The organism is Caballeronia sp. ATUFL_M2_KS44 (genome assembly GCF_023630965.1).
Classification (GTDB): Bacteria; Pseudomonadota; Gammaproteobacteria; order Burkholderiales; family Burkholderiaceae; genus Caballeronia; species Caballeronia concitans.
The window spans coordinates 57672-283729 of the sequence record NZ_JALQEA010000006.1; the positions used below are offsets into that span (position 1 = coordinate 57672).

Sequence of the window (226058 nt, forward strand, 5' to 3'; positions counted from 1 at the left end):
GTCTACGCGGCTTACCTGAACGACAAGTACACGAGCATGTCGACGGGCGACACGTTCGGCGTCGGCATCCGCGCGAAGTTCTAAGCGCGCAGGGCAGGTTCAAACGAAAACACCGCGTCGGGTACGCGGTGTTTTTTTTGTCTATCGCAAAAGCATCAGCGAATCAGCGAATCAGCGGATCGCGAGCCGCTTCTTCGTATCGTCGTATTCCTGTTTCAGCCGCGCGACCAGTTCCGCCACGCTCGGCACGTCGCTCATCAGGCCGACGCCCTGGCCCGCGCCCCAGATGTCCCTCCACGCCTTCGCCTTGCTCGAACCGTCGCTGAAGTTCATCGCGGTCTTGTCGGATTCGGGCAGCGCGTCCGGGTCCAGCCCCGCGTTCACGATGCTCTGGCGAATGTAATTGCCGTGCACGCCCGTGAAGAGGTTCGTGTAGACGATGTCCGCCGCGTTCGCATCGACGATTGCCTGCTTGTAGCTTTCGAGCGCGTGCGCCTCGCGTGTGGCGATGAAGCGCGTGCCCATGTAGGCGAGATCGGCGCCCATCGCTTGCGCGGCGAGAATCGAGCCGCCGTTGGCGATGGAACCGGACAGCACGATCGGCCCGTCGAAAATGCGTCGCACTTCGCCGACGAGCGCGAACGGCGACGTCGTGCCCGCGTGCCCGCCCGCGCCGGCCGCGACGAGAATCAGGCCGTCGACGCCCGCATCGAGCGCCTTCTGCGCGTGTCGCAGATTGATGACGTCGTGCAGCACGATCCCGCCATACGAATGCACCGCGTCGATCATCTCCCTGACCGGCGCGCGCAGACTCGTGATGAAGATCGGCACCTTGTGCTCGACGCACACGCGCACGTCATGTTCGAGCCGCGCGTTCGACTGATGCACGATCTGATTCACCGCGATCGGCCCGACCACGGCGTCCGGATTCGCCGCCTTGTGCTCCGCGAGCGACGCCTGAATCTGCGTGAGCCATTCATCGAGCAATTCGGGCGGGCGCGCGTTCAGCGCGGGAAACGATCCGACGATGCCCGCCTTGCATTGCGCGAGCACGAGTTCTGGATAGCTGACGATGAACATCGGCGAGCCGATCACCGGCAACGCGAGGTTTTGCAGGACGGCGGGAAGGGCCATGCGCGAGTCTCCTGATTGTTTTCTTGCGGCGCTCTTCTGCGATGCAATGCAAGGATGCACCCGCGCATCGAATCAGAACGATCGTTCGATTATAGGCACGGCGCGTGGCGCTTCGAACCCGGCAAATCCCGAGGAAGTCTTCGGTTTTCGGGCGCGCGTCGCGGGCGAAGCCGCAGCAACGCGAACGCCGCGCCTACAATGAGCCGAATCTCACAACAAGAAAACATCATGTCTTTTGGAGACTACGAGCCGTTTCGCATCGAAGTCACGGAGTCGGGCGTCGCCATCGCCGGGGTGAAGGGCGGCGACGGTCCGCCGCTTCTGCTCCTGCACGGCCATCCGCAGACACACGAAATCTGGCACAAGTGCGTCGACGTGCTCGCGCGCCACTTCACCGTGATCGCCACGGATTTGCGCGGCTACGGCGCGTCGTCGAAGCCCGAGAGCGACGAACATCACACGCCGTATTCGAAGCGCGCGATGGCCGCCGATCAAGTCGCGGTGATGCGTCACTTCGGCTTCGAACGATTCCTCGTCTGCGCGCACGATCGCGGGGCGCGGGTTGCGCATCGGCTGGCGATGGATTTTCCCGATGCCGTCGATCGCCTGATGCTGCTCGACATCGCGCCGACGCTCGCCATGTACGAAGCGACGGACCGCGCATTCGCGACCGCGTACTTCCATTGGTTCTTCCTGATTCAGCCGTCGCCGCTGCCGGAACTGCTGATCGGCGGCAATCCGAACGCGTACATCGACCGCGTGATGGGCAATCGTCACGCGGGCCTCGCGCCGTTCGCGCCGCACGCGCTGCAGGCTTACCGCGATGCGCTCGCGCAGCCCGGCGCGATCTTCGCGATGTGCGAGGACTATCGCGCGTCGGCGAGCATCGATCTCGAACACGATCGCGCGGATCTCGAACGCGGCCTGCGGATCGCGTGTCCGTTGCGCGTGCTGTGGGGCCAGGAAGGCGTGATTGAGCGATGTTTCGACGCGCTCGGCGAATGGCGGCGCGTCGCCCGCGACGTGAGCGGCCGCGCGCTGCCGTGCGGGCATTACATTCCCGAAGAACAGCCGGAGATGCTCGTCGACGAGATGCTCGCGTTTTTCAAAGCGGATGCGTCCTGAAAACGGAATCGGTAAAGACGACGCGCGGTCATCGGCTATTTAGCTAGCCGTTAAATTTCTGTAGGGAAAGCACCGATGCACGCACGATAGCGTCGGGTTAGGATGAATCTCGACGTTGATCACGTCTATGTTCGCCGCTTGCCGTAGCTGACAAGCGGCTTTCTTTTTGGCGCTTCACGCGGCCGTTATCACACTGCCGTTCACCGTCACCGCGCCGCTCCGCGCCAGTTCCCCGACCAGTTTTTCCAGCAACGCGCGGCGCTCGTTCGGCGCGGCGAGCGCATCGGCGGCGGCGCGCATGGCGCGGGCATTCGTCGTCATTTCGAGAAGCGCGTCGAAGTTCATCGCGCGCACGTCCATCAGCTTGAACACGATCAACACCTTCAGCGCATTCTTCGCGTTGCGCGCGGGATCGGCCTGCAAGTAATCGAGCCGCGACGACGCGACATCCAGCGCCCGCGCGACATCCGAAAACGGCGCGCCGTGGCCGGGAATCACGATGTCGATATCGAGCCGCGCGATCAAATCCAGCACCGCGCGTTCTTCCGCGAAGCCGCTTTCGCCTTCCAGTTCCGGGAAGATCACGCCGAAGCCGTTTTCCCACAACGCGTCGGCGCTGATGAGAATGCGCGCGTCGGCGCAATAGAGCATGAGCGAATGCGGATCGTGGCCCGGCGCGCCGTGCACGGACCACGACCAACCGCCGAGCGCGAGCGTCGCGCCGTTTTCAATCGTGCCGCTGAAACCGAAGCGCTCGCAGCGCTGCCCGGTGGCGTCGAACGTCAGCGCGTCTTCGTTCCAGTCGCGGACGGCTTGCGCTTCGCTGGACGGAATCAGCGTTTTGCAAGCGTACGTGGCCTGCAGCAGCGCGTTGCCGCCGCAATGATCCGAATGCAGATGCGTGTTCACGATCAGATCGAGCCCGCGCGCGCCGAGCTTTTGTCGCACGAGCGCGAGCGTTTGCGGCGCGTGCGCGACGTAACCGGTATCGACGAGCGCCGCGCCGTCATCGCTCATGAACAGCACGTTGTTCGACGAGAGCCAGCCGCGCTCGAACACGGTCATCGATTCGGGCAGCGCTTTCATGATGCGGCGTCCTTCGGCATGACGACGATGGTCGCCGTCGCCTTCATCACCGTTTCGCCGAGCTGATTGCGCGCGCCGCCTTCGAGCGTGACCAGATCGCCGCGCAGGCTCGCTTTCCATTTGGCGTCGATGACCTGCCAGCGCATCGTGACGACATCGTTCGCCTTCACGGCGCGCGTCAGCTTGATGTTGAACTCCAGCCCGAGCGGCTGCGCGTACTGCGAGAAATGCGTGGCGATCATCGCCATGAGATGCGCGGTCGGCTGCGTGCCCGATGCGATCAGCGCGCCGAAGCGGCTCGCGCGCGCGTACGCGTCGTCGTGATGCAGCGGATTGCGGTCGTCCACGAGCGTCGCGAAATGGCGAATGGAATCGGGCGGCAGCGAGAGCGTCGCGTCGAACGATTCGCCGATGGTCACGACGCGCGCGCCCAGCCGCCTGCTCTCGACGCGCGCAAGCACGGCGCGCTTCGCGTCGTCGTCATACGCGGACCACGCGGCGATTTCGTCGATGGTGCGGAAACAGCCGTCGCAAAAGCCGGTTTCCGCGTTCATGCGGCAGACATCGACGCAAGGCGACGCCACGCCGTTCATCACGACGCCGTTTCGCGCAACGCGACATCGACCACCGGCGCGCCCGTCAACTCGACCAGCTCGCGCGGCGACAGGTTGAACACCGCATGCGGATGCCCCGCCGCGGCCCACAGGCTGTCGAGCGCGAGCAGGTCTTCGTCGATCAGCGTGACGGGCGCGACCGCGTGACCGATCGGACAAACGCCGCCGATCGCGTAGCCGGTCTTCTCGCGCACGAACTTCGCGTCCGCGCGGGCCAGCGCGCCGACCCGCGCCGCGACTTTCGCTTCGTCCACGCGATTCGCGCCGCTCGCGATCACGAGCACGGGCGCGTCGTCGTCGCGGCGTCGAAAGAGAATGGACTTCGCGATCTGCGCGATGGCGCAGTCGAGACCGGCCGCGGCTTCCGCCGATGTCTTGCCAGTCTCCGGCAGCATCACGACCGGATGCGGATGGCCGCGTTCCTTCAGCAGCAGCGCGACGCGGCGCGCGGATTCGGGGAGGGCGTCGATAGGAGTGGGTTCGATCATCGGTTGCCCTTTGTCATGCACACGCTTCGCCGCCGCGCTTTTTCGCGAGCAGCGCCTTGCCCGCACGCGATGCGCTCGGCTTGCCGATCGCGCGCGAAATGAAATCGCCGATCTCGACGAGCTCGTCAAGATTCACGCCGGTCTGGATGCCCAAGCCGTTCATCAGATACACGACGTCCTCGGTCGCGACATTGCCCGTCGCGCCTTTCGCATACGGACAGCCGCCGAGTCCCGCGACCGACGCGTGGAAAATCTCGATGCCTTCGAGCAGCGCCGCATAAATGTTGCCGATGGCCTGGCCATACGTATCGTGAAAGTGGCCGGAAAGACGCTCGCGCGGAAACACCTTCGACGCCGCCGCGACGACTTCGCGCGTGCGCGCGGGCGTGGCGACGCCGATGGTATCCGCGATGTCGATTTCATCGCAGCCGAGCGCCTTCATGCGCTCGACGACATCGACCACGGACGCGACGCTCACTTCGCCCTGATACGGGCAGCCGAGCGAGCACGAGATGCTGCCGCGCAGCCGCAAGCCCGCTTCCTTCGCGGCTTTCGCGACCGGCTCGAAGCGCGCGATGCTTTCCGCGATGCTGCAATTGATGTTCTTCTGCGAGAACGCTTCGCTGGCCGCGCCGAAGATCACGATTTCGTCGGCCTTCGCTTCGAGCGCGCCTTCGAAGCCGCGCATGTTCGGCGTGAGCACCGAGTAGATCGTCCCCGGACGACGCTCGATGCCGGCGAGCAGCGCGGCGGCGTCGGCCATTTGCGGCACCCATTTCGGCGACACGAACGACGTCGATTCCACATTGACGATGCCCGCGCCCGCGAGCCGGTTCACCAGTTCGATTTTCGTTTCCGTGGGCACGAAGGTCTTTTCGTTCTGCAGGCCGTCGCGCGGCCCGACTTCGACGATCTTCACTTTCGACGGGATCATGCTTGTCTCCTTCTCATTGAATGCGCCCGCGTTTCAATAGCCGCGCTTGAAATCCACAATGCCGCTGATCGTTTCGCCGCGCGCGAGCGCTTTGATCTTGGCGGCGATCTGCACGATGCTCTCTTCGCGCAACGTTTCCGCCGAAATATGCGGCGTCACGCTCACGCGCGGATGCCGCCAGAACGCATGTTCCTTCGGCAGCGGTTCGGTGTGGAACACGTCGAGCATCGCGCCGGCGAGCTGGCCGCTGTCGAGTGCGCCGATGAGATCGGCATCGACGAGATGCGCGCCGCGCGCCACGTTCACCAAATACGCGCCGCGCGCGAGCCTGCCGAAGACGCGCGCGTTCAAAATGCCTTCGGTGTCCGGCGTATGCGGCAGCAGATTGATGAGCATGTGCGCGCCGTCGAGAAAGGCATCGAATTGATCAAGGCCCGCGTAGACCGCGACGCCTTCGATCTCTTTCGCCGTACGGCTATAGCCGCGCACCGGCACGCCGAGCGCCACGAGCGCGCGCGCCACTTCGCCGCCGAGCACGCCCAAGCCCAGCACGCCGACGATGAACTCCTTGCGCGCGTGTTGCGTGCGCTTTTCCCAGCGGCCTTCGCGCTGCAACGCCTCGTATTCGTCGAAGCGGCGCATGTAGCGCAGCACCGCGTACGTCGCGTATTCGGCCATCTGCTGCGCCATGCCCGTGTCTTCGAGACGCACGAGCATCGCGTTGGGCGGCAGCGTGCCCGGCTCCTTGCGTTCGACATCGAGAATGGCATCGACGCCCGCGCCGAGATTGAACACGGCCTTGAGATCCGGCCGGTTCGCGAACAAGTCGCGCGGCGCGCGCCAGACGACTGCGTAATCGGCGGGCGCGGTATCGCCCGGTTGCCACACGCGCACGTCCGCTTCCGGCAACTCGCGGGCAAAGCCGCGCAGCCAGGCATCGGTGTCGGTGTTCTGTTCGTGGAAGATGATCTTCATGCGGCTTCTCATCGAACTCATTTGGCGAAAAGCTGGCCGATGTCGTTGAACGCCTTGAATTCCAGCGCGTTGCCGCATGGATCGAGGAAGAACATGGTCGCCTGTTCGCCGACTTCGCCCTTGAAGCGGACATGCGGCTCGATGATGAACTTCGTGCCCACGCCCTTGAGCCGTTCGGCGAGCGCGTGCCAGTCCGCCATCGACAGCACGACGCCGAAGTGACGCACGGGAACGTCGTCGCCATCGACGTCGTTCTTCGCGGCGGGCCGCGCTTCGTCCGGCGAAAGATGCGCGACCAGTTGATGACCGAAGAAATCGAAATCGACCCAGTCGGGCGAGCTGCGGCCTTCCGCGCAGCCGAGCAGTTCGCCGTAGAACGCGCGGGCGTTCTCTAGACTCGTGACGGGAAAAGCGAGGTGAAACGGCTGCAGCGTGCGTTGCGTTCGCGAATGATCCGCGTGCTGGAAGCGGTCGGCGGATTCGTCGGGCAGATCGGACATACGGCCTCCGTGTGGTGTATCGGCACATTCTACGGTGCCTGCCTGCGGCGTTCACGTCGCGCATATGGAAATGACGATTGAATCGTTCGCGCGCGGCGTGCATCACGGGACAATGACGCCTGAACAGAACGCGGCGCGCGAGGCAGCCATGAACACTATCGACGATCCGATCCGGCGGCCCTTGCTCGTCACCGTGCCGGGGCTGCACGGCAGCGAGGGCGCGCACTGGCAAAGCTGGCTGGAGCGGCAGTACGTGGAGGCGTCGCGCGTGGAGCAGGCCGACTGGGATGCGCCGCATCTCGATACATGGGCGAGCGCGGTCGAAGCGCGGATCGATGCGTTGCAGCGGCCCGTGGTGCTGGCCGCGCATAGCTTCGGCTGTCTCGCGACGGCGCATGCGCTTTCGCGCGGGCGTTTGGGGAATGTGCGGTCGAAGGTCGTGGGCGTGCTGTTCGTCGCGCCCGCGAGTCCGGCGAAGTTTCGTCTCGCCGGCCGCTTCGAGCCGATGCCGCTCGCGGTGCCGTCGATACTCGTCGGCAGCGAAACCGATCCGTGGATGCCCGTCGATCACGCGCGCGATCTCGCGCAGCAGTTGGGCAGCGCGTTCGTGAACTTCGGCGATGCCGGGCACATCAACACGGCGTCGGGCTACGGTCCGTGGCCGCACGCGAAGTATCTCGTCGATACGCTCGCGCATTGGGCGCCGCCCGTCGAACTCGGCGCGGAAGACGTGTTCCTGCGCGAACACGCGTACGGTTGATGCATCTCGCGTTGCGGGTTCGTTTCGATCACACTCGATGGCCGCCTTCGCGCGGCCTTTCGCATCTCTATTGCAATCGTTTTTCGGGGATACACATGGCGGCATACAGGAAGCTCGCGCTCGCGGCGAGCGTGGCGATGTGCATGGCGGCGGGCGTCGCGCATGCGGACACCACGTTGCTCAACGTCTCCTACGACGTGACGCGCGAGCTGTACAAGGATATCGACGCGGCCTTCGTCGTCGATTACAAGAAGCGCACGGGCGAGACGGTGTCGGTGCGGCAGTCGCATGGGGCATCGAGCGCGCAGGCATTATCGGTGATGCAGGGCCTTCAGGCCGATGTCGTCACGATGAACCAGCCGAACGACATCGACCTGCTCGCGGAGCGCGGCCAGCTCGTGCCGGCGAACTGGCGCACGCGCCTGCCGAACGCCAGCGCGCCTTATACGACGACGATGGTGTTCCTCGTGCGCAAGGGCAACCCGAAGAACATCAAGGACTGGAGCGATCTGGCGCGGCCTGGCGTGCAGGCGATCATCGCGAATCCGAAGACATCGGGCAACGGGCGCTACACGTATCTCGCGGCGTGGGGCTACAAGAAGCAGCAGGGCGCGACCGATGCGCAGGCGCAGGACTTCGAGAAAGCGATCTTCCGTAACGTGCCGGTGCTCGATACGGGCGGACGCGGCGCGACGACGACGTTCACGCAGCGCGGCATCGGCGATGTGCTGGTGACGTTCGAGAACGAGGTGGGTTTGATCGGGAGCGGTGCGGGCGCGAAGGATTTCGATGCGGTGTATCCGTCATCGAGCCTCGTGGCGGAGCCGCCGGTATCGATCGTCGACAAAGTGGTGGACAAGCGCGGCACGCGCAAGGAAGCGCAGGCGTATCTCGACTTTCTTTATACGGCACAGGCGCAGGAGATCATCGCGCAACATCACTTGCGGCCGCGCAACGCGGACGTGCTCGCGAAACATGCAAGCGAGTTCAAGCCGCTGAAGACGTTCACGGTGGAGCAGATGTTCGGGAGCTGGCAGAAGGCGCAGCAAACGCATTTCGCCGATGGTGGGACGTTCGATCAGGTGGTGGTGGATAGGAAGTGAGTCGGCGTAGCGGTCGGTAGTTGGCGAGGGCAAATAGATAGGCGTGTCCTCGCCGCCGACCCTACCGAATTGTGCGTCTCCTGATATGGCTCATAGAACGTCGTGGATGATTCGGGCCCTGCATTCCTCGAGTGATTTCTCGTCGTTTCGCATCACGCCATAGGCATATCTGCAATAGACGGCGAGTTCGTCGCGAACATCAAGCGCTAACGCGTTGATGGGCAACGGATCGCCTTCATTCGCAAAAGGGTTGATGAATTTCCTTCTCAACGTCAGACCCTTCTTGATGAAGTAGATCGCATGTTCGTCGTGGTCGATATACGAATAGTAATAGCCCACACCGAGCCATAGCCAGAGCAACAGCAATGTTGTGACGCTTAGGAGCAAGGCCACTGCCTTTCTTTTCATAAACGATTATCCTCGCGGCGCACTTAGCGATAGCTCCGAACGTAGCAGCTTGACAATGTCCATTCCAAGATTGCCCGGGCAAGCTCGCCCTCTATGCGTTGCGATCTGTTGATACTCTCGATGCCCGCCCAGCCGTTCGACGTTGAAAAACTCCATAAGTACGGAACACAAGGCGCGGCACGCCATAACTTGCGCGCGCGTGGGCTCGTCGTGCCAAAGAACCGCCCGGTCGGTGACGATTCCGCCGATATTTCTGAGCTTATCTATGACTGAGAGACGACCGTATTCTTGCTGGTATGCCTCGCCTGCCTGCACGAGATTGGCAAGGAAAACGATCCCGATCTTGCGGTGTTATCGCCCGCAACGTGTTCGCCGGTGAATCTGATATCCCCCGCCTCATAGATCTCTCCCTGACACGAAATCGCGTAGTGATACCCGGCGTCATCGAATGGCGGGCTTCGACCCATGTCCTCCGCCTGTACGCGTTGCATTTCCTGAATGGACGGCGCACCGCACGAGTAACTGCGGCCCGCGTGATGCAGAACGATATCGTGATAGTCCCAATGGCTTTCGCGCAACGCACCTCTCGGCGGTTTGGCGTGCCACGCGGAGCGCTCAATCAGGCTATAGCCGCTTCGGGCGAGCGCCTTGATAATGGCTTGACGAGTCGCGCCCTGGTTATTCACCGCAATTGAGATTGCCGTGGTACGGCTGCTGTCGGACGATGTGCGGGTTTTTGTCCAGTGACTGATGTTGTAATCCGAAGCCAATTCAATCTCCTTGCGCGGGAATGAGATTGCGTTTGGGCGACGAAAAGAAGACGTGTATATCGATGCTTTGCGGGTCGTTGGTCTCGACCTTAGCGTAGCCATTCGCGTCCGTCTTACATGCCTGTTCGATACCCGCTACTACGGCGATAAGTTGCTGATTGCACAAAGGGCGCCCGGTTGCACTGTCTGTCACGTAAAACCAGCTTGCGCAATTCTCGCTTCGTTCGCCTGGACGGAAGACTGTCTGCGCAACGCGCTGCGCGTTTTTCTTGGTGTCAATTACACCGAGGCTCTCAGCGAGATCGTCGTACCATGCCTCGCCCGCAAGTTGCGCGAATATGCGTGGATTTTCCGGACAGCCGCAGACAATCAGATCGCGGTCTAGCGCTATTTCACTGCCGACAATGGTCATGCGACGCGGACCGCCGTCTTTGGCGATATAGCCCGTCGTTCGACAGATTGGGCAGTAGGCGGCCCCGTTGATAAGCGCGGCCTGGTGTCCGGCATCGCCGAACGTGAAAATAGGCCCATTTTGATAGCAGACTTCGCCACCATTGCTCAGTTTGTCGCCGGCAACAGCAATTCGGCGCATCATGCCATTAACCCGAATAAATATTCGTTATGCTTAGTTTTTGTCATGTATCGCTATCCCTGGATTCGGACGCTTACGCGCGTTGATCGGAATCGTCAGGATACGAGAGCAGAGGCAGTCCGCACATTAGGCGCCGACCGGAAGCCACCGAAATCGACAAAAAACAATGACAACGTTCGGATGTTGCGGCAGACGGGCTCCGGCGCCATGCGAGTTTGATCAACCGCGCGCGGCGTGCCGTGCGCGGTTGACGCCAACCATAAGGGCCCGCAACCAACGCGAGCCCCCGCCAACGCCCTTACCCCGCACTCACCCCACTCGCCGCTTCCGCCCGCATCCCCAGCCGCTCGATCAGCTTCCTGTCCGCGTCCGCTTGCGGATTGCTCGTCGTCAGCAACTGATCGCCGTAGAAGATCGAATTGGCGCCCGCAGCAAAGCACAGCGCCTGCAACGCCTCATCCATCTGCTCGCGTCCCGCCGACAGACGCACCATCGCCTTCGGCATCGTGATGCGCGCCACCGCGATCGTCCGAACGAACTCGAACGGATCGAGCGCCTCGGTGCCCGTCAGCGGCGTGCCCGCCACCTGCACGAGATTGTTGATCGGCACCGATTCCGGATACGGCTCCATGTTCGCCAGTTGCGAGATCAGCCCCGCGCGCTCGCGACGCGATTCGCCCATGCCCACAATCCCGCCGCAGCACACGTTGATGCCCGCATCGCGCACATGTTCCAGCGTGTCCAGCCGATCCTGATACGTGCGCGTCGAGATGATCTGGCCGTAGAACTCGGGCGACGTATCGAGATTGTGGTTGTAGTAATCGAGGCCCGCATCGCGCAGCGCCGACGCCTGATGCGCCTCCAGCATGCCGAGCGTCACGCACGTTTCCATGCCCATCGCCTTCACGCCGCGAATCATCTCCTTGATCGGCTCCAGATGACGATCCTTCGGATTGCGCCACGCCGCGCCCATGCAGAAACGCGTCGCGCCGTTGGCCTTCGCGGTCTCGGCGGCCTTCAGCACGGCATCGACTTCCATCAGCTTGTCCGCCTTCACGCCGGTCTCGTGATGCACCGACTGCGGACAGTACGCGCAATCTTCCTCGCAGCCGCCCGTCTTGATGGACAGCAGCGTGGACAACTGCACCGCGTTCGGATCGAAATGCTCGCGATGCACCGTCTGCGCGCGATACAGCAGATCGTTGAACGGCAGCTCGTACAGCGCGACGACATCGGCGACACGCCAGCGCGCGGGCGTTAGCGGCTGCGGTTTAGCTTGAGTAGCGGTTTCGGCAGTAATGGTCTGCGTCATAGGTGTTCAGTCCTTGAGTTGAAGCCGGTCGAGAAGAAGGCGCGCGTCGAGATGATCGGCGGCGCGCGACGCATCGGCCGGCGCGATGTGAGGGATGACGCCGAGCAACGGCGCATCGATACGTTGTAGAAGCGTGCGAATGTTTTCGTCGGGATAAAGCATGTTGGGATCGACGCGATTCGCGACCCAGCCCGCGAGCTTGAGCCCGCGCGACGCGATCGCTTCCACGGTCAGCAGCGCATGGCTGATGCACCCGAGCCGCATGCCGACGACGAGCACCACCGGCAGATTCAGCGCGACGGCGAGATCGGCGGTGTCGTGCGTATCGTCGAGCGGCACGCGAAAGCCGCCGACGCCTTCCACCACGACGATATCCGCCTGCGTCACCGCGAAGCGATGCGCGTCCACGATGCGCCCGATATCCAGCGACACGCCTTCGCGCGCCGCCGCGATATGCGGCGCGATCGGCTCGCGCATCATGAACGGCGTGCGAATTTCGGGCGGCAGCGCGACGTTCGCGGCGGCGTCGAGCTGATCGGCGTCGTCGTTGTGCAGCACGCCGTCGCGAACGGCCGCGCCCGAGGCGATCGGCTTCATCGCGGCGGCGGAGAGGCCCGCGCGCGCGAAGCCGTGAAGCAGCGCGGATGATACGAACGTCTTGCCGATCTCCGTATCGGTGCCGGCGACGAATAAGGATAAAGCGGTCATAGCGTACTCAAAGCATGATCGAGGCGCGCGAGGTCGTCGTCGCTGTGCGCGGCAGAAAGCGAAATGCGCAAGCGCGACGTGCCAGACGGCACCGTCGGCGGACGAATCGCGGGCACCCACAGCCCTTGTGAATCGAGCGCGGCGGCGAGCGCGACGGTTTCATCGTTGCCGCCGATGACGAGCGGCTGCACCGCCGTCTGCGAATCGACCGGCAGCCAGCGCGTGCGTTCGAGCATCGCGCGCGTGGCGCCGATGAGCGATGCCAGATGCGCGCGCCGTTCATCGCCTTCATCGCTTGCAATGATGCGCACGCTCGCCGACACCGCATGCGCGACCGCCGGCGGCGACGCCGTCGTGAAGATGTACGGCCGCGCGCGCTGCACGAGCCATTCGATGACCGTCGCATGCGCGCACACGAACGCGCCCGCGACGCCCGCCGCCTTGCCGAGCGTGCCGACATAAACGAGATGCGGCGAGCGCAGCGCGTAATGCGCCAACGCGCCGCGTCCTTGCGGACCGAGCACGCCGAAGCCGTGCGCGTCGTCGACGACGAGCCACGCACCGTATTTTTCCGCCACCTCGACGAGACGCGCGAGCGGCGCGATATCGCCGTCCATGCTGAACACCGAATCGGTGACGATCAGCTTCGTCGCGGTCTGATCGCGCGAGGCGTCGAGCATGGCGTCGAGCGCGTCGATGTCGGCGTGCGGATAAATCTGCGTTTGCGCGCGCGAAAGACGCACGCCGTCGATCAGCGACGCATGGTTCAGCGCATCCGAAAACACGAGCGTGCCGCGCCCGGCGAGCGTCGTGAGCACGGCGAGGTTCGCCATGTAGCCGGTGCTGAAGTAGAGCGCGCGCGGATCGTCGACGAAGCCGCCCGAGAACGCCGCGAGTTCATCTTCGAGTTGCGCGTGCGCGCGCGAATGGCCGCCGAGCAGATGCGATCCGCCGCTGCCCGCGCCGTACAGCGACGCGCCTTCGGCCAGCGCCGCGCGAATCGCTTCGTGCGCGGCGAGGCCGAGATAGTCGTTGCTCGCGAAGCCGATCATCGCGCGGCCATCGACGGTCATATGCGCGGAATTCGCGCCGTCGATGGTGCGTCGGCGGCGGCGCAAACCGCGCGCGTCGATATCGGCGAGGCCTTGCTTGAGCGCGTCGAACAACACGTCCGATGTGCGCGTCATGCGGCCTCCGCGAGCGTCGCGTCGAGCGTGTCGCGCGTGCGTTGTGCGAGCAGCGCGAGTTCGTCGTCGGAAAGGATGTACGGCGGCATCATGTACACCGTCGCGCCGATGGGACGCATCAGCAGCTCGCGTTGCAGCGCGTTGGCGAAGAAGCGGCGCGAGAAAGTCTTGTCGGCGATATCGACATCGAACGCGAAGATCGTGCCGCGCTCGCGCAGATTCTTTACGCGTTCGTGCTTGCCGAAGTGCGTCCGCAACGTCGCGCCCAAGAGCGCCGATTTGCGTCGATTCTCTTCCAGCACGTTCGCGCTTTCGAAGAGATCGAGCGTGGCCAGCGCCGCGCGGCACGCGAGCGGATTGCCCGTGTACGAATGCGAATGCAGGAAGCCGCGCGTCACGTCGTCGTCGTAGAAGGCGGCGTAGATCTCGTCGCGTGTCAGCACGATCGAAAGGGGCAGATAACCGCCGCTGATGCCCTTCGACAGACACACGAAATCCGGCCACACGCCCGCCTGCTCGCACGCGAAGAACGTGCCCGTGCGTCCGCAGCCGACCGCGATTTCGTCGGCGATCAGGTGTACGCCGAACTCGTCGCAAAGCGCGCGCAGTTGCGTGAGATACGACGCGTCGTACATCGCCATGCCCGCCGCGCACTGCACGAGCGGCTCGACGATCACGGCGGCAAGCTGCGTCGCGCGTTGCTCGAAGAGGGCGCGCATCGCGCTAATGGCTTCGTCGACGCCCACCGCCGCCGGCGACGTGACCACGTGCGCGTGACGGATCAGCGGATCGTAGGCGTCCTTGAAGAGCGCGACATCCGTCACGCCCAACGCGCCGATGGTCTCGCCGTGATAGCTGTTCGCGAGGCACGCGAACTCGCGCTTCTCGCTCCGGCCGCGATTGCGCCAGAAGTGAAAGCTCATCTTCAACGCGATCTCGACCGCCGACGCGCCATCCGACGCGAAGAACGCGTGGCCTAACGTGCGCTGCGTCAGCGCGGAAAGCCGCTCGGCCAGTTCGACGGCGGGCGCATGCGTGCAGCCCGCGAGCATCGCGTGTTCGAGCGTATCGAGTTGATCTTTGAGCGCGCGGTTGATGTCCGCGTTCGCGTGGCCGAAGAGATTGACCCACCACGAACTGATGGCGTCGAGATAGCGGTTGCCCGCCGGATCGTAGAGCCACGCGCCCTTGCCGCGCGCAATCGGCACGAGCGGCACGCGCTCGTGATGCTTCATCTGGGTACACGGATGCCACACGGCGGCGAGCGAGCGCGCAACCCAATCTTGATTCGCTTCTGTGTTCAAAAACGGCTCCCAGGCCCGCGCGTGACGCGAGCCGGTACATCGGTCAGGCCGCAGGGCCTGCGCATTTCGAGGAAAGACGCGCGAGACGTCGCGCGCTCCAATTATCCCGAAAATGTCCGCGCGCTTCCCTTTTCGACGGACTTTTGCGCCGCGCGTGCGCGCGCATCGGATGAGCGAAAACGCGATGTCGCGCGCATCGTCGGCGAACGCGACGCCTATGCGAACGATTGCGCCGCAAGATGCAAAAACGCCGGCGCGCGGGCCGGCGTTTGCGTTTCCGTCGGTAAGCGTTCAGCGCGATGCCGTCTGCGTGTCGGCGGAGGGCGCGCCCTTCCAGACGACGGCGTCATCGACCGCGTAGAGGCGGCACGGATCGCTGCTTTGCTTCTGGCATCCGGCGATGGCGACGGACATCGGATCGTCGCCGCCTTCCGCCCACGACCACGCGCCGGAATCCGACACGGCGAACGCGCGGCTCGAATACTGGCTCAGGAAGTTGCGATACCCGGCACGTCCGCCTTCATCGACGTACGGCACCGACTGCACCGAGTCCAGGCTCGCGTAGCCCGACGCTTGCGGCGCGCGCGGCTCGGCGACCTGATATTGCACGGACGTCGGCATGCCGATCTGCGCGAGGAACGCCTTCACGCGCGGCCACCAGACCTGCACGCCGTCGCGGTCGCCGACGAGCCGGTGCGCGTCGCTCTTGTACGTGCCGAAATCGACCATGCTCGCGCGCGCGCCGTGCGCGACGAACGCCTCGTACATTTGCGCGGAGAGGTCGCCTTGCCAGACGGAGTCGTTGTCGCCGTAAAGCCACAGCGACGGCAGGCGCACGTGTTCGCCGTAAGCGCCGAACGCGTTGACGAGATTCTTCTGCCAGCCCGCGCATTCGTCCTGACGCAGCCCGCCGGAGAAATTGATGAGACCTCGCACGCCGGGCGCGGACATCGCGTCGCGCGCGCCGTAGGCGATGGACGTCAGCCCGCCGTGCGACGTGCCCGCCACGACGATATGCGTCTTGTCCACATACGGCTGCTGGCTCATGTACGCGACGGTCGCGGCGACATCGCGCGCCTGCGCGAAGCCGTTCGCTTCGACGTTGCAGCCGCGGCCGGCGTAGTCGCCGCCCGAGCCGGCGAATCCGCGCCGATTCGGCACCACGACGACATAGCCGTGGCGCACGAACTCGCGTGCGAGCGCGACCGGGCGGTTGCGCGGCTGCGCGTGGGCGTCGCCGGGAAGTTTGCCGTGATTGAAGACGATCATCGGGAACGGGCCCGCGCCGTCCGGCTTGAACACGGTGGTTTCGAGCGCGATGTCGTCTTCCGGCACGCCGATGACCGTCTCGTTCAGCCCGTTGGCGACGACCGGCAGGCTCGGGTCGAGCGCATCGGGAATCTGGCCGAAGACCGGAGCCGTGAGGCCCTCGGATTGACGCACGCCGCCGATTGGTTCGGCGCGCGCGGCGGACGTGACCAACGCCGTCGCGAGCGAGCACAACATGCTGCATCCGACCAACCAGTTTCTGATCGCCATCCGTGAACTCCGACTGCATCCGATCGATGTTGATGTGGCGTGGCCCCGGACTGTTGCCGATCGAAGTCACAAACCTGTCGCGCTGCTCGCGAAGAGCAGTATCGAATGCTGGTTTCGGGAGTCGTGCCCCAAAAAGGCACGACGAATGGCTTCAAACGGGCAATGCAGGCATTAAAGCGGGGCAACGCTCTTTACCAGTGCGCGAGAATGACAACGCGCTGGCGTAAAGAGAGATTACCCGTTCAAAATTGCACTGCACAATAAAGGAAACCCCGTAACCGCTTAATCTGAAAGGAGAAGTTCAGGAAATAAATACCGCCGGAGGTCGGTACTTATATTAAGAACCTATTTACTTTTCTTTTATTTCTCCGTCGATATAAACCCAGCGGCCATTCGCATCGCGCGTAAAGCGGCTGGCTTCGTGCAGACGATGCGCGCGCCCGTCCACCTTGTATCGCGCGACGAATTCGACTTCCTCGCGATTCGCGTCGATGTGCGTGTGGCGCTTGATCTGCAAGCCGAGCCAGCGCGTGCCGGTGTCGGAGGCGTCGAGGTCGGGCGGGCAGGTCGCCGCGTCCCACGTCGCGCGCAGGTAGGCCGTGTCGCCGAGCACGTAGGCGGTGTAGCGCGAGCGCATCAGTTCCATCGCGTTCGCGGGCGCTGCGTGGCCGTCGATGAGACGCCCGCAGCAATCCTCGTAACGCGGCGCGCGCGCATTCGCCTTCTGCGTGGGCGACGCCCCGCCGCACGGACATTCCACCGGCCTCATGCATCGACTCCCGGCATCGCGAGATGACCCGGCTGGCTTCGCACGCGATCCAGCCACGCGCGGATCGCCGGATAGCGCGCGAGGTCGAGACCGGCTTCGTCGGCGACATGCGTGTACGCGAAAAGCGCGATGTCCGCGACCGTGTATCGCTCGGCGACGAAGAACGTGCGCGCGGCGAGATGCTGCTCCATCACGTCGAGCGCGCGATACGAACCGGCGGTTTTGTCGGGCAGACGCGGATCGCCGGGCTGCTTCAGAAATTGCCGGATGAAGCGCGCGACGGCCACGTACGGCTCGTGACTGTACTGCTCGAAGAACATCCACTGCAGCACTTGCGCGCGTTGCAGGCGGTCGTCGGGCATGAGCGGCGTGCCGTCGGCGAGATAACAGAGAATGGCGTCGGATTCGGTGAGCGTCGTCGTCTCGTCGATGCACAACACCGGCACCTTGCCGTTCGGATTGAGCTTGCGGAAGGCGTCGGTGCGCGTGGCGCCGTGCATCATGTCCACTTCATGCCAGACATACGGCAGCTTCAGTTGTTCGAGCGCGAGTCGCACCTTGTAGCAGTTGCCGGACGCCGAAACGCCATGCACGTGATAGGTCATTCGGATGTTCCTGATCGAAGTGGTCGAATCGGTCGATGCGTCACCAGTCGAGCTTCGTGCCGTCGTACTGGATGAAGCGGCCGTTGAAGTCGTCGCGCAACGCACCGGCTTCCGCGATCACCGCGCGCATGCCGCTGACGCTGCGCGCGACGTCGATGGCCGCCGACGGCCCGCCCATCTCCGTGCGCACCCAGCCCGGATGCAGCGCGATGCACGCCGAATGCCGCGATTCCAGCGAAGCCACCTTCAGCGCAGAATTGAGCGCCGCCTTGCTCGCGCGATACAGCCAGCCGGTCGTGCCGCTCGCTTCGCTGATGCTGCCCATCTTGCTCGACACCACGGCGAGCACGCCGTGCGCGGCATCGGTGAGCGGCAGGAGCACGGGGATGAGTTGCATCGGGCCGCGCACGTTGGTGTGCATGACGTCGTCGAAATCGTCGCTGCTGATGGTCTCGACGCCTTCCGTGCGCGGGCCGTACACGCCCGACACGATGATCGCGACATCGAGCCGCTCTTCGTCGAGCTGCCACGCGAGCGCGGCGATCTGCTCCGGCTGCGTCACGTCGAGCGAGATGGTTTGCGCGCCGAGCGCGTCGAGCGTGGAGAGCGCGGCCTTGTCGCGCGCGGTGGCGAGCACGCGCCAGCCGTCGCGGCAATATTCGCGCGCGAACTCGTGGCCGATACCGCGTGACGCGCCGATGATCAGGGCGGTTTTCATGCGTTGTCCTTTGTGGATGGCTTCAGATCAGTTCGATGCCCATCGCCGTCGCTTCGCCCCCGCCGATGCACAGCGACGCCACGCCGCGCTTCAACCCGCGCTTGCGCAACGCGCCGATCAGCGTGACGAGAATCCGCGCGCCCGACGCGCCGATAGGATGCCCGAGCGCGCACGCACCGCCGTTCACGTTGACCTTGTCGTGCGGCAGGTCGTGTTCGCGCATCGCGGCCATCGTGACGACGGCGAACGCTTCGTTGATTTCGTAGAGATCGACATCGTTCGCGCGCCAGCCGTTCTTCTCGAAGAGCTTCGCGATCGCACCGACCGGCGCGGTCGTGAACAACGCGGGCTGCTGCGCGAACGTGCTGTGTCCGGCGACGCGCGCAACCGGCGTCACGCCGAGGCGCTTCGCGGTGGATTCGCGCATCATCACGAGCGCGGCCGCGCCATCCGATATCGACGACGAATTCGCCGCCGTCACCGTGCCGTCCTTCGCGAACGCGGGCTTGAGCGTCGGAATCTTGTCGATGTTCGCCTTGAACGGCTGCTCGTCGCGCGCGATGAGCGTATCGCCCTTGCGGCCTTGCACCGTGACCGGCGCGATTTCCCATTCGAACGATCCGTCCTCGTTCGCGCGTTGCGCGCGGCGCAGCGATTCGACCGCGAACGCGTCCTGCGATTCGCGCGAGAACGCATACGACGACGCGCATTGCTCCGCGAACGTGCCCATCAGGCGGCCTTTGTCGTACGCGTCTTCGAGGCCGTCGAGGAACATGTGATCGAGCACCTGGCCGTGTCCCATGCGCATGCCGGCGCGCGCCTTCGGCAGCAGATACGGCGCGTTCGTCATGCTTTCCATGCCGCCCGCGACGATCACGTCCGCCGATCCCGCGACGAGCATGTCGTGCGCGAACATCGCGGCGCGCATGCCGGAGCCGCACATCTTGTTGATCGTCGTGCAGCCGGTGGAAAGCGGCAGGCCCGCGCCGAGCGCCGCCTGACGCGCGGGCGCCTGGCCTTGTCCCGCGGGCAGCACGCAGCCCATGATCGCTTCGCCGACTTGCTCGGGCGCGAGGCCCGCGCGTTCGACTGCCGCGCGGATCGCCGACGCGCCGAGCTGCGGCGCGGTCAACGTGGCGAAATCGCCTTGAAACGCGGCCATCGGCGTGCGTGCCGCCGAAACGATGACGACCGGATCGCTCTGTGTCTCACTCATGTTTTAGCTCCTTGATGACGCCCTGAATGACGGCGGGAATGGCGCCGAGACGCGCCGCATCGGACGCGATGACGTCGTTCTCCGCCGCATGTGCGCCTTCGCGCGTCAACGCCGCGAGGCACGATTGATACGTCGGGTCCACTGCTTCCTGCGCCCTGATCATCATGCCCATGTTGCGCAGACGGCCGTCGTGGACGCCGTAGGTCCAGCCGTGAACGGTGAGGTCCTGCCCGCGCGCCCAGGCGTCGTTGACGACGGTCGTGCGGCACACGTTGAGCGTCTGCTCGATCGTGTTCAGTTCCACGAGCCGGCGATGCCGCGCTTCGCCCATCGGCCATTCGTCGAGCAGGGCGGCGTGTTTCTCGCGCACGTCTTCCACGTGACGCAGCCAGTTGTCCGCGAGGCCGACGCGCCGCCCGACGAGCGCCGCGCCCACGCCCGAGCAGCCGTAATGGCCGACGACCATGATGTGCTTCACCTTCAGGAGATCGACGGCGAACTGGATCACGGAAAGCGCGTTCAGGTCCGAGTGCACGACCACGTTCGCGATGTTCCGATGCACGAACACTTCGCCCGGCGGCAAGCCGATGATCTGGTTCGCGGGCACGCGCGAGTCGGAGCAGCCGATCCACAGATATTCCGGCGCTTGCTGATGCGCGAGCCGCTCGAAGAAATCCGCGTCCTCCGCGAGCTTGCGCGTGACCCAGTTCTGGTTGTTGTCGAAGAGATGGGCGAGGGGATGAGCGGCTTCGTTGTTTCGGTCAGTCATGGTGATGTTCGTATTGCATGTTTCAAAGGATGCACCGCATGTCGCACGTCATGCGGCGCGCGCGGATGCCTTCTCGAAGCGTTCCGGATAGCGGACGCAGAATCGGATGGCTCCGTCGTAGGGAAAAAAGTCGGCGAGTTCGCCTCGTTGCAGTTGCTCCTTGTGACGCTGCCACAGCGCAGGGTCGAAGAAATCCGCGTGATGACGCATGAACGCTTCGCGCACGCGCGGATCGCCGAGCAGGAACGTGCCGTAGGTTTCCGGAAAGATGTCGTGCGGACCGACGGTATACCACGGCTCGCCCGACAGCTCGTCTTCCTCGTTGCGCGGCGGCGGCACGCTGCGCACGTTGCAATCGGTGAGATATTCGATCTCGTCGTAATCGTAGAACACGACGCGTCCATGCCGCGTCACGCCGAAATTCTTGTAAAGCATGTCGCCGGGGAAGATGTTCGCCTGGATCAACTGCTTGATTGCATCGCCGAATTCCTTGATGCCGTGATCGATGTCGTCCGCATTGCCGTTCTGCAGGAAGAGGTTCAGCGGCACCATGCGCCGTTCGATATACACGTGCCGGATGACGAGCTTGTCGTCTTCGTATTCGATCATCGAGGGCGCTTCCTTCTCCAGCTCGCGGATGAGCGCGTGATCGAGCCGCGCGACGGGCAACGCGACGCTCGAATATTCGAGCGTATCGGCCATGCGGCCCAGCCGGTCGTGGCGCTTCACGAGCAGATATTTGTCCTCGATCTTCGCGCGCGTGGTGTCTTTCGGCGGCGGAAACGAATCCTTGATGAGCTTGAACACATAAGGAAACGACGGCAGCGTGAACACGATCATTACGAGCCCCTTGATGCCCGGCGCGATGATGAACTGATCGCTCGAATGCTTCAGATGATGCAGCAGGTCGCGATAAAACAGGTTCTTGCCCTGCTTCTGCAGGCCGAGCGACGTGTAGATCTCCGCGTTCGGCTTGGCCGGCATGATGGTGCGCAGGAAATGCACATACGCCGACGGCACTTCCATGTCGACGAGAAAGTACGAATGCGAAAAGCTGAAGATGATGAGCAACTGCTGGCGTTCGACGAGCACGGTATCGAGCGCGAGCAGGCCGGGCTTCGCATGACGGATGGCGATGGCGAACGGCAGCAATGAATCGCCGTGAATGATGCGTCCGACGATATACGCCGCCTTGTTGCGAAAGAAGAGCGACGACAGCACGTGAATCTGGAAATTCGGCGCGGGCGCGAAGTCGCCGAAGGCATCTTTCAGCGACTGCATCACGCATTGCACGTCGCGCGTGAGGTCTTCGAACGGCGGCTGCAACTGGAAGTTCGTGACGATGCGCTCGAGTGTCGCCGCGAGGCCGTCCTTGTCCGGGTAATACGCGCGATACGTCGGCTTCGCGGCGGGCTCGTCGTTCTCGATGTATTCGGTCGAAATGGCCGGACGCACGAAGATGAAATCGTTGTTGAAGTACGAGCGATGCAGAATCTTGCAGCATACCGAGTTGAAGAACGTCTCGGCGCATTCCGGCTGCCGGTGCGTCGTGAGCAAGCCGATGTAATGCAGCTTGATCTGCTGCCAGACGTCGTCGTCGATGTTCTCCGCGTCATATTCGTCTTCGAGCAGCGCCACGCATTCCGCGACGCGTTCGTCATACGACGTGATGCGTTCGCGCGCGAGTTGCGACATCGCGCGCCAATCGCCCTGTTCGAAGAGCGTCTTCGCGCGGACGGCGGCTTCGCGGAACACGCGGTAATGCCGGTCGAAACCTTCGAGCAGCGTCTGCGCGACATCGAAGCCGATTTGCGATGAGAGCAGTTTGGGAAAGTGGTTCATGTCGGCTCACATCATGCGGCTTTCGAGCGGCGCGCGCGTTTGTCGATGCCCGCCGCGAGCAGCGCGCGGCCTTGCTCTTCGTAAGCGGCGAGTTCGTCGAGCGTGGTGTTCAGGTCTTCGAGCTGGCGTTGCAGCACTTCGCGATGCGCCGCGATGGTGTCGATGAACGCGCGAAGCTGCGTGGCGGTGCCGGTGGGGGAATCGTAGAGATCGAGCAGCGTGCGAATCTCCGACAGCGTGAAGCCGAGCCGCTTGCCGCGCAGCGTGAGCTTCAGGCGCGTGCGGTCGCGCGAAGAATACACGCGGCGCAGGCCGTTCGCGCCTTCGCGTCGCGGTGCGAGCAGGCCCTGATCTTCATAGAAGCGGATGGCGCGCGGCGTGACGTCGAACTCGCGCGCCAAATCGGTGATCGTGTAATGCGTGGGCTGGGTCATCGGAAAACCGCCATGCGCCGGCGCGCGTGCAACGTTAGAATGACGTTTACGTTATCGTCAACTCGGCCCGAATGCAACGCGGCGAAACCGCACTGCCGCGCGACCGCCATCCACCATCCAAAGGCACCGATGAACGCACTCGAACATCAGCTCGATTATGTATTCGCCGACGAATTGCCCGAGCCGGGCGGCGTGAAGGAAGTCGCGCCCGGCGTCTATTGGCTGCGCATGCCGCTGCCGTTCGCGCTCGATCACATCAACCTCTGGCTTTTGCGCGATGAAATCGATGGCGTGCAGGGCTGGACGGTCATCGATTGCGGCATTGCGAACGAAAGCATCCGCGCGAATTGGGAACGTGTGTTCGATACCGTGCTCGGCGGTCTGCCCGTGTTGCGCGTGATCGTCACGCATTGCCATCCGGATCATCTCGGTCTTGCCGACTGGATTTGCGAAGGCGGCGACAAGCGGCGCTGGAACGTGCGTCTGTGGATCTCGCTCGGCGAATACGCGATGGGCCGCGTGATGGCCGCGGGCGATGGCTCCAACGCGGGCGGCGAGCGCGCGGCGGCGCATTTCGCGGCGCACGGCATGACCGACGAAGCATCGCTCGATGCGTTGAAGAAGCGCGACAGCTATTACCCGACGCTCGTGCCGTCGATGCCGCGCGAGTTTCGCCGTATCCGCGATGGCGAGCGTGTGCGCATCGGCGCGCGCGAATGGGAAGTGGTGTCGGGCTACGGTCATTCGCCCGAACATAGCGCGTTGTATTGCGCATCGGACAAGCTGCTGATTTCCGGCGACATGGTGTTGCCGCGCATTTCGACGAACGTGTCGGTGTTCGCCATCGAGCCGGAAGGCAATCCGCTTGCGTTGTATCTGGGATCGCTCGGGCGATATGAAACCATGCCCGCCGATGTGCTCGCGTTGCCGTCGCACGGCAAGCCGTTTCGCGGCGTGCAGACGCGCATCGGGCAATTGCGGGAGCATCATCGCGCGCGGCTCGCGGAAGTGCGCGAGGCATGCGCCGAAAAGCCGTGCAGCGCCGCCGATATCGTGCCGATCATGTTCAGGCGCAAGCTCGACATTCATCAGATGACGTTCGCGCTCGGCGAAGCGCTCGCGCATTTGAACCTGCTTTGGCTCGATGGAACGCTGAAACGTCAGACCGGCGACGATGGCGTGATTCGCTTCGCGCCGGCCTGATATCGATCACTGCACGGAAACCGCGCCGAAGTTCTGCCGCCCGAACGGACTCACGTTATAGCCGCTGACATTGGCGCGCGTGAGCGCCGCAGCCGTCGGATAAACGAGCGGAATCCACAGCGCCTGATCGTGGATGATCTTCTGCGCATCCACATACGACTTCGTGCGCTTCGCGACATCCGGCGTGGCCTTGCCGTCCGCGATCAGCTTGTCGAGTTGCGGATCGCAGAAGCGCGCGAAGTTGATGCCCGACTTCACCGCGTTGCAACTGAAGAGCGGCGAAAGATAGTTGTCCGGATCGCCGTTGTCGCCGGCCCAGCCCATGAAGAGCATGTCGTGCTGACCCTGCTTCGCTTCCTTGATCAGCTCGCCCCATTCGATCACCTTCACTTGCGCCTTCACGCCGATCTTCGCGAGATCGGCTTGCAGCAACTCGGCGCCTGCCTTCGGATTCGGATTCAGCACGCTGCCGTTCGGACGCACCCAGATCGTCGTTTCGAAGCCGTTCGGCAAGCCCGCATCGGCAAGCAGCTTCTTCGCGCGATCCACCGAATACGGATACGCCTGCACGCTCTTGTCATAGCTCCACGTGTTCGGCGGATACGGATTCACCGCAGGCGTCGCGGTGTTGTCGAACACGGTCTTCATGTAGGTCGTGCGATCGAACGCCATGTTCAGCGCCTGACGCACCTTCGGGTTATCGAGCGGCTTCTTCTGCGTGTTCAGCGCGACGAACGCGGTCATGAACGCGGGCGTTTCGCTGACCTTGAGCGACTTGTCCTTCTTCGCATCGAGCACGTCCTGCGGCTTCGGCGACAGCGCGATCTGGCATTCGCCCGCCTTGATCTTCTGCGCGCGCACGGACGCATCGGGCGTGATGGCGTAGATGAGGCGATCGATCTTCGGCTTCGGTCCCCAGTACGAAGGATTCACGTCGTAGCGAATCACCGCATCTTTCGTATAGCTCTTGAGCACGAACGGTCCGGTGCCGATAGGCTTGCTATTGATATCGAGCTGCTTGTTCGCCTTCAGCAACTGGTCCGCGTATTGCGCCGAATAGATCGATGCGAAGCCCATCGTGAGGATAGGCACGAAGGTCGCGTTCGGCTCGTTGAGTTCGAACTTGACGGTTTGATCATCGACCTTGGTCACGGCTTTGATTAGCTTCACGAGACCCATCGATTGCGCATGCGGAAAGCCGCTCGCGCCCGCCACCTTGTGCCACGGATTGCTGTCCGACAGCATGCGCTCGAACGTGAAGACGACGTCGTCTGCATTGAGCGGGCGCGTCGGCTTGAAGTAATCGGTCGTCTGGAACTGCACGTTCGGCCGCAGATGGAACGTGTACGTGAGCCCGTCGCTCGATACGTCCCACTTCTGTGCCAGCGACGGCGCGACCTTCTTCGCGGCTTCGTCGTACGAGACGAGCGTGTTGAAGATGACATCGGCGGAAGCGTTCGTCGTCACGAGCGAATTGAACTGCACGACATCGAAACCATCCGGGCTCGACTCGGTGCAGACGGTGAGGGGCTTCGCCATCGCGAGCATCGGCGCGGCCATGAAGACGACAGCGAATGCGGCTGTAAAGCGGTTGAGGCGCATGAGATCTCCCGTGACTCTCGGTCACACATCGGTGTTCTTGTTGCTTGAAAGGCGTCGGACGCGCGATGCGAGCAAGCACCGCGCCCGCGCGCGTAGCTTATCCAACGAAACAATCGGCGACAACGAAGCATTGCGCATACCGTTATGCGTTCGCGCGGCGGCATCGGCTTGCCGAAGACGGCGCATCACGCTACACTGCCCCGGTCTTTGGGGAGTAGCCTTCCTTCCGTCGCGAAGGAGAACGCGTCAACATCCTCGGCTCTACTGCCGTGGCGCGTTCGACCGGTCCGGTTTGGCGAGACCATTGATGCGCCATGCCGTTCCTGGCCGGACGGGCGTCGCGCATCATGGTTCGCTGACGTCCGGCCGTGGAATCATCGTCGTGTCCCCACAATCAAAATATCCATTCCTGTTTTGCGTCCGCATTTGCGCATGCGTGATGCCCGAATCTCATCGTTCGATGCGGGGTGCCGCATGACGATGCTCTTCATCGAACTCGCGTTCATGCTCGCGATCATCCTCGTCGCATCCGAGCTTTTCACCAACGCGCTCGAGCATCTCGGCGAGCGGCTCGGCATTTCGGAAGGCGTGACGGGATCGCTGTTCGCGGCGGTCGGCACGGCGCTGCCGGAAACCACGGTGCCGATCATCGCGCTATTGGGCGGCACCGCGAGCCGCGCGGTCAACGAAGAGATCGGCGTCGGCGCGATTCTCGGCGCACCGCTCATGCTCGCGACGCTTTCCACTTGCCTGATGACGCTCGCCATCATGAAATCGCGCGGCTTGCGCGGCGTCATCATGCCGGAGCGCACGGGCTTCACGCGCGATCTCAACTTCTTCCTCGTGGCGTTTCTGATCGCGGCAGGCGCGATGTTCGTCCCGCATCACGCGTGGCAGGTGCGCGCGCTCTTCGCGGCCGGTCTCGTCGCGCTTTATGTGATCTATGTGATCGCGACGTTCCGCGCATCGGCGAATCTCGTCGATAGCGGTCACGGCACCGAAGCGCCCGAAGCGCTTTTCATTTCGCGCGTGGGACTCAAGACCAGTCTCGGCTCGATCGTGCTGCAGTTCCTGATCGGCATCGTGCTGCTCGTCGGCGGCGCGAAGGGCTTCATTCATGGCGTGCAAGGCGTGTCGCAGGCGCTCGGCGTATCGGCGCTGCTGCTGTCGCTCATCATCATTCCGATCGCGACGGAGCTGCCCGAGAAGGTCAACAGCATTCTGTGGGCGCGAAGAGGGAAGGACACGCTCGCGTTCGGCAACATCACCGGCGCGATGGTGTTTCAGGGCACGTTGCTGCCCGCCATCGGCATCATGCTGACGCCGTGGGAGCCGCGCATCGAAGTGCTGACCGGCGTGTTGATCACGCTCGCGGCGGCGGCGTGGCTGCGCTTTCATGCGCGCGGCAATGGCGTCGCGCTGTGGGCGCTGCTCGGCAACGGCGTGCTGTACGCGGCTTATCTGACGCTGACGCTCGGACGCTGATTCCCGATGCCCGCGCCGAAAAGAAAAATGCCCGCGCAAGGCGGGCATCGAGGTCGAAGCAGCGCGTCATGACATCGACGCGTTGTTCTTGTTGTTGATTGTTTATCGGCGTCGATCCAAAAAAATTTAAAGGCGCGCGGCCTGCTGATAACGGCTCGCCGCGTCGATGCGCGCGCTCGCTTCGCGAAAGCCCCGGCCCAGCGACATGCGCGCGGCTTCCGCCGTCTGCATGAGCGATGCATCGAGCGCCTGAATGTCGCGCGCGGCTTGCAGCGTCGCCGGTTCGTGATCGTTCTGCAACTGCATGATGATCGGCGAGCGCACTTCGGCCACGCGCGCCGCTTCGATCCAGTCTCCCGCAGCGGCGGCCGCGGCCATCGCGTGCGTGAGCGCCATCGCGTTGGTCAGCAATTCCTGTTGGCTCATTTCTTACTCCGTGCGATTCGGCGCTTACTTGTTGGTGGCGAGCGCGCCCGCGCTGTTCGTGCCGCCGAAAAGCTGCGTCAGATACGTCGTGTTGCTCTGCATGGACGCCATCAGCGTGTTCAGCGCCGTGAACTGCGCCTGATATTGCGCGGTCAGGCTGTCGGCGTAGGTCTGCAACGTGTTCGTCTGATCGGTCAGGCTCTTCAGGTCGGCATTGAGCGCCGTCGTGCGCGTATCGATGATGCCGCCCGTCTGCAGAAACGACGTGACCTTCGAATTGAGCTGCGTGCCGATGCCGTTCGTCGGGTTGAAGAGCTGCTGCACGCGCGTCGGGCTGTTCGAGAGCGCGGTCGAAAGCGTCGAAGAGTCGATCGACAGCGTGCCGTCGTCCTGCAGGTCGATGCCGATCGACGCGAGGTTCGTCGTCACCGATGTCGATCCGGACGTGGAGTTCACGCCGCTCGTCACGATGTTCGCGAGCGTGCTCTGAATGCTTTGAAGCATCGAGTCGCCGAGCAGCACGCCGCCTTGCGAGCCGGCGCTCTTCGTCGAGTCGAAGGACGACAGCGCGGCGGCCTGGCTCACGAAGGAGTTGTACGCATCGACGAACGCCTTGATCGAGCTTTGTTCCGTGGTCGTGTCGGACGCGACCGTCAGCGTCTGCGTGCTGCCGGCAGCCGCGGACGTGAGATTGAGCGTCACGCCGCCGATGGCGGTCGTGAGCGTGTTCGTGGGACTCGTGGCGGCGGTGCCGTCGATGGTGAGCGAGGCGTCCTGCGCCGGCGACGTCTGCGTGTAGTTGCTGCTGCCCGTGCCGTACGAAAGCGACGAATCGACGCCCGTGCCCGCCGTCACCGAAATCGTGTTCGCGGCGCCCGTGTTCTTCGACGCGAGCACGAGATGCTGGCCGTCCGTGCCGGTCACGATGGTCGCGCTGATGCCGGGGTTGTCGCTTGCCGTGTTGATCGACGATGCGATGCTCGACAGCGTGTTGGTGCCGTCGAGCGTGAGGTTCATCGAACTCGATCCGAGACTCAGCGTCAGCGTGCCGGTGCCGAACGTGTCGGTGGCGGCGTGCGCCGTCGACGAAATCTTCTGCGCGCTCGCCACGTTGTTCACCGTGATCTGATACGAACCCGCGACCGCGCTCGTGCCGGCGGTCGCCGTGAGTCCGCTGCCGCTCGCCGTCGCCGTGTACGCCGCGAGCGCGGAGCCGTCGGCCAGGCCGGACAAGGTGCTTTGCATGGAAGACAGCGCGGACTTGATCTGCGAGACGGCGGAGAGCAGCGTGTTGTCGCTCGACGTCTTGTTCGCGATCTGCGTGGCCTGGGCGGTCGTCTTGGCGGTGACGAGCGAAGAAACCAGCGACGAGACATCCAGACTGGAATTGGTCGCGCCGCTGATGATGGACTGCGCTGCAGCGGCCAGCGTGGCGCTGACGTCGGACGAACTCGTGGTCGAGGTGGTGGTGGTCATCGGATGCTCCGGACAGACTGCCTATATTCAAGTTGCGAGCTTTCGTGAGCGGCGCATCGAACGTCTTCGCGCCGGGCGCGCCGCTAACGAAAGCTGGGAGGCAAGCCTCCCAGTCGTGCAAAAACCCCGCTCATACCGCAGCGGGGTTGATGAGTGCGCTTAGCCGAGGAGCTTCAGCACTTGCTGCGGCATCGAGTTCGCTTGCGCGAGAACCGAGATGCCCGCTTGCTGCAGCACCTGCGCCTTCGACAGGTTCGCCGTTTCTTGCGCGAAGTCCGCATCGGTGATGGCCGATTGCGCTGCCGACAGGTTGGTCGACTGCGATTGCAGGCTGGTGACAGCCGACGTGAAGCGGTTTTGCTCAGCGCCGAGGGTCGATTGCAGCGTGTTGACCGTGTTCAGAGCCGTGTCGACATAGCCGATCACGTTCTGCGCGCCGCTTGCCGTCGAGATGTCGACGCTGACCGAACCGAACAGGCCGGTCGAGCCCATCGAGACGCTGCCGAAGTCGACGCTCAGCGTCTGGTTCGCCACTGCGCCGATCTGGAACGACACCGACGAAACCGAACCCGACAGCATGGCCTGGCCGTTGAACGTCGTCTGGTTCGCAACGCGGTCCAGTTCGCCGAGACGCTGGGTCACTTCCGTCTGGAGGTAGCCGCGCTGCGTGTCGGAGAGCGAGCCGTCGGCTGCTTGCACGGCCAGCTGGCGGATACGTTGCAGGTTGTCCGTCGTCGAGCTGAGGCCGCCCGAAGCCGTCTGGATCATCGAGATCGCGTTGTTCGCGTTCGACACGCCCTGGTTCAGCGCGTTGACGTACGACGTCATGTTCGTCGAAATCGCGAGACCCGCTGCGTCGTCAGCCGCGCTGTTGATGCGCTTGCCCGACGAAAGGCGGTTAATAGCCGACGACAGCGCGCTTTGCGAACCAGCCAGGTTCTTTTGCGTAGCTTGCGACAGCGTATTGGTATTGATGTTCAACATGACTTGAATCCCTCTTTAAAGTGTGGCGCCTTTAAGGCTTACATCAGTTACGGCGTCGCGCTGTTTAAGAAGTTACGCTGACCGCCTTACCTTAGGTTATCGGGCCGCCCGAAAAAAACTTTAGGGGGCTATTCGATGCGTTGCGCAGATTCGCGCGGAAGGCCGCAGGAAGCGGCTCTCGGCCCTTCCTGCGGTAGTTGGATGGATTACGGCGGGGAAAGAAAGGTTACAGCGCGTGAGGCATTTGCGAGACGGCGGCTTTGGCGAGCGGACGGAAAATCAGCCGCACGACTTGCGGTGTTTTTTCAGTGGCCGCGGGCAAATAAATCAGTCCGTTCGGTGAAACCTGATAAATGCCGGGTTCACGTTCTTCCATGCCGTCGAGAATGATTTCGCTGCCGGCTTCGAGCGTGCGCTGCCGATCGAATTCGGCATTCGAATCCAGATACTCGGCTGAAAACGTCGTCGCCGATTCGAGCTGCATCCAGCTCAGTTCGCGTCCGATCATCAGCGCGGTATCGAATTGCGAGCGCGGCAGCACGACCGAATAGAAGCCGTCGTAAGTCGCACGCGCCGAAACGTTCTGCGTCGCGCTTTCGTTGCCGCGCACGAAAAGCGCGGGCACGTCGAGCCGCCGGTACGACGTATCGTCGACGGTGAAGTCGAGCCGGTGACGGCGCAGCGCCATCAGGAAGATCGCCTGGTCGATGCCCGCATAGCGCATCTCCGACGGATAGCCCGTTCTGAAGCCCTTGCCGATGCTGCGCATATAGAACGGTCCGCGCTGACGCAGGCCCTTGATGCCGGCATCGACGTTGGCCACGTCGAACGCGATATCCGTGCCGACGTTCAGCTCGAACAGCGACTTCGCGCTGCGCGTGATCTCCTCGTGCTCCGGCAGATACACGAGCCGCGCCAGTTCGATGGCCGCCGTCACGCGCAGCCGTTCCGGCGTGAGTTCCGGCAGGTGAATGGCGGGCGTGGCTTCGACGTCGCGGATGAATCGCAGGCAGGATTCCTGGATGACCTTCGTCGTGTCGAGCTGCATGCTGCCCTTCTTGACGTCGGCGAGAATCGGCGTGCCGTCCTCTTCGTAGGCGATCACGCTGCCCGAGTTGACCGCGCACATCTGCTCGAAATCGCCGATATGCGCAATCAGCGTTTCGACGACGTTTTCCTCGGTCCAGCTCGAATCGATGAGCGCCTTGCGGTCGAGGTGCGAGCCCGGCGAATCGAGCGAGGCGAAGTATCGGCCGATGACTTCCACGTCGAAATGACGCTTGAAGACATCGCGGATGGCGTGCTGGATCGTGCCGTAATAACCGAGGTCCGCGAGCACGAGCGTATCGCCGCGCGCGAGGCCGACCGTGTTCTGCAAGTGGCGGAAGAGCCGCGCGCGCAGCGCGTTCGACTGCTGGATGATGATCTTCTGCGTCGCGCGCTCGGAAAGCAGCTTGCAGAATTCCTGCGCCGCATGCTTCGACTTCGTCGCGCGCGCGAGCACCTTCTTCTTCAGCTCGGGCGGCATCAGCATCTGATCGCAAATGACATGCAGCGGATGCGACGCCGCGTTCTTCACGAGATATCGCTGGATGCTCTCGGCGCTATCGAACGACACGGCGACCGCGGTGAAGCGGCTCAGATACACCGGCGCGCCCATCGATTCGTTCGACATGGCTTCGCACGCGAGCCGCACGAGATGGCCGTCGCGCATGAGAAACGCGAACTTGTGCGGCTTGCCGCTCGCGTTCAGTTCGCGATGCTCGCCGAGCACGAAGCGCGCGAACGCATAAATGATCGGCCCGAGCGCCCAATAACCGACGCGTTCGTCCGCGCTTTGCTCCACGGAAAGCTGTTGCGCCTTCATGCCGTGAAAGAGGCTCGGCGCGGCTTGCGTCGAGCGGATCGCGGGAAACAGAAGACGCGCCGCGATGAGCCGTTGCCGTTCCGCCTTCGCGGCTTCACCGTCGCGCTGCAAGAGATGGATACACCCGATGCCGAGCGACGCCGGCACGGCATAGTCGGCCACGGGGTTGTCGCCCGTATGCAGAATGTCCGACGGCGTCATGCCGAGCCGCGCCATGACTTTCGGCCACAGCCCGTTCGACTTGCCGAAGCCGAACGCGGACGAACAGAACACGTGATCGATCAGCGTTTCGAGTTCGGGCGCGGTCGCGTAGAGAATGCGGCGCAGTTGCGCTTCGTTGTAGTAAGTGTCGCTGACGATCGCCACGGCCAGGCCGCGCGCTTTCGCTTCGCGCATCAACGCGAGAACGGGTTCGAACGCGAAGCCGATCTCGATTTCCTTCTGGACTTCGCGCTCGGCCAGTTCGCGCACGATCAGCTCGTCGGCGCCCGGCGCGCATTGCGCGTAGATTTCTTCGAGCGAGGCTTCGGACGTGCGGTCCGTGAACGACCGGTTCGTGCGCGCGAGCGATTCGGCCTGCGCGCGCACGCGAGCGCCGATGCGATGCGCGACGAAGAGCGGATCCTCGGCGAGCGCGTAGTAGACGTCGCTCGGCTCGGCCACGCCGCGCCAGAAGATCGTGTCGAAACAGTCGAATGTGGCGATCTTGCGGCCGTCGAGTTTGGCGGACCACGCCGCCATCAGGTCTGCCGCCGGAATATTGCGGTCGCTCATGTTCAGGATGCTCCTCGGACGCCGATGCACTTCCGGTCCGGCGTCGATTGTTGTCGATTAGTGTCGGTTAATGTCGATTGGTGCCGGATCAGAGCGCGTGCACGCCGATCACGGTGAGATAGTTCGCGAGGCGGTTCTCTTCCACGCGCGCGAGCAGCGGATTGTTGTGATACGGCGCGAGAATCTGCGCGATCGCCTCGAGGCACGGATGCGTGCGCTCGATCAGCACGGCGAGGCCGAACACGAGCGGGATCACCGCGTACACATAGTCGGCGTCCGACTGCGCGATGAAGTCCTCGAGCGCGGTCAACACGCCATTGCGCGGGCCGCCTTCCTGGTCCGCGTAGGCGAACGAACCTTCCGGCGAGCCGAAGCCGCCGCGCACCTTGCCCGGATAGCCGAGCGTCACGCCATTGCCGTAGCTGTACGGCTGGCGGAATTCGGCGGGGATCGCATCCGGGTTGTAGTACTGGTCGCGGCGGCCGGCGGGCCAGCAGACATCGTGCATGAAGGCGAGCACCGGCTTGCCGTCGGCGTGCGAGCGCTCCTCGATCAGCCGCAGTTCGTGGAACACGGTGTACCAGTTGTGGTCGCCGTCGATGAACCACGCGTCCACATCGGCGATGCGGGGAATCGCGTCATGGCTCATCGCGCGCTGCAGTTCGATATGCGACGTGCTTTCGATCCACTCCGTGGCTTCCGGGCGCGGCATCGGGTCGATACAGGTGAGGGTGGCGTGGTGGGCTTCGGCCCAGTCGGACAGAATGCGGGTGTTGCCGCCGAATTCGAGACCGATTTCCGCGATCTTGCGGGGCGCGCAGATATCGAGAATCGGAACGGTGATCGGCGCGAACTCGGCCATCGAGTAGATCAGCAAATTGCTCATAAGCGGGGCCCTTCGGGCTTTGAGAGACTTTTTGGGACTGATGCGATGTTAGGGGAAGCCCTGCAAACGAAAGTCTCGAAAAGGGGCCGCTTTTCCCCTCAGTTTTCGCCTTAAGTTCGGCGCCTCCCTGCCGCCCGGCGCGGCCGGCGCGCGCCTGCAGCCGCGAAGGACCGCCTGTATCATCGTCGGGACGCATTTCCTCAACGGAGCGCACTCATGCAAACCCGCAGCATCGGCACATCGGATCTCAAGGTCGCGCCGCTCGTGTTCGGCGGCAACGTGTTCGGCTGGACCGCCGACGAGCGCACGTCGTTCTCCATCCTCGACGCCTTCGTCGATCACGGCCTCAATTTCGTCGATACCGCCGACGTCTACTCCGCCTGGGTCGACGGGCATCAGGGCGGCGAATCGGAAGCGATCATCGGCAAATGGTTCAAGGAAAGCGGCAAGCGCGACAAGATCGTGCTCGCCACCAAGGTCGGCATGCTCGGCTCGCGCGCGGGGCTCTCGGCGGCGAACATCGCGGCGGCCGTCGACGATTCGCTGCGGCGGCTCAAGACCGACTACATCGACGTCTATTTTTCGCATCTCGACGACGAGAAAACGCCGCTCGACGAGACGCTCGGCGCGTATCAGAAGCTCATCAAGGCGGGGAAGGTGCGGGTGATCGGCGCGTCGAATTACAAGGGCGCGCGGCTGGAAGAGGCGCTGAAAGTCGCGAAGGATTCGGGGCTGCCGGCGTATCAGATTCTTCAGCCGGAGTACAACCTGTACGACCGCGAAGGCTACGAGACGGATCTGGAACCGGTCGTCGAGAAGCACAAGATTGCCGTGGTCACGTATTTCAGTCTTGCAAGCGGCTTTCTGTCGGGCAAATACCGGTCGAAGGCGGACACGACGCAGGCGGCGCGCGGATCGCGCGTGGAGAAGTATCTGAATGACCGAGGGCTGAATATCGTCGATGCGCTCGTCGAAGTGGCCACGCGCAACAGCACGACGCCCGCGACGGTCGCGCTGGCGTGGATCATCGCGCGGCCGAGCGTGACCGCGCCGATCGCGAGCGCGACGTCGGTGAAGCAACTGGAGAGTCTCGCCGCCGCGACGCGGCTTCAGCTTTCCTCCGACGACATCGAGACCCTCGACGAAGCCAGCGCCTGGCAAAAATAAATCTGTTGCATCAAAGAGTTGGCGTGCTTCCAAGAGTTGGCAGGGGCGCGGTGTTCTGGTAACATCGCGCCCGAATCGAGAAATGTGCCCGATTTTTTGCCTTCGCCGCTGAAAATGACAATGTCAACCAGCCGTGGCGAACGGCTCAGAAATGCGCGTTCAGGAAACTCCCGCGAACACGCATGCCGCTCCCGCGGTCGAATCTCAACTCTCTCTTTTCCGGCCTCCGTGGCCGCTTTGCTCGTGTCCGCCGCGCTGCGCTTTGTTGTGCTGTGTCGTGTCCGGCGGACGATCGGAGTGCCGGCGCGCAGCGGATTTCCGTTGCGCACTTAGAAATACGTTTAGCAAACAGGATTTACATGACCACTATCGTCCTCAAAGAAAACGAGCCGTTCGACGTCGCCATTCGCCGCTTCCGCCGCACGATCGAAAAGAACGGCCTGATCGCGGAACTCCGCGAGCGCCAGTCCTACGAAAAGCCGACCACCGCACGCAAGCGCAAGAAGGCTGCGGCTGTTTCGCGTCTGCGCAAGCGTCTGCGTAGCCAGATGCTGCCGAAGAAGATGCACTAAAGCGTCTTCGTCCGGGCTGGAATTCAGGCCCGGAAAGGCAAAACGGCGGTGCGACCCGGAAAGGGCGCACCGCCGTTTTTCATTGTGCGTCGTAAATCTCCGATCGACGCGTCAGACGAACGCGTGCCGTCTGCCCAGCGCCGCGAGCAAATGCGGCCACTCGTCGACGCTGGCGTCGTCGTGAACCTGCTCCAGTTCGATCAGCAGGTCGATGACGTTCGGATCGTACGCATTCACATTCGACGCATACAGCGCGCGCAGCAGCTTGCCGTCCTGCGCATGCCGATAGTACGAAATGCCGACGCCTTCGAGATCCGTTTCGTAGACATCGTCCCTCACGAGCGATCCGATCGCGCACTTGCGGCCATGCGCGCTACGCAGCCGGCACGAGCCGTTGTCGTCTTCGGACACCGCGCGCTGCGCCAGCAAATGCTCGCAGACGCGTTCGTAGATGTCCTTCGGGCTCAGCATTCTGATAGGGCTCAACATACGGCACCCGCAGGCTTACGCAGCCGTTTTCAGAAGCTCGGCCGAGAGGCCGAATTGCCGTGCGATCGAAGTCAGGCGTTCGCGCCATTCCCATTTGCCGAAGACGTCGTGAACGTTCTGCAGGCAGGAGAGCAGCTCGACGGTGTTGGGATCGAACACGTTGATGCGCGCGCGCAGCAAGGCACGCTTGAGCGCCACGACGCCCACATCCATGTACGCCGGCACCGCCTCGGGCGGCTTGGCGATATAGCGGATGGGCACGCCTTCCATCGCCGTGACATAGTCGCGCGGCTTGATATAGCTGCCGACCGGGCAGCCGCCGCAGTATCCGCGGTAAGCGCCGCCGCCCTGGGGCAGCAAAGCCGCTTGCCCCTGCGCGAAAAGATGCTGTACCGCGTTGTTGAAAATCTCCTGATGCGTCAGGAAGTTCAAGCTTTTCATGATCTTTCTCCCCTGCGCCCCTGCGCAGCGGCCATGCGTTGAATTTCGAGCAACCTGCACCTGCGGCGTACGGGCGGCGCATTCGCCGTCCGCCAATGCTTCGAGCACGATGGTTTTCCCGGCCGTGGACACCGCGGCAACTTCGGGCGTCCTGTACTCGCGGCGGATCTCTCCACTCAGTGAACGATCCGCACACCGTTAGTTATAACGGCTCGGCTCGGTAAAAAGGTGCGGCAGCGCACGCGAGGACGCCATTTTTACACGACGCGCACGATCGTGCAGCGCCGCAGAAGTACCCCTTGCGCTTTACAGCGTGCGGTTTTGGCCTTGCTTCACCGCAATAAAAGTGCGTTCTATCAGGATTTTCCCTAGGTAACGCTGTTTTGCGCCTTGAACGTTGCCAAAAAGCAAAATTCTTCCGGACACGGCTCAACGCTCGGCCTTCGCCACCGTTTTCCGCTTGGTCTTTGGCTTTGCGCGCGACAGGCAGTCGGCCGCGTGGTCGTTGACCATGCCGGTTGCCTGCATGAAGGCGTAGCAGATGGTCGTGCCGACGAACTTGCAGCCGTATGTTTTCAGCGCGCGGCTCATGGCGTCGGATTCGGGCGTCGATGCCGGCGTGGGATGGCTCGCGTCGCGCGGGGTATCGATCGTCTTGTTGCCGACGAACGACCACACGAAGTCCGCGAACGAGCCGTGCTCGGCCTGGATGCGCTGCACGGCGCGCGCGTTGAGGACTGCGGACTGAATCTTCGCGCGGTTGCGCACGACCCGCGCGTCGCCGACGATCCGTTCCATGTCGGCCTCGGTGAAGCGCGCGACCTTGTCGATGTCGAAGCCCGCGAAGAGCGCGCGATAACCCTCGCGCTTGTTCAGGATGGTCGACCACGAAAGGCCCGCCTGCGCGCCTTCGAGCACGAGCATTTCGAACAGATGGCGGTCGTCGCGCGAAGGCACGCCCCACTCGGTGTCGTGGTAATGCGCCATGGCTTCGGTGGTGGCCCAGGCGCAGCGGGTCGGTGCGGTGTCGGTCATTGGGAATCCTCGTTTTTTTGATCGCGTCAGCATAGCCGAACGGCGATGCCGCGCCACCTCTGCCATTCGGCTAATTGGCGCGCCGCGCCCGCGCCGTTATGCTTCGGCCATGACTACACTTTCGCACACGGAATTCAACGGCTTTCTGCTCGGCGTCGATGGCGGCGGAAGCGGCACGCGCGTCGTTCTCGCGGACGCACAGGGCGTCGAACTGACGCGGGCGAGCGGCGGGCCATCGGGGCTCGGGTTGGGCGTCGAGCGGGCGTGGCGATCCATCGAAGACGCCTGTCGGCGCGCGTTCCACGCCGCCGCGCTTCCTTTCGACTGGCGCGCCTGCTCGCTCGGCTGCGGCCTGGCGGGCGTGAACAACGCGGATTGGCTCACGGCGTTCCTCGGCATGGCGCCGCCGGTTCACGCGCTTCGCGTGGAAAGCGACGCGTACACCACGGTCATCGGCGCGCACGCGGGCGAGGCCGGCGTGGTCGTCGCGCTGGGGACGGGCAGCATCGCGGCATCGCTCGACCGGGAAGGCGTGTGCCGCATCGCGGGCGGATACGGCTTCCCGAGCGGCGACGAAGCCAGCGGCGCGTGGCTCGGCCTGCGCGCGGTCGTGCATCTGCAACGCGTGCTCGACGGCCGCGCGCCCGCCGACGACTGGTCGCGCGCGCTGCTCGCGCTCACCGGCGCGACGGATCGCGATAGCCTCGTCGTCTGGCTGTGCGCGTCGAACCAGACGGCGTACGCAGCGCTCGCGCCGAGCGTCTTCGAGCACCGCGATCATCCTTTCGCGGCGCAATTGCTGGACGAAGCGGGGCGGGAAATAGAACGACTCGTCGCCGCGCTCGATCCGGCTGGCGCGCTGCCGGTCGCGCTTTGCGGCGGGCTCGCTGCGCCCTACGAACCGTTCGTGCCGATGCCGCTGCGCGAGCGCCTTCGCGAACCACGCGCCGATTCCGCGGCGGGCGCGCTGGAACTCGCGCGGCGGGCGGCGTCGGCGGCGCGCGGGTCCGCGACGAAGCCGCGATAAAATAGAGGGCTCCGCGCGCTCAAACAGGGCAGTCATGTATTCGGTCATTGCAACTGATCTCGACGGTACGCTTCTCAACAGCGACCACCAGCTCGACCCCTTCACCGCCGAAACGCTGCGCACGCTCGCATCGCGCGGCGTCCCGGTCATCATCGCGACGGGCCGGCATTATCGCGATGTCGCGGGCATCCGCGACCTGCTCGGCGTCGATGCTTACCTGATCACGTCGAACGGCGCGCGCGTGCATGCGCCCGGCGACGAACGCATCTATTCGCGCGATCTCGCGCCCGCCGCCGTGCGTCGTCTGGTGCAGCCGGACTTGGCGGGCGCGCACGGGCGCGTGATCGTCAACCTGTTCGCCGACGACGCCTGGCTCATCGACCGTCACGCGCCCGAACTGCTCGTGTTCCATCAGGATTCGGGCTTCAAGTACGAAGTAATGGACTTGCGCGAGCATGACGGCGAGAACATCGCGAAAGTGCTGTATATCGGCGAACCGGCGGACCTGAAGCACACCGCCGCGAATCTGGAGCGAGAATTCGGCGATTCGCTGTACGTCACGTATTCGCTGCCGGACTGTCTGGAAGTGATGACGTCGGACGTTTCGAAGGGCCGCGCGCTGCGCTACGTGCTGGAGCGGCTGGATATGGACCCGGCGCAGTGCGTCGCGTTCGGCGACAACATGAACGACATCGACTTGCTGGAAACGGCCGGGCATCCGTTCATGATGAACAACGCGAATCCCGACCTCATGACGCGGCTGCCGAACGTGCCGCGCATCGGCAACAACTTCGAGGCGGGCGTCGCGCATCAACTGCGCAAGCTCTTCGATATCCGCGACGAGATCGCCTCGCCGCGGTAGTTCGTCACGAAGCGGCCGGGGCTGGCCGCTTCATTTCACGAGACGCACTCAACCGCGATGGCCCCAGTTGTTCGGGCGACCATGATCCCAGCCCGCGTGGTTCCAGCGTCCGTCGTCGTGGCGATAATCACCGCGCCAGCGCGGTTCCTCGTGACGCCAGACCGGCGAGCGATACATCGGCGCAGCGGGACGCGCATACACGGGCGCGGGAGCCGCATAAACCGGCGAGCCGAGCGAAACGCCCACGCGAAGATCGGTATGAGCCTGAGCCGCTCCGACCACGCCGATGACAAGACCGGTTGCAACGAGCATTTGAGTGGCGATGCGCTTCATTGTGTTTCTCCTGGAAGGCGACGTCGTGTGTCGCATGAGTCCAATGTAAGCGCCCGCTGTCTTACACGCTTCGACGACTTGTTACTGTGTGCAAGCCGTGCGTAAGGGCGATGCCAACGGCCACTTATCCGCCAAAGCCCTATGCAGCGGGGCTTTGCCGATGACGGCCGCCAAGCGCGGCGAAAATAATAAGCAGGCTGCGTAATCGCGCATTACATCTGTCGCGCGCTTTTAATACGGCGCGCGCAATCCGTCGCCGGAAAAAGCAAAACGGGCGCACGAGGCGCCCGTTTTTGTCGACTGCGTGCAGCGGCTTATCGCGTGACGGCGCCGACTCCGCGCGTCTGGGACTCGGAAGTCAGCAGCGGATACAGCACGCCCGCGCTGATCGCGCCCACGATCGGCGCAATCCAGAACAGCCACAACTGATCCAGCGCCCAGCCGCCGACGAAGAACGCCTGGCTCGTCGAGCGCGCCGGGTTCACCGACGTGTTCGTGACCGGAATCGAGATCAGGTGGATCAGCGTCAGGCACAGGCCGATGGCGATCGGCGCGAAGCCCTTCGGCGCGCGGTCGTCGGTGGCGCCGAGGATCACGAACAGGAAGAAGAACGTCATCACGACTTCGCAGACGAGCGCGGCGAACATCGTGTATTGACCCGGCGAGTGGTCGCCGAAGCCGTTCGCCGCGAAGCCGCTCGCGACGAGATCGAAGCCGGGCGCGCCCGTCGCGATCAGCTTCAGCACGAACGCGCCGAGCGTCGCGCCGATCACCTGCGCGACGATGTACGGCGCGAGATCGCGCACGGGAAAGCGCCCCGCGACCGCGAGGCCGATGCTCACCGCCGGGTTCAGATGGCAGCCGGAGACGTGGCCGATGGCGTAAGCCATGGTGAGCACGGTGAGGCCGAAGGCGATCGAAACGCCCACCAGCCCGATGCCGACGTGAGGAAAGGCTGCTGCCAGAACGGCGCTTCCGCAACCGCCCAGCACCAGCCAGAAAGTACCGAAAATTTCAGCGCCGAGACGCTTCGACAATTGCATGATCCTGCCTCGTGAAAAGATGATCGACCATTGATTTGACGCAAGAAACCGGAGCGTTTCCGCGCAGCGCAGTTTAAGCGCGGCTCATTAGGTGAACTGTCAAAATTGGTCGATGGTCGCGCGTTTCACGGGCGGCGCAGGAAGGTTCGGATTTGTCTGTGTCGGCTGTCCGGAAAAGAAAAATGCCGCCTGACGAGGCGGCATTTCGGGGGCAAAGCAGGGCGAAGCGTTTAGCCGATCGCAACCTGACGCAAGACCGGGCGTTTCGCGGCCTGGAGCATCGCGGTGTAGGTATCGACATAGTTCTGCGCCATGGTCTTCGCGCTGAAGCGGCGTTCGAACTGCGCGCGGATTTCCGTGCGCGACAGCTCGTCGATCCGATGCAGCGCGCCCACCGCGCCCTGCACGTCCTCGCAGATGAAGCCGGTCACGCCGTGATCGATGACTTCCGGCACCGAACCGCGATTGAACGCGATCACCGGCGTTCCGCACGCCATCGCTTCGATCATCACGAGGCCGAACGGCTCGTTCCAGTCGATCGGGAACAGCAGCGCCTTCGCGCCCGACAGGAACTCCGGCTTCTGCACCTCGTTGATTTCGCCGATGAATTCGACGTGCGCCTGCGACAGCAGCGGCTCGATCGTCGACTTGAAATAGTCCTGATCGGCCTTGTCGACCTTGGCCGCGATCTTGAGCGGCAGGCCGCTTTGCGCCGCGATCTTGATGGCCAGGTCCGCGCGCTTTTCCGGGCAAATTCGGCCGAGGAACGCGAGATATTCCGGCTTCTTGTGCGGCTGCGGCGTGAGCAGGTCGTCCGGCAGGCCGTGATAGACCGTGTTCAGCCAGTTCGCCTGCGGCAGCGGGCCGCGCTGATTGTCCGAAATCGAGATGACGTTCGCCTTCGTGAAGGTATCGAAGATCGGCTGCAGTTCGGGCAGATCGAGACGGCCGTGCAGCGTGGTCACGAACGGCGTGTCGAGCTGCGAAAACAGCGGGAACGGCATGTAGTCGAGGTGAAAGTGCAGCACGTCGAACTCGTGCGCGCGGCGGCGAACCGTTTCGAGCAGCAACATGTGCGGCGCGAGCGCATCGCGGATGGTCGGGTCGAGGCGCAGCGCGCGCGGCCACGCGGCTTCGAGCGTCGCCTTGGTTTGCGAATCGCCGCTTGCGAACAAGGTCACATCGTGGCCGAGATCGACGAGCGCATCCGTCAGATAAGACACCACGCGCTCAGTGCCGCCGTAGAACTTCGGGGGAACTGCTTCGTGCAACGGTGCAATTTGTGCGATTCGCATAACGTGGTTCTCCAGTGTGGGCCGCGATCGGCGGTTTGCGCCTCTGGCCCTTGCAGAGCAGTGCCGGAGCGGCGCTTCTAACGTGACTCCGGGCCATGCAAAGCTTTCGTGTGGACATGCGGTGAAGCCGGTCGAACAGTCGACGCATGCCTTTCGGACGGGCGGCCGGCGCGAAGCGAGTGTGTTGCTTCAGGCTGCCCAGAATCGGTTCCGGCTCTCGACCGGGTTATCCCTTACGTTCATTATCGGGATCGAGAGCGGCATTTCACGTCATTTTTCAATCGCTTAACCTTGTTACAGCGCGAAACACCGACTGTTACGAAGTCAAAAATTGCACCGTTCGCGGCACCGGGAACGCAGATTGACCGCGCGACGCGAGCGGCGAGGCGTTCTTCAGCACGTATCGTTCCCGGTCCGCCGGCCTAAAGTCCGGGCGATTCCCGCCGATAAAGCCTTTGCCGACGCGCAATCAATTCGTGTCGTGTACGAATTTTTCCTACACGATTCCGGGCGAAATTCCGTCGGCGAGTCGGTGTGTCCGTCCGATAGGCGCGCGAGCCGCGCCGGGCGACAATCGGGCCGACACATTATGCGGGGCCGGATTCGCCGGTTTTTTTTGGCGCATTCGAGCAAACGTTTCCCGCGCGGCCTGACCAGCCACGAATCGACTCGGGGGAAAGATGACGGCCACGAAATTCGGCGATAGCGCACGCATGAGCGCAGCCACCGGCGCGCTCGCGGAAATTCGCGAGGTGAATTTGTCGTATTTGCTGCTCGCGCAAGCGATGCTTCGCGAGGACCGCGACACGGCGATGTCCCGGCTCGGCCTGTCCGAGCACGTCGCCGATGTCGTCGCGTCGCTCACGCCGGTGCAGGCGGTGAAAGTGGCGTCGTCGAGCCATCTGCTGTGCCGCTTCCGGTTCGACGACCACGCGATCCTTTCATCGCTCGCGGACAAGGGCAAGCGCGCCGCGCTCGCGCAGGCCGCCGACGCGGCTGTCGCGCAGATCGGCTAAAGCTGCGCCAAGCGGCTGCGATTTCTTCAGACGCGGCGTCCGTCCGCGTCCCAGGCGGTTCCGCGCCGCGCCATTGCGCCGCACGCGCGGCGGCCTCCCGCCCTCAAAGTTTTCCTCCCCCATGCCGTAAACATCCTTAACCGCGCGCTCACGCCGGTCATCCGCATCAATTTCGAGGACTCGCCCGTGCTGATTTTCGTTGGAACGCTCGTGACATTGCTGTCCGTTTTCGGCGGTTACGCGCTCGAAGGCGGCCACCTTGGCGCGCTCGTGCAGCCGGTCGAAATTCTGATGATCGCGGGCGCGGGCATCGGCGCGTTCATCCTCGGCAACGGCATCAAGACGATCAAGGCGACGCTGCTCGTCATTCCCACGCTGTTCAAAGGCTCCAAGTACAACAAGGACGTGTACATGGAACTGATGGGCCTGCTCTACGTTTTGCTCGCGAAAGCGCGCAAGGAAGGCACGCTCACGCTCGAAGCCGACATCGACGATCCGAACAAAAGCCCGATCTTCAGCCAGTATCCGAAGCTTCTCGCGGACCATCACATCGTCGAATTCCTCACAGACTATCTGCGCCTGATGGTCGGCGGCAACATGAACGCGTTCGAAATCGAAAGCCTGATGGACGAAGAGATCGAGACGCATCACGTCGAAGGCGAAGCGCCCGCGCAGGCGCTGCACAAGGTCGGCGACGCGATGCCCGCGTTCGGCATCGTCGCGGCGGTGATGGGCGTCGTGCATACGATGGCGTCCGCCGACCAGCCGCCCGCGATTCTCGGCGAGATGATCGCGCAGGCGCTCGTCGGCACGTTCCTCGGCATTCTCATTTCGTACGGCTTCATCGGGCCGCTCGCGAACATCGCGGAGCAGCGCGTCGCCGAGCAGACGAAGATGTTCCAGTGCATCAAGGTGACGATCCTCGCGAGCCTCAACGGTTACGCGCCCGCCATCGCCGTCGAATTCGGCCGCAAGGTGCTGTTCTCGACGGAGCGTCCGTCGTTCTCCGAACTCGAAGAGCACGTGCGCCGCGTGAAGGCGAAGTGACGGCATCATGAGCGAAAAAGACCGTCCGATCTTCATCAAGCGTGTTGTCGGCAAGGGTGCGAAAGGGCATCACGGCGGCGCGTGGAAGCTCGCCTACGCGGACTTCATGACCGCGATGATGGCGTTCTTCCTGCTGATGTGGCTGCTTTCGTCGACGTCGCCGGTGCAGCGGCGCGGCATCGCGGAGTATTTCAACATGCCGCTCAAGGCGGCGATGGTCGGCGGAAAAACCGTCGGCATGGATTCGAGCATCATCACGGGCGGCGGGCGCGATATTTCCAGCCCCGAGCCGGGCACCATGCGCATGAGCGACCGCACGCCGCGCACCGAACCCGACGACGAAGCGCTCAAGCAGGCCACCACCGAACTCGAACGCCGCGAACAGGTGCGGCTGCACGACCTGCAAGTGAAGCTGATGGCGGCGATCGAGGCGAACCCGACGTTGCAGCAGTTCAAGCAGCAGATTCGCATCGAATCGACGCAACAGGGCTTGCGCATCGAAATCGTCGATACACAAAAGCGCCCGATGTTCGCGCTCTCCAGCGACACCGTGCAGCCGTACATGCGCGACATCCTGCGCGAAATCGGCCGCACGCTGAACGACGTGCCGAACCGCATCGTCGTGCAGGGACACACCGACGCCGTGAAATACGCGGGCGGCGAGAAAGGCTATAGCAACTGGGAACTGTCGGCGGATCGCGCGAACGCGTCGCGGCGCGAACTGGTCGCGGGCGGCATGGACGAAGCGAAGGTGCTGCGCGTGCTCGGCCTCGCGTCGACACAGAACCTCAATCGCAAAGACCCGCTCGATCCCGAGAACCGGCGCATCAGCGTCATCGTGCTGAACCACAAGTCCGAAGCGGCCATGCTGCGCGACGACGGCGCGCCCGGCGCGGTGTTCGACAACGCGCCCGCGGATGCATCGACCGCGCCGGAAGCCGGCTCGCTCCTCAAAAAGCTCGCGCATTAAGCGAAATAGCTTCCAAAAACGCTCAAGACTGCGCACGTTTTGGCCGTCATCACGGCAAGACCGCGAGAGACACACATGATCAAGAACATTCTGGCAATCGACGATTCCGCCGCCATGCGGCAAATCCTCTCCGCCACGCTGACGACAGCGGGCTACGAGGTGACCGTGGCGTCGGACGGCGACGAAGGACTCGAATGGGCGCTCGCCGAGCGCTTCGATCTCGTGCTCACGGACCATCACATGCCGAAGAAGAGCGGGCTCGATCTGATCGTCGAATTGCGCGCGAATCCCGCGTACAAGGCGACGCCGATCCTCGTGCTCACGACCGAAGACGGCGAGCCGTTCAAGGACGCGGCGCGGACGGCGGGCGCGACGGGCTGGATCGAGAAACCGCTCGATCCGGACCTGCTGACGGAAGTGGTCGCGGCGATCGCGGAAGCGCAGGAACAAGAGCAGCACTGAAGCGGCAAAAGGCAGCGAAGAGCGGCAAAAAAGCGGCGGCGCAAAACAGAACACACACAGCATTCTCGCGGTGAACCAAGCATGACACTCGACATTACCCAGTTCTATCAAACCTTCTTCGACGAAGCCGATGAACTGCTCGCGCAGATGGAGCAACTGCTGCTCGTTCTGGATATCGCGAATCCCGATCCCGAGGACCTCGCGGCGATCTTCCGCGCGGCGCACTCGATCAAGGGCGGCGCGGCGACGTTCGGCTTCACGGCGCTCACCGAAACGACGCACATCCTCGAATCGCTGCTGGACCGCGCACGCAACAACGAACTCGTTTTGCGCCGCGACATGATCGACACGTTCCTCGCGACGAAAGACGTGCTCTCCGACCAGCTCGCCGCGTATCGCGCGAGCGCGGAGCCGGATGCAGCCGCCGCCGCCGCGATCTGCGCGAAGCTCGAACGGCTGAAGAACGAAGACGCGGGCGAAGCGGCCGAACCGGCGCCGGTACAAGCACAAGCACAAACGCAAGCGCAATTGCAAACCGCGCCGGCCTACGAAGGCCCGAACGCGCCGCCCGCGCACGTGCTCACGCAGGCGCTCGAAGCCATTGAAGACGATGGCAACTGGGACGGCGCTTTCGAGATCGCCGACGGCGCGAGCGAAGCCGCGAACGCAACGAACGCAGGAACCGCAGCCAGCGCACCGGCGGCGGAAGTTGGACCCCACCTGAAAATTACGCTACGGGGGGTGGGCGAGAAGGACCTGGCGACTTTGACCGAGGAGCTGGGGAACCTGGGCAGCATCGTCGGAGAAAAGAAGACGGACGCCGAACTCGTGCTTTGGCTCGATTCGGACGTCAGCGCCGACGACATCGTGGCTGTGTGCTGCTTCGTGATCGATGAATCGCAGATTGCGATCGGCCGGGGCGATGCGCAGGCCAGCGCGCCGGTACAACCGGAGCAACCGGAGGCATCGGAGCAACACACGCTACACGCACAGCCGGCCGTATCGCAGGCGCAGGACGCGCCCGCATCCGCGGCTCAGCACAAAGAAGAAGCGGCGAAGGCGGCGGCGCAAGTCGCTGCCGCCATCCCGTCATCCGCCGCGCAGAAGAGCGCATCGGGCGACGCCGAGAAGAAGGCGCGTCCGCAAGCGGCGGCATCGGCGGAAGGCAGCTCCATTCGCGTCGGCGTGGAGAAGGTCGATCAGCTCATCAACCTGGTGGGCGAACTCGTCATCACGCAGGCGATGCTCGCGGAAACCACGAGCGCGTTCGATCCCGCATTGCACGACCGTCTTTTCAACGGCATGGCGCAGCTCGAACGCAACGCGCGCGACCTGCAAGAAGCCGTCATGTCCATCCGCATGATGCCGATGGACTACGTTTTCAGCCGCTTCCCGCGACTCGTGCGCGACATTGCCGGCAAGCTCGGCAAGGAAGTGGAACTCGTCACGTTCGGTCAGGCGACCGAACTCGACAAGAGCCTGATCGAGCGCATCATCGATCCGCTCACGCACCTCGTGCGCAACTCGCTCGATCACGGCATCGAGACCGTGGAAACGCGCCGCGCGGCGGGCAAGCCCGCGACCGGGCAGCTCGTGCTGTCGGCGGCGCATCACGGCGGCAACATCGTCATTGAAGTGAGCGACGACGGCGCCGGCCTGCGCCGCGACAAGATTCTCGCGAAGGCGCAGAAGCAGGGCATGCAGGTTTCGGAATCGATGAGCGACGAAGAAGTCTGGCAACTCATCTTCATGCCGGGCTTCTCGACCGCCGAACAGGTGACGGACATTTCCGGACGCGGCGTCGGCATGGACGTGGTGAAGCGCAACATCCAGTCGATGGGCGGCCACGTCGAAATCATGTCGCGTCAGGGCGCGGGCACGACCACGAAGATCGTGTTGCCGCTCACGCTCGCGATTCTCGACGGCATGTCGGTGAAGGTCGGCAACGAGATCTTCATTCTGCCGCTCAACTTCGTGATGGAGTCGCTGCAACCCGCCGCCGACGACATCTACACGGTCGCCAACGGCGAGCGCGTGGTGCGCGTGCGCGGCGAATATCTGCCGCTCGTGGCGCTGCATTCCGTGTTCGACGTGGAAGGCGCGCGCACCGAGCCGACGCAGGGAATCATCACGATCCTGCAAACGGAAGGGCGGCGCATGGCCATGCTGATCGACGAACTCGTCGGCCAGCAGCAAGTGGTCGTGAAGAACCTCGAAACGAATTACCGCAAGGTGCACGGCATTTCCGCCGCGACCATCCTGGGCGACGGCAGCGTCGCGCTGATCGTCGACGTGGCCGCGCTCAACCGCGAATCGCGGGCGCAGCACTCGCATACCCATTAAACATATCGACCGACTTTGGGGATTCTCATGGCAGACATCCAATCGAATCAAGCAGCGTCTTCGCGCCGCGATGCACAGCACGCCGAAGCAGCCGGACAGGAATTCCTCGTGTTCACGCTGGGCGCTGAGGAATACGGCATCGACATTCTGAAGGTGCAGGAAATTCGCGGCTACGACAGCGTGACGCGCATCGCGAATGCGCCCGCGTTCATCAAGGGCGTGATCAATCTGCGCGGCATCATCGTGCCGATCGTCGATATGCGCATCAAGTTCAACCTCGGCCGCGTCGAATACGACAACCAGACGGTCGTCATCATCCTGAACGTCGCGCATCGCGTGGTCGGCATGGTGGTGGACGGCGTGTCGGACGTGCTCACGCTCACGCAGGAACAGGTGATGCCCGCGCCCGAATTCGGCGCGACGCTCACGTCGGAATATCTGACCGGCTTAGGCACGGTGGATGGCCGCATGCTGATCCTGATGGATATCGAAAAGCTCATGACCAGCCGCGAGATGGAGTTGATCGACTCCGTCGCCGCTTAAAGCAAGCAAGAAAGCACGCAAGCGCTCGCACGCATCGCGGGCCAAGGAAGAAAGCCATGCTCAAGAAGTTGTCGATCCGCACGACGCTCACGCTCGTCGGTCTGTTGTTCGTCGGTTGCGCGGCCGTCATCGGCGCGCTCTCGCTCGTCGGCCTGAATACCGCGAGCGCCTCGCTCGCGTCGCTTGCCGACGAAGACATGGTCGCGATGCGCGCGCTCTCGGAGACGTCGTCGTATCTGCTGCGCGCGCGCGTCACGCTGGATCGCGTGCGTTCGCTCGACGAAGCGGGCAACGAAGCGGAAGCGAAGAAGGCGCTGGAGCGCGGCCGTTTCCTGCTCGGCAAGAGCGAGGAGAACTGGAAGCTCTATCTGAACACGAACAAGCCGATGCTGCCGAAAGAGACGCTCGATGCGCTCGTCGCGCAGCACGACGCGCTCGTGAAGACCGGCGTCGAGCCCGAGTTCACCGCGATCGCCGCGAACGACATGGCCGCGTATCACGCTATCGCCGACACGAAGATCAGCCCGATGTTCGTCGCGTTCGATCAGGCGGTCACGGCGGCGGTGGCGTTCCAGCAGAAGCACGCGGAAGATTCGCGCGCGAATGCGTCGTCGCAGAACGGGACGCTCCTCATGGTCATCGGCGGGCTGCTCGGCTTGTCGGTGCTGATCCTGATCGGCACGCGCTTCGCACTCGGCGCGCTCGTCGTCAATCCGATCAACGAAGCCGTGGATCACTTCGAGCGCATTTCGCGCGGCGATCTCACGAAGTCCGCGCATTCGGACAGCAAGAACGAGATCGGGCGTCTTTTCGAAGGCATCGAACGCATGCGCTCGAATCTCACGACGATGGTCGGCGCGGTGCATCGCGGCGCGGAATCGATCGATGGGGGCGCGCATGAAATCGCGAGCGGCAACACGGACCTGTCGCAGCGCACGGAAGAACAGGCGGCGTCGCTGCAGGAAACGGCGTCGAGCATGGAAGAACTCACGAGCACGGTGAAGCAGAACGCGGACAACGCGCGTCAGGCGAGCCAGCTTGCGGTGAACGCGTCGGATATCGCGTCGCGCGGCGGCCAGGTCGTCGAGCAGGTCGTCGACACGATGAACGCGATCGCATCGAGTTCGAGCAAGGTCGTGGACATCATCGGCGTGATCGAAGGCATCGCGTTCCAGACGAACATTCTCGCGCTCAACGCGGCCGTGGAAGCGGCGCGTGCCGGCGAGGAGGGCCGCGGCTTCGCGGTCGTCGCGGGCGAAGTGCGCTCGCTCGCGCAACGCAGCGCGGCGGCGGCGAAGGAAATCAAGGCGCTCATCGGCGATTCGGCCGACAAGGTGCAAAGCGGCTCGGAACTCGTGACCCGCGCCGGTGAAACCATGGGCGAGATCGTGCAGGCCGTGCGCCGCGTGACCGACATCATGGGCGAGATCAGCGCGGCTTCCGAAGAGCAGTCCGACGGCATCGAGCAGGTGAATCGCGCCGTCACGCAGATGGACAGCGTGACGCAGCAGAACGCGGCGCTCGTCGAAGAAGCGGCGGCAGCGGCGGCATCGCTCGAAGAGCAGACGCGTCAGTTGAAGGACGTCGTGGGGCAATGGCGCGTCGACAACACGTCGATGACAACCGCGCGCCCGAGCGCATCGGTGGCGGCGGCGCGGCTTGCGCCTGCGGCGCCTGTCAAGCCTGCCGCGTCTTCGGTCGCGAAGGAAACGCGCATCGAGCCGGTGTCGATGGCTTCGTCGTCGGCTTCGTCGGTGTCGGTTCCTGCCGCGAAGCCGGTGAAAGCGCCGGTCGTCGCAAAAGTTTCGCAAGAGCCTAACGTCGCGCCGGAAATGGCCGTTATCAAGGATAAGAGCCGCGATGCAAGCAAGCCCGCAAGCGTCGCGAAACCCGCACCGCGAGCAAGCGCGCCGGCCGCAGCCGCCGCGCCGCGCGCCAGGGCCACCACCGCCGATGACGGCGACTGGGAAACCTTCTAAGCATCACGGCTCGACACGGCCACGCGCGCAACGCCGCGTGGCCAGCAGTTGGCAAAACCCGGCGCACGGTGAAGAGTCGAGCGTCAAGCAAGCGTCGGCGACGGCGCCAGTAAAGCACGAGACATCATCATGGCAACGCCGAACGCACAGAAGGCACGCGTCGAACTCGCCGGAGGCGTACGCGGCCCGGAAGTGGAGCGCGACTTCGAATTCACCGTGGCGGACTTCGCCCGCATCCGCGAGCTGATTCATCGCCGCGCGGGCATCTCCCTGTCGGACCACAAGCGCGACATGGCCTACAGCCGGCTCGCCCGGCGCCTGCGCGCATGCGGTCTCGACACGTTCAAGTCGTACCTCGACCGCCTCGAATCGAACGACGAAAGCGCCGAATGGGAAGCCTTCGTCAACGCGCTGACCACCAACCTCACCGCGTTCTTCCGCGAGTCGCATCACTTTCCGATTCTCGCGGACTTCGCGAAGCGCCGTCAGCAGCCGGTGTCGGTGTGGTGCTCGGCGGCATCGACGGGTGAAGAGCCGTATTCGATCGCGATGACGCTCGTCGAAGCGCTCGGCGAGCAGGCCGCGCGCCACTGCACGGTGTTCGCCAGCGACATCGACAGCCAGGTGCTCGCCAAGGCCGACGCCGGCGTGTATTCGCTCGATCAGGTCAAGTCGATGCCGGTGGAACGCCTCAAGCGCTTCTTCCTGAAGGGCAAGGGCGCGCAAACCGGCCTCGTGAAAGTGCGCCCCGAATTGCGCGCGATGGTGAACTTCGGCCGCGTCAACCTGACCGATGCGCGCTACGACGTGAAAGGCCCGTTCGACGCCATCTTCTGCCGCAACGTGATGATCTACTTCGACAAGCCGACGCAAGGGCAAGTGCTCTCGCGCTTCGAGCCGCTGATGAAGTCGGGCGGCTTGCTGTTCGCGGGCCATTCGGAGAACTTCACGTATGTGTCGCAGGCGTTCAGGCTGCGCGGACAGACGGTCTACGAACTGACGCGCGACACGAAGCCGGCCGCCGCCAAGCCCGCGCGCGCGCTGGCTGGAGAACCGGCATGAGCGGACTGCCGATCGCGTCGAACCTGTATTTCGACAATCATTTTCAGAAGCCCGGCGTGAAGCTCCTGCCGAACGAGTTCTACATGACGAGCGAAGACATGGTGCTCGTGACGGTGCTCGGCTCGTGCGTGGCGGCGTGCATCAACGACCGCACGGCGGGCATCGGCGGAATGAATCACTTCATGCTGCCCGACGACGGTTCCGATCCGTCGCACGCATCGTCGGATTCCATGCGCTACGGCGCATACGCGATGGAAGTGCTCATCAACGAACTCATCAAGCGCGGCGGACGGCGCGAGCGTTTCGAAGCGAAGGTCTTCGGCGGCGGCGCGGTGCTCGCGGGCATGACGACGATCAACATCGGCGATCGCAACTCGGAGTTCGTGCGGCGCTATCTGGCGCTGGAAAAGATTCGCATCGTCGCCGAGGACTTGCAGGGCATGTATCCGCGCAAGGTCGCGTTCATGCCGCGCACCGGCCAGGTGATGGTCAAGAAGCTCAAGACGCAGCACGATCCGGTCGTCGTGGAACGCGAGCAGGCGCTCGTCAAGCGTACGCCGGAAGAGCGCGCCGACCGCCTCGCGCGGGCGCGTGCACGCGTCGAGTTGTTCAATGTCGATCGCGCGAAGGCCACGGGCCAGGCGGCGGTCAAGCCGCGCGTCGAGCTTTTCGGTGCGTCGGGCGCTGTGAATGCAAGTGCGACGGCGGCGCGCAAGCCGCGCGTCGAGCTGTTCGGCGCATCCGGTGCGCTGCGCGGCATCAAGGCGGCGGAGGAAGCATGAGCGCTTTATCAAACGCAACGAACGCAACGAACGCAACGAAGATCAAGGTGCTGTGCGTCGACGATTCGGCGCTCGTGCGCAGCCTGATGACCGAAATCGTCAACTCGCAGCCCGACATGCACGTGTGCGCGACCGCGCCCGATCCGCTCGTCGCGCGTGAGCTGATCAAGCAGCACAACCCGGACGTACTGACGCTCGACGTCGAGATGCCGCGCATGGACGGCCTCGATTTCCTCGAAAAGCTGATGCGTCTGCGGCCGATGCCGGTCGTGATGGTGTCGTCGCTGACGGAACGCGGCAACGAAATCACGTTGCGCGCGCTGGAACTCGGCGCGGTGGACTTCGTGACGAAGCCGAAAGTCGGCATTCGCGACGGGATGCTCGATTACGCCGAAAAGCTCGCCGACAAAGTGCGCGCGGCGTCGCGGGCGCGCGTGCGGCAAACGACGCATGCGGCCGTGGCATCCGCGCATGCCGCGCCCAAAGCCGCGCCGAATTTCAACAATCCGCTGCTTTCGACGGAAAAGCTCGTGATCGTCGGCGCATCGACGGGCGGCACGGAAGCGATCCGCGAAGTGCTCGTGCCGCTGCCGCCGGATGCGCCCGCCGTGCTGATCGCGCAGCACATGCCGCCCGGCTTCACGAAGTCGTTCGCGCAGCGCCTGAACGGGCTGTGCCGCATCACGGTGAAGGAAGCGGAGCACGGCGAGCGCGTGCTGCCGGGCCACGCATACATCGCGCCGGGCCACTCGCATCTCGTGCTCGCGCGAAGCGGGGCGAACTACGTCGCGCACCTTTCCGATGCCGCGCCGGTGAACCGGCATCGTCCTTCGGTGGATGTGCTGTTCCGCTCGGCCGCGCAGCACGCGGGCAAGAACGCGATCGGCGTGATCCTGACGGGCATGGGCCGCGACGGCGCGGCGGGGCTGCTTGAAATGCAGCAGGCGGGCGCATACACGCTCGCGCAGGACGAAGCGAGTTGCGTGGTGTTCGGCATGCCGCGCGAAGCGATTGCAATGGGCGGCGCGAGCGAAATCGCGCCGCTGTCTGAAATGAGCCGCCGCGTGATGGCGCGGCTGGCGTCGATGGGCGACCGCGTACAGCGCGTCTGATTTTTTCGATTGTTTGTGCGGCGTCGCCGCGTTGAAGAACACAAGGGAGTAGTGATGGACAAGAACATGAAGATCCTCGTCGTCGACGATTTTCCGACGATGCGCCGTATCGTTCGCAATTTGCTGAAGGAACTCGGCTATTCGAACGTCGACGAAGCGGAAGACGGCGCGGCGGGTCTCGCGCGTCTGCGCGGCGGCGGCTTCGACTTCGTGATCTCCGACTGGAACATGCCGAACCTCGACGGCCTCTCGATGCTCCAGCAGATCCGCGCGGACGCGGCGCTGGCGCATCTGCCGGTGCTGATGGTGACGGCGGAATCGAAGAAGGAGAACATCATCGCGGCGGCGCAGGCCGGCGCGAATGGATACGTGGTGAAGCCGTTCACGGCGGCCACGCTCGACGAGAAGCTCACCAAGATTCTCGAGAAGATGGCTAAAGCCGGGAGCTGATCGTGAACGATCTGACCACTGAATTCTCAGCAGCGATTGTCGAGAGTGATGGCGATCAGTCGAGCGACCGCATCCTCGCGCGCATCGGCCAGCTGACGCGCACGCTGCGCGATTCGATGCGCGAACTCGGCCTCGACAAGCAGCTCGAAGCGGCGGCGGAAGCCGTGCCCGACGCGCGCGACCGCCTGAAGTACGTCGCGACGATGACCGAGCAGGCGGCGGACCGCGCGCTCAACGCGATCGAACTCGCCAAGCCGATGCAGGAAGCGATGCAGCGCGACGCGCAGGCGCTCGACGCGCGCTGGGCGCAATGGTACGGCGCGCCGCTGTCGCAGGGCGAAGCGGGCGAGCTGCTCGCGCAGACGCGCAGCTTCCTGCAAAGCGTGCCGGAAAAGACCCAGGCGACCAACGCGCAACTGCTCGAAATCATGCTCGCGCAGGATTTCCAGGACTTGACCGGACAGGTCATCAAGAAGATCACGGATGTCGTGCATCTGATCGAGCAGCAATTGCTGGGCGTTCTGCTGGAAAACATCGCGCCCGAGCGCCGTGAGCAGTTCGCGGCGTCGGCGGCGGCGCTGGTGTCGGCGAGCGGCAGCCCGGAAGCGCTGTTGAACGGCCCGCAGATCAATCCGCAAGGACGCAGCGACGTCGTGCAGGATCAGTCGCAAGTCGACGACCTGCTCGCAAGCCTCGGCTTCTAAAGCCCCGCTGCGCCGCAACAACAAGGCGGAGCGCATCGTTCGATGCGTTCCGCTTTGTCGCGTCCGTACCGTGCGTATCGTGTGCATCGCCTGAAAAAATCGCTGCTTTTCGCAAACTATCTATCGACGCGGAACTTTCCTGCTCCTTACGATTCCACTATCAGCCGCCGCCGATACGCGATGCCCAACCGGAGCACGCGCCGGCGGGTTTGGCATACTGATGGCTATAGCATCGTCACCGATGCGCAAAAAAGCGGCGCGCGCGCCGCTCCATCGTGACGGGCGCGCCGCCTGAAAAGCGCGGCGGCGTCCTCGTCAGCACAATCCACAGGAATCGACAGGAGGCCCAGTGAAGGCACTGAAGCAACCCCGTCATGGGCATCTCAAGGCGTCGCTGGCGCTCGTCGCGGGCGTCATCGGCGTCTGCGCCGGCGCTCCGGCGCACGCCGGACTCGGCAGCGAGCCCCTGACCGCGCCGCCGGGCGCGACCACCGAGCAATCGGTCGTGCATGCCGCGGCATCGGGCGCGTCGGCATCGACGGCATCCAGCTACACCGTCCGCAGGACGGAGCTCGCGAGCGGTACGGTCGTCAACGAATACGTGTCGTCGGCAGGCACGGTGTTCGGCATTTCGTGGAGCGGACCGCGCATGCCGGACCTCTCGACGCTGCTCGGGACCTATTTCCCGCAGTATCAGCAGGGCTTGCTGGCGCAGCGCGCCGCGCGCGGCGGACGCGGACCGGTGAGTGTCCAGGACACAGGCCTCGTCGTGCATTCCGGCGGCCACATGGGCGCGTTCTCAGGCAGCGCGTATTTGCCGCCCTCCTTGCCCGCCGGCGTATCCGCCAGCGACATCCAGTAAGCGACCGGAGAATCCGATATGCGTAGAACGACACTCGGCCCCGGCGCGGCTTCTTCCTCGCGCGCCGGCAATGCAGCCCGCTGGCTCGGCGCGCTGTTTCTCGCGCTGACGCTCGCCGCGTGCGGCGGCGGCAACGACGACCACAACAGCTCGAACGGCGGCTCGTCCGGCGGCTCCGGCGGCGGCTCGTCGAACACGGCGAACGCGCAGCCCACGCCCGCCAACGGCACGAACGCCGTGCCCATCAGCGTCGATGCGGGCGTCGCGGGCTTCGTCAACATTCCGAACGTCTCGATCCAGGTCTGCGCGCCCGGCACGAATGTTTGCCAGACCATCGACCATATTCAGCTCGATACGGCCTCGTTCGGCCTGCGCATCCTGAATTCGGCGGCGCAGTCGGTGCTCGGCAGCCTGCCGACGGTAGCCACCGCGAGCGGCGGGCAGCTCGCGGAATGCGCCGGTTTCGCCGACGGCTACACGTGGGGCACCGTGCGTCAGGCGGACGTGCGCATCGGCACCGAACTGGCGAGCGCGGTGCCGGTGCAGGTGATTGGCGATCTGAATGCATCGGCGGCGCCGCAGGGTCTCAACGGCTGCCCGTCCGGCAACGACGAGAATTCCACCGCCGATATCGGCGCGAACGGCATTCTCGGCATCGGGCCGGCAACCTACGATTGCGGCACCAACTGTGCGACGACCGCGCTCAACAGCATGTACTTCTCGTGCGCGAACGGCACGAACTGCACGGCGACGACCGTCCCGGTGGCGCAGCAGGTCACCAATCCGGTCACGAAGTTCGCGGTCAACAATAACGGCGTGATCCTGCAACTGCCTCAGGTTCCCGATACCGGCGCCGCCAGCGCGAGCGGCACGCTGGTATTCGGCATCGGCACGCAGAGCAACAACACGCTCACGGGCGTGACGAAGCTCGGCACCGACACCTACGGCGACCTTTCCGGCACGTACAAGGGCACGTCGGTTCAGGCGTTCTTCGATTCCGGATCGAACGGGCTGTTCTTCCAGGACACGTTCCCGCTCTGTTCGAGTTCGAGCGTGTTCTATTGCCCCAGCTCCGAGCAATCGCTTTCGGCGACGGTGCAGGGCAGCGAAGGAAATACGGCGACGGTGCCGTTCAGCATCGTGAACGCGCGCACGCTGACGTCGGGCGGCGGCAAGTACGCGTTCAACAGCCTGGGCGGCCAACTGGGCATGAGCGGCTCCTTCGATTTCGGCCTGCCGTTCTTCTTCGGACGGCACGTTTTCGTCGGATACGACTTGCCGGGCAGCTCGCCGTACGTGGCGTTCTGAACCATCGCGCTGGCCGGCGCCGCATTGGCCGGTCAGCGTGACGCTCGTGATGCGCATAAAAAATCCGGCCATGCGGCCGGATTTTTTTACGCCTGCGGGCCGCTCATTCCGTCGCCCGGGGCTTGCGCGGCGCGCGCTCGAAGGCGGCGTCGTAGAGCCAGCGCGGCAGCACGTGCAGCAGCATGCCGACGACGCGCATCTGCCACGGAAACGTCGCGTAGCGTACTTTGCGCGCGATGGCATCGGCGGTTTTGGCGGCGAAGCGGTCGGCGTCCATCAGAAACGGCATGCGATACGGATTGTGCGCCGTCATTTCCGTGCGCACATAGCCCGGCGCGATGGTCACGACCGCGACGCCTTGCGGCCGCATCTCCACGCGCAGCGCTTCCAGATACTTCGCCGCCGCCGATTTCGACGCGCTGTACGCGCCCGATCCCGGCAGCCCGCGCACGCCCGCGACGCTCGCAATGCCGACGAGCGTGCCGCGCCGCGCGGCCGTCATCGACGCGACGAACGGCTCGAACGTCGCCACCATGCCGAAGTAGTTCACGTCCATCACCGCGCGGAACGTCTCCAGCTCGCCGTGGCCGGTGAGCGCGCCCTGGCTGATGCCCGCGTTCGCGATCACGACATCCGCCGCACCGTGCTCCGCGATGAAGCGGCGCGCGGCATCGGCGATCGCTTCGGGATCGCGGACATCGGCGGGATAAATGGAAATGGATGCTTCGGGATGACGCGCGGCGAATGCCGCGAGAGACTCGACGCGCCGCGCGACGAGGCCGATCACGGCCCCGCGCTTCACGTATTCCTCGGCCAGTGCCTGACCGATTCCACTCGACGCGCCGGTAATGAAAACCTTCAACGGAACTGCATTCATACCGGCTTTGAACCTTTACATCTTCTTGTTGCGAACTTGCTGGACGAGGAAGTCCATGACCTGCGTCGTGCCCGTCAGGCTGTTGGTCTGCGCCGGACCGGTCACGTATTTGCCCTGCACGATGACCGTCGGCACGCCGTCGATCTTGTAGTCCTGCAGCAGCTTGGCGTCGCGCTGGACATCGCTTTGCGTCGAGAAGGAGTTGTACGCATCCATGTACTTCTTCTTGTCGACGCCTTGCGTCGCGAGGAAGTCAGCCTGCGCTTGCGGCGTCAGCAGGTAGTTCTTCTTCACGTGGATTTCGTTGAAGACGGCGGGCGTCAACTTCTCCTCGACGCCGAGCGCGACGAGCGCGTGGTACATCTTCGAATGCGGGATGAAGTCGTCGCGGAACGCCACCGGCACGCGCTTGAACACGACATCCGGACCCTGCTTCTTTTCCCACGCCTCGATATACGGCTCGAATTCGTTGCAGTGCGGGCAGCCGTACCAGAAGAATTCGATGACTTCGATCTTGCCCGCCTGTGCCCCGACCGGCTGCGGCGCCTGAAGCACCGTGTAGTCCTTGCCGGCGACAGGCGCGGCGGATGCCACGCCCGCCACGCTCAACGACGCGGCGGCGATGCCGAGGGAAAGGGCGATGGCGCTGAACAGTTTTTTCATGATCGTTTTGGAGCGAAGGAGCAAGGTGAGAGGCAGCGTGGCCGGTGCGTAAAAGGCCCATCAGTGGGACATATGACGCTTAAACCACACTTAAACCACGCTTAAGCCAGGCCGCGCCCGGAACGCACGCGCGGCCTTCGTGCAGCTTATTGCTTCGAGAAGCGGATCACGGCGGTATCGACGCCCGCGTCGGACAGACGCTGACGCGCCGTGTTCATGTCCTCGAACTTCGCGAACGGACCGATACGCACGCGATAGTACGTCACACCGCCCGCGTCGCGCTGCGTGACCTTCGATTCGAAGCCCTGGAAGCCGAGACGCGCACGCTGCTGTTCGGCATCGGACTGCGTCTTGTACGCGCCGACTTGCAGGAAATAGCCGGTGTTCACGTCGCCGGGAGCGGGCGGCGTGGTCTTGGCTGTCGTGCTCGGCGCCGAACCGGCCTTGGGCGTCGCGGCGGTCGACGAACTCGCCGAACCGTTCGTGCCCGGCGCGGGCTGTTCAGGCTTCTTCGCGATGGCCGCGCTGCCGCTCTTCGGCGCGGAAGCCGTCGTGCCGTTGCTGGGCGGCACTTCGACGATCTGCGGCTCGTCCAGCATGCCCGACGATTGCGTTTGATTGTTGCTCTGGCCGGGCGCGGTGTTCGGCGGCGTCGGCTGGGCGGCTTGCGGGACCGGCTGACCGGGCGACTTGCCTTGCAGCGGACGGTTCGGATCGTACGGTTGCGCGGCGGGCGCGGACGAGCTTTCCGATGGCGGCGGCGCGACCTTCGCGACGAACGGCGTCGGTGCGCGCGTGATGTACAGCGCGACGATCACGGCGATCGCGAGTCCGACGATCAGACCCAGCACGATGCCGAGAAAGGTTCCCCCGGTTTGCTTCGATTGCGACTGCTTCGACGTGCGGCGTGGTTTTGCCATCGTATGAATCACCTGCAAAAAGTCTTCGAGTTGGCCGACGATTATAGCGGTCGCGTCATGCGAGCCCGCGCCATCCTTGCGTCCGCGCACGCCGAAGCGTCATAAAGTTACAGGCGCGCGCGAACCGGACGAAATGCGCTTACATCTTCTGGGGAGCGGACACGCCGATGGTCGCGAGTCCGTTTTCGAGCACCTGCCGCGTGGCCGCGAGCAGCGCGATGCGCGCGGTGCGCTCCTGCTCGTCGTCCACCAGCACGCGCTCGGCATTGTAGAACGAGTGAAATTCGCCAGCGAGGTCGCGCAGATAGAACGCGACGGCGTGCGGCGCGAGTTCTTCGGCGGCGTGCGCGAGCATCTCGGGGAACTCGGCGAGCTTGTTGAGCAGCGCCATCGCGCGATCGCTCGATAGCGGCGAGAGATCGGCCTTCGCCGCCTGCGTGACATCGCCGGCGTAGCGTTCCTTCCAGTCGCTCAGAATCGTGCAGATGCGCGCGTGCGCGTATTGCACGTAATAGACCGGGTTCTCGTCGTTCTGCTTGAGCGCGAGGTCGATGTCGAACACGAACTCCGTGTCCGCCTTGCGCGAAATCAGGAAGAAGCGCACGGCGTCGCGGCCTCGGCGGATCATGTCTTCGTCGAGTTGATCGGGCGCGGCTTCGTTGCCCGGCGTCATGCCGCCCGACCATTCGATCAGATCGCGCACGGTCACGTAGCTGCCCGCGCGTTTCGAGATCTTCACTTCCTGGCCGTCGCGCATGACGGTCACCATCTTGTGCAGCACGTAATCGGGATAACCCTTCGGAATGCCGATGCCGAGCCCTTGCAGCCCCGCACGCACGCGCGCGATCGTGCCGTGATGGTCCGAGCCCTGAATGTTGATGACCTTGGTGAAGCCGCGCTGCCACTTCGTCACGTGATATGCAACGTCCGGCACGAAGTACGTGAACGTGCCGTCGGACTTGCGCATGACGCGGTCCTTGTCGTCGCCGTCGTCGGTGGTGCGCAGCCACAGCGCGCCTTCCTGCTCGTAGGTCTTGCCGGCATCGATCAACGCCTGAACCGTTTGTTCTACGCGCCCTTCCTTGTACAGCGACGACTCCAGATAGAACTGGTCGAACTTCACGCCGAACGCGGTCAAGTCCATGTCTTGTTCATGGCGCAGATACGCGACCGCGAAATGACGAATGGCTTCGAGATCGTCGACGTTGCCGCTGCCCTTCACCGGCTCGCCGTCCTTCGCCGCGACGGTCGCGCCCGCCATGTAGTCGCGCGCGATATCCGCGATGTACTCGCCGTTGTACGCCGCTTCCGGCCACTCTGCGTCGCCGGGTTTGAAGCCGCGTGCGCGCGCTTGCGTCGAAATGGCGAGATTGCCGATCTGCACGCCCGCGTCGTTGTAATAGAACTCGCGATGCACGTCGTAGCCTTGCGTCGCGAGCAGGTTCGAAAGCGCGTCGCCGAGCGCGGCCTGACGGCCGTGGCCGACGTGCAGCGGTCCCGTCGGGTTCGCCGACACGAATTCGACGAGCACGTGCCTGCCCGCATCGCGCGCTGAGCGGCCGAAGGCGGCGGCCTCGTTCAGCACAGCCGGGATCACGTCTTGCTTGGCCTTCGCCGCAAGCCGCAGATTGATGAAGCCTGGCCCTGCGACTTCCGCGTGATCGACAAGACCCGCAGCCTGCGGATGCGCGATCACGGCATCGACGATCTGCTGCGCCAGCTGACGCGGATTCGCGCGCAACGGCTTGGCGAGCTGCATCGCGACATTCGACGCCACGTCGCCGTGCGCCGCGACCTTCGGTCGTTCGAGCACGATCGCGGGCGCGACGAACGCGGCTTCGCTTGCGCCGAGCGTGGATTGCGCGACCTGCTTGACCGCGTCGGAGATAAGCGTTTCCAGGGTTTCTTTGTGTGCGGGCAGCATGCTGATGTGATCCAGTGAAGCGGGTGCGGATGCGATAGAGGAAGGCGAAGCAAGACGCCCTGTGACGCGGCTTTCCAGCCGGGGGCCACGTGACGAACGACGCGAAACAATGCGAAACGGCGCGCGATTCGGGCGTTAGACATAGCTAAACCGGGAGTTTAGCAAATGCTAAACTGTCTAAAGAGGGTGGCTGTCAGCGAAAAACAGGCTCGTCGGCGCGCTTGCAACGTGGCTTGCATCGAAGACCGGCTGTCATCCAACAAAAGGAAAAGGACCTTCCCATGCTGATTACATTCAAGACCATGGCTGCACCCGACGTCATGATGCTCGATAACCTGGCGGAGTATCTGCTCGGCATCATCGGCAAGCAACTGACGGCGCGGGGTGTCATTACACCGGAAGAACTGCCTGCGGCCATCCAGAAGCTCGAAGCGGCCATCGTGACCGACAAGAAAGAGCGCGCCGAGCACGACGGTCATTTCCACGAAGGCGAAGCGGGACACGATCCGCACGAGATTCCTATCGGACTTGCGCAGCGCGCGTATCCGTTTCTCGACATGCTGCGGCTCGCGCAGAAAGAGAAGAAGGACATTCTCTGGGGCGTGTGACGTCCGAACGATCGGAGCGCTTCACGGCATGAAGAAAAAACCCGCATCGGCAACGTCGATGCGGGTTTTCTTTTTACGATGAACCATTCGCTTACTGCGACTGGCCGCCTTCGGCCGGAGCCGGTTTGGCCGTCGTGGGTTTGCGGGGCTTCTTCGGCTTCTTCTTGTGCTCCGTTTGCGGCGGCGAGTACGACGATGCCTCGGTGCTGCTGGCCTGCGCGAAGGCCGAACCCGACGCAGCGAGAACAGCCGCGGCGATCAGAACGGTTACGGCGGACGTCATCTTCTTCATGCGACTTTCTCCGTGACGAAAAGAATGCGTGGCCGCCGTCGTGACGGCCTATCGCGGGTACCAGTCTACGGAAATCAAAAACTTCCCGCCGAAAGCGTGCCTGTTGTCCGCTATCAGTCCGCCGATATATTGCTTCGATGCACTTACCGCAACGGCGCGAGCGCGCGTTCCGCATCCGACGACGATATCGCCATGCGTTCCGCGAAACTCTGAAGCTGATCGTCGCCAATCTTGCCGACCGAGAAGTACGTGCTTTCCGGATGCGCGATATAGAAGCCCGACACGCTCGCGGCCGGCAGCATGGCGAGCGATTCGGTCACGCTCATGCCGAGTTCGTCCGCCTGAAGCACTTCGAACATATCGCGCTTCACGAGATGATCCGGGCACGCCGGATAACCCGGCGCGGGACGAATGCCCGTGTACTTCTCGGCGATCAGCGCTTCGTTGTCGAGCGTTTCGTTCGACGCATAGCCCCACAGTTCGCGGCGCACGCGCGCATGCAGCGCTTCGGCGAACGCTTCCGCGAAACGGTCGGCGAGTGCCTTCAGCATGATCGCGCTGTAGTCGTCGTGATCGGCTTCGAACTGCTTTTCCTTCTTGTCGACGCCCAGGCCCGCCGTGACCGCGAAGAGACCGATGTAGTCCGCGACGCCCGATTCCTTCGGCGCGATGAAATCCGCCAGCGAGCGATTCGGGCGCATCACGCCGTCGACGACCGGCCGCACGCTTTGCTGACGCAAATTGCGCCACGTCATGGCCACTTGCGAGCGCGATTCGTCCGTGTAGATTTCGATGTCGTCGTCGTTGACCGTGTTCGCCGGCAGCAGCATGACGACGCCGTTCGCCGTGAGCCAGCGGCCCTGGATGATGCGCGAGAGCATCGACTTGCCGTCCGAGAACACGCGCCGCGCCGATTCGCCGACGATCTCGTCGTTCAGAATCGCCGGATACGGGCCCGCCAGATCCCACGTCTGGAAGAACGGCGCCCAGTCGATGTAATTCGCCAGTTCTGTGAGGTCGTAGTTCTTGAACACGCGGCGTCCGATGAAGCTCGGCTTCTTCGGCGTGTACGCGCTCCAGTCGATCTTCGTCTTGTTCGCGCGCGCTTCGGCGTACGTGACCATCGGCAACGCTTTCTTGTTCGCGTGCTGATGACGGATGCGCTCGTAGTCGCTCTTGAGTTCATCGAGATACTTCGCCGCGCCTTCGTCCGACAGCAGGCTCGACGCCACCGAAACGGAACGCGACGCATCCGGCACGTACACGACCGGCCCTTCGTAATGCGGCGCGATCTTCACGGCGGTATGCACGCGCGAAGTCGTCGCGCCGCCGATCAGAAGCGGCGTCTGCTTGCCGCGGAAGTATTCGTCGCGTTGCATTTCGGACGCGACGTAAGCCATTTCTTCGAGACTCGGCGTGATGAGCCCCGACAGCCCGATGATGTCCGCGCCTTCTTCCTTCGCTTTCTGCAGGATGGTCGCGCAGGGCACCATCACGCCCATGTTGACCACTTCGAAGTTGTTGCACTGGAGCACGACCGAGACGATGTTCTTGCCGATATCGTGCACGTCGCCCTTCACGGTCGCGATGACGATCTTGCCCTTCGAGCGCACGTCCGCGCCGGCATCGGCCATGCGCTTTTTCTCTTCTTCGATGAACGGAATGAGGTGCGCCACCGCCTGCTTCATCACGCGCGCCGACTTCACCACTTGCGGCAGGAACATCTTGCCCGCGCCGAACAGGTCGCCGACGATATTCATGCCGTCCATCAGCGGACCTTCGATCACGTTGATCGGGCGGCCGCCGGCGGCGTCGATCTTCTGACGCACCTCCTCGGTATCTTCGACGATGAAATTCGTGATGCCGTGCACGAGCGCATGCGAGAGCCGCTGCTCGACCGGCTGATTGCGCCACTCGAGGTTCTCTTCCTTCTTCGCCGCGCCGGTCTTGAACTTGTCGGCGATTTCGAGCAGACGGTCCGTTCCGTCTTCGCGGCGATTGAGCACCACGTCTTCCACGCGATCGCGCAACTCGGCGTCGAGATCGGCATAGACGCCGAGCTGACCCGCGTTCACGATGCCCATGTCCATGCCCGCCTGGATCGCGTGATACAGGAACACGGTATGGATGGCTTCGCGCACCGGATCGTTGCCGCGGAACGAGAACGACACGTTCGACACGCCGCCGGAAACCTTCGCGTGCGGCAGATTCTGTTTGATCCAGCGCGTCGCGTTGATGAAATCGACCGCGTAATTGTTGTGCTCTTCGATGCCCGTCGCGATCGCGAAAATGTTCGGGTCGAAGATGATGTCTTCGGGCGCGAAGCCGACTTCGTTCACGAGGACGTCGTAGGAACGCTTGCAGATTTGCGTCTTGCGCTCGAAGGTATCGGCCTGGCCTTGTTCGTCGAACGCCATGACGACGGCCGCCGCGCCGTAGCGGCGAATGAGGTTCGCGTGATGGCGAAACGCGTCTTCGCCTTCCTTGAGCGAGATGGAATTGACGATGGCCTTGCCCTGCACGCACTTGAGACCCGCTTCGATCACCTCGAACTTCGACGAGTCGATCATGATCGGCACGCGCGCGATGTCCGGCTCGGAGGCGATCAGATTCAGAAAGCGCACCATGGCGGCTTTCGAATCGAGCATGGCTTCGTCCATGTTGATGTCGATGACCTGCGCGCCGTTCTCGACCTGCTGGCGCGCGACGGCGAGGGCTTCGTCGAACTGGCCGTTCAGGATCATGCGCGCGAACGCCTTCGAGCCGGTCACGTTGGTGCGCTCGCCGACGTTGATGAACAGCGATCCGTCGGTGACGTTGAACGGCTCGAGGCCGGAAAGACGCATCGTGTGGTCGGTCATGGTAATGAGGTCTTCAGAGCGGTTGCAGATTGATCAGCCGGTGTATCCACGCATCGAAGTGCGGGCACGCGGCGCGAATTTTGTGTAAGCCGATCCGGTGAGCCAGCGCGGGACCGTGGCGTACTTTGTCGTATTTGGGCCTGAGCAGGCTTGCGAGCCGCTTCGATGGAGCAGTCAGCGGGGAATCGTTTATATGCTCGGGCGTTTCGAAGGCGGTGCGGACGCGGTCGAGATCGGACTCGAACACGGCCCACCCTGCATCGACTTCGCCGAAGCGACGTATGTCCGAGAATAGCAGCGCTTCGAACTCGTGAGGCTGGACGTGCGGAACGAAACGATCGCGGCGGCAACGGGCGTGGGTCACGACATCGTCTGCCAGAAGGTTCTCGATTCGTGCGGCACGGCTTCGCGGACTGCTGTGGCGCGACTCCGCGAAACCTGGGAACGTCGGGCCGAGACCGTAGAGATCGAACAGGGTCGTCACATACGTGTCGGACCTTTGCAGAAGAACCTGTCTGAGCGCAAACCGAACCCTGTCCAGATTCAGGCCGCCGCCACGCCCGTGCTTCGATGTCTTGATCAGTCGCGATTCTGCATGAACGCCATGCGATGCAAGCTCGGGCGCGAGCACGTCACGAACGAAAGTTTCCTCGGTCTGTCCTTCGCCGACGATGACGACATTCACCGTCATGCGGGCCTCCCGCCGAGCACGTTCATCTCCCACAGTTCGCCGAGCGAGTATTCATCCAGCCAGGAGCCGAGTTCGGTTTCGCTCAACCGCCGGAAAGTGGATGCATTGTCTTTCCTGTCGACGACGACCACGTCTTCAGGCGCGAGGCAACTGAGCAGTTGCATGGACTGCGTCGCGACGATCAACTGGCGGCGTTCCGACGCGCGCTTGAGGAGACTTGCGAGCATGTTGATGGCGAACGGATGCAGGCCAAGCTCCGGCTCGTCGAGCAGGATGATGGGCGGCATCAGTTCCCACGGTTGCTGGAGCAGCGTGGCGAGACAGATGAAACGCAAGGTGCCGTCCGAAAGGACGTGCGCCTTGAACGGCGTATCAGGATCGCCTTTTTCGGTCCATTCGAGTTCGACCGTCGGGGGATTGTCTTCGCGATGAACGAAATCGTCGAAGAAAGGCGCGACGAGCCGAATGGAATCCACGATCATCCGGTAGTAGGCTTCGTGCTCTTCCCGCAGCATTCGAAGGAACGGTGCGAGATTGGACGCGTCAGGCTTCAGCCGCAGCGTGTCGTTCGATTGCTGGATCTGCTTGACGCGAGCCGTTTCGCCCGTGTCGTGGAAGTGATAAACCCTTACGCGGTCGATCGGCGGATTGATTCGCTCGAAGAAGTCGTTCTCGCCCGGCCCAAGATTGGCGCGGACGTTTCGCACATAGTCGGCGAAAGCGGACTCCGCGTGCCCCGCACCCAGCGATACCGGTTCAAACCCGTGATGCCGCACGCGCTCATTGGCGAAGATAAGCCGATTTTCGCTCGTCGGAACAAGAGCGAATGCGTAAGTGCCCGATTCGTCGAAATCGAGCGTTGCCTCGATCTCCTTCGTCTGCTTGCGGCCGTAGTGCAAAAAGGCGTCTGCCCCTGCCTCCCGCTGCACATGAAGCTGGAAGCGCTGGCCGTGCATTTCGGCGAGCATCCGGAAAAAGCCGATGAAGTTCGACTTTCCCGCGCCGTTTGCACCGATGAGCACGTTCAGGTCGCGCAATTCGAACTCGCGCAGCTCGCGTATCGACTTGTAGCCGGCGATGGTCAGTTTCGAAATGGCTGGCATGTTCAGATTCCGATCTACAGCGCGTAACACGGCGTCCTCCGCTCGCAACGTTCACACGCTCAGTATGCGAACGTTGTGATGCGGCGTCGCCTCGGCCGAATGGCTAACGCTGACGCCGGGCGCGAAGCTTACGCAGCATCCCGATACTGCGACGGAAACGCGCGCGGCTTCACTTGCGCCAGCGCCTTCGCGATCTCCGCGATATGCTCCGGCGTCGTCCCGCAACATCCGCCCGCGAGATTCACAAGCCCCGCTTCGGCGAATTCCTTCAGCAATCCCGAAGTCACGTCCGGCGTTTCATCGAAGCCCGTATCGCTCATCGGATTCGGCAAGCCGGCGTTCGGATAGCACGACACGTACGTATCGCACAGCTTCGCCAGCTCCGCGATATACGGACGCATCAGCGCCGCGCCCAGCGCGCAGTTCAGCCCGAACGTGAGCGGCTTCGCGTGACGCAGCGAGTTCCAGAACGCTTCGACCGTCTGGCCCGAGAGAATGCGCCCGGAAGCATCGGTGACGGTGCCCGAAATCATGATCGGCACGAGTTCGCCCGTGTCCTCGAACAGCTCATCGAGCGCGAAGAGCGCGGCCTTCGCGTTCAACGTATCGAAGATGGTTTCCACGAGGAACAAATCGCAGCCCGCGTCGAGCAGCGCCTTCGCCTGCTCGTAGTAGGTGTCGCGCAACTCGTCGAACGTGACGTTGCGCGCGCCGGGATCGTTGACGTCGGGCGAAATGCTCGCGGTCTTCGGCGTCGGTCCGATCGCGCCCGCGACAAAGCGCGGCTTGTCGGGCGTGGAGAACGCATCGCAGGCTTCGCGCGCGAGCTTCGCCGATGCGAGATTCATCTCCGCAGCCAGCGCTTCCATGCCGTAATCGGCCTGGGCCACGCGCGTCGCGCCGAACGTGTTCGTCTCGATGATGTCCGCGCCCGCCGCCAGATACTTGTCGTGAATTTCGCGGATGATCTGCGGCTGCGTGATCGACAGCAACTCGTTGTTGCCCTTGATGTCGCGTCCGTAATCCTTGAAGCGCTCGCCGCGATACGCCGCTTCATCCAGCTTGTAGCGCTGAATCATGGTGCCCATCGCGCCATCGAGAATCAGGATGCGTTGCTGCAAAAGCGCGGGCAGCGCCGCGCCGCGCGTGTATGCGCGTGCGGGCGACCTGGCGCCCGACGGACTCGGATTGGCGTTCTGGTTCATGACGGACAGGCCCTGTACCGGATGTGAAATAGTCCGTCATTGTAGCCGCAGCCACGCCCAATCGCTGTACGCGCCGGCCTGCCGGCAAGGCGCGATGGCACAGGATCGCAACAAAAAAAGAACCCCGCCGATAAAGGGACGGGGTCTTTCTGGCGTGTCGCACGTTTGCCTTGCTGCATGGCTTGCCCGATCGCCGGCAAGCGGTGGCGGCGCGAGCGCGTGAAGCCGCGCCCGCGCGGTGAATCAGTGAAGCACGACGGGTTGGGTCATCAAGATATCGAACTGGCCGAGGAATTCATCGACATCCTCGAGCGAAGGTTCTTCCTCGATCAGCTTCTGCACGTGTTCGCGAAACTTCTCCGCGAGCGCACCGTCGATGAAGATCTCCCGTTGCGTGTTCTTGTCGACGATTTCGTAACCGCCCGACATCATCGCGAGATGATTGTCCTGCGGCGGAAATTCGACGACGCAATAGTTAGGGCTGTTGTAGATCATTTGCATGGCGACACTCCTTATTCCTGTTGCTCCGGGCAAACCTGCATCTTAAGTGGAGCGACGGGGTGGGAATTCAAGGGGTGGCCTCGATGTGATGCCGTTTTATCGAGGCTTATTGCTTTTGATACAGGCTCAGGCGGCCCCGCGCAAGAACGCATCGAGCAATGCGCAAAATCGCTGGGATGCCTCGACCGGAGACAGATGTGCCGCATTCAGTAATTCGAATTGCGCGCCCGGCACCAAGTCCGCGATCGCTCTGGATTCAGCATGCGGCGTGCCATTGTCCTGTTCACCGGCAACCACAAGTGTTCGTTTTCCAATCGATGCAAGGCCGTCGCGCGCATCGAAACGGCTGATCGCCAAGGCCGCGCGCGCGAAACCTTCGGCGGGCGTGTGCGCAATCGTTTCGCCGATCTGTTCCACGACTTCCGGATGCGCCTTGCGAAACTCGGCCGTGAGCCAGCGTTCGAGCGTGGGTTCCACGACACTGTTTGTCCCGTTTTCGCGCACCGAAGCGGCGCGTTGCATGAACGCCGGGCGCGCGTCTTCGCGAATGCAGGCCGGTGCGCCGACGACCGTCAGCGAATCCACTTTGTCGGCATGGTTGATCGCGAACTTCTGCGCGACCATGCCGCCAATCGACAAACCGACGATATGCGTCGACGGCGCGCCGAGCTTGTCGAGCAGTTCCGCGAGATCGTCGGCGAGATCGTCAATGGTGAAGTCGTCCGGCGATACCGCCGTGTGGCCGTGGCCGCGCAGGTCGTAACGTAACACTGTGTAACCATCGCGAAAGTAGCCGGCCATCTGGTCCCACACCGACAGATCACCCGCCAGTTGATGGATGAACGTAAGCCAGGGACCGCCGCCTTCGTTGTCCAGCACGTACCGTGTGTCGATGCCCTTGATGTTCAACTGCATATCGGCTCCGTGAGAATTGCTTCTACGCGTGGGATGTCCTGAACGCTGCAACGCGCCGCCGTCAGGGCCGGGTTTCCGGCTCGACGGCGGGTGCATTTTCGTCTGACGCATCCCTCGTGCCCGACGCCTCTCGCGAGCCTGCCGCGGACGGCGGACGGAGACTGCCGGCCCACAGCATTTCAATCTGCATGCCGTTCGGCTCGGTTTGCAGAATGCGCACCGGCAGCCAGCCGAGCGCGGGCGCGAGCCAGACATCGAGCTTGCGTCGATCGCCTTCGCGGCGCGGCAGGCGCGTGAAATGGCGCGCGGTGACGAATCCGTCGCGGGCTTGCACGGTTTCGTCGCCGACGGTTTCCATCGGCCAGATTTCGCTGCTGTCGTTGTCGGCGACGCTGAACTGCCGCGTGACGCCCGGCTTGTAGACGTCGGGCGCGCCGCGCACGAGGCTCGCCAATTGCATGACGACGCTGAAACGGTCCTGCGCACCATCGGCGAGCGGCTGGCTGTTCGGCGTGCGCGTGTAGACGATTTGTTTCGTTTCGCGATTGAAGATGGCGATATCGGCGGCGCGTCGGCCGCGTTTTTCCGAATATTGTTCCGGCGCGATGCCGAAGCCATCGATATGACCCTTGCTCGAATACACGTAAGGGCCGACGAACGGCAGCGGAATCGACACGACCATCTCGTAATGCTGGCCGTCGTTGGTCCAGTGGATCGTGCCGGTCTGATTCATCACGCCGTTCACGAGCGTGTCATAGCGCAATTCGCCGGTCGGCGGGACGCTGAATTTATCGCCGGATGCGGCTGCGGGGGGCTGCGAGGCGGCTGCCTGTGCCGATGCGGTCGCAGACACGCCCGAAGCCGCGACCGTCGACGATGCAGTAACCGGCGCTTCCGGCTGCGGAGTCGCGGCGCTCAGAACCGGCGCGGGCGCGGGACGCGGCTGCGGAGCGGGACGGGCTGGCTTCGGCGGCGGCGGTGTTGCGGGCTTGGCCGGCGCGGCGGGCGGCGCGGGCGTCGGAGGTGCAACGGGCTTCGGCGTCAGCAATTCCACCTGCACGGGCGGTTTCTCCATCAGCGGCGGATTCGTCGGCTGCTTCGCGCGCTCCATCCAGCGCATCGCGCCGAAATGCAATCCGGCGACGATGAGCGCGGCCAGCAGCCATCGCCCCCAGCGGCGAGGCGCGGCGGTCGTGGGCACGGCATGAGGCGGCTCGCCCGACGCGGGACGAGGACGGCGAAAGTCGAACAGAGGCATTGAAACGGAAGAAGGTTGAACGCGCGCGGCGAACGCGAAACGGTTATGACACGCGCCGGCGAAACGATGTTCCTCAGCGCGCGGGCGCGTCGCTGGTGCGGTATCCCAGTTCGTACGACAACCCGTGCGCGCACTCGCGCAGTGCGGAATCGATTTCACCGCCCCAGCGCGTATCGAACGCGCCTTCGTGGCCGAGCGCGATCAGCCCGAGCGCGAGTTCGCCCGTCGAATCGAAGACCGGCGTGCAGAACGCGTGGATCGTCGGCAGCAGCATGCCTTCGACGCGCGCCGCGCCGTGCGCGCGGATATCGGCGAGAAGCGGCTCGATATCGGCCATCGTCTGCCTGCTCGCAGCGAGTTCGCGCTCGAGCATCGGCTGTGTCCTGCTGCGCGGCAAGTACGCGGCGAACAGCAGGCCGGTCGCGGATGACAGCAGCGGCATGACATCGCCCAGTTTCAGCGACGCCTTCGCCGGATAGCTCGACTCCATCCAGTGCACGACGGTCGGCCCCTGATTGCCCCACACCGCGATGCCCACGGTCTGGTCGAGCCGGTCGCGCAATTCGGCCAGCGCGATGCGCGCGAGCCTCACGCCATCGACGCGCGCGAGCCGCGCCAGTCCCATCTGCAGCGCGAAGCCGCCGAGTTCGTATCGGCCGGAAAGCGGGTCCTGCGACACCACGCCGAGCCGCACGAAGCTCACCAGATACCGATGCGCTTTCGCCGGACTCATGCCCGCGCGCTGCGCGAGGTCGCGCAGCATCATCGCGCGCGGCTCGTGAGTCAGCACGTCGAGCAGCCGGAAGCCGACTTCGATCGACTGGATGCCGGAGCGCGCTTTCTCGGCGGAAGCGTCGATGTCGTCTTCGTCAGCGGTGGCGGGCAGGTTCGAAAGCATGACAGCGTGAAGATCGGCCAGATGTTGGCGCAGTGATGGGCGATTCACCATCGTAAAATAGATTTCCCTCAACGTCATCTCAGTCACCGACTCCGCTTTATGAAACTCGCCACGCTGAAGGACGGCACGCGCGACGGCCAGCTCGTCGTCGTTTCGCGCGATTTGCGCACGGCAGTGATCCCCGATGGAATCGTCGGCACGCTGCAACGCGCGCTCGACGACTGGACTTTTTACGCGCCGCAACTGATCGAGCTTTACGACGCGCTGAATCAGGGCCGCGCGCGCAACGCGTTTTCGTTCGATCCGAAGTCGTGCATGGCGCCGTTGCCGCGCGCGTTTCAATGGGCCGACGGCTCGTCGTATGTGAATCACGTCGAACTCGTGCGGCGCGCGCGCGGCGCGGACATGCCGCCGGAATTCTGGACCGATCCGCTGATGTACCAGGGCGGCAGCGACGACTTCCTCGGGCCGACCGACGATATCGTGTGCGCGTCGGAATCGTACGGAATCGATTTCGAGGCGGAAGTCGCCGCGATCACGTCGGATGTCGGCATGGCGCCCACGCCCGACGAAGCGCTGAAAAGCGTGCGCCTGCTGATGCTCGTGAACGATGTCTCGCTGCGCAATCTCATTCCCGCCGAACTCGCGAAGGGCTTCGGCTTCTTCCAGAGCAAGCCCGCGACCGCGTTCTCGCCGGTGGCCGTGACGCCCGACGAACTCTCCGATGCATGGCGCGAAGGCCGCGTGCACCGGCCGATGATCGTGCACTGGAACGGCAAGAAAGTCGGCCAGCCGGAATGCGGCGTCGACATGGTCTTCCACTTCGGCCAGTTGATCGCGCATGCCGCGAAGACGCGCAATCTGCGCGCGGGATCCATCGTCGGCTCGGGCACGATCTCCAACAAGGACGCGACGCGCGGCTACTGCTGCATCGCCGAGAAGCGGTGTCTGGAGACCATCGAGCACGGCGCGGCGCAGACCGCGTTCATGAAGTTCGGCGACAGCGTGCGCATCGAGATCTTCGACGAAGCCGGCAAGTCGATCTTCGGCGCGATCGATCAGGCGGTGGTGCAACTGGAGCAATAAAGCCGCAACGGGTTTCGCCCGATGCGTCGGCGGCATGCGCCACCGTACACTTGCCGGGCGTCGCGGCTCGCCCGCCGCACGATCAGAACAACATCAAAAAGGAGACGTTGATGCGCGGTGTGAAGTGGATGGCGGCAGCAGTTTCGTTGGCGTTGGCGACGGCATCGTTCGCGCAAACGCCGCACATGAAGATCGGTCTCGTGCTTTCGCTGACGGGACCGGCTGCGTCGCTCGGCATTCCCGCGCGCGATACCGTCGCGCTCCTGCCGAAGGAAATGGGCGGCAAGCCCGTCGATTACATCGTGCTCGACGACGCCTCCGACACCACGCAAGCCGTGCAGACCACGAAGAAGCTCATCAGCGAAGATCAGGTCGATGCGATCATCGGCTCGTCGATCACGCCGAACTCGCTCGCGATGATCGATGTCGTCGCACAAGGGCAGACGCCGATGATCTCGCTCGCGTCGTCGTCGAAGATCATCGAACCGGTGGACGACAAGCGCCGCTGGGTCTTCAAGACGCCGCAAACCGACGCGATGATGGCATCGGCCATTGCGGAGCACGCGAGCAATCACGGCGTGAAGACGCTCGCGTACATCGGCCAGGCCGATGCGCTCGGCGAGACTTTCTACGCCGAAGTCGCCAAGTTCGCGCAGCTTCACAAGATCAACGTGGTGGCCAACGAGCGCTTCAATCGCACGGACCCGAGCGTGACCGGCCAGATTCTCAAGATCCTCGCCGCGAAGCCGGATGCCGTGGTGGTCGGCGCGGCCGGCACGCCCGCCGCGCTGCCGCCGAAGACGCTCGCGCAACGCGGCTACAAGGGTCTCGTCTATCACAATCACGGCGTGGGCAACCGCGACTTCCTGCGCGTGTGCGGCGCGGATTGCAACGGAACGTTCCTGCCGACGAGCCCGGTGCTCGTCGCCGCACAGTTGCCCGACGATCATCCGGCGAAGCGCCTCGCGCTGAACTACATCAAACTGTACGAAGCGAAGCAGGGCGCGGGAACGGTGTCGGCGTTCGGCTCGTACACGTGGGATGCAGGCATGCTGCTCGAACGCGCGGTGCCTATCGCGATGAAAGCGGGCGCGCCGGGCACGCCCGCGTTCCGCGCCGCATTGCGCGATGCCCTCGAAGGCACAAAGAACTTCGCGGACACGAACGGCGTCGTCAACATGACGCCGAGCGATCACATCGGCCTCGATCAGCGCGCCCGCGTGATGGTCGAGATACGCGACGGCAAGTGGCTCTATCAGCCGCGCTAATCAAAACGCGCGACTCAACGCGAACGAACATGAGCGATCTCTCCCTTTACTCCGGCTACACGTCGCTGCAATTGCGCCGCCATGCGCACGGCGTGCTCGAAGTGGTGATGCCCGGCGCGGGCGCGAACAAGAGCGGCCTGTCCACCGCCGATGCCAACATGCATCGCGAACTGGCCGATATCTGGCGCGACATCGATCGCGATCCCGAGACGCGCGTCGCGCTGATTCGCGGCGAAGGCAAGGGCTTTTCGGCGGGCGGCGATCTCGCGCTCGTCGAAGAGATGGCGAACGACTTCGACGTGCGCGCGCGTGTCTGGCGCGAGGCGCGCGATCTCGTCTACAACGTCATCAATTGCAGCAAGCCCATCGTTTCCGCGATGCACGGGCCGGCGGTCGGCGCGGGACTCGTCGCCGGCTTGCTCGCGGATATATCGATCGCGTCGAAGTCGGCGCGCATCATCGACGGGCATACGCGGCTCGGCGTCGCCGCCGGCGATCACGCCGCGATCGTGTGGCCGCTGCTGTGCGGGATGGCGAAGGCCAAGTACTATCTGCTTCTATGCGAGCCGGTGAGTGGCGAGGAAGCGGAGCGCATCGGGCTGGTGTCGCTCGCGGTGGAAGAGAGCGAACTCATGCCGAAAGCGATCGAAGTGGCGAACCGGCTCGCGCAGGGATCGCAGACCGCGATCCGCTGGACCAAGTACGCGTTGAACAACTGGCTCCGCTCGGCGGGGCCGACCTTCGATACGTCGCTCGCGCTCGAATTCATGGGTTTCGCGGGGCCGGACGTGCACGAAGGCATGCGGTCGCTGCGCGAGCGCCGCGCGCCGGATTTTCCGGGCGGCGCGCCGTTTTGAGAGAGACCGCGGTATCCACGAATAGCGATCAACCAACGAACAGGAGAGTCGAATGACAGACAACGCAGGCGGCACCCCGCCGTTTTCGATTCCCGGTTTCCCCGGATTCGGCCAGGCCGACATGATGGGCAAGATGTGGGAAATGATGCGCCTGAATCCGTTCGCCGCCGCGATGCCGGGCGGCGGGCAGGGCGTCGGGCCGTCGCTGTCGATGATGTCCGACATGCTCGCGCCGCTCACGAACATCGAGGAGCTCGACAAGCGCGTCACCGACATGCGCGCCGTCGAGCAATGGCTCAAGCTGAATCTGAACATGCTGCAATCGGCGATTCAGGCGCTCGAAGTGCAGCGCGCGACGCTCGCGACGCTGCGCTCGTTCGGCGCGTTCGCGCAGTCGTCGATGGAAAGCGCGAAGAACGCGGCGGCGGATACCCCGAAGACCGCAGGCTGGCCGATGGGCGGCGCGGCGAAACCGGACGAGCCGAAGCAGGCGGCGAGTCCGGAGCCGTCGTCGGCCGGCGACGACGCGCCGCAGCCGTCGCCTAGCCTGCCGCCGGGCTTCGATCCGAGCGGCTGGTGGAACGCGCTGCAGTCGCAGTTCAATCAGCTCGCGCATCTCGCGATGCTCCAGCCCGGCATGACCGGCGCGGCGGGCGCGGCCGGGGCGCAAGACGCATCGGCGGATCAGGCAGCGGGAACGGACGAAACGAACGGCGCCGCCGAAGCCGACGACGACAAACCCGCCGCCGCTGCGAAAAAAGCGGCTGCGCGCAAGACGCCGCCGCGCAAGAAAAGCGAGTGAGCGGCTGCGTTCGGCGACATCGCGCCGAACGTCGAGCAGATGGACATTGCGCCCGGTGGCTGAGAAGTCACCGGGCGCTTTCTTTATCGGCGTGAAGAAAAGAAGAAAGCGCGATCGCGCGGGCTATGTGCGCCACGCCACGTCAGGATCCGCCAGATTCTGTCTATGATTAAGTGGCTACTTACCGGCGATTTGTCCACCTGATGGCTCAGGCATGCTCCGTGCAGCAATAGCAGTGTGTATTCACCTTTCTTTTTGTCCATGACAAATCCATCGGATCAGGACCGCGTGCCCAACGAAGGTTCCGACGACGCGGAACACGCAGACGCAGCGACCGGAACCCCGGCGCCGGTCGCTTTCGGTACCGGGCTGACGGGCATCGGCATTGGCGCGATCGCGCAGGAAATCGGCCTCACGAAGGACACGCTGCGCGTCTGGGAGCGACGTTACGGCTTTCCGCAGCCGATGCGCTCGCCCGGCGGCGAACGGTTGTATCCGCAGGAACAGGTGTCGAAGCTGCGGCTCGTCAAGCGCCTGCTCGACGCGGGGCATCGGCCGAGCAAGGTGCTTCCGCAGCCGATCGAGCAGTTGCAGCAACTGGCGGCGGAGTCCGGTATCGGGCAGGACGCGCCGGACGCGGAACTGGACCGGATGGTCGCGCTGCTGCGCAACGGCGCTTACGAAGACTTTCGCTTCGGACTGCTGAAGCGCGCAACGCGCGACGGCCTCGAGCGCTTCGTGCTGGACGTGGCCGCGCCGCTGGCGGCGCGCATCGGCAATGCATGGGCGGTCGGGACGCTGCAGGTCTATCACGAGCATCTTTTCAGCGAGGCGCTGCAGGTGACGCTGCGCAGCCTCATGCGTCCTTTGTCCGATGCGGTTCGCGGGCGCGGCAACCGTCCGCGCGTGCTGCTCACGACGCTTTCCGGCGAAGGACACGGTCTCGGCATCCTGATGGCCGAGGCGATGTTCACGCTTTCCGAAAGCCAGTGCATCCAGCTCGGGCTGCAGACGCCGCTGCACGATATCGTCAGCGCGGCGGCGGCGCATGACGTGGACATCGTCGCGCTGTCGTTCACTTCCGTGCTGCCGGCGCAGGCGATCCTCACGAGCTTGTCGGAGTTGCGCGGCATGCTGCCGCAGCACGTGCGCATCTGGGTCGGCGGCAGCAGTCCGACGTTGCGCCGCAAGATTCACGAGGGCATCGAATGCATCGCGGGCCTCACGCCGATCGAGGAAGCTGTGGCGGCTTGGCGCTCGGCCTCCGTGCTATCATCGGACGGCTTGGCGGCACAGGCCGGGACGGCGAGCTGAAGCGGGCTTCTGGACGTGACGGCGTGCGCCGCGCTACGTTCAAGCGGCTTGCGCGAACCGGCGCATCACGCCGGTGTCACATGCATGGAGCATGCTGCCGGACCCGCGCTGCAGGACGGCGCGACGAAAGCCCCTGGTCCTACCTCAGGCACAGGTTTCGCTCATCACCCACGGTAGACAGGACGCACAACGCGGTGCATTCGCACGCGACATTCGCATGTCACGCGCGAATCGTGTTGCCGCAGCGCTGAATATGGCGCTTCGTTACCGGTTTTTGCCTGTGACCGTCCGAATCCCGCGTAAAATTGAAAGCTTGGTTGCTCGCGCGCCGCGGTTTCGCGCACGCACGGGCCGAGAGTCATATAGATATAACGTCGCATAAGTGGCATCAGGGGTGGACTATGAACACCATGCTTTATCCGGAACTTTATAAATCGCTGGAATCCGTCCGATGGGATATGGAGAAGGACATCCCATGGGACAAGTTCGATGCGTCCCTGCTCTCCGACGAGCAGGCGAGGACCATCAAGATGAACGCGATCACCGAATGGTCCGCTCTTCCCGCAACCGAAATGTTCCTGCGTGACAACCATCACGACAGCGACTTCTCCGCCTTCATGAGCGTGTGGTTCTTCGAAGAGCAGAAGCATTCGCTGGTGCTGATGGAATATCTGCGCCGCTTCAAGCCGGAACTGGTGCCGACGGAAGAAGAACTGCACGCCGTGCGTTTCGAGTTCGATCCGGCGCCGCCGCTCGAAACCCTGATGCTGCATTTCTGCGGCGAAATTCGCCTGAACCACTGGTATCGCCGCGCGGCTGAATGGCATACCGAGCCGGTCATCAAGCACATCTACGAAACGATTTCGCGCGACGAAGCCCGTCACGGCGGCGCGTATCTGCGCTACATGAAGAAGGCGCTGGTGAATGCCGGCGACACGGCGCGCGCCGCATTCGCGAAGATCGGCGTGCTGATGGCGTCCGCGCGTCGCACGGAGAAGCCGCTGCATCCGACGAACCTGCACGTGAATCAGGCGCTTTTCCCGCGCGATACCGTGCAATCGCGTCTGCCGGATCCGGAATGGCTCGAGCGCTGGCTGGACGATCAAATCCGCTTCGACGATAGCTGGGAGAAGAAGGTCGTCGAGCGCATCCTGCACAACCTGTCCATCCTGTTCGAGCGTTCGTTCGCGACGGCGCAGGAACTGAACCGCTATCGCAAGGAAGTGGTTCAGCGCCTGCAGGCGGTGCCGGGCGGTTCCACGGAACAGCAGCCCGCCTGAACGTCGGGGCATCGGTATTGAAGGAAAGCGGCCCGCCAGCCTGAAACTGGCGGGCCGCTTCGTTATGGGCTTCACCGTTCGACGCAGCGCCCGCCAGCCGCGAAGCCACGAAGCCACGAATGGCCGTGGCACAATGCGCGCTCTCGAACCAATGCAACGAGCGTCGCCATGGCCGCCATTTTCGAACGCAAGATCACCACGCGCGACGCGCTCGCCGCGCTCCGCCCGACGCTCGCCGGGCCGGTCGTATTCACCAACGGCGTGTTCGACATCCTGCATCGCGGACACGTGACGTATCTCGCCGATGCGAAGGCGCTCGGCGCGACCCTGATCGTCGGCGTGAACAGCGATGCTTCCGTGCGCATGCTCGGCAAGGGCGACGACCGCCCGATCAATCGCGAAGACGATCGCATGGCGCTGCTCGCGGCGCTGGAAAGCGTGGACTGGGTCGTGAAATTCGAAGAGTCGACGCCGCTGCAACTGATCGACGCCGTGCATCCCGACGTGCTCGTGAAGGGCGGTGATTACGACATGGACAAGCTGGCGGAATCGGCGCTGGTGCGCGGATGGGGCGGCAAGGCGCTCGCGATCGCATTCGAGCATGACCGCTCGACGACCGCGCTGCTTAAAAAAGTCCGCGCGCAGTCCTGAATTTTCCTGCGCGCGTCACTTGCCGAGCGGCGACGTCTGGACTTTCGCGGCCGGCGCGGGACCACCGACTTGCGGTTGATCGGCGGCTTCTTCGGGATGAAGCGGGCGCATGGTCAGCGTTTCGGGACGCACCTGTTGCATCAGATGCTGCGGCTCGCGCGCGCCGGCCGCGGGCAACGGGCCGAACATGCCGTGCACGAGCGCGAACATCAAAAGGTTGGCCAGGGTCAGGATGGCGATTAGCCAGCGCAGCATTCTCGGGCTCCGTCAGTCAATCAAAGTCGGGATAAGTGATGTGCCGCCGCGTCCCGCGCGATGAGCGCGAGGCCGGACAGCACGAGCGAATCGTGGCGCGTGTGCGCCACGTCGAGCGCGCCCGCGATTTCATCGGCAGCGCCGCCGCCCAGCACGAGACGGACATCGGCCTGCAAGTCGTCGCGCAGATCGCGCCATGCCCGTTCGATAAGGCTCGCTTGCGCAAGCAGGCAGCCGGACGACAGCGCGGCGGCGGTATCGGTGGCGAAGAGGCCGTGCGGCTTGTCGCCCGCGCCGTGCAGCGCGCGACGCGCGGCGGTGGCATCGAGCGTCGGCAATTGCGCGGTGCGGCTGCCGAGCGATTGCATCATCAGCGACCAGCCCGGCGCGATCAATCCGCCCGTGAAGACGCCGTCGGCGCGCAGGGCTTCGAGCGTCGTCGCGGTGCCGAACGTGGCGATGAGCACGTTTTCGCCGGGATACGCGGCCCGCGCGCCGATCAACCCGGCCCAGCGGTCGCTGCCGAGTTTCTCCGGCTCCGTGTAGCCGTTGGTCACGCCGCATTGCTGCGCGCCGGCGCGAATGAAGGTGCGCGGCAACGCGGGCCAGCGTGCGTCGAGAAGACGCTCGATCCGCGCCTGAACCGATGCCCCCGCCACGTTCGATATCCACGCGCTCGCGCAATCCGGCAACGACGACCACGCGGCGAGCGCCGGATCGGCGTGATCCGTGGCATCGCGTTCATGTTCGAGCGCGCCGTTGGCCATCGCGACGCCGTTTTCATCGACGAGCGACCACTTGATGCGGCTGTTGCCCGCGTCGATCAGAAGCATCGGCGCGTGGCTCACGGACGTTCCCGCGCGAGGCGCAGCGTCAGTTCGCCGGTGGCGACGGTGCGCGGACCTTCGGGCGCGTCGATGAGCAACTGGCCGCTGTCGTCGACGCCCGATGCCACGCCGCGCGTGATTTCCTGTCCCTGATCGATCAGCACGACTTCGCGGCCGGCGTACGCGTGCGCGTCGGTCCAGCGCTGGCGGAACGGCTTGAAGCCTTCGGTTTCGAAACGCGGCAGGGCGGCGTCGAGGGCGTTCAGGATGGCGGCGAAAGTCTCGGTGAGATTGGCGTCGGGCCATGCGCGGGCGAGCGCGGCGGGCGCCGTGCCGGGAACGGCGGACGCGGCCTGGCGGTTGGCGTCGTCGACCTGAGCGGCGAGTTGCTCCGCGCCGTGCAGATTGATGCCGATGCCGATCACCACCGCCGTCGCGCCCGGCGCGGTCCACGCGGTTTCGATGAGGATGCCGGCGAGCTTGCCGTCGTCGAGCAGCACGTCGTTGGGCCACTTGAGCGCGGGCCGCGCGGACGGCGAGAGCGGCAGCCGCGCGAGGGCATCGAGCACGGCGACGCCGACGGCCAGGCTCAAGCCCGAAAGCCCTTCGATGGGACGCTGCAGCACATAGCCGACGGACATCAGGAGCGCGTTGCCCGGCTCGGCGAGCCACGCGCGGCCGCGCCGTCCGCGGCCCGACGTCTGCGAATACGCGACGCGCACGATGGGCGCGGCGGAATCGGCGGGCGCGGTGTCGCGTGGGGCGGCGCGCAGTCGGCCGATGAGATCGGCGTTCGTGGAGCCGGTTTCATCGACGATCTCGATGCTCCAGTCGCGGGCGGGCCGCTCGGCGAGCGTCGCAAGCCGGTTGCGGTCGATGCGCCAGGGGGCGTCGGGGGCGAAAGCGGGGGAGGGGTTCATGGCGGCTATTGTAGCGGGGCGCTATTTCAGCGATCGCGCGTGGGCTGGCGGAAGGGTCAGGCGAGGGTGATGAGGGCTACTTCCGCACAGGCGGAGGACACCCGGCTACGGTAGAGCTCAATCGTGGAGCGACCTCCCCGCACGCTGACGCAACGAAGAAATCACACCCTGTGATTTCTTTCGCGGCGCTTATCCGCGCGTGTCGGGGAAGCGAGAACAACAAATTTTGATGCCACCTATTCGTCATATGAAACGCCAGCCTCGTTATTCTTATCGCTCAAACAAATCGAGAGGTTCGCATGGCGTTTGGGTTCGGCGAATGGCAACCGTCTTACAACACATTGGACGTGCCGTTGAAAAGTGGCTGGCAGTGCACGCTTGTCCCACGCTTGCAATGTGGCACGGAACTCTGGTTCCTCAAGGAAGACGCCCGTAAGACGATCCAGGACGATCGCATCGCCTTCGATCGCTACTTCCGTCCGAACCTCGATTTGCGCACGATCACAGGCGAGAAGGCTCTACGCATCATCCAGCACTTTCTACGCACTTTCCTCAGGATCGCTCACTGGAATCAGCCGACATCGAATGAGGAGATCGAGCGATTCTTTCGCAAGGCGATACGCGATGAAGCGTTGATTCCGGTAGTAAATCGGGGATGGCGCCTGGCGCCACGCTTTGACGTGCCTCCCGACGCGCCGCAGCGCTGGCCGAAGCCAGTTGATTTCCAATACACGCCGCGCGATTCCGACTACATTCCGATCCGTCGGCGTGGGGCGGCGGTGAGCGCAGAGTCGTTGGGCACTGGAGTCGTTGCCGCGGATTTAGCCAGAGGCAGACCTATCATTGACAGCGGCGGCGGGAGCCGTCGTGGGTTCGACTGGCTCGACGCGGTGGAAAATGCGGCCGGAGCGGTTCCTGGCGGACGCAGTTGGGATGACGATAGCTCGTTGGCAATGAGCCTCGAGGACGGTTCGCCGCTTGACGCATCCCCGTTCGAGTATTCTGAAGATCTTCAACTGGGCAATGCGTTGGAGGTCGCGGCGAGCGGCGTGAGCGAGTCTGACGAAGCGGACTGTTTTTACCTCTACGAGCGAGACCTTCGCATGTGCGACGTCGCGCGCGCCATGTACCAGGATCCGCGATCGGTCGCGCTGTGCCAGCAGCGCGCGTTTGAGAACTACCAAGCCTGCCGGGGATATTGAATGAACGGCCAACCTCAAGCCTCCATCGTTTTTTACGACGAGGAAACCAAGCAACTCAAATTCATCACTGTCCACCGGCGCGAGGTGCAGGCCGTGATAGATAGGGAGGTGGCCCGCTCCGGCGGAATGACGATACCGCCGACCGCCGAAGACGGCAGCAATGAGCCGCTCACCGACGAGGATGCGCGCAGGCTCGGCGGCATGGTGATGCTGATGCAGGCTTACGACTATCCTGAATTCAGGGCAAGGCTCAAGCTAACTATGGCCGAGCGGGTGAATTGGAATCCAGCAGGCAGGCCTTCTGATGACAGTCTTTGACGCCATCAAAGGGAAATTTGTGGCAGGACGACCGAGCCACGCTGCGCCGTGATCTGCTACGGCGAGGGTGGCAACGAGATCCAGACGTTCGCTGTGGAGCGGGATGCGCGAGACAAGTTGCGTGCGAGCCGGCTTGAGATGCCTTGGTCGAGAGCGGGCGCCGCCGGCGAGCTAGACGACGAATTTGCGCGGAAGCCGGGCGGCGTTCCTCGAACCGATCCGGCATAGTGCAGCCCCCATCCCCGCCCCGCCATACAACCTTCGTTACAATGTCCTCTCCCTCCCACCCTCGCCCCAACACCCTTGAACTTCGACACGCCGCCGCGCCTGCGAGTGGAAGCCGGTCAGCAAGGCAAGGTCGTCCGGCTCTCGGGCCAATGGACCGCGCTCGCGCTCGCGCGTGACCGCGCCAAAAGCGGCGTCACGCGGCGGCTGCGCGCCATCGGGCGGGAAGCCATCAGCCAGTGGGATCTGCTGTCGGTCGAACGGCTCGATTACGTCGGCGGGCAGGCGCTCTGGCGCGTCTGGGGCCGAAAGATGCCCGCGACCGTCGCGCTCTCCGATACCCAGCGCGAAATCTTCGAACGCGTCGCGCTGCTCGACGCCGAGCGCGAAGAACCCGAACCCGTCGATCGCACCGATCCCGTCACGCGGCTCGGCCAACTGATCTTCGCGTTCCTCGATCATCTGCACGGCGGCCTTTCGATGTTCGGCGGCTTTCTCATCGATCTCGTCTCGATCGTGCGGCGTCCGAACCGCACGCCGTGGACGGAAATCTCCGCCAATATCTACAGCGCCGGCGCGCAGGCGCTCGCGATCACCGCGCTCGTCGCGTTCCTGATCGGCATCGTGCTGAGCTATCTCTCCGCACAACAGTTGCGCATGTTCGGCGCGAACCAGTACATCGTGAACATCCTCGGGCTTTCCGTGATCCGAGAACTCGGGCCCGTGCTCTCCGCGATCCTCGTCGCCGGCCGATCCGGCTCCGCGATCACCGCGCAGATCGGCGTGATGCGCGTCACCGAAGAACTCGACGCCATGCAGGTCATGGGCATCCCGCACGGCCTGCGGCTCGTGCTGCCGCGCGTGCTCGCGCTCGGCGTCGCGATGCCGCTGCTCGTCATGTGGACGAACATCATCGCGCTTCTCGGCGGCGCGCTCGCGGCGAAGCTCGTGCTGTCCATCGACATCGCCTACTTCATCCGCTCGCTGCCGTCCGTCGTGCCGATCGCGAATCTGTGGATCGGGCTCGGCAAGGGCGTCGTGTTCGGCATGCTCATTGCGCTCGCTGCGTGTCACTTCGGCTTTCGCATCAAGGCGAATTCGCAAAGTCTCGGCGAAGGCACGACGACCTCCGTGGTCACGTCGATCACCATCGTCATTCTCGCGGACGCCGTGTTCGCCATCCTCTTCCAGAACGTGGGACTCTGACTCATGTCGACGACGCTCGCCACCGCCGTGCGCCACCAGCCGCCGCCCGTCATCGCGGAACCGGTCATCGAAGTGCGCGACGTCACCAAGCGCTACGGCAAGACGGTGATCCACGAGCATCTCGACTTCGACGTGCGGCGCGGCGAAATCGTCGCGCTGCTCGGCGGCTCGGGTTCCGGCAAGACCACGCTCGTGCGGCAGATTCTCGGTTTGGAATCGCCGACATCCGGCACGATCCGCGTGCTCGGCGAGGAATGGGCGCGCATGGACGAAGAAACCGCCAAGATGCTGCGCACGCGCTCCGGCATGATGTTCCAGCAAGGCGCGCTGTTCTCGTCGCTGTCGGTGTACGACAACATCGCGCAGCCGTTTCGCGAACTCGGCAAGATTCCCGAGGATCTGATCCGCGAGTTCGTGATGCTCAAGCTCGAAATGGTCGGCCTCTCGTGCAAGCACGCGAGCAAGATGCCGTCGGCGCTGTCGGGCGGCATGGTGAAGCGCGTGGGCATCGCGCGGGCGATCGCGCTCGAACCCGAACTGCTTTTCCTCGACGAACCCACGGCGGGGCTCGATCCGAAGGCATCGGACGAATTCGTCGATCTGATCGCGACGCTGCATCGCGCGCTCGGCCTGACGGTCGTGATGGTCACGCACGATCTGGACACGATGGTCGCGCTGTCCACGCGCGTCGCGGTGCTCGCGGACCGGCGCGTGCTCGTGGCGGCGCCGGTGGAAGAGGCGGTGGCGGTGGATCATCCGTTCATCCGCGAGTATTTTCTGGGGCGGCGCGGCCGGCGCGCGCTCGCCGCACTGCCGCCCGAGCGCCGCGCGAAGCTGCCCGCCGTCGCGCTCGACGACGCCACGCTCTCGCTCCGGTAGCGCCGCATTCGCCCGCGAGGAGAAAGGAACCCGCCGATGGAAAACAAATCACACGCGTTCTGGACCGGGCTTTTCACGATCGTGCTCGTGCTGGCGATCGCGTTCGCGGCGTTCTTCTTCAACGTCGATCGCACCGTGCGCGTGCCGTACGACCTGATCGCGCGGACCAACGTGACCGGTCTCTTCACCGATGCCTCGGTGCGTTATCGCGGTCTCGGCGTCGGCAAGGTGCAGTCGATCCGCTTCGACAAGTCGCATCCGGGGCAGATCCGCATTCGCATTCTCGTCGACCAGAACGCGCCGATGACGCACTCCACGTTCGCGACGCTCGGCTTTCAGGGCGTGACGGGCATCGCGTTCGTGCAGCTCGACGACACTGGCCGTGACACGACCGCGCTCGCTTCGTCGCCGCAACACGTCGCCGAAGTGCCGATGCGCCCCGGTCTCTTCGAGCAGTTGCAGGAACGCGGCGATGTCATTCTGCGGCGCTTCGAGCGCCTTTCGGACGACGCGGACAAGTTCCTCTCCGACGACGTCCGCAACCAGTTGATGGACACCGCGAAGAGTTTGCAGGGCGCGGCGGACGGCATCGCGTCGCTGGCGAGCCAGGTTTCGCCGACGACGGCGCATCTGCCGCAGACGCTGCAGCAGATCGACCGGACGCTCGCATCGACGAATACGCTCATCCAGAATCTGAACCGCGAAAACGGGCCGTTCGTGACGAATCTGAACAAGGCGGGCAACGCGGCGCAACAGGCGGCCGGCGCGCTCGCGGACATGAACGAATCGCTGCGCGAAGTGACGGCGCGGGTGGGCTTCGAAGCGCTGCCGCGCCTCTACTCGTTCACCGACGACCTGAGCAGCGCCGCGCGTTCCGTCGACCGCGCCGCCGATACCTTCAGCACGAGCCCGCGCAGCGTGCTGTTCGGCGCGCCGTCGATGCCGCCGGGGCCGGGCGAGCCGGGCTTCGCGTGGCCGGCGAAACCGGCGCATTGAGAGGAATGTCATGGCACATATCAGGCTGAATCCGCGTGCGGCGCTCGCGCTTCTCGTCATGGCGATGCTGGCCGGCTGCGCGTCGAACGCGACGGTCGCGCCCGACGCGCGTTTCGACCTCGGCGCGCCGCCTTTGCAGACCGATGCATCGGCGGCGCAAAAAGCGATGCCGCCCGTCAAGGTGCTCGCGGTCGGCGCGTCGCGCAATCTGGAAACCGACGCGTTCATCTATCGCATGAGTTACGTCGACGCGCAGCGCACCGGCAGCTATTCGACGAGCCACTGGACGATGCCGCCCGCGCAACTCCTGACGCAACGCCTGCGCGCGGCGCTCTCGGCGCGCGGCCCGGTGCTGACGGGCGCCGATCCGGTGCGCGCGGCGCTGCTCGAAGTGGAATTGACCGGCTTCGAACAGGTCTTCGATGCGCCCGGCCAGAGCCACGGCGCCGTGTCCGTGCGCGCGACGCTCACGCAGCAGGGCCGCGTGGTCGCGCAGCGCGCGTTCGCGGCGAGCGCGCCCGCGCCGAGCGCCGATGCGTCCGGCGGCGCGCGGGCGCTCGCGGCGGCATCGGACGATCTGATCGCGCAACTGAGCGCGTGGCTCGACGCGCAACCGCTCACCGCATCGCGATGACATCGGCATCGCACTTTCACGTAACCTCGCTCGAACGGAGGCGCTCGGGCGGCTCATGACGATCAAGCAATGGCAGCGCCGCCCGTCGGCGTTTTCGCGGCAGGCGCTCGGCGCGTACGCGGCGCTCGTCGTGTACGGCTCGCTGTATCCGTTCTCCGGCTGGCGTTCGCTCGGCATCGGGCCGTTCGCTTTTCTCACCGATCCGCTGCCGCAATACCTGACCGCGTTCGATGTCATCACGAACGTGCTCGGCTACATGCCGCTCGGCGCGCTGATCGTGCTGGCGCTGTATCCGCGCTGGCGGGGATCGGCGGCGGTGTGCGCGGCGTTCGCCGGCGGCGCGCTGCTTTCCGGCACGATGGAAGCCATCCAGACGTATCTGCCGACGCGCGTCTCTTCGAATCTCGATCTCGCCGCGAATGCGCTCGGCGCGCTCGTCGGCGGCGTGCTCGCCGCGCCCGCGACCAGCGCGCTGCTCGATCGCGGCCTGCTGAGACGCATCCGCTTCACTTGGTTCGAACGGCACGCGGCGTATGTGATCGGCTTGTCGGCGCTGTGGCCGTTCGCGGCGATGTTCCCCGCGCCCTATCTCTTCGGCGGCGGCGACCTGCCGCGCGTGCTGTGGGACAGCCTCGATCCGGCGATGCAGGACGCGATCCTCGTGTGGACGCCCGCTTCGTGGGACATCGAAAGCTGGCCGGACCGGCTCGGCGCGCTCCTGCCCGACGATTCGTGGGAAGCGCTCATCACGTCGTCGAATCTCTTCGCGGCGCTCGTGCTCGTGACGCTGCTCACGCGCGAGCGCGCGCCGCGCATACGGCTGATGATCGGCCTGATCGCGGCGACGCTCTTCGCGAAAGCGGGCGCGTCGTTCCTGCAATCGCGCGCCGGGCTGACGTTCGACTGGGCCACCGACGGCGCGCTCGAAGGCATCGGCATCGGCACGGTGGCGGGCGTGCTCTCGGTCGCGCTGCCGCGTGCGCTGCGGGCGGCGCTGGCGGGCGTGGCGCTCGTCGCCGGGCTCGCGCTCGTCAATCTGCTGCCGGTGAATCCGTACTTCGATATCGTGCTCGCCGACTGGCGGCAGGGGCGCTATCTGCATTTCAACGGGCTGCTGCACTGGCTCGCGTGGGTGTGGCCGTATGCGGCGCTCGGCTGGCTGGCTTCGGTGGCGGAGCGTGCGTGGGTCATGCGGCGGCGCGCGGCGGGCGGCGGCGCGCGCGAGTAGGGCGGCGGCAGCGCGGCACATCGCTCGCTATAATCGACCGACACTCTTTCGCCAGGCTCCCTCGACGCTCATGGACTCCTTCTACAAGTACCACGTGTTCTTTTGCCTGAACCAGCGCGACGCCGACGCCGCGCGCCCGAGCTGCGCCAATTGCAACGCGCAGGCCATGCAGGAGCACGCGAAAAAGCGCGTGAAGAAGCTGGGCCTCGCGGGCGAAGGCAAGGTGCGCATCAACAAGGCGGGCTGTCTCGACCGATGCGAGCTGGGGCCGGTCGTGGTCGTGTATCCGGAAGGCACGTGGTACACGTATGTCGATGAAACCGACATCGACGAAATCGTGGATTCGCATCTCGCCAACGGCAAGATTGTCGAACGTCTCCTGATCGATCAACCGGCCTGACGAACGCCGCATGAACGCGCAAACAGAAAAATTCCTGATCGACGGTCCCGCCGGCAAGATCGAAGTCGCGCTCGACCGCACCGAGGCCGCGCCGCGCGGCATCGCGCTCGTCGCGCATCCGCATCCGCTCTTCGGCGGCACGATGGACAACAAGGTCGCGCAGACGCTCGCGCGCACTTTCGTGCAACTCGGCTACACGACATATCGCTCGAACTTCCGGGGCGTCGGGCAGACGCAAGGCGAGCACGACAACGGCATCGGCGAGCGCGAAGACCTGCTCGCGGTCATCGGCCACATGCGCGCGCAGCCCGGCCAGAGCGACGTGCCGATGGTCCTCGCGGGCTTTTCCTTCGGCACCTTCGTGCTGTCGCACGTCGCGAAGCAACTGCTGGAAAGCGGGCAGGCGATCGAGCGCATGGTGTTCGTCGGCACGGCGGCGAGCCGCTGGGAAGTCGCGACGGTGCCCGAAAACACGCTCGTCATTCACGGCGAAGTGGACGACACCGTGCCCATCGCGTCCGTCTACGACTGGGCGCGGCCGCAGGAACTGCCGGTCGTCGTGATTCCCGGCGGCGAGCATTTCTTCCACCGCAAGCTGCACATCCTGAAGCGCGTGATCGTCGATGCATGGCGCTGAAGGTTCGCGCGTGAATCGAATTTGAAAGATGCGCGTAGGCGTCGCCCGAAAAACGTGAATTTGCGCGAAAAGCAGGCAGATTCGCCGCAAGCCGGCTTCGGGCCGCGCGTATAATGGCGCAGAATTTTTTCGCCGCCCAGTCGCTTTTCTCGTATTGCAAATGCGCTGCGGCGAAAGCCCGCCTCGAGCGCCGGCTTGCGTGCCGGCCAACGCGACGTTCTAAAACAAACGTTTGAGAACCGATGGCGCGGCCGTCTGTCGAATGAGCGCCCTTCGCCGCGGCACCGGAAAGACCGTCTTTCCGGCTCGCCGGACCATCAGGCGAAGCGCCCGACCGGCATCGACGGTCTGCCTGTTCAACCCGCGCTTCGCCAACTTTCGGATCATCCCGGGCGGAGCGCCGATGCATTTTCTGCCGACCGATCCTATGCGCTTTTTCCCTTCCGGCTTTTCTGTTCCCTCCGTTTCTGTTTCCGCTCCCGCATCTGCTGTCAGGCTTCGCGCATTGAAGGCGGCCATCGTGCTGCCCGCCGTGCTCGCCGCCGCGAGCGCGTTCGCGCAAGTGCCGCCGCCCGCGGTCACCGCGCGTTCGTGGGTGCTCGTCGATGCCACCAGCAACCAGGTGCTCGCATCGGGCAATCCCGATGAACGCGTCGAACCGGCATCGCTCACCAAGCTGATGACCGCCTACCTCGTCTTCGACGCGCTCAAGGCGAAGAAGATCAACATGGACCAGACCGTCATGCCGAGCGAGGCCGTGCGCCGCGTGAAGACGGACGAGTCGCGCATGTTCATCGAGGCGAACAAGCCGGTCACGGTGCATGACCTCGTGTACGGCATGATCATCCAGTCGGGCAACGACGCGGCGATCGCGCTGGCGGAACTCGTCGGCGGCAGCGAGGCCAACTTCGTCAATCTGATGAACGGCGCGGCGCAGCGCATCGGCATGAAGCACACGCACTATGCCGACGTGAACGGCATGCCCGATCCGCAGCACTACACGACCGCAGGCGATCTCGCCGTGCTGTCCACGCGTCTCATCCGCGATTTCCCCGAGTACTACAGCATCTTCTCGGAGAAGGAATTCACGTATAACAAGATCAAGCAGCCGAACCGCAACCGCCTGTTGTGGCTCGATCCGACCGTCGATGGTCTCAAGACCGGCCACACGAAAGCCGCCGGCTACTGCCTGATCGCGACGGCCAAGCGCTCGCTCGTCGGCACGCCGGACGCGAGCCGCCGTCTCGTCGCGGTCATGATGGGCGAGCCGAAGGAATCGGCACGCGTGCAGGACAGCCTGAAGATGCTGAGCTACGGCTACACCGCGTACGACGCGCTGCGTCTCTACAAGGCGAATCAGGTGATCGAATCGCCGCGCGTGTACAAGGGCGCGACGGACACCGTGCAGGCGGGCGTCTCGACGGATCAGTACATCACCGTGCCGAAGGGTCTCGGCGACAAGGTCAAGCCGACGATCACGCGCAACGATCTCCTGATCGCGCCGATCAAGAAGGGCCAGCAAGTCGGTTCCGTGCGCATGATGGCGGATGGCAAGGAAGTCGCGCAGTTCCCGCTCGTCGCGCTGCAGGACGTGCCGGAAGCGGGCATTTTCGGCCGCCTGTGGGATTCCGCGCTGCTGATGTGGCAGAAGCGTAAGTAATCGCGTTTGTTCGAACGGAGCGGTATCGATGACCTCGACTCAGGCCGATGAATTCAACCCGACGGTCTATCTGAACGGCGAATGGGGACCGCTTTCCGAAGCGCGCATTCCCGTGCTGGATCGCGGTTTCATCTTCGGCGACGGCATCTACGAAGTCGTGCCGCTCTACGCGCAAGCCGGCGGCGCGCGCCTGCCGTTCCGGCTCGCGCAGCATCTTGCGCGGCTCAATCGCAGTCTCGGGAAGATTCGCATCGAGAATCCGTTCGACGACGCCGGGTGGCGCGCGCTGATCCAGCGTGCAATCGACGCGAACGCCGGCGAAGGCGATGCCATCGTCTATATTCAGGTCACGCGCGGCGTCGCGAAGAAGCGCGGGCACGCGTTTCCGGCGGGCATCGCGCCGACCGTGTTCGTGATGCAAAGCCCGCTCGTGCTGCCGAGCGACGCAAGCCGCGCGCAAGGCGCGGTGGCCGTCACCGCCGAGGACAGGCGCTGGCTGCATTGCGACATCAAATCGACATCGCTGCTCGGCAACGTGCTCATGGCGCAGCACGCGGCGGAGCACGACGCGCTCGAAACCATCCAGTTGCGCGACGGCTTGCTTACCGAGGGATCGTCCTCAAATGTGTGGATTGTTGCAGGCGGCACGCTGCTGGGCGCGCCGCGCGGGCCGCGCATTCTGGAAGGCATCCGCTACGGGCTGATCGAGGAACTGGCGGCCGAAGCGGGCATTGCCTTCGAGGAACGCGACATCGCCGAGGCCGAGCTGCGCGCCGCCGATGAAATCATGATCAGTTCGGCGACGAAGGAAGTCATGCCGATCACGACGCTCGACGGCAAGCCCGTCGGCGGCGGCCGCCCCGGCCCGGTCTATGCTGCGCTATATGACGCCTACCAGCGGGCGAAGGCGCGTGAGTTCGCGAGTCAGGCGAGCCGCGCCGGTTAAGGAGAAAGCCATGTCCGATTCCACGAATTCCCCGACCAGCACCGACGAACTCTTCAACTTTCCCTGCGATTTCCCGATCAAGGTGATGGGCAAGTCGCATCCGGAGTTTCAAGACACGATCGTCACCGTCATCCGCGAGTTCGACGGCGAATTCGACGTGACGCGCGTCGAAACGCGGCCGTCGTCCGGCGGCAACTACACGGGGCTGACCTGCACCGTGCGCGCGCAGAATCGCGCGCATCTCGACGACATCTACCGCGCGCTCACCGGCCATCCGATGGTCAAGGTAGTGCTCTGAGATTGCCTGCGGGCGCATCGCACACGGCGGGCGTGCGCTCGTAGAGCAGCCGGAACTGTTCCGCTTCCGCGAAAATCCACTCCCGAAACGCCTGAACCCGCGCCGTCGCGAGCAATTCGGGCGGACACACGAAGTAATAGCTCCACGGGCTCGGGCCGTCCACGTTGAACAGGCGCACGAGCCTTCCCGCGATGATTTCCTGCATCGCGAGCGAGCGCCGCACGAGCGCGATTCCCTGGCCGTCGATGGCCGCCTGCAGCAAATTCGACGAATCTTCATATAAGACGCCGCGTTTCGGCTCCGGCAGGTCCGGAAGGCCGGCTGCGTCGAACCACGGACGCCAGAGTTCGTCGCTCGAACGCAGCATCGGCATGGCCGCGAGATCGGCCGGCACGCGCGGCAGCACGCCGCCGTTGAAACGCGGCGAGCACGCCGGGAAGAACACTTCGTCGAGCAGCGGCTCCGCGTGCACGCCGGCGTATTTGCCGAAGCCGAAGCGAATGGCCAGATCGACGTCGTCGCGGCTGAAGTCGGTGAGCGAGCTCGTCGACAGCAATTCGAGGTCGAATTCCGGATGCCGCTCGATGAACCCGCCCACGCGCGACGTCAGCCATCGCGCGGAGAACGACGGAATCGTCGAGACGACGAGCCGCCGGTCGCGGTCGCCTGCGCGGATGCGTCGCGTGGATTCGGCGAGCGCGACGAGCGCCGCGCGCACGTCCGCCGCGTACTGGCGGCCGCGGTCGGTGAGGCGCACGCGCTTGCCGTCACGGGCGAAGAGCGTGACGCCGAGTTCGGCTTCCAGCGCGCGAATCTGATGGCTGACGGCGCCGTGCGTGACGAAGAGTTCGTCGGCGGCGCGCGAAAAGCTCTCGTGACGCGCGGCGGCTTCGAAGGCGCGCAGCGCGTTGAGCGCGGGAAGCTGGCGAAGGTCCATGTGGATGGTTGCGTGGTCGTTTGTCAATCCGGCTCACATAGCAGTGAAAATTGATCGTTTTGCTCGATGCCTTGCCACGCCTAGGATTGTAGTCATCGAAACGTTCCCTTGGCGGAGTCGATCATGCGAGAAATATCAACAAGCGTCACGTTTGAAATCAGGCCGGGCGAAACGGTGCCGATGCGCATTGCGCGCAGCACGCGGCTCTCGGTGCACGGCGGCCCGGTCTGGGCGACGCGCAGCAACGACATCGAAGACTACTGGCTCGCGCCGGGCGACCGGCTGAAGCTGCGCGAACGCGAGCGACTCTGGCTCTCGACGGAAGGCGACAAGCCCGCGTGCGTCGTGTTCACCATGCTCCCGCGCCGCGACGAACGCGCGATTCGCTGGCTTTCGACGAGCATCGAACGTTTCGTGCAGCGCTTTCGCGCCGGATGGCGCACCGTCTGAGCCAACTATTCGCATTTGCCATCGCAGGCATGCGAATTCACCATCGGCGGGCATGGGGCTATTTCGGTAAACTACCGGCACCATGTCCGCCACACCGCTCGCAGTTCCACAAGAAATCGACGACGCGCCCGACACCGTGCTCGATGCCGGTGAATTCCCGGTCGCGTTGCGCTGGCGCGGCCTCGAGCCGTACGCCCAAAGTTTCGACGCGATGCGCGCGTTCACCGACGCCCGCACGCCCGAGACGCCCGACGAAATCTGGCTCGTCGAACATCCGCAGGTTTTCACGCTCGGTCTCGCGGGCAATCCCGCGCATCTGCTGCTCGCCGACAGCGGCATTCCGCTCGTCAAGGTGGATCGCGGCGGACAGATCACGTATCACGGGCCGGGGCAGATCGTGGCGTACCTGCTGCTCGACCTGCGCCGCCGCAAGCTGATGGTGCGCGAACTCGTGCGGCGCATCGAGGAAGCCGTGATCGAAACACTCGCGACGTATAATCTCGCGACCGACCGCAAGGCCGGCGCGCCCGGCATCTACGTGGCGCAACCGTCGGCGGATGCGGCGCGGCAAGGCGCGAACGTTCGTCTGCACGAACTGCATCGGGGCGCGAAGATCGCCGCGCTCGGGCTCAAGATCCGCAACGGCTGCAGCTATCACGGCGTCAGCCTCAACGTGAAGATGGATCTGCGGCCGTTCCTCGCGATCAACCCGTGCGGCTACGCGGGACTCGAAACGGTCGACATGGCGACGCTCGGCGCCGCCGCCGACTGGCGCGACGTGGCACTCACGCTCGCCGAAAGGCTGGCGCACCAGATAGACGGCTCGCAGGGCGCCGCCGCTCAACCGCAAGACGGCGCGAGCCGTTTAGCTGCATCTACCGGATCAACCGAATGACTGACGCAACCGCAAACCTGGCCGGCGACGCCGCTTCATCGGCGCTCAATTCCGCTGCCGCTCCCGCCGCCTACGACGCAACCGCGAAGCAGAAGGCGCAGGCGAAGACATCGCGCATTCCGATCAAGGTCGTGCCGATCGAGAAGCTCAAGAAGCCGGACTGGATTCGCGTGCGCACCGCGACGGGCAATTCGCGGTTCTACGAAATCAAGCAGATTCTGCGCGAGCACAACCTGCACACGGTGTGCGAAGAGGCGAGCTGCCCGAATATCGGCGAATGTTTCGGCAAGGGCACGGCCACGTTCATGATCATGGGCGACAAGTGCACGCGCCGCTGCCCGTTCTGCGACGTGGGCCACGGCCGTCCGGATCCGCTCGATCCCGAAGAGCCGATCAACCTCGCGCGCACCATCGGCGCGCTGAAGCTGAAGTACGTGGTGATCACGAGCGTGGATCGCGACGACCTGCGCGATGGCGGCGCGGCGCATTTCGTCGAGTGCATTCGAAACGTGCGCGAGCATTCGCCGGAAACGCGCATTGAAATTCTCACGCCGGATTTCCGCGGCCGTCTGGATCGCGCGATCAACATTCTGACCGCCGCGCCGCCCGACGTGATGAACCACAATCTCGAAACGGTGCCGCGTCTCTATAAGGAAGCGCGTCCGGGTTCGGATTATCACCATTCGCTGAAGCTGCTGAAGGACTTCAAGGCGCTGCATCCGGAAGTCGCGACGAAATCCGGGCTGATGGTCGGTCTCGGCGAAACGGAAGAGGAAATCCTCCAGGTGATGCGCGATCTGCGCGCGCACGACGTCGACATGCTGACGATCGGACAGTATCTGCAGCCGTCGGAGCATCATCTGCCGGTGCGGGCTTACGTGCATCCGGATACTTTCAAGATGTACGAGGAAGAAGCCTACAAGATGGGCTTCACGCACGCGGCGGTCGGCGCGATGGTGCGTTCGAGCTACCACGCGGACGTGCAGGCGCATGGAGCCGGCGTCGTTTGAGACGCGCTTCTTCGTGTTCAAAAAAACCCACGGCGACGTGGGTTTTTTTTCGTGTGTGCGCGTTGGCGATGCTTCGTTCGAGCCGTCCGGAACGTCGGACGGCCGCATTCCGGATTTCTGGAAACCCGGATTGGCAGCGCTCGAATGCGGGAGGAATTCGACGATAAATCAATAAGTTAGCGGAGAATCAATCCTGGCATCGGCCTTGCAATAAGAAAGCCACGGCCCGCGAAGCCGCATATAAAAGTCAAGGAGACAAGCCGATGAACACTTTCGCATCCGACCGTCCCTGAATCCGTCGACGTAGCGGCTCTCGCCTACGCGACGCGATCCGACGCGCACGCCCCCACGTGCAACGACGCTTTGCCCGCTCTTCGTGGCTCGCCGCTGGCGCTCTTTTGCCAACTGCCTGTTTTTGCCTGGAACCATCGTGAAGAAACCTTTCTATAAAGTCCTGTACGTGCAGGTGCTCGCGGCCATTGCCATCGGCATCGCGCTCGGGCATTTCTATCCCTCGCTCGCCACCGACATGAAGCCGCTCGGCGACGGCTTCATCAAGCTCATCAAGATGGTCATCGGACCGATCATCTTCTGTACCGTCGTGACCGGCATCGCCGGGATGGAAGACATGAAGAAGGTCGGGCGCGTCGGCGGCAAGGCGCTGCTGTACTTCGAAATCGTGTCGACGTTCGCGCTCGTGCTCGGCCTCATCGCCACGCACGTGCTGAAGCCGGGCGTCGGCTTCAACGTCGATCCGGCCACGCTCGACCACAAGGCGATCGACTCGTTCGCCGCGAAGGCGCACGGCCAGAGCACGGTCGACTTCTTCCTGCACATCATTCCGGACACGCTCGTCTCAGCGTTCTCGCAAGGCGAAATCCTGCAGATCCTGCTGATCGCGCTCCTGTTCGGCGCGGTGCTCGCGCATCTGGGCGAGCGCGGCAAGGTCGTGACGTCGTTCATCGAAGGCCTGTCCAGCGTGCTGTTCGGCATGGTCGGCATCATCACGAAGCTCGCGCCCATCGGCGCGTTCGGCGCGATGGCGTTCACCATCGGCAAGTACGGCATCGGCTCGCTCGTGCCCATGCTGAAGCTCATCGGCACGTTCTATCTGACGTCGATCGTGTTCGTGCTCGTCGTGCTCGGCGCGATTGCGCGCATGGTCGGCTTCTCGATCCTGAAGTTCGTCGCGTACATCAAGGAAGAACTGCTGATCGTGCTCGGCACGTCGTCGTCGGAAGCGGCGCTGCCGCAACTGATGCTGAAGCTCGAAAAGCTCGGCTGCTCGCGCTCGGTCGTGGGTCTCGTCGTGCCGACCGGCTATTCGTTCAACCTCGACGGCACCAACATCTACATGACGATGGCCGTGCTGTTCATCGCGCAGGCGACGAACACGGACCTCACGTGGGGCCAGCAACTGACGCTGCTCGCGGTCACCATGCTCACGTCGAAGGGCGCGAGCGGCGTGACCGGCGCGGGCTTCATCACGCTGGCGGCGACGCTTGCCGTCGTGCCGACCATTCCGCTCTCCGGCATGGTGCTGATTCTCGGCATCGACCGCTTCATGAGCGAGTGCCGCGCGCTGACGAATATCGTCGGCAACGGCGTGGCGACGGTCGTGGTGTCGGCGTGGGAGCGCGAACTGGACCGCAACAAGCTGCGCGCCGCGCTCAGTCACGGCGGCGACGACACCGAAGCGAAGACCGTCTAACCTTCTCTCGCCGATAAAGCCATGCAACGCGCGGCGAAGCATCGATCGGCGGATGCTTCGCCGCATGCGCCTCAACCGGCATACCCGGAAAACGCGTATGCCACAATGACGGATTCTCAATCGCGGGAATCTGCTCAAGTGACGCGCCGCATCCTCGTGTTCTTCGCGCTCGTCGCGCTGCTCACGGCGTGTTGCGCGCTCACGTGGCATATCGCGTGGCAGCGCGGTATCGACGAGTTGCGGCGCAACGCCGCCACGCGCGTCGACCGCACCACGAGCACGCTCAAGAGCACGCTCGACCGCTACGAATATCTTCCCTATCTGCTTTCGCGTCATCCGTTCGTGCAGGACGTGCTCGCCACGCCCGACGCGCGCAACGTCGATCGCGCCAATCGTTATCTCGAAGACCTCAACCGCCGCGCCCACGCCACCGCGACGTATCTGATTCGCGCCGACGGTTTCTGCGTCGCGGCGAGCAACTGGCGCGAGCCGGACAGCTTCATCGGCGTGGAATATCACTTCCGGCCGTATTTCGTCGATGCCGTGAAAGGCGGCGTCGGACGTTTCTTCGGACTCGGCACGATTTCGCTGGAGCCGGGTTACTACATCTCGCAGCCGGTGTATCGGGAAGGCTCGCACGACGTGATCGGCGTGGCGGTCGTGAAGCTGAATCTCGAATGGCTGCAAGGCGCCGATGCGTCCGAGCCGCTGCTCGTCACCGACGACCACGGCGTGATCTTTCTCTCGTCGGTGCCGTCGTGGAAATATCACACGGTGCGGCCGCTGCCGCAGAGCGTGGAGGCGTCCGTCTATTCGACGCGCCAGTACGCGCAGCAGCCCATCACGCCGTTGCCGATGTCCGTCGTCGAAACGCTCGAAGGCGGCGCGCAGATCGTGCGCGTCGGCGGCGGAATGAACGCGCCGAGCTTTCTCGCGACGCGCCGCTCCATCGGCGAGCCGGACTGGCAACTCATCACCATGGCGCCGCTCGACAGCATCCAGAGCGCCGCGCAGACGGCGGTCGTCGTGACGGCGCTCGTGTTTCTCTCGCTGTGCCTGCTCGCGTTCTACTGGCGCATGCGACGCGCCCGCGTGCGCGAGATGATCCGCAGCCGCGAGCTGTTGCAGACGGCGTATGCGGAACTGAATCAGCGCGTCGCGGAACGCACGGCGGATCTGTCGCAGGCGAACGCGCAACTGACGAAGGAAGTGAACGAGCGCACGCGCGCCGAGCAGGATTTGCGCGCCGCCCACGACGAACTCATTCAGGCGAGCAAGCTCGCCGCGCTCGGGCAGATGGCCGCGGGCATCACGCATGAACTGAATCAGCCGCTCGCGGCGCTGCGCAGTTTCTCGGACAACACGCGCGTGTTGATCGATCGCGGCGATCAGGCGGCGGCGCGCGAAAATCTCGAAGCGATCGCGGCGCTGACCGAGCGCATGGGCAAGATCACGAATCAACTGAAGCTCTTCGTCGCGAAGGCGCGGCCGAAGAATGCGCGCACGGATGTGGCTCGCGCGCTGCGCAACGTGCTCGCGATGCTCCAGCCGCGTCTCAAAAACGCCGCGCTCGACATCGCGCCCGAACTCGAAGGCGACGCCGCGCCCATCTTCGTGCGCTGCGAGGACTTGCGGCTGGAGCAGGTGTTCATCAACCTGATCGGCAACGCGCTCGACGCAGTCGCTTCCTGCGATGCCCCGCGCATCGTCATCGGCATGGATGCGCGGCCGGACGCGGTGGAGATCGTGGTGCGCGACAACGGCCCCGGCATTCCCGCCGACGCGCTGCCGCGTCTCTTCGAACCGTTCTTCACGACGAAGGAAACGGGCCACGGACTCGGGCTCGGGCTGGCGATTTCATCGGCGATCGCGCGGGATTACGGCGGCACGCTCGTCGCGCGCAACGTGGCCGAGCCGATCGTCGCGCACGGGCCGGAAGGCGGAACGCAGGCCGACGCGGATCGCTGGCAAGGCGCAGAATTCGTGCTGACGCTGCGTCGCGCTTAGCAACATGAATCGAGGCAAGACCATGACCACCGGTTTGCAGGTGATCTTCATCGAAGACGACGAACTCGTGCGCCGCGCGAGTGTGCAGAGCCTGCAACTCGCGGGCTTCGACGTGACCGGCCACGGCAGCGTGGAATCCGCCGCGCGCGCGATCGACGCGAATTTTCCCGGCGTGATCGTCAGCGATATCCGCTTGCCGGGCGCGAGCGGCCTCGACCTGCTCGCGCAATGCCGCGAGCGCGCGCCGGACGTGCCCGTGCTGCTCGTCACCGGTCACGGCGATATTTCGATGGCCGTCCAGGCAATGCGCGACGGCGCGTACGACTTCATCGAGAAGCCTTTCGCCTCCGAACGGCTTGTCGAAGCGGTGCGGCGCGCGCTGGAGCGCCGCAAGCTCGTGCTCGAAAACCAGGCGCTGCGGCGAGAACTCGCGGAGCAGAGCAGCGTCGCGCCGCGCATCATCGGACGCAGCCCGGCGATCGAGCAGGTGCGCCGGCTGATCGCGAACGTCGCGCCGACGGACGCGTCCGTGCTCATCAACGGCGATACCGGCGCGGGCAAGGAACTGATCGCGCGCAGCCTGCACGAAATGTCGCCGCGTCGCGACAAGCCGTTCATCGCGGTCAATTGCGGCGCGCTGCCGGAACCGATGTTCGAATCGGAGATGTTCGGCTTCGAGGCGGGCGCGTTCACCGGCGCGCAGAAGCGGCGCATCGGCAAGCTGGAACACGCGTCGGGCGGCACGCTGTTTCTCGACGAAATCGAGAGCATGCCGCTTTCGCTGCAAGTAAAGCTGCTGCGCGTGTTGCAGGACGGCGTGCTGGAGCGGCTCGGCTCGAACCAGCCGGTGCGCGCGAACCTGCGCGTGGTGGCCGCCGCGAAGGGCGACATGAACGAGCACGTCGCCGACGGCACGTTCCGGCGCGACCTGCTGTATCGGCTGAACGTGGTGACGATCACGCTGCCGCCGCTGAACGAGCGCCGCGAGGACATCGTGCCGCTTTTCGAACACTTTCTGCTCGATGCCGCCGTGCGCTACGAGCGGCCCGCGCCGCTCATCACCGACCGTCAGCGCGCCGAGCTGATGCAGCGCGACTGGCCCGGCAACGTGCGCGAGTTGCGCAATGCGGCGGACCGGATGGTGCTCGGCGTGATCGACGACATCGGCGCGTCGGCCGACACGACGACGCAATCGCTCAAGGAGCGCACCGAGCAGTTCGAGCGCGCGGTCATCGGCGAAACGCTGGAGCAGTGCGGCGGCGCGGTGGCGGTGGCGGCGGATCGGCTGCAAGTCGGCAAGGCGACGCTCTACGAGAAGATCAAACGATACGGCCTCGCCGCGAAAGGCGATTCCGAGCGCTAGAAACGACAACGCCCGCCGAAGCGGGCGTTGTTGCTCATGCGGGCGCGCTCAGGCTGCCCGCTCAGGCTGCCGAGCCGAGCGCCTTGTCGAGCAGCGCGTCGAGTTCCGCGAAGGTCGGCTCGCCGACATAGCGCTTCAGAATCTTCCCGTTCTTGTCGACGACGAACGTGGTCGGCGTGAGCTGAACGTTGCCGAACTGCTTCGCGGCGGTGCCGTCGTCCATCGCGACCTTGAACGGCAGGTTGCGCGTCTGCGCGTAATTGGCGACGTACATCGGCGCGTCGTAGTTCATCGCCACGGCGACGAACTCCAGGCCGCGTCCCTTGAACTTGTTGTACGTGTTGATCATGTCGGGCATTTCCTTCATGCAGGTCTCGCAACTCGTCGCCCAGAAATTGACGAGATAGACCTTGCCCTTGAGATCGCCCGATGTCGAAACCTTCTGTCCCGACAGCAGCGTGAACGTGGCGTCCGGCACGCGCTGCTGGCCGCCGAACGCGAAGTAGCCGGTGCACGCGATCACGCCGGCGATCAGCGCGGTCACGATGTATCGCAGCGGGCTCTTGCCGCGCGTGGAAGTCGCTTCGGTGGTTTGGGACATAGGAACCTCGGGTTGCAGACTGGAGCGCCGCGACGGGCGCAACTGCAAAGAAATGTGGCATGTATTCTACGCCAATCGCGCAGCGGAGCGTCATAGCGGCCCGCCTATACCGGCAGCCAGGGAAGGGCGGCCGCAGGGGCGCGATAATGATGCTTTTCCAGGCATCGAACACTTATGAAGTCGGTTTTATTCCTCGTCTCCGCGACGGTGCGCCGTTTTGTCGCGCCCCGCGCGCGCTTTTCGTCGCCGGCTGGGGCAATTCGCGCGGCGATGTGCGCGTCGGTGGCTTGCGGTGCGCTCATCGCCTGCACGCCTGCCTACGACTGGCGGACCATCCAGAACAATGACGACGGCTACGAAGTCACGCTGCCCGCCAAGCCGCGCGCAGCGGAGCGGAAGATTCAGATTGCCGGCCAGCCGATGACCATGCGCATGCAAACCGCCGAAGCCAACGACGCCGTGTTCGCGGTCGGTACGGTCGTCCTGCCGAGCGCCGATCCGGCGTTGCAGCGCGCGGCGCTCGACTATCTCGAATCGGGTCTGGCGCGCAACGTGAACGCTCACCCGGACGCCCGCGCGACGCAGATTGATCTGGCCGCCGGTGGCCGCGTGCTCGGCAGCGAGATGCGCGTCACCGGGCAGAGCGGCGAGAAGCGCGAGGCGCGGACCATCCAGGCGCGCTTCGTCGCGCGCGGCGCGCATGTCTATCAGGTGGCCATCGTCTCGGACAAAACGCCGCCGGCCGACCAAGCCGATCAGTTCTTCACGTCCTTCAAGCTGTTTTAGAGGGAATGCTCGAATTAAGTTAACGCCGACTTAAACGGGCGCCTTCGGCAGGTTTACGCAGTGAAGGTTCCTTCGAAGCATCCGCGTCTAATTCACGGATTTATCAGCGCTTTTTCCTCTATCCACACGATCTGTGGATAACTTTGTGGAAAAAAGTGTGCGGTAGGCATCAAATGCCCGAATCGCGCGGTTCCGCTTACTTTGCCTTATCTCTCGGCAAGTTAATTAGTTCAATAAAATCAATGGTCTGCGAAATCGGTGCGACGGGGGCGTTTGATCGGGCGAAAAGCCCCTGCGGATCGCCTCGGTGTGTATAAGTCAAGTCTTGACAAGCATTTTTTCCGCCACGCGAATCAGGCAATCGACAAGGCGCGGCGATACTGCACCGCTTCCGCGACATGCGCGGCGGTCGGCGTGTCGGCTCCGGCGAGATCGGCGATGGTCCGCACGACCTTGAGCACGCGGTAGTAGGCTCGCGCCGACCAGCCGAAGCGCTCGCCGGCTGAGCGCAGCAGCGCTTCTCCGGTCGCGTCGGGACGGCAGACGTCGTCGGCTTCGCGGCCATCGAGTTCCCGATTGGTCTTGCCTTGTCGACGCAACTGCACGTCGCGCGCCGCCGCCACGCGCGCGGCGACCGTCGCGCTCGATTCGCCGCGCTTCGCCGCTCGCGCCGACAATTCCGCCGGCGAGAGCGCGGGCAGCTCGATCTGAATGTCGATGCGGTCCATCAGCGGACCGGACAGCTTGCGTAGGTAACGGGCGGCGATTTCGGGCGAACATCGGCATCGCCCGCCGGGATCGCCGCGCCAGCCGCATGGACAGGGGTTCATCGCGGCGACGAGTTGGCACGCGGCGGGAAAGTCGGCTTGCTGCGCGGCGCGCGAAATGGTGATGCGGCCCGCCTCCAGCGGCTCGCGCAGCGTTTCGAGCACTTTGCGGTCGAATTCGGGAAGCTCGTCGAGGAACAGCACGCCCAGATGCGCCAGCGTGATTTCTCCAGGCTGCGGCGGGTTGCGTCCGCCGACGAGCGCGACCGAACTCGACGAATGATGCGGCGCGCGGAACGGCCGCTGCCGCCATTGGCTGGGCGCGAAGCCGATCGAACTCGCCGAGAGAATGGCGGCGGAGGTCAGGGCTTCGTCGTCGTTCATCGGCGGAAGAAGGCCGGGCAAGCGCGCCGCGAGCATCGACTTTCCCGCGCCGGGCGGCCCGACCATCAGCAGGTGATGCCCGCCCGCCGCCGCGACTTCGAGCGCCCGCCGCGCGCCCGGATGGCCGATGACATCCGCGAGATCGGGCGACGGCGCGGCGCGGTCGTCCGAAAGCGTGGCGGCGTGCACCGGCCTGAGGCGCGCATCGGGCACGCCGTTGAGATGGGCGCACAACGCGCGAAGGTCGTCGGCGCCGTACACGTCGATGCCCGGCACCAGCGCGGCTTCCGCAGCGCTCGCAAGCGGAATGTAGATGTCGGGGACGCGCGCGTCGGACGTGGCGTACTGGCGCGCCGCGCCGCAGACCATCGCGAAGGCGCCGCGCATGGGCCGAAGCGCGCCCGTCAGCGACAACTCGCCCGCGAACTCCCGATGTTCCAGCGATTCAGCCGGGATCTGCCCGCTCGCCGCCAGAATGCCGAGCGCGATGGGCAAGTCGAAGCGCCCCGATTCCTTCGGAAGATCGGCGGGCGCGAGATTGACGGTGATGCGGCTGACAGGAAAGTCGAAGCCGCAGTTCTGAAGCGCGGCGCGCACGCGTTCGCGGCTTTCGCGGACTTCGAGATCGGGAAGGCCGACGATGGAAAACGACGGCAACCCGTTGGCAAGATGGACTTCTACGACGACTTCCGGCGCGCGCCCAGGCGCGGGCGCGCGGCTGCGTACCACGGCAAGCGACATGATTTCACCTGAAACGGCGCGGAAGAGAAACCGCGCCGGCAATAAGACTAGGACTTCACGGCTCGCCGGCCGGGTACCAGAAAAAGCGCGGGCGCGTTAGTCCTGCGCCGTCGTGCCGTTGCTCGCGAGCCGCTGCTCCAGTTGCGCGACGCGCTTTTCTAGTTCTTCCAGACGCGCACGCGTGCGCACGAGCACTTGCGTCTGCGTATCGAATTCTTCGCGCGTGACGAGATCGAGCCTGGAGAAGCCCTGCGAGAGCATCGCCTTCATGTTTCGTTCGACGTCCTTCGCGGGCGAATTCCTGAACAGCTCGCTCATCTTCTGCTGCAGGTCGTTAAAAACGTCGTTGGGCTGTTTCATGGATTTCTCCCTTGTGCACAAATATTGTGCATTCATTGTTAGGTCAGTGCCCCGAAAGATTCCATGTTCGAAGTTGGTGCGAGGACGCAACGCTCGGAAACACAGCGGGGCAGTTCCAAAGGCGACGCGATTTTAGCGCCGCCGCCACGCCTCGCTCGCCGTCCCCGCCCTTTTTACGGGACCTTCCGACCACTCTAGCAACGAACCTGCCCCGCCGCCAGCGCGCGGACGCCGCGTTAGCCATTCGGCAGAGGATTCGCAGCGATCTTTCGTGAAATCGCGTAAAGCCGCGTGGTTATTGGATTGGCATACGAGTTGCATAAGTGGCGCGACCTTTTCTGCACGCTTTTTCACCGAACGGCACGCGGAAGGATCAGCAAACCACAGCGAGGGATACATGAAGCTCATTACCGCAATCATCAAGCCGTTCAAGCTCGACGAAGCGCGCGAAGCGCTGTCGGCCATCGGCGTCTCGGGCATCACCGTGACCGAGGTGAAAGGCTTCGGCCGTCAGAAGGGGCACACGGAGTTGTATCGCGGCGCGGAATACGTCGTCGACTTCCTGCCCAAGGTGAAGATCGAGGCGGCCGTGTCGGACGACATCGTGGATCAGGCGATCGAAGCCGTCGAGCGTGCCGCGCGCACGGGCAAGATCGGTGACGGGAAGATCTTCGTGACCGCGATCGAACAGGTCATTCGCATCCGTACCGGCGAGACCGGCGCGGACGCGCTCTAAGAAAAATCGGCGATAAGAGGAACCAAAAGAATGCGCAACTTCTTGATGTCATTGTTGGTGGCGACCGCGCTTGCCGGCGCGAATGTCGGCACCGCTCTCGCCCAGGACGCGTCCGCTCCGGCCGCCGCCTCGGCACCCGCGACCGACGCCGCCTCGACGGCGAGCGCACCGGCCAGCGCCAATACGGCGATGGCTTCGTCGGCGGAAGCCGCATCGGCGGCCGCGGCTGCATCCGGCGCTTCGGACGCTGCGCCTGCCGCGCCGACCGAGCCGTTCATGGTGGATTCATCGAAGATCAGCTCCGGCGACACCGCGTGGATGCTGACCTCCGTCGCACTCGTGCTGTTCATGACGATTCCCGGCCTCGCGCTCTTCTACGCCGGCATGGTCCGCAAGAAGAACGTGCTCGCCACCGCGATGCAGAGCTTCGCGATCTGCTGTCTCGTGACGATTCTCTGGACGGTGGTCGGCTACAGCATCGCGTTCACGCCGGGCGGTTCGTTCATCGGCGGCTTCTCGCGCGTGTTCCTGCACGGCCTCGCCTACATCAAGGGCGACAAGGCGACGACGCTGTCCGTCAGTCACCTCGCGTCCACCATTCCGGAGTCCGTGTATTTCGCGTTCCAGCTGACGTTCGCGATCATCACGCCGGCGCTCATCACCGGCGCGTTCGCCGATCGCATGAAGTTCTCCGCGATGCTCGTCTTCATGGCGCTGTGGTCGCTGATCGTCTATTCGCCGATCGCGCACATGGTCTGGGAACCGACCGGCTGGCTGGCGACGGCGGGCGTGCTCGACTTCGCGGGCGGCACCGTCGTGCACATCAACGCGGGTATCGCGGGCCTGATGTGCTGTATCGTCCTCGGCAAGCGCGTCGGCTATGGCCGCGAAGTGATGGCGCCGCACAACCTCGTGCTCTCGCTGATCGGCGCATCGATGCTGTGGGTGGGCTGGTTCGGCTTCAACGCGGGTTCGGCGGTCGCGGCTGACGGCCGTGCCGGCTTCGCGATGCTCACCACGCAGATCGCCACCGCGTTCGCCGCATTCGGCTGGATGTTCGCGGAGTGGATCACGAAGGGCAAGCCGTCGGTGCTCGGCATCATCTCGGGCGCGGTCGCGGGTCTGGTGGCGGTGACGCCGGCTTCGGGCTTCGTCGGCGTGACGGGCGCGATCGTGATCGGCATCGTCGCGGGCGTGGTCTGCTTCTGGTCGGCAACGTGGCTCAAGCACAAGTTCAACTACGACGACTCGCTCGACGCGTTCGGCGTGCACGGCGTCGGCGGGATCATCGGCGCATTGCTGACGGGCGTGTTCGCGGTGAAGGACATCGGCGGATTCGACGGCAGCCTGCTCGTCCAGGCGAAGGGCGTGCTCGTCACGCTGGTCTACTCGGGCGTCGTCAGCTTCATCCTGCTGAAGGTGATCGACATGGTCATGGGCCTGCGCGTCACCGAAGAACAGGAACGCGAAGGTCTCGACGTCACGCTGCATGGCGAACACGTCGAATAAGGCGTTCAAAGCATTCGCCGCGACGGGCGCGCGGGCTTCGGCCCGCACCCGCGCGGCAGACACAACGAGCGCAGCGACTTGGCCCGCCTTCGATGGCGGGTTTTTTTTGCCCGCGCGATCTGCCGAATTTTCGTCCAGCGGCGGGCAAATCCGGATTGATGGCCGGGCGGCGGGAAACCTTGGTAATTGGCGGCCCATCCCCAATTAGGCAAAACAATTGCTCTACAATCTTTCGTCCCTCTTGGCCGCTGCCGGCGCTTGACGCGCAAGGCCGGTCCCATGCAAAGCTGTTCGCGAGAAATCAATGGTTCCGCATTTAGTTACGGCGTTGAATGGTCCTCTGCTCGATCTCGAGCGGAAAATCCTGGAAGCCACGCCTGCCATCGAGCGGTGGTTCCGTCTCGAATGGCAAGAGCACACGCCGCCGTTTTACTGTTCCGTCGATCTGCGTAACGCGGGTTTCAAGCTCGCGCCCGTCGATACGAATCTGTTCCCGGGCGGCTTCAACAACCTGCCGCAGGAAGTCCTGCCGCTGGCCGTGCAGGCGGCGATGGCGTCGATCGAAAAGATCTGCCCCGATGCCAAGAATCTGCTCGTGATTCCCGAGCGGCACACGCGCAACGCGTTCTATCTGGAGAACGTCGCGCGGCTCGCGGCCATCATGCGGCAAGCGGGCCTCAACGTCCGCTTCGGCACGCTCGATGAAAACATCCACGGTCCCGTGACCATTCCGCTCGCCGACGGGCAGAAGGTCGTGCTGGAACCGCTCGAACGCACGCCGCGCCGTCTCGGCCTGAAGAATTTCGATCCCTGCTCGATCCTGCTCAACAACGACCTCTCGGCGGGCATTCCGCCGGTGCTCGAAAATCTGCACGAGCAATATCTGCTGCCGCCGCTGCACGCGGGCTGGGCGGTGCGCCGCAAGTCGACGCACTTTTCCTGCTACGACGACGTCGCGAAGAAGTTCGCGAAGATGGTCGAGATCGATCCGTGGATGGTGAATCCGTACTTCGCGCACGTGGAAGGCGTGGATTACGAAGCGCGCACGGGCGAAGAAGCGCTGGCCGACGCCATCGACGGCGTCATCAAGAAGATCGCGAAGAAGTATCGCGAGTACGGGATCAGCGAGAAGCCGTACGTCGTCATCAAGGCCGATGCCGGCACCTACGGCAAGGGCGTGATGACCGTTCACGACGCGAGCGAAGTCGCCGCGCTCACCAAGCGCGAGCGCGTCAAGATGAACGACGCCAAGGAAGGGCTGCAAGTCCACGACGTGATCGTGCAGGAAGGCGTGCACACGTTCGAGCGCGTGGAGAACGCGGTCGCGGAGCCGGTCGTTTATATGATCGACCGCTACGTGGTCGGCGGTTTCTATCGCGTGCACGACTCGCGCGAACGCGATCAGAACCTCAACGCGCCGGGCATGCACTTCGTGCCGCTCGGCTTCGAGCACACCGCGCTGCCCGACACGCACGCGAAGCCCGGCGCGGCGCCGCCGAACCGCTTCTACATGTACGGCGTGGTGGCGCGGCTGGGGTTGCTCGCGGCATCGGTGGAACTGGAAAAGACGGACCCTGAAGCGATCCAGGTCTGAGCGCATAATGCCGAGCCATCCGCGGTGCAGCGCCGCGGACTACGTCTCTACCCACGCGAAAACACATGGACATCCTCTTTATCGCCGACCCGCTCGATCGCTTCAAGATCTACAAGGACACGACCTACGCGATGATGGTCGAAGCCGCGCGCCGCGGTCACGCGCTCTATGCCTGCGAGCCGCAGCATCTCGCGTGGACGGGCGGCGCGGTCGAGGCGAACGTGCGCCGCATTACGATCGTCGGCGATGAAGCGGACAGCGCCCGCTGGCCGTGGTTCGAGGCGGCAGAGCAGGAGAGCCGCTCGCTCGCGCAATTCGACGCCGTGCTGATGCGCAAGGATCCGCCGTTCGATCTCGAATACGTCAACGCGACGTGGCTGCTGGAAATGGCCGAGCGCGGCGGCGCGCGCGTGTTCAACAAGCCGCAGGCCATCCGCGATCACTCCGAGAAGCTGGCGATCGCGGAATGGCCGCAGTATGTCGCGCCGACGCTCGTCACGCGCGATCCCGCCCGTCTGCGCGCTTTCCACGCCGAACATGGCGATGTCATTCTGAAGCCGCTCGACGGCATGGGCGGCATGGGCGTGTTCCGCGTGAAGGCGGATGGCATGAACCTCGGCTCGATCATCGAGATGCTGAGCGAGGACGGCGCGCGCATGGTGATGGCGCAGAAGTTCATCCCGCAGATTTCGGAAGGCGACAAGCGCATCCTCTTGATCGGCGGCGAGCCGGTGCCGTATTCGCTCGCGCGCATTCCGCAAGGCGGCGAAGTGCGCGGCAATCTCGCGGCGGGCGGCCTCGGCCGTGCGCAGCCGCTGAGCGCGCGCGATCGCGAAATCGCGGAGACGCTCGGGCCGGTGCTCAAGGCGCGCGGGCTGCTGCTCGTCGGACTGGACGCCATCGGCGACTATCTCACCGAAGTCAACGTCACGAGTCCCACGTGCTTCCGCGAGATCATGGATCAGACGGGCTTCGACGTAGCCGGCATGTTCATCGACGCACTGGAGCGCGCCGCAGGCTGACCTCGCCGCTGCCGCCGGACGAAGCGTTTGGCGCGGTGCAAAACGTGCGTCGCCGGCACTGTTACAATCAACTTCCCGGCGGCTTGCATCTGGGGCTGGATCAATTTCAGCAGAAGAAACAGGGAGTTGATTTCCCGACCGCCCGGACGCACATACGACTTGCACCACGCGACGCTCGCGCGCTTTCGAGCGATCTCTGACGTTTCGTCTACAGAGGCAGCAATCCTGACATGGCTGGCATTCTGATCATCGCGCACGCACCGCTCGCTACCGCGCTCCGCGAGTGCGTCGCGCATATTTACGGCGGCTTGCCCGCGCGCATCGGCGTCATCGACGTGATGCCCGACTGCGATCCCGTCGAAGTCCGCGCGTTTGCGCGCTCCGAAATCGATCGTCTGAAGGAAGACAACGGCGCGATCGTGCTGACGGACGTGTTCGGCGCGACGCCCGCGAATATCGCCGCGAGCCTCGCCGACGCCGACGTGCGCATTCTGGCGGGCGTGAACCTGCCGATGCTCGTGCGCGCCGTCTGTTACCGCGCGACGCCGCTCGACACGCTCTCCGAAAAAATTCTGCAAGGCGGCTCGAAGGGCATTCAGGAACTGGATGCCTCCACGCCGCTCAATCCTTGCGCACTCGCGACGAAAGCGGCCGGCTCGCCCGATCCGGCCTGCTCCGCGAGCGCCGATCTGGCCGCCGTGAAAGCCGCCAGTCACTGACGCCGCTTCATTCATCCACTAGCGTTCCGGAGCATCATGCTGCAACAAGAAACAACGATCGTGAACAAGCTGGGGCTCCATGCGCGGGCGTCGGCCAAGCTCACGCAACTCGCGGGAAGTTTTCAGTGCGAAATCTGGATGAGCCGCAATGGCCGCCGGATCAACGCGAAAAGCATCATGGGCGTGATGATGCTGGCGGCGGGCATCGGCAGCACGGTGACGATCGAAACCGAAGGCAGCGACGAAGCCGAAGCCATGCAAGCCATTCTCGCCCTCATCGCCGATAAATTCGGGGAAGGGCAGTAAATCCGCCATCCGCATGAAACACCAGGAGCCGCGCATCGACGCGGCTTTTTTGTGCCTTGCTTAAGGGGCGATGCGTGATCGGGGAAAGGGTCCGTAACCGGCACGGCGCACGCGCGGCAGTCCGTGCAGGGACTTTGGAATACTGAGAACTTATAATGGCCTGCGTGGCCAGACGCCCCCGCGTTTTCTGGGAGAAGCGCGGATAGATCACAACTAGAGGAGGTGCGCGTGTCTTTCACGCTGCATGGAATTCCCGTCTCACGAGGCATCGCCATCGGGCGAGCGTATCTCATTGCGCCGGCCGCGCTCGACGTCGCGCATTACCTGATCGAACCGGATCAGATCGACGCTGAAATCGAACGTTTCGGCACGGCGCAGGCCGCGGTCGCCGCCGAACTCGAAGCGCTCCGCGAAGATCTCGCCGCCGACGCGCCCAGCGAAATGAGCGCCTTCATCAACGTCCACACGATGATCCTGAACGACGCCATGCTCGTGCAGGAAACCATCGACCTGATTCGCACGCGCCGCTACAACGTCGAGTGGGCGCTGACCGAGCAACTCGACATTCTCGGCAGCTATTTCGACGAAATCGAGGACGAATACCTGCGCGAGCGCAAGGCCGACGTCGAGCAGGTCGTCGAGCGGTTGCTGAAAGCGCTCGCGGGCGCGCCGACGGCCGCGTCGCTCGTCGTGCATACGGCCGCGAGCAACGGCCATAACGAGATGATCGTCGTCGCGCACGACATCGCGCCCGCCGACATGCTTCAGTTCAAGACGCAGGCGTTCAAGGGCTTCGTCACCGATCTCGGCGGGCGGACGTCGCATACGGCGATCGTCGCGCGCAGCCTCGGCATTCCGGCGTCGGTCGGCGTGCAGCAGGCGAGCGTGCTGATTCGCCAGAACGATCTCATCATCGTGGACGGCGATCATGGCATCGTGATCGTCGATCCCGCGCCGATCGTCCTCGAAGAGTATTCGTATCGGCAGAGCGAGAAGCTGCTCGAACAGCGCAAGCTGCAGCGCCTCAAGTTCTCGCCGACGCAGACGCTGTGCGGCACGAAGATCGAACTGTGCGCGAACATCGAGTTGCCGGACGACGCGCAAGTGGCCGTCGAAGCCGGCGCGATGGGCGTCGGCCTGTTCCGCACCGAGTTTCTCTTCATGAATCACAAGGACCGCTTGCCGGAAGAGGAAGAGCAGTTCGAGGCGTACAAGCGCGCGGTCGAACTGATGAACGGCAAGCCGGTGACCATCCGCACCATCGACGTGGGCGCGGACAAGCCGCTCGATTCGATGGGCGGCGGCGACGGCTATGAGACCGCGCCGAATCCGGCGCTGGGCTTGCGCGCGATCCGCTGGAGCCTGTCCGAGCCGCAAATGTTCATGACGCAACTGCGCGCCATCTTGCGTGCGTCGGCGTTCGGCCCGACCAAGATTCTCATTCCGATGCTCGCGCACGCGCAGGAAATCGATCAGACGCTCGATCTCATCCGCGAGGCGAAGCGCCAGTTGGATGACGCCGGCATCGCGTTCGACCGTCAGGTGCAGATCGGCGCGATGATCGAGATTCCGGCGGCCGCCATCGCCGTGCAATTGTTCCTGAGCCGGCTGGATTTTCTGTCCATCGGGACGAACGATCTGATTCAGTACACGCTCGCGATCGACCGCGCGGACAATGCCGTCGCGCATCTCTACGATCCGCTGCATCCGGCGGTGCTACATCTCATCGCGTTCACGCTGCGCGAGGCCAAGCGCGCGGGCGTGCCGGTTTCGGTGTGCGGTGAAATGGCGGGCGATCCTTCCGTCACGCGTCTGCTGCTCGGCCTCGGACTCACCGAATTCTCGATGCATCCGAGTCAATTGCTTGTCGTGAAGCAGGAAATTCTGCGCTCGAATCTGAAGGCGCTGGAAAAGCCCGTTGCGGATGTACTCGCGGCCTACGAGCCGAACGACTTGCAGGCGGCGCTCGTCCGGCTGCAGAAGGCCTGATTTACCGTGCGTGACGCGCGCCGCAGACCGGGCAATCCGGCTGCCGCGCGATCTTCATCGTGTTCCATTCCATGCGCAGCGAGTCGAGCATCATGAGTCGGCCCGCGAGCGTCTCGCCGAATCCGCCGATCACGCGCAGCGCTTCCGCCGCCTGCATCGCGCCGATGATGCCGACGGTCGGCGCGAACACGCCCATCGTCGAACACGCGACTTCCTCGAACGCCTGATCCGGCGGAAACACACACGCATAGCACGGCGATGCGGGCGACCGGAAGTCGAACGTGCTGATCTGGCCGTCGAAGCGCAGCGCCGCGCCCGAGACGAGCGGCACGCCGTGCGCGACGCACGCCGCGTTGATCGCGTGGCGCGTCGCGAAGTTGTCGCTGCAATCGAGCACGACGGTCGCGCGCGGCACGTTCGCGTCGAGCCAGGCGGCGTCGGCGCGCGCGTTGATCGCCGCAATCTCGATGTCCGGATTCAGCGCATTCAGCGTCTGCCGCGCCGATTCGACCTTCGCCTGCCCGACCGAGCGCGTCGCGTGCACGATCTGGCGTTGGAGATTCGTGAGATCGACGGTATCGGCATCGACGAGCGTGAGCTTTCCGACGCCCGCCGCCGCGAGATACATGGCCGCCGGCGCGCCCAGGCCGCCCGCGCCGACGATGATCGCGTGCGCATCCAGAAAGCGCTGCTGCGCTTCGATGCCGATTTCATCGACGAGAATGTGGCGGGAATAGCGAAGGAGTTGGTCGTCGTTCATCGAGCTTGCGCGTGGATGCGCCGATGTGGCTTCGAAGGGAACGCCGGAAAGACGGCGCGCTTGAACACGACATTCTAAGCGCGCGAAGAGGGGATGCGGCTTCGCGGCGCGATGCCGCGAAGCCGTGCTGCGGGCTTACTTGGTCTGCTGCGCGGTCGGCGACGAAGCCGGCACCGTGCCCGAAGCCGGCGACGAGCCCGGCGCGGCGGGCACCGCGGGTTGCGCGACGACCGGCGCCGACGCCGAACGCGGCGGCTTGTTCTGCGCGAGCTTGCGCTCGGCGAACGACTTCGACTCGACGACCTGCTTGCCTTCCAGCTTGTTCAGCGCCTGCTGCAGCATGAAGTCGTCGCTGCTGCCGAACTCCACGGGCTTGCGCTCGCGGTCCTTGCGGCGCTGCTCGGGCGTCTTCTTGTCGTTCTGCTCTTCGAGCAGACGCAGTTGCTCCAGACGATCCTGCTCGCGCTGGTCCTGTTCCTTCTTCTCGTTCGGATCCTGCGTGTTCGCGAGGTGGTTCGAGTAATCCACTTCGCGCGTCACGAGCGCGTCGTCGGGATCGCCGTCCGCGTACTGATCGACCGGCACGTCCGGGCGCACGCCCTGGTTCTGGATCGACTTGCCGCTCGGCGTGTAGTAATACGCCGTCGTCAGGCGCAGCGCGGTGTCGGCGGTCATCGGGCGAACGGTCTGCACCGAGCCCTTGCCGAACGTGGTCTTGCCGACGATCAGCGCGCGGTGATGATCCTGCAGCGCGCCCGCGACGATTTCCGATGCCGAAGCCGAATACGCGTTGGTCAGCACGACCATCGGCACCTTCTTGAAGATATCGGGGACGCTCTTCAGCGGATCCTGATCGAAGGACGGCAGGCGATAGTTGTCGTAGGTATCGCGGAATGTCTGCTTCGCGTCCGCAATCTGGCCGTTCGTCGACACGACGATGGCGTTATCCGGCAGGAACGCGCCCGCCACGCCGACCGCGCTTTGCAGCAGACCGCCGCCGTTGTTGCGCAGGTCGAGCACGAGGCCCTTCAGGTTCGGCTGCTGGCGCGCGAGGTCCTGCAGCTTCGACGCCAGATCCGGCACCGTGCGTTCCTGGAAGCTCGTGATGCGGATATAGCCGTAGCCCGGCTCCGGCACCTTCATCTTCACCGACTGCACGCGGATGACGGCGCGCGTGACGGTGAGCGGGAACGTGCGGTCGTCGCTCTTGCGGAAGATGGTCAGCGTGACCTTCGTGCCCGGGTCGCCGCGCATCTGCTTGACGGCCTTGTCGAGCGTCATGCCGCGCACCGGTTTGTCGTTGATGCGCGTGATGAGGTCGCCCGGACGGATGCCGGCGCGGAACGCGGGCGTGTCTTCGATCGGCGAAATGACCTTGATGAGCCCGTCTTCCGACGAGATTTCGATGCCCAGACCGGCGAAGCGGCCCTTCGTCTGTTCCTGAAGCTCTTCGTAATCGGTCTTGTCGAGATAGGACGAGTGCGGATCGAGGCTCGACACCATGCCCTTGATGGCGGCGGTGAGGAGCTTTTTATCGTCGACGGGTTCGACGTATTCGTGCTTGATCTGCCCGAAGACTTCGGCGAAGAGCCGCAATTGATCGAGCGGCAGCGGCGACGATGCGGCTTGCTGAGCGGATGCGGAAATCTGCAAGGTGGCGAGCGCGCCGGCGGTAACGCCTACGGCGATCAGGCCGAAGTTTTTCAGGTTCTTTCGCATAGAGAGTGCGTTCGGAATCGAATGAGCAGCATCGTGGGTGACGGGCCAGTATACCCGCTCCCCTCCAAAGAGGACTTAAGCGCAACTTAAATGCCCGAAGCATTGCCGGGCGACGGCGTTCTATGGCGAACGCCAGGCGGTGGTTCGCTCGCCGCCGACGCCAAAGCGCCACGGGCGCCCGCAGCGGGCGCCCGTGAACCAATTGCTTCTATCCGGCAGACGGCTTCAGCCCGCCTTGCCCTGCTTGGCGACCGCTGCCTGCGCGGCCGCGATGGCGTCCGCGTCGCCGAGATAATAGTGCTTGATCGGCTTCAGGTTTTCGTCGAGTTCATAGACGAGCGGCACGCCGTTCGGAATGTTCAGCCCGACGATGTCCGCGTCCGAAATCTCGTCCAGATATTTCACCAGCGCGCGCATGGAATTGCCGTGCGCGGCGATCAGCACCTGCTTGCCCGCCTTGATGGCCGGCGCGATCGACTCGTTCCACACCGGCAGCACGCGCGCGACCGTGTCTTTCAGGCATTCGGTGAGCGGCAACTGTTCGCGCGGCACCTTCGCGTAGCGCGGGTCGTTGTACGACGCGCGTTCGTCGGAAGGATCGAGCGCGGGCGGCGGCGTGTCGTAGCTGCGGCGCCAGACGAGGACCTGATCGTCGCCATACTTTTTCGCGGTTTCCGCCTTGTTCAGCCCTGCGAGCGCGCCGTAATGGCGCTCGTTCAGACGCCACGAATGGACGACCGGGATATACATCAGGTCCATTTCGTCCTGAACGTGCCACAGCGTGCGGATGGCGCGCTTCAGCACCGACGTGTACGCGATGTCGAACGTGTAGCCGGCTTCGCGCAGCAGCACGCCGGCCTGGCGCGCTTCGCGGTTGCCCTGCTCGGTGAGGTCGACGTCGACCCAGCCGGTGAACCGGTTTTCCTTGTTCCACGTCGATTCGCCGTGGCGGATGAGCACTAGCTTGTACATGTTTGATAGGTCGGTCAGTTGAGAAAGCGGGCGTGCCGATCGGGACTCCGTGATACTGCCATCGCGCGTGGAGCGCCGCCATCGGCCGGATGGCCTAGGCCATCGCGGGAAACGGTTATTTTATAATGGCGCGATTGCCCTCATTTTCCTTTCTTCCTTTCTCTCTATCTTTCGGCGGCCCTAGACGTGAAGTTTTTCACTGATTACACGAATATCGCACTCATCGTCATTGCGCTCATCTCCGGCGCACTGCTTTTGTGGCCCGCCATCACGCGTCGCGGACGCGGCGGAATTTCCGCAGCCGAGGCCACCACGCTGATCAACCGGCGCAATGCCGTCGTCGTCGATATCCGGCCCGCCGCGGAGTTCGCGAAGGGCCATCTGCCGTCGGCGCGCAATGTCGAGGCGGCGGAGCTTCAAGCAAAGATCGGCCAGATCGCGAAGAATAAGAGCAATCCGGTCGTGCTCGTGTGTCAGACCGGACAACAATCGCAGCGCGCCAGCCGCACCGTTGCGGACGCTGGCTACGCTGAGGTCCATGTCTTGCAAGGCGGAGTCGATGCCTGGCAGAAGGCAGGAATGCCGGTCGTAAAACAAGGAGCGGTCAAGTGAAGAAAGTCGTCATGTACAGCACCCAAGTGTGCCCGTATTGCCAGATGGCCGAACGTCTTTTAAAGTCCCGCGGGGTCGAAAGCATCGAGAAGGTGCTGATCGATCGTGAACCGGGCCGCCGCGAGGAAATGATGCAGCGCACCGGACGCCGCACCGTGCCGCAGGTTTATATCGGCGACACGCACGTCGGCGGCTACGACGATCTTTCAGCGCTCGACCGCAAGGGCGGTCTCGTGCCGCTGCTCGAGTCGGCCTGACATCACCACACGCTGCCCGGACACGCGCCGGGCCACCGATTCATCCAGGAAATTATTATGTCCGACGAGAACAATCAGCCGTTTTTCAACATCCAGCGCATTTACCTGAAGGATATGTCGCTCGAGCAGCCGAACTCGCCCGCCATCTTCCTCGAACAGGAAATGCCGTCGGTTGAGGTCGAAGTCGACGTGAAGGCCGACCGTCTCGCGGAAAGCGTCTTCGAAGTGCTGGTCACGGGCACGGTCACGGCGAAGGTCGCCGACAAGGTCGCGTTCCTGATCGAAGCGAAGCAGGCCGGTATTTTCGATATCCGGAACATTCCGGCCGAACAGATCGATCCGCTCGTCGGCATTGCATGCCCGACCATCCTGTTCCCGTACTTGCGCTCGAACATCGCGGATGCGATCACGCGTGCCGGCTTCCCGCCGATCCACCTCGCGGAAATCAACTTCCAGGCGCTGTACGAGCAACGCCTCGCGCAACTGGGCGGCGCGCAGGAAGGCGCGGCGAACGGCGCGACGCACTGAGCGTCATCCCTCTGTCCTGACTCTGCCGACCGGAGCCGAGCATGAAAGTAGCCGTTCTCGGCGCCGGCGCATGGGGTACCGCACTAGCGGGCCACCTCGCGACACGGCACGACACGATGCTTTGGGCGCGCGACCGCGCGCTCATCGATTCTCTTTCTCAAAGCCACGAAAACACGCGTTATCTCGCGGGCGTCCGCCTGCCCGAGACGCTCGCGTTCGAAGCCGACCTCAACGTGGCGCTCGCGCATGCCGCCGCAGCGGATGCGCTGTGCGTCGTGGCCACGCCCGTCGCCGGGCTGCGTGCGCTTTGCCGCGCGATGCGTCAGGCGGGCGTCGTGCCGGCGCATATCGTCTGGCTCTGCAAAGGCTTCGAGGCGGACACGCAGTGTCTGCCGAACGAAGTCGTCGCCGCCGAACTGCCCGAGCACGCGAGCAACGGCACGCTCTCGGGGCCGAGCTTCGCGCGTGAAGTGGGGCAGGGCCTGCCGGTCGCGCTGACGGTGGCGAGCGCGTCGGCGCAACTGTGCGCGCGCACGGTCGCGGCGTTCCATCACGGCGCAATGCGCATCTATACCGGCGACGACGTGATCGGCGTCGAAGTGGGCGGTGCGGTGAAAAACGTGCTCGCCATCGCCACCGGCATCTCGGACGGCTTGGGCCTCGGACTGAACGCGCGCGCGGCGCTCATCACGCGCGGACTCGCGGAAATGTCGCGGCTGGGCGTGGCGCTCGGCGGTCGCGCCGAGACGTTCACCGGACTCACGGGCCTGGGCGATCTCATCCTCACCGCCACCGGCGATCTTTCCCGCAACCGCACCGTCGGCATGCAGCTGGCGAGCGGCCGCACGCTCGACGAAATCCTCGCCGCGCTCGGTCATGTCGCCGAAGGCGTGCGATGCGCGCGGGCGGTGCTCGCGCTGGCGCAGTCGCGCGGGATCGAAATGCCGATCACGCATGCGGTATGTCGCGTGCTCTTCGAGAACGTCGCGCCGCGCGATGCGGTTCAGGCGCTGCTCAACCGCGACGCCAAAGCGGAGTAGCGCAGCGTTCCTTCGGAGGTGCGCGATGGTCAAGCTGGAAGCCGTAGTCGCGGATATCACCACGCTCGAAGTCGATGCCATCGTCAACGCGGCGAACAAGTCGCTGCTGGGCGGCGGCGGTGTCGACGGCGCGATTCATCGGCGGGCCGGGCGCGGGCTCTTGCGCGAATGCGAAACGCTCGGCGGCTGCGAAACCGGCGACGCGAAGATCACCGGCGGCCACGATTTGCCGGCGAAACACGTGATCCACGCGGTCGGGCCGCGCTGGAGCGGCGGCAAGCGCAACGAGCCCGAATTGCTCGCGCGCTGTTATCGGCGTTCGCTCGAACTGGCGCACGAAGCCGGCTGCAAGTCGATCGCGTTCCCGGCGATCAGTTGCGGCATCTACCGCTTTCCGGTCGAAGAAGCAGTGAAAATCGCGGTATCGACGGTCAACGAAACGCTGCCTCGCACGCCATTCGTCGAGCGCGTCGTCTTCGCCTGTTTTCAGGACGCGATGCTCGCGCGCTATCTCGCGGAACTCGCGGCTTACGCGGATCAGGCGCCGCCTTCGAATCCGGCCTGACGCCACGCTTCGAACGTCACGATCGCCACGGTATTCGAGAGATTCAGACTGCGATTGCCCGGCCGCATCGGGAGGCGCACGCGCTGTTGCGTCGCGAACCGGTCCAGCACGTCGGGCGCGAGTCCGCGTGTTTCGGCGCCGAACACGAACCAGTCGCCCGGCTGAAACGCGTGATCGAAGAACGGCGTCGAGCCGCGCGTCGTGAATGCGAACATGCGCGCCGCGTCCGGCGATTCCTTCGCGGTGAACGCATCCCAGTTCGCGTGGACGTTCATTTCGGCGTACTCGTGGTAATCGAGACCGGCGCGGCGCATTTTCGCGTCGTCGAGCGGAAAGCCGAGCGGCTCGATCAGATGCAGGCGCGCGCCCGTGTTCGCGCACAGGCGGATGACGTTGCCGGTGTTCGGCGGGATTTCGGGTTCGACGAGTACGACGTTAAACATGAGTTTCTTGGCTAAAAAGTTAATCTTTCGGCGTGCGCAGCGCGACGAAATTGGTGACGCGCCGCGCGCCCGCGAGCTTGAGCGTGCGGGCGAGGGCATCGAGTGTGGCGCCGGACGTCATCACGTCATCGACGACGCCGACATGCTTGCCGCGCACATCGCCCTCGACGACGAACGCGCGCGCGACATTGCGCCTGCGCGTATCGGCATCGAGCCGCGATTGCGCCGCCGTGTGGATCGCGCGGCTGACGAGCGCGGCATCGGCTCGCACGCCCAACCGCCGCGCGAGCGGAAGCGCGATCGCCCATGCCTGGTTGTAGCCGCGCGCGACGAGCCGCTTGCGCGACAACGGCACCGGCGCGATGACATCGGGCGTCGGCAGGCCGCTGTCTTCGAATAGCGCGTGCAGATGGCGCGCGAACGCCGCGCCCGCCGCATGACGCGCGCGAAACTTGAGTTCGACGGCGAGCGTGTCGAGCGGCGCGCGATAGTCGGCGATCGCGATGGTGTCGTTGAACGCGGGCGGGTTTTCGAGACACGCCGCGCAGTGCAGCCGCACGTCTTCGCGACCGCGTCCGGCGTAGGACGGCGCGAGCGGCATCGCGCAGGTGGCGCAGCGGAAGCGCGGCTCGTTCCAGTACTGCTCGTCGCATCCGGCGCATAAAAGTTGCTGCGACACATTGCCGCATAACGCGCACTGATTCGGCAAGGCGACGTCGAGCATCTTGCGCGCCATCGACGTCAACGCGCGTGCGCGCACCGCCGCGAACGCGGAAAACGGCGGCAAATGGCGAACGAGTTTCATGACGGAGCAAGCATAAAAAGCGGGCGGCGCGGCGCGCGGAAAGGCGCGAAGGCGCCGTCGCATGGGCCTATTTCGAGACGACCGAGTATACTTCGCACTCTTCGCGAACAGATCGTCATGTCCCCCACGTCCTCCAAAACTAGCCGACCGGCCTATGATCCGCGCCGTTTGCGCGAGATTTTCGACCGTCGCGCCGCCGCGTTCGACGAAGTCGCCTTCCTGCCGCGCGAAATCGCGGATCGCATGCGCGAGCGTCTGGAGTACATCAAGGTCGCGCCGGTTCGCGTCCTCGATGCGGCCTGCGGCGTGGGCTCGGACCTGGGGCATTTGCGGGAGCGGTTTCCGGAGGCGTCGGTGCTGGGCATCGACATTTCCTCCGCGATGCTCGCCCGCGCCCGCGCAGCCGAAGCGGAAGGCGAAGGCAGCCCCGGCTGGCGCCGCTTTCTGCCCTCGACGCTCGCCAAGGCGTTCGGCGCGCGCGGCCCGCAGCTCGCGCAGGCCGATTTCGCGGCGCTGCCGTTCGCGGGCGGCGCATTCGAACTGCTCTGGTCGAATCTCGCACTGCACTGGCATTCGCGTCCGGACGTCGTGCTGCCCGAATGGCAGCGCGTGCTGAAGGTGAACGGCCTGCTGATGTTCAGCACCTTCGGTCCCGATACCCTGCGCGAACTCGCCGCCGCCTATCGCGAAGCGGAACGCACGCTCGGCCTCGCGCCGATGCCGCACACCATCGATTTCGTCGACATGCACGATCTGGGCGACATGCTCGTCGAAAGCGGATTCGAGATCCCGGTGATGGATCAGGAAGTGCTGACCATTACCTACCGTTCGCCGGAATCGCTGCTTGCGGATGTCGCGCGCTGGGGCGCGTATCCGTTCGAGCGCGCCGGGACGGAACGGACCGATGGCGGCGCGCAAGCCTTGCGCGGCGCGGTTCACGCGGCGCTGGAGGCGTTGCGACGCGACGACGGCACCATCCCGCTGACCTTCGAAGTCATCTACGGCCACGCGTGGAAAGCCGTGCCGCGAACGACGGCCGAAGGGCACGGCATCGTGCGGCTGGAAGACATAGGACGGGGGCCGAAAAGGAACCGGTAGCAAGTCGCCGGTGAATTGGTGGCAAGTCGGTGAATGGCATCGCGACGGCCGTAAAGAGGGCGTTTGTTATGTCAGAAATTAGCGCCCGAAAGACATGTGAAAAACTGCGTCAAATGGGCGCAGAGGCTTGTCGCGCTTGGCTTTGCGACGCTACGACCCTTGCTTGTGGATGCCACCCAACCCGCCTATAATGCGTCAGTTTGTCGCCCGGACTGTCACAAATTTGGGCGAAATCCGAGCAAATGTATGTGATTGCGTGCGGATGGATGGAGGCGGCGATGCAGGTGAGTCAAACGCTGACGGAGTCCGAGCCGGTCATCCGGGACTGGCTGATGAAACGCAACTGTTCGGTGTCGCCGCGTCAGTTCATGTGCTTCTATTTGTCGCTTGCGCTGTTTTCGCTGGCCATCGCGACATCGCTTTTTCTGAATGGCGCCTGGCTGGTGCTGCCGTTCACCGGAGTCGAATTGACGGTCGTGGCCGTCGCGTTTCTGATTTATGCGCGACACGCGGTCGATTACGAAAGAATCCGGCTGTATCAAAACCGGTTGTTGATCGAGCAGATGAACGCCGAAGAATTGACGCAGTTCGAGTTCAACCCGCGCTGGGTGCGCGTTGAACCGGGTGCGACGCCGAGAGAGCCGCTTACGATCGTGTCGCGCGGTCAATCGGTGAAAATCGGGCTACACCTTGCACAGCATCGTCGCAGGCAATTTGCTGCCGAGTTGCAGACGTCACTGAGACGGCTCGCCTGAAGAGGAACGGGCGACACAGCGCGATGCCCACGGGGGTCGAGGGTTTGAATGGAAATTTTGGGTAAGGATGCTATGAAAACAATCAAGCGAGCCCTCGCGGGCGTGCTGGCGGCAGGCGCACTGCTGAACGCCGGCGTAGCCCTGGCGGTGAACGACAGTCCCGGCGGTCCTGCTGTGAACGAAATCAACTTCCAGCCGCCTGTGACGAAGATCGCCGAGGAGCTCTACGGCCTCCATATCTTCATGCTCATCATCTGCACCGTCATCTTCCTCGGCGTGTTCGGGGTGATGTTCTATTCGGTGGTGAAGCATCGCAAGTCGAAGGGCTTCAAGCCGGCGCACTTCCACGAAAGCACCACGGTCGAAATCATCTGGACGATCGTGCCGTTCATCATCGTCATTCTGATGGCGCTGCCGGCCACGAAGGCCGTCGTCGCGATGAAGGACACGACCAACGCCGACCTCACCGTCAAGGTCACGGGCTACCAGTGGAAGTGGGGCTACGACTACGTGAAGGGCCCGGGCGAGGGCATCAGCTTCCTCTCGACGCTGGCCACGCCGCGCAGCGAAGTCAACGGCCAGGCGCCGATTTCCGAGCTGTACCTGCAAGCGGTCGATAACCCGCTCGTCGTGCCGGTCGACAAGAAAGTCCGCATCATCACCACCGCGAACGACGTCGTCCACTCGTGGTACGTGCCGGCGTTCGGCGTGAAGCAGGACGCGATTCCCGGCTTCGTGCGCGACACGTGGTTCAAGGCCGAGAAGGTGGGCACGTATCGCGGCTTCTGTACGGAACTGTGCGGCAAGGAGCACGCGTACATGCCGGTCGTGGTCGAAGTGATGTCCGCCGACGACTACGCGAAGTGGGTCGATGCGCAGAAGAAGAAAATGGCTTCCGCCACCGACGATCCCAACAAGACCTACACGATGGACGAGCTGAAGACGCGCGGCGCGCAGGTCTACGCATCGAACTGCGCGGTCTGCCACCAGCCGACCGGCAAGGGCGCGGGCCAGTTCCCGGCGCTCGACGGCAGCAAGATCGCGAACGGTCCTATCGCCGATCACGTGAATATCGTGCTGCACGGCAAGGGCGCCATGCCGCCGTGGCAGAGCACGCTGAACGACGTCGAGATCGCATCGGTCATCACCTACGAGCGCAACACGTGGGGCAACCACACCGGCAACGTGCTGCAGCCGAAGCAGGTCGCGGACGCGCGCAACGGCAAGATGCCGGAAGGCGGCGGCGCGGCGACGGCAGCGGCGAGCGGCGCGGAAGCGGCATCGGCACCGGCTGCGGCCGAGGCGAGCGCACCGGCCGCAGCCGGCGCGGAAGCGGCGCAAGCCGCGGGCTTGCCGGCCAGCATCTATTTCGAGACGGGCAAGAGCACGCTGCCCGCCGACGCGAACAACGCAGTGCAAGCCGCGGCAGCGTACGCGAAGGCCCATCCGGACGCGAAGATCGCGCTGTCGGGCTTCACGGACGCATCGGGCGGCGCCGACCTCAACGCCGATCTCGCCAAGCAGCGCGCGCAAGCCGTCCGCGACGCGCTGAAGGCGGCGGGCGTCGCGGAAGAACGTATCGTGTTGAAGAAGCCCGAGTCCATCACGGGCGGCGCCGATGCGAAGGAAGCACGTCGCGTGGAAATCAGTCCGGCTGCTTGACATGTCTCGTGCGCGCTTCTCCTTCGCGTGAACCACGCAACGGAGAGGCGGCCGGGGAGCCAAGTGCCACGAGTATTCGCTTTAGGAGATGATTGTCATGTCTAGCATCGGACACGATGTAGCCGCGGGTCACGACCACGCGCACGACGACCATGCGCACGAGTTGCCGCATGGTTGGCGCCGGTGGCTTTGGGCCACCAACCACAAGGACATCGGTACGCTGTACCTGTTGTTCTCGTTCATCATGTTCCTCTCCGGAGGCGTGATGGCGCTCGGCATCCGTGCCGAGCTTTTCGAACCGGGCCTGCAGATCATGCGTCCCGAGTTCTTCAATCAGCTGACCACCATGCACGGCCTGATCATGGTGTTCGGCGCGATCATGCCGGCGTTCGTCGGCTTCGCGAACTGGATGGTGCCGCTGCAGATCGGCGCATCGGACATGGCGTTCGCGCGCATGAACAACTTCAGCTTCTGGCTGCTGCCGGTCGCGGCTGTGCTGCTCGTCGGCTCGTTCTTCGTGCCGGGCGGCGCCACCGCCGCGGGCTGGACGCTGTACGCGCCGCTCTCCACGCAGATGGGCCCCGGCATGGACTTCGCGATTTTCGCGGTCCACATCATGGGCGCGTCGTCGATCATGGGCGGCATCAACATCGTCGTGACGATTCTGAACATGCGCGCGCCGGGCATGACGCTCATGAAGATGCCGATGTTCGCGTGGACGTGGCTCATCACCGCGTATCTGCTGATCGCCGTGATGCCGGTTCTGGCGGGCGCGATCACGATGGTGCTGTTCGACCGTCACTTCGGCACGTCGTTCTTCAACGCGGCGGGCGGCGGCGATCCGGTCATGTACCAGCACATCTTCTGGTTCTTCGGTCACCCCGAGGTGTACATCATGATCTTGCCGGCGTTCGGGATCGTGTCGCAGGTGATTCCGGCGTTCTCGCGCAAGCCGCTGTTCGGCTATAGCTCGATGGTGTACGCAACCGCATCGATCGCGATTCTGTCGTTCATGGTGTGGGCGCACCACATGTTCGCGACCGGCATGCCGGTGACGGGCCAGCTCTTCTTCATGTACGCGACGATGCTGATCGCCGTGCCGACGGGCGTGAAGGTGTTCAACTGGGTCGCGACGATGTGGCGCGGCGCGCTGACCTTCGAAACGCCGATGCTCTTCGCGATCGGCTTCCTGTTCGTCTTCACGATGGGCGGCTTCACGGGCCTGATCCTGTCGATGGCGCCGCTCGACATCCAGATGCACGGCACGTACTACGTGGTCGCGCACTTCCACTACGTGCTGGTGGCGGGGTCGCTCTTCGCGCTGTTCTCGGGCTGGTACTACTGGTCGCCGAAGTGGACGGGCTGGATGTACAACGAGATGCGCGGGAAGATCCACTTCTGGGCGTCGATGATCACGTTCAACGTCACGTTCTTCCCGATGCACTTCCTGGGTCTCGCGGGCATGCCGCGCCGGTATGCGGACTACCCGGCGCAGTTCACGGACTTCAATCAGATCGCGACGATCGGCGCGTTCGGTTTCGGTCTCGCGCAGGTGTACTTCCTGTTCGCGGTCGCGCTGCCGACGTATCGCGGCGGCGGCGAACACGAAAAGGCCAGCGACAAGCCGTGGGACGGCGCGCAAGGCCTCGAATGGACCGTGCCGAGCCCGGCGCCGTTCCATACGTTCGAGAACCCGCCGACGGTCGAGTAAGTCGTTTCATCGTGCTGCAAGGCTTCCGCGCGAAGCCTTGCAGCCAGCCAGTGTCAAGTGTCAGGAAAGCATGGCCCCGAATCCACAAAAAAGACGGTCGCCCGAGGAAATCCGTGCGGGCAACAAGCGGCTCGGTCTCATCATGATGCTGATTGCCGCCGTCTTCTTTCTGGGTATCGTCGTCAGGCAATACCTGTTGTCGCGAGGATAACGTGTCCACTCAGCAGGAAGATCCGCACATCGACCGCTCCTTCAACCGGTCGATGCTGTTCAAGCTCTTCGTCGTCGCCGCGATGATGTTCGGCTTCGGCTTCGCGCTCGTGCCGATGTACCGCGCGATCTGCCAGATCACCGGCATCAACAATCTCGTGCAGCGCGACGTCGGCGCGCGCGAGGCGAAGAACACGCAGGTCGATGCGAGCCGCACCGTTTCCATCGAATTCGATGCGAACGCGCGCGGACCGCTGCAGTTCAAGCCGGAACAGTCGAACCTGGACATTCATCCGGGCGAAGTCATGACGGTGATGTATCAGGTGACCAACGAGCAGGGCCGCACGGTGAAGGCGCAAGCCATCCCGAGCTACGCGCCGAAGCAGGCCACCGAGTATTTCAAGAAGATCGAATGCTTTTGCTTCACGCAGCAGACGCTCGAGCCGAACGAGACGAAGCGCATGCCGGTGGTGTTCGTCGTCGATCCGAAGCTGCCGAAGGACGTCAAGACGATCACGCTGTCGTACACGTTCTTCGAACTCGACGCGCCGAAACCGGTAGCCAAGGGAACGTGATCGTCATGAACGCCCAGACGCCGCGCAAGGGTGGTTTCCTCAAGCTCGTGAAGGCCGTGTTCTGGTCGTTTTTCGGCGTGCGGCGGCGGGCAGATCTGGAAAACGATGCAGCGCAGTTGAACCCGCTGCATCTGATCGCGGCGGGGCTGATCGGTGCTGTGTTGTTCATCGTGGTGCTTCTGGTGATCGTGCGGGCGGTGGTCGGCTAGAGCGGCAGACGGAAAAAGCGGCGCGCGGCGCTTTGAGCGCAGCAACGCGGCAATAGAAAATTCAAGCAACTGGATCGAAGTGGAGAATCAACAATGAGCGGTCAAAACGAGAGCCCGTACTATTTCGTGCCGCATCCGTCACGGCATCCGATCATGGCTGCCTGCGGCTTGCTGGTGATGCTGTCCTCGCTGGCGGCGTGGGTCAACGGTCATTCGTTCGCGCCGTTCACCACGCTGATCGGCCTGCTGTTCCTGCTGTTCGTGCTGTGGCACTGGTTCGGCGACGCGATCTCCGAATCGGAAGGCGGCATGTACGGCAAGCGCGTCGACGTGTCGTACCGCTGGAGCATGAGCTGGTTCATCTTCTCCGAAGTGATGTTCTTCGGCGCGTTCTTCGGTGCGCTGTTCTATGCACGCGCCATCGCGCTGCACGAACTCGGCAGCCTCGATTACAAGCTGATCTGGCCGGACTTCTCCGCCGTGTGGCCGAACAACGGCCCCGCCGCGCTCGTCCCGCACTTCCGGGCGATGGTGCCGTGGCCCCTGCCGACCATCAACACGGCGCTGCTGCTCTCCTCTGGCGCGACGCTGACGGTGGCGCACCACGCGTTGCGCGAAGATCATCGTCGCAAGGCGATCGGCTGGCTCGCTGCCACCGTGCTGCTCGGCGTGATCTTCCTGTTCTGCCAGGGCTACGAATATTTCCACGCGTACAACGAACTGAACCTGACGCTCGCGTCCGGCGTGTACGGTTCGACGTTCTTCCTGCTGACGGGCTTCCACGGCTTCCACGTGTTCCTGGGCGGCACGATGCTGGCGGTCGTCATGGTTCGCCTGATTCGCGGACACTTCACGGCGGAGCACCACTTCGCGTTCGAAGGCGCCGCGTGGTACTGGCACTTCGTGGACGTCGTGTGGCTCGGGCTGTACGTCGTCGTGTACTGGCTGTAAGGCATTCGCGCGGGCGGCTTCGGCGTGCCCGCGCGCAGCAGTGGAGCAGTGAAAGCGCGCCGCCCTCGGTCTTCCGGGCGGCGTTTTGCTTTGAAGCGCGTGATGAATCGAGGCTGAAACGAAGGGGCGGAAAATTGTCCCGCGACAATACGCCCCGTGTTGGAGAACCTTCGCGGCGGGTTATCGTCCGAGGGGGATGCCCGTCGATTGAATCCAGCCCATCCAGTGCGCGAACAGGATGAACAGGAACAGCGAGATGGACAGCCCGACGCGCATCGCGAGCGACCACACCATCCGCTTGGTTTTGCCGCGGTCGGTCATCATGAAGTACAGGGCCGAACCGAGGCTGCCGAGAATGAGGATGAAAGCGATGGCGACGATAATGTGCATGAAACCAGCCGGCAATGTTGCTCAAATTGCCCGTATAACGCATTGAGCAGTATGGAAAAGAGTCATCTCATTATCTCACTCGACGCATCGCGCCGCGCGGCTCGCCACGTTTTCCTGCGGTCGCGGCGAGCATGAAAATCCGCTTCTGGCCCACGGTCCTGATTCTCATCGTCGTCGCGGTGACGGTGCGCCTCGGCTTCTGGCAGCGCGACCGCGCGCATCAGAAAGAGGCGCTGAACGCGCACATCGTCGCATTCGAGAATGCGCCGGCGCAGCGCGTGACCGTCGATCCAATGCCGCTCGATTCGGTCGAGTTTCATCGCGTCGAGGCGCGCGGCGAGTTCATGCCCGAGCGCGTCGTTTATCTCGATAATCGTCCGTATAACGATCAGCCCGGCTTTTATGTCGTGATGCCGCTTAAACTCGAGGGCGGCGGCTATGTGCTCGTGAATCGCGGATGGCTGCCGCGCAATCTCGCCGACCGCACCGGCATCGAGCCGTATGAGACGCCGAAGGGCGTCGTCGATATCGAGGGCATTGCGCGCGCGAATCCGTCGCAGGCGTTCGAGCTGGGCAAGGGCGGATCGGCGGCGCATCAGCAGATTCGGCAGAACCTGAATATTCCCGCGTTCGCCTCGGAAACGGGCCTCGCGTTCCAGCCGTTCGTGATCCAGCAGACGAACGACACGCACGACAAGCTCGTGCGCGACTGGCCCGCGCCGACGCTCGGCGTCGAACGCAACTACGGCTACATGCTCCAGTGGTGGGGCATGGCAGCGGCGGCCGTGGGCTTCGGCCTGTATGCCGCGCGCCGCGCCGCCAAGAAAGAAGGCGCGGACGGCCCATCGCGCGACGACGACGAAGCCGCAAACCACGCCTGAATCCAATCCGACATTAACCGATGCCTTCTCAACGCCCCACGACCGCCGCCGGCAAACCGCCTACGCGCCAACGCACGCCCTCGAAAGGTTCATGGACCAACGGCCGCTGGATGCTCGTGCTGCTCGCGCTCGTGTGCGCGGCGCCGGTGATCGCGTCGTACCTGATGTACTACGTGTTCAAGCCGGCGGGCGGCACGTCGAGCTATGGCGCGCTCATCGAACCGCAACGGCCCATTCCGTCGCAACTCGTCGTCACGGACGAGAAAGGGCAGACGCTTCCGCTCAAGTCGCTTGAAGGCAAATGGCTGATGATCACCGTGAACGGCGGCGATTGCGACCAGCAATGCGTGACGCGCCTCTACTACATGCGACAGGTGCGCGTGCTGCAATCGGCCGAGCGCGACCGCGTGGTCAACGTCTGGCTGCGCACCGATGACAAGCCCGTCTCCGATGTCATCAAGACCGCGTATCCGCCGCCGGACACGCGCATGCTCGTCGCCGATCCGCGCGCCGTCGCAGACTGGCTGCCGGTCACGGACGGCACGAAGCTCACGGATCACATCTTTCTCGTCGATCCGAACGGCAATCTGATGATGCGCTTCCCGAAAAATCCCGATCCGAAGAAGATCAACGCGGATCTGGCGAAGCTCTTGAAGTGGTCGCGGATCGGCTAAAACGCGGGTTGAAGGTAAAACATGAGTTATGTATTGCAACTTGGGATGATCGGCTTGTGCATTGCGCTCCTGCCGCTTTCCTATGTCTGGGTGAAGGCCGACGACGACAAGTTCAGAAAGCTCGTCTGGCTAAGCACGTTCCTGACGCTCGATCTGATCATGTTCGGCGGTTTCACGCGCCTGACGGATTCCGGCCTCGGCTGCCCTGACTGGCCGGGCTGCTACGGCACGTCGTCGCCGTTCATCGCGCATGCGCAGATTTCCGCCGCGTTTCAGGCCATGCCGACCGGCCCCGTCAGCATGGTCAAGGCGTGGATCGAGATGCTGCATCGCTATTTCGCGATGGCGATCGGCGTGCTGATCATCGCGCAGGTCATCATCGCGTGGACGGCGCGCATCAAACGCCGCCCGTTGCACGTGTCGCCGTGGTGGCCGACCGGCATTCTGCTGTTGATCTGCCTGCAAGGCGCGTTCGGCGCGTGGACCGTCACGCTCAAGCTGCAACCGGTGATCGTCACGACGCACCTGCTGCTCGGACTCGCGCTCCTGGGCACGCTCGGCTGGCTCGCGGCGCGCATGACGCCGATTCCATCGCTCGATTCCGCCGCCGCGCGCTGGATGCCTGCCGCGATGTTCGGTCTGGCGCTGCTCGTGGTGCAGATCGCGCTCGGCGGCTGGGTGAGCACGAACTATGCTGTATTGGCCTGCACGGACTTTCCCCTTTGCAACGGCCAATGGATTCCGCCGATGAACTTCGAGCACGGCTTTCACCTGTGGCGCGCGCTCGGCATGACGGGCGACGGCGACGTGATTTCGCAGGACGCGCTCGTCGCGATCCACTGGACGCATCGCACGTTCGCGGTCGTCGTCGTGTTGTATTTGCTGTGGCTGGCCGCGAAACTGCGCCGCTTCGAGTCGCTGCGCAAGCCGGCGAACGGCGTGCTCGCGGTCATCGTCATCCAGTTTTTGACGGGCATGTCGAACATCGTGCTGCAATGGCCGCTGCCTATCGCGGTCGCGCACAACGGCGGGGCGGCGATCCTGTTGCTGCTGCTCGTCATGCTAAACTTTCGAATCTCTTCCAGCCGTCCCGGCCGCGCCGCGCTTCCCGCACGCGACGTCGTTTCAGCGTGATGGCCCATGCACATGGATAGCACCACACTCAATTCCCCCCTCGGCAGCCGCGTCTCGCAATACATCGCGTTGACCAAGCCGCGCGTCACGCAACTGGCCGTGTTCTGCGCGGTCATCGGCATGTTGCTTTCGACGCCCGGCATGGTGCCGTGGACGAAACTGATCGGCGGCGCGGTAGGCATCTGGCTGCTGGCCGGCGCGGCGTTCGCCATCAACTGTCTTGTCGAGCAGAAAGTCGATGCGAAGATGCGTCGCACCGCGTGGCGTCCGTCGGCGCGCGGGCAGATCACCAGCACGCAAATTCTCATCTTCTCGGCGGTGCTGGGTGGCATCGGCATGTGGACGCTGTACAAGTTCACCAACCCGCTGACAATGTGGCTCACCGTTGCGACTTTCGTCGGCTACGCGGTCATCTATACGCTGCTGCTCAAGCCGTACACGCCGCAGAACATCGTGATCGGCGGGGCGTCCGGCGCCATGCCGCCGGCGCTCGGCTGGGCCGCCGTGACCGGCGCGGTGCCCGGCGACGCCTGGATTCTCGTGCTGATCATCTTCGTGTGGACGCCGCCGCATTTCTGGGCGCTCGCGCTGTATCGACGCAAGGACTACGAAAACGCCGGCCTGCCGATGCTTCCCGTGACCCACGGCGAGAAGTACACGCTGCTGAACATTTTCCTGTACACCATCGTGCTGTTCGCCGTCACGCTGATGCCGTTCATCTCGGGCATGAGCGGCGTCGTTTATCTCGTGAGCGCCATCGCGTTGGGCGCCGTGTTTCTCGGCTACGCGTGGAAGCTGTATCGCACGTACTCGGACGCGCTCGCACGCAGCGCTTTCCGCTATTCCATCGTCTATTTGTCGCTGCTGTTCGCCGCGCTGCTGGTCGATCATTACGTTCGCACGGTGATCGGCGCATGATGGCCACGGTTCGACGTTTCCTCGCGTTGTTCGCCTGCGCGGTGCTGCTGTGCGCGTGCGACAAGGCGCCCGATTTCAAGAATCTCGATATCACCGGCAACAAGCAGTTCGGCAGCGACTTCTCGTTGCCGGACACGACGGGCAAGACCCGCACGCTCGCGGACTTCAAAGGCAAGGCGGTGGTGCTGTTCTTCGGCTACACGCATTGCCCGGACGTTTGCCCGACGACGCTCGCCGAGCTTTCGCAGGCCATGCAGCAGCTCGGCGACAAGTCGAAGGACGTGCAGGTGCTGATGGTCACCGTCGATCCCGCGCGCGACACGCCGGACCTGCTCGGCCAGTACGTGAAGGCGTTCAACCCGTCGTACATTGGGCTGCGTCCCGCCGACGATGCGCAACTCCAGAAGGTTGCCAAGGATTTTCGCGTGTACTACGCGAAGGCGGCGGGCAAGACGCCGGCCGATTACACCATGGACCACACCGCCGCGAGTTACGTGTTCGACAAGGACGGCAAGCTGCGCCTTTTCGCTCGCGACGGGCAGGGCGTCGAGCCGTGGGTGCACGATCTGAAGCTGCTGATCGACTGATTCGATTGATTCGATTGATCGGCAAGCACAACGAAAAAGCGGCCTTTGGGCCGCTTTTTTATGTCGCGGAAGGCTCCGGCAGTTGAAGCCCTGGCGAAAGACGCGTCGCCTTGAACTCGGTGATGTCGTAATGCGCGAGCTGTTCGCGCGCGAACGGGTCTTCGGCGAGGATAGCGTCGAGCCGATCGCGATCGATGCCCGACGCGATAATCACGCCGCCGTCGCGCGGCACCTTCGGCCCCGCCATCACGAAGACGCCCGCCGCGAAGTAACGTTCGAGGAACATGCGGTGCTGCTCCAGTGCATCGTCGATTTCGGCGAGCGCGCCGGTGTAGCGCAGGTTGATCACGTACATGTGAACGGCCCCAATGAAGTTCGCATGTTGCGATTCTAAGCCGCGCCGCCAGGGATATTCACATAAGGAAACCGTATTTCCGACCGCACCAAAGCTGTGCGAAGATCCCGTTTCGGCCGCGCGCCCATTGGTCGGTCGCGGAGCCGGTATCAAGGCAATCCCGCAGTCAACGCATCTGAAACAGGAACACCATGCAGCGCAGAAACATGCTTAAAGCCTTGGCCGCCGTCGTGGCGTCCGTGGCGTTCGTCGCGAGCTTTTCGGCACATGCCGACGACAAGGTCATCAAGGTCGGCACGATCAGCGGCCCCGATGCGCAAATCTGGCAAGTCGTGCAGAAGGTCGCCAAGCGCGAAGGGTTGAACGTGAAAGTGATCGAATTCAACGACTACGTGCAGCCAAATGCCGCACTCGACGCCGGCGATCTCGACGCCAACAGCTTCCAGCACCAGCCGTATCTCGACAGCCAGATCAAGCAGCGCGGCTACAAGATCGTCAACGCGGGTCTGACATACATTTCGCCGCTCGGCGTGTATTCGAAGAAGCTGAAGTCGCTCAAGGATCTGCCGCAAGGCGCGAAGGTCGCAGTACCGAACGATCCGTCGAATGAAAATCGCGCGCTTTTGTTGCTGCAATCGCAAGGCGTCATCAAGCTGAAGGCCGGCGCGGGCACGAACGGCAACAACGCAACGCCGCTCGACGTTGCCGACAATCCGAAGAAGATCAAGCTCGTGGAACTCGACGCAGCGCAATTGCCCCGTACGCTCGCCGATGTCGATGCTGCCGCGATCAACACCAACTTCGCGCTTGCCGCCGGCCTGCAGCCGACCAAGGATGCGATCGCGCTGGAAGACGTGCATAGCCCGTACGCGAACCTGATCGCCGTGCGCGCGAAGGACAAGGACCAGCCGTGGGTGAAGAAGCTGGTCGCAGCGTATCAGTCCGAGGACGTGCGTCAGTTCCTGAAGAGCGAATTCAAAGGCTCGGTCGTGCCTTCGTTCTAAGAGCGGGCGTCCAGCTTGATTGGTTCACGCAACGGCGTCCCTCGGGACGCCGTTTTCGTTGATGACCATCAGGTTGTTGCGCGATCAATCCGCATAGATGCGACGCAATTCCCGCTCCCAGACGACGCCTGGTTCGTCGTCTTGCCGGAGCTTGAAGCCGGTCCGCATGAAGAGGCCGCACAGATCTTCGCGGGCGTCGTCGAGCCGGCAGGCGACACTCTCATAACCCGCACCCTGCGCGAAATTCGCGCATGCGGCGACGAGTCGCTCGCCCAGACCGCGCCGCCGCGCGCCCGGCTCCACGAACAGCAATTCAATACGCGCCTGATTTTCCGATGCCGCGTTCAGCAGCGCCGCACCGACACGCGCGGCGCCTTCCTGCTCGGCCACCCAGCACGCGATGCGTGGCGTGTTCATCTGCATGGCGCTGAGAAAGCGGGCGATGACGGTTGCCGCGTGCGTTTCGTTGGAAAGGCTCGGCTCCTCGCTGGCGTCGAGCAGGGCGTGCCGCTCGATCATCCAGCCGAAGTCGCCGCAACGCGGGCTGCGCAGCCGCGTGGAGAGGTCGATGACCGTGGGCGACAGCAGGCGCTCGATGTCCGCCATGGCCGACGACAGTTGCTCGATCTCGCCCGGCGCCAGCCGATTCAAGAGCGATGCCGTCTCCGACGACACGTGAAGATCGAGCTCGTCGACCTTGGCTTTGGCCTCCGGCGTCATGGAGAGCAGATGCGCCCGCCCGTCCGACTCGTTCTTGCGCCGCACCACCAGCCCGAGCTTCTGAAACTTCGTGATGAGCCGGCTGAGATAGCCAGTATCGAGCCCGAGATTGCGCGACAGATCGGCTGCGGTCTGCGCGCGATCGTGCGCGAGCTCATGAAGAATACGGACTTCCGTCAGCGAAAAATGGCTCTTGTGGAGCCGTTCATGGAACGCGCCCGCATGACGCGCGTAAAACCGGTTGAAGCGCCTGACAGCTTCAACAGCCCGACTCGGATCAAAACAGCCCATCTGCCTTTGCTCTCTCAGAAAATCTGGTTTTTAATTAATTAGTTGCGATTCCGAACTAATGTTCCCATTGTGCCAAAGAAAGCACGATCGTGCGAATACGAAATTGCCCGATTTTGAGTGGCTTGACAAGGGAGCAGACCAATTGATCCTCACTGGTGTGCGATGCGGGTAAGTCCCGATGGTCAGCGTGTTGCGAAGACACTCGCTAAACAATCTGTAACTTATTGATTCAAAGCAATATTAATGGATTTGGAAGCGCCGGCCGGCAAGCATTGACTGGTATTATGTTGGTTATATAATGGGCTCCACTTCGAAGCAGCGAAGTGGCTGTTCGTGCATGCAAATTTACGATTTCGACGCCCTTGCTGAAAGCGCCGCAACGCTTTATCTGTAAAGGCGGCACGCGCCTCGCTCCGGCCTCACCCGGGCCCGGTGCTTATCGACAGTTGCCGCTGTGTTCGCCTATTGCCTGACCGACGACTGACATTCGTCGCACAACTGCATCGCCGGGCCGCGTCGAGCCTTGCATCGCGCAACCTGCACTATCCGAAGAGAGCAACAAAGACAACAAGAGGACCAAGAGAAGCCGTCCGCACGGATCGCGCATCGAGTCATCGCGCGGAACAGCCTGCTCGCAGCATGGCGCGGACGGCCCGGAACCTCATCACGCATTGCGTACTTCCAGAGAACTTCATGCTGAAAGGAAACATACTGACGACCGACGGATGGATCCACGGCACCGTGCATGTCGAGAACGGCCGCGTGACGGCGCTCGAAGGCCATATCGCCGATCCGTCGACCAATGACGCGCCCTTTATCCTCCCCGGCTTCATCGACCTTCACGTGCACGGCGGCGGTGGCCGCGACATCATGGAAGGCGGCGACGCAGCCGATACCGTCGCCCGCGAGCACGCGAAACACGGCACCACGAGCCTGCTCGCCACCACGATGACCGCGCCGCGCGACGAGCTGATGGACGTCGTCGCGGGCCTGGGCGAAACCGCGAAGCGCCGCGCGGCGAACGGCGCGCGCGTGCTGGGCGTGCATCTCGAAGGTCCGTACATCAATCCGGGCAAGCTCGGCGCGCAGCCGGACGCAGCCGCCGTCGCGGTGCGCGACGAAGTGCTGAAGTTCCTCGCGCTCGCGCCGATCCGCGTCGTCACCATCGCGCCGGAAATCTCGGGGCATCTGGAAGTCATCGCCGAAATGGCCGCGCGCGGCGTGCGCGTGCAACTGGGCCATTCGCTCGGCACCTATGACGACGCCGTCAACGCGCTCAAGCACGGCGCGCGCGGCTTCACGCATCTCTTCAACGCGATGTCGCCGCTGCATCATCGCGATCCCGGCATGGTCGGCGCGGCGCTCGCGCATGCGGAGTACGCCGAACTGATTCCCGATCTGCTGCACGTTCACCCCGGCGCGATCCGCGCCGCGATGCGCGCAATCCCGCGTCTGTACGTCGTCACCGACAGCACGTCGGCGGCGGGCATGCCGGACGGCGAATATCGCCTCGGCAGCCAGCACGTCACCAAGTGCATGGGCGGCGTGCGTCTCGCGGACGGCACGCTTGCCGGCAGCACGCTGACCATGGATCAGGCGCTGCGCAATCTCGTCTCGCTGGGCATTCCGCTCGCGGACGTTTCCAACCGCTTGTCGCGCTATCCCGCCGACTATCTCGGGCTCGAAGATCGCGGCCGCATCGCGCGCGGCGCATGGGCCGATCTCGTCGTGCTCGACCGGGACTTTGCGCTGACCGCCACGTATGTCGAAGGAGAATCGCTTGTCGAATATGCTCAATGAGGCTCTGGAATCCGCGGATGTCGTCGCGGCCCAACTCGCCGATACCTCGCGCATCGAAGCGCTCGCCGTGAAGCTCGCGGAGCAGCCGCGTCATGTCGCGTTGACCGTCGCTCGCGGCAGCTCGGACCACGCCGCCAGTTATTTCGCAAGCCTGACGATGAGCCGCATCGGCGTGCCGGTCGCGTCGCTGCCCATGTCCGTCGCCACGCTGCAGCAAGCGCCGCTGCGCGTGTCGGGCCAGCTCGCCGTCGCGTTTTCGCAGTCGGGCAAGAGTCCCGATCTCGTCGGCACGATGCAGGCGCTGCGCGACGCCGGCGCGTTCACCGTCGCGGCCGTCAACGTCGTCGGTTCGCCGCTGGAGGCCGCGTGCGAATACTTCCTGCCGCTGCTCGCCGGACCGGAGCTTTCGGTCGCCGCGACCAAGAGCTATATCGCGATGCTCTCGCTGTCGGCCATCGTGATCGCTCACGTTCAGCGCGACGTCGAATTGCTCAACGCACTGAAATCGCTGCCGGACGCGCTGCGCGCCGCAGGCAAGCTCGACTGGACGCGCGCCGTCGATGAACTGAAGAACGTCGATCGCATGATCGTGATCGGACGCGGGCTCGGGCTTGCCATCGCGCAGGAAGCGGCGCTCAAGCTGAAGGAAACGTCGGGCATTCAGGCCGAGGCGTTTTCGAGCGCGGAAGTGCGTCATGGCCCGATGGAAATCATCGACCGCGACTATCCGCTGCTCGTCTTCGCGCCGCGCGGACCGGAGCAGGCAGGTCTGATCCAGCTCGCCGCCGACATGCGCGCGCGCGGCGCCCGCGTGCTGCTCGCCGCACCGGACGACGTGCCCGGGGCCGAACTGCCGCTCGTCGCCACCGACCACCCGGCGCTCGATCCGATCGCCGCGATCCTTTCGTTCTACGTGATGGCCGCGGGTCTGGCCGCCGCACGCGGGCGCAATCCCGACGCGCCGCGCCACCTGAACAAGGTCACCGAAACCCATTGAGTGAGAAAGACGATGCGCCGTGCCGAGCAGTCTCTGCTGAATCATTCCACCGATAACCCGAGCGACGTCGTGCTGCTCGCTCCGTTCACCGGTCCCGTCGTTGCGCTCGCCGACGTGCCCGATCCCGTGTTCGCCGAAGGCATGTTCGGCGACGGCATCGGCATCGATCCGCTCGACAACGTGCTCGTTTCGCCTTGCGACGGCACGGTCACGCATCTCGCGCGCACGCATCACGCGGTCACGCTGCGCACGGAGCAGGGCGCGGAAATCCTCGTGCATATCGGTATCGATACGGTCGAACTCGGCGGCAAGGGCTTCACGCCGAAGGTCGAACAGGGCGCGACGGTGCGCGCCGGCCAGCCGCTGATCGAATTCGACGCCGATTTCGTTGCGCGCCACGCGCCGAGCCTCGTCTCGGTGATCGCGGTCGCCAACGGCGATGCGTTCGATGTCGTCGAGCGCGCCGGGCGCGGCGTGCTGAACGCGGGCGCGCGGCTCCTCGTGCTGCGCGCGAAGGACGGCGCGGCGGCGCAGGCGGCGCGGTCGTCGTCGAACGTCATCAACGAAGCGCGCCGCAGCGTCACGCTGGCGCACGCGGGCGGCTTGCATGCGCGTCCGGCGGCGCGGGCGCGCGAAGCGGCGCGCGGTCTCGACGCGAAGGTCGAAGTGCGCTACGAAGGCCGCAAGGCGGCGGTGGAAAGCGTCGTCGGTTTGCTCGGACTGGGCGCGGGCGAAGGCGCGACGATCGAACTCGTCGGCATGGGCGTAGAGGCGCAGGAAGCCGTCGATGCCGTCGCCACCGAATTGCTGCGCGCGGCGCAAGGCGAAGTCGAAGAGACGCCGGCGCGCGTGAAATCGCCGGCGCCGGTCGCCGTGGCGCGCGCGTCCGCGCAGCCGCTGCCGCCGAACACGCTCGCGGGCGTGTGCGCCGCGCCGGGCATCGCGGTCGGCAAGCTCGTGCGCTGGGACGATCAGGAGATCGTGCCGGAGGAAAAGGCGAGCGGGCCGTCGGCGGCGGAAAGCCGCGCGCTCGATCGCGCCATCGCGCAAGTCGACACCGAATTGCAGGAAACCGTGCGGACGGCGTCGCAACGCGGGGCGGTCGGCGAAGCGGGCATTTTCGCGGTGCATCGCGTGCTGCTGGAAGACCCGACGCTCGTCGATGCCGCGCGCGATCTCATCAGCCTCGGCAAGAGCGCGGGTTTCGCGTGGCGCGAGTCGATCCGCGCGCAGATCGCGTTGCTCAGTAACGTGCACGACGCGCTGCTCGCCGAACGCGCCGCCGATCTGCGCGATATCGAAAAGCGCGTGCTGCGCGCGCTCGGGCTCACGAACACGGCGGCGCGCGCGCTGCCCGACGAGGCCGTGCTCGCGGCCACCGAATTCACGCCGTCCGATCTGTCGTCCATCGACCGCACGCGCGTCACCGCGCTCTTGATGGCGCGCGGCGGCGCGACGTCGCACGCGGCGATCATCGCGCGGCAGATGGGCATTCCGGCGCTCGTCGCGATCGGCGATGCGCTCCACGCCATTCCCGAAGACACGCAAGTGGTCGTGGATGCGTCGGCGGGGCGTCTCGAACATGCGCCGACCGCGCTCGACGTCGAACGCGCGCGTCATGAGCGCGACCGGCTCGCGGGCGTGCGCGAGGCGAATCGCAAGATGTCGCAGCAGGCGGCATCGACGCGCGATGGGCGTCACATCGAAATTGCCGCGAATATCGCGACGCTCGACGACGCCAAGGCCGCCGTCGAAAACGGCGCGGACGCGGTCGGCTTGCTGCGCACCGAACTGCTGTTCATCCATCGTCAGGCGGCGCCGACGGTCGCGGAGCACGCGTCGAGCTATCAGGACATCGTCGATGCGCTCGTGGGCCGCTCGGCCATCATCCGCACGCTCGATGTCGGCGCGGACAAGGAAGTGGACTATCTGACGCTGCCGCCGGAAGAAAATCCGGCGCTCGGTCTGCGCGGCATCCGTCTCGCGCAGGTGCGCCCCGATCTGCTCGACGACCAGTTGCGCGGCCTCATCGCCGTGAAGCCGGCGGGCGCGGTGCGCATTCTCCTGCCGATGGTCACCGACGCCGGCGAGTTGCAACGCCTGCGCGCGCGCATCGACGAACTGGCGCGCGAAGCGGGCCGCACGGAGCCGGTCGAAGTGGGCGTGATGATCGAAGTGCCGTCGGCGGCGATGCTCGCGGACCAGCTCGCGAAGTACGCGGACTTCTTCTCGATCGGCACCAACGATCTCACGCAATACACGCTCGCGATGGACCGCTGCCAGCCCGATCTCGCCGCGCAATCCGACGGCCTGCATCCGGCGGTGCTGCGGCTCATCAAGGCGGCTGTGCAGGGCGCGGAGAAGCACGGCAAGTGGGTCGGCGTGTGCGGCGCGCTCGGCGGCGATCCGCTCGCGGTGCCGCTGCTCGTCGGCCTGGGCGTGACGGAATTGTCGGTCGATCCGTCCGCGGTGCCGGGCATCAAGGCGCGCGTGCGCAATCTCGATTACCAGCTTTGCCGTCAGCGCGCGGAAGACGTGCTCGCGCTCGAATCGGCACAGGCAGTCAGGGCGGCGAGCCGCGAAATCTGGCCGCAGGACTAACGTTCTCAACCGCAGCAAAAACTTCACGCAGTAACGACAAGACCTATATTTTTGGAGAACCCGATGGACGCCAACCCGTTTGCAAAGATGCAGCGCCTAGGCCGCGCCCTGATGCTGCCGATTGCCGTATTACCGGTGGCCGGCCTGCTGTTGCGTCTAGGCCAGCCCGATGTCTTCAACATCAAGATGATCGCCGACGCCGGCGACGCGATTTTCTCGAATCTGCCGCTCCTGTTCGCTATCGGCGTGGCGGTGGGCTTCGCGAAGGACAACAACGGCACGGCGGGTCTCGCCGGCGCGATCGGTTATCTGATCGAAACGGCCGTGATGAAGGACATCAACGACAAGCTCAACATGGGCGTGCTGTCCGGCATCATCGCGGGGATGGTCGCGGGCTACATGTACAACCGCTTCAAGGACATCAAGCTGCCCGAGTACCTGGCGTTCTTCGGCGGCAAGCGGTTCGTGCCGATTGTCACGGGCGTCGCGTGTCTGTTCCTCGGCATCGCGTTCGGCTACGTGTGGCAGCCGGTGCAATTCGCCATCGATACGGCCGGCAACTGGCTCACGACGGCCGGCGCGCTCGGCACCTTCGTGTTCGGCGTGTTGAACCGCATCCTGCTCGCGACGGGTCTGCATCACATCATCAATTCGCTCGCGTGGTTCGTGTTCGGCTCGTTCACCCCGCCCGATGGCGGCGCGGTGGTGCACGGCGACCTGCATCGTTTCTTCGCGGGCGATAAAACCGCAGGCGGCTTCATGACCGGCTTCTTCCCGATCATGATGTTCGGCCTGCCGGCCGCGTGTCTCGCGATGTTCCACGAAGCGCCGAAGGAGCGCCGCGCGGTCGTCGGCGGCCTGCTGTTCTCGATGGCGCTCACCGCGTTCCTGACGGGCGTGACGGAGCCGATCGAATATAGCTTCATGTTCCTCGCGCCGGTGCTGTACGGCATCCACGCGGTGCTGACGGGCCTGTCGCTCGCAATCTGCTCGGCGCTCGGCATTCACCTGGGCTTCACGTTCTCGGCGGGTGCGATCGACTACGTGCTGAACTACGGCCTGTCGCAGCGCGGCTGGATGGCGATTCCGCTCGGCCTCGTGTACGGCATCGTGTATTACGGGCTGTTCCGCTTCTTCATCCGCAAGTTCAACATGGCGACGCCGGGCCGCGAGCCCGCCACGACCGACGCTCAAACCGACGCAACGCCGGTCGGCGGCTTCGCTCCGGGCGCAGCGGTGCCGGCTGCAGCGAACACGCGCGCAGCGAAGTACATCGCGGCGCTGGGCGGCGCGTCGAACCTGTCGCTCGTCGATGCCTGCACGACGCGCCTGCGTCTCTCGGTGGTGGATACGGAAGCCGTGTCGGAACCGCAATTGAAGAACATCGGCGCGCGTGGCGTGCTGAAGCGCGGCAAGACGAGCGTGCAGGTCATCATCGGACCGGAAGCGGACTTGATCGCGGACGAAATTCGCGGCGAACTCGAACATTCGTCGACGCGCGGCGCGACGCCGGCTTCGTCGGCTCCGGCGCAGCCTGTGGCCGCAGCCAGTGCAGCCGGCGCCGCAAGCGTGGCCGATCAAACCGCCGGCCCGCTCGATCCGGACCCGCTGCGCTGGATCGCGGTGTTCGGCGGCGCGACGAACGTCGTTTCGCTCGATGCCGTCGCGCAGACGCGTCTGCGTGTCGTCGTGCGCGATCCGTCGGCGGTGGATCGTCAGCGTTTGTCGCAACTGGATGTCGCGTGGGTGTCGGCGGATACGTTCCACATTGTCGTCGGCGCAGCGGCGCAGCGTTATGCCGCGCAAATGGCGACGCGCCTTCCGGGCAACGGCGGCGGGACCGCACCGATGCCGGCTTGACGTGCCAAGCGGTTGCTGAGAGAAGCGGCGCTCCTGTTCATTCGGAGCGCCGTTTTTTTTCGCGAAGACAATCCGCAATCAGCCGCTGCAAAAACAAAAGCCCGCTGTCTTTCGACAGCGGGCTTCAACTTTCCGCTACGGCCTTAACGCAACGTTACGCGTAGTCGTGCAGCGCCGAGCGCATCTTCTTCATCGCGCTCGCCTCGATCTGGCGAATGCGCTCCGCCGACACGCCGAACTCGTCGGCCAGTTCGTGCAGCGTCTTGCCGCCCGATCCGTCGTCCTGCACGTCCAGCCAGCGCGCCTCGATGATGCGGCGGCTACGCTCGTCCAGCGACTCCAGCGCGGTCGAAAGACCGTCGCTTTGCAGCTTGTCGAACTGGCGCGAGGCGATGACGTTCGTCGGCTCGTTGTGCGAGTCCGCCAGATAGGCGATGGGCGCGAACGCTTCCTCACCGTCGTCGACCTGGCCTTCGAGCGCGATATCGCCACCCGACAGACGCGTTTCCATCTCCGCGACTTCCTCGCGCTTCACGTTCAGCTCGCTCGCGAGACCTTCGATCTCGTCCGGTGTGAACGCGGCGTGGCCGGTCTTGTGGCTGCGCAGGTTGAAGAACAGCTTGCGCTGCGCCTTGGTCGTCGCGACCTTCACCATGCGCCAGTTGCGCAGGATGTACTCGTGAATCTCGGCCTTGATCCAGTGCATGGCGTACGACACGAGGCGCACGTTTTGCTCGGGGTCGAAGCGCTTCACGGCCTTCATCAGACCGATATTGCCTTCCTGGATCAAATCCGCGTGCGGCAGGCCATAGCCCAGATAGTTCCGGGCGATCGACACGACGAGACGCAGGTGCGAAAGCACCAGTTGCCGCGCCGCGTTGAGGTTGCCGTGCTCGCGGAACTCGGTGGCGTACTGACGTTCCTCTGCCTGCGACAGCATTGGAATACGGTTCACTGCTTGTATGTATGAATCGATGTTGCCGATCTGGCCGGTCAGCATCGACGACTGTGCGTACGTCAGCGCGCCTGCCGAAGATGCCTTGGCAGGCGCCGAGCCCACTACATTCGGAAGGGTCATCGCATTGGTCACGCTCATAAGCTCCTTATCAACGATTTGTCCGCTGCCACGACGGCAACGGCAAGTCAGACACGATATTAGCACTCCGCTTCAACGAGTGCTAAGTGTTAGAGGGCGGACGAGTGTGAGAGTTCCCACGAAACTATCGGGTTTGTGGGTCTGATAGACGAAGAGACGTTCGAAGAGCGTCAAAGTTACCGATTTGGGCGTCGATATCTAACTAATTACCGCGTTTATGCGGCTCTGCTGCGGATTGTTCAAATAAATGGGCCTGCAAATCGCGATTGTGCAAATATGTGTCAATCCACATACAATCTGCCGATCCCGCTTCGCGGCTGTGGAACTCAACCCTCATATGGGGCGCTCATGCAGAAAAGCAAAGGTGTCTGGCGCAGTTTGTTGTCCAACGGCGCGCTCGCGCTTTCGCTCGGTGTCGTCTCGGCGGCGGCCCACGCAGACCGCTTTGGCTTGCAGATCGCGGGCGGCGTGGCGGACCGCGATATCAAGAAGGCCGATCTCGGCGTGGTCTGGGATCCGAACCTGACCTGGTGGGAAATCGGCGGGTTCCACTTCACGTTGCTCGGCGAAGGCCACGTTTCCTACTGGCACTCGACCGAAGACCACGCCGTGAATCCGAACATCTGGGAATTCGGCGTGACGCCGGTGGTGCGCTTCGTCAAAAGCGCGGGCTACATCCGGCCGTTTATCGAGGCGGGCGTCGGCGTGCGGCTGCTTTCGCATACGCGCATCACGGAAAACTTCACGGTGTCGACGGCGTTCCAGTTCGCCGATATGGTCGGCGTCGGCGCGATTTTCGGCGCGAAACAGAACTATCAGGCGGGCTTTCGCTTCCAGCATCTGTCGAACGCCAGTATCAAAGAGCCGAATCCTGGTATAAATTTCAGCCAGATATATCTGCAATACAACTTCTGACGAGGCGCCGGCGCATCGGTTCCTTGGCACAAGGGGATTCGACAGATGCCCGCAAAAACCACTGAGGTCATCCGCGGCCTCGAGCGCGATCGCTTTCGAGCCATGGTCGAAGGCGATGGCGTGGCGCTCGAAGCGTTGCTGGCCGAGAACGCGAGCTACGTGCACACCAACGGCAAGCGCGAGACGAAACGTCAGTTCATCGACGCGATCACCGCCGGCCGCCGCCGCTATCGTCAGATCGAGATCCAGTCGCAGGACGTCGTCGCCGCGGGCCGCGACAGTTGCCTCGTGTCGGGGCGCGCGCTGATCGAGATGGAATCGAAGAACGGCGCGCTGCTGTTTCCCGTGGCCTATACCGCCATTCACGTTCAGACGGACGGCCAATGGCTGATGCTCGCGCTTCAGGCGACGCGCGTGGCGCTCGAATAGCGCCACGCGCGCCGCGCCGATCACGCCTCGACCGGCTCGTCCTGCCGCACGTCCGCCACGATCCGCTTCGATCGATTCACCGCGCTCACGACCGCATCGACGACCGCGAGCGCCGGATTCGCGTGGACCGCGACGCCGAAGCGCGTCGGTTCATCGGCGACGCGGCAGCCGACGAACACCGCCGTATCGCCGCTTGCCGTCACCGTCGATTCGAACCAGTTCACGCTTGCTTCCACGCCGAAACTCGACGCAACCGCCTGCGCGTAATGCTCCTCGCTCGCGGCGGCGGACGCGGGCGGCATCGAAATACGTCTGCCGGAAATCGATATCGTCGATGCGTCCACCCGCGACACCGCGCCGCCCGCATCGAAGTATTCGCGCTTGAAGAGCGCGCAGATCGCTTCGCCGCTGATTTCCTCGCCGGATGCGTCGGCGAGCGCCTGCACCGCGTGGCTGAACTCGATCTGCACGCGGCGCGGCGGCGTGAAGCCCAGCCCGCGCTCGAGCAGATACGTGGCGCCGCCCTTGCCCGACTGGCTGTTCACGCGAATCACGGCGTCGTAGCTGCGGCCGAGATCGGCGGGATCGATCGGCAAATAGGGCACGTCCCACACCGCGCCGGGCGTGCGCTGCGCGAAGCCCTTGCGGATGGCGTCCTGATGCGAACCGGAGAACGCCGTGAAAACGAGATCGCCCGCATACGGATGGCGCGGATGCACCGGCAACTGATTGCATCGCTCGACGACACGGCGCACCGCGTCGATGTCGGAGAAATCGAGGCCCGGATCGACGCCCTGCGTGTAGAGATTGAGCGCGAGCGTGACGAGATCGACGTTGCCCGTGCGCTCGCCGTTGCCGAAGAGACAGCCTTCCACGCGCTCGGCGCCCGCGAGCAGCGCCAGTTCGGCGGCGGCGACGGCCGTGCCGCGATCGTTATGCGGATGCACCGACAGCACGATGCAATCGCGATAACCCATGTTGCGGTCCATCCATTCGATCTGATCGGCGAACACGTTCGGCGTCGCGGCTTCGACGGTCGCGGGCAGATTCACGATCATCTTGTGATCGCGCGTCGGACGCCACGTTTGCGCGACGGCATCGCAGACTTCGCGCGCGAACGGCAGTTCCGTCATGCTGAACGTCTCGGGCGAATACTGATAGATCCAGTGCGTTTCGGGCCGCGCCGCCGCACATTCCTTGATGATGCGCGTGCCTTCCACCGCCAGCGCCTTCACTTCTTCCTTCGACTGATTGAACACGATGCGTCTGAACGACGGCGCGATCGCGTTGTACAGATGCACGATGACCCTACTCGCGCCTTCGACGGCCTCGAACGTGCGCTCGATCAGTTCGCGGCGCGATTGCACGAGCACTTCGATGGTCACGTCGTCGGGAATGCGCTTCTCGTCGATCAGCTTGCGCACGAAATCGAAATCGGTCTGCGACGCCGACGGAAACCCCACCTCGATCTCCTTGAAACCCGTCGCCACCAGCATCTCGAAGAATTCGAGCTTCGCGGCGATGCTCATCGGCTCGATCAGCGACTGGTTGCCGTCGCGCAGATCGGTGCTCATCCAGATGGGCGCTTGCTCGATCGTGCGATTCGGCCAGCGGCGGCCTTGCAGACGGACTTGCGGGAACGGGCGATATTTCTCGGCGGGGTTGGGCATCATGATCGTCGATCTCTCTTGGAACAGTCTGCGTAGCGCCTGCGAGAGGCGCCGTGACCGGCGGCTGGCCGGCTTCGGCGCGATGCACGCATCGCAACGCCGCGCGCACGATCCCATTGCGCACCGGCGACGGTGACGCCTGTGACCAATGTGAACGTGCGCGAAGCAGCGTGCATTTGACCCTCGCGTTTTCGTTTCGCGGGATGTGCGAACGAAAAGCTGACGACTACAAGTGGTAAGGAAAGGAACTGCGGGAACGGCTGGCAGGACCGCGCGCCTGGCGACGCACGGCGCTACGTCTGGCGACTTACGCTAGACGTAGCGATAGGGGCCGCGCTAGGCGGCCCGAAATAATTCGGAGGGAGGAGAACTGGGTGAAGCGCATTGGGCCACTTTAAACCAGCGTAGAAGAACGTGTCAAACGGGTGCTTCGCTTTTTCGGAGTTTCAGACCGGTCTGCGCACGACGTCCGCGATCACTTCCACCTGACGCCCGACCGCCGGCGGCACCGGCACGTCGCCGCGCATCACGTCTTCTATCCAGCGCGCGGTCGTCGCGGCATCGAGCGATTCGGGCAGTTCGACGGCGGGCGCATCCGCCTGCGAACGCTCGGGCGCGACGAGCGTCTCCATGTGACCGTCGTGGAACCAGTCGACCTGAACCTGACGGCGCGTGTCGGCCACCGCTTCGCCTTCCGTGCCGCGGGCGAGGAGCGCGCCGCCTTGCGCGGCATCGGGATGATCGGTGAAGAGGTCGGTCAGGCTGTCGCGATATTCCGGATGCGTGTAGTTCACGAGCCGCAAGCCCGGCTCCGCGAACGGCTGCAGGATCTTGACGAGCGTATGCGTCGAATTGCGCACGCCCATGATCCGGCGAAGCGCGAGCAGCCGCGCGAGCTTCGGCGCAAGCGATGTGACCGGCGCAAATGCGAGCCGGCGCGACGCTAGGCTGTCCTCGATTTCATCCGGCGATGCCGCGTGCGGAATGCCCAGTTCGGCGAAAATCGCGGCGCTCGTCACGCGGCCCGGATCGTCGACGACGCCGTGCACCAGCACCGGCACGCCTTCGCGCGCGAGCAGGAGCGCGAGGAGCGGCGTCAGGTTCGGCTGCTTGCGCGCGCCGTTGTAGCTCGGAATCGATACGGGGCGCGCGTGATCGCGGCCTTCCTGCACGTGCAGCGGCTCGAACGATCGATGCGCCGCCGAGAGCATCGCGGCAAGCTCGGCGGCGGTCTCGCCCTTCACGCGATACGCGAGCAGCACCGCGCCGAGTTCGAGATCGGAGACGCGGCCATCGAGCATGGCTTCATAGAGCGCGTAGGTATCGTCGTGGGACAGCGCGCGGGCGCCGTTCGGCCCGCGACCGATTTCCTTGATGTAGCGCGCGCAGGCGAAGGGAGGGGCTGGGGTATCGTTCATCGGAAGCATGCGCAAACGGGCGTTCAGTTCCGAGGTCGTGAGCGTCGCGTCGCTAGATTGAGAGTCCGGAAAGGACACTCAGTATCGCATCTAAATGCCGCTTGCAAGACTTGGCGGCCGTTTCGACCGTGCGCAATTCGTGTGGCGAATCGGGTGCAGACTCGTGGCGCGCGCCGTTCCGAAGGATCGCCGTAAGCCACCCGGAAGCTCGCGAAGTCCCGCCGCGCAAGGCCCGCCACGAAACGCCCGCGCGCGTTACACTCGCTCTTCCCGCTGGCTGGCTTCACCGCGAGCCGGCATTCGAATAACAGCAACTTCGTTGCGTGACGGAAGGCGGCGCAGCGCATCGCCCGCGCTTTCCCGACAGGAGAACAGGATGAGCTACGTGTTTCCCCCGGCGCCCGCTGCGGCGGTGCCGGTTGCCGGTTCGGACGAGCAGTTTCCCGTGCGCCGCATCTACTGCGTCGGACGCAACTACGAAGCGCACGCGCGCGAAATGGGCCACGATCCGGATCGCGAGCCGCCGTTCTTCTTCAGCAAGCCCGCCGATGCCGTTCTCTACGTCGCGCCGGGCGCCACCGGCGAAATGCCGTATCCGTCGCAGACGAAGAACCTGCATTTCGAGATGGAACTCGTCGCGGCTATCGGCAAGCAAGGCAAGGACATTCCCGCCGACAAGGCGCTCGACTACGTGTACGGTTACGCGCTCGGCCTCGACATGACGCGCCGCGATCTGCAAGCCGAAGCAAAGAAGCTCGGCCGTCCGTGGGACACCGCGAAGGGCTTCGATCACTCCGCGCCGATCGGGCCGATTCATCCGGTATCGAAGGTCGGGCATCTGGAAAAGAGCGCGATCTGGCTGACGGTCAACGGCGAAGAGAAGCAGCGCTCCGACATCTCGCAACTGATCTGGTCCGTGGGCGAGACGGTGGCGTATCTGTCGACGCTCTTCGAACTCTTCTCCGGCGATCTCATCTTCACCGGCACGCCCGAAGGCGTCGGCGCGGTCGTGAAGGGCGACCTCATGAAGGGCGGCGTGGACGGCATCGGCGAATTCTCCGTGCGCCTGGTGTGAGGCCGGATCGACGATGAAGCTCTACAGCTACTTTCGCAGTTCGGCGGCGTATCGCGTGCGCATCGCGTTGAATCTGAAGGGACTCGGGTACGAGTACGCCGGCGTGCATTTGCTGCGCGACGGCGGCCAGCAACTGAAGCCGGAATATCGCGCGCTGAATCCGGACGGCATCGTGCCGACGCTCGTCGACGGCGACGACGTGCTCACGCAATCGCTCGCGATCATCGAGTATCTCGAGGAGACGCATCCGGAGCCGCCGCTGCTGCCGCGCAATCCGGCGGATCGCGCGTTCGTGCGCTCGGTCGCGCTGGCGGTCGCGTGCGAAATTCATCCCATCGACAATCTGCGCGTGCTCAAGTACCTGAAGCATCAACTGAACGTGCCCGATGAAGCGAAGGACGCGTGGTATCGGCATTGGGTCGAGACGGGCTTCGCATCGCTCGAAAAGCGGCTTGCGGGCGACCGGCGCGTCGGCGCGCTGACTTTCGGCGATACCCCGACCATCGCCGATCTGTGCATCGTGCCGCAGGTGTTCAACGCGCGGCGGTTCAATATCGACCTGTCGCCGTATCCGACCATCGAGCGCATTGCCGACAACGCGAATCAGATCGACGCTTTCCAGCGTGCTGCCCCGGCGCAGCAGCCCGACGCCGAATGACGGCGGCAGTGACGGCTGGAGCGCTTCCGAGCTACCTGTCGGGCGCGGGGCTCGGGGCGAGCCTCATCATGGCGATCGGCGCGCAGAACGCCTTCGTGTTGCGGCAAGGGTTGAAGCGGCGGCACGTGGGCATCGTCGTGACGATCTGCGCGTTCATCGACGTATTGCTGATCGCGTTCGGCGTCGGCGGCATGGGCGCGCTGATCGCGCGTGCGCCGTTTCTGCTGGAAGTGATCCGCTGGGCCGGCGCGGCGTTCGTGTTTCTCTACGGCTTGCGCGCGTTTCTCGCGGCGTGGCGCGGTCCGGGCCACCTCGATGCATCCGACGGCGATTCGCAAACGGCGCTCAGCGCGGCGTCGACGGTGCTGGCGCTGTCGCTGCTGAACCCGCACGTTTATCTCGATACGGTGGTGCTGCTCGGTGGCATCGGCGCGCAACGCGGCTGGCCGGGCAACGCGTGGTTCGCGGCGGGCGCGATGTGTTCGTCGATCGTCTGGTTCACCGCGCTCGGCTTCGGCGCGCGCTTCCTGGAACCTTGGTTCCGCAAGGACGTGTCGTGGCGGGTGCTGGATGTGATCGTGGGCTGCGTGATGTGGTGGATCGCGGCGGCGCTGGTCTTCTCGCGATAAAAAAAGGGCGTCTGCACGACGCCCTTTTCGCTTGCTTCTTAGCCGAGCAGCGCGTCGGCGAATTCTTCCGCGCTGAACGGCTGCAGGTCCTCCACTTTCTCGCCCACGCCGATGAAGTACACCGGAATCGGCCGCTGCCGCGCGATGGCCGCGAGAATGCCGCCCTTCGCCGTGCCGTCGAGCTTGGTCACGATGAGACCCGTGAGACCGAGCGCGTCGTCGAACGCCTTCACTTGCGCGAGCGCGTTTTGCCCCGTGTTCGCGTCGATGACGAGCAGCACTTCGTGCGGCGCATCCGGCATCGCCTTCGCGATCACGCGGCGCACCTTGCGCAGCTCTTCCATCAGATGCAGTTGCGTCGGCAGGCGCCCGGCGGTGTCGGCCATCATCACGTCGATCTTGCGCGCGCGCGCCGCGCCGACGGCATCGAAAATGACCGCGGCTGCGTCGCCGCTTTCCTGCGCGATGACCGTCACGTTGTTGCGCTCGCCCCAGACCGTCAACTGTTCGCGCGCGGCGGCGCGGAACGTGTCGCCGGCGGCGAGCAGCACCGACTGATTGAAGCTCTGCAGATGCTTCGCCAGCTTGCCGATGCTCGTCGTCTTGCCGACGCCGTTCACGCCCGCGATCATCATCACGAGCGGCTGCGCGCGGCCGAGCATCAGCGACTTTTCGAGCGGACGCAACAGGTCGACGAGCAGCGCGCGCAACGCCGCCTTCACCTGCGACGCGTCCGTCAGGCGCTCCGCGCGCACCTTTTCGCGCAGCGATTCGAGCAGGAATTCGGTGGCATCGACGCCGGCATCGGACATCAAGAGCGCGGTTTCGAGCTCTTCGTACAGGTCTTCGTCGATCTTCGCGCCGACGAAGATGCCCGTCAGACTCGAACTCGTCTTCGACAAACCGTTCCGCAGCCGCGACATCCACGATTTCTTCGCGGCGGCGTCCGGCAGCGGCGGCGGCACGATCTCTTCGCTCGCCTCATCCGTTTCGGGACCGCGCACCCATTGCGATTGCGTGCGGCCTTGCCAGTAAGGCTTCGGCGCGTCGTCCGCTGCGGGCGCAGGAACGGCTTCGGCTTCAAGTTCGGCGGGCGGCGGCGTTTCCGATGGCATCGCGGCATCGACGGCCGGTTCGCGGTCCAGCTCCGCCTCGATGACGGGCGGGGACGCTTCTTCGTCCTCGGCGGCTTCCGGCGTTTCTTCGGCAGACGTGTCGAGCGGCTCGTCTGCCGGCTTTTTGAATCGTTTGAAGAAGCTGAACATGGATGTGTGGCGATGGAGCGCGCGTCATTCGATGGCCCCGCGTGCGCCCGGACGAGCGCCGCGCGCGATGCCCGCGCAGGAAGATGGAGGCCGGCTATTTTATCAGGCGTGGCCCGATGCGCTTGTGCGCTATCCGCCTGTGGTAACGTTGGCTTCCATGCTGGCTCTCATTCACGCGCTGCCGGCTTGTTCCTGGCGGCGCGCGCCGAATTCATCCCATTCTTCTCATGTCCCGTTCTTCCGCACCACGCCCGCCCGCATCCGCCGCTTCGAACCGCGCACCGTCGCGGGGCGGCAAGCCGCATACGATCCGCATCATCGGCGGAAACTGGAAACGCACGCCGCTGCCCGTGCTCGATCTCGATGGCCTGCGCCCCACGCCCGATCGCGTGCGCGAGACGCTGTTCAACTGGCTCGGCCAGGATTTGACCGGACAACGCTGTCTCGATCTCTTCGCCGGAAGCGGCGCGCTGGGTTTCGAGGCGGCGTCGCGCGGGGCGTCGCGTGTGCTGATGGTCGAACGCAGCGGACGCGCCGCCGCGCAACTGAAGGCGAATCAGGCGCGGCTCGATGCGCGCAATATCGAGATCGCCGAAGCCGATGCGCTGCGGCTCGCAGCCGGTCTCGCGCCCGGATCGTTCGATGTCATCTTCCTCGATCCGCCCTTCGGCGACGAAGCGCTGCTCGCGCGTGCGCTCGAACTCGCCGCGCCGCTCGCCGCAGCGGATGGCGCGATTTACGTGGAATGCGGCAATGCGCTGGACCCGGACGCCACCAATGCGCTGGCGGGCTGGACGCTCGCACGCGAAGGCAAGGCGGGCGCGGTTCACTATCATTTGCTGCGTCGGCAAAATGAGGAATAATGCGCCTTCCCAATCTGGCGCGCCGCGGGGTAGGTTGCGTCAGCGGTTGCCCGCTCTCGACGGGCGAACGAGAAAATGACGGCCGCAGCCAGCGGCCCAAGGTAAATAGAAGAGGAGAAGCTCATGGTTGTCGCCGTGTACCCGGGAACGTTCGACCCGCTGACGCGCGGGCATGAAGACATCGTGCGGCGCGCATCGAGCATTTTCGATACGCTGGTCGTCGGCGTGGCCGACAGCCGTGCAAAGAAGCCGTTTTTCTCGCTGCAGGAGCGCCTGGATATCGCGCACGACGTGCTCGGGCATTATCCGAACGTGCAGGTGAGCAGCTTCACCGGGCTTCTAAAGGACTTCGTGCGCAAGAACAACGCGCGCGTGATCGTGCGCGGCCTGCGCGCCGTCTCCGATTTCGAGTACGAGTTCCAGATGGCGGGGATGAATCGCTATCTGCTGCCCGACGTCGAAACGATGTTCATGACGCCGTCCGATCAGTATCAGTTCATTTCCGGCACCATCGTGCGCGAGATCGCGCAGCTTGGCGGCGACGTCAGCAAGTTCGTGTTTCCGTCGGTGGAAAAGCGGCTGATGGATAAAGTCGCCGGTGCGATGCAGAAGGATCCATCGGCGCCCTGACTCTGCGCGGCGCGGGATCGGCGGCGGATGGTTTGTGCGCCGCCGGTTCCAGCCGGAGCCGTGATGCAATCCGGCGAACAACGCGTAGCCGACGTTTTCACTCATGTCCAATCTGCGCTCGCATGTCTTCCTGGTGCTCGGCACCGCGCTCGTGTTCGTGTTGTCCCTCTGGATCAACGAGGAGATCTTCACGCACACGGAGTTCGTGCGAGGCGTCAACTGGATCTATCTGCCGTCGGGCGTCAGGCTTCTCAGCACGCTGATGCTAGGCGGCGACGGCGCGCTCGGCCTGCTCCTGGCAAGCTGGCTCGTCAATTTCTTCTACTTCTTTCCTCACGATCCGGTTCGCGCATTCGCCGGCGGAATCATCGCGACGATCGCGCCGTATGCCGTTTATCGGCTCGCGCGAGAGTGGTTCGGGCTGAAGGCGTCGCTTGCGAATCTCACGCCGCGTCGTTTGCTTCTGCTCGCGGTGGCGTACTCGGTCGCGAATCCGCTGCTGACTCACGTCTGGTTTGCGTTGCGCGGGGATTCGCAGAATCTCGTCGAAGGATTCTTGCTGATGTTCATCGGCGATCTGCTCGGCGCGCTCATCGTTCTTTACGCGTCGAAATTGGTGCTGACGCTGGTGTCGCGACGAATCCAAACGGACGCGCCCGAGCGCTGACATTTCAGGCGCACGGCCCGCGCGAAAATGCTGCCGGCGTTATAATTTATTGTTTTTAAACGGAAAGCCGGTAGCAGCATGTCCCTGATCATTACCGACGAGTGCATCAACTGCGACGTCTGCGAGCCCGAGTGCCCGAACGACGCCATTTCGATGGGCACGGATATCTACGTCATCGATCCGAACAAGTGCACGGAATGCGTCGGCCACTTCGACGAGCCTCAGTGCCAGCAGGTCTGCCCGGTGGAATGCATTCCGCGCGACCCGGCGCACGCCGAAACGCCCGAGCAGTTGCTGACGAAATACCACGCACTGATGGCGGCGAAGGGCGCGTAAGCCCTTTCGCGGACCACTACGCGATAAGCGCCGTCAAAGCCGCGACGAGCGCATCGCATTCGGCGTCCGTGCCGATGGAAATGCGCAAATGCTGATCGATGCGCGGCAGCGCGAAGTGACGCACGAAAATCTCCTGCTTCTTGAGCGCGCCAGCGAGCGCGGCGGCATCGTGGGCCGGATGCTTCGCGAACACGAAGTTGGCCGCCGACGGCACCACGTCGAATCCCAATTCCTGCAACTGCGCGGCGAGCCTTTCGCGGCTCGCCACCACCTTCGCGCAGCTTGCCTCGAACCACGCCCGATCCTCGTATGACGCGACCGCCGCCGCCTGTGCCAGGCGATCGAGCGGATACGAATTGAAGCTGTCCTTCACGCGCGTGAGGGCGTCGATCAAAGCGGCATCGCCGAATGCGAAGCCCACGCGCATGCCCGCGAGCGAGCGCGCTTTCGATGTCGTCTGCACGACGAGCAGATTCGGATACGCGTTCACAAGCGTCACCGCCGATTCCGCGCCGAAATCGACGTACGCCTCGTCGACGATCACGGGCGCATCGGGATTCGCTTTCAGCAACGCTTCGATATCGGCGAGCGGCAATGCGCGGCCGGTCGGCGCGTTCGGATTCGGCAGCAGCACGCCGCCGTTCGGCGCGCGGTAGCCGTCGATGCGAACGGCGAAATCGTCGTCGAGCGGAATCGTCTCGTACTCGATGCCATACAGCTTCGCGTACACCGGATAAAAGCTATACGTGATATCCGGAAAGCGAATGGGCGCGTCGTGCTTGAGCAGCGCCTGAAACGCGTGCGCGAGCACTTCGTCGGAGCCGTTGCCCGCAAAGACCTGCTCGACGCGCAAGCCGTGATGCGCCGCCACCGCCTCGCGCAGGGCGCGCGCCGTCGGGTCCGGATACTTTCGCAGCGACGCGCCGTCGTCCCCGAGTTCGCGACGGATCGCATCGACCACGCGCGGCGACGGCGGATACGGGTTCTCGTTCGTGTTCAGCTTGACCGGATGCGCCAGCGCGGGCTGCTCGCCGGGCACGTAAGGCGTCAGGCGGTGAACGATATCGCTCCAGAAACGGCTCACGGTCGGCTCCAGGTTCGTGGGTCAGGAATTGCGATGCAGGTTCATCATCGCGCGTTCGGTTTCGCCCGCGACGACGAACGGCATGACGGCCAGCGCGCGCTCGATCGACTGATCGATGACATCCTGCTCCTCGCGTCGCGGCGGCTTCAGCACGAAATTCGCGACATCGGGCTTCGCGCCCGCGCGCGCGCCTTCGGGAATCAGATCGCGCGGATGCCCGATGCCGATCCGCAAGCGCCAATACTGCTGCGACGACAGATGCGCCGAAATGTCCTTGAGTCCGTTGTGTCCGCCGCTGCCGCCGCCGAGCTTCATCTTGACGGTGCCGGGCGGAAGATCGAGTTCGTCGTGCGCGACGAGAATCTCGTCCGGCAGAATCTTGAAGAACTGCGCCACCGCGACGACCGATTGCCCCGAGCGGTTCATGAACGTCTGCGGCTCCAGCAGATGAATTTCGTGGCCGTGCAGACGGCCACGGCCGTAATGGCCGTGAAAACGCCGCTCGTCGCGCAGCGTGGCGCCGGCGTCGCGCGCCAGTTGGTCGATGAACCAGAAGCCCGCGTTATGCCGCGTCGCGGTGTATTCGGCGCCCGGATTGCCGAGGCCGACGATCAGCTTGATCATGTCGAATCATCGCGAGCCGCGAGCCCGCTTCGTTTAGTGCGAAAAAAACCCGCCGGGGCTTGCACACCGGCGGGTCGCGTCGACCGTTCGAGGAACGGATCGAGAGGATACTACAGCGTGCTTACAAAGCCGCTCGTGCAGGCACTCAGGCAGCCGGCGTTTCGCCAGTTGCGTCAGCAGCCGCGTCGGACTGCTTCGCAGCCGGAACGGTCGCCGATGCTACCACCGGGTTTTCCGCCTCGACGTGCGCGGTCAGCGCGACGCCCTTCGGCAGCACGATGTCCTTCGCGTGCATCGTCTGGCCCGCTTCGATCTTGGCCAGATCGATTTCGAGGAACTCAGGCAGATCGCCCGGCAGGCATTCCACTTCCAGTTCCGTCGCGACGTGCGAGATGACGGCGCCCGCGAGCTTCACGGCCGGATTCGTCTCTTGGTTCATGAAGTGCAGCGGCACCTTGGTGTGCAGCTTCTTCGTCGCGTCGACGCGCTGGAAGTCCACGTGCAGCACGAGCTGCTTGAACGGGTGATATTGCACATCGCGCAGCAGAACTTGTTGCGAGCTGCCGGCGACTTCCAGGTCGAGAATCGACGAATGGAAAACTTCCTTCTTCAGGGCATGCCACAGGGCGTTGTGGTCCAGTTCGACCAGTTGAACGTCCGAAGCACCACCGTACACGATACCCGGGGTCTTGCCCGAGTTACGCAGGCGGCGGCTCGCACCCGTACCTTGCTTGCTACGCTCGAAAGCGACGACTTTCATATTCGACTCCTCTATCTGCCCGCGACCAGGCAGGGAAACCGGGATCATTGAAATGTCTGATCCCCATAACAAACGGCGCGAACCTTCGTCCGTTCGCGCCGATCAAGCAAAAACGCGAAGCCCGAGCCTCGCGTTCCTTGCCAATTCTTTTAGCCTTCGGCGAAGAGCGACATGACCGAGTCGCCGCGCCGGATGCGGGAAAACGTCTCCGCGAGCAGGCCCGCGCTCGACAGCGGCCGAATCTTCGGGCACGCGAGCGATTCCGCGGACAGCGGGATGGTGTCGGTCACGACGAGCTCGTCGAGCTGCGAAGTCGTGATGCGCTCCGCCGCGCCGCCCGACAACACCGGGTGCGTGGCGTACGCGAAGACCTGCTTCGCACCGCGATCCTTCAGCACTTGCGCTGCCTTGCAGAGCGTGCCGGCGGTATCGACCATGTCGTCCATGATGACGCAGGTGCGGCCTTCGACTTCACCGATGATGTTCATCACTTCAGCGACATTCGCCTTGGGACGGCGCTTGTCGATGATGGCGAGATCCGTGTTCATCTGCTTGGCGAGCGCACGCGCGCGCACCACACCGCCGACGTCCGGCGACACGACCAGCAGGTGGTCGTGGTTCTGCTTGCGCAGGTCGCCGAGAAGAACGGGCGTAGCGTAGATGTTGTCGACGGGGATGTCGAAGAAGCCTTGAATCTGGTCGGCGTGAAGGTCCATCGTGATGACACGATCGACGCCGGCGATTTCCAGCATGTTCGCCACGACCTTCGCCGAGATGGCCACTCGCGCGGAACGCGGACGGCGATCCTGACGCGCATAACCGAAGTAGGGGATAGCTGCGGTGATCCGGCCTGCGGATGCGCGCTTGAGCGCATCGACCATGATCATCAGTTCCATCAGGTTATCGTTCGTCGGTGCGCAGGTGGACTGCAGAACGAATACGTCCTTGCCTCGAACGTTTTCCTGAATCTCGACCATGATCTCGCCGTCGGAGAAACGGCTGACCATCGCTTTGCCGAGAGGAATTCCAAGGATTTTGACGACTTCCTGTGCAAGCGCGGGATTTGCGTTGCCAGTAAAAACCATCAGGCCGTCACTGCTCATCGTGCACCTGTCTGCGGCTGGAGGCGAGAGGAAATGCTAGAGAAAGAATGGCAGGGGAGGAAGGACTCGAACCCTCGCATGCCGGAATCAAAATCCGGTGCCTTGACCAACTTGGCGACTCCCCTACACTTAACTTTGAATCTTGCCGGGAAGTGTAGGACATACCCGACAAAACAAAACCTATGACGCGAAAGCGAAGAGAGGATGATAATCCAGACTGCCTGTTACCACGCTTTTCCAGCTTGCCGGCAGCTTGGCTTGCGCCATCTCTGCTTCGGCCTGGCTGGGGAAGGCAGCAAACACGCTTGCTCCAGACCCTGTCATTCGCGCTGGTGCGAGATTGGAAAACCACTCGAGCACCTTAGCAACTTCCGCATACTTTCCTGCAACTACAGCCTGCATGTCGTTTCGACCGAAGCTGTCTGGCCAGTTTGTGTCTGACTTTTGCTGTGCAAGAAAGTCCGTTATTTTGGCGACTTCGGTGTTCCTTGTCAAGGCCTTTTCCGAAAAAATCGCTGCGGTCGGAACGTGAACGTCGGGAGTGACTACCAGGAAGAAACGTTTCGGCAATTCAACCGCCTGAAGCGCTTCACCTACTCCTTCCGCAAATGCATTTTGCCCGAAGACAAAAAACGGCACGTCCGCGCCGAGTTGCAGGGCGAGATTCTGCAGAGTTTCACGCGAAAGGTCAACTCCCCATAGACGATTCAACGCCAAAAGAGTGGTCGCAGCGTCGGAACTGCCTCCGCCAAGCCCTGCGCCCATCGGCAAACGCTTGTCGATCTCGATCTGCACACCGTAGCGGCTGCCCGTGTGCTGCTGAAGCAACCGCGCGGCCCGCACGACGAGATCGTCGTCCTGCGCCACGCCGGGTACGTCCGTGATGCGCGTGATGAGGCCATCGTCGCGGCGCGTGAAGTGCAGGACGTCGCCCCAATCGAGCAACTGAAACACGGTCTGCAGCGCGTGATAGCCATCCGGACGGCGGCCCGTGATGTGGAGGAACAGGTTCAGCTTCGCGGGCGCGAGGCAGTCACGGATCGAATCGGTGGAGGACATGCAAAAGCGGCAATAAGGCGTTATTGATCGAGCACGAGCTTGATGTCAAGCGGCGGTTCGTTGCGCGTCAGGTTCAGGCGCTTGACGCCCACGGCAGGCGCATCGGCATAGGCCAGATAGTCGATTGTCCAGCCGTCCTGTTTGATTTCCTTAGGACGACCATTGTTCGATTCCGGATCCAGCGTCGTCTCTGCGCGCGAACTCGGCGCGGCCGACGGTTGCAGCCAGTACCGCAAGCCTTCGACCGGCAACGCGAAACCGAGCGTGTTCTGCATCAGATCGGAGACGTTGTCGGCATTGACCGGCTGACGATTCGGCAACTCGAGCGTGGCGAGCGACGGCGACGATGTCACGATCGCCATTGTCTGCCCGAGCGGATTGCGCAACTGGAGCGTGACGGTGTCGCCCGTTTCCTGCCAGTCGAAGTTGCCGTAGGCGTTGCGCTGCGCGCCGTTCTGATCGTTGTACTGCACCGCGAAGCGGCCGTGATACGCACGGCTCGTTTGCGTCGACAGCGAAGTCGATGCAGCCGACGTATTCGGAACGCGCGGCTGCACCGCGCAGCCGGACAACACGAGCGCGGCAGCCGCCGCGAAGCCGAGCGCGCCGCGGCGAACGAGACGGCCGCGCGCGCCGGCGAGGAAATCGAATGCCATCAAAGATCGTTTACCTGAAGTCGTTTTAGCGTTTTGACGAGCGTATCGTTGTCGGGTTCGAGCTTCTGCGCCTGACGCCACGTGGCGCGCGCCTGATCCTGCTGCCCGGACTTCCACTGCACTTCGCCGAGATGCGCGCCGATTTCCGCGTTCGGCTGAAGGTTATAAGCATTCTTGAGGATCTTCTCGGCCTCGGCGGAATTGCCCTGACGGAAGCGCGCCCAGCCGAGACTGTCCATGATGAACGCGTCGTTCGGCGCGAGCGCGACGGCCTTCTCGATCAACTGCACGGCTTCGTCGAGGCGCTGATTGCGATCGACCAGCGAATAGCCGAGCGCGTTGAAGGCCTGCGGATTGGTCGGCTGCGTGCGCATCAGCGTGCGCAACTGCGTTTCCATCACGTCGAAGTGACCGTTCTTTTCGGCGGCCATCGCGTAGTCGTAGATGAGGTCGGGATCGTCGGGGAACGCGGCGACCGCCTTCGCGAGATTCTCCTCGGCTTCCTTGTAGCGATGCGCCTCGAAAAGAATCGCGGAATCGGTGCGGGCGAGCAGCGCCAGATCGCGCGGATCCGAGCTTTGCAGGCTGCCGATCAGCGCGCGCGCTTCATCCACCTTGCCTTGCTTCGCGAGCAATTGCGCACGCGTGACCTGCGCGGGCAGATACTGCTGGCTCGTGCGCGGAATCTTGTCGAGCCACTGGCTCGCGGTCGCTTCGTCCTTCTGTTCCAGCGACAGTTGCGCGAGATAGATGTACGCCTGGCCCGGATCGCCGTTCGGCGCGGTTTCCGCCGCCTTCGCGTACTGGTTCAGGTAGTCCTTCGCCTTGTCGAACTGCTTCTTCTGGATGTTGATGAGCGCGAGCGCCATCAACGGCGTGAGGTCCTTCGAATCGTTCTTGCGCATGATCTCGAACTGCTTCTGCGCGTCGTCGAGTCTGTCGGACGACAGATACAACTGCGCCAGCGCAAGCCGCGCGTCATGCGATTTCGGATTCTTGTCGAGATACTTCTCGAACGAAGCGATGCCCTCGGCGCGTTCCTGCGGCCCCATGCGGGCGAGCGTCAGCGCAGCGGGCAGATAGTCCGGGCGAAGCTGAAGCGCCTTTTCGAGCGATGCCTTCGCGCCCGGCTGATCGTCCGCGAGCAGTTGCTGACGCGCGAGCGCGAGCTGCGTTTCCGGGCGGTCCTGATCGTTCGCGGTGAGGTCCTTCAGCACGTTCAGCCCGCCGACGCGATTCGGGCCGCGCGCGAGCAAGCTCTGCAGCGAGAGAATGGCTTCGCCGCGCTGTTCCGGCGCAACCTTGGCGAGTTCGCGTTCGAGCGTGGGCTTCGCGTCATCGGGCTTGCCCGACACGATCAATAGCGACGCGCTCAGTTGCGCCGCGCGTTCCGAATGCGGCGCGAACTGCTGCCAGAGTTGCGCGGACGTGAGTGCGTCGTTCGGGCTTTGCGCGGCAATGGCGATTTCCGTCGCACGCTGGGCGAAGCGCGGATCGTGCGTGTCGCGGGCGAGCGAGAGATACGTCTGATACGCGGGCGCGGGCTGGCCGCGCTGCAGCGCGACTTCCGCCGCCAGAACCTGGAACACGATCTGGCTGGACATCGCGACGTTCGGCAGGTCTTGCTGCTCGGCGCCGCTCACCGGCGCGGTGATGGCATCGGCGGCGGATGCGGCGGCGGAATCGTCGTCGGTCGGAACAGGCGTGGCGTCCGGCGCCTGCGCATACGCGGGCGCGAACGCGAGTGCGGCCATGGCGAGCGCCACCGCACCGGCAACGCGTGACATTGGCATGGCGAACGATTGCGTCAAGCCGGCCTGACGCTTCGCAAACAGCTTCATGACGAACGAGTTCATGGAATTCCAGACGATGTTTCGGTCGATTGTAACGCGGTGGCTAAAATACCGGCACACTCGCCCCAGCAAGTCTCTCTCCAGGAAAAATGCCAGAACTGCCGGAAGTCGAAGTCACCCGCAGGGGAATCGAACCCTACGTGGCGGGAAGGCGCGTCGAACATGTCGACGTGCGCACGCCGGCGCTGCGCTGGCCCATTCCGGCGCATCTCGCGAAGACGCTCGCGCATCTGAAAATCGAGAAGGTCGAACGGCGCGGCAAGTATCTGCTGTTCGAAACGGCGCAAGGGTGGCTCATCGTCCATCTCGGCATGACCGGGACGCTGCGCGTGTTGCGTAACGTGCCGCGTCCGCCGGATGCCGCGAAGCACGATCACGTCGATCTGATTTTCGACGACTTCATTCTGCGTTTTCGCGATCCGCGCCGCTTCGGGGCGATCCTCTGGCATCCGCGCGGCGACGGCGACGTGCTGAAGCATCCGCTGCTCGCGAGTCTCGGCGTCGAGCCGTTCTCGCCGGAGTTCTCGGGCGCGCTGCTGTTTCGTGCGACGCGCGGGCGCAAGGTATCGGTGAAACAGGCGCTGCTCGCGGGCGATATCGTCGTGGGCGTCGGGAACATTTATGCGTCCGAGAGCCTCTTTCGCGCGGGTATCCGGCCGACGACCGCCGCCGGGCGCATCTCGCTCGTGCGCTACGACCTGCTCGCGGACGCGGTGCGCGCGACGCTCGCCGCGGCCATCGAAAAGGGCGGCAGCACGCTGCGCGATTTCGTCGGCAGCAACGGCGAGTCGGGTTACTTCCAGCTCGACTATTTCGTCTATGATCGCGCGGGTCTGCCGTGCCACGTCTGCGGGACGGCGATCAGGCAAATCGTTCAAGGGCAGCGGTCGACGTACTTCTGTCCGCGCTGTCAACGCTAATCCCATGCTCGCACTCAAAGATTTCTCCAGCCGCCTGATCGCGTGGCAACGCATTCACGGCCGTCACGACCTGCCGTGGCAAAACACGCGCGACGCGTATCGCATCTGGCTTTCGGAAATCATGCTGCAGCAGACGCAGGTTTCGACGGTCATTCCGTACTACGCGCGCTTTCTCGAACGCTTTCCGACCGTGACGATGCTCGCCGACGCGCCCATCGACGACGTCATGGCGTTATGGGCCGGCCTCGGCTACTACTCGCGCGCGCGCAATCTGCATCGCTGCGCGCAGGCCGTCGCGTACGAGCATGGCGGCGCGTTTCCGCAGACCGTCGACGAACTCGCGGAACTGCCGGGCATCGGCCGGTCGACGGCGGCGGCGATCGCGTCGTTCGCATTCGGCGCGCGCGCGACGATTCTCGACGGCAACGTGAAGCGCGTGCTCGCGCGCGTGTTCGGCGTCGAGGGTTTTCCGGGCGAAAAGCGCGTGGAGAACGCGATGTGGACGCTGGCGGAATCGCTGTTGCCCGACGCCGCCGACAAGGCCGACGTCACCGCCTACACGCAAGGCCTGATGGACCTCGGCGCGACGCTCTGCGTGCGCGGCAAGCCGGATTGCGCGCGCTGTCCGTTCGCACCGGATTGCGTCGCGAATGTCGAAGGGCGGCAGCGCGAACTGCCGGCGGCGCGTCCGAAGAAAGCCGTGCCGACGCGCAAGACGTGGATGCTCGTGCTGAAGGACGGCGACTCGATCCTGCTCGAAAAGCGTCCGCCGACGGGCATTTGGGGCGGCTTGTGGAGTCTGCCCGAAGCGCCCGACGAAGCGGCGCTGGCGGCGGTCGCGCACAACCTCGGCGGCGAAGCGCATCTGGAACGCCTCGCGCCTTTGTCGCACACGTTCACGCATTTCAAGCTGGAGATCGAGCCTCGCTTGGGGCAGGCGCGCGGCGCGCCGCAAGAGGCGATGGATGCCGGCACCGTTTGGGCGCCGCTGTCGCGCATCGATTCGTTCGGCGTGCCCGCGCCCGTGCGCAAGCTGATCGACGCGCTGACCGGTTCGCTGATCTGAGCGCTACAGCAACTGATGATGCTGCATGTAGTGATGCACCACGTCGATGCGCGCGCCGGCATCGAGCAGTTCCATCAGCTTCTGGCGGGCGCGCATGGGAATCGGCAGGATTTCGGCTAAGCGGTTGGAGACCCACGTCGGATCGTCGAACAGAAAGGGCTCGACGAACGGAAGGTTCTGCGGCTCGCGCACCTTGATCGTCTCGATGATCCGCTCCAGCACTTCCGCGCACGCGCCGAACTTCGCGAGCACTTCGGCGCCTTGCAGCGGCCGGTCTTCCCCGTATAGCTCCGCCATGCCGACGAGCAGATTGCTCGGCTCCACGCGATGCGAAAGCAGCCGGAAGCGCTCCGTGCCGCGCGCCTGCACGAGCAAGAGGCCGAAGGTATCGACATCGCATTCGGTGATTTCCGCGAGACAGCCGACGCTTTCCGGCACCGAAGGATCGCCCGGAGACGCGACTTCGTGTCCGCTCTTCAGCAGGCACACGCCGAACGGCGTGCCTTCGCGCAGACAGGCGCGCGCCATGTCGAGATAGCGCGCCTCGAAAATCTTGAGCGGCAGCATGCCGCCGGGAAACAGCACGGTGTGAAGCGGGAACAGCGGCAGATCGGCTAGAACGGGATTCGAAGACATCGCGCCCCTCCAGGGGTGGATCGCCGGCGCGGCGATCAGGTTCGCGTGTGGGTCGCGCTGTCATCCACGGGGATGGGCGCGTCACGATGCCGCACGATCACGTTTGCCTCTTCGCGAAAGCGCGCGGCGAGCGCCTCTGCGATGTACACCGAACGATGCTGCCCGCCCGTGCAGCCGATCGCGACCGTCAGATAGCTGCGGTTGTCGTCGCGAAAACGCGGCAGCCATTTGCCGACGAACCCGCCGATGTCGTCGATCATCTCGCCGACCATGGGCTGCGCGGACAAATAATCGATGATCGGCTGATCGAGCCCGGTGAACGGACGCAACTCGCGGTCATAGTACGGATTCGGCAGCGTGCGCACGTCGAAAACGAGATCGGCGTCGAGCGGCACGCCGCGCTTGAATCCGAACGATTCGAACATCAGCGTGAGATCTGCGGCGTCGGTTTCGACGAAGCGCTTCACCCAGGCGCGCAACACGTTCGCGCGCAGGTTGCTGGTGTCGATCTGATGGCCGTATTCCGCAAGACCCGCGACGAGTTCGCGCTCGCGCTCGATCGCTTCGCCCAGCGAATTCAACACGCCGACGCTCGCGTCATGCACCGGCGGCCCGGACAGCGGATGGCGGCGGCGCGTTTCCGAAAAGCGTTGAATGAGCGACTGCGTGCTCGCGTTGAGGAACAGCACGCGCAGGTCATAGGCGCGCGCCAAGTTGTCGATGATCGCGGGCACTTCGTCGAGCGAAAGGCTCGAACGGGCGTCGATCGCGACGGCGAGCCGTTGCTGTCCTTCGCTCGCGAGGTAGGCGGCGAGCTCGGGCAAAAAGCGCGGAGGCAGGTTGTCGACGCAGTAGTAGCCGCCGTCTTCCAGCGCGTTGAGCGCGACGGACTTGCCGGAGCCGGAAATGCCGGTGATCAGGATGATACGCATGGGAATGTGCTCGTTCGCTTTATCTTAGCACCGGCATATGATCCGAATCGGGCGCGGGCTTCAGATCAATTTGCCGGGAAACTGGCTGTCCGGGTCCTGCATCGCCAGCCGCTGGCGATCCATGAAATCCCGCAAGGTATCGATTCCACGCAACTGCAGGATGGTATTGCGCACGGCCGCTTCGACCAGCACGGCGAGGTTGCGCCCCGCCGCCACTTGAATGGTCACTTTGCTGATCGGCAGGCCGAGCACATCGACCGTCTGGCTCTCCAGCGGAAGCCGCTGGAATTCGCCGTCCGGACGGCGCACGAGTTGCACGATCAGCTTGAGCTTCATCTTTCGCCGCACGGCGGTTTCGCCGAAGATCGTCTTGATGTCGAGCAGGCCGAGGCCGCGTACTTCCAGCAGATTCTGCAACAGCGGCGGACAGCGTCCCTCGACGAAATCCGGGCCGAGACGCACGAAATCGACGGCATCGTCTGCAACGAGACCGTGGCCGCGGCTGATGAGTTCCAGGCCGAGTTCGCTCTTGCCGAGACCGGAATCGCCGGTGAGCAGCACGCCCATGCCGAGAATGTCGATGAACACGCCGTGCAGCGTCGCGCGCGGCGCGAGAATGCGCGACATGTACGCGCGCAGGCTGTCGATGACCGCCGCCGCCGACATGCGCGTGGTGAAAAGCGGCGTCGACGATCGCGTGCAGCGAAGCACGAGTTCGGGTGGCGCGCCCACTTCGCCCGCGACGACCAGAAACGGCGGCTCCAGCGCGATCAGCTCGGCCATGTGGCGCGAGCGGTCTTCGTCGGACTGGCGCTGGTAGTAGTTGATCTCGGCGTCGCCGAGCACCTGAATGCGGTTCGGGTGAATCAGGTTCAAGTGGCCGACGAGATCGGCGCTGGATGTCGCGTTCGCGACCGTCTCGCTCGAAAAGCCGCGCTCCCAGCCTTCATGCCCGGTGAGCCAGCTGAGCTTCAGAGCGGCGGCGTTGTCGTCGAAAATGCTTTGGGCGTTGATGCTGGACGTATCCATGAGGCCGGAACTCCGTTGGAAGCCGGGAGCAGCCTTCGCGTGTCGGAGCCGTTTGCTTCGATTCGCCGCATGGCGCTGCTTTTGACCGATTGTGCCGCAGAAGCACCGCCTGCGCGAGACGACCGTGGCGCCTCGAGCGGCGCCCGACGCGCCGGAAGGCGGTTTGCAGGTGTCGATGCGGCGTTTACGGTTGCCACTGCGTGAGGACTTGATAAAGCGCCTCACGGTTTTCTTCTTTGTTCAGACGCTCGCGCGCCTCGCTGTCGGAGAGCAGTTGCGCGATCTCCGAGAGGATTTCCAGATGCTGCTGCGTGGCTTGTTCGGGCACGAGCAGGAAGATCAGCAACGAGACGGGCTGGCCGTCCGGCGATTCGAACGCAACCGGTTCGGCCAAGCGCACGAAGGCGGCGAGCGGCTGCTTCAGCCCCTTGATACGGCCGTGCGGAATGGCGACGCCCTCGCCGAGGCCGGTCGAGCCGAGGCGTTCGCGAGCGAAGAGGTTGTCGGTAACGGTGCTGCGGGCGATGCCGTTCTGGTTCTCGAAAATCAGGCCCGCTTGCTCGAATACACGTTTCTTGCTGGTAACGGACAGTCCGAGAACGACGTTCTCGATGGGAAGAAATTTGGCTAAACGATTCATGTTGGCAGGCGATGCGTGGCCTGATAGCTCCTCATCGTGGCTGCTGTCTGAAAGCGCTCACGGCGATGGTGAAACGGAAGATGCGCTTGCGGCGTTCCCTGCAGCGTTGCTGTTCGGCGACCCCATAATAACCGGACCATTATAGAACAGGCCAAAGCGCGATGGTGCGGCGCGCCATGAGCGTGTCACTGCAATGGAATGTGCAGCACAAAGTGCAAAGAATCAAGGCTTTGTGCCACGCCACCGTGAAAAGTGCAACAAAAAAGCCGCCAATTGGCGGCTTGCTTCGGGTGCCTGTCTGAGAAGGCGTCGCCGGATTCGAGGAACTCTTCGAATCGAGCCGCCATTCGAGGCGCGCTCGCCGGTCTTGCGCTAGTCAGACTTGCACGGGTTTGTCTTCGTCACCTTCAGGGCGACGGCGCTTCGGTCTGATGCACCTCTTCGCGGTACTTCACGGATTCGTGGGCGTGGCCCTGAATCTTGTCCTTGTGCCGGATGACCTGCCGATCCAGCTTGTCGACCATCAGGTCGATCGCCGCGTACATATCAGCGTCACAACTCTCGATGAAGATGTCCTTGCCCTTCAGATGAAGATTGATTTCCGCCTTGTTGCGCTTGTCCTTTTCCCTACTATGAGTGTCGACCGAGAGGACAACGTTGCCATCCATCACTTGATCGAAATGACGGAGGACCCTGTCCAGTTTCGTGATCACAAACTCGCGCAACGCAGGCGTCAATTCGAGGTGGTGTCCACTGATCTTCAGATTCATAGTTGCTCTCCAAGCTAATGGCCGTTGAACCACGGCGGCTTGCCCGATACCGGTCGGCGGGCGCCCGTTCCGTGTGCTTGTCTGAAGAAGCGCAAGGAGCGGGCCGCGCGGCCGGCTCGTACTCGCTCGCGCGATACGGCCGGTAAAAATCCGCCACGACATGCGGCGGATCACAGAGACGGGATCAAAGAGACTTGCGCAGATTCACTGCGGGGATGCGCAGCGCTTCGCGGTATTTGGCTACGGTGCGCCGCGCAACCACGAAACCCTGTTCCGCCAGCAGTTCGGCGATGCGGCTGTCTGAAAGAGGAGTTTTGGGATCTTCCGCTCCTATCAGTTGCTTGATGAGGGCACGGATCGCCGTGGACGACGCCGCGCCTCCTGTGTCGGTTGAAACGTGTGATCCAAAGAAGTACTTAAATTCAAGCGTCCCGAAGGGAGTGAGCATGTACTTCCCGGTCGTCACACGCGAAACCGTCGATTCGTGTAAGCCCAGCGTATCAGCAATCTCCCTCAAAACCAAGGGGCGCATGGCGATTTCGCCATGTGCGAAAAAGTTCTTCTGACGCTCCACGATTGCCTGCGCGACACGAAGAATCGTCTCGAAACGCTGCTGGATATTCTTGATCAGCCAGCGTGCTTCCTGGAGCTGTTGGCGCAGCGAACCGCTGCCCGGATCGCCGCGATTGTTCCGCAAGATGTTCGCGTACAAATGGTTGATCCGCAGCTTCGGCACGATTTCCGGATTCAGTTCCGCCGTCCATCCGCCCGTGGTCTTGCGCACGAGGATGTCCGGCACCACGTAATCCGCTTCGCTCTTGCCGTACGCGGCGCCCGGAAACGGCTCCAGCGACTTGATCAGCAAATGCGCGTCCCGCAGCGCGTCGTCGCTTGCCTTCAGTTGCTTGCGCAGACGCGTGAAGTCGCGTGCGGCGAGCAATTCCAGATGATTCGTGACGATTTCCAGCGCCAGCGTGCGCGTGGCCGAGGCATCGAGCCGCAGCAACTGCAGCTTCAGGCATTCCGACGCCGATCGCCCGCCCACGCCCGGCGGGTCGAAGCTCTGCAGCAAGGCGAGTGCCGCGCTGAGTTCGTCGACATCGACTTCGAGTTCGTCCGGCAAATCCGTCTGGATTTCATCGAGCGACGCAGTCAGGTAACCGTCTTCGTCGAGCGATTCGATCAGAAACGTGATGAGCGCGCGATCCCGCTGATTCGCCTGCGTCATGCGAAGCTGCGCGGTCAGATGATCGCGCAGCGTGGTCGTGGACTCGTGGATTTGCAGCGGCGGGAGATCGTCGTCGTCGGACGCGTTGTTCGAGCGGCCGTAGTCTTCGAGATTCCACGAGCTGGAATCGGCGCCGCCATCCGAACTCATGCCGTTGTATTCGTCGACGCCCTGCGGTTCGCTGCTTTCCGAACGCTCGGAGCTAGACGAACTCGAACTGGAGCCGTTGCTCATCATCGGCTCGGGCGCGGCGTTGCCCGAAGCAGGCGACGTGATGAGCGAACCGTCCGACGCGACGCGCAGCGGACTCGCGATCCAGTCGTCTTCGTTCTCGAGCAGCGGGTTTTGCGCGACGGCCATTGCCACTTCCTGCTGCAATTCGAGCGTCGACAACTGCAGCAGCCGGATGGACTGTTGCAGTTGCGGGGTCAGCGCAAGATGCTGCGATAGGCGGAGTTGGAGGCTGGCTTTCATGGCAAAGTTTTATTCATTGTAGAGAGTTTGCCACGCGCGCGAAACCTCGCAGCGAATCCAAAAAAGCGCGTGCCGCCTCGACGGGCGGCACGTAAGTTTTGCTGTTTTCCTTCCGATGCGGTGCGGCAATCGGTCGCTAATTCGCATCGTGCAGGCGGGCGTCACATGCGGAAGTGTTCACCGAGATACACGCGCCGCACGCTTTCGTTCTCGATGATTTCGTTGGGCGCGCCGGCCGCGAGCACGCTGCCGTCGCTGATGATGTATGCGTGGTCGCAGATGCCGAGCGTCTCGCGCACGTTGTGGTCCGTGATGAGCACGCCGATGTTGCGCTGCTTCAGAAACTTCACGATCTTCTGGATTTCCAGCACGGCGATCGGATCGACGCCCGCGAACGGCTCGTCGAGCAGGATGAAGCTCGGATTCGTCGCGAGCGCGCGCGCGATTTCCACGCGCCGCCGTTCGCCGCCCGACAGCGAAAGCGCCGGATTGTCACGCAGATGCGCAATCTGGAGTTCGTCGAGCAACGCTTCCGCACGCTGTGCGATGACGTCCTTCGAAAGCCGCTTGCCCGACGCGTCCGTTTGCAACTCCAGCACCGCGCGGATGTTCTGCTCGACGGTCAGCTTCCTGAACACGGACGCTTCCTGCGGCAAATACGACAAGCCGAGATGCGCGCGTTGATGGATCGGCAGCAGGCTGATGGACTTGCCGTCGAGATCGATTTCGCCGGCATCGAGCGGCACCAGGCCGACGATCATGTAGAACGATGTCGTCTTGCCCGCGCCGTTCGGGCCGAGCAGTCCGACGACTTCACCGCTTTTCACGTCGAGCGACACGTCCTTGACCACCGTGCGCGAGCCGTAACGCTTCTTCAGATTGCGGACGACGAGCGAACTCGACTTGCCGTCCGGCTTGGCTTGAGGCGTGGCGGAGGCGTTCACTGCTGCGGCGTTCCTTGAATGGTGTTCGACGGTGCGAGGGTGGCGGGCGACCCGTTCAGCGGCGCGGCGCCGCCCGAGCGCGGAGCGAGCATCGCGCGCACGCGGCCGGACGGATTGCCGGGGCTCGCGACGTCCTTGCCCGCCGACGCGGTGTAGAAGTCCTTCTGGCCGTCATACGTGATGACGCTGCCGCGCACTTCGTCCTGAACCGTGGTCAGGCCTTGCAGGCGGCGCACGACCGCGCGCGTCGTGAGCTTGGTGAAGTCGTTCTTGCCGTCGTAGTCGATACGCACGGCGTTGCCTTCGATGTACTCGTTGACGTTGTCGCGCTTCTGGCGGAAATACGAAAGCGTGTTGCCGTTCGACGTGCCCGTCGCGTATTGATAGCCCTGCGGATCTTGCGTCACGTCGACGCGATCGGCCTTGATGATGATCGTGCCTTTCGTCGCGACGACGTGGCCGGTGAAGACGTTCTTCTGGTTGAGATCGTCGTAGGACATGTTGTCCGCTTCGATGTTGAGCGGCTTGTCGCGGTCGGCCTTTTCGGCGTGCGCGGCGGGCGCGAAGCCCGCGAGCGGCAGCGCGACGAACGCGGCGACGGCGGCGGACAGCGCGGCTCGCATCACCCGCTTGGCGCGGTCAGCGCGGCGCGCGAGCGTTGCGCGCACGGGGCCGCCATCGGGACGAGGGAAGCTTTGATTCATGCAGTCACAGTTCGGATGGAATGCCCGGGATCGCGTTACTTGGAAGCGCCGCCGTTGATATCCGAGGCGGCGATGGCGCCGCGCACGTTACCGAAGAGCTTCATTTCCCGGGTGACGTTGTTGTAGTTCATGCCGTTCGCGGTGATCACCGACGGACCGCGCTGAAGTTTAACCGGCTTTTCCGTTTCGATGACATCGTCGTTCACCAGCACGCGAAAATGCTGCGAATCCGCCTGCATCTGCGGATCGCCGAAACCGGCGGCGCGGAGAATGCGCGCATTGTCGTACAGATCGACGATGGATACGTCGCCGTTCACCGTGCCGCGCTCGGCGGTGGCCGTCACGGTCGGCTTCTGCGGCTGGAACATGCGCATGGCCGGCAGCGTCAGGTCGCTGTTTTCGTCGTCCTCGTAATGGAGCATCGATTTCGCCGTCAGGCGATATTGCGTGGTGCCGGTCGTATCGAGTTCGGAGACGGAAAAGTTGTCCGCGAAATAGTCGGGCGTGTGGCGCTTCGGCTGCTCCGGCGCCTCGGGCGCGGAAGGCAGCGTTGCCTGCAGCAGCCAGTAGGTGATGCCCGCGAGCGCCGCCATCGCGAGAAGCGGCACGAGCGAGGTCAGGCGTCGGGTTTGCGGCATCGCATCAGGCTCCGAGCGCGGCGGCGAGCGCCGCGTCGTAGCGGCCCTGCGCGCGCAGGATCGCGTCGCAGACTTCGCGCACCGCGCCGTGGCCGCCGCGCGCCGCCGCGACGAAATGCACGCGCTGGATGACTTCAGCATGCGCGTTCGCCGGCGCCGCCGCGAAGCCGCAGCGGCTCATCACGGCGAGATCGGGCCAGTCGTCGCCCATGTAGCCGGCTTCGGCCGCCGAAATGCCGGTCTTCGCGAGCAGTTCATCGAGCGCGACCGTCTTGTCTTCGACGCCCTGATACAGATGCGTGATGCCCAGTTCCTTCGCGCGCGCCGCGACGATGCCCGACTGCCGCCCGGTGATGATCGCCGTCTGCACGCCGATGCGCTCCAGTTGCTTGAGGCCGTAGCCGTCGAGCGAATTGAACGACTTCATCGTGTCGCCGTCGGCGGAGAAATAGAGGCTGCCGTCGGTGAAGACGCCGTCGATATCGAACGCCATGAGCCTGATGCGGCTCGCGCGCTCGGCGGCGGGGGAAGGCTTCTGCGCCATCAAATTACCTTCTTGGAGAAGAGGTCGTGCATGTTCAGTGCGCCGATCAGCGTCGCGTCGGCGTCGACGACCAGCATCTGATTGATGCGATAACGCTCCATCAGTTCCACGGCTTCGACGGCGAGATGATCCGGGCCGATGGTGCGCGGGTTGCGCGTCATCACGTCGGCGAGCTTGAGCGAACGGAAATCGCCGTCGCGTTGCAGGATGCGGCGCAGGTCGCCATCGGTGAAGATGCCTTCGACATGACGATTTTCGTTGACCACGGCCGTCATGCCCATGCGCTTGTCGGTGATCTGGAAGAGCGCATCCGATACGGTCGCGTCAAGCGGCACGACGGGCACTTCGTCGCCGACGCGCATCACGTCGCGCACATACGTCAGAAGCCGCCGGCCGAGCGCGCCGCCCGGATGCGAGCGCGCGAAGTCGTCGGGGCCGAAGCCGCGTGCGTCGAGCACGGCGACCGCGAGCGCGTCGCCGAGCGCCATCGCGGCGGTCGTGCTGGCCGTGGGCGCGAGGTTCATCGGGCACGCTTCCTTTTCGACGCGTGCGTTGAGATGCATGTCCGCCAGTTGCGCGAGGCTCGACTCCGGCCTTCCCGTAATGGCGATGAGTTTCGCGCCGAGGCGCTTGATGAGCGGCAAAATGGCGACGAGTTCTTCGGTTTCGCCCGAATTGGAGAGCGCGATGAAGATGTCGTCGGCGGTGACCATGCCGAGGTCGCCGTGGCTCGCTTCGGCCGGATGCACGAAGAATGCGGGCGTGCCCGTGCTGGCGAGCGTCGCGGCGAACTTGCGCGCGACGTGCCCCGACTTGCCGATGCCGGACACGACCACGCGTCCGCGGCAGCCGAGCAGCACTTCGACTGCGTTCGTGAAATCGTGGTCGAGAAGGTCTGAAAGCCCGCGAACAGCGTCGGCTTCGATCTGGATTACGTTGCGAGCCAGCGCCAGTGCCCGGTCGCCATTGATTTTCGCTATCATTCGCGGAGTATACCAAAGGCGTTTCTTCGCCGCGCCGCACGGAGCGTGGCGCGCGGCCTTCTCTCCGCCCCCCGCAACCCCTGGCGACAGGGGCTTTTCAAGACGCCGGATGCGCGACGCGCGCGCTTCGGAAAACTGACGAACGAGGACGCTGGACGGATGACCTCTCCGCTGGAATTGACGCTGCTGTTGCTGCTGTGTTCGGTGGCGGGCGTCGTGATATTTCGCTTCTTCAACCTGCCGCCCATGCTCGGCTATCTGGCGGTTGGGATCATCGTAGGTCCGCACGCCGCCGGTATCGCGCCCGATGCCGAGCAGGCCCAGCATCTCGCCGAATTCGGCGTGGTGTTCCTGATGTTCTCCATCGGACTCGAATTCTCGCTCGCCAAGTTGCGATCGATGCGGCGCATCGTTTTCGGACTCGGCGCGAGCCAGGTCGGCGCGACCATCGTGCTCGCGCTGCTGTTCGGTTGGATCGCGCATTTCTGGATGCCGATGTCGTGGCAGGCGAGCTTCGCGCTCGGCGGCGCGCTGTCCATGTCGTCGACGGCGATCGTGAGCAAGCTGCTCGCCGAGCGGCTGGAGCTGGAATCGGAGCACGGCCGCAACATCTTCGGCGTGCTGCTGTTCCAGGATCTCGCGGTCGTGCCGCTGCTCATCATCATCGCGGCGTTCGGCAACGGCAATTCGTCGCAGCTCGCGATGTGGCTCGGCATCGCGGCAGTGAAGATCGTCGTCGCGTTGACGGTGCTGCTTTTCATCGGCCAGAAGTTCATGACGCGCTGGTTCGATCTCGTTGCGCGCCGCCGCTCGCAAGAGCTTTTCATGCTGAACCTGCTGCTGGTCACGCTCGGCGCGGCGTTCATCACGGATAAATTCGGGCTGTCGCTCGCGCTCGGCGCGTTCATCGCGGGGATGCTGATCGCGGAAACGCCGTATCGGCATCAGGTGGAAGAGGACATCAAGCCGTTCCGCGACGTGCTGCTCGGCCTCTTTTTCGTGACGACCGGCATGCTGCTCAACCCGCGCGTGATCTGGGAGCATCCGTTCCTCGTGCTCGCGTTCTTCGTCGTGCCCATTCTGCTGAAAGCGGTCATCGTGACGGGGCTTGCGCGCGCGTTCGGCTCGCCGCCCGGCGTCGCGATGCGCACGGGCCTGGGTCTCGCGCAGGCGGGCGAATTCGGCTTCGTGCTGCTGAACCTGATTCTGGACTCGCATCTCGTCGATCCGACCATTCTCCAGGCGCTGCTTTCCGCGATGCTGCTTTCGATGCTCGCCGCGCCGTTCATCATTCAGAACGCGGACCGGATCGTGCTGCGGCTGTCGTCGACGGAATGGATGCTGCAATCGCTGCAAATGACGAAGATCGCGACGCAAAGCCTTAAGCAGAGCGGTCACGTGATCATTTGCGGTTATGGGCGCGCCGGGCAGAACCTCGCGCGCATGCTGGAGCAGGAAGGCATTTCGTACGTGGCGCTCGACCTCGACCCGGATCGCGTCGCGGCGGCGGCGGCGGCGGGCGAATCGGTCGTATTCGGCGATGCCGGGCGGCGCGAGTCGCTGCTCGCGGCGGGCCTGAATCGCGCGGCGACGATTGCGATCACGTACGCGAACACGCCATCCGCGATGCGCGTGCTGCACAACATCCACGAACTCGCGCCGACGCTGCCCGTAATCGTGCGCACCGTCGACGACGCCGATCTCGAAAAGCTGACGGCGGCGGGCGCGACGGAAGTGATTCCGGAGATCGTCGAAGGCAGTCTGATGCTCGCGTCGCACACGCTCGTGCTGATGGGCGTGCCGATGCGCCGCGTGGTGCGCCGTGTCGAAGAAATGCGCGACGCGCGTTACAGCCTGCTGCGCGGCTACTTCCACGGCGCCGACGACGTCGACGACGACGATGGCCACGAGCAGGTGCGGCTACAATCCGTACCCATCGACGAAAAATCGGACGCCGTCGGCCACTCGCTCGACGATCTCGGGCTCGTCGGCAATGGTGTCGAGGTGACCGCGATCCGGCGTCACGGCATCCGGGGCGTCGAACCGGACCCCGAAACGAAGTTGCGCGCACACGATATCGTCGTGCTGCGCGGGCTGCCCGAAGTGCTGGCGCAGGCCGAGGAACGGCTCTCGCGCAATCGCCGGGCGGCGTAATCTCCACTTGATCCAGGCGGCGCGCGGCCTCACAGCGCGGGTTTCACGGAGAAGTCATGTCCCATATCTCTTCGAGCGCCTCGTCCGATGCCGCTCGCTTCATCAAGGAACGCGTGCGCACGGTCGAGGACTGGCCGCAGCCCGGCGTGCAGTTTCGCGATATCACGCCCGTGCTGCAGGACCGCCGCGCGTTGCGCACGCTGATCGATCTTTTCGTGCAGCGTTACATCGACGCGAACGTGAATGTGATCGCCGGCATGGATGCGCGCGGTTTCATCATCGGGCCGATTCTCGCGTACGAACTGAGCCTCGGCTTCGTGCCGATTCGCAAGAAGGGCAAGCTGCCGTACAGGACGCTCTCGCAGTCGTATGAACTGGAGTACGGCAGCGCGACCGTCGAGATCCACGAGGATGCGTGCCAGCCCGGCGATCGCGTCGTGATCGTCGATGACCTCGTCGCGACCGGCGGCACGATGATGGCGGGCAAGATCCTGCTGGAGCGGCTCGGCGCGGAAGTCGTCGAGGCCGCGGCGATCATCGATCTTCCCGATCTCGGCGGTTCGAAACTGCTGCGCGACGGCGGCCTGCCGCTCTTTACCGTATGTGAATTCGCCGGACACTGACATGCCGAACTTCCTGCTTTTCCTCGCGACATCGATCGCGATCACCCTCGCGCCCGGCCCCGACAATCTGCAAGTGCTCGCGCGCGGCATTTCACAAGGACGCCTCGCGGGCGTCGTCGCCGCGCTCGGCTTCGCGTGCGGCGTGATCTTCCATACGACGCTCGCCGCGCTCGGCGTCGCCGCGTTGCTGCGTTCGTCGCCGCTCGCGTTTCAGGCCGTGAAACTCGCGGGCGCGGCGTATCTCGTGTGGATCGGCATCAAGGCGCTCCGCAGCCACGGACTCGCGACCGCGCACGAACGTCCGCGCCAGCCGCTTTCGACGGTGTTTCGCCAGAGCGTGATCGGCAATCTGCTGAATCCGAAAGTCACGCTGTTCTTCATCGTGTTCCTGCCGCAGTTCGTCGATCCGCACGGCGCGCAAAGCGTCATGCTGCAAATGTTCGAACTCGGTGCCGTGTTCATGTTGCAGACGGTCGTCGTGTTTTCGATGTTCGGCTTCGGCGCGGGCATGATCGGCGCGTGGCTGAAGCGCCGTCCGCGCGTCGGCGTGTGGCTGGATCGGCTCGCGGGCGTGACGTTCATCGCGCTGGGGCTTCGCGTCGCGTTCAAGGATTGACGCATGACGTTGCCCGCGATCATCGCCGCCCGCCGCTTCGACGCTTGCGCGCACGCGCCGTTTTTTATCGGCGATGAACGCGTCGGCTGGATTCGCAAGACGGATGTCGCGTTGCTCGCGCGCTGGCCGGACGTCTTCGATATCGGCGCGGATGCCGTGCAGCTACGCCGCTCGCTCGACACGGTCGATGCGCGCACGGCCGCGCTCGCGGCGGTCATCGGCGCGCTTCATGCCGACGGGAAAATCCCCGGCTGGCGCGACGAAATCTACGCGATCCGCAATCACTTCGACGCCGCGCCGCTTGCGTTCATCGAGCGCGCGGCTTCGCGTTTCTTCGGCACGATGACCTACGCGGTGCATCTGAACGGCATCGTAAAATATCGAGATAGCGCGCCGCAGTTGTGGATCGCGCGCCGCAGCGAAACGAAGGCGACCGATCCCGGCATGCTCGACAACGTCGTGGCGGGCGGCATCGGCTGGGGAATGGGCATCGAGCCGACGCTCGTGAAGGAATGCTGGGAAGAGGCGGGCATGCGCGCAGAACTGGCGTCGACGGCCACGCCGGGCGGCATCTTCCATGTGCTGCAATCCATTCCCGAAGGCACGCAGGCCGAGCAGCTCTTCGTCTTTGACGTGCTATTGCCCGAAGACTTCGTGCCGCGCAATCAGGACGGCGAAGTCGGCGAGCACCGCCTCGCGCGCATCGACGAGGTCGCGCGCTGGATCGAAGAGGGCGAGCTTACCGTCGACGCGAGCCTGGCCACGCTCGATTGCCTGCTGCGCCATCGATGGATCGACGAGGACGCGTGCCAAGGAATCGCCGCGCTCCGTGCGCCGCCGCAGCACTGAACAAATGAATAAGCAAGGAGTGACCGGTTCATGTCGACCGAACATAGTTTCATCCTGAAGTTGTCGTGCCCGGACCGTCCGGGAATCGTGCATGCCGTGTCCGGTTTCCTGTTTGATCTCGGCGCGAACATTCTCGATTCCGCGCAGTTCGGCGACAGCCGCACCGGCGAGTTCTTCATGCGGGTGCATTTTCAGGAAGTGGGCGGCGATCCGGGCCTCGACGCGCTGCGCCGCTCGTTCGCCGCGCTCGCCGATGAATTCGGCATGCAGTGGGAATTGCACGACGCATCGGTGAAGCCGCGCGTGGTCATCATGGTGTCGAAGATCGGCCATTGCCTGAACGATCTGCTGTTCCGCTATCGCACCGGCCAGTTACCGATCGAGATTCCGGCGATCGTGTCGAATCACAAGGATTTTTATCAGCTCGCCGCGAGTTACGACATTCCGTTCCATCATTTGCCGCTCATGAACGCGACGCCGGAAGGCAAGGCCGCGCAGGAAGCGCGCGTGATGGAAATCATCGATCAGCACGAGACCGATCTCGTCGTGCTCGCGCGCTACATGCAGATTCTGTCGCCCGAGATGTGCGACAAGCTCGCCGGCCGCGCGATCAACATCCATCATTCGTTCCTGCCGAGCTTCAAGGGCGCGAAGCCGTACTACCAGGCGTTCGATCGCGGCGTGAAGCTGATCGGCGCGACCGCGCATTACGTGACGACGGATCTCGACGAAGGTCCGATCATCGAGCAGGAAGTGGAGCGCGTGGACCACAGCATGACGCCGGATCAACTGACGGCCATCGGCCGCGATGTCGAATGCGTGACGCTCGCGCGCGCGGTGAAGTGGCACGTGGAGCATCGCGTCGTGCTGAACGGAAGCAAGACGGTCGTGTTTCGCTAAAGCGCCCGTCGCCGCATCGCTTCAAAAGAAAACCCGCTGGTTTCGCAAGCCAGCGGGTTTTGTTTTTGGCGCGGGTCAACGCTCACACGAGCCGCAAGTAGATCAGCTCGCGCTTGATATACGCATAGAAAATGGGCGCGGCGATCACGCCCGGCAGGCCGAATGCGGCTTCCATGGCGAGCATCGCGAGCAGCAGTTCCCACGCGCGCGCCTCGATTTGTCCGCCGATGATCCGCGCGTTCAGGAAATATTCGAGCTTGTGGATGACGATGAGAAACCCGAGCGACGCGACCGCCGTGCCGAACGACACCGAAAGCGAGATGCCGACGATGATCGTGTTCGAAATGAGATTGCCGATCACCGGCAGCAAGCCGACGATGAATGTGATCAGCACGAGCGTTTTCGAGAGCGGCAGGCGTTCGTGGAAAATCGGCAGCGCGACCAGCAGATAGAGCGCGGTGAACATCGCGTTGATCGCGGAAATCTTGATCTGCGCGAACACGATGCGCCGGAACGCGTCCGAGAAGCGCGAGACGCGCGTGACGAGCGCCGTCGAAAGCGGCAGGCGATGCGTGTGCTTCGGCACGCCCACCGCGATGATCGCGCCGATGATCATGCCGATCAGAATATGCCCGAAGCCGCGCGCCATCTCGCGTCCGCCTTGCTGAAGCTGCTCGGCGTGCCTGTGCATGAGCTCGGCGGCGCGTTCCTTCATCTGGCCGGCATCGACCGGAAGGTAACTCGCGATCCAGTCCGGCACGCGCAGCCGCGCATGCGACGTGATCGTCATCAGTTGATCCAGCAGCTTTTGCATGCTGGGGACATCGCGTTCGAAATGCTCGATGGTCGCGACGGTCGCGCCCGTCAGCCCGCCGATGATGATCGCCGATATCAGCACGACGGAAATCAGCCGCGCGCCCTTGCTCATCACGTGACGCTCGATGACCGGCGCGATCATGTGAACGAGCTGGAACACGAGCATGCCCGCGAGCAGCGCGCCGAGCAGCTTCAGGTGCAGCACGAGGAACATCGCGAGGAACGCCACGATATAGCTGCCGATCTCCACCGCCGGGAGCTTGGGCATGCTCATGTCGCTCGTCAGCCTGACGGGGCGCGCGGGCAAGTCCCGTACGCGTCGCTCCTCGTTGGCCGCTTCGTTGCGCTTCGCCATGACTGCGTTCCCTTATCGCTGCTGGATGCTACGGTTGTACGTGCCGCGGCGCGCGGCTTTCCATGTGGTGCCGCGCGCCGCCGGCGTCACGCCGCCGATTTCGGACGCTGCAGCAAGGGCGCCAGATACCTGCCGGTAAAGCTCGCCTTCGACTTCGCGACCTGCTCCGGCGTCCCCTGCGCGATGATCTGCCCGCCGCCCGCGCCGCCTTCCGGACCGAGATCGATGACCCAGTCGGCGGTTTTGATCACGTCGAGATTATGCTCGATGATGACCACGGTGTTGCCCTGATCGCGCAGCCGGTGAATCACTTCGAGCAAGAGCGCGATGTCGTGGAAGTGCAGGCCGGTCGTCGGTTCGTCGAGGATATAGAGCGTCCGACCGGTATCGCGCTTGCTCAGTTCCAGCGAGAGCTTGACGCGCTGCGCCTCGCCGCCCGAAAGCGTCGTCGCAGACTGCCCGAGCCGGATATAGCCGAGACCGACATCGAGCAGCGTCTTCAGCTTGCGCGCGACCACCGGCACGGGCTTGAAGAACTCGTGCGCGGCTTCGACCGTCAGATCGAGCACCTCGCTGATGTTCTTGCCCTTGTACTGGATGTCCAGCGTCTCGCGGTTGTAGCGCTTCCCGTGGCATACGTCGCAAGGAACGTACACGTCCGGCAGGAAGTGCATCTCGACCTTCAGCACGCCGTCGCCCTGACAGGCTTCGCAGCGTCCGCCCTTCACGTTGAACGAGAACCGGCCCGCCTCGTAACCGCGCTCCTTCGCGGCGGGCACGCCGGCGAACAGTTCGCGGATGGGCGTGAACAGGCCCGTGTACGTGGCCGGATTCGAGCGCGGCGTGCGGCCGATCGGCGATTGATCGACGGCGATCACCTTGTCGAAGTGCTCCAGGCCTTCGATCGATTCATACGGCGCCGGCTCCGTCGACGAGCCATACAAATGCTGCGCGACCGCGTGCTGCAGCGTGTCGTTGATGAGCGTCGACTTGCCCGAGCCGGAAACGCCGGTCACGCAGGTCAACAGTCCGACGGGCAGATCGAGCGTCACGCGCTTCAGATTGTTGCCGTGCGCCTCGACGATACGCAGCCGCCGCTCGTCCGGCGCGTTGCGCTTTTCCGGATAACTGATCGTGCGTTTGCCCGACAGATATTGCCCGGTGATCGAGTTCGGGTCTTTCTGTACCTGAGTGGGCGTGCCCTGAGCGACGATCACGCCGCCGTGCTCGCCCGCGCCCGGCCCCATATCGACCACATAATCCGCCATGCGAATCATGTCCTCGTCGTGCTCGACGACGATCACCGAATTGCCGATATCGCGCAGATGCTTGAGCGTGTCGATCAGGCGGTCGTTGTCGCGCTGATGCAGGCCGATCGACGGTTCGTCGAGCACGTACATCACGCCGGTCAGCCCCGAGCCGATCTGCGATGCGAGCCGGATGCGCTGCGCCTCGCCGCCCGAAAGCGTTTCGGCGCTGCGTTCCAGCGACAGGTAATCCAGCCCGACGTTATTCAGGAACGACAGCCGCGCGACGATTTCCTTCACGACCTTGTCGGCGATTTCGGCTTTCGCGCCTTCGAGCCGCAGCGTCTGGAAATAGCCGAGCGTGTCGCGCAGCGGCCAGCCGCTGACTTCGTAAATGCCGCGGGCATGATCGCCCACGCCGACTTTCACGAAGCGCGCTTCACGGCGCAAACGCGTGCCGTCGCAGGTCGGGCATGGCTGATTGTTCTGATATTTCGCGAGTTCTTCACGCACGGCGGCGGAATCCGTCTCGCGGTAACGCCGCTCCAGATTCGGAATGATGCCTTCGAACGCATGCTCGCGGACCGACGCCCGCCCGCGCTCGTTGATGTACGAGAACGGAATCGACTGCTTGCCCGAGCCGTACAGCAGCGTCTTGCGCACCTTTTCCGGCAAGTCCTCGAACGGCGCTTCGATATCGAAGTCGTAGAACGCCGCGAGGCTTTGCAGCATCTGGAAGTAAAACTGATTGCGCCGGTCCCAGCCCTTGACCGCGCCTGCCGCCAGCGAAAGCGACGGATGCGCGACCACGCGCTTCGGATCGAAGAACGTGATCTGGCCGAGGCCGTCGCATTCGGGGCACGCGCCCATCGGATTGTTGAACGAGAAAAGACGCGGTTCCAGTTCGGGCAGCGAGTACGAGCAGATCGGGCACGCGAACTTCGAGCTGAAGAGCTTCTCGTGGTCCGTGTCCATTTCGAGCGCGATCGCGCGGCCATCGGCCAGGCGCAGCGCCGTTTCGAACGATTCCGCGAGCCGCTGCTTCATGTCCGGTCGCACTTTCAGGCGGTCGATCACGACGTCGATCGTGTGCTTGTCGTTCTTCTTGAGCTTCGGCAGCGTATCGACTTCATAGATTTTCGCGACGCCTTCGTTCGCCGTGCCGCCGCCCGAACGGATGCGAAAGCGGATGAAACCCTGCGCCTGCATTTCCTCGAAGAGTTCCGCGTGCTCGCCCTTGCGGTCGGCGACCACGGGCGCGAGGATCATCAGCTTGGTTTCTTCGGGCAGCGCGAGCGCGGCGTCGACCATTTGCGAGACGCTTTGCGCTTCGAGCGGAATCAGATGGTCGGGACAATACGGCGTGCCGACGCGCGCGAACAGGAGACGCAGATAATCGTGAATCTCGGTGACCGTGCCGACCGTCGAGCGCGGATTGTGCGACGTCGCCTTCTGCTCGATCGAAATGGCCGGCGACAGCCCTTCGATCAGATCGACATCCGGCTTTTCCATCAGTTGCAGGAATTGCCGGGCATAAGCCGAGAGACTTTCGACGTAGCGGCGCTGGCCTTCGGCGTAAAGCGTATCGAACGCGAGCGACGACTTGCCCGACCCGGACAACCCCGTAATCACGATCAGCTTGTGACGCGGCAAGTCGAGACTGACGTTCTTCAAATTGTGGGTGCGAGCCCCACGAATGCGAATTTCTTCCACGAGTTTGTTCCGGCGGGGAGCGGGAAAGGAGTAGGGCCAAACCTGCTACTATAACGACTTTTGCAGGGTGCGGCGCCCGCGCGCCGGGTTCCGCGGACGGGCGCCTGAGAGCAGGCGCGCCTCGAGCCGTCCGTCTCATATAGTGCCGTTTCGAGCAAGAACAAGCCGGCCGCGCCTGGCGTCCAACAGGCCGGGCGAGACGCGACCCTCATCCATTTCCCGTTTCTGATGTCCAATCCGTCTGCCACGTCCTCACGTCTCTCCGCGCCGGAGTTGCGCGCGACCGTGTCGCTCGCTGCCATCTTCGCGCTGCGCATGCTCGGCCTGTTCATGATCATGCCGGTGTTTTCCATCTACGCGAAAACGATTCCCGGCGGCGACAACGTGCTGCTCGTCGGCATTGCGCTCGGCGCGTACGGCGTCACGCAGTCGATGCTCTATATCTTCTACGGCTGGATCTCCGACAAGCTCGGGCGCAAGCCGGTGATCGCGTTCGGGCTGCTGGTCTTCGCGCTCGGCAGCTTCGTCGCGGCGATCGGGCACTCGATGGCGTGGATCATCGCCGGGCGCGTGATTCAGGGGATGGGCGCGGTGTCGTCGGCGGTGATCGCGTTCATCGCGGACCTGACGCACGAGGAAAATCGCACGAAAGCCATGGCGATGGTCGGCGGCAGCATCGGCGTGTCGTTCGCTGTGGCGATCGTCGGCGCGCCGATCGTGTTCCACTGGGTCGGCATGAGCGGGCTTTTCACGGTGATCGGCGTGCTGTCGATCGTCGCGGTCGGCGTGGTGCTGTGGATCGTCCCCGATCCGCCGATGCATCCGGTCCATGTCAAGGCGCCGTTCGCCGAAGTGCTGCACAACGTCGAATTGCTGCGTCTGAACTTCGGCGTGCTCGTGCTGCACGCGACGCAAACCGCGCTCTTTCTCGTCGTGCCGCGCATTCTGGAGGCGGGCGGGCTGCCGGTCGCGTCGCACTGGAAAATCTATCTGCCGGTCATGGCGCTCGCTTTCGTCATGATGGTCCCCGCCATCATCGCCGCCGAGAAGCGCGGGAAGATGAAAGCGGTCATGCTCGGTGCAATCTGGCTTATCCTGATCGGACAGTTGTTATTGGGCGCCGCTCCCCATACGCTATGGTCCGTGGCTGCGATTCTTTTCGTGTATTTCCTGGGCTTCAACGTGCTGGAGGCGTCGCAGCCGTCGCTGGTGTCGAAGCTCGCGCCGGGCACGCGAAAGGGCGCGGCGGCGGGCGTATACAACACGACGCAATCCATCGGGCTCGCGCTCGGCGGGGTTATCGGCGGCTGGCTTCTGAAGGTGGACGGACCGAGCGCGGTGTTTTTCTCGTGTTCGGCGCTGGTGCTGGCCTGGCTCGTCGTGGCGGCGTGGATGAAACCGCCGCCGCGCAAAGCCGGACGTGCGGCTTGACGGGACTTTCAATCATTCGAATTTGAGTCAGCGCGGTACTTTTCGAGCTTTCCCTGATGGAAAGCCAGTTCGAAAAGCGCCGTACAGCTGACAGTAGGCAAGGATCAAACCGGAGAAATCATGGCATCTGTCAACAAGGTCATTCTCGTAGGCAATCTGGGCGCGGACCCGGAAACGCGCTACCTCCCGAGCGGCGACGCCGTGGCGAACATTCGCCTGGCAACGACCGACCGCTACAAGGACAAAGCGTCCGGCGAAATGAAGGAACTCACGGAGTGGCATCGTGTTTCCTTCTTCGGGCGGCTTGCGGAGATCGTCAACGAATACCTGAAGAAGGGCTCGTCGGTTTATATCGAGGGACGCATTCGCACGCGCAAGTGGACCGACCAGTCGGGGCAGGAGCGTTATTCGACTGAAATCGTCGCGGACCAGATGCAGATGCTGGGCGGGCGCGGCGGTGCGGGTTCCGGCGACGATGGCGGCTACAGCCGCAGCGCACCGATGGATCGCTCGGGCGGCGGCGGACGCGCGCCTGCGGGCGGTGGCCGTTCGAGCGGCGGTGGCGCGGGTAGCGCGGGCGGCGGTTCGAGCCGTCCGAGCGCGCCGGCAGGCGGCGGTTTCGACGACATGGACGACGATATCCCGTTCTGAAGCAGACATTTGCTTGGACTTAGAAATGGGTCTCCGGTCATTGGCTGGAGGCCCATTTTTTTAAATCTCGCGTTAATCGCCGTTGAGAATTTTCTGTTGCGCCGAAATATGCTGCTATTTGGCAGTCAATCAATTTAGTTCTAATCGGACTTGTCCTATGGTCGCGGTTTTTTTTACGTCATACTTTTCATTGGTTAATCGGGTCCAGCGCAAACGATTTATTTGCCTAGAGTCATGTGAAATCCAGTGAGGCAAATATTCTTTGCAATGTTATTGGCAGCAGATTGGCGTTTCCCCTTCCGGCGAATGGCTAATGCGAACCGTCTGAATTAATTAGGCTTTCGCTGTCGGTCTCGCCGCGAGATAATCGCCCAAATATCACATATAGCCGGGGGTCATTTGAAGCTTCGCGTAGTATTGGCTGACGACCATCCCTTCGTACTGCTTGGGATGAAGGCGCTGTTTGACGCCGATGATGGACTGGATGTGGTCGGCGAAGCGACGAACGCAAGCACCTTGCTCGTTCAGCTCGCGAAGACGCCTTGTGACGTGCTGGTCACCGATTTCGCCATGCCCGAACCTGGGCTGAGCGCCAACGACGGCTTGCGGCTCATTCGAAAGGTCAGGCAGGACTGGCCGGACGTCGGCATCGTGGTTCTGACGAGCGTGAGCAATGTCGCGATTCTGCGCTCCATCTTGAACGCGGGCGCGATGAGTCTCGTCAACAAGGCCGAACCCATCGAACTCGTTCCCGGCGCTGTGCGCCATACGAGCGTCGGGCGCCGGTATGTCAGCGCGTCTTTCGTTGCGGCCCTTGCTGAAGCAGGCACCGAGGCGGACTTTTCACCCGAGCCGCCGCGCCTTTCGCCAAGGGAACTCGAAGTGGTGACGCTGTTCGCAAAGGGCCGATCGATCACCGAGATCGCCAAGGAGCTCGAGCGCGACGTGCGCACCATCAGTCGTCAGAAGCGCGACGCGATGAATAAGCTCGGTGTACGAAACGATCCTGGTTTGTTTGCGTTTGTAAGGGCTCAGGGACTCGGCTGAATCTCCGGGTGCGTCATTTTGATTTAGGATGCATCTTATGTCTTTTGAGGTTTCAATATCCGATGCTTGTGACTCGGGATCTAGATCAGATTTGAGTTTGCACAACGCGCCGGGGTATGAATCGATGGTATCGGGGAACGGAAGCCAAGCCTTCTCGCACAGAAACATAACGCGATTGGCGATAGCGGACGACCATCCGCTCGTTATTCTTGCAATCGAACGGCTCGCCGCTAATTTTCCGAATGTGGAAGTGGTCAGCCGAAGCGCGGATTCCACGCAACTGGAAGACTCGCTTGTCCGCAACGAATGCGATGTCGCCATCATCGATTTTTACATGCCGGGCGGCCGCTACGGCGACGGCGTCGAACTGATCCAACATATCGCGGCCTGCCATCCCGGGGTCCGCATCGTGGTGTTGTCGCGTGCCGATAACGCCGCGCTCGTCAAACAGGCGCTCGAAGCCGGCGCGCACGCTTTCCTCAGCAAGGAAGACCGGCTCGACCTGTTGTACGTGGCCATCGTCTCGGCCATCGCGAACGAAACTTATCTCGGACCCGCCATTCGCCGCACGCTCGCCGAGGCCAACGTCGAAAGCCGCGCGCGCTTCATCCGGCAGCGTCTCACGGGCCGCGAGCTGGAAGTCATCGAGCGCTATGCGCGCGGCGCGAACGTCACCGAAATCGCGAAGGAACTGAGCCGCAGCGTAAAGACAATCAGCGCGCAGAAATGCGCCGCGATGAGAAAGCTTGAACTGTCCACGGACGCGGACTTGTATCGCTTTATCGCAGACAGCGATTTGAGTTGAAGGAGGAAATGTAATCAGGCATACCAGCCTTCGGGAGGCGGCAGGCAAAAACGAGGTTCGGACTTCCTCGGTAATAAAGATAAATCAATAAGAATATGCAAATAAAAGCAGCACTCAGGGCCATCGTTGCGGACGATCATTCCGCAGTAGTAAAAGGAATCAAGACGTTTCTGGAACGAGACGGCACAATCGAAGTTGTCGCCACTGCCGAAAACACACTTCAATTGGCCGAAGCGCTTCACTCGTCGCCATGCGATTATGTGTTCACGGACATCGGAATGTGCGGCATGGATGGCGAGAGCAATTCCATCGCCTTTCTCAGACGTTTATCTCGGCAGGAAAAGCGCCCCAAAGTGATCGTCGTGACGATGATCGCCCACAGCCGCATGCTCGCGGGACTGCTCCAGCTAGGAATCGATGCGATCATCGACAAGCGCGATTCCCTCGAATCCCTTTTCGAAGCGATTTCCGTCACCCGGAACGGCGGCCGCTTCCTGTCGCCATCGGCTGCGGAAGCCGTGAGCGGTCTCCCGAATAACACGCCCGCGCGCGCCGGCGTGCTCAGCAGGCGGGAATGGGAGGTGTTCCGGCTCTACGCGAGCGGCCTTCTGATCCGCGACATCGCCAAACGCTTCGGCCGAAGCAGCAAAACCATCGCCACACAGAAACGCAGCGGCATGCGCAAGCTAGGCCTCGAAACGGAGGCCGAACTCATCGAATATCTGCGGCAAGTCGGCCTTGTCTGAACGCGTTGAATGCCTACTTTTCAGCGTAACTTAAGACGTATTTGAGACGTCTCCGATTTTCCTAGCCTATACGGACGGTCAGACTCCCAAGGTTACCGTCGGGACGATTCTCGACGGTCCGCCGTGACCGCACATGCCGCGCCGAGCCGACAAATCTCGCCGGCGCATTTGCCTGCGCCGGTCATTCTGCCGAGAGAGTCGAATTGAAATCGTTGCTGACGCGCTGCTGGTTCCTGCCTTGTGTTCTTCTGCCTCTGGTGTGCTTTGCAGTGACGGCCCATGCCGAGACGCCGGATAGCCATTGGACCATCGGCGCGCTTCGCTTGCTGCCCGCGCTCATCGGCGTGGCCGCTATTCTCGGCGTGACGCTGCGCGCCTACGTTCTTCTGCAGCGCGAAGTGAAGCGGCGCATCGTGACCGAACAGCGTCTCGCGACCCAGCTCAGCTTTCAGCAAACGATGATGGAAGTGGTGCCGTATCCGCTCGTCGCGAAGGATATGAACAATCGCTACATCGCGGTGAATCGCGCGTTCGAAGAGGTGCTCGGCGTGCGGCGCGAGCAGATCATCGGTCGGACGAGCCAGGAGGCCGCTCCGTGGGGCGAGCCGAATAGCCGCCGCCTGAACGATATCGCCGCGGCCACGCTCGAAACGGGCAAGCGGCACGAGGTCGAAGCGGAGTTTGTCGACAATCACGGCCGTCCCCGCTGTGGCCTCTTCTGGACCGGTGCGTTCGCCGCGTCCAATGGCGAGCGCGCGGGCGTCGTGGGAACGATGATCGACATCACCGATATCCGCGACGCCGAATTGCGCGCGCGCCGCACCGAGCAGCGGCTCCATGACGTCACGCGCTCCTTGCCGGCGGTCGTGTTCCAGTTGCGTCGCGCAGGCAACGGGCGATACAGCCTTCCCTACCTCAATGGCGATACCCGGCAACTGCTCGGCCTCGATCTCGCCGCGTTCGCCGACGAACCGATCAACGTTCTGAGTCACGTCGATGCCGGCGACAGCATGCGCCTGCTCGCGGAAATCGAAGCATCGTCGCGCACGCTCGAACCGGTGCATACCGAATTTCGCGCCACCGTGAACGGCGTGACGCGCTGGATCCGCGCCGATCTCGTCGCGCATCGGGAGGAGGCGGGCGCGGTCGTCTGGAGCGGCTATTGGGCCGACGCGACCGTCGACCATGCGCGGGCCGAAGAACTGGCGCGCGCGCGGGACGCGGCAGAAGCGGCGTCGCGCGCAAAGGACGAGTTCCTCGCCATGATGAGCCACGAAATACGCACGCCGATGAACGGCGTGCTCGGCCTCGTCGAGGTGTTCGAAAACACGCCGCTGAATCCGGATCAGTCGCAGATGCTCGGCATGATCCAGGACTCGGCGAGCGCGCTGCTGCAGATTCTCGACGACCTGTTGGACTACACCAAGATCGAGGCGGGCCGCTTGACCATCGAATCGACACCGATAGACCTGCGCGAACTGGTCGACAACGCGGTCGGCCTGCTCGCCGGGCGCGCGCACGAAAAAGGCTTGCGCGTGCGCGTGGACGTGGCGCCCGAAGTCGCAGCCAGCCTGCGCGGCGACAGCGTGCGGCTGCGTCAGATTCTCTTCAATCTGATGAGCAACGCTATCAAGTTCACCATCAAGGGCGAGGTCTCGCTGCATGTGCGCGCGGTCGACGAGACTGCGTCCGGGCAAGTGATCGAAATGCGCGTGACGGATACGGGAATCGGCATCGATCCGGACGTGCAGGACAAGCTGTTCGAGCCGTTCGTGCAGGCGGAGACGTCGATCACGCGGCGCTTCGGCGGAACGGGCCTCGGGCTCACCATCTGCAACCGGCTCGTCGCGCTGATGGGCGGCACGCTCACGCTTCAAAGCGAAGTGAACGTCGGCACGTCGATGACGCTGCGGCTCACGATGCCCGTCGAAACGCAGCAATATCAGATGGAAGGCTTGCGCGGCAGGCGCGGCATCGTGGCGGTCGACGACGACGCCGTCGCGCAGGCGCTGACGAACTACGGCAAGGCGCTCGGCGTGGATCTGCAGCGCATCGCGCCGAACGATCCGCGTCTGCGTCTGCTCGATACGTTCGATGGCGTCGATCTCGTCTTCTTCAGCGATACGCGCAACGATGGCCTGCCGCTCGGCTCGCGGGTGATCCACGTGACGGAGAAGCCGAAGCCAACCGGCTATCGCATTCTCGACGGCGACATTCGCGTGAGCGTGAATCCGCTGTCGTGGCGCGGGCTCGGCGCGGCGTGCGTGGCTGCGCTGACGGGCATGCCGCAGGTCGCGGTGAACGCGACGCTCGGCCGGGAAGCGAAACTGGAGGCGCCCGGTCGCGACGACGCGCTGCGCAGCGGCCGGCTCGTGCTGGTCGCGGAAGATCATCCGGTGAATCAGGAGCTGATCCGGCATCAGCTTTCGCTGCTCGGCTTCGCGTGCGACGTCGTGCACGATGGCGTCGAGGCGCTCGCGGCTCTCGAAACCACACGCTACGGTTTCCTGATCACCGACTGTCACATGCCGAACATGACCGGCTACGAACTCGCGCGGCGCGTGCGGGCGAAGGAGAAGGGCACGTCGCGCCGATTGCCGATTCTCGCCATCACCGCGAGCACCTATTCGAGCGAACTGACGAAATGCCGCGAAGCCGGCATGGACGATTGCCTGATCAAGCCGACACGCCTTGCCACGCTGCGCGAACATTTGAACCGCTGGAAAGTGCCCCAACGGCCCGAGCACAGATGCGAAGCGCAACGGCACAGCCCGCTCGCGCTCACGAATGCCGACGCCGACGACGCGCTCGACATCGGCGGCATGGCGCAGCTATGGGGCAGCGAAAAGACGGTCAAGGCGTTGCTGGATGCGTTCGTCGTGTCTTTCAGCGACGACCTCAAGACGCTCGAGCAACTGCTGGAGCGCGGCACCACGGATCATTTGCGCGACTGGCATCATCGCGTGATGGGAGCGGTGAGCGTGCTGCAGTATCGGCCTTTGATCGAAGCGCTCGAAGCGTTCCGTCGCGATTTACCGCAAAAGAGCCTGGAAACGAGGCGGCGCGAAGGCCGCGCATTGATCGCGCGATGCACGCAACTGCTGGAGCGCATCGAGACGCAAGGCGCGTCGATTACGTGATGTCGGCGGGCGTGATCGCGCTTTGGTCGGATGACGCGACGAGGCACGCTTCGGCGGGCGAGCGATCGCGGAAATAAGCGAGCGCGAAGTCCACGAACGAGCGCGTCTTCGCGGATACGTGCCGGCGCCCCGGATAGACGATAGACACCTGTTTGTCGGCATCCTTGATCGTATGAGCCGGCAACAGGCGCACGAGCGCGCCGGCTTCGATGTCCTGCGCCACATAACTTTCCGGCAGCACGGCGATGCCCATGCCCGATACCGCCGCCTGGCGCAGCATCGGCGAACTGTTCACGGTATAAGCCGGATCGAGCAATACCTCCTCTTGCACGCCCGATGGCCCGACGAACGTCCACGTCGAGCCGTGAATATCCGTCGATGGCGCGAGAAAGTCGTGCTTTGCGAGCGCAGCGGGACGTGCAGGTGCGCCGCGCCGCTTCAGATATTCCGGCGATGCGACGAGCGCCGCCGCGACGTTGAACAACGGGCGATTGATCAGCGTGCCGCTACTGACGAGATGCGGCACGACGATGCCTGCATCGAAGCCTTCGTCGACGAGATCGACCGGACGATGCAGCAACGTGAGCCTCAGTTTCACGCTCGGATAGCGCTCACGAAAAGCGCGCAGCATGGGCGTCAGCTCCAGCAACGAAAACGACGCCGACGCAACGAGCTTGAGTGTTCCGGACGGATCGACGGAACTGTTCGCTACTGTCGCCTCGATTGTCTCGACCTGTTCGATCACCGCGCGACACCCATCGGCGTAGGCCTTGCCCGCTTCGGTCAACGATACGCTGCGCGTGGTGCGATTGAGCAGGCGAGTGTTCAGATGCGTCTCGAGCAGCGAGACATAGCGGGTGACGACTGCGTTGGAAAGATCGAGCGCCGCGGCGGCACGACCAAAAGATTCGGTTTCGGCGACTTTGAGAAAGACGCGCATCGCTTGGAGTTGATTCATGGACAGACAACTTCGAGCGATGGACAGGCGCTCGTTTCCTTGAGTTGAACGAGCGGAAAACACGCCGCTCTCGCGTGCGCGATGTTAGAGAGCTTTCGGGTACGGGTTAATCGGAGAACTCTGACTATTGCAGCGTGTGGTTATCAGGCCACTGTCGCATGTCCGCAACTAAGGGCGGAAAAGGCCGGCTTGGGCAACTTTCTAGTGCAGCGGTAAGTGCAAGCTGCCTAAGCGTTTACTCATATTGAAATTCGATTTTTTGAATTGTTCGAAAAGATTTTTGTGAGTTCCTGGGGTGGTGGCTGCAAAAAGGCCGGTCATACACTTTGGGCTGCCGAATATCGGTGAAAGGCATACGGCGGGGCTTCGATCCCGGACGTGTCGAGACGCCGCGAGCAACCCTATCGAGTCATATGACTCTTTCAAAGGAATACACATGAAAAAGACTCTGATTGTAGCGGCCATCGCCGCATCGTTCGCCACTGCCGCGAGCGCGCAGAGCAGCGTTACGCTGTACGGCCTGGTCGATGCCGGCTTCACGTTTGTGAACAATGTGCAGTCTCCGGAAGGCTCGGACCACTACAAGAACAGCTCGTGGAGCATGAGCGGCGGCAACGTCAACATGAGCCGTTGGGGCCTGCGTGGCGTGGAAGATCTGGGCGGCGGCATGAAGACCATCTTCGTGTTGGAGAATGGCTTCAACGTGTCGAACGGCGCGAGCGTGGATAGCCGCATGTTCGGCCGTCAGGCATATGTCGGTCTGTCGACGCAAGCCGGCACCGTGACGCTCGGTCGCCAGACGGACGCCGTTGCTGACTACCTCGGCCCGCTGAGCGCAACCGGCTCGTGGGGCGGCACGTACTTCGCGCATCCGGGCGATGTGGACAACCTGGACGGCAACTTCTTCCGCGTCAACAACGCCGTCAAGTTCGTGAGCGCGAACTATGCCGGTCTGTCGTTCGCAGGCGCCTACGCGTTCTCGAACGCCGCTGGCAGCTTCGCGGACAACCGTGCTTACAGCCTGGGTGCCGGCTACGCGAATGGCCCGTTCAAGGTCGGCGCAGCCTACACGCAAGCGAACGGCTTCAACTCGAACGCGAGCGGTGCAATCACGGAAAACGTTCCGGCAGCCAATTTGATCTCGCCGGATCAGCGTACCGAGCGTCTGCGCACGTTCGGCGCGGGCGGCAGCTTCTCGGCAGGCGCAATGACGTTCGGTCTGCTGTGGACGCAAACGCGTGAAGACAACAACTCGATCGAGAGCTACTCCGGCGTCGTCAACAACTACGAAGTCAACGGTCGCTATGCGCTGACGCCGGCGCTTTCGCTGGGCGCTGCGTACACGTACACGACTTCGAAGCTGAGCTTCAGCAACGGAGCGGATCGTGCGCGTTATCACCAGTTCGGTCTGCAGACGGACTACGCTCTGTCGAAGCGCACCGACATCTACGCTGAAGGCGTGGTGCAGATCGCTAGCAGCCCGGACAAGGGTGTCTATCCCGATGCAGGCATCAACGGCGCGCCGGGCGGCGTATCGTCGAGCAGCCGTCAGGTTCTCCTGACGACGGGTATCCGTCACCGCTTCTAAAGCGGGCTGAGCACTACGCAGTTGTAGTGAGCTAGCAAGGAAAGGGCGCCGCGAGGCGCCCTTTCTGCGTTTGTGGCCAGCGCCCGGCGCAAAAGGCGCGTCGTCTACGAATGCACTACCATGACGATGCAGCCGGCTCTCGCCCCACAGCCTGACGCGCGTCCCGGTTCGCTAGAAACGGAGAATCGAAAATGATCTCGACATGCAGACCACATGTCCGCTGGACCGCGGCCTTGATCTTCGCGCTCGTCGCGTCGGCTTCGGCTCGTGCCGATGTCGTCGCGCTGAAAGCGAACCTTCAGCCATCGAGCGAAGTTCCGCCGAGAGTCAGCAAGGGCCACGGCACGCTCGACGCCACCTTCGACACCGATTCCAGACAACTGACGTGGACCGCGACCTACGCCGACTTGTCCGGCCCGATCACGATGGCGCACTTCCACGGCCCCGCGCCGGTCGGCCAGAACGCCAAAGTGCAGGTGCCCGTCGACAAGCACTCGCTCGCCAGTCCGATGAAAGGCCAGGCGACGCTCACCGAGCAGCAGGTCACGGACCTCATGGCCGGCCAGTGGTACTTCAACATTCATACGCAAGAAAATCCGACTGGCGAGCTACGCGGCCAGGTGATGCCGTCGAATTGAGATGAGCTGGCAAAGCGCGCTTGCGTGCTGGGCGGTTCGGCGTCGCATGCGGCCGGAAACGGCGAAGCCCGTCATCGATGTCGATCGCGCCCGCGCGTACACCGCACGCCGGATCTGGTCGCCGGGCGTGCCGAAGGGCTGGCGTCTCGAAATTCGCGACAACGGCGAATGGCTGCGCACCGCCGCGCCGCGCTGCACGATCCTCTACCTGCACGGCGGCGGCTACTATTTTTGCTCGCCGCGCAGCCATCGTGCGATCAGCTTCGGTCTTGCCCAAGGCGCGCACGCCGATGTCTTCTCGCTCGATTACCGGCTCGCGCCCGAACATCGCTTCCCGGCTGCGGTCGATGACGCCGTCGCTGCCTATCGCGCGTTGCTCTCGGATGGCGTCGCGCCGCGATCGATTGTCCTTGCCGGCGATTCCGCAGGCGGCGGCCTCGCGCTCGCGACGCTCCTCGCGCTCCGCGATGCCGCCGACGCGCTGCCTGCCGGGGCCGTGCTCTTTTCGCCGTGGACGGATCTGACGTGCAGCGGCGCATCGATGCAGACGAACGAAGGCCGCGATCCCATGTTCCACGCGGCTGTTTTCCCGAAAGTCGCGTCGCAATATCTCGGCGATGCCGACGCCGCGCATCCTTACGCATCGCCGTTTTTCGGCCGCTTCGAAGGCTTGCCGCCGCTGCTGATTCAGGCCGCCGACACCGAACTCTTGCTCGACGACTCCACTCGCGTCGCCGATAAAGCGCGGGCAGCGGGCGTCTGCGTCGATCTGCAAATCTGGCGCGGCGTGCCGCACATCTTCCAGATCTGGGCGCCGTTCATGCCCGAAGCGCGGCACGCGCTGACACGCGCCGCGCAATTCATCGACGACATCGCGTCGAAACCGGCGCGAACTCAACGCCCGCCCATCACCTCGATCGTCTGATACGCGCGCTCGACCGCCGCCGTCCCGTACTGCCGCTCCAGCCGACGCACGGTGAAGTGTCCGTGCGCCATCTGCTGGAAATGGTCGATGAACACGGTGTTGACCATCGCGCCGAGCACCGCGCCGATCGCCGGAACCGATTTCGCGGCCACCTGCTCGCTGACCTGCACCGAGAACCGCGACGCGATCGTCTGCAGGAACTTGAGCAGCGCCGTCGATCCGTGGCCGGCGAGCCCCTTCGTCGTGATCTCGCTCGTCGCGCGCGATACCGACTGCGCGAGCGCCCCGCGCACGATGAAATAGCCGAGATCGGCGTTGTCGTCGTCACGGCGCGTGCCGCCCATGCCGAGCACCATCAAGCATTGCAGCTGCGTCTCCACGCGATGCACGTCCTCGCCCTCGCTGCGCGCGATATCGCAGATCGAGCGAAACATCAGCGTGGTCGTCACCGGAAGCTCGACCGGCAGCGCGAACAGCCCGAACGCGCCGCCCGCCGCGCCGGTCGTCGAGACGGCGAGCTTGTGCAGCAAATTGCTCGGCTTGTCGGGCGGCGGCGCGAGGAGCGATCCGGCGGACGCGCCCTTGCCGAGCGTCCGCAGCGCGATCTGCAGACATTTCTTGAGCGCGAGTTGCGTCGCTTCGTCGATTTTTTCCTGAGCCGCGCCGGGCAGACGGCCCATGAGCTTCTCGATCGGCGCGCCGATGACGCTCGCGAGCTTCATCGTCAGCGACGGGCTTTCGAGCGCTTCCTTGGCGCGGGAGAGGGCGGCGAAGTCCTCGGACGTGAGCGGTGAAGTGATGATCGGCGTCGGTTCCATGCGATGTTTCTTATATCGAAATGAGAAGTTGACCACGCAGCTTAGAGCGCAACCCCGTGCTATGATTCACTTTCCGTTGACTAGTCAACAATTGTACGTACAAAAGATGGCCGTTCATACAGCCGCGCATCATTCCAGCGGGCAGGTTCTGCCGTTCCGCGAATCGCTCATGGCGATGCTGGGCATTTCCTTCGTCACCATGCTCGTCGCGCTCGATCAGACGGTCGTCGGCACCGCGCTGCCGACCATCGTCGCCGAACTCAAGGGCTTCGATCTGTACGCGTGGGTCGCGACTTCCTATCTTCTGACATCCGTCATCACCGTGCCGATCTTCGGGCGGCTCGGCGATTATTACGGCCGCAAGCCGTTCGTGATCGCGTCGATCGTGGTGTTCACGGTCGCCTCCGTGCTGTGCGGACTCGCCAACAGCATGATGTTTCTCGTGCTCGCGCGCGGCTTGCAGGGCATCGGCGGGGGAATGCTGGTGGGCACAGCGTTCGCGTGCATCGCCGATCTTTTTCCTGACAACGTCGTGCGTCTGCGCTGGCAAGTGCTGATGAGCTCGGCGTTCGGCATTGCCAACGCGGTCGGGCCGTCGCTCGGCGGTTTTCTCACGCAATACACCGGCTGGCGCTCGGTTTTCTACGTCAACCTGCCGGTGGGCGTGTTGTCGCTGTTCTTCGTGTGGCGCTTTCTTCCGCATTTGCGGCATGTCGCGCATGAAGGAAAAATGCGGCTCGACTGGCCTGGCGCGGCGCTGATCGCGGTGGCGCTCGGTGCGCTGCAACTGTTCGTCGAATTGCTGCCGAAGCATGGGGTCAGCGTCGAAACGCTCGCGTTGCTGGCGGCGAGCGTGGTGGCGGCGTACGCGCTGTGGAAGTGGGAAATGCGTTGCAGCTACGCGATCCTGCCGATCGACATGTTCCGCAACCGGAGTCTCGCCGCGCTCTTCACGCTCGCGATCATGGGCGGCTTCACGATGTTCTCGCTGCTTTTCTACGCGCCGCTGCTGTTTCAGGGCGGATTCGGCATGTCGCCGAAAGACGCGGGCATGATGATCACGCCGCTCGTCGTGTTCATCACCATCGGAAGCATTCTGAACGGGCGCATCGTGACGCGGCTCGCGAACGCGAACCTGATGCTTTATGTCGGCTTCAGCCTGCTCGCCGTGGCGTGCCTCGGCGTGGTCGTCGCGAGTCACACGATGCCGCGCGCGCTGCTGCTCGTCTTCATGCTGCTCGGCGGCCTCGGTCTCGGCTTCGTGATGCCGAACCTCACCGTGTTCGCGCAGCAGACGGCGGGGCGCCAGCATCTCGGCATCGCGACGGCGCTGTTACAGTCGCTGCGCATGATCGGCGGGATGATCGGCACCGCGCTGACCGGCACGCTCGTGAGCCATCTGTATGCGAGCGGCGTCGGCCTTGCGCTGGAGAAGGACGGCGCGACGCGCTGGCTCGGCGATATGGCCGATCCGCAAATTCTCATCAACCATGAAGGCCAGCGGAGCGTGCTCGCGCAGTTGGCCGCCGCCGGCCACGACGGCGCGATGCTGCTCGAATCCGCGCGCGAGTCGCTCGTCGCGGCGATCCACATTGGTCTCGCGGTCGCGGCGGTGGTCGCGGTGCTGTCGGTGTGGCAATCGCGCCGCGTGCCGCCCGTGCGCTTGAAAGGCCCGCAGGAACCGGTCATTCTCGCCGAATGACGATTGAAGGAAGCACAAGCATGAACGAACAGGATCGCATCGCCGTGGTGCAACAGTTTGGACGGACGTATCGCGCGTTCATGTCGGCGTTCGAGTCGGCGGTTGGCCAGCCGATGCCGCGCTGGCGCATCCTGCTCGCGCTGCATGAGCACGCGGGCGTGGCGTCGCAGAAGATGCTGGTGGAGCGGCTGCGCGTCGATCCGGGCGCGCTGACGCGTCAACTGAAAACGCTGGAAGCGCTCGGCTGGGTCGTGCGCAGCGTCGATGCGCGTGACAATCGCGTATCGAACGTCGCGCTCACGCCGCAGGGCCGCGCGGCGACGGAAGAGAGCCTGCCGCGCCGCAGCGCTTTCCTGCACGACACGATGGCCGCGATGCCCGACGACGCCATCGAAGCGCTATCCGGCGCGCTTCACATGCTCGAAGCGCGCATTCAGGAAGTGGCCGCGAATCATGCGAACACCGCGATCAACGCGGCCACCGTCGACGACAAGGCTTAGAAGAACGTCTCGATCACTTCCGTCACGCGATATTTCGGATCCACGACGAGCACCTGACGCCACTTGTCGAACGTGAGACACGGGTGCGAGATGTCGAACGCGATCATGTCGCCGACCTTCACGTCGTCGCCCGGCTTGATGCGCAGATACGCGTGCTGATCCATCAGGCCGAACACCTCCCAGCCTTCGTCCGCCGACACATCGCGCGGCGCATCCGTGCCCGGCCGATAATGCTTCGCCGGTTCCGGCATGCCCGCATCGAACGCGGAGTCGCGCTTGCCGAGGCCGATGATCGCGCGATCCGGCTCCGGAATGGACTGCACGTAGGCCCACAATTGCAGCGCGGGCTTCAGGCCCTGGCCCATCTTCTTCGCGATCGGATTGCGCGCGAAGATCTCGTTCTGCGCTTTCTTGTAGATGCCGACGTCGTGCGTCAGATAGCAGCCGGGGCGCAGCACGACTTCGATCGCGTCGCTGTTCGCCTTCGCGAATTCGTCGGCGACGACGTCGTACCACGCCGATCCCGCGCCTGACAGAATCGCCGGCTTGCGCGCGATCTTGCCTTCGTCGCTCAGCTTGCGCGTGATGTCGACGGCGCTCTTCAGAAACTCGCGCACCTTCGATTCGTCCTGCAGCACGCCTTCGTACAGTTCCACGCCCGCAAGTTCGATCGTGCCCGGCCAGCGCGCGATGGCCGCGAGCACGGCTTCGCGCTGCGCATCGTCGCGCACGCCGGTGCGTCCGCCCGGCACGCCGAGTTCGATCAGCACGTTCAGCTTCTTGCGCACATCGGTGAAAAATGCGCCGAGCTGATCGACGCCATCGGCTGAATCCACTAAACAGAAAAACTCAAAGTCGGGATCGGTGAGCAACTCGGCGATCATGCCCATGTTGCGCTTGCCGACGAGCTGATTCGCCATCAACACGCGATGCACGCCGCCGCGATATGCCGCGCGCACCTGATGCGCCGTCGCGAGCGTGATGCCCCACGCGCCGGTATCGAGCTGGCGTCGAAAAAGTTGCGGCGCCATCGTGGTCTTGCCGTGCGGCGCGAGCTTCACGCCGTACTCGCCGACGAAATCCTGCATCCACTTCAGATTGTGTTCGATGCGCTCCGCGTACAGCACGGCGGCGGGCAGGCTCACGTCCTCTTCGAGCAGATTCCATTGGAGACGCGACGCGTCCTTCAACTGGATGCTCGTGCCCGGCACCATGCCGAGACCCTTGCCGAAGGGGTCGATCGTCGCGTTTTGATAGTTTGTAACTTTCATGTGCTGCTACTCCATCGTCCGTTTAGATGCACTTCTGCCGATGCTTAATGACGTCCTGGTTGACGGCACTATGGTACCCAAAGTAGCATCGGCGATGGAAATGTTATTTAGTAACACGCGTACAGCGTAAACCCGACTACACGATGAACGGCCCCGCCGATCCGCTCACTTTCGATATCGTCGCCCGCATTGCCGAGCGCGCGCCGGAGTTGCGCAGCGCCGAGCGCAAGGTCGCCGCGCTGATCCTCGACGATCTCACGGGCGCGTCGCGGGCGAGCATCGGCGCGCTTGCCGACAAGGCCGAAGTCAGCATCGCGACGGTCACGCGTTTCGCGAAAGCGGTCGGCTGCGCGGACGTGCGCGAACTGAAGCTGCGGCTCGCGCAGGCGGCGGCGGTCGGTCAGCGCTTTTTGAAACACGAGCCGGACGATGGCGACGCCGCCCCCGATTCGCTCGCCGCGCGCATTTTCGACGAAGTGCAGGCGACGCTCGCGCAGAACCAGGGCGCGCTGCGCGCCGCGCCGATCGCGCAGGCCGCCGACGCGCTCGCGGCGGCGTCGATGATCTACGTGTTCGGCATGGGCGGCGGTTCGACCGCGCTCGCCGACGAAATGCGCTTCCGGCTCGTGCGGCTCGGCCGCCCGGTGGCGTCGTATCAGGACGGGCTGCTGCAGCGCATGGTGGCGGCCACGCTCTCGAAGGAGCAGGTCGTCGTCGCGCTTTCCGTGACCGGGCAGACGCCGGAAATGGTCGAAAGCTGCCGGCTCGCGCGCGAGTACGGTGCGCGCGTCATCGCGTTGACCGCGCCGGCATCGCCGCTCGGCGCGCTCGCGGACTGGCTGATTCCGGTCATCGCGATCGAAACGGATTTCATCTACAAGCCGTCGTCGTCGCGCTACGCGATGATGATGGCGCTCGATCTGCTCGTCACCGAACTGGCCGTCAAACAGGCCGACCGCAGCCGCGAACTGCTGCGCCGCATGAAGCACGCGCTGGACGCGCATCGCGGCGGCGGCGAGCGACAACCATTGGGAGATTGATCATGGAGAGAGCCGATACGCTGATCGTCGGCGCGCGGGTGATCGACGGCACGGGCGCGCCCGCCGTCGAACGCGATGTCGCGGTGCGCGACGGACGCATCGTCGCGATCGCGGAGCCGGGCGGCTTGTCGCACTGGACCGCGGGCGACACGTTCGACGCGCGCGGCAAGGTGCTCGCGCCGGGTTTCATCGACGTTCACACGCACGACGACACGCACGTCATCCGCTCGCCGCAGATGATGCCGAAGATCACGCAGGGCGTGACGACGGTGATCGTCGGCAATTGCGGGATCAGCGCGTCGCCGGTGACGCTCAGGAGCGATCCGCCCGATCCGATGAACCTGCTCGGCGATGCGTCCGCGTTCAGGTATCCGACGTTCGCCGCTTACGTCGATGCCGTCAACGACGCGCGTCCGACCGTGAATGTCGGCGCGCTGATCGGCCATACGGCGCTGCGCAACAATCACATGGACCGGCTCGACCGCGCCGCGACCGCCGATGAAATCGCCGGCATGCGCGCGCAGCTCGAAGAGGCGCTCGATCACGGCGCGCTCGGGCTGTCGAGCGGACTCGCGTATGGATCGGCGTTCAACGCGCCGCCGGAGGAAGTCGAGGCGCTGGCCGAGCCGCTCGGCAAAGCGGGCGCGCTCTACACGACGCACATGCGCACCGAGTTCGACGCGATTCTCGACGCGATGAACGAAGCGTACGGCGTCGGCCGTCATGCGCGCGTGCCGGTGGTGATTTCGCATCTGAAATGCGCGGGGCCGTCGAACTGGGGGCGCAGCGTGGACGTGCTGAAGTCGCTGGAGACGGTGCGCGACGGACAGCCGGTCGGCTGCGATTGCTATCCGTACAACCGCAGTTCGTCGACGCTCGATCTCAAGCAGGTGACGGGCGATATCGACATCACGATCACGTGGTCGGAGCCGCATCCGGAGATGGCGGGCAAGCTGATTCGCGAAGTGGCCGATGAATGGAAAGTGAGCCAGCAGGACGCCGCGAAGCGCTTGCAGCCGGCGGGCGCGGTGTATCACAACATGTCGGAGGACGACGTGCGGCGCATTCTCTCGCATCCCGCGACGATGGTCGGCTCCGATGGCTTGCCGAACGATCCGCTGCCGCATCCGCGTTTGTGGGGCGCGTTTCCGCGCGTGCTCGGCCACTATGCGCGCGATACGGCGCTCATCACGCTGGAAGAGGCGGTGCGCAAGATGACGAGCCTGTCGGCGCGGCGTTTCGGCTTGAGCGAGCGGGGCGAGGTGAAGGAGGGATTTCACGCGGATCTCGTCGTGTTCGATCCCGAGCGTGTGCGCGACGCCGCGACGTTCGCGAAGCCGCAGCAGGCGGCGGAGGGCATCGACGCGGTGTGGGTGAATGGCGTGTTGACGTATCGCGAGCAGGCCGTGACGGGCGCGCGCGCGGGACGTTTCGTGGCGCGGGGCGCGGCATCGAAGGCGGATGCGGCGGGCGCGTTTTGATGACTTATTGCGTTTGAAGAGGAGTGGAAAGATGAAGCGTTATGGCGTGGAAGGCGGCAAGGGACAAGGCGGCGCGCATATGCCGTTCGCACGCGCGGTCGAAGCCGATGGCTGGCTGTTCGTGTCGGGCCAGACGCCGATGCAGGACGGCGAGGTGATCAACGGCGGCATCGTCGAGCAGTCGCACAAGGCGATTCAGAACGTGATCGCGATTCTCGAGGAAGCGGGGTACGGCACGGAGCACGTCGTGCGCTGCGGCGTGTGGCTGGACGATCCGCGCGATTTCGCGTCGTTCAACAAGGTGTTCAAGGAGTACTTCGGCGCGAATCCGCCGGCGCGGGCTTGTGTGGTGTCGTCGATGGTCATCGACTGCAAGGTCGAGGTGGATTGCGTGGCTTATAAGAAGTAGGAAGCGTGATGTCGTGGCGGCTCTGCTTCGCTTCAACAGCGAGCAGAGCCGCTTTAGTCGCCGCATGACATACGAATACTCCTATTCATCGTTTTCCTGTGCAGCGTCGACCGAATGAAAACCGGCCGTCGCTAGAATGGTGTCTCGCCCGGGTAGGGTGGGGCGTTCGTCAATAAGCATAGGGAAGGTATGAAGAGGAATTTAATTAAGACTGCAAAGCTAAAACGCCCATTCAGAATCGCTATTGCGAATATCGTCATCGGCATTCTTGGATCGTCGCATGCCCATGCAGCACTCTCGTCGATATCGAATGTCACGCTGTATCCCGGCGGAGCGACGGTGGAGCGACAGATCAAAGTGTCCGCCGGAAGCACGCGCGTCGAAATCTCCTGTCTCCCGACTTCGTTCGACCTCGAAAGTCTGCGCCTGATTGCATCGCCAGGTATACAACTAGGAGATTTCCGGGCCGACGATACCGAGCAATTGAACGGGCAATGCGCCTCGACGGCTCGCGACCAACGAGTCAAGGCGTTGCAGACGCAACTGGCGTCCTTGAATGCACGTGCCCAGGCGGTCGAGCTTTCTGCTGCGTACTTGAAGAAGATCAGCGAGGAGAGTGGGGAGACGGGCGGCAAGACGGCACTGCTGCAGGTTTCGCGTTCATTGCAGGAAAGCGGATACCAGGTGTTCACTCAGCGCGACGAGATCAAGCGGCAGCAAGACGAGGTGCAGAAACGCCTCGACGCGTTGCAGAACGACGGTAGCGCGGCTGTTGCAACACGAACGATCCATGTCGCACTCGACGCGCCGAGCGGCGGAATGCTGACGATTGCCTACGACACGCAGCGCGCCGGCTGGATTCCGGCGTATCAGGCCACGCTGGATTCGTCGAACGGAGAACTTACGCTGCAGCGTCGAGCGCTTGTCGCTCAGGCGACTGGAGAGGATTGGCGCGCCGTGAAGCTGCGGCTCTCGACGGGTACTCCCGTGCGAAACACGCGCGCGCCGGAACCGGCCGTCTGGGAGTTGCACATGAGCCAGCCGCGCCCCGTCCCGGCAATGGCTGCAGTGCCGCCTCCGCCTCCGGCGCCGGCGCCGACGCCCCCCGAATCGCGAGCTCGCCGGGACGCTAACGGCCCGCTATTCGCACCGGTTCAGATTGACGGCGCGTTCATGACGCAGTTCGAGATTCCGGGCGAAGTCGAAGTGCCGTCCGATGCACAGAAGGTCGGTTTCACGCTCGGCAGTCAGCGCCTGCCCGTAAAGCTGAGCGCGCGCGTCGTGCCGCGGCAATCGACGCGAGCGTGGCTCATCGCGACGGCGGCGCGTCCAAGCGGACTCTGGCCGGACGGCGATGTTCAGCTGCGGCGAGACGGGGAACTGGTCGGAACCACTCGCTGGTCCAATGCCCTGTCGAACGACGAAATTGCTCTTCCCTTTGGCAGCGACGAGCAGGTGTCAGTCAGCAAGGCAGACGGCGCGGATTCCACCGGCGCCGTCAAAGCCCGCAATGCGAGTACATCGAGAACGGTCAGCATGCGCTACACCGTCAAAAACCTGCATCGCACGCCGATTACGGTAGAGATCGTGGAAGCGACACCGATCAGTAACGCCAGCGATCTTTCGGTCAGCACGACTCTCAAGCCGCAACCGGAAGATGCTTCGTGGCAGGGGCATCAGGGCATCGTTGCGTGGAGGCGTTCATTGGCGGCCGGGCAGGAGGCGAGCGTCGGCGCGAGTTACACCGTGACGTATCCGAGCGATCGTATCGTGTATGGTCTGCCCTGAAGACTAATCTGACCGAAGCAGCAGAAAGTTCGTGCGATCCGCTCTATTGAGCGCTCGCACGAACTGCATAACGCGAAAAGCATGCAGTTCGGGCCTTACGATTCCGAACTGTCGCGTGAGATTCACTGCCGCGCCAACCGCGCATTATCCGGCATCGGCAAATTGAAATTCGTCCGAAACGGATTGATATCCAGCCCGCCGCGTCGCGTATAACGAGCATAAACCGCGAGCCTTTCCGGTTTGCACTCGCGCATGATGTCCATGAAAATGCGCTCGACGCATTGCTCGTGAAAGCCGGTATGTTCGCGATAAGAAACGATATACCGCAGCAATCCCGCGTGATCGATTTGACCGCCGTAATAGCGAATCTGCACGCTGCCCCAATCCGGCTGTCCCGTCACCGGGCAATTCGATTTCAACAGATTCGAAAACAGCGTCTCGTCGACTGGCGCTTCATCATGCGACGCCTTCAAAAGCGACGGATCCGGCGCATAAACTTCGCAATCGAGATCGAGCCGGTCGAGCGACAAACCATCGAATTCTTCCATCGCCAGCTTGCCGAAGTCCGCCGGCGCGGTGAGCTGCACCGAAACCGTCGCGCCGCAAATCGCGGAGACATCGCGCTTGATGGCGGCGCGCACGTCGTCAATGGAATCGAACGATGTCTGCGCGAACGATCCGAGATACAGCTTGAACGACTTCGATTCCACGATATTCGGCGAATCCGCCGGCACGAAGAACGTCGCCACCGCGAGCTGCGGCTTGCCGCGCCGGTTCAGCCACGACAGTTCGTACGCGTTCCAGATGTCCGTGCCGAAGAACGGCAGCCGGTCCGCGACGCCGATCGCATCGCGCGCCCGCTTGCGGTCGATGGGAAAGAGCAGCGCGGGATCGTACTGTTCGGTGTAATTGACGGCCTTGCCGAGCGGAGATTGTTCGGGTGTCATGATGCGTTCGCTATGCCGCTGGGAACGTGGCCGGTCGCAGTCACGACACGAGCCGATTCGCAGTGGCGAATTTGATCGTCGAAGAAAAAGTCGGGTTCGAACTCGCGCAGGAATTCGCCCTTGTCGAGACCGCCCAGGAACATCGCTTCGTCGATTTCGATGTCCCACGCCATCAGCGTCCGGATCGCGCGCTCGTGCGCGGGAGCGGAGCGCGCCGTGACGAGCGCGGTGCGGATATGCATCGACGACGCCTTCTCGTTGTCGTCGGCAATGCGTTGCAGCTTGTTCAGCGCAGCGAGCAGCGGCTTCAGCGGCCCGCCCGGCAGCGGCAAATCCTTCTTGTCGATTTCATGGCCGACGAACGCCGACAAACCATCGGCCTGAAACACGCGCTCGGCTTCGTCGGAGAAAAGCACGGCGTCGCCGTCGAACGCAATGCGGATTTCTTCAGCATAACGGCTCGCGGCGCGCGGCGTCTCCGGCAGCACGCGCGCGGCGGGAAAACCGGCGGCGAGCGCGTCGCGCACATCGTCCGGATTCGCCGACAGAAATAGCGACGCGCGCAGCGGTTTCAAGTACGCAAACGGCGATCGGCCGCGCGTGAACACGCCGCGTTCGATAGCAAGTCCATGCTCGCGGCACGAATGGAACGCGCGCAGGCCGCTGATCGGATCGCTGCGCGACAGAATCACCACTTCCACGCGTTGCTCATGCGCGTTCAGCGCGAGCAGCTTGCGAATGAGCCCGAACGCGACGCCCGGCTTCGCGGGCGTTTCGAGCCGCGTGCGCTGCAGCGCCTCGTAGCGCGCGAGATCGCCCGTTTCGTAGACGCGGTTCTCCTCTTCGAAGTCGAAGAGCGCGCGCGACGATATCGCGACGACGAGCTTGTCTTCGAGCGTGAAGGCCATCGGCGCGCGCCCTTACGCGAGGAACAGCTTGTAGACCGGATTCGCGCCTTCGTCCCACCATGGATAACCGAGCGTCGCGAGGAAGCGCTCGAACTCGGCGTTGTCCGACCGCGGCACCTGAATGCCGACGAGAATCGAGCTGTAATCCGCGCCCTGATTGCGATAGTGGAAGAGGCTGATGTTCCAGTTCGGCGCCATCGACGAAAGGAATTTCATCAGCGCGCCCGGGCGCTCGGGGAATTCGAAGCGCAAGAGGCGCTCGTCCTGCGCGAGCGGCGAATGGCCGCCCACCATGTAGCGGATGTGCTGCTTCGAAAGTTCGTCGTGGGACAGATCGACGGTTGCGAAGCCATGCTCGATGAACGACGACATCATGTGCGCCGTCTCGCCGCGCGACTTGATCTGCACGCCGACGAAGATGTGCGCGGCGCGCGCATCCGCGATGCGGTAATTGAACTCGGTCACGCTGCGATCGCCGACGAGCTCGCAAAAGCGCTTGAAGCTGCCGCGCTCTTCGGGAATCGTCACGGCGAACACGGCTTCACGCGCCTCGCCGACTTCCGCGCGCTCCGCGACAAAGCGCATGCGGTCGAAATTCATGTTCGCGCCGGACGTGACGGCCACGAGCGTCTTGCCTTCGATGCCTTCGCGCTCCGCATACAGCTTCGCACCCGCCACCGCCAGCGATCCCGCCGGCTCCAACACGCTGCGCGTGTCCTGGAAGACGTCCTTGATCGCGGCGCAGAGCGCGTCGGTATCGACGGTCAGCACTTCGTCGAGCAGTTCGCGGCACAGGCGGAACGTCTCTTCGCCGACGAGTTTCACCGCCGTGCCGTCCGAAAACAGGCCGACTTCCGTGAGCGTCACGCGTTCGCCCGCCTTGATCGAGCGGCCCATCGCGCAGGAATCCTCGGTCTGAACGCCGATCACCTTGATCTCCGGACGCACCGCCTTGACGTACGCGGCGACGCCCGCCGCCAGTCCGCCGCCGCCGATCGGCACGAAGATCGCGTGAATCGGGCCCTGATGCTGACGCAGAATTTCCATCGCGACGGTGCCTTGTCCGGCGATGACGTCGGGATCGTCGAACGGATGCACGAAGGTCAGGCCGCGCTCTTGCTGAAGCTCGACGGCGCGCGCGTAGGCGTCGCTGTACGATTCGCCCGCCAGCACCACTTCGACCGTCGGGCCGCCGTGCGTGCGGATCGCATCGATCTTGACTTGCGGCGTGGTCGTCGGCACCGCGATGACCGCGCGGCAGCCGAGGCGCGCCGCCGAGAGCGCCACGCCCTGCGCGTGATTGCCCGCCGACGCCGTGATCACGCCGCGCGCGAGCACGTCGGCGGGAAGATTCGCCATCTTGTTATAGGCGCCGCGAATCTTGAACGAGAACACCGGCTGGTTGTCCTCGCGCTTCAGATAGACGGAATTGCGCAGGCGCGCCGACAGATTGCGGGCGGGCTCCAGCTCGCTTTCACGCGCGACATCGTAGACGCGCGCGGTGAGCACTTTCTTCAGGTAGTCGGGATGGTTCATGCGGGAAATCGTGAGGCGAGCCGGAACGGCGCGAATTCGGGGCGAAAACATCAATGATAGCCGCAAAGGGACGCAATTCCGGCTTTGCGGATTTCCGACCGGCCGCCCGGTCGATGAAAAGCACGCAAATGCGCGGATTTGCGTCCAAAAAAGGCGCGCAAATGCCCCTTCGGACTGATAGCGCCCGCGAACGCCAGTTTTCGCGATGGGTTAGAATTTCCTTTTACAAATCAGCAATCAGGATCGGCAGATGCACTGGCAGCTTCGGATCGATACTCTGGCGCACGTTCCCCGCGAGCATCACGCCGCGGCCGAGCGGCACGCGCGCCATACGCGATCGTGGCGTTGATCTTGGGCACATCGAAGGCGTCGTCGTGAGCCTCGCCGTGTCGCCGTTACCCCGGCACATTCAGGCGATTCACCCGCTTTCGCAAGAAAAGTCTTATTCGAAAATCTGCGCCCCCACGCGCATCGTCGGCGTTTCCGTTTCCCGAAGCGCACGCGCCGATACACCGAACCGTCGAACATGAACGCACCTCAAGCCTTCGATCCGAATGGCGCCCATGCCGCCTTGGCGCTCGATATCGAACCCCGTCTGCGCGAGATTCCGTATAACTACACGTCGTTTTCCGATCGCGAAATCGTCATGCGCCTGCTCGGCGACGAAGCCTGGGCCGCGCTCGACGAACTGCGCGCGGAACGCCGCACGGGCCGCTCGGCGCGCATGCTGTATGAAGTGCTCGGCGATATCTGGGCCGTGCGCCGCAATCCGTATCTGCAGGACGACCTGCTCGACAATCCGAAACGCCGCGCCATGCTCGTCGAAGCGCTGAATCACCGGCTCGCGGAAATCGAGAAGCGCCGTCGCGCGGACCTGTCCGAGCACAGCGACGAAGCCGGCAGCCGCGAGCGCGCCGACCGCGTGCAACTGCTGGTCGCGGCCGCGCGGCGCGCCGTCGATGACTTCGCCGCCGAGTTCGATCGCATGGCGGATCTGCGCCGCCGGGCATCGCGCGCGCTGGGCAGAGAGACGCAGAAGGACAACATCCGCTTCGACGGGCTGTCGCGCGTATCGCATGTGACGGACGCGACCGACTGGCGCGTCGAGTATCCGTTCGTCGTGCTGACGCCGGACACGGAAAGCGAAATCGCCGGGCTCATCAAGGCGTGCTTCGAACTCGGCCTCACCGTGATTCCGCGCGGCGGCGGCACCGGCTACACGGGCGGCGCGATTCCGCTCACGCCGTTCTCCGCCGTCATCAACACGGAAAAGCTGGAACAGCTCGGGCCGGTCGAGATGACGGATTTGCCGGGCGTCGATCACAAGGTCGCGACGATTTTCTCGGGCGCGGGCGTCGTCACGCGGCGCGTCACGGAAGCGGCCGAGCAGGCGGGCTTCGTGTTCGCCGTCGATCCGACATCGCTGGATGCATCGTGCGTCGGCGGCAATGTCGCGATGAACGCGGGCGGCAAGAAGGCGGTGTTGTGGGGCACGGCGCTCGACAACCTCGCGTGGTGGCGCATGGTCGATCCGGAAGGCAACTGGCTCGAAGTCACGCGTCTGGATCACAACTGCGGCAAGATTCACGACGTTGAAGTGGCGCGCTTCCGGCTCGACTGGTTCGACGGCAATCGAGCACCGGGCGAGAAGCTGATCCGCACGGAAAGCCTCGATATCGCCGGCCGCACGTTCCGCAAGGAAGGGCTCGGCAAGGACGTCACCGACAAGTTCCTTTCCGGCCTGCCGGGCGTGCAGAAGGAAGGCTGCGACGGGCTCATCACGTCGGCGCGCTGGATTCTGCACAAGATGCCCGCGCACACGCGCACCGTCTGCCTCGAATTCTTCGGCCAGGCGCGCGACGCGATTCCGAGCATCGTCGAAATCAAGGACTATCTGTTCGAAACGTCGAAGCAGGGCGGCGCGATCCTCGCCGGTCTCGAACACCTCGACGAACGCTATCTGCGCGCGGTCGGCTACGCGACGAAGAGCAAGCGCAACGCGTTCCCGAAGATGGTTCTCATCGGCGATATCGTCGGCGACAACGCCGATGCCGTCGCGCACGCCACGTCGGAAGTCGTGCGCATGGCGAACGGCAAGAGCGGCGAAGGCTTCGTCGCGGTGAGCGCCGAGGCGCGCAAGCGCTTCTGGCTCGACCGCTCGCGCACGGCCGCCATCGCGAAGCACACGAACGCGTTCAAGATCAACGAAGACGTCGTGATTCCGCTCAATCGCATGGGCGAGTACACGGACGGAATCGAGCGCATCAACATCGAACTGTCGATCAAGAACAAGCTGCAACTGCTCGACGCGCTCGAAACGTTCTTCCGCAACGGCAAGCTGCCGCTCGGCAAGAGCGACGACGCGAGCGAGATTCCGAGCGCCGAACTGCTCGAAGACCGCGTGCAGCAAGCGCTCGATCTACTCAAGCGCGTGCGCGACCGCTGGAACTTCGTCGGCGACAAGCTCGACATGCCGTTGCGCGAGGCGCAGCACTATCTTGTCGGTCTGGGCTACGAAGCGCTCGCCGAGAAGTTCGCCGATCGCGTGGACGTGCAGCCGGACGCGAACGTGTTCCATCTCGCGCAGGACCGCACGCTGCGTATTTCGTGGAAGCAGGAAATCCGCGCGGAACTGCGCCAGATTTTCAACGGCGGCGAGTTCAAGCCGATCCTCGACGAAGCGCAAGCCATCCACAAGCAGGTGTTGCGCGGGCGCGTGTTCGTCGCGCTGCACATGCACGCGGGCGACGGCAACGTGCACACGAATATCCCCGTCAACTCCGACAACTACGAGATGCTGCAGGACGCGCATCACGCGGTCGCGCGCATCATGAAGCTCGCGCGTTCGCTCGACGGCGTGATCTCCGGCGAGCACGGCATCGGCATCACGAAGCTGGAGTTTCTGACCGAGGACGAAATCGGCGAATTCCGCGCGTACAAGAAGCGCGTCGATCCGCAAGGGCGCTTCAACGCCGGCAAGCTGCTCGAAGGCGCGGACCTGCGCAACGCGTACACGCCGTCGTTCGGGCTGATGGGTTATGAGTCGATCATCATGCAGCAGTCGGATATCGGCGCAATCTCCGATTCCATCAAGGACTGCCTGCGTTGCGGCAAGTGCAAGCCGGTGTGCGCCACGCACGTGCCGCGCGCGAACCTGCTCTACAGCCCGCGCAACAAGATTCTCGCGACGTCGCTGCTCGTCGAAGCGTTCCTGTACGAAGAACAGACGCGGCGCGGCGTATCGATCAAGCATTGGGACGAGTTCAACGACGTCGCCGACCATTGCACCGTCTGCCACAAGTGCGCGACGCCGTGCCCGGTGAAGATCGATTTCGGCGACGTGTCGATGAACATGCGCAACCTGCTGCGCAAGATGGGCAAGAAGAAGTTCAACGCGGGCAACGCGGCGGGCATGTTCTTCCTGAACGCGACGAATCCGCAGACCATCAACCTCGCGCGCACCGCGATGATGGGCGTCGGCTACAGGGCGCAGCGTCTCGGCCACGACATCCTGAAGAAGATCGCGAAGAAGCAGACGGCAAGACCGCCCGCGACGGTCGGCAAGCCGCCGGTGGTCACGCAGGTGATCCACTTCATGAACAAGAAGATGCCGGGCAATCTGCCGAAGAAGACGGCGCGCGCGCTGCTGGACATCGAGGACAACAAGATCGTTCCGATCATCCGCAATCCGCAAACGACCACCGTCGATTCGGAAGCGGTGTTCTATTTCCCCGGCTGCGGTTCGGAGCGCCTGTTCTCGCAGGTCGGCCTCGCGACGCAGGCCATGCTGTGGGAAGCGGGCGTGCAGACCGTGCTGCCGCCGGGCTATCTGTGCTGCGGCTATCCGCAGCGCGGCTCGGGGCAGTACGACAAGGCTGAGAAGATCGTCACGGACAATCGCGTGCTGTTCCATCGCGTTGCGAATACGCTGAACTATCTCGATATCAAGACCGTGGTCGTGTCGTGCGGAACCTGCTACGACCAGCTCGCGGGCTATGAATTCGAGAAGATCTTCCCGGGCTGCCGGATCATCGACATTCACGAATTCCTGCTCGAGAAGAACATCAAGCTCGAAGGCGTGAAGGGCACGCGCTACATGTATCACGACCCGTGCCATTCGCCGATCAAGACGATGGACCCGGTCAAGCTCGTCAATGATCTGATGGGCTCGGAGAACGACGGCTACAAGATCCAGAAGAACGATCGCTGCTGCGGCGAGTCGGGCACGCTCGCGGTCACGCGTCCTGACATTTCGACGCAAGTGCGCTTCCGCAAGGAAGAGGAAATCCGCAAGGGCGCGGCGAAGCTGCGCGGCATTCCGCTCGTGGCCGAAGCCGGTTCGAACGCGATCAATCCGATGAACGCTTCCGCCGGATCGGCGGGCGCGGCGCCCGGCTCGGTGCTTTCCGCAGGCGATGGCGCGCAGACCAACGGCACGGACGTGAAGATTCTCACGAGCTGCCCGTCGTGCCTGCAGGGGCTTTCGCGTTACAACGAGGACGCGAATATCGAGGCGGACTATATCGTCGTGGAAATCGCGCGCAAGACGCTCGGCGAAAACTGGATGGAGCAGTACGTCGAACGCGCGAACAATGGCGGTATCGAGCGCGTGCTGGTGTAATAGCGAAATCGATGTTCGATTTCGTTAGAGGGTCGCGATGGACTGTGTCTTTTGCCGTGAAGACGGCGGCGAAGTGCTGTGGTCGGACGACGCATTGCGCGTCGTCCTCGCCGATGAACCCGACTGGCCGGGCCTGTGCCGCGTCGTCTGGGGGGCGCACGTGGCCGAAATGTCCGACCTGTCGGATGCGGACCGCGCGCGCGTGATGACCGCCGTCAACGGCGTGGAACGCGCGATGCGCCGCGTGCTCGTGCCCGAGAAGATCAATCTGGCGAGCCTCGGCAATCAGGTGCCGCACGTTCACTGGCACGTCATTCCCCGCTTCACCAACGATTCCCGTTTTCCTCTGCCGATCTGGGCGCCGCGTCAGCGCACGGTCTCCGAGGCGCAACTTTCCAAGCGCCGCGCGCAGGCGACGCTCTTGCGCGAAGCGATCCGCAACGAGCTGAATCAGGCGTTCGGCCACCATTAATTTCACGAGGCAAGGCTCATCATGAGCGGACTGACATCGACGACGCCGATTCCCAGCGGCGTCGTTCTGCATTCGAAATCCCGCGTTCTGGAACTGCAGTACGACGGCGGCGAGTCGTATCGCGTGCCGTTCGAACTGCTGCGCGTCTATTCGCCCTCCGCCGAAGTGCAGGGCCACGGCCCCGGCCAGGAGACGCTGCAGACGGGCAAGCGCGAGGTGAGCATCATCGGCGTGGAGCCGGTCGGGCATTACGCGCTGCAACTCGATTTCTCCGACGGCCACAACACCGGCATCTATTCGTGGGACATCCTTTACGATCTCGCGACGCGTCAGGACGATCTCTGGCGCGACTATCTGGCGAAGCTGCAGGCCGCCGGCCTCGACCGCGACGCGCCGATGGCGGCCAAGGCGTCCGGCGGCCACTGCCACTAACGGAACGAATCTGGACGAGTGCGGCATAAAGCCGCAGAGCCGGCGCGGAGATTGCGCAGGCTGACAACGAACAACAGGCGAGGAAAGAGCGCTATGAGCAAGACCCACTTCGGATACGAAACGGTCGACGAGCAGGACAAGGCGAAGAAAGTGGCGGGCGTGTTTCACTCCGTCGCGAGCAATTACGACTTGATGAACGACCTGATGTCCGGCGGGCTGCACCGCATCTGGAAGCATTTCACGATCGGGCAGGCGAAAGTGCGCTCGGGCTACAAGGTGCTGGACATCGCGGGCGGCACGGGCGATCTGGCGATGGCCTTCGCCAAGCAGGCAGGCGAAACCGGCGAGGTCTGGCATACGGACATCAACGAATCGATGCTGCGCGTGGGGCGCGATCGGCTGGTGGACAAGGGCGTCATCACGCCGACGCTGCTGTGCGACGCCGAGAAGATCCCGTTTCCCGACAATTATTTCAATGTCATTACAGTTGCCTTCGGCTTACGTAACATGACGCACAAGAATCGCGCGCTCGCGGAAATGCAGCGCGTGCTCAAACCGGGCGGGCGGCTGCTGGTGCTGGAATTTTCGAAGGTGTGGGAGCCGCTGAAGAAGCCGTACGATATCTACAGTTTCAAGATTTTGCCGTGGCTTGGCGACAAAGTGGCGAAGGACGCGGACAGCTATCGGTATTTGGCCGAATCCATTCGCATGCACCCCGACCAGGAGACGCTCAAAACAATGATGGAACAAGCGGGCCTGGATCGAGTCGAATATTACAATTTGTCAGGTGGCGTGGTAGCGTTACACGTCGGGACCAAATTTTAGTGTTCCACTCTCGAAAGGATTCGAAATGTCCGATACGCGCATACCCCAAACCCGGGGTTTCCTGAAGATCTTCTTCAGGAAGGCCGGAGTCGTGGCGCTGGCTGGTGTCATCGCGGCTGGCGCAATCTTCGCGGAAACGGCGGAAGCCAGACGCATGGGCGGCGGACGCAGCATGGGCCGTCAGTCCGCCACCGCTACGCAGCAACATCAGGCGACGCCGCCGTCGCAGTCGTTCGGCCAGAATCAGGCGGGACAGGCTGCGCAGGCGCAACGCCCGCAACCCACGCCCGCGGCGCCCGCGGCTCAGCCGGCGCGTAACCGCTGGCTCGGGCCTATCGCCGGCCTCGCGGCGGGTCTCGGCATCGCGGCGCTGCTGTCGCACTTCGGCCTGGGCGAAGCCTTTGCCGGCGCCATGGCGAACATGATCATGATCGCGTTGATCGTGCTGGCCGCCGTCATGCTGTTCCGCTTCATCATGCGCAGGCGTCAGGGCAACAACTCGACGCCGGCCTACGCGGGCGCGGGTTCCGCATCGCCTTACGGCGGCGCGTCGACGCGCACGGGGCTGAATCATGAGCCGCCGCGCGTGGCGCAGCCGGGCGGTTTCGGCGGCAGCTATATGAATAACGCCGTCGATAACTCCGCGACGCCCGTCGCACCGGCGAACGTGCCGGCAGGTTTCGATACCGACGCATTCGTTCGCAACGCGAAGGTCTATTTCGTGCGCCTGCAGGACGCGTGGGATCGCGGCAACGTCAACGACATCCGCGAATTCACGACGCCCGAAATGTTCGCCGAAGTGAAGCTCGACATCGATGCGCGCGGCAGTGCGCCGAATCGCACGGACGTGGTTCAGCTCAACGCCGATGTCCTCGGCGTCGAAGATCGCGCGAACGAGTATCTCGCGAGCGTGCGCTTCCACGGGCTGATCCGCGAGTCGGAAGGCGCGGCGGCAGAGCCGTTCGTCGAAGTCTGGAACCTGTCGAAGCAGAAGTCGGGTAACGAAGGCTGGCTGCTGGCGGGCATTCAGCAGGTGAGTTGAGCGGTCGGTCACGAAAGATCGCCCTGTCGAAAGACTGAACATAGACCATGGGCCGCGCCGCCTGCGCGGCTTAAAACCGTAGAATAGAACCCGCGCGAGCCGCCGCTTGCGCGGGTTTTTTCATCTCAGAGCCGATGACGAACGCATACGAATCCTCCCGTCCCGCCACGAATCCCGCCTTCAAGACCGCGTCCAGTGCGTTCGCGGCTGTCGTCGATCATCTGCTCGTGCGCGAGCCGTGGGCGCGCGAGCGCGTGAAGCCGTACGCCGGCAAGTGCGTGAAGCTCGTGTGCGGACCGGTTTCGATCGCGCTCGTCGCGCAAGCGGACGGCCTCTTCGCCGCGACGACCGAAGCGGACGCGGCGCGCTTCGACGTGTCGATCGCCGTGCCGCTCGACGCGCTTCCCGCATTCCTGCAGGGCGGGCAGGCGGCCGTGATGAAGCACGTTCGCATCGAGGGCGATGCCGAATTCGCGACGACGCTCGCGAAGCTGGCCGAACATTTGCGATGGGATCCGGAGGAAGATCTGGCGCGCGTGATCGGCGATGCGCCCGCGCATCGTGTCGGTCTCATCGCGCGGACGGTTCAGGAGCAGGCGCGGCGCACGAGCCGCAATCTGCTGGACTCGGTCGCCGAATATCTGCTCGACGAGCGCCCGCAACTCGTGCGCAAGAGCGCGCTCGATGCATTCAACGCCGAGCTTTCGCGTGCGCGCGATGCGCTGGCGCGCGTGGAGAAGCGCATCGAGAAAATCGAGCGAAGCGAACAGGCAGTCCAGTCACGACCCACGGCTCGCGGCGCTTCAGCGCGGACCGGCGGCGAATCCGTAAGCGACTCGCACGAATAACGAGCTGAAGCGAATCCCGACCATGCGTTTTTTGCGTTTTCTCAAGATTTTTTTCACGATTGTCCGCTTCGGCCTGGACGAACTGGTGATGAGCGGCATCAACGACCGCCGCGTGCGCTATCTCATGCGCATCACGACGTTCGGCCGCCGCTTCGATATCGAACGCGGCATTCGCTTGCGGCTCGCGCTGGAAAGCCTCGGGCCGATCTTCGTGAAGTTCGGACAGGTGCTCTCGACGCGGCGCGATCTCTTGCCGGTCGATATCGCCAACGAACTCGCGAAGCTGCAGGATCGCGTGCCGCCGTTCGATTCGAACGTGGCGGTGTCGATCATCGAAAAGTCGCTCGGCGCGCCGATCGAACAGCTTTTCGACGATTTCGAGCGCGTGCCGGTGGCGAGCGCCTCCATCGCGCAGGTGCATTTCGCGAAGATCAAGCACGGCGAGCACGCGGGCAAGCCAGTCGCGGTGAAGGTGCTGCGGCCCGGCATGCTGCCCGTGATCGATTCCGACCTCGCGCTGCTGCGCGACATCGCGATCTGGGCGGAGCGTCTGTGGCCCGACGGCCGGCGGCTGAAGCCGCGCGAAGTCGTCGCCGAATTCGACAAATATCTGCACGACGAACTCGATCTCATGCGCGAAGCCGCGAACGGCAGCCAGTTGCGGCGCAACTTCGCCGGACTCGATCTGCTGCTCGTGCCCGAGATGTACTGGGATCTTTCCGCGCCGACCGTGCTCGTCATGGAGCGGATGGTCGGCGTGCCGATCAGCCAGGTCGAAACGCTGCGCGCGGCGGGCGTCGATATTCCGAAGCTCGCGCGCGAGGGCGTCGAAATCTTCTTCACGCAGGTGTTCCGCGACGGCTTCTTCCACGCGGACATGCACCCGGGCAACATCCAGGTCAGTCTCGATCCGGCTACCTTCGGGCGATACATCGCGCTGGACTTCGGGATCGTGGGGGCGCTTTCGGACTTCGACAAGAACTATCTCGCGCAGAACTTCCTCGCGTTCTTCAAGCGCGACTATCATCGTGTCGCGACGCTGCATCTGGAATCCGGCTGGGTGCCGCCGAGCACGCGCGTCGAAGAACTGGAAAGCGCGATTCGCGCGGTGTGCGAGCCGTACTTCGATCGCGCGCTGAAGGACATTTCGCTCGGACAAGTGCTGATGCGGCTCTTTTCGACGTCGCGCCGCTTCAACGTCGAGATTCAGCCGCAACTCGTGTTGCTGCAAAAGACGATGCTCAATGTCGAAGGGCTCGGGCGCTCGCTCGATCCGGAACTCGACCTCTGGAAAACCGCGAAGCCGTATCTGGAACGCTGGATGAACGAGCAGATCGGCTGGCGCGGCTGGTTCGAGCGCCTGCAGATGGAAGCGCCGCAGTGGAGCAAGACCATTCCGCAACTGCCGCGGCTCATTCATCATCTGCTCGCCGAGCGTCATGACGCGCCGCGAGGCGGCAACGACGACACCATGCGGCTGCTGCTCTCGGAGCAGAAGCGCACGAATCGGCTGCTGACGACGCTGCTCGTCGTCGGGCTAGTCGCGATCGCGGGCGCGGGCGTCGTGATCGCGGAAATGTGGATGGGCCATCTTTAAGCGCAGGGAGCTTTCATGAGCGATCCGACATTCAATAACCGCGATCCCGATTCGCCGGGCTTCTGGGACGAGCGCTTCGATCAGCGCTTTACGCCGTGGGATCAAGCGGGCGTGCCGGCTGCGTTCGAATCGTTCGTGTCGGCGCTTCCGGTCACGCAGGCCACCAACGTGCTGATTCCCGGCTGCGGCAGCGCATACGAGGCGTCGTATCTGGCCGAGCGCGGCTGCACGGTGCGGGCGATCGACTTTTCACCGAGCGCCGTCGCGGCGGCGCGCACGCAACTGGGTGCGCACGCGGATGTCGTCGAGCAGGCCGATTTCTTCGCGTATGAACCGCCGTTCGCGCCGGACTGGATCTACGAACGCGCCTTCCTTTGCGCGCTGCCGAGGCATCGCTGGGCGGATTACGCCGGGCGCATGGCCGCGCTTCTGCGACCGGGCGCGCTGCTCGCCGGCTTCTTTTTCATCGGCGCGACGCCGAAAGGGCCGCCGTTCGGCATCGAGCGCGACGAACTGCACGCGCTCCTCGACCCGCATTTCGAACTGACCGACGACCGTGAAGTGAGCGGCTCCATTCCCGTCTTCGCCGGCCGCGAGCGCTGGCTGACGTGGCGGCGCGCTTGAAATAGGCCGGCACCGTCCTCACCTTGCGAAGAACCGTGCGCCTCCAACGCGCCCAAAAAAACGGGCCGATGGCGGTTTGCGGCTATAATTCAAGGCTTTGCAAGCGTCGACAGATCATTGTAGGAAGAGTGCCATGCCGATTTACGCATACCGCTGCGCATCCTGCGGCCACGAAAAAGACGTGCTTCAGAAAATGAGCGATGCACCGCTCACGCAATGTCCTGCCTGCGGAAAGGACGCCTTTTCCAAACAGGTCACCGCGGCGGGTTTCCAGTTGAAGGGCTCCGGCTGGTATGTCACCGATTTCCGGGGCGGCAGCAACGGCGGCGGCTCGTCGAACACGGCGGCGTCGAAATCCGGCGAAGCGGCTGCCGCGAGCGACAGCGGGAACGCGGGCGCGGCATCGTCGTCCGATGCATCGACGCCTGCAAGCACGGCGCCTGCCGCTGGCGCGTCGGCGGCACCGGCATCCCCGGCGTCGTCGGGCGCGGCCTGACGCCTGAACGCCGGGCGCGTCGCGCGGCTCTATCCGCTGTTCATCGGACGGCCGCGCATATCCAACGCATGCAAGATCCGCGACGAACGCGATAACCGCGATAACCGCGCCCAGCCCGCTCAACCGCCCGCAGCGACCATATCGATTACAACGTGACCACGAAAAAGACTACGCTCAAATCCGTGTTCCTCACCGGCCTGCTCGTGCTGGTGCCGCTCGCCATCACCCTGTGGGTGCTCGGCCTCGTGATCGGAACCATGGACCAGACGCTGCTGCTCTTGCCGTCCGCGTGGCAGCCGGAGCGCGTCTTCGGCTTCCATCTGCCGGGCTTGGGCGCGGTGCTGACGCTGGCGTTCATCTTCATCGTCGGCTTGCTCACGCAGAATTTCATCGGGCAAAAGCTCGTGCTGTGGTGGGACGCGATCGTTCGTCACATTCCCGTCGTCGGCCCGCTTTATACCAGCGTGAAGCAGGTGTCCGACACGCTGCTCTCGTCGAGCGGCAATGCATTCCGCAAGGCGCTGCTGATCGAATATCCGCGCAAGGGCTCGTACACCATCGGCTTTTTGACCGGCATTCCCGGCGGCGACGTGCTCAACCATCTGAAGGAAGACCACGTGAGCGTCTATGTGCCGACGACGCCGAACCCCACGTCCGGCTTCTTTCTGATGATGCCGAAAAGCGAAGTCGTCGAACTGGATATGACCGTCGACGCCGCACTGAAGTACATCGTCTCGATGGGCGTGGTCGCCCCTGCCCCGAGCGCGCCGCTCACGCCGGTCGCGCCCGCCCGCCGCCCCACCGAGCCGCCGATGTAATGCCGGCGCGCGCGCCGCGAATCACGCCGACCAAGAGCACGATCCGCGCGCGAGCCGTTGATTAACGAACAACGAAAGACACACACATCATGTCGATGCGATCTGAATACTGCGGTCTGGTGACCGAAGCCCTCCTGGGCCAAACCGTCTCGCTGTGCGGCTGGGTGCATCGCCGCCGCGATCACGGGGGCGTTATCTTCATCGACTTGCGCGATCGCGAAGGGCTCGTTCAGGTCGTCTGCGATCCGGACCGCGCCGAGATGTTCGGCGTGGCCGAAGGCGTGCGCAACGAGTTCTGCGTCCAGGTGAAGGGCGTGGTGCGCAACCGTCCCGAAGGCACGGCCAACGCCAATCTCACGAGCGGCAAGATCGAAGTGTTGTGCCACGAGCTGACGGTGCTGAATGCATCGGTGACGCCGCCGTTCCAGCTCGACGACGACAACCTCTCGGAAACCACGCGCCTCACGCATCGCGTGCTCGACCTGCGCCGTCCGCAGATGCAGAAGAACCTGCGTCTGCGCTATCGCGTGGCGATGGAAGTGCGCAAGTATCTGGACGCGCAAGGCTTCATCGACATCGAAACGCCGATGTTGACGAAGAGCACGCCGGAAGGCGCGCGCGACTACCTCGTGCCGTCGCGCGTGAACGCGGGACAGTTCTTCGCGCTGCCGCAATCGCCGCAATTGTTCAAGCAATTGCTGATGGTCGCGAATTTCGACCGTTACTACCAGATCACCAAGTGCTTCCGCGACGAAGACCTGCGCGCCGACCGTCAGCCGGAATTCACGCAGATCGACTGTGAAACCTCGTTCCTGAACGAGCAGGAAATCCGCGATCTCTTCGAAGAGATGATCCGCCACGTCTTCAAGGAGACGATGGACGTCGCGCTGCCGGAACAATTCCCGGTCATGCTGTACTCGGAAGCCATGCGCCGCTTCGGTTCCGACAAGCCCGACCTGCGCGTGAAGCTGGAATTCGCCGACCTGACCGACGCCGTGCGCGACGTCGACTTCAAGGTGTTCAGCATGCCGGCGAACTCTAAGGACGGCCGCGTCGCTGCGTTGCGCGTGCCGAAGGGCGGCGAGCTGTCGCGCGGGGACATCGACGGTTACACGGAATTCGTGCGCATCTACGGCGCGAAGGGCCTGGCGTGGATCAAGGTCAACGACAAGACCAAGGGCCGCGACGGTCTGCAAAGCCCGATCGTCAAGAATCTGCATGACGCCGCGCTCGCCGCGATCATGGAGCGCACGGCGGCGCAAGACGGCGACATCATCTTCTTCGCGGCGGATCGCGCGAAGGTCGTGAACGACAGCCTGGGCGCGCTGCGCCTGAAGATCGGCCATTCGGAATTCGGCAAGGCGAACGGCCTGCTCGAAACCGGCTGGAAGCCGCTGTGGGTCATCGACTTCCCGATGTTCGAATACGACGAGGAAGAGAACCGCTACGTGGCCGCGCATCACCCGTTCACGAGCCCGAAGGACGAGCACCTCGAATATCTCGAAACCGATCCGGGCCGCTGTCTCGCGAAGGCGTACGACATGGTGCTGAACGGCTGGGAAATCGGCGGCGGTTCCGTGCGTATCTTCCAGGAAGACGTGCAGAGCAAGGTGTTCCGCGCGCTGAAGATCGGCGCGGAAGAAGCGCGTCTCAAGTTCGGCTTCCTGCTCGACGCGCTGCAGTACGGCGCGCCGCCGCACGGCGGTATCGCGTTCGGTCTGGACCGCATCGTCACGCTGATGTCGGGCGCCGATTCGATCCGCGACACCATCGCGTTCCCGAAGACGCAGCGCGCGCAGGACCTGCTCACCCAAGCGCCGAGCGAAGTGGACGAGCGCCAGTTGCGCGAACTGCATATCCGTCTGCGTCAGCCGGAGCAGAAGGCGAGCTAACGTCGCAGTGAGCGTCGTAATGTTGTGATGAAAAAGGCGCGGGCTGTCATGGCCCGCGCCTTTTTCGCTTTTTGCGTTACAGTCTCCGGGACCAAGACAGATAAAGAAGCGCGTTCCTTACGCCATGCAGAAACCGCCCAAAATCCCCGAATCCGTACTGGTCGTCATTCATACGCCGGACCTCGATGTGCTCATCATCGAGCGCGCGGACCACAAAGGTTTCTGGCAATCGGTGACGGGCTCGAAAGATCATATCGACGAGCCGTTCGCGGAAACCGCCGCGCGCGAAGTGCAGGAAGAGACGGGCATCGTCGTCGGCAGTCCGCTCGTGCCGGAGGCCGCGCTGCTCGACTGGCATCACAGCATTCAGTACGAGATTTATCCGCAGTGGCGGCATCGCTATGCGGAAGGCGTCACGCACAATACCGAACACCAGTTCAGCCTCTGTGTGCCGCACTGTCTGGAAGTGACACTCGCGCCGCGCGAACACACGTCGCATCTTTGGCTGCCGCTTCGCGAGGCCGCCGACCGCTGCTTTTCGTGGTCGAACCGCGAAGCGATCCTTCAATTGCCCGAGCGCCTCGCGGCGCATAACCGATGATCGGTGTGCGTCCGCGGCGCAGTTTCAAGCGGTTGCGTCAGGCGCTGTTTTCCGGACGGCGTCCGCCGCGGCTTTGCTTCACCGTCGGCAATCACGTTCGCATTTTCCAGAGCGGCGTCGAATTTTTCCCCGCGCTGATCGAGCGTATCGACAACGCGAAGACGTCGGTGTCGCTCGAAACCTACATCTTCGCCAACGACGATATTGGCCGCGCCGTGTCCGATGCCCTCGTGCGCGCAGCGACGCGCGGCGTGGTGGTGCGCGTGATCACCGATGGCGTCGGCACGCAGGGCAATCTCCCGATGTTTGCGCAGTGGAAGGAAGGCGGCGTCGATCATCGCGTGTACAACCCGCATCTGCTGTTCGGGCCGCTGGGTTTTTCGCGGACGCATCGCAAGCTCGCGCTGATCGACAACGTGCACGCGTTCTGCGGCGGCATCAATATCGTCGATGACTTCGACCAGAACGGCACGCGACTCGCCGAGCCGCGCTGGGACTTCGCGATGGAAGCGCAAGGGCCCGTTGTCAAAGACGTGCGCGATGCGTTCGACCTGCAATGGCAGCGCATTCGCCTGGGCGTGAAACCGCGCGAGCCGCGTTCGCCTAACTGCGATCCCGAGCCGCCGCAAAGCCGATGGGGTTCGCGTCGTGCATTGCGCGCACGCCAGCGCGCGCGTCTGGGCGAAATCCACGCGGTGGACCGGCCGTGCGTGGCGTTCGTCGCGCGCGACAATCTGCTGAACCGGCGCGCCATCGAGAAGGCTTATCTGCGCGCCATCGCCCATGCCGAGCGTGAAGTGCTGCTGGCCAATCCCTACTTCATGCCGGGCCGCAAGCTGCGGCGCGCGCTGGTGCACGCGGCGCAACGCGGCGTGCGCGTCTCGCTCGTGATCGGGCGCAAGGAGTTCGTCGCGCTCGACTACGCGACGCCTTTCCTCTATGGCAACTTGCTGAAGCACGGCGTGCGCATCGCCGAATATGAGAAAACGATGCTTCACGGCAAGGTCGCTGTCGTGGACGCCGACTGGGCGACGATCGGTTCATCGAACCTCGACGCGCTCTCGCTCGTCCTGAACAACGAAGCCAACATGGTGCTCGTCAATCACCCGGAAATCGCCGGTTTGCACGACGCCATTCTTCAGGCTTTTGACGAAGCCAGTCCCATCGACGAGAAGCATTACGCGTCGCGCCCGCTCTTCGAGCGCGTGCTCAGTTGGCTTGCCTACAACACCTATCGCGCGATGATGAAGATGATCACCATCGGCCAATACGATTGAAGCCAAAAACTGCGTCCCGACAGGCAGAATAGATGCCGAGTGGCAAACATCTCCCACAGAATGGGAACTCGGGCAGTCACTTACATGCAGTCCGTGCATAAAAAGGGACAATCAACGCGCCAAGTTAAGACTTATCTTATTGAGGTTGGCAGCGTTTTAGAAACGGGTTTCTAAAAATTTGCTTGTTACACCGGCGTTCGGCCACAATAATAGAACGGCCGTTCGTTTTCAATCGGGACTGAGAGGACGGTAGGGATCATGCGAAAAGGCGAACAGACGCGGGCCGCGATTCTCGACGCAGCGTTGGATCTGGCAAGCAGGGACGGGCTGGAAGGATTGACGATCGGACTTCTGGCCGAACGGATGCAGATGAGCAAGAGCGGCGTCTTTGCGCACTTTGGCTCACGCGAGGACTTGCAGGTGGAAGTGGTGCGCGAGTACCACCGCCGTTTCGAAGACGAAGTGTTCTTCCCGAGCCTGCGCGAGCCGCGCGGCTTGCCGCGATTGCGCGGAATGATGAGCCGATGGATGGAAAGGCGCATCGAGGAAGTGACGACGGGCTGCATCTACATCAGCGGCGCGGTCGAGTATGACGACCGGGCGGCGAGCGCGGTGCGAGAGCAGCTCGTCAGCAGTGTGACGACCTGGCGGGAGGCGCTCTTGCGGGCGATTCGTCAGGCGAAGGAAGAGGGGCATCTGAAGCCGGAGACGGATCCGAAGCTGATGCTCTTCGAGTTGTACAGCTTCACGCTCGGCCTGCATCACGACGCGCGCTTCCTGCATCTGCCCGAAGCCGTGCAACTGACGCGGGACGCGCTGGAAAAGACGTTCCTTTCGTATCAGACGTCGAATTTGTCCGCCGATGGCGGCGCGCGGCAGGCGGTCGAGCCGGGCGCACTGGGGGCTGCGAGTTCGCCGACGACACTTACAACGCATCAAACCGGCAGCCGTTAGCGGTGCCGATCGAATCGGCCTGAAGGGTTCGGCGGCGCGCGACGACAAGCACGAGAAACTGGAGAGACTCATGGGACAGTACGCCGCCCCCCTTCGCGACATGCAGTTCGTGCTGCACGAACTGCTGAACGTCGAAGCCGAACTGAAGCGCATGCCGAAGCACGCTGAGCTGGATGCGGACACCATCAATCAGGTGCTCGAGGAAGCCGGCAAGTTCTGCTCCGAGGTCGTGTTTCCGCTGAATCAGGTCGGCGACCGCGAGGGCTGCACGTATGAGAGCGATGGCGTCGTGAAGACGCCGGCTGGCTTCAGGGAGGCGTATCGACAGTACGTCGAGGCGGGCTGGCCCGCGCTCGGCTGCGATCCCGAATTCGGCGGGCAAGGGCTGCCCGCGTTCGTGAACAATGCGTTGTACGAAATGTTGAACTCCGCGAATCAGGCGTGGACGATGTACCCCGGCCTGTCGCACGGCGCGTATGAGTGCCTGCACGCGCACGGCACGCCGGAGCAGAAATCGGTTTATCTGCCGAAGCTCGTCGAAGGCGTGTGGACCGGCACGATGTGCCTGACCGAACCGCATTGCGGCACGGACCTGGGCATTCTGCGCACGAAGGCCGAACCGAACGGCGACGGTTCTTACGCGCTCACCGGCACGAAGATTTTCATTTCGAGCGGCGAGCACGACATGGCGGAGAACATCGTGCATCTGGTGCTCGCGCGTTTGCCGGGCGCGCCGATGGGCACGAAGGGCATTTCGCTGTTCATCGTGCCGAAGTTCGTGCCGGACGCGAATGGCGCGGTCGGTGAGCGCAACGGCGTCAAGTGCGGATCGATCGAGCACAAGATGGGCATCCACGGCAACGCGACGTGCGTGATGAATTTGGATGGCGCGAAGGGCTGGCTCGTCGGCGAGGCGAACAAGGGCTTGAACGCCATGTTCGTGATGATGAACGCGGCGCGGCTGGGCGTCGGCATGCAAGGCTTGGGTCTCACCGAAGTGGCGTATCAGAATTCGCTCGTGTATGCGAAGGAGCGTCTGCAGATGCGCGCGCTCACCGGGCCGAAGGCGCCGGAGAAACCGGCTGATCCGATCATCGTGCATCCGGATGTGCGTCGCATGTTGCTGACGCAGCGGGCGTATGCCGAAGCGGGCCGCGCGTTCGCGTATTGGGCGGCGCTCAACATCGACAAGGAGTTGTCGCACGAGGACGAGGCGGCGCGCCGTGAGGCGGCTGATTTTGTCGCGTTGCTGACGCCTGTGATCAAGGCGTTTCTCACCGATAACGCGTTCGAAGGCACGAACCTCGCGATGCAGATTTACGGCGGGCACGGCTTCATTTCCGAATGGGGCATGGAGCAGTATGTTCGCGATGCGCGCATCAACATGATTTACGAGGGCACGAATTCGATTCAGGCGCTCGATCTGCTCGGCCGCAAGATTCTCGGCGACATGGGCGCGAAGATGAAGCGCTTTGGCAAGCTCGTGGCGGCGTTCATCGAGGAAGAGGGCGTGAAGCCCGAGATGCAGGAGTTCATCAATCCGCTCGCGGATATTGGCGAGAAGGTGCAGAAGCTCACGATGGAGATCGGCATGAAGGCCATGCAGAATCCTGATGAGGTCGGCGCTGCGGCCGTGCCGTATTTGCGTACTGTCGGGCATCTCGTGTTTTCTTATTTCTGGGCTCGCATGGCACGGGTGGCGCTCGATCGCGCTTCTTCCGGCGATGCTTTCTATGCCGCGAAGCTCGCTACCGCGCGGTTTTATTTCGCCAAGCTGCTGCCTGAGACCGCTTCTTCTATTCGCGCTGCGCGTTCGGGGTCCAAGTCGTTGATGGAATTCGATGAGGCGTGGTTTTGATTCGTTGTCGTTGAACTTGTAGGCGCGTCGGTCTATTGGCTCGCCCCTCCCCGGGGCGGGGGTCACTTTCTTTGCTGCTGCAAAGAAAGTAACCAAAGAAAGCAGCTTTTCTGGCCCGATGCACCTGACCATGTGGACACTCCGTAGAACCACGGTGGCAATCGAATTAATTAGCAGCCTTGAATGACCTTCCACGCCCGCCGAGCGCCACCCCATCCGAGCCCCCGGGCTCGTTAACACCATCGGGACGCGCCGGCCCAAATTTGACGACGGCGTTGCGTGGTGAAGTGGCCATTTAGTGCGAAGCGCTAGCACTAGCACACGTTCGGTGTTGTCGAGCCGAGGGGCTCGGAGGACGTGGCGCTCAGCGGGCGTGGAAGGTGATTCAAGGCTGTTTCAAGATCGAGTGCCACCGATTTTCTGCGAAGTGACCCCGTGATTGGATGCTTTGGGCGGATCGAAAAAAAGCTGCTTTCTTTGGTTACTTTCTTTGCAGCAGCAAAGAAAGTGACCCCTCCGCCGGGGAGGCGGCTACTGAATAGAACTGCAAGACAACGCATCAAAGAACCCAACGCGCTGCAAAGAGCAAAAAACCCCAAACCGGAGGTAAAACCCAAGTGAGCACCTTGAACATTCGCAAAGTCGCCGTGCTCGGCGCCGGCGTGATGGGCGCGCAGATCGCCGCGCATCTGATCAACGCCCGCGTGCCCGTGCTGCTGTTCGACCTTCCCGCGAAGGAAGGCGCGAAGAACGCCATCGCGCTGAAGGCAATCGAGAATCTGAAGAAGCTGTCCCCAGCCCCGCTAGGCATAAAAGACGATGCCCAATACATCGAACCGGCCAACTACGACGACGACATCGCGAAGCTGAAAGACTGCGATCTCGTCATCGAAGCCATCGCCGAGCGCATGGACTGGAAGCACGACCTGTACAAGAAAGTCTCGCCGCACCTCGCGCCGCACGCCATCTTCGCGAGCAACACATCGGGCCTCTCGATCACCGAACTGTCGAACGGCTTCAGCGACGATCTCAAGCAACGCTTCTGCGGCGTGCACTTCTTCAATCCGCCGCGATACATGCATCTGGTCGAACTGATCCCGACCGCATCGACGAATCCGGAAATCCTCGATCAACTCGAAACGTTCCTCACGAGCGTCATCGGCAAAGGCGTCGTGCGCGCGAAAGACACGCCGAACTTCATCGCGAACCGCGTCGGCGTGTTCTCGATCCTCGCCGTGATCGCCGAAGCGGAGAAATTCGGCCTGCGTTTCGACGAAGTCGACGACCTCACCGGCTCGCGCCTCGGCCGCGCGAAATCCGCGACCTTCCGCACCGCCGATGTCGTCGGCCTCGACACGATGGCCCACGTCATCAAGACGATGCAGGACAATCTCGCCGACGATCCGTTCTTCTCCGTCTACTCCACGCCGCCCGTGCTCGCCGAACTGGTGAAGAACGGCGCGCTCGGCCAGAAGACGGGCGCGGGCTTCTATCGCAAGGAAGGCAAGGCGATCAAGGTGCTCGACCCGAAGACGGCGCAATACGTCGATGGCGGCGCGAAAGCCGACGAGATCATCGGCCGCATTCTGAAGCGCCCGCCCGCCGAGCGCTTCAAGCTGCTGCGCGAAACCGACAACAAGCAGGCGCAATTCCTGTGGGCCATCTTCCGCGACGTGTTCCATTACATCGCGGTGCATCTCGAATCCATTGCTGATAACGCGCGCGATGTCGATCTCGCCATCCGCTGGGGCTTCGGCTGGAATCAGGGGCCGTTCGAAAGCTGGCAAGCGGCCGGCTGGCAGCAGATCGCGAAGTGGGTGCAGGAAGACATCGATGCCGGCAAGGCGCTCTCGAACGCGCCGCTGCCCGCGTGGGTGCTCGACGGCCCCGTCGCGGAGAAGGGCGGCGTTCACGGCGACGAAGGATCGTGGTCGCCCGGCGCGCGCAAGTTCGTGCCGCGCTCGACGCTGCCGGTCTACGGCAAGCAAGTGTTCCGCGCGCCGCTCGTCGGTGAAAGCGGCGCCGATCCGAAGACCTTCGGCAAGACGCTCTTCGAAACCGAAAACGTGCGCGCCTGGCTCGACGACGATCAGGGCGATGTCGTCATCGTCTCGTTCAAGACGAAGATGAATACCATCGGTCCGGGCGTGATCGACGGCCTCACGCAAGCCATCGAACTCGCGGAGAAGGAATATCGCGGCGTCGTGATCTGGCAGCCGACGTCGCTGCAACTCGGCGCGCCGGGCGGCCCGTTCTCGGCGGGCGCGAATCTCGAAGAAGCGATGCCCGCGTTCATGATGGGCGGCGCGAAGGGCATCGAACCGTTCGTGAAGAAGTTCCAGCAAGGCATGCTGCGCGTGAAGTACGCGAACGTGCCGGTGGTCGCGGCGGTATCGGGCATCGCGCTCGGCGGCGGCTGCGAATTGCTGCTGCAATCGGCGAAGCGCGTGGCGCACATCGAAAGCTATATCGGGCTCGTGGAAGTGGGCGTCGGTCTCGTGCCGGCGGGCGGCGGACTGAAGGAAGCCGCGTTGCGCGCAGCCGAAGCCGCGAGCGCCGTCAACGCGACGAACGACCTGCTCAAGTTCCTGCAGAAGTCGTTCGAGAACGCGGCGATGGCGAAGGTCTCGGCCTCCGCGCTCGAAGCCCGCGCGATGGGCTATCTGAAGCCGTCGGACACCATCGTGTTCAACGTGCACGAGTTGCTTGACATCGCGAAGAAGGAAGCGCGCGCGTTGTCGGATGCCGGTTATCGCGCGCCGTTGCGCGTGAAGCAGGTGCCGGTCGCGGGCCGCTCGGCGATCTCGACGATCAAGGCGTCGCTCGTGAACATGCGCGACGGGCGTTTCATCAGCGCGCACGACTTTCTGATCGCGAGCCGCATCGCGGAAGCGGTGTGCGGCGGCGACGTAGAAGCGGGCAGTCTCGTCGATGAAGAATGGCTGCTCGCGCTCGAGCGCCGCGCGTTCGTCGAACTGCTCGGCACGCAAAAGACGCAGGAACGGATCATGGGCATGTTGCAGACCGGCAAGCCGGTGCGCAATTAATCGCGGAGCAAGCAATGAGCAAACAACTTCAAGACGCATACATCGTCGCCGCGAGCCGCACGCCGATCGGCAAGGCGCCGCGCGGCGTGTTCAGAAACACGCGCCCGGACGAGCTGCTCGTCCACGCGATCAAATCGGCCGTCGCGCAAGTGCCGGGGCTCGACACCAGCGTGATCGAAGACGCGATCGTCGGCTGCGCGATTCCCGAAGCCGAGCAAGGGCTGAACGTCGCGCGCATGGGCGCGTTGCTCGCCGGCCTGCCGCAGTCGGTCGGCGGCGTGACGGTGAACCGCTTCTGCGCGTCCGGGCTGACGGCGCTCGCGATGGCGGCGGACCGCATCCGTGTCGGGGAAGCCGATGCGATGATCGCGGGCGGCTGCGAATCCATGAGCATGGTGCCGATGATGGGCAACAAGCCGTCGCTGTCGCCGCATATCTTCGATCGCAACGAGGATGTCGGCATTGCATACGGCATGGGGCTGACGGCGGAACAGGTGGCCGAGCGCTGGAAGGTGAGCCGCGAGGCGCAGGACGCGTTCGCGGTGGAGTCGCATCGCCGTGCATTGGCGGCGCAGCAATCGGGCGAATTCGCCGATGAAATCGCCGCGTACACGCTGAACGAGCGCTTCCCGGATCTCGCGTCCGGCGAAGTGCGCGTGAATGCGCGCGAGATTGCGTT

At 63.9% G+C, this 226058-nt stretch carries 221 protein-coding genes, 1 tRNA gene and 1 riboswitch (2 of these 223 cut by a window edge); of the genes, 129 read left to right on the forward strand and 93 right to left on the reverse strand.

Going from position 1 to position 226058, the window contains the following annotated elements; all coding sequences use genetic code 11:
- Positions 1–84 carry the end of a porin gene (locus NCR39_RS00265; protein ID WP_250450026.1) on the forward strand. 1023 nt of this gene lie to the left of the window's left edge, so 84 of the gene's 1107 nt are visible here — the last part of the coding sequence; its start codon lies beyond the left edge, outside the window; the stop codon is at positions 82–84.
- Between the two features lie 87 nt (positions 85–171).
- On the opposite strand, the gene NCR39_RS00270 is transcribed toward NCR39_RS00265, so the two are convergent.
- Positions 172–1134 (reverse strand): NAD(P)H-dependent flavin oxidoreductase, encoded by a 963-nt coding sequence (locus NCR39_RS00270; RefSeq protein WP_250450027.1) that lies wholly within the window; start codon positions 1132–1134, stop codon positions 172–174.
- A gap of 228 nt (positions 1135–1362) precedes the next feature.
- Here NCR39_RS00270 and NCR39_RS00275 point away from each other — a divergent pair, with 228 nt between their 5' ends.
- Positions 1363–2259: an alpha/beta fold hydrolase gene (locus NCR39_RS00275; RefSeq protein WP_250450029.1), complete on the forward strand. Its 897-nt coding sequence runs from the start codon at positions 1363–1365 to the stop codon at positions 2257–2259.
- A 174-nt stretch (positions 2260–2433) separates the two neighbouring features.
- Here the strand turns inward: NCR39_RS00275 and NCR39_RS00280 are convergent, their stop codons facing one another.
- From NCR39_RS00280 to NCR39_RS00305, 6 genes are read right to left on the reverse strand one after another with little or no spacing between them, the layout of a single operon-like run.
- Positions 2434–3345 (reverse strand): MBL fold metallo-hydrolase, encoded by a 912-nt coding sequence (locus NCR39_RS00280; RefSeq protein WP_250450031.1) that lies wholly within the window; start codon positions 3343–3345, stop codon positions 2434–2436.
- Positions 3342–3899, reverse strand: coding sequence for a DUF1289 domain-containing protein (locus tag NCR39_RS00285; protein ID WP_250451411.1), 558 nt, complete (start codon positions 3897–3899; stop codon positions 3342–3344). The genes NCR39_RS00280 and NCR39_RS00285 overlap by 4 nt, the downstream gene beginning before the upstream one ends.
- Before the next feature lie 38 nt (positions 3900–3937).
- Positions 3938–4447, reverse strand: coding sequence for a YbaK/EbsC family protein (locus tag NCR39_RS00290; protein ID WP_040053169.1), 510 nt, complete (start codon positions 4445–4447; stop codon positions 3938–3940).
- A 13-nt stretch (positions 4448–4460) separates the two neighbouring features.
- Positions 4461–5381: a hydroxymethylglutaryl-CoA lyase gene (locus NCR39_RS00295; protein ID WP_250450033.1), complete on the reverse strand. Its 921-nt coding sequence runs from the start codon at positions 5379–5381 to the stop codon at positions 4461–4463.
- Positions 5382–5414: 33 nt separating this feature from the next.
- Positions 5415–6356 carry a 2-hydroxyacid dehydrogenase gene (locus tag NCR39_RS00300; protein ID WP_250450034.1) on the reverse strand — a complete coding sequence of 314 codons (942 nt, stop codon included), beginning with the start codon at positions 6354–6356 and terminating at the stop codon, positions 5415–5417.
- Between the two features lie 17 nt (positions 6357–6373).
- Positions 6374–6856: a VOC family protein gene (locus NCR39_RS00305; RefSeq protein ID WP_250450035.1), complete on the reverse strand. Its 483-nt coding sequence runs from the start codon at positions 6854–6856 to the stop codon at positions 6374–6376.
- A gap of 148 nt (positions 6857–7004) precedes the next feature.
- Here NCR39_RS00305 and NCR39_RS00310 point away from each other — a divergent pair, with 148 nt between their 5' ends.
- Entirely contained in the window at positions 7005–7616 is a 612-nt protein-coding gene (locus tag NCR39_RS00310; RefSeq protein WP_250450036.1) for an RBBP9/YdeN family alpha/beta hydrolase, read from the forward strand.
- A gap of 95 nt (positions 7617–7711) precedes the next feature.
- Positions 7712–8719 (forward strand): sulfate ABC transporter substrate-binding protein, encoded by a 1008-nt coding sequence (locus tag NCR39_RS00315; RefSeq protein WP_284507062.1) that lies wholly within the window; start codon positions 7712–7714, stop codon positions 8717–8719.
- A gap of 90 nt (positions 8720–8809) precedes the next feature.
- On the opposite strand, the gene NCR39_RS00320 is transcribed toward NCR39_RS00315, so the two are convergent.
- From NCR39_RS00320 to NCR39_RS00390, 15 genes are all read right to left on the reverse strand, one after another.
- Positions 8810–9127, reverse strand: a complete 318-nt coding sequence (locus NCR39_RS00320; protein WP_250450037.1) for a hypothetical protein — start codon at positions 9125–9127, stop codon at positions 8810–8812.
- A gap of 263 nt (positions 9128–9390) precedes the next feature.
- Complete coding sequence (locus NCR39_RS00325; RefSeq protein WP_250450038.1) at positions 9391–9897, reverse strand: peptidoglycan recognition protein family protein; 507 nt, start codon at positions 9895–9897, stop codon at positions 9391–9393.
- 1 nt (position 9898) lies between these two features.
- Complete coding sequence (locus NCR39_RS00330) at positions 9899–10492, reverse strand: PAAR domain-containing protein (protein ID WP_250450039.1); 594 nt, start codon at positions 10490–10492, stop codon at positions 9899–9901.
- A 295-nt stretch (positions 10493–10787) separates the two neighbouring features.
- On the reverse strand, positions 10788–11801 hold the full coding sequence (bioB, locus tag NCR39_RS00335; RefSeq protein ID WP_250450040.1) for a biotin synthase BioB: 1014 nt from the start codon (positions 11799–11801) through the stop codon (positions 10788–10790).
- Between the two features lie 6 nt (positions 11802–11807).
- Positions 11808–12509, reverse strand: a complete 702-nt coding sequence (gene bioD, locus NCR39_RS00340) for a dethiobiotin synthase (protein ID WP_250450042.1) — start codon at positions 12507–12509, stop codon at positions 11808–11810.
- A complete protein-coding gene (gene bioF, locus NCR39_RS00345) occupies positions 12506–13696 on the reverse strand; it encodes an 8-amino-7-oxononanoate synthase (RefSeq protein WP_250450044.1) in 1191 nt (396 codons plus the stop codon). The genes bioD and bioF overlap by 4 nt, the downstream gene beginning before the upstream one ends.
- Entirely contained in the window at positions 13693–15000 is a 1308-nt protein-coding gene (locus NCR39_RS00350; protein ID WP_250450046.1) for an adenosylmethionine--8-amino-7-oxononanoate transaminase, read from the reverse strand. Before NCR39_RS00350 ends, bioF begins: the two co-directional genes overlap by 4 nt.
- Before the next feature lie 291 nt (positions 15001–15291).
- Positions 15292–16539, reverse strand: coding sequence for a dienelactone hydrolase family protein (locus tag NCR39_RS00355; protein ID WP_250450048.1), 1248 nt, complete (start codon positions 16537–16539; stop codon positions 15292–15294).
- A gap of 349 nt (positions 16540–16888) precedes the next feature.
- Positions 16889–17308 carry a YchJ family protein gene (locus NCR39_RS00360; protein ID WP_250450049.1) on the reverse strand — a complete coding sequence of 140 codons (420 nt, stop codon included), beginning with the start codon at positions 17306–17308 and terminating at the stop codon, positions 16889–16891.
- Complete coding sequence (locus NCR39_RS00365) at positions 17305–17913, reverse strand: glutathione S-transferase family protein (RefSeq protein ID WP_250450051.1); 609 nt, start codon at positions 17911–17913, stop codon at positions 17305–17307. Before NCR39_RS00365 ends, NCR39_RS00360 begins: the two co-directional genes overlap by 4 nt.
- Positions 17914–17953: 40 nt before the next feature.
- Complete coding sequence (locus NCR39_RS00370; RefSeq protein WP_250450053.1) at positions 17954–18631, reverse strand: SDR family oxidoreductase; 678 nt, start codon at positions 18629–18631, stop codon at positions 17954–17956.
- Positions 18632–18653: 22 nt separating this feature from the next.
- Positions 18654–19847, reverse strand: coding sequence for an acetyl-CoA C-acetyltransferase (locus NCR39_RS00375; RefSeq protein WP_250450055.1), 1194 nt, complete (start codon positions 19845–19847; stop codon positions 18654–18656).
- Positions 19840–20616, reverse strand: a complete 777-nt coding sequence (gene can / locus NCR39_RS00380) for a carbonate dehydratase (protein WP_250450057.1) — start codon at positions 20614–20616, stop codon at positions 19840–19842. Before can ends, NCR39_RS00375 begins: the two co-directional genes overlap by 8 nt.
- A 48-nt stretch (positions 20617–20664) precedes the next feature.
- A complete protein-coding gene (aceK, locus tag NCR39_RS00385) occupies positions 20665–22458 on the reverse strand; it encodes a bifunctional isocitrate dehydrogenase kinase/phosphatase (RefSeq protein WP_250450059.1) in 1794 nt (597 codons plus the stop codon).
- A gap of 11 nt (positions 22459–22469) precedes the next feature.
- Positions 22470–22892: a MerR family transcriptional regulator gene (locus NCR39_RS00390; protein WP_250450060.1), complete on the reverse strand. Its 423-nt coding sequence runs from the start codon at positions 22890–22892 to the stop codon at positions 22470–22472.
- A gap of 129 nt (positions 22893–23021) precedes the next feature.
- Here NCR39_RS00390 and NCR39_RS00395 point away from each other — a divergent pair, with 129 nt between their 5' ends.
- Positions 23022–24095 (forward strand): MBL fold metallo-hydrolase, encoded by a 1074-nt coding sequence (locus tag NCR39_RS00395; RefSeq protein ID WP_250450061.1) that lies wholly within the window; start codon positions 23022–23024, stop codon positions 24093–24095.
- Between the two features lie 6 nt (positions 24096–24101).
- Here NCR39_RS00395 and NCR39_RS00400 read toward each other — a convergent pair whose 3' ends face one another.
- Positions 24102–25697 carry an ABC transporter substrate-binding protein gene (locus NCR39_RS00400; RefSeq protein WP_502800147.1) on the reverse strand — a complete coding sequence of 532 codons (1596 nt, stop codon included), beginning with the start codon at positions 25695–25697 and terminating at the stop codon, positions 24102–24104.
- Between the two features lie 197 nt (positions 25698–25894).
- Positions 25895–26067: riboswitch (yybP-ykoY riboswitch) on the forward strand.
- Positions 26068–26171: 104 nt separating this feature from the next.
- Between NCR39_RS00400 and NCR39_RS00405 the strand changes: the two genes are divergently transcribed.
- On the forward strand, positions 26172–27182 hold the full coding sequence (locus NCR39_RS00405) for a sodium:calcium antiporter (protein ID WP_250450062.1): 1011 nt from the start codon (positions 26172–26174) through the stop codon (positions 27180–27182).
- 126 nt (positions 27183–27308) lie between these two features.
- On the opposite strand, the gene fliT is transcribed toward NCR39_RS00405, so the two are convergent.
- The 5 genes from fliT to NCR39_RS00430 all read right to left on the reverse strand — a co-directional run bounded on the left by fliT (position 27309) and on the right by NCR39_RS00430 (position 33595).
- Entirely contained in the window at positions 27309–27608 is a 300-nt protein-coding gene (gene fliT, locus NCR39_RS00410; protein ID WP_250450063.1) for a flagellar protein FliT, read from the reverse strand.
- 24 nt (positions 27609–27632) lie between these two features.
- Positions 27633–29084 (reverse strand): flagellar filament capping protein FliD, encoded by a 1452-nt coding sequence (fliD, locus tag NCR39_RS00415; RefSeq protein WP_250450064.1) that lies wholly within the window; start codon positions 29082–29084, stop codon positions 27633–27635.
- Between the two features lie 159 nt (positions 29085–29243).
- Positions 29244–30068: a flagellin domain-containing protein gene (locus tag NCR39_RS00420; protein ID WP_250450065.1), complete on the reverse strand. Its 825-nt coding sequence runs from the start codon at positions 30066–30068 to the stop codon at positions 29244–29246.
- A gap of 226 nt (positions 30069–30294) precedes the next feature.
- Entirely contained in the window at positions 30295–32709 is a 2415-nt protein-coding gene (locus NCR39_RS00425; RefSeq protein ID WP_250450066.1) for an HAD family hydrolase, read from the reverse strand.
- Positions 32710–32797: 88 nt separating this feature from the next.
- The gene (locus NCR39_RS00430; protein ID WP_250450067.1) at positions 32798–33595 is read right to left on the reverse strand and encodes a class I SAM-dependent methyltransferase; all 798 of its coding nucleotides are present in this window, start codon (positions 33593–33595) and stop codon (positions 32798–32800) included.
- 216 nt (positions 33596–33811) lie between these two features.
- Here NCR39_RS00430 and NCR39_RS00435 point away from each other — a divergent pair, with 216 nt between their 5' ends.
- On the forward strand, positions 33812–34762 hold the full coding sequence (locus tag NCR39_RS00435; RefSeq protein ID WP_250450068.1) for an aldo/keto reductase: 951 nt from the start codon (positions 33812–33814) through the stop codon (positions 34760–34762).
- Between the two features lie 359 nt (positions 34763–35121).
- Entirely contained in the window at positions 35122–35334 is a 213-nt protein-coding gene (rpsU, locus tag NCR39_RS00440; protein ID WP_035942296.1) for a 30S ribosomal protein S21, read from the forward strand.
- 111 nt (positions 35335–35445) lie between these two features.
- Here the strand turns inward: rpsU and NCR39_RS00445 are convergent, their stop codons facing one another.
- The 3 genes from NCR39_RS00445 to NCR39_RS00455 form a co-directional block, all read right to left on the reverse strand.
- Positions 35446–35805, reverse strand: coding sequence for a hypothetical protein (locus tag NCR39_RS00445; RefSeq protein WP_250450069.1), 360 nt, complete (start codon positions 35803–35805; stop codon positions 35446–35448).
- 33 nt (positions 35806–35838) lie between these two features.
- Positions 35839–36264 (reverse strand): hypothetical protein, encoded by a 426-nt coding sequence (locus tag NCR39_RS00450; protein WP_250451417.1) that lies wholly within the window; start codon positions 36262–36264, stop codon positions 35839–35841.
- A 429-nt stretch (positions 36265–36693) separates the two neighbouring features.
- On the reverse strand, positions 36694–37299 hold the full coding sequence (locus NCR39_RS00455) for a DNA-3-methyladenine glycosylase I (protein WP_250450070.1): 606 nt from the start codon (positions 37297–37299) through the stop codon (positions 36694–36696).
- A 109-nt stretch (positions 37300–37408) separates the two neighbouring features.
- Between NCR39_RS00455 and NCR39_RS00460 the strand changes: the two genes are divergently transcribed.
- Together NCR39_RS00460 and NCR39_RS00465 are read left to right on the forward strand one after the other, a co-directional pair.
- Complete coding sequence (locus NCR39_RS00460; RefSeq protein ID WP_250450071.1) at positions 37409–38326, forward strand: glucosamine kinase nucleotide-binding domain-containing protein; 918 nt, start codon at positions 37409–37411, stop codon at positions 38324–38326.
- Positions 38327–38360: 34 nt separating this feature from the next.
- Entirely contained in the window at positions 38361–39188 is an 828-nt protein-coding gene (locus tag NCR39_RS00465; protein WP_250450072.1) for a Cof-type HAD-IIB family hydrolase, read from the forward strand.
- 48 nt (positions 39189–39236) lie between these two features.
- Here NCR39_RS00465 and NCR39_RS00470 read toward each other — a convergent pair whose 3' ends face one another.
- From NCR39_RS00470 to NCR39_RS00480, 3 genes are all read right to left on the reverse strand, one after another.
- Entirely contained in the window at positions 39237–39521 is a 285-nt protein-coding gene (locus tag NCR39_RS00470) for a hypothetical protein (RefSeq protein ID WP_250450073.1), read from the reverse strand.
- Positions 39522–39835: 314 nt separating this feature from the next.
- Complete coding sequence (gene aqpZ / locus NCR39_RS00475) at positions 39836–40564, reverse strand: aquaporin Z (protein ID WP_250450074.1); 729 nt, start codon at positions 40562–40564, stop codon at positions 39836–39838.
- A 230-nt stretch (positions 40565–40794) separates the two neighbouring features.
- On the reverse strand, positions 40795–41859 hold the full coding sequence (locus NCR39_RS00480) for a glycosyltransferase family 4 protein (RefSeq protein ID WP_250450076.1): 1065 nt from the start codon (positions 41857–41859) through the stop codon (positions 40795–40797).
- Positions 41860–42572: 713 nt separating this feature from the next.
- Between NCR39_RS00480 and flhD the strand changes: the two genes are divergently transcribed.
- The 14 genes from flhD (at position 42573) to NCR39_RS00550 (ending at position 56499) form a co-directional block, all read left to right on the forward strand.
- Positions 42573–42875, forward strand: a complete 303-nt coding sequence (gene flhD, locus NCR39_RS00485; RefSeq protein WP_250450078.1) for a flagellar transcriptional regulator FlhD — start codon at positions 42573–42575, stop codon at positions 42873–42875.
- Positions 42876–43061: 186 nt separating this feature from the next.
- Positions 43062–43922 carry a flagellar motor stator protein MotA gene (gene motA / locus NCR39_RS00490; RefSeq protein WP_250450080.1) on the forward strand — a complete coding sequence of 287 codons (861 nt, stop codon included), beginning with the start codon at positions 43062–43064 and terminating at the stop codon, positions 43920–43922.
- 7 nt (positions 43923–43929) lie between these two features.
- Positions 43930–44892 (forward strand): flagellar motor protein MotB, encoded by a 963-nt coding sequence (motB, locus tag NCR39_RS00495; protein WP_250450081.1) that lies wholly within the window; start codon positions 43930–43932, stop codon positions 44890–44892.
- Between the two features lie 75 nt (positions 44893–44967).
- Positions 44968–45354: a response regulator gene (locus tag NCR39_RS00500; protein ID WP_250450082.1), complete on the forward strand. Its 387-nt coding sequence runs from the start codon at positions 44968–44970 to the stop codon at positions 45352–45354.
- A gap of 81 nt (positions 45355–45435) precedes the next feature.
- The gene (gene cheA, locus NCR39_RS00505) at positions 45436–47697 is read left to right on the forward strand and encodes a chemotaxis protein CheA (RefSeq protein WP_250450083.1); all 2262 of its coding nucleotides are present in this window, start codon (positions 45436–45438) and stop codon (positions 47695–47697) included.
- 27 nt (positions 47698–47724) lie between these two features.
- A complete protein-coding gene (gene cheW / locus NCR39_RS00510) occupies positions 47725–48240 on the forward strand; it encodes a chemotaxis protein CheW (RefSeq protein ID WP_250450084.1) in 516 nt (171 codons plus the stop codon).
- A 56-nt stretch (positions 48241–48296) separates the two neighbouring features.
- Positions 48297–50219 (forward strand): methyl-accepting chemotaxis protein, encoded by a 1923-nt coding sequence (locus NCR39_RS00515; protein WP_250450085.1) that lies wholly within the window; start codon positions 48297–48299, stop codon positions 50217–50219.
- Between the two features lie 129 nt (positions 50220–50348).
- Positions 50349–51281: a CheR family methyltransferase gene (locus NCR39_RS00520; protein WP_284507063.1), complete on the forward strand. Its 933-nt coding sequence runs from the start codon at positions 50349–50351 to the stop codon at positions 51279–51281.
- Positions 51278–52063, forward strand: a complete 786-nt coding sequence (cheD, locus tag NCR39_RS00525) for a chemoreceptor glutamine deamidase CheD (RefSeq protein ID WP_250450086.1) — start codon at positions 51278–51280, stop codon at positions 52061–52063. Before NCR39_RS00520 ends, cheD begins: the two co-directional genes overlap by 4 nt.
- Complete coding sequence (locus NCR39_RS00530; RefSeq protein WP_250450087.1) at positions 52060–53175, forward strand: protein-glutamate methylesterase/protein-glutamine glutaminase; 1116 nt, start codon at positions 52060–52062, stop codon at positions 53173–53175. Before cheD ends, NCR39_RS00530 begins: the two co-directional genes overlap by 4 nt.
- 54 nt (positions 53176–53229) lie before the next feature.
- Complete coding sequence (cheY, locus tag NCR39_RS00535) at positions 53230–53625, forward strand: chemotaxis response regulator CheY (protein ID WP_250450088.1); 396 nt, start codon at positions 53230–53232, stop codon at positions 53623–53625.
- A gap of 2 nt (positions 53626–53627) precedes the next feature.
- Positions 53628–54329, forward strand: coding sequence for a protein phosphatase CheZ (gene cheZ / locus NCR39_RS00540; RefSeq protein ID WP_250450089.1), 702 nt, complete (start codon positions 53628–53630; stop codon positions 54327–54329).
- 349 nt (positions 54330–54678) lie between these two features.
- Entirely contained in the window at positions 54679–55191 is a 513-nt protein-coding gene (locus NCR39_RS00545; protein WP_250450091.1) for a DUF2844 domain-containing protein, read from the forward strand.
- Between the two features lie 18 nt (positions 55192–55209).
- A complete protein-coding gene (locus tag NCR39_RS00550) occupies positions 55210–56499 on the forward strand; it encodes a DUF3443 domain-containing protein (protein ID WP_250450093.1) in 1290 nt (429 codons plus the stop codon).
- A 103-nt stretch (positions 56500–56602) separates the two neighbouring features.
- Here the strand turns inward: NCR39_RS00550 and NCR39_RS00555 are convergent, their stop codons facing one another.
- The 4 genes from NCR39_RS00555 to argS form a co-directional block, all read right to left on the reverse strand.
- A complete protein-coding gene (locus tag NCR39_RS00555) occupies positions 56603–57376 on the reverse strand; it encodes an SDR family oxidoreductase (RefSeq protein ID WP_250450094.1) in 774 nt (257 codons plus the stop codon).
- A gap of 15 nt (positions 57377–57391) precedes the next feature.
- Positions 57392–58039 (reverse strand): thiol:disulfide interchange protein DsbA/DsbL, encoded by a 648-nt coding sequence (locus NCR39_RS00560; protein WP_250450096.1) that lies wholly within the window; start codon positions 58037–58039, stop codon positions 57392–57394.
- A 146-nt stretch (positions 58040–58185) separates the two neighbouring features.
- On the reverse strand, positions 58186–58959 hold the full coding sequence (locus NCR39_RS00565) for an SPOR domain-containing protein (protein ID WP_250450097.1): 774 nt from the start codon (positions 58957–58959) through the stop codon (positions 58186–58188).
- Between the two features lie 139 nt (positions 58960–59098).
- The gene (argS, locus tag NCR39_RS00570; protein WP_250450098.1) at positions 59099–60883 is read right to left on the reverse strand and encodes an arginine--tRNA ligase; all 1785 of its coding nucleotides are present in this window, start codon (positions 60881–60883) and stop codon (positions 59099–59101) included.
- Between the two features lie 281 nt (positions 60884–61164).
- On the opposite strand from argS, the gene NCR39_RS00575 reads away from it, so the two are divergent.
- Entirely contained in the window at positions 61165–61491 is a 327-nt protein-coding gene (locus NCR39_RS00575) for a DUF1840 domain-containing protein (RefSeq protein WP_250450099.1), read from the forward strand.
- 91 nt (positions 61492–61582) lie between these two features.
- Here NCR39_RS00575 and NCR39_RS00580 read toward each other — a convergent pair whose 3' ends face one another.
- From NCR39_RS00580 to NCR39_RS00620, 9 genes are all read right to left on the reverse strand, one after another.
- Complete coding sequence (locus tag NCR39_RS00580) at positions 61583–61783, reverse strand: hypothetical protein (protein WP_040053125.1); 201 nt, start codon at positions 61781–61783, stop codon at positions 61583–61585.
- A gap of 143 nt (positions 61784–61926) precedes the next feature.
- Positions 61927–64644, reverse strand: coding sequence for a methionine synthase (gene metH, locus NCR39_RS00585; protein WP_250450100.1), 2718 nt, complete (start codon positions 64642–64644; stop codon positions 61927–61929).
- A 13-nt stretch (positions 64645–64657) separates the two neighbouring features.
- Entirely contained in the window at positions 64658–65335 is a 678-nt protein-coding gene (locus tag NCR39_RS00590; RefSeq protein WP_284507064.1) for a DUF4276 family protein, read from the reverse strand.
- Positions 65332–66438 (reverse strand): AAA family ATPase, encoded by a 1107-nt coding sequence (locus NCR39_RS00595; protein ID WP_250450102.1) that lies wholly within the window; start codon positions 66436–66438, stop codon positions 65332–65334. Before NCR39_RS00595 ends, NCR39_RS00590 begins: the two co-directional genes overlap by 4 nt.
- 128 nt (positions 66439–66566) lie before the next feature.
- Positions 66567–67643 carry a homocysteine S-methyltransferase family protein gene (locus tag NCR39_RS00600; RefSeq protein ID WP_250450103.1) on the reverse strand — a complete coding sequence of 359 codons (1077 nt, stop codon included), beginning with the start codon at positions 67641–67643 and terminating at the stop codon, positions 66567–66569.
- A gap of 243 nt (positions 67644–67886) precedes the next feature.
- Positions 67887–68144, reverse strand: a complete 258-nt coding sequence (locus NCR39_RS00605) for a BTH_I0359 family protein (RefSeq protein WP_035967089.1) — start codon at positions 68142–68144, stop codon at positions 67887–67889.
- Positions 68145–68270: 126 nt separating this feature from the next.
- Positions 68271–69059, reverse strand: coding sequence for an alpha/beta fold hydrolase (locus NCR39_RS00610; protein WP_250450104.1), 789 nt, complete (start codon positions 69057–69059; stop codon positions 68271–68273).
- 61 nt (positions 69060–69120) lie between these two features.
- Positions 69121–70317, reverse strand: coding sequence for a DUF3108 domain-containing protein (locus tag NCR39_RS00615; RefSeq protein ID WP_250450105.1), 1197 nt, complete (start codon positions 70315–70317; stop codon positions 69121–69123).
- Between the two features lie 73 nt (positions 70318–70390).
- The gene (locus NCR39_RS00620) at positions 70391–71293 is read right to left on the reverse strand and encodes an IclR family transcriptional regulator (protein WP_250451420.1); all 903 of its coding nucleotides are present in this window, start codon (positions 71291–71293) and stop codon (positions 70391–70393) included.
- Between the two features lie 21 nt (positions 71294–71314).
- Here NCR39_RS00620 and NCR39_RS00625 point away from each other — a divergent pair, with 21 nt between their 5' ends.
- The 7 genes from NCR39_RS00625 (at position 71315) to rfaE2 (ending at position 78473) form a co-directional block, all read left to right on the forward strand.
- A complete protein-coding gene (locus NCR39_RS00625) occupies positions 71315–72301 on the forward strand; it encodes a fumarylacetoacetate hydrolase family protein (RefSeq protein ID WP_250450106.1) in 987 nt (328 codons plus the stop codon).
- Between the two features lie 128 nt (positions 72302–72429).
- On the forward strand, positions 72430–73569 hold the full coding sequence (locus NCR39_RS00630) for an ABC transporter substrate-binding protein (RefSeq protein WP_250451421.1): 1140 nt from the start codon (positions 72430–72432) through the stop codon (positions 73567–73569).
- Between the two features lie 29 nt (positions 73570–73598).
- The gene (locus NCR39_RS00635; RefSeq protein ID WP_250450107.1) at positions 73599–74426 is read left to right on the forward strand and encodes an enoyl-CoA hydratase/isomerase family protein; all 828 of its coding nucleotides are present in this window, start codon (positions 73599–73601) and stop codon (positions 74424–74426) included.
- 52 nt (positions 74427–74478) lie between these two features.
- Positions 74479–75228 (forward strand): PhaM family polyhydroxyalkanoate granule multifunctional regulatory protein, encoded by a 750-nt coding sequence (locus NCR39_RS00640; protein WP_250450108.1) that lies wholly within the window; start codon positions 74479–74481, stop codon positions 75226–75228.
- 288 nt (positions 75229–75516) lie between these two features.
- Positions 75517–76542, forward strand: coding sequence for a MerR family transcriptional regulator (locus NCR39_RS00645; RefSeq protein ID WP_250450109.1), 1026 nt, complete (start codon positions 75517–75519; stop codon positions 76540–76542).
- Between the two features lie 401 nt (positions 76543–76943).
- Complete coding sequence (locus NCR39_RS00650; protein WP_250450110.1) at positions 76944–77822, forward strand: ferritin family protein; 879 nt, start codon at positions 76944–76946, stop codon at positions 77820–77822.
- Between the two features lie 168 nt (positions 77823–77990).
- Positions 77991–78473: a D-glycero-beta-D-manno-heptose 1-phosphate adenylyltransferase gene (gene rfaE2, locus NCR39_RS00655; RefSeq protein ID WP_250450111.1), complete on the forward strand. Its 483-nt coding sequence runs from the start codon at positions 77991–77993 to the stop codon at positions 78471–78473.
- A 15-nt stretch (positions 78474–78488) separates the two neighbouring features.
- On the opposite strand, the gene NCR39_RS00660 is transcribed toward rfaE2, so the two are convergent.
- From NCR39_RS00660 to NCR39_RS00670, 3 genes are read right to left on the reverse strand one after another with little or no spacing between them, the layout of a single operon-like run.
- Positions 78489–78728, reverse strand: coding sequence for a hypothetical protein (locus tag NCR39_RS00660; protein ID WP_250450113.1), 240 nt, complete (start codon positions 78726–78728; stop codon positions 78489–78491).
- A gap of 20 nt (positions 78729–78748) precedes the next feature.
- Entirely contained in the window at positions 78749–79561 is an 813-nt protein-coding gene (locus NCR39_RS00665) for a type III pantothenate kinase (protein ID WP_250451422.1), read from the reverse strand.
- 11 nt (positions 79562–79572) lie between these two features.
- On the reverse strand, positions 79573–80475 hold the full coding sequence (locus tag NCR39_RS00670; RefSeq protein WP_250450115.1) for a biotin--[acetyl-CoA-carboxylase] ligase: 903 nt from the start codon (positions 80473–80475) through the stop codon (positions 79573–79575).
- 299 nt (positions 80476–80774) lie between these two features.
- On the opposite strand from NCR39_RS00670, the gene NCR39_RS00675 reads away from it, so the two are divergent.
- The 12 genes from NCR39_RS00675 to NCR39_RS00730 all read left to right on the forward strand — a co-directional run bounded on the left by NCR39_RS00675 (position 80775) and on the right by NCR39_RS00730 (position 91104).
- On the forward strand, positions 80775–81677 hold the full coding sequence (locus tag NCR39_RS00675) for a hypothetical protein (RefSeq protein ID WP_250450116.1): 903 nt from the start codon (positions 80775–80777) through the stop codon (positions 81675–81677).
- Positions 81678–81995 (forward strand): hypothetical protein, encoded by a 318-nt coding sequence (locus NCR39_RS00680; protein ID WP_250450118.1) that lies wholly within the window; start codon positions 81678–81680, stop codon positions 81993–81995. It begins immediately after the preceding gene.
- 303 nt (positions 81996–82298) lie between these two features.
- On the forward strand, positions 82299–83426 hold the full coding sequence (locus NCR39_RS00685; RefSeq protein WP_250450120.1) for an MlaE family ABC transporter permease: 1128 nt from the start codon (positions 82299–82301) through the stop codon (positions 83424–83426).
- A gap of 3 nt (positions 83427–83429) precedes the next feature.
- On the forward strand, positions 83430–84305 hold the full coding sequence (locus tag NCR39_RS00690) for an ABC transporter ATP-binding protein (RefSeq protein ID WP_250450122.1): 876 nt from the start codon (positions 83430–83432) through the stop codon (positions 84303–84305).
- A gap of 36 nt (positions 84306–84341) precedes the next feature.
- Complete coding sequence (locus NCR39_RS00695; protein WP_250450124.1) at positions 84342–85301, forward strand: MlaD family protein; 960 nt, start codon at positions 84342–84344, stop codon at positions 85299–85301.
- Between the two features lie 10 nt (positions 85302–85311).
- The gene (locus NCR39_RS00700) at positions 85312–85935 is read left to right on the forward strand and encodes an ABC-type transport auxiliary lipoprotein family protein (protein WP_250450126.1); all 624 of its coding nucleotides are present in this window, start codon (positions 85312–85314) and stop codon (positions 85933–85935) included.
- Between the two features lie 55 nt (positions 85936–85990).
- A complete protein-coding gene (locus tag NCR39_RS00705) occupies positions 85991–87163 on the forward strand; it encodes a VanZ family protein (protein ID WP_250450127.1) in 1173 nt (390 codons plus the stop codon).
- Between the two features lie 70 nt (positions 87164–87233).
- Positions 87234–87563 (forward strand): (2Fe-2S) ferredoxin domain-containing protein, encoded by a 330-nt coding sequence (locus NCR39_RS00710; protein ID WP_250450128.1) that lies wholly within the window; start codon positions 87234–87236, stop codon positions 87561–87563.
- Between the two features lie 10 nt (positions 87564–87573).
- A complete protein-coding gene (locus tag NCR39_RS00715) occupies positions 87574–88200 on the forward strand; it encodes an alpha/beta hydrolase (RefSeq protein ID WP_250450129.1) in 627 nt (208 codons plus the stop codon).
- Between the two features lie 427 nt (positions 88201–88627).
- On the forward strand, positions 88628–89860 hold the full coding sequence (locus tag NCR39_RS00720) for a D-alanyl-D-alanine carboxypeptidase family protein (protein ID WP_040053266.1): 1233 nt from the start codon (positions 88628–88630) through the stop codon (positions 89858–89860).
- Between the two features lie 28 nt (positions 89861–89888).
- Positions 89889–90806, forward strand: coding sequence for a D-amino acid aminotransferase (locus NCR39_RS00725; protein WP_250450130.1), 918 nt, complete (start codon positions 89889–89891; stop codon positions 90804–90806).
- Positions 90807–90816: 10 nt separating this feature from the next.
- Positions 90817–91104, forward strand: a complete 288-nt coding sequence (locus NCR39_RS00730) for a DUF493 family protein (protein ID WP_250450131.1) — start codon at positions 90817–90819, stop codon at positions 91102–91104.
- Here the strand turns inward: NCR39_RS00730 and NCR39_RS00735 are convergent.
- Complete coding sequence (locus NCR39_RS00735) at positions 91088–92041, reverse strand: transcriptional regulator GcvA (protein WP_250450132.1); 954 nt, start codon at positions 92039–92041, stop codon at positions 91088–91090. The genes NCR39_RS00730 and NCR39_RS00735 overlap by 17 nt on opposite strands.
- A gap of 123 nt (positions 92042–92164) precedes the next feature.
- Here NCR39_RS00735 and NCR39_RS00740 point away from each other — a divergent pair, with 123 nt between their 5' ends.
- The 6 genes from NCR39_RS00740 (at position 92165) to NCR39_RS00765 (ending at position 99477) form a co-directional block, all read left to right on the forward strand.
- A complete protein-coding gene (locus NCR39_RS00740; protein WP_250450135.1) occupies positions 92165–92491 on the forward strand; it encodes a DUF2917 domain-containing protein in 327 nt (108 codons plus the stop codon).
- A gap of 82 nt (positions 92492–92573) precedes the next feature.
- Positions 92574–93386, forward strand: a complete 813-nt coding sequence (gene lipB, locus NCR39_RS00745; RefSeq protein ID WP_250450137.1) for a lipoyl(octanoyl) transferase LipB — start codon at positions 92574–92576, stop codon at positions 93384–93386.
- Positions 93383–94396 (forward strand): lipoyl synthase, encoded by a 1014-nt coding sequence (lipA, locus tag NCR39_RS00750; RefSeq protein WP_040053100.1) that lies wholly within the window; start codon positions 93383–93385, stop codon positions 94394–94396. Before lipB ends, lipA begins: the two co-directional genes overlap by 4 nt.
- 430 nt (positions 94397–94826) lie before the next feature.
- Entirely contained in the window at positions 94827–96107 is a 1281-nt protein-coding gene (locus tag NCR39_RS00755) for a dicarboxylate/amino acid:cation symporter (protein ID WP_350029644.1), read from the forward strand.
- Positions 96108–96128: 21 nt separating this feature from the next.
- Positions 96129–98114: a sensor histidine kinase gene (locus tag NCR39_RS00760; RefSeq protein ID WP_350029645.1), complete on the forward strand. Its 1986-nt coding sequence runs from the start codon at positions 96129–96131 to the stop codon at positions 98112–98114.
- A gap of 22 nt (positions 98115–98136) precedes the next feature.
- Positions 98137–99477 (forward strand): sigma-54-dependent transcriptional regulator, encoded by a 1341-nt coding sequence (locus NCR39_RS00765; protein ID WP_040053098.1) that lies wholly within the window; start codon positions 98137–98139, stop codon positions 99475–99477.
- Positions 99478–99538: 61 nt separating this feature from the next.
- Here NCR39_RS00765 and NCR39_RS00770 read toward each other — a convergent pair whose 3' ends face one another.
- Positions 99539–100078 carry a TlpA disulfide reductase family protein gene (locus NCR39_RS00770; protein ID WP_250450139.1) on the reverse strand — a complete coding sequence of 180 codons (540 nt, stop codon included), beginning with the start codon at positions 100076–100078 and terminating at the stop codon, positions 99539–99541.
- A 174-nt stretch (positions 100079–100252) separates the two neighbouring features.
- Here NCR39_RS00770 and NCR39_RS00775 point away from each other — a divergent pair, with 174 nt between their 5' ends.
- Complete coding sequence (locus NCR39_RS00775; protein ID WP_502800148.1) at positions 100253–100864, forward strand: hypothetical protein; 612 nt, start codon at positions 100253–100255, stop codon at positions 100862–100864.
- Positions 100865–101217: 353 nt separating this feature from the next.
- Here NCR39_RS00775 and NCR39_RS00780 read toward each other — a convergent pair whose 3' ends face one another.
- Positions 101218–102756, reverse strand: coding sequence for a YifB family Mg chelatase-like AAA ATPase (locus NCR39_RS00780; RefSeq protein WP_250450140.1), 1539 nt, complete (start codon positions 102754–102756; stop codon positions 101218–101220).
- Between the two features lie 96 nt (positions 102757–102852).
- Entirely contained in the window at positions 102853–103116 is a 264-nt protein-coding gene (locus NCR39_RS00785) for an accessory factor UbiK family protein (protein ID WP_250450141.1), read from the reverse strand.
- 397 nt (positions 103117–103513) lie between these two features.
- Between NCR39_RS00785 and NCR39_RS00790 the strand changes: the two genes are divergently transcribed.
- The 7 genes from NCR39_RS00790 to ptsP (NCR39_RS00825) all read left to right on the forward strand — a co-directional run bounded on the left by NCR39_RS00790 (position 103514) and on the right by ptsP (NCR39_RS00825) (position 110991).
- A complete protein-coding gene (locus tag NCR39_RS00790; protein ID WP_014190273.1) occupies positions 103514–103852 on the forward strand; it encodes a P-II family nitrogen regulator in 339 nt (112 codons plus the stop codon).
- Between the two features lie 30 nt (positions 103853–103882).
- Complete coding sequence (locus NCR39_RS00800) at positions 103883–105361, forward strand: ammonium transporter (RefSeq protein WP_284507067.1); 1479 nt, start codon at positions 103883–103885, stop codon at positions 105359–105361.
- A 304-nt stretch (positions 105362–105665) separates the two neighbouring features.
- Positions 105666–106955, forward strand: coding sequence for a glutamate--cysteine ligase (gene gshA / locus NCR39_RS00805; RefSeq protein WP_040053093.1), 1290 nt, complete (start codon positions 105666–105668; stop codon positions 106953–106955).
- Between the two features lie 65 nt (positions 106956–107020).
- A complete protein-coding gene (gene gshB, locus NCR39_RS00810; RefSeq protein WP_250450143.1) occupies positions 107021–107977 on the forward strand; it encodes a glutathione synthase in 957 nt (318 codons plus the stop codon).
- Between the two features lie 230 nt (positions 107978–108207).
- On the forward strand, positions 108208–108696 hold the full coding sequence (locus tag NCR39_RS00815; RefSeq protein WP_250450144.1) for a PTS sugar transporter subunit IIA: 489 nt from the start codon (positions 108208–108210) through the stop codon (positions 108694–108696).
- A gap of 36 nt (positions 108697–108732) precedes the next feature.
- Positions 108733–109002, forward strand: coding sequence for an HPr family phosphocarrier protein (locus NCR39_RS00820; RefSeq protein WP_244814552.1), 270 nt, complete (start codon positions 108733–108735; stop codon positions 109000–109002).
- 228 nt (positions 109003–109230) lie between these two features.
- Positions 109231–110991 carry a phosphoenolpyruvate--protein phosphotransferase gene (ptsP, locus tag NCR39_RS00825; RefSeq protein ID WP_250450146.1) on the forward strand — a complete coding sequence of 587 codons (1761 nt, stop codon included), beginning with the start codon at positions 109231–109233 and terminating at the stop codon, positions 110989–110991.
- A gap of 1 nt (position 110992) precedes the next feature.
- Here the strand turns inward: ptsP (NCR39_RS00825) and NCR39_RS00830 are convergent, their stop codons facing one another.
- From NCR39_RS00830 to gpmA, 3 genes are all read right to left on the reverse strand, one after another.
- Positions 110993–111751: a HesA/MoeB/ThiF family protein gene (locus NCR39_RS00830; protein WP_250450148.1), complete on the reverse strand. Its 759-nt coding sequence runs from the start codon at positions 111749–111751 to the stop codon at positions 110993–110995.
- A 135-nt stretch (positions 111752–111886) separates the two neighbouring features.
- Complete coding sequence (locus NCR39_RS00835) at positions 111887–113470, reverse strand: S41 family peptidase (RefSeq protein WP_250450150.1); 1584 nt, start codon at positions 113468–113470, stop codon at positions 111887–111889.
- 225 nt (positions 113471–113695) lie between these two features.
- Complete coding sequence (gene gpmA / locus NCR39_RS00840) at positions 113696–114442, reverse strand: 2,3-diphosphoglycerate-dependent phosphoglycerate mutase (RefSeq protein WP_040053086.1); 747 nt, start codon at positions 114440–114442, stop codon at positions 113696–113698.
- A gap of 186 nt (positions 114443–114628) precedes the next feature.
- On the opposite strand from gpmA, the gene NCR39_RS00845 reads away from it, so the two are divergent.
- Genes NCR39_RS00845 through NCR39_RS00865 form a run of 5 tightly spaced genes read left to right on the forward strand, consistent with a single transcriptional unit; the run spans position 114629 to position 117444 of the window.
- On the forward strand, positions 114629–115054 hold the full coding sequence (locus NCR39_RS00845) for a rhodanese-like domain-containing protein (protein WP_250450151.1): 426 nt from the start codon (positions 114629–114631) through the stop codon (positions 115052–115054).
- The gene (grxC, locus tag NCR39_RS00850; RefSeq protein ID WP_250450153.1) at positions 115051–115311 is read left to right on the forward strand and encodes a glutaredoxin 3; all 261 of its coding nucleotides are present in this window, start codon (positions 115051–115053) and stop codon (positions 115309–115311) included. Before NCR39_RS00845 ends, grxC begins: the two co-directional genes overlap by 4 nt.
- Positions 115312–115368: 57 nt before the next feature.
- Positions 115369–115839 (forward strand): protein-export chaperone SecB, encoded by a 471-nt coding sequence (secB, locus tag NCR39_RS00855; protein ID WP_040053083.1) that lies wholly within the window; start codon positions 115369–115371, stop codon positions 115837–115839.
- A gap of 41 nt (positions 115840–115880) precedes the next feature.
- Positions 115881–116879, forward strand: a complete 999-nt coding sequence (locus NCR39_RS00860) for an NAD(P)H-dependent glycerol-3-phosphate dehydrogenase (protein WP_250450154.1) — start codon at positions 115881–115883, stop codon at positions 116877–116879.
- Positions 116880–116904: 25 nt separating this feature from the next.
- Positions 116905–117444 (forward strand): O-acetyl-ADP-ribose deacetylase, encoded by a 540-nt coding sequence (locus NCR39_RS00865; RefSeq protein ID WP_250450155.1) that lies wholly within the window; start codon positions 116905–116907, stop codon positions 117442–117444.
- Here NCR39_RS00865 and trmL read toward each other — a convergent pair.
- Together trmL and NCR39_RS00875 are read right to left on the reverse strand one after the other, a co-directional pair.
- Positions 117417–117887, reverse strand: coding sequence for a tRNA (uridine(34)/cytosine(34)/5-carboxymethylaminomethyluridine(34)-2'-O)-methyltransferase TrmL (gene trmL / locus NCR39_RS00870; protein ID WP_250450156.1), 471 nt, complete (start codon positions 117885–117887; stop codon positions 117417–117419). The genes NCR39_RS00865 and trmL overlap by 28 nt on opposite strands.
- A gap of 19 nt (positions 117888–117906) precedes the next feature.
- Positions 117907–118692 carry a phosphoribosyltransferase family protein gene (locus tag NCR39_RS00875; protein WP_502800149.1) on the reverse strand — a complete coding sequence of 262 codons (786 nt, stop codon included), beginning with the start codon at positions 118690–118692 and terminating at the stop codon, positions 117907–117909.
- 117 nt (positions 118693–118809) lie between these two features.
- On the opposite strand from NCR39_RS00875, the gene NCR39_RS00880 reads away from it, so the two are divergent.
- From NCR39_RS00880 to NCR39_RS00915, 8 genes are all read left to right on the forward strand, one after another.
- Positions 118810–119790, forward strand: coding sequence for a methyltransferase domain-containing protein (locus NCR39_RS00880; protein ID WP_250450157.1), 981 nt, complete (start codon positions 118810–118812; stop codon positions 119788–119790).
- A gap of 278 nt (positions 119791–120068) precedes the next feature.
- A complete protein-coding gene (locus NCR39_RS00885; protein ID WP_250450158.1) occupies positions 120069–120545 on the forward strand; it encodes a DUF2244 domain-containing protein in 477 nt (158 codons plus the stop codon).
- A gap of 48 nt (positions 120546–120593) precedes the next feature.
- On the forward strand, positions 120594–122207 hold the full coding sequence (coxB, locus tag NCR39_RS00890) for a cytochrome c oxidase subunit II (protein ID WP_250450159.1): 1614 nt from the start codon (positions 120594–120596) through the stop codon (positions 122205–122207).
- A gap of 97 nt (positions 122208–122304) precedes the next feature.
- Positions 122305–123918, forward strand: a complete 1614-nt coding sequence (gene ctaD, locus NCR39_RS00895) for a cytochrome c oxidase subunit I (RefSeq protein ID WP_250450160.1) — start codon at positions 122305–122307, stop codon at positions 123916–123918.
- 70 nt (positions 123919–123988) lie between these two features.
- The gene (locus NCR39_RS00900; RefSeq protein WP_244826879.1) at positions 123989–124129 is read left to right on the forward strand and encodes a cytochrome oxidase small assembly protein; all 141 of its coding nucleotides are present in this window, start codon (positions 123989–123991) and stop codon (positions 124127–124129) included.
- A 1-nt stretch (position 124130) separates the two neighbouring features.
- Entirely contained in the window at positions 124131–124703 is a 573-nt protein-coding gene (locus tag NCR39_RS00905) for a cytochrome c oxidase assembly protein (protein WP_350029646.1), read from the forward strand.
- Positions 124704–124708: 5 nt separating this feature from the next.
- Complete coding sequence (locus tag NCR39_RS00910) at positions 124709–124912, forward strand: DUF2970 domain-containing protein (RefSeq protein WP_250450162.1); 204 nt, start codon at positions 124709–124711, stop codon at positions 124910–124912.
- A 93-nt stretch (positions 124913–125005) separates the two neighbouring features.
- Positions 125006–125863 carry a cytochrome c oxidase subunit 3 gene (locus NCR39_RS00915; RefSeq protein WP_250450164.1) on the forward strand — a complete coding sequence of 286 codons (858 nt, stop codon included), beginning with the start codon at positions 125006–125008 and terminating at the stop codon, positions 125861–125863.
- A 180-nt stretch (positions 125864–126043) separates the two neighbouring features.
- Here the strand turns inward: NCR39_RS00915 and NCR39_RS00920 are convergent, their stop codons facing one another.
- Positions 126044–126253 carry a twin transmembrane helix small protein gene (locus NCR39_RS00920; protein ID WP_035961831.1) on the reverse strand — a complete coding sequence of 70 codons (210 nt, stop codon included), beginning with the start codon at positions 126251–126253 and terminating at the stop codon, positions 126044–126046.
- A gap of 131 nt (positions 126254–126384) precedes the next feature.
- Between NCR39_RS00920 and NCR39_RS00925 the strand changes: the two genes are divergently transcribed.
- The 5 genes from NCR39_RS00925 to NCR39_RS00945 are packed head-to-tail and all read left to right on the forward strand — an operon-like array spanning position 126385 to position 130447.
- On the forward strand, positions 126385–127134 hold the full coding sequence (locus NCR39_RS00925; RefSeq protein WP_250450165.1) for an SURF1 family protein: 750 nt from the start codon (positions 126385–126387) through the stop codon (positions 127132–127134).
- A gap of 20 nt (positions 127135–127154) precedes the next feature.
- The gene (locus NCR39_RS00930; protein ID WP_250450166.1) at positions 127155–127808 is read left to right on the forward strand and encodes an SCO family protein; all 654 of its coding nucleotides are present in this window, start codon (positions 127155–127157) and stop codon (positions 127806–127808) included.
- Positions 127809–127829: 21 nt separating this feature from the next.
- Complete coding sequence (locus NCR39_RS00935; RefSeq protein ID WP_250450167.1) at positions 127830–128942, forward strand: COX15/CtaA family protein; 1113 nt, start codon at positions 127830–127832, stop codon at positions 128940–128942.
- Between the two features lie 12 nt (positions 128943–128954).
- Positions 128955–129860, forward strand: coding sequence for a heme o synthase (gene cyoE, locus NCR39_RS00940; RefSeq protein ID WP_250450168.1), 906 nt, complete (start codon positions 128955–128957; stop codon positions 129858–129860).
- On the forward strand, positions 129857–130447 hold the full coding sequence (locus tag NCR39_RS00945) for an SCO family protein (RefSeq protein WP_250450169.1): 591 nt from the start codon (positions 129857–129859) through the stop codon (positions 130445–130447). The genes cyoE and NCR39_RS00945 overlap by 4 nt, the downstream gene beginning before the upstream one ends.
- 58 nt (positions 130448–130505) lie before the next feature.
- Here the strand turns inward: NCR39_RS00945 and NCR39_RS00950 are convergent, their stop codons facing one another.
- Positions 130506–130802, reverse strand: a complete 297-nt coding sequence (locus tag NCR39_RS00950) for a YciI family protein (RefSeq protein WP_250450170.1) — start codon at positions 130800–130802, stop codon at positions 130506–130508.
- Positions 130803–130993: 191 nt separating this feature from the next.
- Here NCR39_RS00950 and NCR39_RS00955 point away from each other — a divergent pair, with 191 nt between their 5' ends.
- Positions 130994–131806 (forward strand): MetQ/NlpA family ABC transporter substrate-binding protein, encoded by an 813-nt coding sequence (locus NCR39_RS00955; RefSeq protein ID WP_250450171.1) that lies wholly within the window; start codon positions 130994–130996, stop codon positions 131804–131806.
- A gap of 84 nt (positions 131807–131890) precedes the next feature.
- Here NCR39_RS00955 and NCR39_RS00960 read toward each other — a convergent pair whose 3' ends face one another.
- Complete coding sequence (locus tag NCR39_RS00960) at positions 131891–132817, reverse strand: bifunctional helix-turn-helix transcriptional regulator/GNAT family N-acetyltransferase (protein WP_284507071.1); 927 nt, start codon at positions 132815–132817, stop codon at positions 131891–131893.
- Between the two features lie 693 nt (positions 132818–133510).
- On the opposite strand from NCR39_RS00960, the gene nagA reads away from it, so the two are divergent.
- From nagA to nagE, 4 genes are all read left to right on the forward strand, one after another.
- Positions 133511–134617 carry an N-acetylglucosamine-6-phosphate deacetylase gene (gene nagA / locus NCR39_RS00970; RefSeq protein ID WP_250450172.1) on the forward strand — a complete coding sequence of 369 codons (1107 nt, stop codon included), beginning with the start codon at positions 133511–133513 and terminating at the stop codon, positions 134615–134617.
- Complete coding sequence (locus NCR39_RS00975) at positions 134607–135614, forward strand: SIS domain-containing protein (RefSeq protein WP_250451429.1); 1008 nt, start codon at positions 134607–134609, stop codon at positions 135612–135614. Before nagA ends, NCR39_RS00975 begins: the two co-directional genes overlap by 11 nt.
- 12 nt (positions 135615–135626) lie before the next feature.
- The gene (ptsP, locus tag NCR39_RS00980) at positions 135627–138215 is read left to right on the forward strand and encodes a phosphoenolpyruvate--protein phosphotransferase (protein WP_250451431.1); all 2589 of its coding nucleotides are present in this window, start codon (positions 135627–135629) and stop codon (positions 138213–138215) included.
- A 63-nt stretch (positions 138216–138278) separates the two neighbouring features.
- Complete coding sequence (gene nagE / locus NCR39_RS00985; protein ID WP_250450174.1) at positions 138279–140075, forward strand: N-acetylglucosamine-specific PTS transporter subunit IIBC; 1797 nt, start codon at positions 138279–138281, stop codon at positions 140073–140075.
- A 154-nt stretch (positions 140076–140229) separates the two neighbouring features.
- Here the strand turns inward: nagE and rpoH are convergent, their stop codons facing one another.
- Complete coding sequence (gene rpoH / locus NCR39_RS00990) at positions 140230–141165, reverse strand: RNA polymerase sigma factor RpoH (protein WP_250451433.1); 936 nt, start codon at positions 141163–141165, stop codon at positions 140230–140232.
- A gap of 354 nt (positions 141166–141519) precedes the next feature.
- Here rpoH and NCR39_RS00995 point away from each other — a divergent pair, with 354 nt between their 5' ends.
- A complete protein-coding gene (locus NCR39_RS00995; RefSeq protein WP_250450176.1) occupies positions 141520–142086 on the forward strand; it encodes an acyloxyacyl hydrolase in 567 nt (188 codons plus the stop codon).
- 45 nt (positions 142087–142131) lie between these two features.
- Complete coding sequence (locus NCR39_RS01000; protein WP_250450178.1) at positions 142132–142515, forward strand: nuclear transport factor 2 family protein; 384 nt, start codon at positions 142132–142134, stop codon at positions 142513–142515.
- A 20-nt stretch (positions 142516–142535) separates the two neighbouring features.
- Here the strand turns inward: NCR39_RS01000 and leuA are convergent, their stop codons facing one another.
- Together leuA and ybiB are read right to left on the reverse strand one after the other, a co-directional pair.
- On the reverse strand, positions 142536–144188 hold the full coding sequence (gene leuA / locus NCR39_RS01005; protein WP_250450180.1) for a 2-isopropylmalate synthase: 1653 nt from the start codon (positions 144186–144188) through the stop codon (positions 142536–142538).
- A 443-nt stretch (positions 144189–144631) separates the two neighbouring features.
- Positions 144632–145603, reverse strand: coding sequence for a DNA-binding protein YbiB (gene ybiB, locus NCR39_RS01010; RefSeq protein WP_250450181.1), 972 nt, complete (start codon positions 145601–145603; stop codon positions 144632–144634).
- 376 nt (positions 145604–145979) lie between these two features.
- Between ybiB and NCR39_RS01015 the strand changes: the two genes are divergently transcribed.
- Genes NCR39_RS01015 through NCR39_RS01025 form a run of 3 tightly spaced genes read left to right on the forward strand, consistent with a single transcriptional unit; the run spans position 145980 to position 147965 of the window.
- On the forward strand, positions 145980–146678 hold the full coding sequence (locus NCR39_RS01015) for a fumarylacetoacetate hydrolase family protein (protein ID WP_250450182.1): 699 nt from the start codon (positions 145980–145982) through the stop codon (positions 146676–146678).
- Positions 146679–146691: 13 nt separating this feature from the next.
- Complete coding sequence (gene maiA / locus NCR39_RS01020) at positions 146692–147336, forward strand: maleylacetoacetate isomerase (protein WP_250450183.1); 645 nt, start codon at positions 146692–146694, stop codon at positions 147334–147336.
- Complete coding sequence (locus tag NCR39_RS01025; protein ID WP_250450184.1) at positions 147333–147965, forward strand: LysE/ArgO family amino acid transporter; 633 nt, start codon at positions 147333–147335, stop codon at positions 147963–147965. The genes maiA and NCR39_RS01025 overlap by 4 nt, the downstream gene beginning before the upstream one ends.
- Positions 147966–148003: 38 nt before the next feature.
- On the opposite strand, the gene ftsY is transcribed toward NCR39_RS01025, so the two are convergent.
- Positions 148004–149230 carry a signal recognition particle-docking protein FtsY gene (gene ftsY / locus NCR39_RS01030; RefSeq protein WP_250450185.1) on the reverse strand — a complete coding sequence of 409 codons (1227 nt, stop codon included), beginning with the start codon at positions 149228–149230 and terminating at the stop codon, positions 148004–148006.
- A 227-nt stretch (positions 149231–149457) separates the two neighbouring features.
- Between ftsY and rsmD the strand changes: the two genes are divergently transcribed.
- The 4 genes from rsmD to NCR39_RS01050 all read left to right on the forward strand — a co-directional run bounded on the left by rsmD (position 149458) and on the right by NCR39_RS01050 (position 151726).
- Positions 149458–150093, forward strand: coding sequence for a 16S rRNA (guanine(966)-N(2))-methyltransferase RsmD (gene rsmD / locus NCR39_RS01035; protein WP_250450186.1), 636 nt, complete (start codon positions 149458–149460; stop codon positions 150091–150093).
- A 123-nt stretch (positions 150094–150216) separates the two neighbouring features.
- A complete protein-coding gene (gene coaD, locus NCR39_RS01040) occupies positions 150217–150723 on the forward strand; it encodes a pantetheine-phosphate adenylyltransferase (protein WP_250450187.1) in 507 nt (168 codons plus the stop codon).
- Positions 150724–150826: 103 nt separating this feature from the next.
- On the forward strand, positions 150827–151390 hold the full coding sequence (locus NCR39_RS01045; RefSeq protein ID WP_250450189.1) for an MASE1 domain-containing protein: 564 nt from the start codon (positions 150827–150829) through the stop codon (positions 151388–151390).
- 78 nt (positions 151391–151468) lie between these two features.
- Positions 151469–151726 (forward strand): YfhL family 4Fe-4S dicluster ferredoxin, encoded by a 258-nt coding sequence (locus NCR39_RS01050; protein WP_040053052.1) that lies wholly within the window; start codon positions 151469–151471, stop codon positions 151724–151726.
- 16 nt (positions 151727–151742) lie between these two features.
- On the opposite strand, the gene hisC is transcribed toward NCR39_RS01050, so the two are convergent.
- From hisC to NCR39_RS01090, 8 genes are all read right to left on the reverse strand, one after another.
- Positions 151743–152810 (reverse strand): histidinol-phosphate transaminase, encoded by a 1068-nt coding sequence (hisC, locus tag NCR39_RS01055; protein ID WP_250450191.1) that lies wholly within the window; start codon positions 152808–152810, stop codon positions 151743–151745.
- A 21-nt stretch (positions 152811–152831) separates the two neighbouring features.
- Positions 152832–153434, reverse strand: coding sequence for an aminoacyl-tRNA hydrolase (pth, locus tag NCR39_RS01060; RefSeq protein ID WP_040053050.1), 603 nt, complete (start codon positions 153432–153434; stop codon positions 152832–152834).
- Positions 153435–153579: 145 nt separating this feature from the next.
- Entirely contained in the window at positions 153580–154194 is a 615-nt protein-coding gene (locus NCR39_RS01065; protein WP_040053049.1) for a 50S ribosomal protein L25/general stress protein Ctc, read from the reverse strand.
- 149 nt (positions 154195–154343) lie between these two features.
- A complete protein-coding gene (locus NCR39_RS01070) occupies positions 154344–155297 on the reverse strand; it encodes a ribose-phosphate pyrophosphokinase (protein ID WP_250450193.1) in 954 nt (317 codons plus the stop codon).
- 48 nt (positions 155298–155345) lie between these two features.
- Positions 155346–155422, reverse strand: a tRNA-Gln gene (locus NCR39_RS01075).
- 55 nt (positions 155423–155477) lie between these two features.
- The gene (gene ispE / locus NCR39_RS01080; protein ID WP_250450194.1) at positions 155478–156356 is read right to left on the reverse strand and encodes a 4-(cytidine 5'-diphospho)-2-C-methyl-D-erythritol kinase; all 879 of its coding nucleotides are present in this window, start codon (positions 156354–156356) and stop codon (positions 155478–155480) included.
- A gap of 20 nt (positions 156357–156376) precedes the next feature.
- The gene (gene lolB / locus NCR39_RS01085) at positions 156377–157012 is read right to left on the reverse strand and encodes a lipoprotein insertase outer membrane protein LolB (protein WP_250450195.1); all 636 of its coding nucleotides are present in this window, start codon (positions 157010–157012) and stop codon (positions 156377–156379) included.
- Positions 157012–158868 carry a tetratricopeptide repeat protein gene (locus NCR39_RS01090; RefSeq protein ID WP_250450197.1) on the reverse strand — a complete coding sequence of 619 codons (1857 nt, stop codon included), beginning with the start codon at positions 158866–158868 and terminating at the stop codon, positions 157012–157014. Before NCR39_RS01090 ends, lolB begins: the two co-directional genes overlap by 1 nt.
- 86 nt (positions 158869–158954) lie before the next feature.
- Here NCR39_RS01090 and mutM point away from each other — a divergent pair, with 86 nt between their 5' ends.
- The gene (gene mutM / locus NCR39_RS01095) at positions 158955–159785 is read left to right on the forward strand and encodes a bifunctional DNA-formamidopyrimidine glycosylase/DNA-(apurinic or apyrimidinic site) lyase (RefSeq protein ID WP_250450199.1); all 831 of its coding nucleotides are present in this window, start codon (positions 158955–158957) and stop codon (positions 159783–159785) included.
- Positions 159786–159789: 4 nt separating this feature from the next.
- Positions 159790–160851 (forward strand): A/G-specific adenine glycosylase, encoded by a 1062-nt coding sequence (gene mutY, locus NCR39_RS01100; RefSeq protein WP_250450201.1) that lies wholly within the window; start codon positions 159790–159792, stop codon positions 160849–160851.
- A 3-nt stretch (positions 160852–160854) separates the two neighbouring features.
- Here mutY and NCR39_RS01105 read toward each other — a convergent pair whose 3' ends face one another.
- From NCR39_RS01105 to kdsD, 11 genes are all read right to left on the reverse strand, one after another.
- Entirely contained in the window at positions 160855–161487 is a 633-nt protein-coding gene (locus NCR39_RS01105; RefSeq protein ID WP_250450203.1) for an LON peptidase substrate-binding domain-containing protein, read from the reverse strand.
- Positions 161488–161522: 35 nt separating this feature from the next.
- Positions 161523–162419: an RNase adapter RapZ gene (rapZ, locus tag NCR39_RS01110; protein WP_250450206.1), complete on the reverse strand. Its 897-nt coding sequence runs from the start codon at positions 162417–162419 to the stop codon at positions 161523–161525.
- Between the two features lie 60 nt (positions 162420–162479).
- Positions 162480–163448, reverse strand: coding sequence for an HPr(Ser) kinase/phosphatase (gene hprK / locus NCR39_RS01115; RefSeq protein ID WP_008351692.1), 969 nt, complete (start codon positions 163446–163448; stop codon positions 162480–162482).
- A 184-nt stretch (positions 163449–163632) separates the two neighbouring features.
- Positions 163633–164088, reverse strand: coding sequence for a PTS IIA-like nitrogen regulatory protein PtsN (gene ptsN / locus NCR39_RS01120; protein WP_040053256.1), 456 nt, complete (start codon positions 164086–164088; stop codon positions 163633–163635).
- Positions 164089–164495: 407 nt separating this feature from the next.
- Complete coding sequence (hpf, locus tag NCR39_RS01125) at positions 164496–164858, reverse strand: ribosome hibernation-promoting factor, HPF/YfiA family (protein WP_250450207.1); 363 nt, start codon at positions 164856–164858, stop codon at positions 164496–164498.
- Between the two features lie 184 nt (positions 164859–165042).
- Positions 165043–166560, reverse strand: coding sequence for an RNA polymerase factor sigma-54 (locus tag NCR39_RS01130; protein WP_250450208.1), 1518 nt, complete (start codon positions 166558–166560; stop codon positions 165043–165045).
- 161 nt (positions 166561–166721) lie between these two features.
- On the reverse strand, positions 166722–167504 hold the full coding sequence (gene lptB / locus NCR39_RS01135) for an LPS export ABC transporter ATP-binding protein (RefSeq protein ID WP_250450209.1): 783 nt from the start codon (positions 167502–167504) through the stop codon (positions 166722–166724).
- Positions 167501–168208: a lipopolysaccharide transport periplasmic protein LptA gene (gene lptA, locus NCR39_RS01140; RefSeq protein WP_250450210.1), complete on the reverse strand. Its 708-nt coding sequence runs from the start codon at positions 168206–168208 to the stop codon at positions 167501–167503. The genes lptB and lptA overlap by 4 nt, the downstream gene beginning before the upstream one ends.
- A gap of 35 nt (positions 168209–168243) precedes the next feature.
- Complete coding sequence (lptC, locus tag NCR39_RS01145) at positions 168244–168846, reverse strand: LPS export ABC transporter periplasmic protein LptC (RefSeq protein WP_040053036.1); 603 nt, start codon at positions 168844–168846, stop codon at positions 168244–168246.
- 4 nt (positions 168847–168850) lie between these two features.
- Entirely contained in the window at positions 168851–169390 is a 540-nt protein-coding gene (locus NCR39_RS01150) for a KdsC family phosphatase (protein ID WP_250450211.1), read from the reverse strand.
- A complete protein-coding gene (kdsD, locus tag NCR39_RS01155; RefSeq protein WP_250450212.1) occupies positions 169390–170373 on the reverse strand; it encodes an arabinose 5-phosphate isomerase KdsD in 984 nt (327 codons plus the stop codon). The genes NCR39_RS01150 and kdsD overlap by 1 nt, the downstream gene beginning before the upstream one ends.
- A 159-nt stretch (positions 170374–170532) precedes the next feature.
- Here kdsD and NCR39_RS01160 point away from each other — a divergent pair, with 159 nt between their 5' ends.
- From NCR39_RS01160 to purU, 5 genes are read left to right on the forward strand one after another with little or no spacing between them, the layout of a single operon-like run.
- Entirely contained in the window at positions 170533–172527 is a 1995-nt protein-coding gene (locus NCR39_RS01160; RefSeq protein ID WP_250450213.1) for a monovalent cation:proton antiporter family protein, read from the forward strand.
- 56 nt (positions 172528–172583) lie between these two features.
- Positions 172584–173150 carry an adenine phosphoribosyltransferase gene (locus NCR39_RS01165; protein ID WP_250450215.1) on the forward strand — a complete coding sequence of 189 codons (567 nt, stop codon included), beginning with the start codon at positions 172584–172586 and terminating at the stop codon, positions 173148–173150.
- Between the two features lies 1 nt (position 173151).
- Positions 173152–173766: a LysE family translocator gene (locus tag NCR39_RS01170; protein ID WP_250450217.1), complete on the forward strand. Its 615-nt coding sequence runs from the start codon at positions 173152–173154 to the stop codon at positions 173764–173766.
- A gap of 3 nt (positions 173767–173769) precedes the next feature.
- Positions 173770–174615 (forward strand): NUDIX hydrolase, encoded by an 846-nt coding sequence (locus NCR39_RS01175; protein ID WP_250450218.1) that lies wholly within the window; start codon positions 173770–173772, stop codon positions 174613–174615.
- Positions 174616–174645: 30 nt separating this feature from the next.
- Positions 174646–175515, forward strand: coding sequence for a formyltetrahydrofolate deformylase (purU, locus tag NCR39_RS01180; protein ID WP_250450220.1), 870 nt, complete (start codon positions 174646–174648; stop codon positions 175513–175515).
- 82 nt (positions 175516–175597) lie between these two features.
- Here purU and NCR39_RS01185 read toward each other — a convergent pair whose 3' ends face one another.
- Positions 175598–176686, reverse strand: a complete 1089-nt coding sequence (locus tag NCR39_RS01185) for an AI-2E family transporter (RefSeq protein WP_250450221.1) — start codon at positions 176684–176686, stop codon at positions 175598–175600.
- Positions 176687–176772: 86 nt separating this feature from the next.
- Positions 176773–179646 (reverse strand): excinuclease ABC subunit UvrA, encoded by a 2874-nt coding sequence (gene uvrA, locus NCR39_RS01190; RefSeq protein WP_250450222.1) that lies wholly within the window; start codon positions 179644–179646, stop codon positions 176773–176775.
- Between the two features lie 228 nt (positions 179647–179874).
- On the opposite strand from uvrA, the gene NCR39_RS01195 reads away from it, so the two are divergent.
- From NCR39_RS01195 to NCR39_RS01220, 6 genes are all read left to right on the forward strand, one after another.
- On the forward strand, positions 179875–181077 hold the full coding sequence (locus NCR39_RS01195) for an MFS transporter (protein ID WP_250450223.1): 1203 nt from the start codon (positions 179875–179877) through the stop codon (positions 181075–181077).
- Between the two features lie 120 nt (positions 181078–181197).
- Complete coding sequence (locus NCR39_RS01200; protein WP_250450224.1) at positions 181198–181728, forward strand: single-stranded DNA-binding protein; 531 nt, start codon at positions 181198–181200, stop codon at positions 181726–181728.
- 417 nt (positions 181729–182145) lie between these two features.
- The gene (locus NCR39_RS01205; RefSeq protein WP_284507074.1) at positions 182146–182775 is read left to right on the forward strand and encodes a response regulator; all 630 of its coding nucleotides are present in this window, start codon (positions 182146–182148) and stop codon (positions 182773–182775) included.
- A 124-nt stretch (positions 182776–182899) separates the two neighbouring features.
- On the forward strand, positions 182900–183580 hold the full coding sequence (locus tag NCR39_RS01210; protein ID WP_502800167.1) for a response regulator: 681 nt from the start codon (positions 182900–182902) through the stop codon (positions 183578–183580).
- A gap of 95 nt (positions 183581–183675) precedes the next feature.
- Positions 183676–184326 carry a response regulator gene (locus NCR39_RS01215; RefSeq protein ID WP_250450226.1) on the forward strand — a complete coding sequence of 217 codons (651 nt, stop codon included), beginning with the start codon at positions 183676–183678 and terminating at the stop codon, positions 184324–184326.
- Between the two features lie 269 nt (positions 184327–184595).
- Complete coding sequence (locus tag NCR39_RS01220) at positions 184596–187466, forward strand: ATP-binding protein (protein ID WP_250450227.1); 2871 nt, start codon at positions 184596–184598, stop codon at positions 187464–187466.
- Here NCR39_RS01220 and NCR39_RS01225 read toward each other — a convergent pair.
- Positions 187459–188424, reverse strand: a complete 966-nt coding sequence (locus NCR39_RS01225; RefSeq protein WP_250450229.1) for a LysR family transcriptional regulator — start codon at positions 188422–188424, stop codon at positions 187459–187461. The genes NCR39_RS01220 and NCR39_RS01225 overlap by 8 nt on opposite strands.
- A gap of 436 nt (positions 188425–188860) precedes the next feature.
- On the opposite strand from NCR39_RS01225, the gene NCR39_RS01230 reads away from it, so the two are divergent.
- From NCR39_RS01230 to NCR39_RS01240, 3 genes are all read left to right on the forward strand, one after another.
- Positions 188861–190012, forward strand: a complete 1152-nt coding sequence (locus NCR39_RS01230; protein WP_250450230.1) for a porin — start codon at positions 188861–188863, stop codon at positions 190010–190012.
- A 191-nt stretch (positions 190013–190203) separates the two neighbouring features.
- The gene (locus tag NCR39_RS01235; protein WP_250450231.1) at positions 190204–190650 is read left to right on the forward strand and encodes a CHRD domain-containing protein; all 447 of its coding nucleotides are present in this window, start codon (positions 190204–190206) and stop codon (positions 190648–190650) included.
- Between the two features lies 1 nt (position 190651).
- Complete coding sequence (locus NCR39_RS01240; protein WP_250450232.1) at positions 190652–191575, forward strand: alpha/beta hydrolase fold domain-containing protein; 924 nt, start codon at positions 190652–190654, stop codon at positions 191573–191575.
- On the opposite strand, the gene NCR39_RS01245 is transcribed toward NCR39_RS01240, so the two are convergent.
- Entirely contained in the window at positions 191545–192393 is an 849-nt protein-coding gene (locus NCR39_RS01245; protein WP_250450233.1) for an EcsC family protein, read from the reverse strand. The two genes, NCR39_RS01240 and NCR39_RS01245, sit on opposite strands and share 31 nt — an antisense overlap.
- Positions 192394–192499: 106 nt before the next feature.
- Between NCR39_RS01245 and NCR39_RS01250 the strand changes: the two genes are divergently transcribed.
- Together NCR39_RS01250 and NCR39_RS01255 are read left to right on the forward strand one after the other, a co-directional pair.
- Positions 192500–194095, forward strand: coding sequence for an MFS transporter (locus NCR39_RS01250; protein ID WP_250450234.1), 1596 nt, complete (start codon positions 192500–192502; stop codon positions 194093–194095).
- A gap of 20 nt (positions 194096–194115) precedes the next feature.
- Entirely contained in the window at positions 194116–194595 is a 480-nt protein-coding gene (locus NCR39_RS01255) for a MarR family winged helix-turn-helix transcriptional regulator (RefSeq protein ID WP_250450235.1), read from the forward strand.
- Here NCR39_RS01255 and NCR39_RS01260 read toward each other — a convergent pair.
- A complete protein-coding gene (locus NCR39_RS01260) occupies positions 194592–195866 on the reverse strand; it encodes an amino acid deaminase (protein WP_250450236.1) in 1275 nt (424 codons plus the stop codon). The genes NCR39_RS01255 and NCR39_RS01260 overlap by 4 nt on opposite strands.
- 143 nt (positions 195867–196009) lie before the next feature.
- Here NCR39_RS01260 and NCR39_RS01265 point away from each other — a divergent pair, with 143 nt between their 5' ends.
- From NCR39_RS01265 to NCR39_RS01280, 4 genes are all read left to right on the forward strand, one after another.
- Positions 196010–196906, forward strand: coding sequence for a MurR/RpiR family transcriptional regulator (locus NCR39_RS01265; protein ID WP_250450237.1), 897 nt, complete (start codon positions 196010–196012; stop codon positions 196904–196906).
- A gap of 2 nt (positions 196907–196908) precedes the next feature.
- Positions 196909–198387, forward strand: coding sequence for an N-acyl-D-amino-acid deacylase family protein (locus tag NCR39_RS01270; RefSeq protein WP_250450239.1), 1479 nt, complete (start codon positions 196909–196911; stop codon positions 198385–198387).
- A gap of 31 nt (positions 198388–198418) precedes the next feature.
- The gene (locus NCR39_RS01275) at positions 198419–198796 is read left to right on the forward strand and encodes a RidA family protein (RefSeq protein ID WP_040053012.1); all 378 of its coding nucleotides are present in this window, start codon (positions 198419–198421) and stop codon (positions 198794–198796) included.
- A 189-nt stretch (positions 198797–198985) separates the two neighbouring features.
- Positions 198986–200584, forward strand: coding sequence for a DUF4139 domain-containing protein (locus NCR39_RS01280; protein ID WP_250450241.1), 1599 nt, complete (start codon positions 198986–198988; stop codon positions 200582–200584).
- 122 nt (positions 200585–200706) lie between these two features.
- On the opposite strand, the gene queF is transcribed toward NCR39_RS01280, so the two are convergent.
- From queF to ilvA, 3 genes are read right to left on the reverse strand one after another with little or no spacing between them, the layout of a single operon-like run.
- The gene (gene queF, locus NCR39_RS01285; RefSeq protein WP_250450242.1) at positions 200707–201531 is read right to left on the reverse strand and encodes an NADPH-dependent 7-cyano-7-deazaguanine reductase QueF; all 825 of its coding nucleotides are present in this window, start codon (positions 201529–201531) and stop codon (positions 200707–200709) included.
- Complete coding sequence (locus NCR39_RS01290; protein WP_250450243.1) at positions 201528–202439, reverse strand: 5'-nucleotidase; 912 nt, start codon at positions 202437–202439, stop codon at positions 201528–201530. The genes queF and NCR39_RS01290 overlap by 4 nt, the downstream gene beginning before the upstream one ends.
- 12 nt (positions 202440–202451) lie before the next feature.
- A complete protein-coding gene (ilvA, locus tag NCR39_RS01295) occupies positions 202452–203975 on the reverse strand; it encodes a threonine ammonia-lyase, biosynthetic (RefSeq protein WP_250450244.1) in 1524 nt (507 codons plus the stop codon).
- A gap of 526 nt (positions 203976–204501) precedes the next feature.
- On the opposite strand from ilvA, the gene NCR39_RS01300 reads away from it, so the two are divergent.
- The 17 genes from NCR39_RS01300 to NCR39_RS01380 all read left to right on the forward strand — a co-directional run.
- A complete protein-coding gene (locus NCR39_RS01300; RefSeq protein ID WP_250450245.1) occupies positions 204502–208596 on the forward strand; it encodes a DUF3683 domain-containing protein in 4095 nt (1364 codons plus the stop codon).
- 37 nt (positions 208597–208633) lie between these two features.
- Positions 208634–209068 (forward strand): HIT family protein, encoded by a 435-nt coding sequence (locus NCR39_RS01305; RefSeq protein ID WP_250450246.1) that lies wholly within the window; start codon positions 208634–208636, stop codon positions 209066–209068.
- A 21-nt stretch (positions 209069–209089) separates the two neighbouring features.
- Complete coding sequence (locus tag NCR39_RS01310) at positions 209090–209500, forward strand: gamma-butyrobetaine hydroxylase family protein (RefSeq protein WP_250450247.1); 411 nt, start codon at positions 209090–209092, stop codon at positions 209498–209500.
- Between the two features lie 93 nt (positions 209501–209593).
- Positions 209594–210325, forward strand: a complete 732-nt coding sequence (gene ubiE / locus NCR39_RS01315) for a bifunctional demethylmenaquinone methyltransferase/2-methoxy-6-polyprenyl-1,4-benzoquinol methylase UbiE (RefSeq protein WP_250450248.1) — start codon at positions 209594–209596, stop codon at positions 210323–210325.
- A gap of 25 nt (positions 210326–210350) precedes the next feature.
- Positions 210351–211367, forward strand: coding sequence for a Tim44 domain-containing protein (locus NCR39_RS01320; RefSeq protein WP_250450249.1), 1017 nt, complete (start codon positions 210351–210353; stop codon positions 211365–211367).
- 134 nt (positions 211368–211501) lie between these two features.
- Positions 211502–212215: a ubiquinone biosynthesis accessory factor UbiJ gene (locus NCR39_RS01325; protein WP_250450250.1), complete on the forward strand. Its 714-nt coding sequence runs from the start codon at positions 211502–211504 to the stop codon at positions 212213–212215.
- Positions 212216–212237: 22 nt separating this feature from the next.
- On the forward strand, positions 212238–213812 hold the full coding sequence (gene ubiB, locus NCR39_RS01330; RefSeq protein WP_250450251.1) for a ubiquinone biosynthesis regulatory protein kinase UbiB: 1575 nt from the start codon (positions 212238–212240) through the stop codon (positions 213810–213812).
- Positions 213813–213827: 15 nt separating this feature from the next.
- The gene (locus NCR39_RS01335; RefSeq protein ID WP_250450252.1) at positions 213828–214436 is read left to right on the forward strand and encodes a methyltransferase; all 609 of its coding nucleotides are present in this window, start codon (positions 213828–213830) and stop codon (positions 214434–214436) included.
- A gap of 133 nt (positions 214437–214569) precedes the next feature.
- The gene (locus tag NCR39_RS01340) at positions 214570–214932 is read left to right on the forward strand and encodes an FmdB family zinc ribbon protein (RefSeq protein WP_250450253.1); all 363 of its coding nucleotides are present in this window, start codon (positions 214570–214572) and stop codon (positions 214930–214932) included.
- Positions 214933–215084: 152 nt separating this feature from the next.
- Positions 215085–215750: a DUF502 domain-containing protein gene (locus tag NCR39_RS01345; protein ID WP_040052999.1), complete on the forward strand. Its 666-nt coding sequence runs from the start codon at positions 215085–215087 to the stop codon at positions 215748–215750.
- Positions 215751–215839: 89 nt separating this feature from the next.
- Positions 215840–217642, forward strand: coding sequence for an aspartate--tRNA ligase (aspS, locus tag NCR39_RS01350; protein ID WP_250450254.1), 1803 nt, complete (start codon positions 215840–215842; stop codon positions 217640–217642).
- Positions 217643–217766: 124 nt separating this feature from the next.
- Positions 217767–218243 carry a dihydroneopterin triphosphate diphosphatase gene (gene nudB, locus NCR39_RS01355; RefSeq protein ID WP_040052997.1) on the forward strand — a complete coding sequence of 159 codons (477 nt, stop codon included), beginning with the start codon at positions 217767–217769 and terminating at the stop codon, positions 218241–218243.
- Positions 218243–219520: a phospholipase D-like domain-containing protein gene (locus tag NCR39_RS01360; protein ID WP_502800168.1), complete on the forward strand. Its 1278-nt coding sequence runs from the start codon at positions 218243–218245 to the stop codon at positions 219518–219520. The genes nudB and NCR39_RS01360 overlap by 1 nt, the downstream gene beginning before the upstream one ends.
- A 258-nt stretch (positions 219521–219778) precedes the next feature.
- Entirely contained in the window at positions 219779–220474 is a 696-nt protein-coding gene (locus NCR39_RS01365) for a TetR/AcrR family transcriptional regulator (protein ID WP_250450257.1), read from the forward strand.
- Between the two features lie 70 nt (positions 220475–220544).
- The gene (locus NCR39_RS01370) at positions 220545–222332 is read left to right on the forward strand and encodes an acyl-CoA dehydrogenase C-terminal domain-containing protein (RefSeq protein ID WP_250450258.1); all 1788 of its coding nucleotides are present in this window, start codon (positions 220545–220547) and stop codon (positions 222330–222332) included.
- A 617-nt stretch (positions 222333–222949) separates the two neighbouring features.
- Positions 222950–225379: a 3-hydroxyacyl-CoA dehydrogenase/enoyl-CoA hydratase family protein gene (locus NCR39_RS01375; protein WP_250450259.1), complete on the forward strand. Its 2430-nt coding sequence runs from the start codon at positions 222950–222952 to the stop codon at positions 225377–225379.
- A 14-nt stretch (positions 225380–225393) separates the two neighbouring features.
- On the forward strand, positions 225394–226058 hold the 5' portion of the coding sequence (locus NCR39_RS01380) for an acetyl-CoA C-acyltransferase (RefSeq protein WP_250450260.1). Its footprint extends 535 nt past the window's final position; 665 of the gene's 1200 nt are visible here — the first part of the coding sequence; it begins with the start codon at positions 225394–225396; its stop codon lies off the right edge, out of view.

Coding starts and splice junctions, on each gene's coding strand:
- NCR39_RS00270 (WP_250450027.1), bottom strand. CDS start 1,134: ATGGCCCTTCCCGCCGTCCTGCAAAACCTCGCGTTGCCGGTGATCGGC.
- NCR39_RS00275 (WP_250450029.1), top strand. CDS start 1,363: ATGTCTTTTGGAGACTACGAGCCGTTTCGCATCGAAGTCACGGAGTCG.
- NCR39_RS00280 (WP_250450031.1), bottom strand. CDS start 3,345: ATGAAAGCGCTGCCCGAATCGATGACCGTGTTCGAGCGCGGCTGGCTC.
- NCR39_RS00285 (WP_250451411.1), bottom strand. CDS start 3,899: ATGAACGCGGAAACCGGCTTTTGCGACGGCTGTTTCCGCACCATCGAC.
- NCR39_RS00290 (WP_040053169.1), bottom strand. CDS start 4,447: ATGATCGAACCCACTCCTATCGACGCCCTCCCCGAATCCGCGCGCCGC.
- NCR39_RS00295 (WP_250450033.1), bottom strand. CDS start 5,381: ATGATCCCGTCGAAAGTGAAGATCGTCGAAGTCGGGCCGCGCGACGGC.
- NCR39_RS00300 (WP_250450034.1), bottom strand. CDS start 6,356: ATGAAGATCATCTTCCACGAACAGAACACCGACACCGATGCCTGGCTG.
- NCR39_RS00305 (WP_250450035.1), bottom strand. CDS start 6,856: ATGTCCGATCTGCCCGACGAATCCGCCGACCGCTTCCAGCACGCGGAT.
- NCR39_RS00310 (WP_250450036.1), top strand. CDS start 7,005: ATGAACACTATCGACGATCCGATCCGGCGGCCCTTGCTCGTCACCGTG.
- NCR39_RS00315 (WP_284507062.1), top strand. CDS start 7,712: ATGGCGGCATACAGGAAGCTCGCGCTCGCGGCGAGCGTGGCGATGTGC.
- NCR39_RS00320 (WP_250450037.1), bottom strand. CDS start 9,127: ATGAAAAGAAAGGCAGTGGCCTTGCTCCTAAGCGTCACAACATTGCTG.
- NCR39_RS00330 (WP_250450039.1), bottom strand. CDS start 10,492: ATGATGCGCCGAATTGCTGTTGCCGGCGACAAACTGAGCAATGGTGGC.
- bioB (WP_250450040.1), bottom strand. CDS start 11,801: ATGACGCAGACCATTACTGCCGAAACCGCTACTCAAGCTAAACCGCAG.
- bioD (WP_250450042.1), bottom strand. CDS start 12,509: ATGACCGCTTTATCCTTATTCGTCGCCGGCACCGATACGGAGATCGGC.
- bioF (WP_250450044.1), bottom strand. CDS start 13,696: ATGACGCGCACATCGGACGTGTTGTTCGACGCGCTCAAGCAAGGCCTC.
- NCR39_RS00355 (WP_250450048.1), bottom strand. CDS start 16,539: ATGGCGATCAGAAACTGGTTGGTCGGATGCAGCATGTTGTGCTCGCTC.
- NCR39_RS00360 (WP_250450049.1), bottom strand. CDS start 17,308: ATGAGGCCGGTGGAATGTCCGTGCGGCGGGGCGTCGCCCACGCAGAAG.
- NCR39_RS00365 (WP_250450051.1), bottom strand. CDS start 17,913: ATGACCTATCACGTGCATGGCGTTTCGGCGTCCGGCAACTGCTACAAG.
- NCR39_RS00370 (WP_250450053.1), bottom strand. CDS start 18,631: ATGAAAACCGCCCTGATCATCGGCGCGTCACGCGGTATCGGCCACGAG.
- NCR39_RS00375 (WP_250450055.1), bottom strand. CDS start 19,847: ATGAGTGAGACACAGAGCGATCCGGTCGTCATCGTTTCGGCGGCACGC.
- can (WP_250450057.1), bottom strand. CDS start 20,616: ATGACTGACCGAAACAACGAAGCCGCTCATCCCCTCGCCCATCTCTTC.
- aceK (WP_250450059.1), bottom strand. CDS start 22,458: ATGAACCACTTTCCCAAACTGCTCTCATCGCAAATCGGCTTCGATGTC.
- NCR39_RS00390 (WP_250450060.1), bottom strand. CDS start 22,892: ATGACCCAGCCCACGCATTACACGATCACCGATTTGGCGCGCGAGTTC.
- NCR39_RS00395 (WP_250450061.1), top strand. CDS start 23,022: ATGAACGCACTCGAACATCAGCTCGATTATGTATTCGCCGACGAATTG.
- NCR39_RS00400 (WP_502800147.1), bottom strand. CDS start 25,697: ATGCGCCTCAACCGCTTTACAGCCGCATTCGCTGTCGTCTTCATGGCC.
- NCR39_RS00405 (WP_250450062.1), top strand. CDS start 26,172: ATGACGATGCTCTTCATCGAACTCGCGTTCATGCTCGCGATCATCCTC.
- fliT (WP_250450063.1), bottom strand. CDS start 27,608: ATGAGCCAACAGGAATTGCTGACCAACGCGATGGCGCTCACGCACGCG.
- fliD (WP_250450064.1), bottom strand. CDS start 29,084: ATGACCACCACCACCTCGACCACGAGTTCGTCCGACGTCAGCGCCACG.
- NCR39_RS00420 (WP_250450065.1), bottom strand. CDS start 30,068: ATGTTGAACATCAATACCAATACGCTGTCGCAAGCTACGCAAAAGAAC.
- NCR39_RS00425 (WP_250450066.1), bottom strand. CDS start 32,709: ATGAGCGACCGCAATATTCCGGCGGCAGACCTGATGGCGGCGTGGTCC.
- NCR39_RS00430 (WP_250450067.1), bottom strand. CDS start 33,595: ATGAGCAATTTGCTGATCTACTCGATGGCCGAGTTCGCGCCGATCACC.
- NCR39_RS00435 (WP_250450068.1), top strand. CDS start 33,812: ATGCAAACCCGCAGCATCGGCACATCGGATCTCAAGGTCGCGCCGCTC.
- rpsU (WP_035942296.1), top strand. CDS start 35,122: ATGACCACTATCGTCCTCAAAGAAAACGAGCCGTTCGACGTCGCCATT.
- NCR39_RS00445 (WP_250450069.1), bottom strand. CDS start 35,805: ATGCTGAGCCCGAAGGACATCTACGAACGCGTCTGCGAGCATTTGCTG.
- NCR39_RS00450 (WP_250451417.1), bottom strand. CDS start 36,264: ATGAAAAGCTTGAACTTCCTGACGCATCAGGAGATTTTCAACAACGCG.
- NCR39_RS00455 (WP_250450070.1), bottom strand. CDS start 37,299: ATGACCGACACCGCACCGACCCGCTGCGCCTGGGCCACCACCGAAGCC.
- NCR39_RS00460 (WP_250450071.1), top strand. CDS start 37,409: ATGACTACACTTTCGCACACGGAATTCAACGGCTTTCTGCTCGGCGTC.
- NCR39_RS00465 (WP_250450072.1), top strand. CDS start 38,361: ATGTATTCGGTCATTGCAACTGATCTCGACGGTACGCTTCTCAACAGC.
- NCR39_RS00470 (WP_250450073.1), bottom strand. CDS start 39,521: ATGAAGCGCATCGCCACTCAAATGCTCGTTGCAACCGGTCTTGTCATC.
- aqpZ (WP_250450074.1), bottom strand. CDS start 40,564: ATGCAATTGTCGAAGCGTCTCGGCGCTGAAATTTTCGGTACTTTCTGG.
- NCR39_RS00480 (WP_250450076.1), bottom strand. CDS start 41,859: ATGCGAATCGCACAAATTGCACCGTTGCACGAAGCAGTTCCCCCGAAG.
- flhD (WP_250450078.1), top strand. CDS start 42,573: ATGAGCGCAGCCACCGGCGCGCTCGCGGAAATTCGCGAGGTGAATTTG.
- motB (WP_250450081.1), top strand. CDS start 43,930: ATGAGCGAAAAAGACCGTCCGATCTTCATCAAGCGTGTTGTCGGCAAG.
- NCR39_RS00500 (WP_250450082.1), top strand. CDS start 44,968: ATGATCAAGAACATTCTGGCAATCGACGATTCCGCCGCCATGCGGCAA.
- cheA (WP_250450083.1), top strand. CDS start 45,436: ATGACACTCGACATTACCCAGTTCTATCAAACCTTCTTCGACGAAGCC.
- cheW (WP_250450084.1), top strand. CDS start 47,725: ATGGCAGACATCCAATCGAATCAAGCAGCGTCTTCGCGCCGCGATGCA.
- NCR39_RS00515 (WP_250450085.1), top strand. CDS start 48,297: ATGCTCAAGAAGTTGTCGATCCGCACGACGCTCACGCTCGTCGGTCTG.
- NCR39_RS00520 (WP_284507063.1), top strand. CDS start 50,349: ATGGCAACGCCGAACGCACAGAAGGCACGCGTCGAACTCGCCGGAGGC.
- cheD (WP_250450086.1), top strand. CDS start 51,278: ATGAGCGGACTGCCGATCGCGTCGAACCTGTATTTCGACAATCATTTT.
- NCR39_RS00530 (WP_250450087.1), top strand. CDS start 52,060: ATGAGCGCTTTATCAAACGCAACGAACGCAACGAACGCAACGAAGATC.
- cheY (WP_250450088.1), top strand. CDS start 53,230: ATGGACAAGAACATGAAGATCCTCGTCGTCGACGATTTTCCGACGATG.
- NCR39_RS00550 (WP_250450093.1), top strand. CDS start 55,210: ATGCGTAGAACGACACTCGGCCCCGGCGCGGCTTCTTCCTCGCGCGCC.
- NCR39_RS00555 (WP_250450094.1), bottom strand. CDS start 57,376: ATGAATGCAGTTCCGTTGAAGGTTTTCATTACCGGCGCGTCGAGTGGA.
- NCR39_RS00560 (WP_250450096.1), bottom strand. CDS start 58,039: ATGAAAAAACTGTTCAGCGCCATCGCCCTTTCCCTCGGCATCGCCGCC.
- NCR39_RS00565 (WP_250450097.1), bottom strand. CDS start 58,959: ATGGCAAAACCACGCCGCACGTCGAAGCAGTCGCAATCGAAGCAAACC.
- argS (WP_250450098.1), bottom strand. CDS start 60,883: ATGCTGCCCGCACACAAAGAAACCCTGGAAACGCTTATCTCCGACGCG.
- NCR39_RS00575 (WP_250450099.1), top strand. CDS start 61,165: ATGCTGATTACATTCAAGACCATGGCTGCACCCGACGTCATGATGCTC.
- NCR39_RS00580 (WP_040053125.1), bottom strand. CDS start 61,783: ATGAAGAAGATGACGTCCGCCGTAACCGTTCTGATCGCCGCGGCTGTT.
- metH (WP_250450100.1), bottom strand. CDS start 64,644: ATGACCGACCACACGATGCGTCTTTCCGGCCTCGAGCCGTTCAACGTC.
- NCR39_RS00590 (WP_284507064.1), bottom strand. CDS start 65,335: ATGACGGTGAATGTCGTCATCGTCGGCGAAGGACAGACCGAGGAAACT.
- NCR39_RS00595 (WP_250450102.1), bottom strand. CDS start 66,438: ATGCCAGCCATTTCGAAACTGACCATCGCCGGCTACAAGTCGATACGC.
- NCR39_RS00600 (WP_250450103.1), bottom strand. CDS start 67,643: ATGAACCAGAACGCCAATCCGAGTCCGTCGGGCGCCAGGTCGCCCGCA.
- NCR39_RS00605 (WP_035967089.1), bottom strand. CDS start 68,144: ATGCAAATGATCTACAACAGCCCTAACTATTGCGTCGTCGAATTTCCG.
- NCR39_RS00610 (WP_250450104.1), bottom strand. CDS start 69,059: ATGCAGTTGAACATCAAGGGCATCGACACACGGTACGTGCTGGACAAC.
- NCR39_RS00615 (WP_250450105.1), bottom strand. CDS start 70,317: ATGCCTCTGTTCGACTTTCGCCGTCCTCGTCCCGCGTCGGGCGAGCCG.
- NCR39_RS00620 (WP_250451420.1), bottom strand. CDS start 71,293: ATGACGTTGAGGGAAATCTATTTTACGATGGTGAATCGCCCATCACTG.
- NCR39_RS00625 (WP_250450106.1), top strand. CDS start 71,315: ATGAAACTCGCCACGCTGAAGGACGGCACGCGCGACGGCCAGCTCGTC.
- NCR39_RS00630 (WP_250451421.1), top strand. CDS start 72,430: ATGGCGGCAGCAGTTTCGTTGGCGTTGGCGACGGCATCGTTCGCGCAA.
- NCR39_RS00635 (WP_250450107.1), top strand. CDS start 73,599: ATGAGCGATCTCTCCCTTTACTCCGGCTACACGTCGCTGCAATTGCGC.
- NCR39_RS00640 (WP_250450108.1), top strand. CDS start 74,479: ATGACAGACAACGCAGGCGGCACCCCGCCGTTTTCGATTCCCGGTTTC.
- NCR39_RS00650 (WP_250450110.1), top strand. CDS start 76,944: ATGAACACCATGCTTTATCCGGAACTTTATAAATCGCTGGAATCCGTC.
- rfaE2 (WP_250450111.1), top strand. CDS start 77,991: ATGGCCGCCATTTTCGAACGCAAGATCACCACGCGCGACGCGCTCGCC.
- NCR39_RS00660 (WP_250450113.1), bottom strand. CDS start 78,728: ATGCTGCGCTGGCTAATCGCCATCCTGACCCTGGCCAACCTTTTGATG.
- NCR39_RS00665 (WP_250451422.1), bottom strand. CDS start 79,561: ATGCTTCTGATCGACGCGGGCAACAGCCGCATCAAGTGGTCGCTCGTC.
- NCR39_RS00670 (WP_250450115.1), bottom strand. CDS start 80,475: ATGAACCCCTCCCCCGCTTTCGCCCCCGACGCCCCCTGGCGCATCGAC.
- NCR39_RS00675 (WP_250450116.1), top strand. CDS start 80,775: ATGGCGTTTGGGTTCGGCGAATGGCAACCGTCTTACAACACATTGGAC.
- NCR39_RS00680 (WP_250450118.1), top strand. CDS start 81,678: ATGAACGGCCAACCTCAAGCCTCCATCGTTTTTTACGACGAGGAAACC.
- NCR39_RS00690 (WP_250450122.1), top strand. CDS start 83,430: ATGTCGACGACGCTCGCCACCGCCGTGCGCCACCAGCCGCCGCCCGTC.
- NCR39_RS00695 (WP_250450124.1), top strand. CDS start 84,342: ATGGAAAACAAATCACACGCGTTCTGGACCGGGCTTTTCACGATCGTG.
- NCR39_RS00700 (WP_250450126.1), top strand. CDS start 85,312: ATGGCACATATCAGGCTGAATCCGCGTGCGGCGCTCGCGCTTCTCGTC.
- NCR39_RS00705 (WP_250450127.1), top strand. CDS start 85,991: ATGACGATCAAGCAATGGCAGCGCCGCCCGTCGGCGTTTTCGCGGCAG.
- NCR39_RS00710 (WP_250450128.1), top strand. CDS start 87,234: ATGGACTCCTTCTACAAGTACCACGTGTTCTTTTGCCTGAACCAGCGC.
- NCR39_RS00715 (WP_250450129.1), top strand. CDS start 87,574: ATGAACGCGCAAACAGAAAAATTCCTGATCGACGGTCCCGCCGGCAAG.
- NCR39_RS00720 (WP_040053266.1), top strand. CDS start 88,628: ATGCGCTTTTTCCCTTCCGGCTTTTCTGTTCCCTCCGTTTCTGTTTCC.
- NCR39_RS00725 (WP_250450130.1), top strand. CDS start 89,889: ATGACCTCGACTCAGGCCGATGAATTCAACCCGACGGTCTATCTGAAC.
- NCR39_RS00730 (WP_250450131.1), top strand. CDS start 90,817: ATGTCCGATTCCACGAATTCCCCGACCAGCACCGACGAACTCTTCAAC.
- NCR39_RS00735 (WP_250450132.1), bottom strand. CDS start 92,041: ATGGACCTTCGCCAGCTTCCCGCGCTCAACGCGCTGCGCGCCTTCGAA.
- NCR39_RS00740 (WP_250450135.1), top strand. CDS start 92,165: ATGCGAGAAATATCAACAAGCGTCACGTTTGAAATCAGGCCGGGCGAA.
- lipB (WP_250450137.1), top strand. CDS start 92,574: ATGTCCGCCACACCGCTCGCAGTTCCACAAGAAATCGACGACGCGCCC.
- lipA (WP_040053100.1), top strand. CDS start 93,383: ATGACTGACGCAACCGCAAACCTGGCCGGCGACGCCGCTTCATCGGCG.
- NCR39_RS00760 (WP_350029645.1), top strand. CDS start 96,129: ATGCAACGCGCGGCGAAGCATCGATCGGCGGATGCTTCGCCGCATGCG.
- NCR39_RS00765 (WP_040053098.1), top strand. CDS start 98,137: ATGACCACCGGTTTGCAGGTGATCTTCATCGAAGACGACGAACTCGTG.
- NCR39_RS00770 (WP_250450139.1), bottom strand. CDS start 100,078: ATGTCCCAAACCACCGAAGCGACTTCCACGCGCGGCAAGAGCCCGCTG.
- NCR39_RS00775 (WP_502800148.1), top strand. CDS start 100,253: ATGAAGTCGGTTTTATTCCTCGTCTCCGCGACGGTGCGCCGTTTTGTC.
- NCR39_RS00780 (WP_250450140.1), bottom strand. CDS start 102,756: ATGTCGCTTGCCGTGGTACGCAGCCGCGCGCCCGCGCCTGGGCGCGCG.
- NCR39_RS00785 (WP_250450141.1), bottom strand. CDS start 103,116: ATGAAACAGCCCAACGACGTTTTTAACGACCTGCAGCAGAAGATGAGC.
- NCR39_RS00790 (WP_014190273.1), top strand. CDS start 103,514: ATGAAGCTCATTACCGCAATCATCAAGCCGTTCAAGCTCGACGAAGCG.
- NCR39_RS00800 (WP_284507067.1), top strand. CDS start 103,883: ATGCGCAACTTCTTGATGTCATTGTTGGTGGCGACCGCGCTTGCCGGC.
- gshA (WP_040053093.1), top strand. CDS start 105,666: ATGGTTCCGCATTTAGTTACGGCGTTGAATGGTCCTCTGCTCGATCTC.
- gshB (WP_250450143.1), top strand. CDS start 107,021: ATGGACATCCTCTTTATCGCCGACCCGCTCGATCGCTTCAAGATCTAC.
- NCR39_RS00815 (WP_250450144.1), top strand. CDS start 108,208: ATGGCTGGCATTCTGATCATCGCGCACGCACCGCTCGCTACCGCGCTC.
- NCR39_RS00820 (WP_244814552.1), top strand. CDS start 108,733: ATGCTGCAACAAGAAACAACGATCGTGAACAAGCTGGGGCTCCATGCG.
- NCR39_RS00830 (WP_250450148.1), bottom strand. CDS start 111,751: ATGAACGACGACCAACTCCTTCGCTATTCCCGCCACATTCTCGTCGAT.
- NCR39_RS00835 (WP_250450150.1), bottom strand. CDS start 113,470: ATGCGAAAGAACCTGAAAAACTTCGGCCTGATCGCCGTAGGCGTTACC.
- gpmA (WP_040053086.1), bottom strand. CDS start 114,442: ATGTACAAGCTAGTGCTCATCCGCCACGGCGAATCGACGTGGAACAAG.
- secB (WP_040053083.1), top strand. CDS start 115,369: ATGTCCGACGAGAACAATCAGCCGTTTTTCAACATCCAGCGCATTTAC.
- NCR39_RS00860 (WP_250450154.1), top strand. CDS start 115,881: ATGAAAGTAGCCGTTCTCGGCGCCGGCGCATGGGGTACCGCACTAGCG.
- NCR39_RS00865 (WP_250450155.1), top strand. CDS start 116,905: ATGGTCAAGCTGGAAGCCGTAGTCGCGGATATCACCACGCTCGAAGTC.
- trmL (WP_250450156.1), bottom strand. CDS start 117,887: ATGTTTAACGTCGTACTCGTCGAACCCGAAATCCCGCCGAACACCGGC.
- NCR39_RS00875 (WP_502800149.1), bottom strand. CDS start 118,692: ATGAAACTCGTTCGCCATTTGCCGCCGTTTTCCGCGTTCGCGGCGGTG.
- NCR39_RS00880 (WP_250450157.1), top strand. CDS start 118,810: ATGTCCCCCACGTCCTCCAAAACTAGCCGACCGGCCTATGATCCGCGC.
- NCR39_RS00885 (WP_250450158.1), top strand. CDS start 120,069: ATGCAGGTGAGTCAAACGCTGACGGAGTCCGAGCCGGTCATCCGGGAC.
- coxB (WP_250450159.1), top strand. CDS start 120,594: ATGGAAATTTTGGGTAAGGATGCTATGAAAACAATCAAGCGAGCCCTC.
- ctaD (WP_250450160.1), top strand. CDS start 122,305: ATGTCTAGCATCGGACACGATGTAGCCGCGGGTCACGACCACGCGCAC.
- NCR39_RS00900 (WP_244826879.1), top strand. CDS start 123,989: ATGGCCCCGAATCCACAAAAAAGACGGTCGCCCGAGGAAATCCGTGCG.
- NCR39_RS00910 (WP_250450162.1), top strand. CDS start 124,709: ATGAACGCCCAGACGCCGCGCAAGGGTGGTTTCCTCAAGCTCGTGAAG.
- NCR39_RS00915 (WP_250450164.1), top strand. CDS start 125,006: ATGAGCGGTCAAAACGAGAGCCCGTACTATTTCGTGCCGCATCCGTCA.
- NCR39_RS00920 (WP_035961831.1), bottom strand. CDS start 126,253: ATGCACATTATCGTCGCCATCGCTTTCATCCTCATTCTCGGCAGCCTC.
- NCR39_RS00925 (WP_250450165.1), top strand. CDS start 126,385: ATGAAAATCCGCTTCTGGCCCACGGTCCTGATTCTCATCGTCGTCGCG.
- NCR39_RS00930 (WP_250450166.1), top strand. CDS start 127,155: ATGCCTTCTCAACGCCCCACGACCGCCGCCGGCAAACCGCCTACGCGC.
- NCR39_RS00935 (WP_250450167.1), top strand. CDS start 127,830: ATGAGTTATGTATTGCAACTTGGGATGATCGGCTTGTGCATTGCGCTC.
- cyoE (WP_250450168.1), top strand. CDS start 128,955: ATGGATAGCACCACACTCAATTCCCCCCTCGGCAGCCGCGTCTCGCAA.
- NCR39_RS00945 (WP_250450169.1), top strand. CDS start 129,857: ATGATGGCCACGGTTCGACGTTTCCTCGCGTTGTTCGCCTGCGCGGTG.
- NCR39_RS00950 (WP_250450170.1), bottom strand. CDS start 130,802: ATGTACGTGATCAACCTGCGCTACACCGGCGCGCTCGCCGAAATCGAC.
- NCR39_RS00955 (WP_250450171.1), top strand. CDS start 130,994: ATGCAGCGCAGAAACATGCTTAAAGCCTTGGCCGCCGTCGTGGCGTCC.
- NCR39_RS00960 (WP_284507071.1), bottom strand. CDS start 132,817: ATGGGCTGTTTTGATCCGAGTCGGGCTGTTGAAGCTGTCAGGCGCTTC.
- nagA (WP_250450172.1), top strand. CDS start 133,511: ATGCTGAAAGGAAACATACTGACGACCGACGGATGGATCCACGGCACC.
- NCR39_RS00975 (WP_250451429.1), top strand. CDS start 134,607: ATGCTCAATGAGGCTCTGGAATCCGCGGATGTCGTCGCGGCCCAACTC.
- ptsP (WP_250451431.1), top strand. CDS start 135,627: ATGCGCCGTGCCGAGCAGTCTCTGCTGAATCATTCCACCGATAACCCG.
- nagE (WP_250450174.1), top strand. CDS start 138,279: ATGGACGCCAACCCGTTTGCAAAGATGCAGCGCCTAGGCCGCGCCCTG.
- NCR39_RS00995 (WP_250450176.1), top strand. CDS start 141,520: ATGCAGAAAAGCAAAGGTGTCTGGCGCAGTTTGTTGTCCAACGGCGCG.
- NCR39_RS01000 (WP_250450178.1), top strand. CDS start 142,132: ATGCCCGCAAAAACCACTGAGGTCATCCGCGGCCTCGAGCGCGATCGC.
- leuA (WP_250450180.1), bottom strand. CDS start 144,188: ATGATGCCCAACCCCGCCGAGAAATATCGCCCGTTCCCGCAAGTCCGT.
- ybiB (WP_250450181.1), bottom strand. CDS start 145,603: ATGAACGATACCCCAGCCCCTCCCTTCGCCTGCGCGCGCTACATCAAG.
- NCR39_RS01015 (WP_250450182.1), top strand. CDS start 145,980: ATGAGCTACGTGTTTCCCCCGGCGCCCGCTGCGGCGGTGCCGGTTGCC.
- maiA (WP_250450183.1), top strand. CDS start 146,692: ATGAAGCTCTACAGCTACTTTCGCAGTTCGGCGGCGTATCGCGTGCGC.
- NCR39_RS01025 (WP_250450184.1), top strand. CDS start 147,333: ATGACGGCGGCAGTGACGGCTGGAGCGCTTCCGAGCTACCTGTCGGGC.
- ftsY (WP_250450185.1), bottom strand. CDS start 149,230: ATGTTCAGCTTCTTCAAACGATTCAAAAAGCCGGCAGACGAGCCGCTC.
- rsmD (WP_250450186.1), top strand. CDS start 149,458: ATGTCCCGTTCTTCCGCACCACGCCCGCCCGCATCCGCCGCTTCGAAC.
- coaD (WP_250450187.1), top strand. CDS start 150,217: ATGGTTGTCGCCGTGTACCCGGGAACGTTCGACCCGCTGACGCGCGGG.
- NCR39_RS01045 (WP_250450189.1), top strand. CDS start 150,827: ATGTCCAATCTGCGCTCGCATGTCTTCCTGGTGCTCGGCACCGCGCTC.
- NCR39_RS01050 (WP_040053052.1), top strand. CDS start 151,469: ATGTCCCTGATCATTACCGACGAGTGCATCAACTGCGACGTCTGCGAG.
- pth (WP_040053050.1), bottom strand. CDS start 153,434: ATGATCAAGCTGATCGTCGGCCTCGGCAATCCGGGCGCCGAATACACC.
- NCR39_RS01065 (WP_040053049.1), bottom strand. CDS start 154,194: ATGAAAGTCGTCGCTTTCGAGCGTAGCAAGCAAGGTACGGGTGCGAGC.
- NCR39_RS01070 (WP_250450193.1), bottom strand. CDS start 155,297: ATGAGCAGTGACGGCCTGATGGTTTTTACTGGCAACGCAAATCCCGCG.
- ispE (WP_250450194.1), bottom strand. CDS start 156,356: ATGTCCTCCACCGATTCGATCCGTGACTGCCTCGCGCCCGCGAAGCTG.
- lolB (WP_250450195.1), bottom strand. CDS start 157,012: ATGGCATTCGATTTCCTCGCCGGCGCGCGCGGCCGTCTCGTTCGCCGC.
- NCR39_RS01090 (WP_250450197.1), bottom strand. CDS start 158,868: ATGAACTCGTTCGTCATGAAGCTGTTTGCGAAGCGTCAGGCCGGCTTG.
- mutM (WP_250450199.1), top strand. CDS start 158,955: ATGCCAGAACTGCCGGAAGTCGAAGTCACCCGCAGGGGAATCGAACCC.
- mutY (WP_250450201.1), top strand. CDS start 159,790: ATGCTCGCACTCAAAGATTTCTCCAGCCGCCTGATCGCGTGGCAACGC.
- NCR39_RS01105 (WP_250450203.1), bottom strand. CDS start 161,487: ATGTCTTCGAATCCCGTTCTAGCCGATCTGCCGCTGTTCCCGCTTCAC.
- rapZ (WP_250450206.1), bottom strand. CDS start 162,419: ATGCGTATCATCCTGATCACCGGCATTTCCGGCTCCGGCAAGTCCGTC.
- hprK (WP_008351692.1), bottom strand. CDS start 163,448: ATGGATACGTCCAGCATCAACGCCCAAAGCATTTTCGACGACAACGCC.
- ptsN (WP_040053256.1), bottom strand. CDS start 164,088: ATGAATCGTTTAGCCAAATTTCTTCCCATCGAGAACGTCGTTCTCGGA.
- hpf (WP_250450207.1), bottom strand. CDS start 164,858: ATGAATCTGAAGATCAGTGGACACCACCTCGAATTGACGCCTGCGTTG.
- NCR39_RS01130 (WP_250450208.1), bottom strand. CDS start 166,560: ATGAAAGCCAGCCTCCAACTCCGCCTATCGCAGCATCTTGCGCTGACC.
- lptA (WP_250450210.1), bottom strand. CDS start 168,208: ATGAATCAAAGCTTCCCTCGTCCCGATGGCGGCCCCGTGCGCGCAACG.
- lptC (WP_040053036.1), bottom strand. CDS start 168,846: ATGCCGCAAACCCGACGCCTGACCTCGCTCGTGCCGCTTCTCGCGATG.
- NCR39_RS01150 (WP_250450211.1), bottom strand. CDS start 169,390: ATGGCGCAGAAGCCTTCCCCCGCCGCCGAGCGCGCGAGCCGCATCAGG.
- kdsD (WP_250450212.1), bottom strand. CDS start 170,373: ATGATAGCGAAAATCAATGGCGACCGGGCACTGGCGCTGGCTCGCAAC.
- NCR39_RS01160 (WP_250450213.1), top strand. CDS start 170,533: ATGACCTCTCCGCTGGAATTGACGCTGCTGTTGCTGCTGTGTTCGGTG.
- NCR39_RS01165 (WP_250450215.1), top strand. CDS start 172,584: ATGTCCCATATCTCTTCGAGCGCCTCGTCCGATGCCGCTCGCTTCATC.
- NCR39_RS01170 (WP_250450217.1), top strand. CDS start 173,152: ATGCCGAACTTCCTGCTTTTCCTCGCGACATCGATCGCGATCACCCTC.
- NCR39_RS01175 (WP_250450218.1), top strand. CDS start 173,770: ATGACGTTGCCCGCGATCATCGCCGCCCGCCGCTTCGACGCTTGCGCG.
- purU (WP_250450220.1), top strand. CDS start 174,646: ATGTCGACCGAACATAGTTTCATCCTGAAGTTGTCGTGCCCGGACCGT.
- NCR39_RS01185 (WP_250450221.1), bottom strand. CDS start 176,686: ATGGCGAAGCGCAACGAAGCGGCCAACGAGGAGCGACGCGTACGGGAC.
- NCR39_RS01195 (WP_250450223.1), top strand. CDS start 179,875: ATGTCCAATCCGTCTGCCACGTCCTCACGTCTCTCCGCGCCGGAGTTG.
- NCR39_RS01200 (WP_250450224.1), top strand. CDS start 181,198: ATGGCATCTGTCAACAAGGTCATTCTCGTAGGCAATCTGGGCGCGGAC.
- NCR39_RS01210 (WP_502800167.1), top strand. CDS start 182,900: ATGGTATCGGGGAACGGAAGCCAAGCCTTCTCGCACAGAAACATAACG.
- NCR39_RS01215 (WP_250450226.1), top strand. CDS start 183,676: ATGCAAATAAAAGCAGCACTCAGGGCCATCGTTGCGGACGATCATTCC.
- NCR39_RS01225 (WP_250450229.1), bottom strand. CDS start 188,424: ATGAATCAACTCCAAGCGATGCGCGTCTTTCTCAAAGTCGCCGAAACC.
- NCR39_RS01230 (WP_250450230.1), top strand. CDS start 188,861: ATGAAAAAGACTCTGATTGTAGCGGCCATCGCCGCATCGTTCGCCACT.
- NCR39_RS01235 (WP_250450231.1), top strand. CDS start 190,204: ATGATCTCGACATGCAGACCACATGTCCGCTGGACCGCGGCCTTGATC.
- NCR39_RS01240 (WP_250450232.1), top strand. CDS start 190,652: ATGAGCTGGCAAAGCGCGCTTGCGTGCTGGGCGGTTCGGCGTCGCATG.
- NCR39_RS01245 (WP_250450233.1), bottom strand. CDS start 192,393: ATGGAACCGACGCCGATCATCACTTCACCGCTCACGTCCGAGGACTTC.
- NCR39_RS01250 (WP_250450234.1), top strand. CDS start 192,500: ATGGCCGTTCATACAGCCGCGCATCATTCCAGCGGGCAGGTTCTGCCG.
- NCR39_RS01255 (WP_250450235.1), top strand. CDS start 194,116: ATGAACGAACAGGATCGCATCGCCGTGGTGCAACAGTTTGGACGGACG.
- NCR39_RS01260 (WP_250450236.1), bottom strand. CDS start 195,866: ATGAAAGTTACAAACTATCAAAACGCGACGATCGACCCCTTCGGCAAG.
- NCR39_RS01265 (WP_250450237.1), top strand. CDS start 196,010: ATGAACGGCCCCGCCGATCCGCTCACTTTCGATATCGTCGCCCGCATT.
- NCR39_RS01270 (WP_250450239.1), top strand. CDS start 196,909: ATGGAGAGAGCCGATACGCTGATCGTCGGCGCGCGGGTGATCGACGGC.
- NCR39_RS01275 (WP_040053012.1), top strand. CDS start 198,419: ATGAAGCGTTATGGCGTGGAAGGCGGCAAGGGACAAGGCGGCGCGCAT.
- NCR39_RS01280 (WP_250450241.1), top strand. CDS start 198,986: ATGAAGAGGAATTTAATTAAGACTGCAAAGCTAAAACGCCCATTCAGA.
- queF (WP_250450242.1), bottom strand. CDS start 201,531: ATGACACCCGAACAATCTCCGCTCGGCAAGGCCGTCAATTACACCGAA.
- NCR39_RS01290 (WP_250450243.1), bottom strand. CDS start 202,439: ATGGCCTTCACGCTCGAAGACAAGCTCGTCGTCGCGATATCGTCGCGC.
- ilvA (WP_250450244.1), bottom strand. CDS start 203,975: ATGAACCATCCCGACTACCTGAAGAAAGTGCTCACCGCGCGCGTCTAC.
- NCR39_RS01300 (WP_250450245.1), top strand. CDS start 204,502: ATGAACGCACCTCAAGCCTTCGATCCGAATGGCGCCCATGCCGCCTTG.
- NCR39_RS01305 (WP_250450246.1), top strand. CDS start 208,634: ATGGACTGTGTCTTTTGCCGTGAAGACGGCGGCGAAGTGCTGTGGTCG.
- NCR39_RS01310 (WP_250450247.1), top strand. CDS start 209,090: ATGAGCGGACTGACATCGACGACGCCGATTCCCAGCGGCGTCGTTCTG.
- ubiE (WP_250450248.1), top strand. CDS start 209,594: ATGAGCAAGACCCACTTCGGATACGAAACGGTCGACGAGCAGGACAAG.
- NCR39_RS01320 (WP_250450249.1), top strand. CDS start 210,351: ATGTCCGATACGCGCATACCCCAAACCCGGGGTTTCCTGAAGATCTTC.
- NCR39_RS01325 (WP_250450250.1), top strand. CDS start 211,502: ATGACGAACGCATACGAATCCTCCCGTCCCGCCACGAATCCCGCCTTC.
- ubiB (WP_250450251.1), top strand. CDS start 212,238: ATGCGTTTTTTGCGTTTTCTCAAGATTTTTTTCACGATTGTCCGCTTC.
- NCR39_RS01335 (WP_250450252.1), top strand. CDS start 213,828: ATGAGCGATCCGACATTCAATAACCGCGATCCCGATTCGCCGGGCTTC.
- NCR39_RS01340 (WP_250450253.1), top strand. CDS start 214,570: ATGCCGATTTACGCATACCGCTGCGCATCCTGCGGCCACGAAAAAGAC.
- aspS (WP_250450254.1), top strand. CDS start 215,840: ATGTCGATGCGATCTGAATACTGCGGTCTGGTGACCGAAGCCCTCCTG.
- nudB (WP_040052997.1), top strand. CDS start 217,767: ATGCAGAAACCGCCCAAAATCCCCGAATCCGTACTGGTCGTCATTCAT.
- NCR39_RS01365 (WP_250450257.1), top strand. CDS start 219,779: ATGCGAAAAGGCGAACAGACGCGGGCCGCGATTCTCGACGCAGCGTTG.
- NCR39_RS01370 (WP_250450258.1), top strand. CDS start 220,545: ATGGGACAGTACGCCGCCCCCCTTCGCGACATGCAGTTCGTGCTGCAC.